The 230,686-nt window shown below is 62.5% G+C and carries 205 protein-coding genes, 3 tRNA genes and 3 pseudogenes (2 of these 211 cut by a window edge); 113 read left to right on the top strand and 98 right to left on the bottom strand.

Translation table 11 applies throughout. The features are described from left to right. Both cydB and C2U40_RS13005 read right to left on the bottom strand, forming a co-directional pair. Positions 1–634: the 5' portion of a cytochrome d ubiquinol oxidase subunit II gene (cydB, locus tag C2U40_RS13000; RefSeq protein WP_011705533.1), read on the bottom strand. It extends 494 nt beyond the left edge of the window; the window shows 634 of its 1,128 coding nt (coding positions 1–634); its start codon is at positions 632–634; its stop codon lies off the left edge, out of view. Beyond that, on the bottom strand, positions 634–2,205 hold the full coding sequence (locus C2U40_RS13005; protein ID WP_103827703.1) for a cytochrome ubiquinol oxidase subunit I: 1,572 nt from the start codon (positions 2,203–2,205) through the stop codon (positions 634–636). The genes cydB and C2U40_RS13005 overlap by 1 nt, the downstream gene beginning before the upstream one ends. Before the next feature lie 120 nt (positions 2,206–2,325). Here C2U40_RS13005 and C2U40_RS13010 point away from each other — a divergent pair, with 120 nt between their 5' ends. Continuing rightward, positions 2,326–3,765 (top strand): aminotransferase-like domain-containing protein, encoded by a 1,440-nt coding sequence (locus C2U40_RS13010; protein ID WP_103827702.1) that lies wholly within the window; start codon positions 2,326–2,328, stop codon positions 3,763–3,765. Positions 3,766–3,801: 36 nt separating this feature from the next. On the opposite strand, the gene C2U40_RS13015 is transcribed toward C2U40_RS13010, so the two are convergent. Continuing rightward, positions 3,802–4,452 (bottom strand): tellurite resistance TerB family protein, encoded by a 651-nt coding sequence (locus C2U40_RS13015; protein WP_017409909.1) that lies wholly within the window; start codon positions 4,450–4,452, stop codon positions 3,802–3,804. 142 nt (positions 4,453–4,594) lie between these two features. Between C2U40_RS13015 and C2U40_RS13020 the strand changes: the two genes are divergently transcribed. From C2U40_RS13020 to C2U40_RS13040, 5 genes are all read left to right on the top strand, one after another. Continuing rightward, entirely contained in the window at positions 4,595–4,906 is a 312-nt protein-coding gene (locus tag C2U40_RS13020) for a hypothetical protein (protein WP_011705528.1), read from the top strand. Between the two features lie 20 nt (positions 4,907–4,926). Continuing rightward, positions 4,927–5,397, top strand: coding sequence for an acyl-CoA thioesterase (locus C2U40_RS13025; protein ID WP_103827701.1), 471 nt, complete (start codon positions 4,927–4,929; stop codon positions 5,395–5,397). Between the two features lie 81 nt (positions 5,398–5,478). Further along, positions 5,479–5,634, top strand: a complete 156-nt coding sequence (gene rsmS, locus C2U40_RS13030) for a pleiotropic regulatory protein RsmS (protein WP_005299504.1) — start codon at positions 5,479–5,481, stop codon at positions 5,632–5,634. Between the two features lie 39 nt (positions 5,635–5,673). Then, positions 5,674–6,141, top strand: a complete 468-nt coding sequence (locus C2U40_RS13035; protein WP_103827700.1) for a GyrI-like domain-containing protein — start codon at positions 5,674–5,676, stop codon at positions 6,139–6,141. A gap of 111 nt (positions 6,142–6,252) precedes the next feature. Continuing rightward, positions 6,253–7,452 (top strand): MFS transporter, encoded by a 1,200-nt coding sequence (locus tag C2U40_RS13040; RefSeq protein WP_103827699.1) that lies wholly within the window; start codon positions 6,253–6,255, stop codon positions 7,450–7,452. 22 nt (positions 7,453–7,474) lie between these two features. Here the strand turns inward: C2U40_RS13040 and C2U40_RS13045 are convergent, their stop codons facing one another. Then, positions 7,475–8,323 carry a LysR family transcriptional regulator gene (locus C2U40_RS13045; protein WP_016350286.1) on the bottom strand — a complete coding sequence of 283 codons (849 nt, stop codon included), beginning with the start codon at positions 8,321–8,323 and terminating at the stop codon, positions 7,475–7,477. A 110-nt stretch (positions 8,324–8,433) separates the two neighbouring features. On the opposite strand from C2U40_RS13045, the gene C2U40_RS13050 reads away from it, so the two are divergent. Continuing rightward, complete coding sequence (locus C2U40_RS13050) at positions 8,434–8,937, top strand: nucleoside deaminase (protein ID WP_103827698.1); 504 nt, start codon at positions 8,434–8,436, stop codon at positions 8,935–8,937. Further along, the gene (locus tag C2U40_RS13055; protein ID WP_103827733.1) at positions 8,930–10,165 is read left to right on the top strand and encodes a cyanate transporter; all 1,236 of its coding nucleotides are present in this window, start codon (positions 8,930–8,932) and stop codon (positions 10,163–10,165) included. Before C2U40_RS13050 ends, C2U40_RS13055 begins: the two co-directional genes overlap by 8 nt. Positions 10,166–10,238: 73 nt before the next feature. Here C2U40_RS13055 and rluF read toward each other — a convergent pair whose 3' ends face one another. Next, complete coding sequence (rluF, locus tag C2U40_RS13060; RefSeq protein WP_103827697.1) at positions 10,239–11,273, bottom strand: 23S rRNA pseudouridine(2604) synthase RluF; 1,035 nt, start codon at positions 11,271–11,273, stop codon at positions 10,239–10,241. A gap of 629 nt (positions 11,274–11,902) precedes the next feature. On the opposite strand from rluF, the gene gdhA reads away from it, so the two are divergent. Together gdhA and C2U40_RS13075 are read left to right on the top strand one after the other, a co-directional pair. Next, positions 11,903–13,249 carry an NADP-specific glutamate dehydrogenase gene (gene gdhA / locus C2U40_RS13070; protein ID WP_103827696.1) on the top strand — a complete coding sequence of 449 codons (1,347 nt, stop codon included), beginning with the start codon at positions 11,903–11,905 and terminating at the stop codon, positions 13,247–13,249. A 198-nt stretch (positions 13,250–13,447) separates the two neighbouring features. Next, positions 13,448–15,031, top strand: a complete 1,584-nt coding sequence (locus C2U40_RS13075; protein ID WP_103827695.1) for an alpha/beta hydrolase — start codon at positions 13,448–13,450, stop codon at positions 15,029–15,031. A 123-nt stretch (positions 15,032–15,154) separates the two neighbouring features. Here the strand turns inward: C2U40_RS13075 and C2U40_RS13080 are convergent, their stop codons facing one another. After that, positions 15,155–15,523, bottom strand: a complete 369-nt coding sequence (locus C2U40_RS13080; protein WP_010634411.1) for a VOC family protein — start codon at positions 15,521–15,523, stop codon at positions 15,155–15,157. A gap of 153 nt (positions 15,524–15,676) precedes the next feature. Beyond that, positions 15,677–16,144, bottom strand: coding sequence for a hypothetical protein (locus C2U40_RS13085; RefSeq protein WP_103827694.1), 468 nt, complete (start codon positions 16,142–16,144; stop codon positions 15,677–15,679). A gap of 257 nt (positions 16,145–16,401) precedes the next feature. Here C2U40_RS13085 and C2U40_RS13090 point away from each other — a divergent pair, with 257 nt between their 5' ends. Then, positions 16,402–17,079 carry an HNH endonuclease gene (locus C2U40_RS13090; RefSeq protein ID WP_233768773.1) on the top strand — a complete coding sequence of 226 codons (678 nt, stop codon included), beginning with the start codon at positions 16,402–16,404 and terminating at the stop codon, positions 17,077–17,079. A 57-nt stretch (positions 17,080–17,136) separates the two neighbouring features. Here the strand turns inward: C2U40_RS13090 and C2U40_RS13095 are convergent, their stop codons facing one another. The 4 genes from C2U40_RS13095 to C2U40_RS13110 form a co-directional block, all read right to left on the bottom strand. Further along, positions 17,137–17,724, bottom strand: a complete 588-nt coding sequence (locus C2U40_RS13095; RefSeq protein ID WP_103827692.1) for a histidine phosphatase family protein — start codon at positions 17,722–17,724, stop codon at positions 17,137–17,139. A 142-nt stretch (positions 17,725–17,866) separates the two neighbouring features. Further along, positions 17,867–18,520 carry a helix-turn-helix transcriptional regulator gene (locus tag C2U40_RS13100; RefSeq protein ID WP_017779224.1) on the bottom strand — a complete coding sequence of 218 codons (654 nt, stop codon included), beginning with the start codon at positions 18,518–18,520 and terminating at the stop codon, positions 17,867–17,869. A 58-nt stretch (positions 18,521–18,578) separates the two neighbouring features. Continuing rightward, positions 18,579–19,868, bottom strand: coding sequence for an L-cysteine desulfidase family protein (locus C2U40_RS13105; RefSeq protein ID WP_045529787.1), 1,290 nt, complete (start codon positions 19,866–19,868; stop codon positions 18,579–18,581). 22 nt (positions 19,869–19,890) lie between these two features. Next, positions 19,891–20,274 carry a Rid family detoxifying hydrolase gene (locus C2U40_RS13110; RefSeq protein WP_103827691.1) on the bottom strand — a complete coding sequence of 128 codons (384 nt, stop codon included), beginning with the start codon at positions 20,272–20,274 and terminating at the stop codon, positions 19,891–19,893. 248 nt (positions 20,275–20,522) lie between these two features. On the opposite strand from C2U40_RS13110, the gene C2U40_RS13115 reads away from it, so the two are divergent. The 3 genes from C2U40_RS13115 to C2U40_RS13125 all read left to right on the top strand — a co-directional run bounded on the left by C2U40_RS13115 (position 20,523) and on the right by C2U40_RS13125 (position 24,584). Further along, a complete protein-coding gene (locus tag C2U40_RS13115) occupies positions 20,523–21,818 on the top strand; it encodes an amino acid permease (RefSeq protein ID WP_041218311.1) in 1,296 nt (431 codons plus the stop codon). A 188-nt stretch (positions 21,819–22,006) separates the two neighbouring features. Continuing rightward, the gene (locus C2U40_RS13120) at positions 22,007–24,013 is read left to right on the top strand and encodes a methyl-accepting chemotaxis protein (protein WP_103827690.1); all 2,007 of its coding nucleotides are present in this window, start codon (positions 22,007–22,009) and stop codon (positions 24,011–24,013) included. Between the two features lie 280 nt (positions 24,014–24,293). Further along, complete coding sequence (locus tag C2U40_RS13125) at positions 24,294–24,584, top strand: hypothetical protein (RefSeq protein WP_065478216.1); 291 nt, start codon at positions 24,294–24,296, stop codon at positions 24,582–24,584. Between the two features lie 65 nt (positions 24,585–24,649). Here C2U40_RS13125 and C2U40_RS13130 read toward each other — a convergent pair whose 3' ends face one another. Both C2U40_RS13130 and speA read right to left on the bottom strand, forming a co-directional pair. Next, on the bottom strand, positions 24,650–24,838 hold the full coding sequence (locus C2U40_RS13130) for a hypothetical protein (RefSeq protein WP_042065358.1): 189 nt from the start codon (positions 24,836–24,838) through the stop codon (positions 24,650–24,652). A gap of 272 nt (positions 24,839–25,110) precedes the next feature. Further along, a complete protein-coding gene (gene speA, locus C2U40_RS13135; protein ID WP_103827688.1) occupies positions 25,111–27,012 on the bottom strand; it encodes a biosynthetic arginine decarboxylase in 1,902 nt (633 codons plus the stop codon). 27 nt (positions 27,013–27,039) lie between these two features. Here speA and C2U40_RS13140 point away from each other — a divergent pair, with 27 nt between their 5' ends. The 3 genes from C2U40_RS13140 (at position 27,040) to C2U40_RS13160 (ending at position 31,169) form a co-directional block, all read left to right on the top strand. Further along, a complete protein-coding gene (locus C2U40_RS13140; RefSeq protein ID WP_024943755.1) occupies positions 27,040–27,297 on the top strand; it encodes a hypothetical protein in 258 nt (85 codons plus the stop codon). Between the two features lie 782 nt (positions 27,298–28,079). Continuing rightward, positions 28,080–29,303, top strand: coding sequence for a peptidase T (pepT, locus tag C2U40_RS13155; RefSeq protein ID WP_103827687.1), 1,224 nt, complete (start codon positions 28,080–28,082; stop codon positions 29,301–29,303). A gap of 141 nt (positions 29,304–29,444) precedes the next feature. Next, positions 29,445–31,169 carry a lysophospholipid acyltransferase family protein gene (locus tag C2U40_RS13160; protein WP_103850979.1) on the top strand — a complete coding sequence of 575 codons (1,725 nt, stop codon included), beginning with the start codon at positions 29,445–29,447 and terminating at the stop codon, positions 31,167–31,169. A 62-nt stretch (positions 31,170–31,231) separates the two neighbouring features. Here the strand turns inward: C2U40_RS13160 and C2U40_RS13165 are convergent, their stop codons facing one another. The 4 genes from C2U40_RS13165 to C2U40_RS13180 all read right to left on the bottom strand — a co-directional run bounded on the left by C2U40_RS13165 (position 31,232) and on the right by C2U40_RS13180 (position 34,186). Next, positions 31,232–31,543, bottom strand: coding sequence for a SelT/SelW/SelH family protein (locus C2U40_RS13165; protein WP_017781774.1), 312 nt, complete (start codon positions 31,541–31,543; stop codon positions 31,232–31,234). Positions 31,544–31,580: 37 nt separating this feature from the next. Further along, the gene (locus tag C2U40_RS13170; protein ID WP_039215549.1) at positions 31,581–32,702 is read right to left on the bottom strand and encodes an adenosylhomocysteinase; all 1,122 of its coding nucleotides are present in this window, start codon (positions 32,700–32,702) and stop codon (positions 31,581–31,583) included. Between the two features lie 186 nt (positions 32,703–32,888). Continuing rightward, positions 32,889–33,626: a hypothetical protein gene (locus C2U40_RS13175; RefSeq protein WP_103827685.1), complete on the bottom strand. Its 738-nt coding sequence runs from the start codon at positions 33,624–33,626 to the stop codon at positions 32,889–32,891. Then, complete coding sequence (locus tag C2U40_RS13180; protein ID WP_011705502.1) at positions 33,626–34,186, bottom strand: YceI family protein; 561 nt, start codon at positions 34,184–34,186, stop codon at positions 33,626–33,628. The genes C2U40_RS13175 and C2U40_RS13180 overlap by 1 nt, the downstream gene beginning before the upstream one ends. Before the next feature lie 110 nt (positions 34,187–34,296). Here C2U40_RS13180 and C2U40_RS13185 point away from each other — a divergent pair, with 110 nt between their 5' ends. Next, entirely contained in the window at positions 34,297–35,199 is a 903-nt protein-coding gene (locus C2U40_RS13185; RefSeq protein ID WP_103827684.1) for a LysR family transcriptional regulator, read from the top strand. Between the two features lie 29 nt (positions 35,200–35,228). On the opposite strand, the gene C2U40_RS13190 is transcribed toward C2U40_RS13185, so the two are convergent. Continuing rightward, a complete protein-coding gene (locus C2U40_RS13190; protein WP_103827683.1) occupies positions 35,229–35,645 on the bottom strand; it encodes a hypothetical protein in 417 nt (138 codons plus the stop codon). 66 nt (positions 35,646–35,711) lie between these two features. On the opposite strand from C2U40_RS13190, the gene C2U40_RS13195 reads away from it, so the two are divergent. Next, on the top strand, positions 35,712–37,442 hold the full coding sequence (locus tag C2U40_RS13195; protein ID WP_103827682.1) for a formate--tetrahydrofolate ligase: 1,731 nt from the start codon (positions 35,712–35,714) through the stop codon (positions 37,440–37,442). A gap of 241 nt (positions 37,443–37,683) precedes the next feature. On the opposite strand, the gene C2U40_RS13205 is transcribed toward C2U40_RS13195, so the two are convergent. Both C2U40_RS13205 and folE read right to left on the bottom strand, forming a co-directional pair. After that, complete coding sequence (locus C2U40_RS13205) at positions 37,684–39,339, bottom strand: methyl-accepting chemotaxis protein (protein ID WP_103827680.1); 1,656 nt, start codon at positions 39,337–39,339, stop codon at positions 37,684–37,686. A gap of 424 nt (positions 39,340–39,763) precedes the next feature. After that, positions 39,764–40,420, bottom strand: coding sequence for a GTP cyclohydrolase I FolE (gene folE, locus C2U40_RS13210; RefSeq protein ID WP_011705496.1), 657 nt, complete (start codon positions 40,418–40,420; stop codon positions 39,764–39,766). 305 nt (positions 40,421–40,725) lie between these two features. On the opposite strand from folE, the gene moeA reads away from it, so the two are divergent. After that, the gene (gene moeA / locus C2U40_RS13215) at positions 40,726–41,952 is read left to right on the top strand and encodes a molybdopterin molybdotransferase MoeA (protein WP_085735246.1); all 1,227 of its coding nucleotides are present in this window, start codon (positions 40,726–40,728) and stop codon (positions 41,950–41,952) included. Beyond that, entirely contained in the window at positions 41,949–42,704 is a 756-nt protein-coding gene (gene moeB, locus C2U40_RS13220) for a molybdopterin-synthase adenylyltransferase MoeB (protein ID WP_103827679.1), read from the top strand. Before moeA ends, moeB begins: the two co-directional genes overlap by 4 nt. 102 nt (positions 42,705–42,806) lie before the next feature. Here the strand turns inward: moeB and C2U40_RS13225 are convergent, their stop codons facing one another. The 5 genes and pseudogenes from C2U40_RS13225 to C2U40_RS13245 all read right to left on the bottom strand — a co-directional run. Then, positions 42,807–43,997 carry an amino acid aminotransferase gene (locus tag C2U40_RS13225; protein WP_103827678.1) on the bottom strand — a complete coding sequence of 397 codons (1,191 nt, stop codon included), beginning with the start codon at positions 43,995–43,997 and terminating at the stop codon, positions 42,807–42,809. Between the two features lie 175 nt (positions 43,998–44,172). Beyond that, positions 44,173–45,114: a hypothetical protein gene (locus C2U40_RS13230; RefSeq protein WP_181014792.1), complete on the bottom strand. Its 942-nt coding sequence runs from the start codon at positions 45,112–45,114 to the stop codon at positions 44,173–44,175. Positions 45,115–45,344: 230 nt separating this feature from the next. Continuing rightward, a pseudogene (omp38, locus tag C2U40_RS13235) lies at positions 45,345–45,842 on the bottom strand (porin Omp38); the annotation flags it as partial. 38 nt (positions 45,843–45,880) lie between these two features. Then, positions 45,881–46,968 (bottom strand): IS3-like element ISKpn10 family transposase gene (locus tag C2U40_RS13240; protein WP_099368947.1). Its coding sequence is split into 2 segments (ribosomal slippage): positions 45,881–46,716 and positions 46,716–46,968, totalling 1,089 coding nucleotides; the frame shifts between segments, so codons are not numbered across the junction. Between the two features lie 70 nt (positions 46,969–47,038). After that, a pseudogene (locus C2U40_RS13245) lies at positions 47,039–47,596 on the bottom strand (porin); the annotation flags it as partial. Positions 47,597–47,977: 381 nt separating this feature from the next. Here C2U40_RS13245 and dinG point away from each other — a divergent pair. From dinG to C2U40_RS13260, 3 genes are all read left to right on the top strand, one after another. Beyond that, on the top strand, positions 47,978–50,050 hold the full coding sequence (gene dinG / locus C2U40_RS13250; RefSeq protein WP_181014870.1) for an ATP-dependent DNA helicase DinG: 2,073 nt from the start codon (positions 47,978–47,980) through the stop codon (positions 50,048–50,050). 173 nt (positions 50,051–50,223) lie between these two features. Continuing rightward, a complete protein-coding gene (locus tag C2U40_RS13255) occupies positions 50,224–50,883 on the top strand; it encodes a YccT family protein (RefSeq protein ID WP_103828326.1) in 660 nt (219 codons plus the stop codon). Between the two features lie 84 nt (positions 50,884–50,967). After that, positions 50,968–51,864: a histone deacetylase family protein gene (locus C2U40_RS13260; protein WP_181014869.1), complete on the top strand. Its 897-nt coding sequence runs from the start codon at positions 50,968–50,970 to the stop codon at positions 51,862–51,864. Between the two features lie 176 nt (positions 51,865–52,040). Here the strand turns inward: C2U40_RS13260 and C2U40_RS13265 are convergent, their stop codons facing one another. Together C2U40_RS13265 and ylqF are read right to left on the bottom strand one after the other, a co-directional pair. After that, positions 52,041–53,189 carry an MFS transporter gene (locus C2U40_RS13265; protein WP_103828324.1) on the bottom strand — a complete coding sequence of 383 codons (1,149 nt, stop codon included), beginning with the start codon at positions 53,187–53,189 and terminating at the stop codon, positions 52,041–52,043. Positions 53,190–53,569: 380 nt separating this feature from the next. Then, on the bottom strand, positions 53,570–54,520 hold the full coding sequence (gene ylqF / locus C2U40_RS13270; protein ID WP_016351290.1) for a ribosome biogenesis GTPase YlqF: 951 nt from the start codon (positions 54,518–54,520) through the stop codon (positions 53,570–53,572). A gap of 332 nt (positions 54,521–54,852) precedes the next feature. On the opposite strand from ylqF, the gene C2U40_RS13275 reads away from it, so the two are divergent. From C2U40_RS13275 to C2U40_RS13310, 8 genes are all read left to right on the top strand, one after another. Next, complete coding sequence (locus C2U40_RS13275) at positions 54,853–56,244, top strand: alkaline phosphatase (RefSeq protein ID WP_103828323.1); 1,392 nt, start codon at positions 54,853–54,855, stop codon at positions 56,242–56,244. 11 nt (positions 56,245–56,255) lie between these two features. Next, the gene (locus C2U40_RS13280) at positions 56,256–57,662 is read left to right on the top strand and encodes an alkaline phosphatase (protein ID WP_103828322.1); all 1,407 of its coding nucleotides are present in this window, start codon (positions 56,256–56,258) and stop codon (positions 57,660–57,662) included. A 52-nt stretch (positions 57,663–57,714) separates the two neighbouring features. Then, positions 57,715–58,395, top strand: a complete 681-nt coding sequence (locus C2U40_RS13285; protein WP_103828321.1) for a hypothetical protein — start codon at positions 57,715–57,717, stop codon at positions 58,393–58,395. A gap of 41 nt (positions 58,396–58,436) precedes the next feature. Further along, positions 58,437–59,207 carry a substrate-binding periplasmic protein gene (locus C2U40_RS13290; protein ID WP_181014868.1) on the top strand — a complete coding sequence of 257 codons (771 nt, stop codon included), beginning with the start codon at positions 58,437–58,439 and terminating at the stop codon, positions 59,205–59,207. Between the two features lie 231 nt (positions 59,208–59,438). Further along, a complete protein-coding gene (gene rnk / locus C2U40_RS13295) occupies positions 59,439–59,834 on the top strand; it encodes a nucleoside diphosphate kinase regulator (RefSeq protein ID WP_011706600.1) in 396 nt (131 codons plus the stop codon). Between the two features lie 189 nt (positions 59,835–60,023). Continuing rightward, entirely contained in the window at positions 60,024–60,614 is a 591-nt protein-coding gene (gene uhpA / locus C2U40_RS13300; protein ID WP_011706601.1) for a transcriptional regulator UhpA, read from the top strand. Beyond that, positions 60,611–62,131, top strand: a complete 1,521-nt coding sequence (uhpB, locus tag C2U40_RS13305; protein ID WP_103828319.1) for a signal transduction histidine-protein kinase/phosphatase UhpB — start codon at positions 60,611–60,613, stop codon at positions 62,129–62,131. The genes uhpA and uhpB overlap by 4 nt, the downstream gene beginning before the upstream one ends. A gap of 27 nt (positions 62,132–62,158) precedes the next feature. Beyond that, positions 62,159–63,487 carry an MFS transporter gene (locus tag C2U40_RS13310; protein WP_103828318.1) on the top strand — a complete coding sequence of 443 codons (1,329 nt, stop codon included), beginning with the start codon at positions 62,159–62,161 and terminating at the stop codon, positions 63,485–63,487. A gap of 4 nt (positions 63,488–63,491) precedes the next feature. On the opposite strand, the gene C2U40_RS13315 is transcribed toward C2U40_RS13310, so the two are convergent. Continuing rightward, positions 63,492–64,631: a GGDEF domain-containing protein gene (locus C2U40_RS13315; protein ID WP_103828317.1), complete on the bottom strand. Its 1,140-nt coding sequence runs from the start codon at positions 64,629–64,631 to the stop codon at positions 63,492–63,494. Positions 64,632–65,132: 501 nt separating this feature from the next. Here C2U40_RS13315 and C2U40_RS13320 point away from each other — a divergent pair. The 3 genes from C2U40_RS13320 (at position 65,133) to C2U40_RS13330 (ending at position 67,698) form a co-directional block, all read left to right on the top strand. Then, positions 65,133–65,921: a transporter substrate-binding domain-containing protein gene (locus C2U40_RS13320; protein WP_181014867.1), complete on the top strand. Its 789-nt coding sequence runs from the start codon at positions 65,133–65,135 to the stop codon at positions 65,919–65,921. Positions 65,922–66,011: 90 nt separating this feature from the next. After that, the gene (locus tag C2U40_RS13325) at positions 66,012–66,971 is read left to right on the top strand and encodes an amino acid ABC transporter permease (RefSeq protein ID WP_041213497.1); all 960 of its coding nucleotides are present in this window, start codon (positions 66,012–66,014) and stop codon (positions 66,969–66,971) included. Then, on the top strand, positions 66,955–67,698 hold the full coding sequence (locus tag C2U40_RS13330; protein ID WP_103828315.1) for an amino acid ABC transporter ATP-binding protein: 744 nt from the start codon (positions 66,955–66,957) through the stop codon (positions 67,696–67,698). The genes C2U40_RS13325 and C2U40_RS13330 overlap by 17 nt, the downstream gene beginning before the upstream one ends. A 104-nt stretch (positions 67,699–67,802) precedes the next feature. Here the strand turns inward: C2U40_RS13330 and C2U40_RS13335 are convergent, their stop codons facing one another. After that, positions 67,803–68,570: a substrate-binding periplasmic protein gene (locus C2U40_RS13335; protein WP_011706609.1), complete on the bottom strand. Its 768-nt coding sequence runs from the start codon at positions 68,568–68,570 to the stop codon at positions 67,803–67,805. A gap of 229 nt (positions 68,571–68,799) precedes the next feature. Between C2U40_RS13335 and C2U40_RS13340 the strand changes: the two genes are divergently transcribed. Beyond that, complete coding sequence (locus tag C2U40_RS13340; protein WP_181014866.1) at positions 68,800–69,639, top strand: sterol desaturase family protein; 840 nt, start codon at positions 68,800–68,802, stop codon at positions 69,637–69,639. Positions 69,640–69,726: 87 nt separating this feature from the next. On the opposite strand, the gene C2U40_RS13345 is transcribed toward C2U40_RS13340, so the two are convergent. From C2U40_RS13345 to tadA, 9 genes and pseudogenes are all read right to left on the bottom strand, one after another. Then, positions 69,727–71,142, bottom strand: coding sequence for a basic amino acid/polyamine antiporter (locus tag C2U40_RS13345; protein WP_103828313.1), 1,416 nt, complete (start codon positions 71,140–71,142; stop codon positions 69,727–69,729). Positions 71,143–71,151: 9 nt separating this feature from the next. Further along, positions 71,152–72,054, bottom strand: a pseudogene (locus C2U40_RS13350) (homocysteine S-methyltransferase family protein). 269 nt (positions 72,055–72,323) lie between these two features. Beyond that, positions 72,324–72,866 (bottom strand): hypothetical protein, encoded by a 543-nt coding sequence (locus tag C2U40_RS13355; RefSeq protein WP_024944846.1) that lies wholly within the window; start codon positions 72,864–72,866, stop codon positions 72,324–72,326. Positions 72,867–72,885: 19 nt separating this feature from the next. Next, a complete protein-coding gene (locus C2U40_RS13360) occupies positions 72,886–74,205 on the bottom strand; it encodes a hemolysin family protein (RefSeq protein WP_011706614.1) in 1,320 nt (439 codons plus the stop codon). A 192-nt stretch (positions 74,206–74,397) separates the two neighbouring features. Continuing rightward, a complete protein-coding gene (phoU, locus tag C2U40_RS13365) occupies positions 74,398–75,108 on the bottom strand; it encodes a phosphate signaling complex protein PhoU (protein WP_005334097.1) in 711 nt (236 codons plus the stop codon). A gap of 99 nt (positions 75,109–75,207) precedes the next feature. Continuing rightward, a complete protein-coding gene (gene pstB, locus C2U40_RS13370; RefSeq protein ID WP_011706615.1) occupies positions 75,208–76,026 on the bottom strand; it encodes a phosphate ABC transporter ATP-binding protein PstB in 819 nt (272 codons plus the stop codon). A gap of 174 nt (positions 76,027–76,200) precedes the next feature. After that, entirely contained in the window at positions 76,201–77,850 is a 1,650-nt protein-coding gene (gene pstA, locus C2U40_RS13375; RefSeq protein WP_029303969.1) for a phosphate ABC transporter permease PstA, read from the bottom strand. Between the two features lie 32 nt (positions 77,851–77,882). Beyond that, positions 77,883–80,120: an ABC transporter permease subunit gene (locus tag C2U40_RS13380; RefSeq protein WP_011706617.1), complete on the bottom strand. Its 2,238-nt coding sequence runs from the start codon at positions 80,118–80,120 to the stop codon at positions 77,883–77,885. 205 nt (positions 80,121–80,325) lie between these two features. Next, positions 80,326–80,808, bottom strand: coding sequence for a tRNA adenosine(34) deaminase TadA (gene tadA, locus C2U40_RS13385; protein WP_243756319.1), 483 nt, complete (start codon positions 80,806–80,808; stop codon positions 80,326–80,328). Positions 80,809–81,138: 330 nt separating this feature from the next. On the opposite strand from tadA, the gene C2U40_RS13390 reads away from it, so the two are divergent. From C2U40_RS13390 to aceA, 4 genes are all read left to right on the top strand, one after another. After that, positions 81,139–81,215, top strand: a tRNA-Pro gene (locus C2U40_RS13390). A gap of 287 nt (positions 81,216–81,502) precedes the next feature. Next, positions 81,503–81,649, top strand: coding sequence for a hypothetical protein (locus tag C2U40_RS26535; RefSeq protein ID WP_181014865.1), 147 nt, complete (start codon positions 81,503–81,505; stop codon positions 81,647–81,649). 716 nt (positions 81,650–82,365) lie between these two features. Further along, positions 82,366–83,973: a malate synthase A gene (aceB, locus tag C2U40_RS13395; RefSeq protein ID WP_103828312.1), complete on the top strand. Its 1,608-nt coding sequence runs from the start codon at positions 82,366–82,368 to the stop codon at positions 83,971–83,973. A gap of 75 nt (positions 83,974–84,048) precedes the next feature. After that, positions 84,049–85,362 (top strand): isocitrate lyase, encoded by a 1,314-nt coding sequence (gene aceA, locus C2U40_RS13400; RefSeq protein ID WP_104467488.1) that lies wholly within the window; start codon positions 84,049–84,051, stop codon positions 85,360–85,362. A gap of 112 nt (positions 85,363–85,474) precedes the next feature. Here aceA and hda read toward each other — a convergent pair whose 3' ends face one another. The 3 genes from hda to upp form a co-directional block, all read right to left on the bottom strand. Next, a complete protein-coding gene (gene hda / locus C2U40_RS13405) occupies positions 85,475–86,176 on the bottom strand; it encodes a DnaA inactivator Hda (RefSeq protein ID WP_016351307.1) in 702 nt (233 codons plus the stop codon). 215 nt (positions 86,177–86,391) lie between these two features. After that, positions 86,392–87,411, bottom strand: coding sequence for a DUF2066 domain-containing protein (locus C2U40_RS13410; RefSeq protein ID WP_103828311.1), 1,020 nt, complete (start codon positions 87,409–87,411; stop codon positions 86,392–86,394). Positions 87,412–87,554: 143 nt separating this feature from the next. Beyond that, a complete protein-coding gene (gene upp / locus C2U40_RS13415) occupies positions 87,555–88,181 on the bottom strand; it encodes a uracil phosphoribosyltransferase (protein WP_005302745.1) in 627 nt (208 codons plus the stop codon). 175 nt (positions 88,182–88,356) lie between these two features. Here upp and purM point away from each other — a divergent pair, with 175 nt between their 5' ends. Further along, on the top strand, positions 88,357–89,394 hold the full coding sequence (purM, locus tag C2U40_RS13420; RefSeq protein ID WP_016351309.1) for a phosphoribosylformylglycinamidine cyclo-ligase: 1,038 nt from the start codon (positions 88,357–88,359) through the stop codon (positions 89,392–89,394). Positions 89,395–89,426: 32 nt separating this feature from the next. Next, positions 89,427–90,065 carry a phosphoribosylglycinamide formyltransferase gene (gene purN / locus C2U40_RS13425; RefSeq protein ID WP_181014864.1) on the top strand — a complete coding sequence of 213 codons (639 nt, stop codon included), beginning with the start codon at positions 89,427–89,429 and terminating at the stop codon, positions 90,063–90,065. 117 nt (positions 90,066–90,182) lie between these two features. Here purN and C2U40_RS13430 read toward each other — a convergent pair whose 3' ends face one another. The 5 genes from C2U40_RS13430 to C2U40_RS13450 all read right to left on the bottom strand — a co-directional run bounded on the left by C2U40_RS13430 (position 90,183) and on the right by C2U40_RS13450 (position 96,209). Next, positions 90,183–90,944, bottom strand: a complete 762-nt coding sequence (locus C2U40_RS13430) for a Nif3-like dinuclear metal center hexameric protein (RefSeq protein ID WP_016351311.1) — start codon at positions 90,942–90,944, stop codon at positions 90,183–90,185. A 146-nt stretch (positions 90,945–91,090) separates the two neighbouring features. Continuing rightward, on the bottom strand, positions 91,091–92,434 hold the full coding sequence (locus C2U40_RS13435) for a sigma-54-dependent transcriptional regulator (RefSeq protein WP_011706626.1): 1,344 nt from the start codon (positions 92,432–92,434) through the stop codon (positions 91,091–91,093). 61 nt (positions 92,435–92,495) lie between these two features. Beyond that, on the bottom strand, positions 92,496–93,530 hold the full coding sequence (locus tag C2U40_RS13440) for a sensor histidine kinase (RefSeq protein ID WP_016351312.1): 1,035 nt from the start codon (positions 93,528–93,530) through the stop codon (positions 92,496–92,498). Between the two features lie 106 nt (positions 93,531–93,636). Continuing rightward, on the bottom strand, positions 93,637–95,058 hold the full coding sequence (locus C2U40_RS13445) for a sigma-54 dependent transcriptional regulator (RefSeq protein WP_181014863.1): 1,422 nt from the start codon (positions 95,056–95,058) through the stop codon (positions 93,637–93,639). Positions 95,059–95,336: 278 nt separating this feature from the next. Then, positions 95,337–96,209 (bottom strand): DUF2726 domain-containing protein, encoded by an 873-nt coding sequence (locus tag C2U40_RS13450; protein ID WP_181014862.1) that lies wholly within the window; start codon positions 96,207–96,209, stop codon positions 95,337–95,339. Positions 96,210–96,420: 211 nt separating this feature from the next. On the opposite strand from C2U40_RS13450, the gene C2U40_RS26540 reads away from it, so the two are divergent. The 3 genes from C2U40_RS26540 (at position 96,421) to ppx (ending at position 100,558) form a co-directional block, all read left to right on the top strand. Next, complete coding sequence (locus C2U40_RS26540) at positions 96,421–96,933, top strand: glycine cleavage system protein R (protein ID WP_016351315.1); 513 nt, start codon at positions 96,421–96,423, stop codon at positions 96,931–96,933. Between the two features lie 75 nt (positions 96,934–97,008). Continuing rightward, the gene (ppk1, locus tag C2U40_RS13460) at positions 97,009–99,078 is read left to right on the top strand and encodes a polyphosphate kinase 1 (protein ID WP_016351316.1); all 2,070 of its coding nucleotides are present in this window, start codon (positions 97,009–97,011) and stop codon (positions 99,076–99,078) included. Then, on the top strand, positions 99,068–100,558 hold the full coding sequence (gene ppx, locus C2U40_RS13465; RefSeq protein ID WP_065478294.1) for an exopolyphosphatase: 1,491 nt from the start codon (positions 99,068–99,070) through the stop codon (positions 100,556–100,558). The genes ppk1 and ppx overlap by 11 nt, the downstream gene beginning before the upstream one ends. Before the next feature lie 63 nt (positions 100,559–100,621). On the opposite strand, the gene C2U40_RS13470 is transcribed toward ppx, so the two are convergent. After that, positions 100,622–101,878: a TIGR03503 family protein gene (locus tag C2U40_RS13470; RefSeq protein ID WP_103828308.1), complete on the bottom strand. Its 1,257-nt coding sequence runs from the start codon at positions 101,876–101,878 to the stop codon at positions 100,622–100,624. After that, entirely contained in the window at positions 101,875–102,609 is a 735-nt protein-coding gene (dnaQ, locus tag C2U40_RS13475; RefSeq protein ID WP_011705465.1) for a DNA polymerase III subunit epsilon, read from the bottom strand. The genes C2U40_RS13470 and dnaQ overlap by 4 nt, the downstream gene beginning before the upstream one ends. A 52-nt stretch (positions 102,610–102,661) precedes the next feature. Between dnaQ and rnhA the strand changes: the two genes are divergently transcribed. Further along, on the top strand, positions 102,662–103,126 hold the full coding sequence (gene rnhA / locus C2U40_RS13480) for a ribonuclease HI (RefSeq protein WP_029303441.1): 465 nt from the start codon (positions 102,662–102,664) through the stop codon (positions 103,124–103,126). On the opposite strand, the gene C2U40_RS13485 is transcribed toward rnhA, so the two are convergent. Continuing rightward, positions 103,114–103,836, bottom strand: a complete 723-nt coding sequence (locus C2U40_RS13485; protein ID WP_016350242.1) for a class I SAM-dependent methyltransferase — start codon at positions 103,834–103,836, stop codon at positions 103,114–103,116. The genes rnhA and C2U40_RS13485 overlap by 13 nt on opposite strands. Positions 103,837–103,907: 71 nt before the next feature. Here C2U40_RS13485 and gloB point away from each other — a divergent pair, with 71 nt between their 5' ends. Then, entirely contained in the window at positions 103,908–104,672 is a 765-nt protein-coding gene (gloB, locus tag C2U40_RS13490) for a hydroxyacylglutathione hydrolase (protein ID WP_103828307.1), read from the top strand. Positions 104,673–104,742: 70 nt separating this feature from the next. Beyond that, complete coding sequence (locus tag C2U40_RS13495) at positions 104,743–106,290, top strand: LysM peptidoglycan-binding domain-containing protein (RefSeq protein WP_011705461.1); 1,548 nt, start codon at positions 104,743–104,745, stop codon at positions 106,288–106,290. Positions 106,291–106,342: 52 nt separating this feature from the next. Here the strand turns inward: C2U40_RS13495 and C2U40_RS13500 are convergent, their stop codons facing one another. Then, positions 106,343–107,671: an IS4 family transposase gene (locus C2U40_RS13500; RefSeq protein WP_052816382.1), complete on the bottom strand. Its 1,329-nt coding sequence runs from the start codon at positions 107,669–107,671 to the stop codon at positions 106,343–106,345. A gap of 142 nt (positions 107,672–107,813) precedes the next feature. Then, entirely contained in the window at positions 107,814–108,659 is an 846-nt protein-coding gene (locus C2U40_RS13505; RefSeq protein ID WP_016350239.1) for an endonuclease/exonuclease/phosphatase family protein, read from the bottom strand. Between the two features lie 111 nt (positions 108,660–108,770). Between C2U40_RS13505 and C2U40_RS13510 the strand changes: the two genes are divergently transcribed. Next, positions 108,771–108,995, top strand: coding sequence for a hypothetical protein (locus C2U40_RS13510; RefSeq protein WP_005299261.1), 225 nt, complete (start codon positions 108,771–108,773; stop codon positions 108,993–108,995). A gap of 6 nt (positions 108,996–109,001) precedes the next feature. On the opposite strand, the gene yciA is transcribed toward C2U40_RS13510, so the two are convergent. From yciA to C2U40_RS13535, 5 genes are all read right to left on the bottom strand, one after another. Continuing rightward, positions 109,002–109,397, bottom strand: coding sequence for an acyl-CoA thioester hydrolase YciA (yciA, locus tag C2U40_RS13515; protein ID WP_005299258.1), 396 nt, complete (start codon positions 109,395–109,397; stop codon positions 109,002–109,004). A gap of 141 nt (positions 109,398–109,538) precedes the next feature. Beyond that, a complete protein-coding gene (locus C2U40_RS13520; RefSeq protein WP_042066647.1) occupies positions 109,539–110,351 on the bottom strand; it encodes an NAD-dependent epimerase/dehydratase family protein in 813 nt (270 codons plus the stop codon). Between the two features lie 259 nt (positions 110,352–110,610). Next, on the bottom strand, positions 110,611–111,609 hold the full coding sequence (locus C2U40_RS13525) for a LacI family DNA-binding transcriptional regulator (RefSeq protein ID WP_024943788.1): 999 nt from the start codon (positions 111,607–111,609) through the stop codon (positions 110,611–110,613). Between the two features lie 179 nt (positions 111,610–111,788). Next, on the bottom strand, positions 111,789–113,705 hold the full coding sequence (locus C2U40_RS13530) for a transglycosylase SLT domain-containing protein (RefSeq protein ID WP_103827946.1): 1,917 nt from the start codon (positions 113,703–113,705) through the stop codon (positions 111,789–111,791). An 84-nt stretch (positions 113,706–113,789) separates the two neighbouring features. Beyond that, positions 113,790–116,306, bottom strand: coding sequence for a putative bifunctional diguanylate cyclase/phosphodiesterase (locus C2U40_RS13535; RefSeq protein ID WP_103827947.1), 2,517 nt, complete (start codon positions 116,304–116,306; stop codon positions 113,790–113,792). Between the two features lie 371 nt (positions 116,307–116,677). On the opposite strand from C2U40_RS13535, the gene hpf reads away from it, so the two are divergent. Further along, positions 116,678–117,016: a ribosome hibernation-promoting factor, HPF/YfiA family gene (gene hpf, locus C2U40_RS13540; RefSeq protein WP_016350234.1), complete on the top strand. Its 339-nt coding sequence runs from the start codon at positions 116,678–116,680 to the stop codon at positions 117,014–117,016. A gap of 80 nt (positions 117,017–117,096) precedes the next feature. Here hpf and C2U40_RS13545 read toward each other — a convergent pair whose 3' ends face one another. After that, positions 117,097–117,612 (bottom strand): VC2046/SO_2500 family protein, encoded by a 516-nt coding sequence (locus C2U40_RS13545; RefSeq protein WP_011705452.1) that lies wholly within the window; start codon positions 117,610–117,612, stop codon positions 117,097–117,099. Positions 117,613–117,737: 125 nt separating this feature from the next. Between C2U40_RS13545 and C2U40_RS13550 the strand changes: the two genes are divergently transcribed. Further along, positions 117,738–117,822, top strand: a tRNA-Tyr gene (locus tag C2U40_RS13550). Positions 117,823–117,874: 52 nt separating this feature from the next. After that, positions 117,875–117,959: transfer RNA gene (locus tag C2U40_RS13555), tRNA-Tyr, on the top strand. 138 nt (positions 117,960–118,097) lie between these two features. Here the strand turns inward: C2U40_RS13555 and tamB are convergent. Both tamB and tamA read right to left on the bottom strand, forming a co-directional pair. Continuing rightward, a complete protein-coding gene (tamB, locus tag C2U40_RS13560) occupies positions 118,098–121,883 on the bottom strand; it encodes an autotransporter assembly complex protein TamB (RefSeq protein WP_103827948.1) in 3,786 nt (1,261 codons plus the stop codon). Positions 121,884–122,092: 209 nt separating this feature from the next. Then, a complete protein-coding gene (tamA, locus tag C2U40_RS13565) occupies positions 122,093–123,868 on the bottom strand; it encodes an autotransporter assembly complex protein TamA (RefSeq protein ID WP_103827949.1) in 1,776 nt (591 codons plus the stop codon). Positions 123,869–124,442: 574 nt separating this feature from the next. Here tamA and C2U40_RS13570 point away from each other — a divergent pair. Together C2U40_RS13570 and C2U40_RS13575 are read left to right on the top strand one after the other, a co-directional pair. Then, the gene (locus C2U40_RS13570) at positions 124,443–124,817 is read left to right on the top strand and encodes a hypothetical protein (protein WP_024943794.1); all 375 of its coding nucleotides are present in this window, start codon (positions 124,443–124,445) and stop codon (positions 124,815–124,817) included. 81 nt (positions 124,818–124,898) lie between these two features. Then, positions 124,899–125,177, top strand: a complete 279-nt coding sequence (locus tag C2U40_RS13575) for a peptidylprolyl isomerase (RefSeq protein WP_024943795.1) — start codon at positions 124,899–124,901, stop codon at positions 125,175–125,177. A 14-nt stretch (positions 125,178–125,191) separates the two neighbouring features. Here the strand turns inward: C2U40_RS13575 and C2U40_RS13580 are convergent, their stop codons facing one another. After that, positions 125,192–125,752 (bottom strand): peptide-methionine (S)-S-oxide reductase, encoded by a 561-nt coding sequence (locus C2U40_RS13580; protein WP_103827950.1) that lies wholly within the window; start codon positions 125,750–125,752, stop codon positions 125,192–125,194. A gap of 51 nt (positions 125,753–125,803) precedes the next feature. Here C2U40_RS13580 and C2U40_RS13585 point away from each other — a divergent pair, with 51 nt between their 5' ends. From C2U40_RS13585 to mltB, 8 genes are all read left to right on the top strand, one after another. Then, positions 125,804–126,478 (top strand): DUF1499 domain-containing protein, encoded by a 675-nt coding sequence (locus C2U40_RS13585; RefSeq protein WP_103827951.1) that lies wholly within the window; start codon positions 125,804–125,806, stop codon positions 126,476–126,478. Between the two features lie 11 nt (positions 126,479–126,489). Further along, on the top strand, positions 126,490–127,071 hold the full coding sequence (locus tag C2U40_RS13590) for a carboxymuconolactone decarboxylase family protein (protein ID WP_103827952.1): 582 nt from the start codon (positions 126,490–126,492) through the stop codon (positions 127,069–127,071). Beyond that, positions 127,071–129,224, top strand: a complete 2,154-nt coding sequence (locus tag C2U40_RS13595) for an FAD-dependent oxidoreductase (RefSeq protein WP_103827953.1) — start codon at positions 127,071–127,073, stop codon at positions 129,222–129,224. The genes C2U40_RS13590 and C2U40_RS13595 overlap by 1 nt, the downstream gene beginning before the upstream one ends. A gap of 20 nt (positions 129,225–129,244) precedes the next feature. Beyond that, positions 129,245–130,429, top strand: coding sequence for an ABC transporter substrate-binding protein (locus C2U40_RS13600; protein WP_181014815.1), 1,185 nt, complete (start codon positions 129,245–129,247; stop codon positions 130,427–130,429). After that, positions 130,429–132,105 (top strand): ABC transporter permease, encoded by a 1,677-nt coding sequence (locus C2U40_RS13605; RefSeq protein ID WP_103827955.1) that lies wholly within the window; start codon positions 130,429–130,431, stop codon positions 132,103–132,105. Before C2U40_RS13600 ends, C2U40_RS13605 begins: the two co-directional genes overlap by 1 nt. Before the next feature lie 23 nt (positions 132,106–132,128). Beyond that, on the top strand, positions 132,129–132,767 hold the full coding sequence (locus C2U40_RS13610; RefSeq protein WP_103827956.1) for an ATP-binding cassette domain-containing protein: 639 nt from the start codon (positions 132,129–132,131) through the stop codon (positions 132,765–132,767). 14 nt (positions 132,768–132,781) lie between these two features. Continuing rightward, a complete protein-coding gene (locus C2U40_RS13615; protein ID WP_043118836.1) occupies positions 132,782–133,384 on the top strand; it encodes a CDP-alcohol phosphatidyltransferase family protein in 603 nt (200 codons plus the stop codon). 95 nt (positions 133,385–133,479) lie between these two features. Beyond that, positions 133,480–134,583 carry a lytic murein transglycosylase B gene (gene mltB, locus C2U40_RS13620; protein WP_043162238.1) on the top strand — a complete coding sequence of 368 codons (1,104 nt, stop codon included), beginning with the start codon at positions 133,480–133,482 and terminating at the stop codon, positions 134,581–134,583. A gap of 77 nt (positions 134,584–134,660) precedes the next feature. Here the strand turns inward: mltB and C2U40_RS13625 are convergent, their stop codons facing one another. Continuing rightward, a complete protein-coding gene (locus tag C2U40_RS13625; RefSeq protein ID WP_043162240.1) occupies positions 134,661–135,326 on the bottom strand; it encodes a peroxiredoxin-like family protein in 666 nt (221 codons plus the stop codon). Between the two features lie 112 nt (positions 135,327–135,438). Here C2U40_RS13625 and C2U40_RS13630 point away from each other — a divergent pair, with 112 nt between their 5' ends. Next, positions 135,439–136,029: a TetR/AcrR family transcriptional regulator gene (locus C2U40_RS13630; protein ID WP_043162241.1), complete on the top strand. Its 591-nt coding sequence runs from the start codon at positions 135,439–135,441 to the stop codon at positions 136,027–136,029. 14 nt (positions 136,030–136,043) lie between these two features. Here C2U40_RS13630 and C2U40_RS13635 read toward each other — a convergent pair whose 3' ends face one another. Beyond that, a complete protein-coding gene (locus C2U40_RS13635; RefSeq protein WP_103827957.1) occupies positions 136,044–136,526 on the bottom strand; it encodes a MarR family winged helix-turn-helix transcriptional regulator in 483 nt (160 codons plus the stop codon). Between the two features lie 96 nt (positions 136,527–136,622). Here C2U40_RS13635 and C2U40_RS13640 point away from each other — a divergent pair, with 96 nt between their 5' ends. Next, positions 136,623–137,504: a DMT family transporter gene (locus C2U40_RS13640; RefSeq protein WP_103827958.1), complete on the top strand. Its 882-nt coding sequence runs from the start codon at positions 136,623–136,625 to the stop codon at positions 137,502–137,504. Positions 137,505–137,588: 84 nt separating this feature from the next. On the opposite strand, the gene pgm is transcribed toward C2U40_RS13640, so the two are convergent. Together pgm and seqA are read right to left on the bottom strand one after the other, a co-directional pair. Further along, complete coding sequence (pgm, locus tag C2U40_RS13645; RefSeq protein WP_103827959.1) at positions 137,589–139,238, bottom strand: phosphoglucomutase (alpha-D-glucose-1,6-bisphosphate-dependent); 1,650 nt, start codon at positions 139,236–139,238, stop codon at positions 137,589–137,591. Between the two features lie 57 nt (positions 139,239–139,295). Then, complete coding sequence (seqA, locus tag C2U40_RS13650; RefSeq protein ID WP_077095586.1) at positions 139,296–139,805, bottom strand: replication initiation negative regulator SeqA; 510 nt, start codon at positions 139,803–139,805, stop codon at positions 139,296–139,298. Positions 139,806–140,097: 292 nt separating this feature from the next. On the opposite strand from seqA, the gene C2U40_RS13655 reads away from it, so the two are divergent. The 4 genes from C2U40_RS13655 to fldA are packed head-to-tail and all read left to right on the top strand — an operon-like array spanning position 140,098 to position 142,020. Beyond that, entirely contained in the window at positions 140,098–140,862 is a 765-nt protein-coding gene (locus tag C2U40_RS13655) for an alpha/beta fold hydrolase (RefSeq protein ID WP_103827960.1), read from the top strand. Between the two features lie 55 nt (positions 140,863–140,917). Beyond that, a complete protein-coding gene (locus C2U40_RS13660; RefSeq protein ID WP_011705431.1) occupies positions 140,918–141,139 on the top strand; it encodes a DUF2788 domain-containing protein in 222 nt (73 codons plus the stop codon). A 20-nt stretch (positions 141,140–141,159) separates the two neighbouring features. Then, positions 141,160–141,456 (top strand): LexA regulated protein, encoded by a 297-nt coding sequence (gene ybfE / locus C2U40_RS13665; protein WP_011705430.1) that lies wholly within the window; start codon positions 141,160–141,162, stop codon positions 141,454–141,456. Between the two features lie 39 nt (positions 141,457–141,495). Next, positions 141,496–142,020: a flavodoxin FldA gene (fldA, locus tag C2U40_RS13670; RefSeq protein WP_011705429.1), complete on the top strand. Its 525-nt coding sequence runs from the start codon at positions 141,496–141,498 to the stop codon at positions 142,018–142,020. Positions 142,021–142,079: 59 nt separating this feature from the next. Here the strand turns inward: fldA and C2U40_RS13675 are convergent, their stop codons facing one another. Then, on the bottom strand, positions 142,080–142,562 hold the full coding sequence (locus C2U40_RS13675) for a DUF4442 domain-containing protein (protein ID WP_024943809.1): 483 nt from the start codon (positions 142,560–142,562) through the stop codon (positions 142,080–142,082). A 244-nt stretch (positions 142,563–142,806) separates the two neighbouring features. Here C2U40_RS13675 and fur point away from each other — a divergent pair, with 244 nt between their 5' ends. Continuing rightward, positions 142,807–143,235 carry a ferric iron uptake transcriptional regulator gene (gene fur / locus C2U40_RS13680; protein ID WP_011705427.1) on the top strand — a complete coding sequence of 143 codons (429 nt, stop codon included), beginning with the start codon at positions 142,807–142,809 and terminating at the stop codon, positions 143,233–143,235. 136 nt (positions 143,236–143,371) lie between these two features. Here the strand turns inward: fur and glnS are convergent, their stop codons facing one another. The 3 genes from glnS to nagE all read right to left on the bottom strand — a co-directional run bounded on the left by glnS (position 143,372) and on the right by nagE (position 149,620). Continuing rightward, positions 143,372–145,033 carry a glutamine--tRNA ligase gene (gene glnS / locus C2U40_RS13685; RefSeq protein WP_043164833.1) on the bottom strand — a complete coding sequence of 554 codons (1,662 nt, stop codon included), beginning with the start codon at positions 145,031–145,033 and terminating at the stop codon, positions 143,372–143,374. A gap of 346 nt (positions 145,034–145,379) precedes the next feature. Further along, positions 145,380–148,043, bottom strand: coding sequence for a beta-N-acetylhexosaminidase (locus tag C2U40_RS13690; protein ID WP_103827961.1), 2,664 nt, complete (start codon positions 148,041–148,043; stop codon positions 145,380–145,382). 122 nt (positions 148,044–148,165) lie between these two features. Then, entirely contained in the window at positions 148,166–149,620 is a 1,455-nt protein-coding gene (gene nagE / locus C2U40_RS13695; RefSeq protein ID WP_011705424.1) for an N-acetylglucosamine-specific PTS transporter subunit IIBC, read from the bottom strand. Between the two features lie 273 nt (positions 149,621–149,893). On the opposite strand from nagE, the gene nagB reads away from it, so the two are divergent. Genes nagB through nagC form a run of 3 tightly spaced genes read left to right on the top strand, consistent with a single transcriptional unit; the run spans position 149,894 to position 153,068 of the window. Next, complete coding sequence (gene nagB / locus C2U40_RS13700) at positions 149,894–150,694, top strand: glucosamine-6-phosphate deaminase (protein WP_103827962.1); 801 nt, start codon at positions 149,894–149,896, stop codon at positions 150,692–150,694. A gap of 9 nt (positions 150,695–150,703) precedes the next feature. Further along, positions 150,704–151,849 carry an N-acetylglucosamine-6-phosphate deacetylase gene (nagA, locus tag C2U40_RS13705; RefSeq protein ID WP_103827963.1) on the top strand — a complete coding sequence of 382 codons (1,146 nt, stop codon included), beginning with the start codon at positions 150,704–150,706 and terminating at the stop codon, positions 151,847–151,849. A 4-nt stretch (positions 151,850–151,853) separates the two neighbouring features. Further along, positions 151,854–153,068, top strand: a complete 1,215-nt coding sequence (nagC, locus tag C2U40_RS13710) for a DNA-binding transcriptional regulator NagC (protein WP_181014816.1) — start codon at positions 151,854–151,856, stop codon at positions 153,066–153,068. A gap of 232 nt (positions 153,069–153,300) precedes the next feature. Here nagC and C2U40_RS13715 read toward each other — a convergent pair whose 3' ends face one another. The 3 genes from C2U40_RS13715 to aspS all read right to left on the bottom strand — a co-directional run bounded on the left by C2U40_RS13715 (position 153,301) and on the right by aspS (position 157,802). Then, complete coding sequence (locus C2U40_RS13715) at positions 153,301–154,917, bottom strand: phosphoethanolamine transferase (protein ID WP_103827965.1); 1,617 nt, start codon at positions 154,915–154,917, stop codon at positions 153,301–153,303. Between the two features lie 282 nt (positions 154,918–155,199). After that, a complete protein-coding gene (locus tag C2U40_RS13720) occupies positions 155,200–155,940 on the bottom strand; it encodes a YebC/PmpR family DNA-binding transcriptional regulator (protein ID WP_011705419.1) in 741 nt (246 codons plus the stop codon). 95 nt (positions 155,941–156,035) lie between these two features. Then, entirely contained in the window at positions 156,036–157,802 is a 1,767-nt protein-coding gene (gene aspS, locus C2U40_RS13725; protein ID WP_158656442.1) for an aspartate--tRNA ligase, read from the bottom strand. Positions 157,803–158,234: 432 nt separating this feature from the next. Here aspS and C2U40_RS13730 point away from each other — a divergent pair, with 432 nt between their 5' ends. The 6 genes from C2U40_RS13730 to C2U40_RS13755 all read left to right on the top strand — a co-directional run bounded on the left by C2U40_RS13730 (position 158,235) and on the right by C2U40_RS13755 (position 164,552). Beyond that, a complete protein-coding gene (locus C2U40_RS13730) occupies positions 158,235–159,083 on the top strand; it encodes a DUF72 domain-containing protein (RefSeq protein ID WP_042066602.1) in 849 nt (282 codons plus the stop codon). Between the two features lie 393 nt (positions 159,084–159,476). Beyond that, positions 159,477–160,226, top strand: coding sequence for a carboxy-S-adenosyl-L-methionine synthase CmoA (gene cmoA, locus C2U40_RS13735; protein ID WP_103827966.1), 750 nt, complete (start codon positions 159,477–159,479; stop codon positions 160,224–160,226). Further along, complete coding sequence (gene cmoB, locus C2U40_RS13740) at positions 160,223–161,200, top strand: tRNA 5-methoxyuridine(34)/uridine 5-oxyacetic acid(34) synthase CmoB (protein ID WP_181014817.1); 978 nt, start codon at positions 160,223–160,225, stop codon at positions 161,198–161,200. Before cmoA ends, cmoB begins: the two co-directional genes overlap by 4 nt. Positions 161,201–161,252: 52 nt before the next feature. Continuing rightward, complete coding sequence (locus C2U40_RS13745) at positions 161,253–162,041, top strand: ATP-dependent zinc protease family protein (protein WP_039213166.1); 789 nt, start codon at positions 161,253–161,255, stop codon at positions 162,039–162,041. Positions 162,042–162,044: 3 nt separating this feature from the next. Continuing rightward, complete coding sequence (locus C2U40_RS13750; protein ID WP_011705413.1) at positions 162,045–163,583, top strand: inactive transglutaminase family protein; 1,539 nt, start codon at positions 162,045–162,047, stop codon at positions 163,581–163,583. A 3-nt stretch (positions 163,584–163,586) separates the two neighbouring features. Beyond that, complete coding sequence (locus C2U40_RS13755; protein ID WP_011705412.1) at positions 163,587–164,552, top strand: alpha-L-glutamate ligase-like protein; 966 nt, start codon at positions 163,587–163,589, stop codon at positions 164,550–164,552. A 119-nt stretch (positions 164,553–164,671) separates the two neighbouring features. Here the strand turns inward: C2U40_RS13755 and C2U40_RS13760 are convergent, their stop codons facing one another. After that, on the bottom strand, positions 164,672–165,274 hold the full coding sequence (locus tag C2U40_RS13760) for a peroxiredoxin C (protein ID WP_005299113.1): 603 nt from the start codon (positions 165,272–165,274) through the stop codon (positions 164,672–164,674). Between the two features lie 146 nt (positions 165,275–165,420). Here C2U40_RS13760 and C2U40_RS13765 point away from each other — a divergent pair, with 146 nt between their 5' ends. Then, on the top strand, positions 165,421–166,329 hold the full coding sequence (locus C2U40_RS13765; protein ID WP_011705410.1) for a hydrogen peroxide-inducible genes activator: 909 nt from the start codon (positions 165,421–165,423) through the stop codon (positions 166,327–166,329). 66 nt (positions 166,330–166,395) lie between these two features. Here the strand turns inward: C2U40_RS13765 and ahh1 are convergent, their stop codons facing one another. Next, complete coding sequence (gene ahh1, locus C2U40_RS13770) at positions 166,396–168,261, bottom strand: hemolysin Ahh1 (RefSeq protein ID WP_103827968.1); 1,866 nt, start codon at positions 168,259–168,261, stop codon at positions 166,396–166,398. Between the two features lie 854 nt (positions 168,262–169,115). On the opposite strand from ahh1, the gene C2U40_RS13775 reads away from it, so the two are divergent. Beyond that, positions 169,116–169,565: a C40 family peptidase gene (locus C2U40_RS13775; protein WP_011705408.1), complete on the top strand. Its 450-nt coding sequence runs from the start codon at positions 169,116–169,118 to the stop codon at positions 169,563–169,565. Between the two features lie 58 nt (positions 169,566–169,623). Here the strand turns inward: C2U40_RS13775 and C2U40_RS13780 are convergent, their stop codons facing one another. Beyond that, entirely contained in the window at positions 169,624–169,917 is a 294-nt protein-coding gene (locus C2U40_RS13780; RefSeq protein WP_005299095.1) for a hypothetical protein, read from the bottom strand. 211 nt (positions 169,918–170,128) lie between these two features. Between C2U40_RS13780 and C2U40_RS13785 the strand changes: the two genes are divergently transcribed. The 4 genes from C2U40_RS13785 to C2U40_RS13800 are packed head-to-tail and all read left to right on the top strand — an operon-like array spanning position 170,129 to position 173,870. Further along, positions 170,129–171,559, top strand: coding sequence for a coniferyl aldehyde dehydrogenase (locus C2U40_RS13785; RefSeq protein WP_103827969.1), 1,431 nt, complete (start codon positions 170,129–170,131; stop codon positions 171,557–171,559). Positions 171,560–171,569: 10 nt separating this feature from the next. Continuing rightward, positions 171,570–172,172, top strand: a complete 603-nt coding sequence (locus C2U40_RS13790) for a TetR/AcrR family transcriptional regulator (RefSeq protein WP_103827970.1) — start codon at positions 171,570–171,572, stop codon at positions 172,170–172,172. Further along, positions 172,153–172,668, top strand: coding sequence for an SCP2 sterol-binding domain-containing protein (locus C2U40_RS13795; protein ID WP_103827971.1), 516 nt, complete (start codon positions 172,153–172,155; stop codon positions 172,666–172,668). The genes C2U40_RS13790 and C2U40_RS13795 overlap by 20 nt, the downstream gene beginning before the upstream one ends. A gap of 17 nt (positions 172,669–172,685) precedes the next feature. After that, positions 172,686–173,870: an iron-containing alcohol dehydrogenase gene (locus C2U40_RS13800; RefSeq protein WP_103827972.1), complete on the top strand. Its 1,185-nt coding sequence runs from the start codon at positions 172,686–172,688 to the stop codon at positions 173,868–173,870. A gap of 33 nt (positions 173,871–173,903) precedes the next feature. On the opposite strand, the gene C2U40_RS13805 is transcribed toward C2U40_RS13800, so the two are convergent. Together C2U40_RS13805 and cysM are read right to left on the bottom strand one after the other, a co-directional pair. Further along, positions 173,904–174,185, bottom strand: coding sequence for a hypothetical protein (locus tag C2U40_RS13805; RefSeq protein WP_103827973.1), 282 nt, complete (start codon positions 174,183–174,185; stop codon positions 173,904–173,906). Between the two features lie 165 nt (positions 174,186–174,350). Beyond that, positions 174,351–175,256 carry a cysteine synthase CysM gene (gene cysM / locus C2U40_RS13810; RefSeq protein ID WP_103827974.1) on the bottom strand — a complete coding sequence of 302 codons (906 nt, stop codon included), beginning with the start codon at positions 175,254–175,256 and terminating at the stop codon, positions 174,351–174,353. A 134-nt stretch (positions 175,257–175,390) separates the two neighbouring features. Between cysM and C2U40_RS13815 the strand changes: the two genes are divergently transcribed. The 6 genes from C2U40_RS13815 (at position 175,391) to C2U40_RS13840 (ending at position 180,749) form a co-directional block, all read left to right on the top strand. Then, positions 175,391–175,648 (top strand): GNAT family N-acetyltransferase, encoded by a 258-nt coding sequence (locus tag C2U40_RS13815; protein ID WP_011705401.1) that lies wholly within the window; start codon positions 175,391–175,393, stop codon positions 175,646–175,648. Continuing rightward, positions 175,638–176,258, top strand: coding sequence for a nucleotidyltransferase family protein (locus C2U40_RS13820; protein WP_103827975.1), 621 nt, complete (start codon positions 175,638–175,640; stop codon positions 176,256–176,258). The genes C2U40_RS13815 and C2U40_RS13820 overlap by 11 nt, the downstream gene beginning before the upstream one ends. Positions 176,259–176,328: 70 nt before the next feature. Next, the gene (locus tag C2U40_RS13825) at positions 176,329–178,152 is read left to right on the top strand and encodes a SulP family inorganic anion transporter (RefSeq protein ID WP_011705399.1); all 1,824 of its coding nucleotides are present in this window, start codon (positions 176,329–176,331) and stop codon (positions 178,150–178,152) included. Positions 178,153–178,298: 146 nt separating this feature from the next. Beyond that, complete coding sequence (locus C2U40_RS13830; protein WP_103827976.1) at positions 178,299–179,645, top strand: MATE family efflux transporter; 1,347 nt, start codon at positions 178,299–178,301, stop codon at positions 179,643–179,645. 11 nt (positions 179,646–179,656) lie between these two features. Then, complete coding sequence (locus C2U40_RS13835; RefSeq protein WP_103827977.1) at positions 179,657–180,247, top strand: hypothetical protein; 591 nt, start codon at positions 179,657–179,659, stop codon at positions 180,245–180,247. 286 nt (positions 180,248–180,533) lie between these two features. After that, positions 180,534–180,749, top strand: a complete 216-nt coding sequence (locus tag C2U40_RS13840; protein WP_011705396.1) for a YdcH family protein — start codon at positions 180,534–180,536, stop codon at positions 180,747–180,749. A 350-nt stretch (positions 180,750–181,099) separates the two neighbouring features. Here C2U40_RS13840 and C2U40_RS26090 read toward each other — a convergent pair whose 3' ends face one another. The 3 genes from C2U40_RS26090 to C2U40_RS13850 form a co-directional block, all read right to left on the bottom strand. Next, a complete protein-coding gene (locus tag C2U40_RS26090) occupies positions 181,100–181,459 on the bottom strand; it encodes a hypothetical protein (protein ID WP_146054373.1) in 360 nt (119 codons plus the stop codon). Between the two features lie 215 nt (positions 181,460–181,674). Then, complete coding sequence (gene nifJ / locus C2U40_RS13845) at positions 181,675–185,280, bottom strand: pyruvate:ferredoxin (flavodoxin) oxidoreductase (protein WP_103827978.1); 3,606 nt, start codon at positions 185,278–185,280, stop codon at positions 181,675–181,677. After that, positions 185,277–186,923: an NAD(P)-binding protein gene (locus C2U40_RS13850; RefSeq protein WP_103827979.1), complete on the bottom strand. Its 1,647-nt coding sequence runs from the start codon at positions 186,921–186,923 to the stop codon at positions 185,277–185,279. The genes nifJ and C2U40_RS13850 overlap by 4 nt, the downstream gene beginning before the upstream one ends. Before the next feature lie 390 nt (positions 186,924–187,313). Here C2U40_RS13850 and C2U40_RS13855 point away from each other — a divergent pair, with 390 nt between their 5' ends. The 3 genes from C2U40_RS13855 to C2U40_RS13865 all read left to right on the top strand — a co-directional run bounded on the left by C2U40_RS13855 (position 187,314) and on the right by C2U40_RS13865 (position 192,372). Then, positions 187,314–189,128, top strand: a complete 1,815-nt coding sequence (locus C2U40_RS13855) for an MOSC N-terminal beta barrel domain-containing protein (protein ID WP_181014818.1) — start codon at positions 187,314–187,316, stop codon at positions 189,126–189,128. A 246-nt stretch (positions 189,129–189,374) separates the two neighbouring features. Then, positions 189,375–190,577, top strand: coding sequence for an ISL3-like element ISAeme19 family transposase (locus C2U40_RS13860; protein ID WP_081000878.1), 1,203 nt, complete (start codon positions 189,375–189,377; stop codon positions 190,575–190,577). An 82-nt stretch (positions 190,578–190,659) separates the two neighbouring features. Further along, positions 190,660–192,372, top strand: coding sequence for a methyl-accepting chemotaxis protein (locus C2U40_RS13865; protein ID WP_103829181.1), 1,713 nt, complete (start codon positions 190,660–190,662; stop codon positions 192,370–192,372). A gap of 59 nt (positions 192,373–192,431) precedes the next feature. Here the strand turns inward: C2U40_RS13865 and htpX are convergent, their stop codons facing one another. From htpX to bioB, 5 genes are all read right to left on the bottom strand, one after another. Continuing rightward, positions 192,432–193,304: a protease HtpX gene (gene htpX / locus C2U40_RS13870; RefSeq protein WP_011705391.1), complete on the bottom strand. Its 873-nt coding sequence runs from the start codon at positions 193,302–193,304 to the stop codon at positions 192,432–192,434. Between the two features lie 112 nt (positions 193,305–193,416). Further along, complete coding sequence (bioD, locus tag C2U40_RS13875) at positions 193,417–194,097, bottom strand: dethiobiotin synthase (protein ID WP_011705390.1); 681 nt, start codon at positions 194,095–194,097, stop codon at positions 193,417–193,419. A gap of 82 nt (positions 194,098–194,179) precedes the next feature. Then, positions 194,180–194,983: a malonyl-ACP O-methyltransferase BioC gene (gene bioC, locus C2U40_RS13880; RefSeq protein WP_103829180.1), complete on the bottom strand. Its 804-nt coding sequence runs from the start codon at positions 194,981–194,983 to the stop codon at positions 194,180–194,182. Further along, the gene (gene bioF, locus C2U40_RS13885) at positions 194,973–196,169 is read right to left on the bottom strand and encodes an 8-amino-7-oxononanoate synthase (protein WP_103829179.1); all 1,197 of its coding nucleotides are present in this window, start codon (positions 196,167–196,169) and stop codon (positions 194,973–194,975) included. Before bioF ends, bioC begins: the two co-directional genes overlap by 11 nt. Continuing rightward, on the bottom strand, positions 196,166–197,254 hold the full coding sequence (bioB, locus tag C2U40_RS13890) for a biotin synthase BioB (protein WP_103829178.1): 1,089 nt from the start codon (positions 197,252–197,254) through the stop codon (positions 196,166–196,168). Before bioB ends, bioF begins: the two co-directional genes overlap by 4 nt. A gap of 191 nt (positions 197,255–197,445) precedes the next feature. Between bioB and bioA the strand changes: the two genes are divergently transcribed. Together bioA and C2U40_RS13900 are read left to right on the top strand one after the other, a co-directional pair. After that, the gene (bioA, locus tag C2U40_RS13895; RefSeq protein WP_181014964.1) at positions 197,446–198,720 is read left to right on the top strand and encodes an adenosylmethionine--8-amino-7-oxononanoate transaminase; all 1,275 of its coding nucleotides are present in this window, start codon (positions 197,446–197,448) and stop codon (positions 198,718–198,720) included. Between the two features lie 135 nt (positions 198,721–198,855). After that, complete coding sequence (locus tag C2U40_RS13900) at positions 198,856–199,689, top strand: HAMP domain-containing protein (RefSeq protein WP_039213141.1); 834 nt, start codon at positions 198,856–198,858, stop codon at positions 199,687–199,689. On the opposite strand, the gene C2U40_RS13905 is transcribed toward C2U40_RS13900, so the two are convergent. Continuing rightward, positions 199,686–199,988 (bottom strand): hypothetical protein, encoded by a 303-nt coding sequence (locus C2U40_RS13905; RefSeq protein ID WP_103829176.1) that lies wholly within the window; start codon positions 199,986–199,988, stop codon positions 199,686–199,688. The genes C2U40_RS13900 and C2U40_RS13905 overlap by 4 nt on opposite strands. Positions 199,989–200,229: 241 nt before the next feature. On the opposite strand from C2U40_RS13905, the gene asnS reads away from it, so the two are divergent. From asnS to C2U40_RS13920, 3 genes are all read left to right on the top strand, one after another. After that, entirely contained in the window at positions 200,230–201,630 is a 1,401-nt protein-coding gene (gene asnS / locus C2U40_RS13910; protein ID WP_029303492.1) for an asparagine--tRNA ligase, read from the top strand. Between the two features lie 377 nt (positions 201,631–202,007). Further along, positions 202,008–203,351 (top strand): anaerobic C4-dicarboxylate transporter, encoded by a 1,344-nt coding sequence (locus tag C2U40_RS13915; RefSeq protein ID WP_103829175.1) that lies wholly within the window; start codon positions 202,008–202,010, stop codon positions 203,349–203,351. A gap of 134 nt (positions 203,352–203,485) precedes the next feature. Next, on the top strand, positions 203,486–204,142 hold the full coding sequence (locus C2U40_RS13920; protein WP_103829174.1) for a hypothetical protein: 657 nt from the start codon (positions 203,486–203,488) through the stop codon (positions 204,140–204,142). Positions 204,143–204,223: 81 nt separating this feature from the next. Here C2U40_RS13920 and C2U40_RS13925 read toward each other — a convergent pair whose 3' ends face one another. Together C2U40_RS13925 and dcuC are read right to left on the bottom strand one after the other, a co-directional pair. Continuing rightward, positions 204,224–205,363, bottom strand: coding sequence for a M20 family metallopeptidase (locus C2U40_RS13925; protein WP_103829173.1), 1,140 nt, complete (start codon positions 205,361–205,363; stop codon positions 204,224–204,226). 84 nt (positions 205,364–205,447) lie between these two features. Beyond that, the gene (gene dcuC / locus C2U40_RS13930) at positions 205,448–206,824 is read right to left on the bottom strand and encodes a C4-dicarboxylate transporter DcuC (RefSeq protein WP_103829172.1); all 1,377 of its coding nucleotides are present in this window, start codon (positions 206,822–206,824) and stop codon (positions 205,448–205,450) included. Between the two features lie 286 nt (positions 206,825–207,110). Between dcuC and C2U40_RS13935 the strand changes: the two genes are divergently transcribed. Both C2U40_RS13935 and C2U40_RS13940 read left to right on the top strand, forming a co-directional pair. Further along, positions 207,111–207,425: a hypothetical protein gene (locus C2U40_RS13935; RefSeq protein ID WP_024943845.1), complete on the top strand. Its 315-nt coding sequence runs from the start codon at positions 207,111–207,113 to the stop codon at positions 207,423–207,425. A gap of 316 nt (positions 207,426–207,741) precedes the next feature. Continuing rightward, entirely contained in the window at positions 207,742–208,653 is a 912-nt protein-coding gene (locus C2U40_RS13940) for a LysR family transcriptional regulator (protein ID WP_005298997.1), read from the top strand. A gap of 315 nt (positions 208,654–208,968) precedes the next feature. Here C2U40_RS13940 and C2U40_RS26095 read toward each other — a convergent pair whose 3' ends face one another. The 6 genes from C2U40_RS26095 to C2U40_RS13960 form a co-directional block, all read right to left on the bottom strand. Beyond that, entirely contained in the window at positions 208,969–209,448 is a 480-nt protein-coding gene (locus C2U40_RS26095) for a hypothetical protein (protein WP_146054382.1), read from the bottom strand. Further along, on the bottom strand, positions 209,427–209,864 hold the full coding sequence (locus C2U40_RS13945) for a hypothetical protein (protein ID WP_199773217.1): 438 nt from the start codon (positions 209,862–209,864) through the stop codon (positions 209,427–209,429). The genes C2U40_RS26095 and C2U40_RS13945 overlap by 22 nt, the downstream gene beginning before the upstream one ends. A 59-nt stretch (positions 209,865–209,923) precedes the next feature. Then, entirely contained in the window at positions 209,924–210,475 is a 552-nt protein-coding gene (locus C2U40_RS13950; protein WP_103828906.1) for a recombinase family protein, read from the bottom strand. A 112-nt stretch (positions 210,476–210,587) separates the two neighbouring features. Further along, the gene (locus C2U40_RS26100; RefSeq protein WP_010674054.1) at positions 210,588–210,725 is read right to left on the bottom strand and encodes a hypothetical protein; all 138 of its coding nucleotides are present in this window, start codon (positions 210,723–210,725) and stop codon (positions 210,588–210,590) included. 384 nt (positions 210,726–211,109) lie between these two features. After that, a complete protein-coding gene (locus C2U40_RS13955; RefSeq protein ID WP_103828907.1) occupies positions 211,110–212,060 on the bottom strand; it encodes a hypothetical protein in 951 nt (316 codons plus the stop codon). 20 nt (positions 212,061–212,080) lie between these two features. Beyond that, a complete protein-coding gene (locus C2U40_RS13960) occupies positions 212,081–213,787 on the bottom strand; it encodes a recombinase family protein (RefSeq protein ID WP_103828908.1) in 1,707 nt (568 codons plus the stop codon). Between the two features lie 241 nt (positions 213,788–214,028). Between C2U40_RS13960 and C2U40_RS13965 the strand changes: the two genes are divergently transcribed. The 7 genes from C2U40_RS13965 (at position 214,029) to C2U40_RS13995 (ending at position 220,741) form a co-directional block, all read left to right on the top strand. Then, complete coding sequence (locus C2U40_RS13965; RefSeq protein ID WP_103828922.1) at positions 214,029–214,403, top strand: ArsC family reductase; 375 nt, start codon at positions 214,029–214,031, stop codon at positions 214,401–214,403. Positions 214,404–214,425: 22 nt separating this feature from the next. After that, a complete protein-coding gene (gene dapE / locus C2U40_RS13970) occupies positions 214,426–215,553 on the top strand; it encodes a succinyl-diaminopimelate desuccinylase (protein ID WP_103828909.1) in 1,128 nt (375 codons plus the stop codon). Then, positions 215,550–216,239, top strand: a complete 690-nt coding sequence (locus C2U40_RS13975; RefSeq protein WP_103828910.1) for a M15 family metallopeptidase — start codon at positions 215,550–215,552, stop codon at positions 216,237–216,239. The genes dapE and C2U40_RS13975 overlap by 4 nt, the downstream gene beginning before the upstream one ends. Then, positions 216,236–216,382, top strand: a complete 147-nt coding sequence (locus C2U40_RS13980) for a hypothetical protein (RefSeq protein WP_005298986.1) — start codon at positions 216,236–216,238, stop codon at positions 216,380–216,382. The genes C2U40_RS13975 and C2U40_RS13980 overlap by 4 nt, the downstream gene beginning before the upstream one ends. Positions 216,383–216,624: 242 nt before the next feature. Continuing rightward, the gene (locus C2U40_RS13985) at positions 216,625–218,352 is read left to right on the top strand and encodes a potassium/proton antiporter (protein WP_011705375.1); all 1,728 of its coding nucleotides are present in this window, start codon (positions 216,625–216,627) and stop codon (positions 218,350–218,352) included. A 42-nt stretch (positions 218,353–218,394) separates the two neighbouring features. After that, complete coding sequence (locus C2U40_RS13990; RefSeq protein WP_049049209.1) at positions 218,395–219,498, top strand: beta-N-acetylglucosaminidase domain-containing protein; 1,104 nt, start codon at positions 218,395–218,397, stop codon at positions 219,496–219,498. Positions 219,499–219,532: 34 nt separating this feature from the next. Then, positions 219,533–220,741, top strand: a complete 1,209-nt coding sequence (locus C2U40_RS13995) for a cation:proton antiporter (RefSeq protein ID WP_103828911.1) — start codon at positions 219,533–219,535, stop codon at positions 220,739–220,741. 90 nt (positions 220,742–220,831) lie between these two features. On the opposite strand, the gene C2U40_RS14000 is transcribed toward C2U40_RS13995, so the two are convergent. Continuing rightward, the gene (locus tag C2U40_RS14000; RefSeq protein WP_077097837.1) at positions 220,832–221,620 is read right to left on the bottom strand and encodes a DUF1460 domain-containing protein; all 789 of its coding nucleotides are present in this window, start codon (positions 221,618–221,620) and stop codon (positions 220,832–220,834) included. 254 nt (positions 221,621–221,874) lie between these two features. Continuing rightward, positions 221,875–222,507, bottom strand: a complete 633-nt coding sequence (locus C2U40_RS14005; RefSeq protein WP_011705371.1) for a LysE family translocator — start codon at positions 222,505–222,507, stop codon at positions 221,875–221,877. 164 nt (positions 222,508–222,671) lie between these two features. Between C2U40_RS14005 and C2U40_RS14010 the strand changes: the two genes are divergently transcribed. The 3 genes from C2U40_RS14010 to C2U40_RS14020 all read left to right on the top strand — a co-directional run bounded on the left by C2U40_RS14010 (position 222,672) and on the right by C2U40_RS14020 (position 225,328). Beyond that, the gene (locus C2U40_RS14010) at positions 222,672–224,294 is read left to right on the top strand and encodes a methyl-accepting chemotaxis protein (protein ID WP_103828912.1); all 1,623 of its coding nucleotides are present in this window, start codon (positions 222,672–222,674) and stop codon (positions 224,292–224,294) included. Between the two features lie 178 nt (positions 224,295–224,472). Then, on the top strand, positions 224,473–225,003 hold the full coding sequence (locus C2U40_RS14015; protein WP_016350163.1) for a DUF1523 family protein: 531 nt from the start codon (positions 224,473–224,475) through the stop codon (positions 225,001–225,003). Positions 225,004–225,031: 28 nt separating this feature from the next. After that, positions 225,032–225,328 carry a winged helix-turn-helix domain-containing protein gene (locus C2U40_RS14020; RefSeq protein ID WP_029301431.1) on the top strand — a complete coding sequence of 99 codons (297 nt, stop codon included), beginning with the start codon at positions 225,032–225,034 and terminating at the stop codon, positions 225,326–225,328. Between the two features lie 121 nt (positions 225,329–225,449). Here C2U40_RS14020 and C2U40_RS14025 read toward each other — a convergent pair whose 3' ends face one another. Both C2U40_RS14025 and rihA read right to left on the bottom strand, forming a co-directional pair. After that, positions 225,450–225,920, bottom strand: coding sequence for a hypothetical protein (locus C2U40_RS14025; RefSeq protein WP_024943856.1), 471 nt, complete (start codon positions 225,918–225,920; stop codon positions 225,450–225,452). A 34-nt stretch (positions 225,921–225,954) separates the two neighbouring features. Beyond that, positions 225,955–226,890, bottom strand: a complete 936-nt coding sequence (gene rihA / locus C2U40_RS14030) for a pyrimidine-specific ribonucleoside hydrolase RihA (protein WP_103828913.1) — start codon at positions 226,888–226,890, stop codon at positions 225,955–225,957. A gap of 151 nt (positions 226,891–227,041) precedes the next feature. Between rihA and C2U40_RS14035 the strand changes: the two genes are divergently transcribed. Continuing rightward, positions 227,042–227,806 carry an RluA family pseudouridine synthase gene (locus tag C2U40_RS14035; RefSeq protein WP_181014938.1) on the top strand — a complete coding sequence of 255 codons (765 nt, stop codon included), beginning with the start codon at positions 227,042–227,044 and terminating at the stop codon, positions 227,804–227,806. 117 nt (positions 227,807–227,923) lie between these two features. Here C2U40_RS14035 and udp read toward each other — a convergent pair whose 3' ends face one another. Further along, on the bottom strand, positions 227,924–228,679 hold the full coding sequence (gene udp / locus C2U40_RS14040; protein WP_011705364.1) for a uridine phosphorylase: 756 nt from the start codon (positions 228,677–228,679) through the stop codon (positions 227,924–227,926). A gap of 392 nt (positions 228,680–229,071) precedes the next feature. Between udp and yiaY the strand changes: the two genes are divergently transcribed. Further along, positions 229,072–230,223, top strand: coding sequence for an L-threonine dehydrogenase (gene yiaY, locus C2U40_RS14045; RefSeq protein WP_103828915.1), 1,152 nt, complete (start codon positions 229,072–229,074; stop codon positions 230,221–230,223). A 135-nt stretch (positions 230,224–230,358) separates the two neighbouring features. Next, on the top strand, positions 230,359–230,686 hold the 5' portion of the coding sequence (locus C2U40_RS14050; protein ID WP_011705347.1) for an outer membrane protein assembly factor BamE. Its footprint extends 11 nt past the window's final position; the window shows 328 of its 339 coding nt (coding positions 1–328); its start codon is at positions 230,359–230,361; its stop codon lies beyond the right edge, outside the window.

A 230,686-nucleotide genomic window follows, 5' to 3' on the forward strand; every position in this document is an offset into this window, starting at 1 on the left:
ACAGGCCGCTCGCCAGCGGGCCGAGCCAGAGGCTCTGGCGGGCGCAGCGCCGGGCGATCTCCCCCTGGGTCTTGCACTGCAGGAAGCTGGCACCGTGCAGCAACAACAGCGCCAGCGCCGTTCCCATGCAGGTCAACAGCAGCGGCCAGTGGAAGTCAAAGGCACCGTAGTGGATGCGAAGGGCCGCATCGAAGCGAAACGGCAGCCCCTGCAGCAGAAAGCCCAAGGTTGCGCCAAACACCAGGGTCGGCAGCAGGCCGCCCACCACCAGGGCGCGATCCCACCAGCGGCGCCAGACCGGGTCCGCCAGCTTGCTGCGATAGTCAAAACCCACCGGCCGCAGGAACAGGCCGAACAGCAGGAACATGAAGGGCACGTAGAGCGCCGAGAAGGCGGCGGCATAGACCAGCGGCCAGGCGGCGAACAGGGCGCCGGCCCCGGCGATGAGCCACACCTGGTTGCCCTCCCACACCGGCCCCACGCTGTTGAGCAGCACCCGCCGCTCCTCGTCGTTCTTGGCCACCACCGGCAGCAGCATGGCCACGCCGAGATCGAAGCCGTCCATCACCACGAAGCCGACCAGCATGAACAGCACCAGCCCCCACCAGATCAATTTCAGGGTTTCGTAATCCATCAGGCAGGACTCCCGTTTTGCAACACTTCACCTTGATAGCGACCCGTTTGCAGGCTGGCGGGCCCTTTGCGGATCACATGACGCAACAAGAACAACTCCACCACCAGCAGGCTGGTGTAGATGAGGCAGATGGAGATCAGGCTGAACCAGAGCTGGCCCGAGGTCAGCAAGGAGACGGACGCCGACACCGGCAGCACGTCGCTGATGGTCCACGGCTGGCGACCGAACTCGGCCACGAACCAGCCCGCCTCGATGGCAATCCAGGGCAGCGGAATAGACCAGAACAGGGCCTTGAGCAGACGAGGGGATTGCACCAGCTTGCCCCGGCACAGCTGCAGGAAGGCAGCGGCAAAGAGCGCCAGCAGCACCACGCCGATGCCTACCATCAGCCTAAAGCTCCAGAACAGCGGTGCCACCTGGGGGATGGAGTCCGCCACCGCCTTGGCGATGGCCGCCTCGTCCGCCTTGCCAATCTCCTTGGCATAGGGGGTGAGCAAGAGGCCATAGCCCAGATCCTGGCGATGACGCTCGAAGGTGGCTCGCGCCGCCTGGTTGCTGCCATCGGCCCGCATCGTTTCCAGCGCCTCGTGGGCCAGCATGCCGCTGCGAATGCGTTCCTCGTGCCGCGCCTTGAGATCTTTGAGGCCCGTCACCTGTTCATCGAGGGAGCGGGTGGCGATGATGCCCATCAGATAGGGGATCTTCACCGCGGCATGGGTGGTCTCGGCGGCCTGATCCGGAAAGCCGAACAGGGTGAAGGAGGCCGGCGCCGGCTCGGTGTGCCACTCCGCCTCGATGGCGGCCAGCTTCACCTGCTGCACCTCACCGGTGCGATAGCCCGACTCGTCGCCCAGCACGATGACCGAGAGGATGGCCGCCAGCCCAAAGCCCGAGGCAATGGCAAAGGAGCGCAGGGCGAAGCGCACCTCCATGCGGCGCAGCAGATACCAGCTGCTCACCCCTATCACGAACAGGGAGGCCGCCACATAACCCGCCGCCACCGTGTGCACGAACTTGACCTGGGCCACCGGGTTGAAGATCACCGCGGCCACGTCCACCAGCTCCATGCGCATGGTCATGGGGTTGAACTCGGCGCCGACCGGGTTCTGCATCCAGCCGTTGGCGATGAGGATCCAGAGCGCGGAGAGGTTGGAGCCGAGCGCCACCAGCATGGTCACCAGCAGGTGCTGACCGCGGGAGAGCTTGTCCCAGCCGAAGAAGAACAGACCCACCAGGGTGGACTCGAGGAAGAAGGCCATCAGCCCCTCCACCGCCAGCGGCGTGCCGAAGATGTCGCCGACATAGTGGGAGTAGTAGGCCCAGTTGGTACCGAACTGGAACTCCAGGGTAATGCCGGTGGTCACCCCCATCACGAAGTTGATGCCAAACAGCTTGCCCCAGAAACGGGTGATGTCTTTGTAGATCACCTTGCCGGTCATCACGTAGGCCGACTCGGCGATCACCAGGATCCAGGACAGCCCCAGGGTGAGGGGCACAAACAGAAAGTGGAACATCGCCGTCGCCCCGAACTGCATTCGGGAGAGGCTGACCACATCATCCAGGCTTATCATGCATGACTCTCTATGTTGCATTTAACAGACAGGTTTTCGCCCGTTAAGTACATCACGGTCCATGACACCTATAACAGATGCAGTTATAGTGAAATACACCTATAACAGTTTAAACCCACCATGTCCCTATACGGCCAGCTGGCAGATCAGCTGCAACAGCAGATAACGAGCGGCCTCTGGCAGCCGGGGGAGCGCATTCCCTCCATCCGCCAGAGCTGCAAGACCCATGGCCTCAGCCCCATGACGGTGCTGCAGGCCTATCAGCTGCTCGAAAGCCGCGGCCTCATCCTGGCACGGCCCCAGTCCGGCTACTACGTCAAGGCCGCCCCCTCCCGCCCGGCCGCCAGCCTGCCCCAGCAGGCCCACTACAGCGGTTCGGTGGACATCAACGATCTGGTGTTCGAGGTGCTGCAGGCCAGCAAGTCGCGGGAACTGGTGCCGCTCGGCATGGCGGTGGCCGATCCCACCCTGTTCCCCCACCCCCAGCTCGGCCGGGCGCTGGCCAGCAGCATGCGCCGGCTCGACCCCTTCAGCACGGTGGCAGACCTGCCCCCCGGCAACGAGGCGCTGCGCCGGGCCATCGCCCAGCGCTACGCCGGCGAGGGGCTGGCGGTAGATCCCCAGCAGATCATCATCACCACCGGCGCCATGGAGGCGCTCTCCCTCAGCCTGCAGGTACTAACCGAGCCCGGCGACTGGGTGGTGGTGGAGTCCCCCACCTTCTACGGCGCCCTGCAGGCCATCGAGCGACTCAAGCTAAACGCGGTGGAGATCCCGGTGATCCCGGGGGTGGGCATCGATCTCGCCCTGCTGGAGGAGGCCCTCGCCCAGCGCCCCATCAAGGCGTGCTGGCTGATGGGCAATGTCCAGCACCCGCTCGGTCACACCATGCCGGATGACCACAAGCAGGCGCTGATGGCGCTGCTCAACCGGCGTGGGGTGGCGCTGGTGGAGGACGACGTCTATGCCGAGGTCTACTTCGGCCGCGAGCGGCCAAGGCCCATCAAGTATTGGGATACCAGTGGCGACAGCCTGCTGTGCAGCTCCTTTTCCAAGTGCCTGGCGCCCGGCTTTCGGGTCGGCTGGGTGGTGGCCGGTCGTAACGCCGAGCGGGTGCAGCGACTGCAGCTGATGTCGACCCTCTCCACCAATGTGCCAAGCCAGCTGGCGCTGGCCGAGATGCTGCGCCAGGGCGGGGTGGATGCCCACTTTCGCCGACTGCGCCACACCCTGGCCCAGCGCCAGCAGCAGATGCGGGCCGCCCTGCTGCGCCTGCTGCCGGGGGAAGTGAGCATCTCCTCCCCCGATGGCGGCTACTTTCTCTGGCTCGAATTTGACCCGCGCCTCGACAGCCGCGCCCTGCACGCCCAGGCGCTGGCCAGCGGTTTTTCGCTGGCCCCCGGCGCCCTCTTCTCCAGCAAGGGGCTGCACAACCACTGCCTGCGCCTCAACAGCTCCCATCCCTGGAGCGAGCAGCTGGAGGCGGCCCTCACCCGGTTGGCCGAGCTTATCCATCGGCAACTGGCCGTTATCCCCACCAAAAACAACAAGGCCCCGTGACGGGGCCTCATCGACAATCCTTGTCCCTGACGGGGTTCAGGCCGGCTGCGCCAGCTGGGCCACCTGCCGCTCTATGCTGCCTTTGAGGTTGTCATCGAGCTTGAGGGCGCGCGCCAGCTCGTCCAGATAACCGCGCTCCATGAAGTGATCCACCTCGATGGCAAGCAGGGAGGCGAGGTAGACCTCGGTCGCCAGCTCCATGTCGGTCACTTCTCGCGCCAGGGCATGGGGGTCGAGCGGGCGGGCCAGCTCGGCATCAATCCAGCGAGCCGCATCGCTCTGGCCCTGTTCGGTCAGGTACTGCTGGATCTTCTGGCGCTCGTCGCCGTCGATATGACCGTCGGCCCGGGCTGCCGCCACCATGGCGCGCACCAGCAGGGCTGCTCTGGCATCCAGCGCATTGCCCTGCAGGGTATCGAGGGGCTGGGTCGGCTGGGCCGGGCTTGACTGCTGGGCCTGCCAATCCTGATAGAGCTTGTAGGCCAGCCCGCCGAGCGCCGCCGCGCCGCCCACCGCCGCCACCTTGCCGCCATATTTGCGCATCTTCTTGTTGCCAAGCAGCAGGGCCATGGCGCCGGCCGCCAGGCCCCCTTGCGCCATCCCCTTCATCTGCGCCTTGCGACTGTCGCCGCCTTCGTTGAGCCAGCCTTTGCCAGCGCCCAACAACTGATCAAGCATCTGTTTCATCATGACTCCTCGCAATTGACTCCCCCATGCTTGCGCCGGGCCGATGAACCAAGAGTGAATGAGGCCCCATTATCGCAGCACAGCCTGTGCATCCCGTCGCCATTCGCGGTATACCTGAAACAGGTCAACAAGGAGCAACCGGATGCGCACCCTCACCCCATGGATCCCCCTCGGCCTGGCCCTGCTGTGCGGCCCCGCCAATGCCGCCAGCGAGCTTGATCGCCCGGCCCAGCAAGCCAAGCTGGATGCCGCCTGCCAGCAAGCCCAGCAACAGCTGGTCGAACAGGGCAAGCAACAGCGGATCGACGCCTGCATCAAGGCGGGCGGCAAGGCCGCCAAATGCCAGCAGGAGTTCGCCAGCTTCGGTCAGCGCGAGGGCAACAAGCGGCCCGATCTCAACAACCTGGCCCCCTGCCAGCAGGCTGACGCCTATCGCAAGAGCTACCGGCAATGACCCTCAATCAAGGAGCACCCATGACCCCACCCCGCGAGCTGACCCTGCAGTTTCTGGCCGAGCCCGCCGACGCCAACTTCGGCGGCAAGGTACACGGCGGCATGGTGATGAAGTGGATAGATCAGGCGGGCTACGCCTGCGCCGCCGGCTGGTGCGGCGGCTACGCGGTGACCGTCTACGTGGGTGGGATCCGCTTTTTGCGCCCCATCCAGATAGGCCAGCTGGTAGAGGTGCACGCCCAGGTGATCCACACCGGCACCACCAGCATGCACCTGGCGGTGGATGTCTACAGCCGCCACCCGGCCAGCCGGGAGCGCCACAAGACCACCCACTGCATCATCATCTTCGTGGCCATGGACGAGAGTGGCAAACCGACCCCGGTGCCCCAGTGGCAACCGCAAAACGAGAGCGATCGGCAGTTGCAGCAGTACGCCCTCAAATTGATGGCCCTGCGCGAGCAGATCGAACAGGAGATGCGCCAGCACCTCTAGCCGGGTCACCCGCAACACCAGACAGGTCCCCATCAGGGAGCAGCCCTGTATAATGGCGTTTTCCCCGTTACGGAGTCTGTCATGTCATTGGAAACTGCCCCGCCCGAGGTCCAGCTCGCGGTGGATCTCATCGAACTGCTGGAGACCAACCGGATTGAACCGGCCCTCGCCCTGGCGGCGCTGGCCATCGTCTCCGCGGACTATCAGCGCAAGCTCAACGAAGGCAAAGAGTGCTGAGCAAGGTTGCCTTGCCACCCATCGCGTACAGGAGGTGTCATGACAGATCCCATCCGTTTTGAAACCGGCCGCCCCATGCTGCTCGGCGGCCTGCGCCGTCACCATGCCTTCGCCCACGCCGACTTCGGCGGCCAGTGGCGCGATTTCAGCGCCCTGGGTCCGCTGCCGGGCCAGCTCGGCGAGCATGCCTACGGTGTCATCTGCGGCGTCACCGCCACCGAGTGCGAATACATGTGCGCGGTGGAGGTCGCCGCGCTGGAGGTGCTGCCCAAGACGCTGGGGCGGATGCGCATCGAGCCCCAGACCTATGCCGTCTTCCTGCATCAGGGGCATGTCTCGACCATGCCGCACACCTGGCAGCAGGCACTGGACTGGCTGGCGCAGTCCGCTTACCAGTCTGCCCACAAGCCCGATTTCGAGCGCTATGGCGCCGCCTTTGACCCGGACACCGGCAGCGGCGAGGTCGAACTCTGGCTCGCCGTGCTGCCGCGCCAGGCCATCGCCTGAGCATCCCGCGCTCCCTGTCCTGATAAACCGGCAAGGTTTAACCCAGACGAGGGGCTGACTCGGCGCTCGGGCAGTGCAAGGATATGGCTCCCCTACTGCCCGAGAGTTGTTATGGATAACCAGGAATGTCTCGACCAGGCCGGTCTCTGGAGCCGCTCCGCCCGCATCATGACGCTGGCCTGCCTCATCGTCTTCATGGCCCAGATGGCCACCACCGTTTACCTCCCCTCCCTGCCCGTGGTGATGACGGATCTCGCCATGACCCGGCAAGGGGCCGAGCTCTCCATCTCGCTGTTCGTCATCGGCGCCGCCCTGCCGGTGCTGTTCTGGGGCGCCGCCGCCGATCGCTACGGTCGCCGGCTACCCCTCGCCCTGTCACTCTTGCTGTTTGTCGGCCTCAGCCTGCTGCTGGCCACCACCAGCCAGGGGCCGCTACTGCTGATCCTGCGCACCCTGCAAGGAGTGGCGGCCGGCGGCGCGGCCATCATCGCCCGCATCCTGGTGCGGGATCACTGGCACGGCGATGAGCTGGCGCGCCGCCTCTCGGTGCTCTCCATCGCCTTCATCACCGCCCTCGGCGGCGGTCAGTGGATAGGCGGCCTCATCAGCCGCTATGCCCATTGGCAGCTGGGATTCGTGCTGATGGCCGGGGTCGGTGTGCTGGCGCTGCTCTTGATGAGCAGCCTGCCGCTGCAGGGGCCCAATCCGGCGGCGACGAGCGGCGGCATGTGGGCCCGTTACGCCAGCCTGCTGCGCCGCCCCGGCTTTTTCTGGCCGGCCTGCGCCGGTGGCATCGGCTTTGCCATCACGGTGACCCTGCAGGAGGTGAGCCCCTTCGTGCTGCAGCAGGGATTTGCCCTCCAGGTCACCACCTTCGGCAGCCTGGGGTTGCTGATCGGTATCGCCTACTTCGCCGGCGCCATGACGGTCAACCGGCGGGTCGCCCGGGTGGGAGGCCACCAGCTGATGCGCCAGGGGGCCGCGCTCATACTGCTGGCGGCCGGCGGCATGCTGCTGCTCTGGGCACTGGGCGCCCTGCAGGGCAGCGGCGGATTGGTGGCCATGATGACCTGCTACTGCCTCATCATCTTCGGGCAGGCGGTGCTCTTTCCCAACAGCATGGCGCTGGCGGTGAGCGATGGCCGCGAGCACGGCGCCTACGCCATGGCCCTGTGCGGCTTCCTGCAGCAGGGGGTGGCCGGGGTGGCTGCCGCCGGCGCCACCCTAGTGAGCCATCACGGTGCCTGGGCCCCGCTCGTCTTCACCCTGGCGCTCATCACCCTGCTGATCGTGCGCACCAAGGTGCGCTAAGCAGGCACCTGCCTGCGTCCCCTCACCGCTCAGCGGGCCCCATCACCCGATCGCACAGGCTGATGAGGGCCTCGCAGAGCCGAGTGAGCGGCTCGCCGCGCTCAGCCCCCAGGTGCAGCGCCAGCTCCACCGGCGCCACCGCCGGCCAGTGGGTCAGCTCCCGCTGATCCGGCTGCAGCAAGCGCCGGGGCAGCAGGCTGACCCCGATCCCGGCGCTCACCGCCCCCTGCAGGCTGGCCAGGCTGGCGCTGACGTAGGCGATGCGCCAGCGTCGCCCCATCCCGTCGAGTGCCTCGGTCACCTGCCGCCGATAGAGCCCTTCGCTCGGGAACACCACCAGCGGCAAGGGATCCCGCTCGCTGGCGGGCCAGGCACGGCTGTCGACCCAGGCCAGCGGTTCGCGCCAGCAGGCGCGCGGCGCCCCCTGTCCCCGCGCCTGTTTGACCAGCGCCAAGTCCAGCTCGCCGGCCTCGAAGCGCTGCCAGATCTCGTGGCTGAGGCCGCTGTGCACCTCCAGCCGCACCTGCGGGTAATCGCGGGCAAAGGCTGCCAGCACCGGGGCGATGGCACCGGCGGCAAAATCCTCCGGTACCCCCAGGCTCAGTTGCAGGCTGGCCTCGGCCACCTGCTCCTCGGCCCGGGCCAGCAGGGCCAGGATGCTGCGGGCCAGCCCCAGCAGCTTTTCTCCCTCTGCCGTGGTCACCACCTGGCGACCGGAGCGGTCCAGCAGCGGGCAGCCGAGCTGCTGCTCGAGCCGCCGCATCTGCTGGCTGATGGTGGATTGGGTGAGGTGCACCCGTTCACCAGCGCGGGTAAAACTGCCGCTGTCGACGATGGCGACAAAGCTGCGCAGCAAGAGGGGATCCAGCATGGCGACTCCATTTACAAAACCACTGGATGTCATTCTATCATTTAATTTCCCCATGACTGATTCCCCCGCTAGGCTGGTCTCCTCCCATCCCCTTGCCTCGAGGATCCGTCATGCCCCACTCCCTTGCCGAACCCACCGGCTCACGCCTGATCGCGTCGCTGACCGCCAACCCCAGCCATCAGGAGTGGCTGGAGCAGGCACTGCAACTGGCACTCCATAACCGCCGACAGGGAGGCCGCCCCTTTGCCGCCCTGCTGGTGCAAGGCAACCAGCTGGTGACCAGCGCCGTCAACGGCATGCACCAGGATGGCGACCCCACCCGCCACGCCGAGCTGGAAGCCCTGCGCCAGGCCAGCCAGGTCGGGCCGCTGGCGGGCGCCATCGTCTACGCCAGCGGTCACCCCTGCCCCATGTGCCTGAGCGCCCTGATGATGAATGGTATCGCCGCCGTCTACTACGCCTTCGATAACGAGGATGCAGCCCCGTTCGGCTTTGACAGCACGGCCGCCTACCACAAGCTGGGCCTGCCCCTCGCCCCTGCCCCCCTGCCGCTCATCAAGCTGCCGAGCCCGCTGGCCGCCGCCGAGCTCTATGGTGCACAAGACCATGGTTGAGGCCCGCAACGATGCGCGCCAGCAGCAGGCCCTGCTGGTGCTGGTGATCCTGATAGGGCTCAACCTGCGACCGTTTCTCACCGCCATCGGCCCCCTCAGCCGCGACATTGCCGAGGCGCTCGGGCTTGGCATGGACACCCTGGCCTGGCTGACCTTGCTGCCGCTCTGGCTCATCGGCGGCGGCGTGCTGCTCACTCCGGCCCTGCGCAGTCGCACCGGGCCGCTCCAATTGCTGGGGGCGGCCCTGCTGCTGCTGGGACTGGGCAGCGCCATGCGCTTCGAGGCAGGCAGCGGCGCCCTGCTCATCGCCAGCGCCGCCCTCTGCGGGCTGGGTTCGGCCCTGGTGCAGGGAGTGCTGCCCGGCCTCATCAAGCAGGCGTTCGCGCAGAAGGTGCCGCTGGTGATGGGCATCTTCTCGGCCTGCATGATGGGGGGCGGGGCGCTGGGCGCCAGCCTCACCCCACAGCTCGCCGCCCGGCTCGACTGGTCCCAGGCGCTGGCGCTGTGGAGCCTGCCGGTGCTGCTGGCCATGGGCTGGCTCGGCTGGCGGGTACGGCTGCCCGCAGCGCCGGTGGCAGTGTCCGGCGGCGGCGAGCAGCGCCTCATCAGCCTGCCCCGCAGCTGGCTGCTGATAAGCTGCTTTGGCATCATCAACAGCGGTTACGGCATCGTCGTGGCCTGGCTGGCGCCGGCCTACATGGCGCAGGGCTGGAGCCCCCAGCAGGGGGGCGAGCTGGTGGCCTGGCTGGCGCTGGCCCAGACCGTGAGCGGCCTCGGCCTGCCGCTGCTGGCCGCCCGCCGGCTCGATCGCCGGCCCTGGATGGGATTGGCCATCGCCATGCAACTGGCGGGCTTTGGCGGCCTCTGGCTGGCGCCGACTGCCGCCCCCATCCTCTGGTGCATGCTGTGCGGCGCCGGGCTTGGCGGCAGCTTCTCCCTCATCATGGTCATCGCGCTCGATCACCTGCCGGATCCGCGCCGTGCCGGCACCCTCAGCGCCCTGATGCAGGGGTTCGGCTTCATGCTGGCGGCCACCGGCCCCTGGGTGGCTGCTCGCCTGCATCACCTGAGCGGTGACTTCGCAGCCGCCTGGCAGTGGCAGCTGGCCGGTCTGGTGCTGATGAGCCTGCTGGTTCTGCGTCTCGACCCGCGTTACTACCCGAGGGCGATGCGACAATCCAGCAACGAAGCCACGGCTCCGTTGACGCGGGACAACCCTTCCGCCTAGCTCAATCGCCAAAACAAAAACACCGGCCTGTGGCCGGTGTTTTTCACTGTCAACGCGGGGAGTGAGAGGGCGCTTAGCGCCCCTTCTTCTGCCGCCCACCCTGCCCGGCGCGCGGTTTGCCGGCAGCCGGTTTGGCCCCCTTGTTCGGGGTGCCTTTGCCTGCGCTACCTTTGGCCGCGCCGCCTTTGCCGGCAGCCCCCTTGCCGGCCGGGCTCTTGCTTTCGAATGCCGACGGTCCCGGCACGTTGGGACGCCCGCCAATCTCGTGGTCATCATCCCGGCGCGGTTTTTTGCCCGGTGCCGGCTTGCCGGCTTGTGCGGCGGACGCCTTGGGTTTACCGCCCTGCCCGGCGGCAGCTTGCCCGCCTTTGGCCGGTTTCACCTCGGAGGAGGAGTCTTCAATCAGCTTGAACAGCTCGATCAGCTCGTCGTCGGTGAGATCGCGCCACTCGCCCACCGGCAGCCCCTTGAGGCTGACGTTCATGATGCGGATGCGCTCGAGCTTGGTCACCTCGAAGCCGAAGTGCTCGCACATGCGGCGGATCTGGCGGTTCAGCCCCTGCACCAGGGTAATGCGAAACACGAACGGCGCCTCTTTCTTCACCTTGCACTTCTTGGTGACAGCACCCAGGATCGGCACCCCGGCGCCCATGCCCCGGATAAACTCGTCGGTGACCGGCTTGTCCACGGTCACCAGATACTCTTTCTCGTGATCGTTGCCCGCCCGCAGGATCTTGTTGACCAGATCGCCGTGGTTGGTCAGGAAGATGAGCCCCTGGGAGTCCTTGTCGAGCCGGCCGATGGGGAAGATGCGGGTACTGTGGTTGACGAAGTCGACGATGTTGTCCTTCTCGCCCGCCTCAGTGGTGGAGACGATACCCACCGGCTTGTTGAGGACGATGAACACCAGGCTGTCCGCCTCGCGCGGCTCGATCACCTGGCCGTTGACCTTGACCAGATCCCCGGCAAACACCTGATCCCCCACCCCGGCCCGCTTGCCGTTGATGAAGACGTTGCCCTGCTCGATAAAGCGGTCGGCCTCGCGGCGCGAGCAGATGCCGCTCTCGCTGATGTATTTGTTCAGGCGCATGGATTCATCAGCCAGCATGGGTCACCTGCCACTGGCCTGCGGCCTGGATCCGGGTCATCAGGGCGGCACACTGCCGGTTCACTAACTCAAAATTGTGCATATCATTCCATCTTCAAAAAAGGCCTCTACCGACCTGTCCGGCAAAAAGCGCCGACACATTAACATATTGCCCCCTGACACACGCCGGATAGTTGCACTCGGCCCGCCCCCTTCTTGCAAAATGCGCCCCCTGTCACGCGGCCAGCCCCCGGTATTGCATCGTCATGCGCGGCCATTCGATTGCCGCCAGCGCCGCCGAAGTCAGCATGGCAATGGCCACTTCCGCCGTTGCACGGGATCTTCTCGCTACGCCATAAAGATGCATGAAATATGCAGAAACCGATAACCCAAGCCAAATGACAGCAACATTTTCTTGCTATTTATTAATCAAAAATGCATAAAAAGATTTTGATTCGCGCGAATTATCTGCCCCTGCCGGCACTCTTTTCTGCTGTTTTCGGCGATTCGCACAACAATTTTCGCCCAATTGCGAAAAACACCAAATATTCACCTGCATCCAGGCCTGACAAAAATCATAAATTTGGCTGCAGGGTGTGCACTTTTCTCTGGCAAGAGGCCACTTTTACCCTTCACTACAGGAGTTACAGATGAGTCATTCCCTCTCCCAGGCGGATTTTCTGGCCCAGGTCGCCAGCCGCAACCCCCATCAACCGGAGTTCATTCAGGCCGTGAGCGAGGTGATCGCCTCCATCTGGCCTTATGTGACGCGCCACCCCCGCTACCTGCAGCACGGCCTGCTGGAGCGGCTGGTGGAGCCGGAGCGGCTGATCCAGTTTCGGGTGAGCTGGGTGGATGATCGAGGCCAGGTGCAGGTGAACCGGGGCTACCGGGTGCAGCACAGCTCTGCCATCGGTCCCTTCAAGGGGGGGATGCGCTTTCACCCCTCGGTGGATACCTCAGTGCTCAAGTTCCTCGCCTTCGAGCAGACCTTCAAGAATGCCCTCACCACCTTGCCCATGGGCGGTGGCAAGGGGGGCAGCGATTTTGATCCCAAGGGCAAGAGCGAGGGAGAGGTGATGCGCTTTTGCCAGGCGCTGATGCTGGAGCTGCATCGCCACCTCGGCGCCGATACCGACGTGCCGGCCGGCGACATCGGGGTGGGCGGGCGCGAGGTGAGCTACATGGCGGGCATGATGAAGAAGCTCACCAACCGTGCCGAGTGCGTCTTTACCGGCAAGGGGCTCTCCTTTGGCGGCAGCCTGATCCGCCCGGAAGCCACCGGTTACGGCCTGCTCTATTTCGTCGAGGCTATGCTGGCCAACCGGGGGCTATCCCTGGACGGCATGACGGTCTCTGTGTCGGGCTCAGGCAACGTGGCCCAGTACGCCATCGAGAAGGCGATGGCCCTCGGCGCCCGGGTCATCACCGCCTCCGACTCCGGCGGCACCGTCTACGATCCGGCGGGCTTTACCCCTGAGAAACTGGCGCGGCTGATGGCGCTCAAAAACGAGCAGCGCAAACGCATCGCCGATTACGCCCACGAGGAGGGGCTGGAGTTTTTCAGCGGCCGCACTCCCTGGCACCTGCCGACGGACGTCGCCCTGCCCTGCGCCACCCAGAACGAGTTGGATGAGTCGGACGCCACCACCTTGATTGCCAATGGCGTGCAACTGGTAGCCGAGGGGGCCAACATGCCGAGCAGCGCCGCCGCCATCCGCCGCCTGCACGAGGCCAAGGTGCTGTTTGCCCCGGGCAAGGCCGCCAACGCTGGCGGGGTCGCCACCTCGGGCCTCGAGATGAGCCAGAATGCCCAGCGCCTCTGCTGGAGCCGGGAGGAGGTAGACGCCCGCCTCAAGGGGATCATGACCAGCATCCACGCCACCTGTGTGCACTATGGCCAGGATGAGACGGGTCACGTGAACTACGAAAGCGGCGCCAACATCGCCGGATTCGTCAAGGTGGCCGACGCCATGCTGGCCCAGGGGGTCTGCTGACGCCGCCAGCGACCGCACAGACGGATCCCCGTACCACAGAGGGCAGCCCCGGGGCTGCCCTCTGTTTGCTCGGATGAGCCGCTCACTGTCTGTACTTATCACCTTGTTTCCCTTAGGCTTTAAGCCAGCTTTCGACCCTTAGTACGGCCGCCGTGGACGCGGGGCCGCCCCTCTTTTATCAGTGCCAAGGATTCTCCCATGCTGGCTCACACCCGCCGCCTCGTTCGCCGCCTTCTTCTCAGCCTGCTGGGTTTGCTGCTGCTTGGCTGGACCCTGGTAGCCTACTTCGCCTGGCAGGCGGCGCCGCTGCAGCCCTGGCACACCCTGGTGCCGCCCGAGCTCAGCGCCGAGCAGCTCGATGACAGCAACTGGCAGGCCTATCTGGCCCACGAGCAGCAGCTGTTCGAGCTGGTGACCAAGGAGGTGATCGCCAGAACGCCGCCGGAGCAGCAGCTCGACAGCAATCGCTACTATCAGGATGCCCCCATCAATCCGGCTCATTTTGCAACCGACTGGAACCGCTCCTATCTGCTGCGCCCGAGCGGCGAGGTGAAAGGGGTGGCGGTGTTCCTGCATGGTTTGACCGACTCCCCCTACAGCCTGCGCCACCTGGCCCAGCGCTACCGCGAGCAGGGCTTCATCGCCCTGGGGCTGCGCATTCCGGGCCACGGCACCGTGCCGGCCGGGCTGGTCGACATCGACTGGGAGACCTGGCTGGCCGCCACCCGGCTGGCGGTGCGCGAGGCCAGGGTGCTGGCGCCCAGCCCGCTGCCGCTGCATCTGGTGGGGTTTTCCAACGGCGGGGCGCTGGCGGTGAAATATGCGCTCGATGCGGAAGGTGACAAGACAGGGGCACTGGCAAGGCCGGATCGGCTGGTGCTCATCTCCCCCATGATAGGGGTGACCCGCTTTGCCCGCTTCGCCGGTCTCAAGGCGGTGCCCGCCCTGCTGCCCGCCTTCGCCAGCGCCGCCTGGCTCGACACTATGCCGGAGTTCAACCCCTTCAAGTACAACTCGTTCCCGGTCAACGGCGCACGCCAGTCCTACCGGCTGACCCACGCCATCCAGCAGCAGGTGCGTGAGCAGGCCGCCAGCGGCGAGTTGGCGGCCTTCCCGCCCACCCTCACCTTCCAGTCGGTGATGGACTACACCGTCAGTACCCGCTCCATCATCGCCGATCTCTACCACTTCCTGCCTGCCAACGGCAGCGAGCTGGTGCTGTTCGACATCAACCGCGGCACCCTGTTCGGCCCGCTGCTGAGCAGCGCCTCCGAGCTGGCGCTGAGCCACCTGTTGCCGCGCCCGCCACTCTCCTACCGGCTGACGGTGGTGGGCAACCAGGCTCCCGCCAGCACCCGCACCCAGGCCAGCAGTCTGCCGGCCGGCGGCGGGCCTGAGCAGATCCAGCCCCTCGACATCGACTACCCCAGGGAGATCTACTCCCTCTCCCACGTGGCCCTGCCCTTCCCGATGGATGACCCCCTCTACGGCATGGCGCCACGGCCCGAGCAGCGCGAGCAATACGGCATCAACCTGGGGGGGTTGGCCCTGCGCGGTGAGCGCGGTGTGCTGATCGTCAACTCCGGCGCCCTCACCCGCACCTCCTCCAACCCCTTCTTCCCCTATCTGCAACAGAAGGTGATAGAGACGCTGACAGCGCCAGCCCTACCGCCGGCCGGCAAACAGCCAACCCCGGTCTGGGACAGCGAAGACGAGGCCGCCTATCAGGCGGAGCGGGAACAGTTTCTACAGGATGCGCAGGAGAGCGAGGCTCCCTTCTAGGGCCCTTGTCAGGACCCGTTGCGGCTGTGTGTCAGGATGGGGCCAGCGCAGGGCCTCTCACCACTTGCCCCGATCGCTCCGGCAGGGCGGCATCCACCGGCCGTCACCCGATACCAAGCGCCATCAGGGATAACGGCTGATCTCAATCAGGTTCTGATCCGGGTCCAGGCAGTAGACCGACTCGATGGGGCCGCAGGCTCCACTCTTGGTTACCGGCCCCTCCACAATCTCCACCCCGTGGCAATGGAGCTGGGCGATGACCTGTTCCAGCGGCCAGCGGGTGATGAGGCAGAGATCCCCCGAGCCCACCTGCGCCCGGTTGCGCGGCTCCTGCCCCAGCAGTTGCAGATTGATCTTCTGGTTGCCAAAGCGCAGGGCCCGGCGCCCCGCCCCGAAGGTGATGGCTTCCATGTTGAGCACTGAGCTGTAAAACGCGACGGCCCGCTCGATGTCACTGACCGTCAATACCAGATGGTCGATATGGCTGATCATGTCCCCTCCTGGCTGATATGTGTCGATAGCGCTGGCCCGACAGACGGGTCTGTGGGCGCCCTCATCATACCCAATTGTCTACCAATCAACTGTGCCGAATGGCGCAAAGATGGCCGAGTAAAGCCGCTAGCTGAGTGAAGGCGGCGTTGGCCTTCACTGTTGGGTACCACACGCCTGGTCACGCTGGGCCAGCAGGGTTTCATCATCACTGTCCATCGCGGCCAGAATGGCTTGATTGCAGGCGCGCTCAGCCTGCCGGGCCGCATCCGGTTTACTCTCGCGAATATCGGCGATCATGGGGCGGTAGTTAACTGAAGCTGCGCAATACATGGCGCGATACTGAGGCTGCTGCGAGTGGCTGTCATCCTGGCGCGACAACTGATCGCACAGCTTGCTAAATAGCGCTGCCGCCTTGACGGTGCATTGGCTGAAGCGCCGTGCATCCTGCTCGTAACTGCGGCAGACGCTTTTCGGCTGCAACTGCCAAAACTGGAAGGCAAAGGGGATTTGTTCCCCCTCATACTCCACCACCAGCGATTTGAGCTCAGTGCCATAAATATCCGCTACCTGCTGCTGTACCAGATTGAGATAAGCCGAGAAAAGATAAGAAACCGGATCCATCACCACCTCCTTGTGGTTGACCTGGGTGAACTGACGTCTGTGACTCGCCCTGCGCTAAGCCTCTAATTAAAGAACCCACTCTAGCCTACTGCTTACTATCAGCTAATTGCTTGATGATGCACACATTATTATGCCAACACAGCTGAAATAAGGTGTCGATTGGATTAAGATGCACGCCATATCAGGTAACTCGGATGGGGCCATCCCGATCAAATCGGGGCTCTAGGCGACCGAGAAACAGGGCTGAGGAGCCAGTTTTGCACGGGACATGGACAGAAGAGGAACTAAGGGCGACGGTCAGCGCCTATCTGGCGATGCGCACCATGGAGCAAAATGGCATCCCCTTCGTCAAAAAGCGCTATTACACCGAACTCGCTAACCAGTTTGGCCGCACCGAGAAGGCATTCGAGTATCGAATGCAGAACATCTCCTATATCTGCGCCCTGCTAGGGCGGACCTGGGTATCAGGTCTCAAGCCGGCTAAAAACGTGGGCCCCCACAATGCCCCCATCATAGAGCGCCTGCTCTGTGAACTCGATGGCCAACCCTATACCGGCAAGGCTGCCTTTGAGCATCAAGTGAGCCGCTACCAGACCAAGCCAGTACTCCCCACGCCCATCGGCATCCAAGAACCACAGCAGCGTTATGCAACTAACACAAGCTATGGGCGAGATCCAAAGGTAAAGGCTTGGGTATTGATGACGGCGGCAGGCCATTGCGAGAGCTGCGCACAACCGGCCCCTTTTCATGCCACCACGGGAGACGCCTTTTTAGAGGTGCATCATCTGCGCACACTCGCCGAAGGGGGTTCGGATACCATCAGCAACACGGTGGCGCTCTGCCCTAATTGCCACCGTGAGCTGCACTATGGCGTCAACCAGGCACAAAAGCGTGAGGCTCTTTACCAGGCGCTGCCCAGGCTAGTGCGAGAATAACGCGCCTTCTGCGCTCATAAAAAATGGCTCGCCAATGGCGAGCCGTTTTGGTCTGGGTCAGCAGGGGATCCGCTCGATGCGGCCACCGCTCAGTTTGAAGAAGGCATCCTGCGGCAGCTCCTGCAGCCAGGTGGTGGTGTAGTCCAGATCCGCATAGGCGCCGCGCAGCATGGCGCCGAACAGGCCGTGGGAGACCACGATGGCGCGCTCGGCTATGCGCTCATCCTGCAGCCAGCTCAGCGCCCGGCCTTGAATGCTCTGAAAACTCTCCCCCTCGGGGGCTTGCAGATACCAGTCTGGCTGCTCCAGATCGAGCTCGGGGTGGGCCGCCAGCAGCTCGGGCACCCGGCGACTCTCCCACTCCCCCATCCCCAACTCCACCAGCCGCTCGTCCCAGACGATACGCGCTTGGTCCAAGCCAAGCTGCTGGCACACCCGCTCCGCCGTCTGGCGCGCCCGACCGAGGGGGCTGACGTAAAGGGTCCAGTCGGCAGGTTCGGCCAGGAGCTTGGCCAGGCGGGCCCCCATGGCGAGGGCCTGGGCCTCGCCCTTGGCGGTCAGTTCGGAGTTGCAGCGACCCTGCAGCCGCAGTTCGGCGTTGTAACGGGTCTGGCCGTGGCGCAGCAGATAGAGGGTACGGGGCATGGTTTCTCCAGCAGGTTCAATGAGATAACAAAAAAAGAAGAGGCATGATAACAGATGCGCCGGGGCAGCCAAGGCGCAGGCGGGGGGCGTAAAAAAACAAAACGGGTCAATGCTGACCCGTTAATGCTGGCTGGCGTAGCACTCAGCCCTTCTTGATCTCCCGCAGATAGCGGTAGATGGAGTGAACCGAGATGCCGAGCTGGCGGGCCGCTATCTGGGCGCTGTCCTTGAGCTCGAAGATGCCGAGCTCATGCAGCTGGTTGACCATGACCCGGGTCTTCTGGGACGGAGGCACCGCCTCGTTGCCGCGCACCTCGGCACTGACGGTGTCGATGGTGCTGTTGAGGGCCTCGTCGATGTTGCGGGCAAACACCTCCGGAGTGGCATGACCATCGTGGCCGTGCAGGCACTCCGGCATCATGGTGCGCAGCACGGATTGCAGCGGGGCATCCATGTCGGTGTTGATGCAGAGCAAGCCGATGGCCTGCCCCTCACCATTGCGAATGACGGTGGTGAGCGAGCGCAGCGTCTTGCCGGTGGCGCACTTGGTCATGTAGGGGCTGGAGATATCCTGCCCGCTCTTGAGTTTCATCATCGCCAGGTTGGTGATGGGGGCACCGACGCTGCGCCCCGTGATATGGCCGTTGGCAATCTTGATGATCGACGGATTGCGCGCATCCAGGCTGTGTAGCAGCACCTCGGTGTGCTGACCATACATGGCGGCGATGCCGTCCACGATGATCTCCATCGCCTTGAGGATCTCGAAATCGGTCGGACTCAGCTCTTGCAGCTTCACATTGAAACCTTATAAAAGGGCCGCCGACCCGGGCAAGGGCGGCAGCCGACAGGGACACTCAGGCGGACATGATATCAATAATGGTGCTGTCTGTGGCAGACATGCCGTCTTTGACCATCTGGCCCACGTTGCGAATGGTCTGCTCCACGTTGCCCGCCACGATCCCCTGCCCCGACACTGCATGGCTGTTGAGCGCCATCAGGAAACCGCGCACCGCCGCCCCGGAGGAGGTGCTCACCTTCATGGCGCAGGAGGCCTTGGCGCCGTCGCACACCATGCCGGCGCTGTCGCTCAGCACGTTCTGGATGGCGTGGCAGGATTGCTCGAAACTGCCGCCCGCCAGATAGACCATGGCCATGGCGGCCGCCGCGCTGGTGACCGTGTTGCCGCAAAAGGCTGACAGCGGCGGATAGTGGGACTTGATGTAGATGGCCCCCAGGTGGCTCATGATGAGGGCGCGGGCCAGCTGCTCTTCGCTGGCACCGAAGCGCTCGGCGATGACCACCACCGGGATGGTGGCGGCGATGCCCTGGTTGCCGCTGCCAAAGTTGCTCATGGCCGGCAGGCTGGCGCCCCCCATGCGGGCATCGGAGGCCGCCGCGGTGCGCATCACGATGCGGTTCATCACGTCCTCGCCGATGAGGCCGGCCTGGATGTTCTGCTGCATGGTGCGGCCAATCTCGAGGCCATAGGGGTTGTTCATCCCCTCATCGGAGAGTTTGCCGTTGAGCTCGGAGGCCTGCAGGATAAAGCGGATCGGCTCGAACTCCACCTGGGTGGCGAACTCATGAATGGCGGCGATGCTGATGTCGACCCCGTCGCAGATGGCGCCGGTGGCGCCGCCCTGGCCCTGCTCGGCCGTGAAGGTCACTTCATCATTGCGGCGCTGCTCGACGATGCGGGTATGGCCACCGCACAGGGTCACCTCGGCGCTGTGCTCGGTGCCCTCTGCATCAAGGCCCAACAAGCGGACCCGGCAATAGATGAACTCGGGGGCCGAGGTGCGGCTCACCTGTACCTGGCCTGCATCGATCAGCTCCTGCGCCTCTGCGACCTGGGCCGGCGTGATGGCGGCCAGCACCTCCAGCCCGGCCTCGGCGTTGCCGCCGATGGCGCCGGCAGCCGCCGCGATGGCCAGCCCGATCTTGCCGGTGCCCGGCACATAGACCCCCATGGAGTTCTTGTAGAGGTTGTCCGACACCACCACCTCCAGCCGAACGGGCTTGCAGCCCAGTTGCCGGGCGGCGACGGCGGCGGCATAAGCGGCGGCGATGGGCTCTGTACAACCCAGCGCCGGTTTGACAACCTGTTGAATAATCTGCAGATACTGCTGCCACGCTTGCTTCATCAGAACACCCTTTCTATCAACATTAACCAGCGATGTGAGCGATCGCTTCCACTTCCACCCTGACACCCATCGGCAGATCCTTCACCGCAAAACAGCTGCGGGATGGGCAATCTTTCAGGAAATAGCGTTTATAAACCTCGTTGAACGCGGCAAAATCACTGATCTCGGCGAGATAGCAGGTAGTCTTGAGCACGGTATCCAGGTTGCCGCCGGCGGCTTCCAAGACATGCTTGAGGTTCTCCAGCGCCTGGCGGCTCTGAGCTTCGATGCCCCCTTCCACCACGCCGCCCTGCTGTTTGCACACCGGCAGCTGGCCGGAGGTAAAGATGAGGTCGCCATAGGCAGTGCCATGGCTGTAGGGACCGATGGCATCGGGTGCGGCATCCGCCACGATGATCTTTTTCATATCGCCACTCCTTAAAATGCAATTATTTTTGCAATCAATAGTCTCGTCTTGTTCAACATTATTTGCTTATTAGGCATTCCATTCAACTAAAACCTGCAAAAACAGCGATAAATTTGGTAGCAGGCGCAAATTGAAAGCGTGATCTGTCTCCCTCTTTAGGTAGAAGAGCGATAAAAAGCATTGTTTTGCCGCTTTTTATTCAACTATATTTGCGCCTGATTTTTACCCCTACAAAAACAAGGTATTTTATGGACGCGCACAGTACGACACTCACCCGGCCCGTGATGGGCACGCTGGAATGGAAAGAAGCGGTTCGTTTTGACAGCACCGACTGGGGCTGGGTCATCATGAGCATCGGCATGGCCATCGGGGCGGGGATCGTCTTCCTGCCGGTGCAGGTAGGATTGATGGGGCTGTGGGTGTTTCTGCTGTCGGCGGTGATCGGCTACCCGGCCATGTACATGTTCCAGCGCCTCTTCATCAATACCCTGGCCACCTCGCCCGAATGCAAGGACTACCCCAGCGTCATCAGCGGCTACCTCGGCAAGAACTGGGGCGTGCTGCTTGGCGCCCTCTACTTCGTGATGCTGGTGATCTGGGTGTTCGTCTACTCCACCGCCATCACCAATGACAGTGCCTCCTTCCTGCAAAGCTTCGGGGTCACCCAGCAACTGCTCTCCGAGAATCCCTTCTACGGGCTGGTGCTGATCTGCGCCCTGGTGGCGCTGGCCTCGCGCGGCGAAAACCTGCTGTTCAAGATCTCCACCTTCATGGTGCTGACCAAGATCAGCGTGGTGGCGGTGCTCGGCCTGATGATGGTGGGCAAGTGGGATGCCGCCAACATCACCGCCATGCCGGCCAGCGGTGACTGGCTGAAGGATGCCATCGTCATGCTCCCCTTCACCCTCACCTCCATTCTCTTTATCCAGAGCCTGAGCCCCATGGTGATCTCCTACCGCTCGCGGGAAAAATCCCTGGAAGTGGCCCGCTTCAAGGCGATGCGCGCCATGAACATCGCCTTTGGCATTCTGTTCGTGGTGGTGTTCTTCTACGCCGTCTCCTTCACTCTGGCCATGGGCCACGAGCAGGCGGTCAAGGCTTCCGAGGAGAACATCTCGGCGCTGGCCATGGTGGCCCAGGGCATGCCAGGCCAGACCCTCAAGCTGCTCAGCCTCACCCTCAACATCTTCGCGGTGATGACCGCCTACTTCGGCGTCTATCTCGGCTTTCGCGAGGCCTGCCAGGGGCTGGCGATGAACCTGCTGCGCCGGGTGATGCCGGAAGATCGCATCAACAAGGGGCTGGTAGGCAAGGGCATCATGCTGTTCACCGTGCTGCTCTCCTGGGGGGCCATCGTGCTCAACGCCCCGGTGCTGAGCTTCACCTCCATCTGCAGCCCCATCTTCGGCATGGTGGGGTGCCTTATCCCGGCCTATCTGGTCTATCAGGTGCCGGCGCTGCACAAGTACAAGGGAGTCTCCCTCTACATCATCATCGTCACCGGCCTGCTGCTCTGCGTCTCGCCCTTCCTGGCGTTCAACTGAGCTGCGACCTTCTCCCATCGGCAACGGGCCACCCTGAGGGTGGCCCGCTTTTCTGACCCATTCAGCCCCCTCGCCACGGGAAAAAGCCAAGGGGATCACAACTTCCACCCCGCCCCCAGCCGAGCCACCCGGCGAGGAGTAATATCCAGCCATCCCGCTACACGCCCCGTCGGGGCCCGAGGCTTCATATGAAATGGATATTCACGCCCGCCATCCGGCTCGGCAATCAGCTCTCCTTCAAGTACAAGTTTTTGCTCTGGTCCTGCCTGATGCTGCTGCCGCTGGCCTACAGCATGACCAACCTGCTGGGTCGGCTGCAGGATGACAACGCTCAGGCCCGCAAGGAGCTGGCCGGCGTGGTCAAGCTGGCGCCGCTGCCCGCCATCGAGCAGGCCCTGCTGACCCATCGCAACCTAGTCACCCGGCACGGCTATGAGCAGAACCCGGTCGGCGAAGAGGAGGTCAAGGCCGCAGCCCGGGCCGTCGATGCGAGCCTGGCTGCCTTTGCCGCCACCAAACAGCAAAACCCCGTGTTCGATACCCTCGCCCAGGAGTGGTCCAGCCTGCAAAGCGAGGCGCTGGGACTCGAGGTGGATCAGAGCAACCTGCGCCACGACAAGCTGCTGACCGAGGTACACCACCTCTACAAGAGCATCACAGCCGCCAGCAGCCTGGTGCAGGATCCCGCGCTCGGCACCTACTACATGGTGGTGCTCGCCAGCGAGCGGCTGCCCCAGCTGCGCGATCTGCTGGCCCAGGTGCGGGATCGGGCCGCCACCATCGCCGACTTCGGCCTGTTTCAGGCGCAAGGCTATAGCGCCCTGCGCTTTCGCCTCGACCTCATCAACGCCACCCTGCAGGAGCTGGAGGCCGACCTGACCCTGCTCTATGAGATGGCGCCCGCCTATCGCAGCGAACTGGGCCAGCAGACCGACGCCCTGCTGCAGCAAGCCCATCAGGGGGTCGACACCCTGGAAAACAAGATGATGAAGGACCAGCAGGTGCAGCTCTCCAGCAAGGAGGTGCTGGCGCTGGGGGATGGGCTGGATGCCGCCATCACGGCGCTGGCCGGTCAGGTGCGCCAGCGGCTGGAGGCAGACCTGCACCAGCGCATGACCGCCAACCAGCGCCACTTCTGGTGGGTGACCGGGCCGCTGACCGCCATCCTGCTGGTCTATCTCTACCTGATGATCGGCGCCTACCTCTCCTTGCGCGGTACCGTGGGCCGGGTGCGGGAGATCGCTGCCCGGGTCAACGCCCAGGATCTCAGCCAGCAGATCGAGATCGTCGGCCAGGATGAGCTGGCCGCCATCAGCCGGGATTACAACGTGACCCTGCAGACCCTGCGCACCCTGATGCTGCGGGTGCGGGAGAACGGCGTCAGCGTGGTGGAGAGCGCCACCGAAATCGACGCGCGGACCTGCCGCTCCCAGGAGGTGATCGCCGATCAGCAAGGGGAGACCCATCAGGTGGCTACCGCCATCAAGGAGCTGGCCGCCACCTCCCACGACATGGCGGGCAACGCCCAGCAGGCCGCCCGCATGACCCAGGAGGCGCAGGCCGTGGTGGGTCAGGGCGAGGCGGTGGTCGAGCGTACCATCAAGGCCATCGACCACATCAACCGCGAGGTACTGCGCACCGCCGAGACCATCGGCCAGCTGGAGCAGCAGTGCAGCCAGATTGGTGGCGTGATCGGGGTGATCCGCGGCATCGCCGAGCAGACCAACCTGCTGGCGCTCAACGCCGCCATCGAGGCGGCCCGCGCAGGCGAGCAGGGACGCGGCTTCGCGGTAGTGGCCGACGAGGTGCGCTCGCTGGCCAACCGCACCCAGGGGGCCACGGTCGAGATCCAGCAGATGATCGAGCAGTTGCAAACCGGCGCCCGTGCCTCGGTCAGCGCCATGTCCGCCGCCAGCCGCGAGGCGCAGGAGGGGGTCGGTCTGGCCCAGGAGGCCCAGCAGGCCTTTGGTGCCATCACCGAGCGGGTGGGCAGCATGGTCGACACCAACTCGGTGATCGCCAGCGCCATCGAGCAGCAAGGGGCCGTGGTCAACGAAATAGAGCGCAACGTGGTGCGCATCTCCGATGGCAGCGACGAGGCGCTGCAGGTGGCCAACGCAGCCCGCGACGCCGCCCGCCAGATCCACCAGCTCACCGAGCAGCTGCGTGCCATGGTGCAAAGCTTCGTGCTCTGAGCCGGCGCCCGTCACCTACGCCAGCCCCCTGCCGGGGCTGGCTTTTTTTGCCAATTCAGACGATCGGGCAGCATTGTTTTTCTTGGCGAAAAAAGTATCAACTGCCCATTGTGCGCTGAGGATAAAGCGGGGTAATCTTCAGCCACAACAAGATTCGAACGTTACCTTTATTGCCTGCAACGGGCCCGGGGAGCAGTTCGACGCCCGAGAAACAGTTCGATGAAAGTTCGGCGAGAGGAAGCTCGCATCACGACACAACCGTTCAGGCGAGGTATCGCAAATGGCGAAGTACCAGTTTTTCTCTATCCCGGCCTCCAACCGGCAGCAGTACACCTTTATCGACATGGCCTCCCCCACCTTCCTGCCCGAGAAAGAGGCGCTGCTGGCACAGGGGTTCGAGGTGGAAGAAGATTTCATCGACGCGGCCAACCCGCGTGAGGCGGTGGAGAAGTATCGCTCCAACTTCCTCTACGTGGCCGATGAGATAGGCAAGTCGGACGCCGGTTACGCCGCGGCCATCGCCCTGCAAGAGCTCGGCAAGGGACTGCTGGGGCAGAAGCGGGGCAATTGAGCTGATAAATGAAGTGCGGCCATCGGCAAGCTGCCGATGGCCGCAGGCAATGCTGGCAATGTAGTTCAGCAGCGGGCGAGCTGGCGGAGCATCTCGATAAGCTCCTCTTCGCTGCTGGGCTCATAAGCGAGCTGCAGGCAGGGCGCGGCGCCCCCCATCAACATGTAGACGTGGGTGCTGCAGTGATCGTAGTGATACCACTTACCGTCGATACAGACGTCGGTGTAGCATCTCGGGTCCCTTTCAAGTTCCATACGCACATCCTTTTGTTACATCCCTTCAACATCACTCTGACCGTAAGATAACCCGGCCGCTGCAAACTTGATGCAGATCAAGGGAAGCGACGGCCGACGCGGATATCTGCCGGATCTGCGGCCCATGGGGCCCAACACCGACATCCATCAGCCACCCCCAGTTCAAGGCTCACAGCGGCGGCGGATCATGCGCAACAAAAACGGCGCACGCAGGCGCCGTTTTTTTATGCCCGCGCCACGTGGTCTCGCGGGGCGGGGAACAAGCCTTGGGCTTATTCGTCTTCCAGGTAGGCGTAGCCTTGCAGACCCAGCTCCAGCTCGTCGAGCAGGGCCTTGCGGGTCGCGTCGTCCAGCGCTGGGTGGGAGACGATGCGCTGGTAGTTCTCGCGGATGACGGACGGGTCGATGTTGACGTAACGCAGCAGCTGATCGACGGTGTCGCCGCGCACCACGTTGCGAATGTCCATCTTGCCTTCGTCATCGAGCCACACTTCCGCGCAGTGGGTGTCACCGAACAGGTTGTGCAGATCCCCCAGGATCTCCTGATAGGCACCCACCAGGAAGAAGCCGACGTGGCACTCTTCGTTCTCGCCGTAGACCGGCATCGGCAGGGTGCTCTCGACCCCCAGACCGTCGACGTAGTGCTCGACCTGACCGTCGGAGTCACAGGTGATGTCCATCAGGATGCCACGGCGGGTGAGCGGACGCTCGAGACCGGCCAGCGGCATCACCGGGAACACCTGACCGATACCCCAGGCATCCGGCAGGGACTGGAACAGGGAGAAGTTGGCAAAGCACTTGTCAGCCAGTTTCTCGGAGAGCTCATCAGCCAGCGCACGGTGGTTGCGGTTGACCGGGTTGAGCAGCTCTTTGAGCGCCAGACAGGTGTTCTGGTGCAGCATCTCGGCCCAGGCGCGTTGCTCCAGGTTCAAGAGACCCATGGTGTACTGGGTATTGACGTCACCCAGATCTGCCACCGAGTCGTGGAAGATCTCCAGCAGGGAGGGATCTTCGCTGCGCAGGTCCAGCCAGCCTTTCCACATGTTCTGCAGAATGGTGGGGGCATCGTCGTCCGGTGCGCTGATGTCGTTCATCTCCACCCCTTCGGCACCAATGATGTTGGTAACCAGTACGGCGTGGTGAGCGGTCAGGGCACGGCCGGACTCGCTGATGATGGTCGGGTGCGGCAGGTCGAACTCGCGGCAGACATCGCCGATGCCCCACACCACGTTGTTGGCGTACTCGGAGAGGCTGTAGTTGGCGGAGCAGTGGCTCTGGGAACGGGTTCCCTCGTAGTCCACCCCCAGGCCGCCACCCACGTCAACCACTTCGATGTTGGCACCGAGGCGACGCAGTTCGGCGTAGAAACGGCCGCACTCGCGGATGCCACCCTGGATGTCGCGAATGTTGGCGATCTGGGAACCCAGATGGAAGTGCAGCAGTTGCAGGCAGTCCAGCTTGCCCAGCCCGCGCAGACGCTCGATCAGCGCCAGGATCTGGGAGGCGGAGAGACCGAATTTGGACATGGAGCCGCCGCTCGATTCCCACATGCCGGAGCCGGTGGAAGCGAGCTTGGCACGCACCCCGATGTTGGGCTTGATGTTGAGACGATCTGACTCGTCCAGCACCATTTCCAGCTCGGAGGGCTTCTCCACCACGATGTAGACCTTGTGGCCCATCAGGTTGCCCAAGAGGGCATGGCGGATATATTCGCGGTCTTTGTAACCGTTGCAGACGATCACCGAGCCTTGCTCATGGTGATGGGACAGCACGGCCAGCAGTTCCGGTTTGGAACCAGCTTCCAGGCCAAGCCGGGGCTTGTCGCTGTAGGACTGGCTGATGGTCTCGATGACGCGACGCTGCTGGTTTACCTTGATCGGGTAAACGCACAGGTAGTCCCCTTCATAGCCTGACTTCTCGATGGCCTGACCGAAGGCGTTGAACAGCGCATCGACCCGACTCTTGAGGATGTCGGGGAAACGCAGCAGTACCGGAGTGGTCAGCCCGGATTGACGCAACTGTTCGATGGCGTCGGAGAGCACGATCTGTGCATCAGGGCGTGATTTGTCGGGAGCGACGGTCACATGACCGGCGTCATTGATGTTGAAAAAACCCGCACCCCAGTAGGGAACGTTGTAGACCTTCAAGGAGTCCTTGCTGGACCAGTTAGTCATGGGCTATGCCTCGCAAATGAGCGGCCGGTGGCCGCCTTCGTTACCCTCAATCACATCCAGACCATCGATGACAAGGTGCGGCGCGCCGAGGCGGCCTGCCGGCTCGGGAAGGGCGACTCCTGCAACCTGCGCGCACTACGCGGCGGGTTGACCCGGGCCCTTCCGTCACATCCCTTGCACATCGCGGCAAGCCTAGGCTGCCTGGTGGATCTTGGGGAAGTAACGAGTCTTGATGTGGGGCTGGTGGCTTTACATCAAGCTCAACGGTATGCGGTGCTGCGCTAACAGCGCCGCGGTACTTTGATGACGGACAGCATCAGCCACGCGGTCCGTTCATCATTCGGCAGCCATCACGACAGCAAGGGAAGGTTTCAAGGAAGAGAAGCGAAGGCGTCAGCACGCGTGCGTGTTGATAGACGACAACAACCACAGCCAGCTCAGCACCAGTGACCGCCCATGACAAGGGAAGATGATGAGCCGTTGGCTCACTCGGTCAGCTGGACATTGAGTGTCCGTTGTTCTCCCTGATACCGGAGCCTAACCGGTATTAAAGAAACCATACCCTAGCAGTGTCTGTCGTTGCTGCGTGCCTCGCCCTATAGGCGTCTGATCTTCCGGGAGTCTGGCGGCCTCTGCCTGCTCAGGGTTACCCTTGGATCGGCGCGGAGTGTACACACTTACCGCCAGCGGTGACAATAAAAAATAGTGTTCAAAAACTGCTTTTAATAAGGCGATCAAATCTTGCTGCCAGCAGGCCTGGCATGCGGGGGAAGAAGTCCGTCCACCCCCTCTTTTCCACCCTGAAAATAACGCCGGTTTGCGCCATCCGTTGTCGCCCCCGATACCCTGAGTGCTGAGCGCCTGCCTGGCCACATCACAAGCTGCTTAAAAATGTCAGCAATTGGATATTTTATGCTGCGCTTGATATCAACAACCACAGCCTGAACCACCTTACACGTTTACAGCCAGATCTTCGCCAAAAAATGCGGCAAAAACTGCGCTGACGCAAAAAGCCGCGCCGCCAGATTCGCCACAATGGCCCCTCCCCACCGGTACGAGGCTTGCCAATGGATACCTTGCTTGAGCGTTTTCTGCGTTACGTGACTTTTCATACCCGCTCCGATGCGACCAATCCCGCCTGTCCCAGCAGCGAGGGACAGATCGTCTTCGCCCGCGCCCTGTGCGACGAGATGCAGCAGATGGGACTGAGCCGGGTCACCCTGGACCAATACGGCTACCTCACCGCCTGCCTGCCGGGCAACCAGCCGGACGCGCCGGCCATCGGCCTCATCGCCCACATGGATACCGCCGACTACGAGGCGGCGCACGTGGTGCCCCAGATCATCGAAAACTATCAGGGCGGCGACATCTGTCTGGGCAAGGGGGACGAGGTGCTGGCCATCCGCGACTACCGCGTCCTGAAAAACTACCTGGGACAGGATCTCATCACCACCGACGGCAGCACCCTGCTGGGGGCTGACGACAAGGCGGGCATCGCCGAGATCCTCACCGCCATCGACCACCTGCTGGCCCACCCCGAGATCCCCCGTGGCGATGTCTGGGTCGGTTTTACCCCGGACGAGGAGATAGGCCGCGGCGCCGACCGCTTCCCGCTGGACCGCTTCCCGGCCAAATGGGCCTATACGGTAGACGGCGGCGAGCTGGGTGAGCTCGAATACGAGAACTTCAACGCGGCCAGCGCCACCGTGCGCTTTATCGGCAACAACGTGCACCCCGGCACCGCCAAGGGCAGCATGATCAACAGCCAGACCCTGGCCGCCCGCTTCCACGCTGCCATGCCCGCCGAGCAGACTCCAGAGTGCACCGACGGGTATGAGGGCTTCTTCCATCTGGCCCAGATGAACGGCACAGTGGAAGAGACCAGCCTGCACTACATCATTCGCGACTTCGACGACGAGGGCTTCGCCGCCCGCAAGGCCCAGCTCAAGGAGCGGGTCGCCTCGCTGCAGCTGGAGGCGCCCAGGGCGCGCATCGAACTCACCCTGACCGACAGCTATCGCAACATGCGCAGCCAGATCGAGCCGCACATGCACATCGTCGAGCTGGCCAAGGCCGCCATGCTGGCCGCCGACGTCACCCCGAGGATCAAGCCCATTCGTGGCGGTACCGACGGCGCGCGGCTCTCCTTTATGGGGCTGCCCTGCCCCAACCTGTTTACCGGCGGCCACAACTTCCACGGCAAGCACGAGTTCATCCCGCTGCAGTCCATGGAAAAAGCGGTCACCACCCTGGTGGAGCTGGTGCGCCTGACTTCGGCCTGGCGCGGCTAGACCGGCCATCGTCACCGCCATGACCAAAGAGGGGAGCCGGTTAACCGGCTCCCCTCTTTGCCATCAAACTGTCATCCCGCTGCCATGGGGCGGGAACAGAAGGGCGTCACGCTAGGGCAACGACTCATCGGAGCCCAGCCCATGTTCAGTGTCGATGCCCTGCTACAACAACACCTGCCCCGTCTCTCGGCCCACGGCCTGCTGCGCCCCCTGCTCCGGCAGGGGCTGCGCTGGCTGCTGCACGAGCAGGCGTTTCAACGCTTTGCCACGAGCCATCCTCACCTGCGCGGACTCGACTTCGTCGAGCAGGCACTGACCGAGCTCGACTTCGACTACCGGGTGAGCGAGGCCCAGCTCGAGCACATTCCGGCCAGCGGCCGGGTCATCATCGTCGCCAACCATCCCATCGGCTCCCTCGACGGGCTGGCTCTGCTGCGCCTGCTTGGCCGCATCCGGCCGGACGTCAAGATAGTGGCCAATCAGCTGCTGGCCCAGCTGACGCCACTGCGCCCCCTGCTGCTGCCGGTGGACAACCTGGGCGGCAAGACCGACCGGCGCGCCATCTTGGCGATGGGGGAGCACTTGGCGAGCGAAGGGGCGCTGGTGATCTTTCCCGCTGGCGAGGTGTCACGTCTCGGCCCCAAGGGGGTCAAGGATGGCCCCTGGCAGGCGGGCTTCATCAAGCTGGCCCAGCGCACCCGTACCCCGCTGGTGCCCATCCACCTGGACGGGCGCAATGGTCTCTCCTTCTATCTCGCCGCCTGGCTCCACAACGACTGGGCGGGGCTGTTGCTGGTCAAGCAGCTGTTTCGCCAGCAAGGGAAACGCATCGCAATCACCATCGGTGCCCGCATCCCGGCCAGCGGGGTGCAGGAGCTGCCCGCCAAGAGCGCGGCCCGGCTGGTGCGCAGCCACCTCTACCGAGTCGGGCGCGGCAAGCAGGGTTTGCTGGCCACCGAGGCCCCCATCGCCCTGCCGGAGGAGCGCCGTCAGCTCAAACAGGCCATCGACACCTGCGAGGCGCTCGGCCATACCCCGGATGGCCAGGGGATCTACCTCTACCGGCGCCACGAGCTGAGCCATTCGGTGATCCTGCGCGAGCTGGGGCGCCTGCGGGAAATCGCCTTTCGGGCGGTGGGGGAAGGCTCCGGCAGGCGGCGGGATCTCGACGCCTTCGACGATGACTACCGCCACCTCATTCTCTGGGATCCGGCCCGGCTCGAGATCATCGGCGCCTACCGTTTCGCGCCGGTGGCCGAACTGCTGGCCAGCAAGGGGCTCGGCGGCCTCTACAGCCACACCCTGTTCGGCTTTGAAGAAAAATTGCTGCCCAGGCTGGATCTTGCCATCGAGCTTGGCCGCAGCTTCATCCAGCCCGCCTACTGGGGCAAGCGGGGGCTCGATTACCTCTGGTTCGGCATCGGCGCCTATCTGGCGCGCTATCCCCGCTATCGCTACCTGTTCGGCCCGGTGTCGCTCTCCGGCAGCCTGCCGGCGGCGGCCAAGGATCTGCTGGTGAGCTTCTATCGCCAGCATTTTGCCCCCGAGCTCGCGCTCGCCCCGTCGCGCCGCCCCTACCCCGCCACGCCGCCACTGTTTGCCGGGCTGGATTACGGCGCCGATCTGCGGGAGCTCAAGGCCCGCCTCGACAACCTGGGTTGCGCCATCCCCACCCTCTACAAGCAGTACTCCGAGCTGTGTGAGCCGGGCGGCGTGCAGTTCATGGATTTTGGCATCGACCCCGACTTCAACCACTGCATCGACGGCCTGGTGTGGGTGGATGTGAGCCGCCTCAAGCCCCACAAGCGGGCCCGCTATATCGGCCTTCCCGCAGAGGAAGAATCGGGCACAACTGCCGACCGTTAAGCGAGCGCCACAACGAGAGAGGGAGGCCTGTGCCTCCCTCTCTTTGTCATTGATGCTGTGGCCTACTCGGCGGCCGGCTTGCGATCGGCATGGCCGAGGTCGCGCTCGGGGGCGATGACATCGCGTACCCGCTGCTTGATCTCCTTGGCCTCGGGGAAGCCCTCATCGGCCACCCGATCCCACACCAGCACCCCGTCCACCAGAATGCGAAATTCCCCCTTGCTGGCCGGCACCAGCGCCACCTCGCCGAGATCGCTGTCGAAGGTGGAGAGCAGCTCCTGGGCCAGCCAGGCGGCGCGCAACATCCAGCGACAGAGGGTGCAGTAGCGGATCTCGATGCGAGGTTTGGGGGTGGGCAGCGTCGTGTCGCTCATGTCGTCACTCCATCAATGGCGGCTAAGAAAAAGGCACTCACTGGGCGACCCCGTGGAAGTCGGCCAGCCAGTGGCGGGCAATGGTGCGCATGGTCGACTGCGGCAGGTCGAACAGACCGGGGGCCAGCGGCTGCAGCGCCAGCTGACGCACCCCTTCGATGATCTCCGCCAGCACCAGATAGACATATTCGCCGATGACGGCGCCGTGGACGAAGTTGACCGCCTCGCCCCGGTTGAGCAGGAAGATGGTGCTGCCGTCGGGGCGGGTCAGCGCCAGCACGTGGGGGCACACCTCCTCGCTCGGCCAGGGCAGCTGGGCGAGGCAGAACGCAAACTCGTCGTCCGCCGAGGTGACCGAGGCAACCATGGTGCCAGGGCGCAGCTGCTGCAGATCTGCCAAATCCAGCGCGCCGTTGCCAGTGGAGCAGATCACCAGCTCGGCCCGGCCGAGGGCCTCGGCCTTGCCCACCAGCTTGAAGCCGTGGGAAAGCGCCTCCACCTGGCGCAGCACGTCGGTCTCCACCAGCTCCAGGTGCAGGTTGCGGCACCTGAGCTCCCGGGCGATGCTGCGGCCCACCTTGCCGTAGCCGAACAGGGCGGCCTGGCAGACATTGAAGGTACGGTTGAGGGTGCGGGCCAGGGATTCGGCGGAGTAGACCACGCTCAGGCCAATCTGGATATCCTCGGCCTGCTTGAGGGGGCTGCGCGCCACCGAGATGACCGGGGTGGCCAGCACCTCCTGCTCATAGCGCTGATGGCCGTTCTCGGTCATCTCCACCACCCCGAGGAAGCGGGGGCCGAAATACTCGCTGAGGGTGACCTGGGTCTTGGCGAAATAGCCCCCGATATCGAGGATGATCAGCCGCTCATGGGGCGCCACCAGCGGGGCTATGTGCTCGATCACCCCCTGCGGGGTGTTGGTCCACTGGCGATTGAGGGGCAGTACCGGATAGTGTTGCTGGGCCCAGGTCAGGGTCGGTCCATGCACTGACTTGGGTTTGGGCAGGATGGCGCCGATCCGCCCGATCTGATCGAGGGCCTGGATAAACTGGGGGCGATCGGGAAGCAGATGGGTAACCAGCAGGATGCAGAGCCCGTCGAGACGTCCCTGCTCGGTGAAATGGCGAAAAAACAGATGCTCAGATCCTTGACTGCGCAACTGTGGCCTCCTTAGCGCGCCGCAAACAAGCAGGCAAACAGAACCCGGTCAGACCGGGTTCTGTGTGTATCCAGATAATTGAAAAACCTTTTTATCTGAAACCACTATGGGGCTCAATCTTTATCTGTGCAGACTATGACACAGCCGTCAACTTTCGGGTTAATTGACTGTTTTTTATGCTAAAAATCAGTACAACGAGGCTTCCGGCCACACCTTCCAGAGGCTGAGTCCGGCTCCTGCGCCCGCCAGCAGGATCAACACGAACCAGCGCTGGATCCAGGGCTTGCTGCGCAAGGTCCACTCCAGCAGCGGCAGCAACCAGACCGGCAGCAGCACCAGCAGCGGCACTTCCACGTATTGCCAGGCGAGCATCTGGACAAAGGCCAGCGCCAACCCGAGCGCCGCGGGCGCCACCTGGCTGCCTGCAAAGGCCCCGAGCAGAGCACGGAAACCGGCGAAAGCCGCCAGCGCGCCGGCCAGCTGGGCAATCAGCAGGCTGCCGTCGATGCCGATCACCAGCGCCAGCCAGATGAAGCCGAGGGCAAAGCCGAGCCCCTCGCGGCTGTCACCGCGCAGCCCGGTCCATCCCAGCCAGGCGATGGCAGGCAGCAACGCCAGCCAGATGGCAGGCTCGCTCGCCAGCACAGAGGCCAGCCCCTGCCACCACACCAGCGCCCCTAGAGCGGCAAACAGCGCAAGCGCAGCCCGCTGGTCGGTCAGCTGCGCCGCCAGGGCGGGCACCAGCAGAGTCAGCGGCAGCCACTGCCACGCCTTGACCGGCAGCCCGTAGACACCGCCCAGCAGGCAGCCCACCAACCAGAGCGCCAGGGCGCCCCACAGATACCCCAGCCGCGGCCAGCGCCACGACAGCAAAGCGGCTCCCAAAGGAGCCGCCAGGGTTTGCAGCAGGAGTGCAGCGCCCATTACTTGCGCACGCCTTCGACGAACAGATTGATGCTCATCTCGTCGGGGATGTTCGGCACCATGTAGTTCACGCCAAAGTCGCTGCGCTTGATGGTGGTGGTGGCGTTGAAGCCGCTGCGGTAGCCACCCCAGGGATCCTTGCCTTCACCGATGTGGACCAGATCGAAGGCCACTTCCTTGGAGACGCCGTGCAGGGTCAGGGTGCCTTTCAGTACGCCCTTATCCTTGGTGCCCTCATAGCCGGAGCTGACGAAGGTCATCTTGGGGAACTGCTTCACATCGAGGAAATCGGGGCTGCGCAGGTGTTTGTCGCGCGGCTCGTGGTTGGAATCCACGCTGGCGGCATCGATCTCGAAGCTCGCCTTGGCCGCCGCCGGGTTGGCGTCGTCCATGCTGAAAGTGCCGCTGAAGGTATTGAAACGGCCCACCAGTTCGGAGAAGCCGAGGTGACCCACCTTGAACTGCACCGTGGTGTGCGCCGCATCGACGTCGTAATCGGCTGCCATCAGGGGAGCCGCCATAAACAGGCAGGAGGCCAGCAGGGCCTTGGTCATTTTCATCCGTTCGTTCCTTCATATTGGGGGTTCACAACAACAGCCAAGATGCTAACCTCCATATCGGAATAGATAATCAGCGATTTATTAAAATAATTATCAACTGAGAGTGAAAGATGGACCAGATAGCCGCCATGCGCACCTTCATCAAGGTGGTGGAGTGTCAAAGTTTTACCAAGGCCGCCAACCAGCTCGGCATCTCGGTCGCCATGACCTCCAAGCTGATGCAGCAGCTGGAGGAGTCGCTCTCCACCCGGCTGCTGTCGCGCACCACCCGCCAGGTCAACCCCACCGAGGCCGGCCAGTTCTACTACCAGCGCTCCCAGGCGCTGCTGGCGGAACTTGAAGAGACCCACAGCCAGCTCACCCGCAACAACCAGCAGCCCCAGGGCACCCTCAAGCTGTCGGTGCCGATGGATTTCGGCTACCTGCACCTCTCCCCCGCCCTGCCGCTGTTTCGCGAACGCTACCCGGATCTGAAGCTGGAGATAGAGTACAGCGATCGACGGGTGGCGCTGGTGGAAGAGGGGTTCGATCTGGCGCTGCGCATCGGCAACCTGCCGGACTCCTCCCTGGTGGCCAAGCCGCTGGCCATGATGCGGCTGGAGGTGTGCGCCAGCCCGGCCTATCTGGCCCGTCGAGGCACGCCGAGCACCCCGGAGGATCTCAAGCAGCACGACTGCCTGCTCTACACCCTGACCCAGCCGGACTGGGTGTTCAAACGGGATGGCGAGCAGCTGAGCGTGCGCCCGCAGGGGCCGCTGCGGGCCAACAACGGGGTGGCCTTGACCCGGGCGGCCTGCGACGATCAGGGCATCATACTGCAGCCCACCTTCATCGTCGGCGATGCGTTGCGCTCGGGAGAGCTGGTGTCACTGCTGCCGGAGTGGGAGAAGGGGCAGGTGGGGCTCTATGCCCTCTATCCGCACCGCCGTTTCGTCTCGGCCAAGGTGCGCTGTTTCATCGAGTTCGTGCAGGAGCGCTATCTCGCCCCCCACTACTGGGATCGCAAGGCTTAAGTCTTGCCGCGGCCGAGGTGACGGGATGGCTAAGAGACGACGCTATCGGCAGGCAGCGGCAGCTCGGCCACCAGCAGCAAGTCGCGCAGGCTCAGCTGCCAGCGCGGCAGGCGCTGGCGCAGGGTCGCCAGCTGCGCCTCGTCAAAGGCATAGGGCAGGGTGATGTGCAGGCAGTGGCAATCGAGCATGCCGGCCAGCTGCAGGGTCAGGATGAGATTGGCCTCGTCGGTCTTGTGCTTGTTGATGCGTTTGCCCAGTTCATGGCGAAAGTGGGTCTCGGGATCCTGGGTCATCGCCTGCCAGCCATAACCAAACAGCGGGATGAAGGCGCTGACGATCCCCAGCGCGGTCAACGGCTGTTTGGGCGGGTGATAGAGGGTGTTGAGATCCAGCTCGATGGGCGTTAGATGCAGCTCACGATTGCCGGACAAAATATTATTACTCATTGGATAACCCTGTTGATTCCACTAGACTGCGCCGCATATTTGACCTGACATGCCAACGAGGTGCTGATGCTAAGCGATATCGAGATCTCCCGCCAGTCCCCCCGTCTCCCCATTCACGCGCTGGCCGAACGCCTCGCCATCCCTTCGCACCAGCTCCATCCTTACGGTCACTACAAGGGCAAACTCAGCCTCGAGCTGCTCAAGTCTCTCCCCAAACCGGCGGGCAAGCTGGTGCTGGTGAGCGCCATCACCCCCACCCCGCTTGGCGAGGGCAAGACGGTGACCACCCTCGGCCTCTCCATGGGGCTCAACCATATCGGCCGGCCCAGCATCGCTACCATCCGCCAGCCGAGCCTGGGCCCGGTGTTCGGGGTCAAGGGGGGCGCCGCCGGTGGCGGTCACGCCCAGGTGGTGCCGATGGAGGAGATGAACCTGCACCTCACCGGTGACTTTCACGCCCTCACCGCCGCCCACAACCTGGCGGCGGCGGCCCTCGATGCCCGCCTGTTCCATGAGCGCAAACTCGGCGACCAGTTCAGCGCCAGAACCGGTTTGCAACGGCTCGATATCGATGCAGACAACATCCTCTGGCCGCGCACCCTCGACATGAACGACCGCGCCCTGCGCCACCTCACGATTGGACAGGGAAGCGCCGCCGATGGCGTCGAGCGCCAGGATCGCTTCGTCATCACCGCCGCCTCCGAGCTGATGGCCATTCTGGCGCTGGCGAGCGATCTGAAAGACCTGCGTCAGCGCATCGGCCGCATCCAGCTGGCCCGCGACCTGCACGGCAAGCCCATCACCGCCGAGCAGCTGGAAGTGGCGGGCGCCATGACGGTACTGCTCAAAGAGGCCCTGCAGCCGACCCTGATGCAGACCACCGAGCAGACCCCGGTGCTGGTGCACGCCGGCCCCTTTGCCAACATCGCCCACGGCAACTCCTCGGTGATCGCCGATCGCATGGCCCTCGGCCTCACCGATTACGTGGTGACCGAGGCGGGCTTTGGCTCCGACATGGGGCTGGAGAAGTTCTTCAACATCAAGCACCGCCAGTCCGGCATCACGCCGGCCTGCGTGGTGCTGGTGGCGACGGTGCGCGGCCTCAAGGCCAACAGCGGTCTGCTCGACATCCGCCCGGGCCAGCCGCTGCCGGAAAGCCTGCTGCGCGAGGATCTGCCGACCCTCGAGCAGGGCTGCGCCAACCTCGGCTGGCACATCGCCAATGCCCGCCGCTACGGGGTGCCGGTGGTGGTCGCCATCAACCGCTTCCCCACCGACAGCGAGGCCGAGCTTGCCTTGCTGGCCCGCGCGGCGATGCAGGCCGGCGCTTGTGGCAGCGCAATCTCCAGCGCCTTTGCCCAGGGTGGGGCCGGTGCCAGCGAGCTGGCCCAGGCGGTGGTGGCCGCCTGTGAGCAGCCAGGCAAGGTCAAACTGCTCTACCCCGACGAGGCGAGCCTGGACGCCAAGCTGGCGACTCTGGTGGAGTGCGGCTACGGCGGGCGCGGCGTACAGCTTTCCGATAAAGCCCGCCGGCAGCTGGCGCAACTCTCTGCCGAGGGGTGGGATCACTTGCCGGTCTGTGTGGCCAAGACGCCGCTCTCCATCAGCCATGACCCGGCCCTCAAGGGGGTGCCGACCGACTTCGAGGTGCCCATCGAGGAGGTGAGGCTCTGCGCCGGTGCTGGCTTCGTCTATGCCCTGGCGGGCCCCATCATGACCATGCCGGGCCTTGGCAGCCTGCCGGCCTACCGTCATATCGATATCGACGATAACGGCGAGATAGTCGGCCTGAGCTGATGGTTGATGGTGAGTGCCAGTTGCAGGCCAAGCCACCGCCTCGACAGCCTGCCACCGGTTACCGTCATATCGATATCGACGATAACGGCGATATCGTCGGCCTGAGCTAAGTGATCGGATAAAGGGTCTGGCGCCGGCCGATGACACTGCGCTCATCGACCCGGCTACCAACAAACCTGCCAAAACAACAAGGCCCCGCCGATTGGCGGGGCCTTCTGTTATCTGTGACCAAGGGTCAGCCTTAGAGGGTGAAACGCTGGGTCATATGGTGCAGCGTATTGGCCAGCTTGCTCAGCTCCACGCAGGCCTGGGCGGTCTGCTGGGCCCCCAGGGCGTTCTCGTCGGCCGCATTGTGGATGTTGACGATGCTGCGGTTGAGCTCCTCGGTCACCGCGTTCTGCTCCTCGGTGGCGGTGGCGATCAGGGTGTTCATGTCGGTGATCTGGGTGACGGCACCGTTGATGGTGTCGATGCTGCTGCCCGCTTCCCGGGCCAGCCCCACGCTCTCCTGCATCTGCTGGCGACTCAGCTGCATGGCGCTGCCCGCCTCGGCGGTGCGCTCCTGCAACACCTCGATCATCTTGCTGATCTCGGCGGTGGAGTTCTGGGTACGCTGGGCCAGGGAGCGCACCTCGTCGGCAACGACCGCAAAGCCGCGACCCTGCTCGCCGGCACGGGCCGCCTCGATGGCCGCGTTGAGCGCCAGCAGGTTGGTCTGCTCGGCGATACCGCGAATGACGTCCAGCACCATGCTGATGTTGTTGCTGTCCTGCTCCAGCTGCTGCACCACGGCGCCCGCCTGCTCAATCTTGACCGACACCTCCTCGATGCTGCTGATGGCGCTGCGCACCACCTGGTTGCCCTGGGTCGAGGTGCGGGAGGCATCCTTGGCCGCGCTCATGGCGTCCGTGGTGTTGCGGGCCACCTCGTTGACGGTGGACTGCATCTCGTTCATGGCGGTGGCGACCTGGGAAACCTCGCTCTGCTGGCGAGCCATGCCGGTGGCGGATTGCTCGGAGATGGCGCTCACCTCCTCCACCGCGCTGCTGAGCTGGCTCACCGAGCCGGCGATCTCGCTCACCAGATCCGCAAGCGAACCCTGCATGCGATCGATGGCGGCGCCGAGCTGACCCAACTCGTCACGCTTGAAGCGACTGCCGCGGATCCACTCCTGCAGTTCGCCCTTGCCCAAATCACCGCTCGCGATGCGCTGCGCCTGACGGGCCAGCATCACCAAGGGATCGCGGATCTGGCGGGTCAGCACGGTGGAGAGCACGCCCGCCAGCCCCAGTCCCAGCAGCAGGGCGATGATGATGCTCAGCTTGGCGCTGTCAAACGCCTCCACCACCTGGGCACGGGAGTTGACGGAGTAGCCGTGGTTGATGCGGATCAGGTCCGCCACCGACTTGGCCAGATTGGTATAGAGGGTGATCCCCTCGCTCATGAACAGCTGCTGGGCCTCGGCCAGCTGGCCGCCATCCTGCATCAACCGCACCCGCTGGTGCAGGGCGACGTACTTGTCCCAATCCTGCTTGACGATATCGAAGGTGCGACGCTCCTCCACATCCTCTGCCCAGATGGTGGCGTCGTGGGCTTTGACCTGCCGGGCAACCTCTTGCAGGCTCTGCTCGCTGAGATCCCGATAGTGGGCCCGCTGCTGCGGGTCGGCTGCCACCAGAAACACATCCAGTTCATAGCGGCGCAGGGTGTTGATGGTCTCACCCAGGGTGCTGGTGCGCACCACGGCGGGCAGTATGCTGTCGGTAAAGCCGATGGCCGCCCGGTTCATGTTGCCGAACTGCAGCAACGAGAAGCCGCCGATGAAGGCCATCATCAGGCCGAGCACGGCAAAGCCGGCGGTGAGTTTCTGGCCAATGGTCATGGTACTGGTATTCATGGCATGTCCTGGATATGAGTGAACAGATAACGCTCGTCTGGACCGTAGCGATACGATCCGCGGTCACCGCCTCCATGGCGGCTCATCCAGCCTTGATGAATCTATGTCCTTGCATGAACGAGGCGAACAGTTTTGCCAAAGTGCCGATCTGCCCAAGCGCCGAGCCCAAGCCACGATGGCACATGGCACATGGCACATGGCAGGGAAACAGCAGCAAGACCCCGGTCGAGAGAGCCACCGGAACAGGCACCTTGCCGGCTTGCCTGCACTCCCAAAGAGCGCACCCAAGCCATGAAACGATATATCGACCGGGTCTGCCAATCCCTTGAGGAAAATCGTCGGGTGACCGGCGAGCAGCCAGGAGAAGGAAAAAGGAGGGGAGAGCGAGGAGACATGCCGCCGCGGCGGCACGTCTCCGGGCAGATCAGCGCTTCAGGCCGGCCAGGAATTCAGCGCGGGTATCGGGCTGGGTCTTGAACACCCCACCGAGGGAAGTGGTGGTGGTGTAGGAGGTGGAGTCCATCACGCCGCGGGCCTTCACGCAGAAGTGGGTCGCCTTGATGCTGATGGCCACATCCTTGGTGCCGAGCAGGGTCTGCAGCGCCAGCAGGATCTGCTGGGTCAGTCGCTCCTGCACCTGGGGACGGCGGGCAAAGAACTGCACGATGCGGTTGATCTTGGAGAGCCCGATCACCTTGCCACGGGGGATGTAGGCCACGTGGGCCAGCCCGTCGATGGTGACGAAGTGGTGCTCGCAGGTGCTGGTGAGGCTGATGTCCCGCACCATGATCATCTCGTCCACCTTCATCTTGTTCTCGATCACCGTCACCTTGGGGAAGGTGGCGTAATCGAGGCCGGAGAAGATCTCGTTGACGTACATCTTGGCGATGCGGTGCGGCGTCTCCGCCAGACTGTCATCGGCCAGATCCAGCCCCAGCGTCTCCATGATGGCGCGCATGTGGCCCTCGATCTTCTCCCGCTTCTGCTGACCGTCCAGTGCATTGGCCACCAGAGGTGTTTCGAGGCCCTCGGCCTCGAGGGCGGCCCTGACCAACAGGGCTTCCCGACTTAAGCTCGTCATCTTGTTCCTCTCCCACGCTCAGGGACTGTGATGGCCGCCTTGTCTATGACGGCATTCTGTTTTGGCGCAATAGTAAACGGCGATTATTGTCATAATTCAAGCTAACTCAAGCCTGTTCCCTGACTTTATGCCAATCCGGCGAATTTTACCCCGCCGGCGCTCCCCATACGGGGGTACCCTTTCGCTCCGGTCGCGGCCTATCTGTGCAGCCAATCGGTTTTATCCCGCGGCAACCTGCCCATCCAGCTGGATTTTTGGGATAATCCGCCCTCTACTCCCCCTCCATCACACAATGAGGTCATGACATGGGATTTGATACCAGCGGACTACTCCCCCTGAGCGACGCCCTGCAGGGCATGCTGGCACAGCTTGACGGCTGCTGCGACAGCGAACAGCTGCCCCTGCCAGAGGCCCTTGGCCGGGTACTCGCCATGGATATCGCCTCCCCTCTTTCCGTGCCCCCGTTCGACAACTCCGCCATGGATGGTTACGCGGTGCGGCTGGCCGATCTCGCCGTCGGCGCTCCCCTCATCATGGCGGGCAAGGCCTTTGCCGGCCAGCCCTATCAGGGTGAGTGGCCCGCCGGCCACTGCGTGCGCATCATGACCGGCGCCCCGGTGCCGGCCGGGACGGATGCGGTGGTGATGCAGGAAGAAACGCAGGCCGATGGCGACAGGATCACCTTTTTGACCACGCCGGTGCCCGGCCAGAACATTCGCCGCCGTGGCGAAGACATCCGCGAGGGCGCCAGCGTGCTCGCTGCCGGTACTCGCCTCACTGCCCGGGAGATGCCGCTGCTGGCCTCCCTCGGCATTGCCAGCGTGCCGGTACGTCGGCCGCTCAAAGTGGCCATCTTCAGTACCGGTGACGAGCTCAAGCCGGTCGGCACCCCCCTCGCCCACGGCGACATCTACGACTCCAACCGCTACGGCGTGCGAGCCATGCTGGATCGCATGGGCTGTGATTGCCTCGACCTTGGCATCATCCCGGACGATCCGGCCCAGCTGCGCGCCGCCTTCCAAAAGGCCGACCGCGAGGCCGACGCCCTCATCACCACAGGCGGCGTCTCGGTGGGGGAAGCGGACTTCACCAAACAGCTGCTGGAGGAGCTCGGCGAGATCGGCTTCTGGAAGCTGGCCATCAAGCCGGGCAAGCCGTTTGCCTTCGGTCGCCTGCCCCACGCCTGGTTCTTCGGTCTGCCGGGCAACCCGGTCTCCGCCATGGTCACCTTCGATCAGCTGGTGCAACCGGCGCTGGCCAAGCTGGCGGGCCAACGTTTCGAGCGCCCGCTTCAACTGCCAGCCATTGCCGCAGAGCCGCTCAAGAAGGCGCCGGGCCGGCTCGACTTCCAGCGCGGCATCCTGACTCAGGGGCCAAACGGCCTGGAGGTGCGCAGCACCGGCTCGCAGGACTCCGCCGTGTTCAGCTCCCTGTCGCGCGCCAACTGTTACATCGTCCTTGAGCGCGAGCGGGGGCGTGTCGCGGCAGGCGAGACGGTCACCGTCGAACCATTCGGGGGATTGCTGCTGTGAGCGAGATCCTGAGCGACGCCGAGCTGTTGCGCTACAACCGCCAGATCATCCTCAAGTCCTTCGACTTCGAGGGCCAGGAGGCGCTCAAACAGGCTCATGTGCTGGTGATCGGCGCCGGCGGCCTCGGCTGCGCCGCCAGCCAGTATCTGGCGGTGGCCGGGGTCGGCCAGCTCACTCTGGTCGATTTCGATCGGGTGGAGCTCTCCAACCTGCAGCGCCAGGTGCTGCACACCGATGAGCGCATCGGCCACTACAAGGTGGACTCCGCCGCCCAGTCCCTGCGCGCCCTCACCCCCTGGCTCAAGGTGGAGACCCACGCCGCCGTGGCCGACGAGGCTCTGCTCGATACCCTCTTACCCCGCCACCAGCTGGTATTGGATTGCACCGACAACCTGGCCATTCGCAACCTGCTCAACCAAAAAGCCCGCCAACACGGCGTGCCGCTGGTCAGCGGCGCCGCCATCCGGCTGGAGGGACAAGTCTGCAGCTTCACCTGGCAGAAGGGGGAACCCTGCTACGCCTGCCTCAGCGCCCTGTTCGGCGAGCAGGCGCTCACCTGCGTCGAGGCGGGGGTGCTCGCCCCCGTAGTGGGACTGGTGGGCAGCTTGCAGGCGCTCGAAGCCATCAAACTCTTGGCAGGGATGGGCCGCAGTTACAGCGGCCGCCTGCTGATGATCGACGGCCTTGGCGGCACCTTTCGCGAAATGAAGCTACCCAAGCGCCCCGACTGCCCGGTCTGCTCGCACGGGTGAACAAGGCCGTTTTCGCATCATGATGCGGCTATGAGAAAAGACGAAAAAGCCCGCCGGGTCTCCCCGGCGGGCTTTTTACTGAACAGATGCTGATGGTGGTGCTTACAACACCTTGGCGATCGCATCGCACAGCGGATCTATGTTAGCACGGGTGATACCGGCCACGCTGATCCGGCCCGAGCCGACGATGTAGATGGCAAACTCGCTCTTGAGGCGCTCCACCTGATCCTTGGAGAGACCGGAGAAGGAGAACATGCCGTTCTGCTCGCGGATAAAGCTGAAGTCCTGGTTCACCCCGCGCGCCGCCAGTTTCTCCACCAGCAGCTCACGCATCTCGCGAATGCGCACCCGCATGGCCGCCACTTCTTCCACCCACTCGGCATAGAGGGCCGGATCGCTCACCACGGCAGTGACGACGGCGGCGCCGTGTGACGGCGGGTTGGAGTAGTTGGCACGAATGACAGTCTTGACCTGGGTGAAGGCCACGTCGGCGATCTCCTTGGTCGCACTGACCAGGGTGAAGGCGCCGACCCGCTCGTTGTAGAGGCCGAAGTTCTTGGAGAAGGAGCTCGCCACCAGCAGCTCGTCGTGGCACTCGGCGAAGATGCGCAGACCTTCGGCATCCTCTTCGATACCGCGGGCAAAGCCCTGATAGGCGAAGTCAAACAACGGCAGCCAGCCGGCAGCAGCACTCTGCTTGGCCAGTGCGCGCCACTGATCAGCGGTCGGGTCGATACCGGTCGGGTTGTGGCAGCAACCGTGCAGCAGCACCAGATCGCCAGCCTGCACTTCAGCCAAAGAGGCCTGCATGGCGGCAAAGTCGAGACCCTTGCTGGCCTCATCGTAGTACTTGTACCACTTGACGGAAAGGCCAGCAGCCTGGAACACGCTGACGTGGTTGGCCCAGGTGGGATCGGAGATCCAGACAGTCTTGGCCAGACCGTTGCGCACCACGAACTCGGCGGCGATGCGCAGGGCACCGGTACCGCCCGGTGCCTGAGCAGTCTTGGCGCGGCCGCTGGCGACCAGCGCAGAATCTTGCCCGAACAGCAGTTGCTGCACGATGCGGCCATATTCGATATTGCCTTCGATACCGAGGTAATTCTTGGTCTTCTCGTCGGTCAAGAGCTTCTGCTCGGCTTTCTTGACGCAGTGGAGAATGGGGGTGGCACCGGTCTCATCCTTGTAGATCCCGACCCCCAGGTTGATCTTGTGGCTGCGAGAGTCAGCACGGAAAGCTTCGGTCAGGCCCAGGATCGGATCCGCTGGGGCGGCAACAACCTTTTCAAACATGGTATTCCCTGTATTCCGTTGAGTTCGTTGGCTGGCAAAGCGTGTTGGCACACCGTCCGTGACACGCAAAACACGTGGCAAACAAAAGCGCCCATCTGGCGAGCGCTTCGTCAACTCTTTATATCACCGTGCAGAGTGGGGGCAAACCGCTTTTTCGGCCGGATCTGCGGCAATCTCAACAGATGGCATGCCACTGCGGCGCCAACGCGCACACCTCGGCAGACAAGCCACCATTGGACTCAACCAAACCGCTACAAACTGCTAACAATGACTTGGGGATCCGGCTCGGCTCCCAGGGACGGGAATCGGTCAGCGGCAGGGCATAGGCCGCCATGATGGGAGCCAGTGAGGTAGGTAGCCACCAGCTGGCCGGACGGCCCAGACGCTGGGCCAGGGTCAGCACCCGATCCACCCCGCTCGGATCGAGAGAGGTAAGATGGCTCCACTGCACCTGGGGCGGCAGAGCGGCGATCACTTGCTGCAGCGCCTGCTGCGCCGGGGCGGGAGCCCAGACCAGCAGTGTCCCCACCGGCAGCATCAGCTCGGCAAAGGCACCGACGCTGTCGGTGGTGATCACCCGTAGCAGCTCCCCCTCCCCCCACAGGATCTTGCCAAGGCCGGCCAGGTTGCGCTCGGGCAGCGCCACCTCGCCGAGCGCCTGCAACCAGGGGGCGGCATCGAGCAGGGTGCCGCCGCTGAAAAAGAGGCTGAACGGCTGGGGGGCGCGCAGACGCAGCAGCTGATCGGCGCAGAGCCGGATCCCCTTGTCTTCAAAATCGATCTGCTCGTTGGGGGAAAAGCTCACCTCGCTCTTGCGATAGAGCGCGGCGAGCACCCGCTCGTTGACCTGCTCCGCCAGCTGCCACCCCTGCCCATGCAGCCACTCCTCCGGGGTCGGTGGTGCCGTGGCGATCTCGGCCAGCGTCAGTTCACGAGTCAGGTAGCGGCGGCCGGCAGGTGTCAGCTCATAGTGGTGGTTGCCCAGCGCCAGCAGCAGCTGGTTGTCCTTGAGCAGACCCAGCAGGGGTTGCCACTGACGGGCGCGGACCACCGAGGTGGGGTTGTCCAGCAGCTGGCGGGCCAGCTCCCGCCACTGCGGGTGACTAAAGTCAATCAAGCGTCATCCTTCCCTGTCTGCCGAACATACTGCAACGAGCTGAATAATCTAGCGATTCGCTGACCGGGAGCCAAGTACAGAAAAGAGACAACGTGAACTGGCGCAAGCCAAACAGGAGAAGGAGAGGATGATCAACAGAGGGGAACAGAAATAATCAAGTGGAAAACAGATAAAACAAAACGGCCAAGCAAGCTTGGCCGTTCATCAACTAAATCAGCGCAGAGGCTGGATTAGAAGTTGTATTGCAGGGCAACGGTCCACTCGTCGTCCATCTTGTCGATACCCTGGATTTTGTACTCGGTGTAAGCTTTCAGCTTGGAAGTGAAAGCGTACTGTACGCCCAGCAGGGTTTCGTCAACCATGTCTTCGTAGGAAGAACCCGCGGTGTTGTCTTTACCTTCCTTGAAGTTGTAACCGGCCAGGAAGGTCCAGGCATCAACGTTATAGGAAGCCGCCAGCTCGTAGCCACGACCTTCACCCTTATAACCTGTGGTGTCGTTCTTCAGATCACCGTCAGTGTAGACACCGGCGAAGTAGAAGCCGTTGATGGCGTAGTGTGCACCCAGAGCCCACTCGGACTTCTTACCAGTGTTGGTATTAGTGGTACTTTCCAAATCGGAGTATGCATAACCGGCATTCAGGCCCAGACCAAAGTCGAAGTCATAACCAGCGGCAGCGGCGTACCCGTAGTTACGCTTGATGCCAGGGAATTCGGTAGTGAAGGAGTGGTAATCCCCCCATTTTTAGGGGCATTCAAAAGTAGAGGTCATGCGGCCTGTGCCAGACGCTGTTTCGGCGTGTAGCCACCCAGCGCCATATTGGGCCGCTCATGGTTATAAACCCACAGCCAGTTCGTGGCAAACTCCTGTAGTTCATTCAGTGACTCAAACAGGTAATGGCCCAGCCAGTCGTAGCGCACCGTGCGGTTAAACCGTTCGATGTAGGCATTCTGCTGCGGATTTCCTGGCTGGATATAGCCCAGGGTTATCCCCTCCTGTTTCGCCCATCGCTTGAGCTCTTCGCTGATGTATTCCGGGCCATTGTCACATCGGATAATGGCGGGCTTACCTCGCCACGTGATCACCTGCTCCAGCGCCCGTTTGACTCGTGAGGCGGGTAAGGAGAAATCCACCTCGATGCACAGCGCTTCACGATTGAAGTCATCGATCACATTAAACAGCCGCACCGAGCGGCCATCGCTGAGCTGGTCATGCATAAAGTCCATCGACCAGCACTGATTAGGCTGGTCGGGAACCGCCAACGGCTCTGGCTTAGCCCGAACCAACCGTTTCCTGGGTTTTATCCGCAGATTGAGCTCCAGCGCCCGATAGATCCGGTATACCCGTTTGTGATTCCAGCCAAAGCCTTGGACGTTGCGCAGGTACAAAAAGCATAACCCGAAGCCCCAGTTGCGCTGGCTGGCCGTGATACGTAGCAGCCAATCGGCAATTTCCTGGTTTTCATCGACCAGCACGGGCTGATAGCGATAGCAGCTTTCACTGACCTTGAAGATCCGGCAAGCCAGACGGATGGATATGGCGTAGTGAGTCACGGCTTTGGTCGCCATCTCCCGGCGGGCAGATGGCGTTACCACTTTTTTGCCATGGCCTCGGTGATGATCTCTGCCTTGAGGCGCTCCTCGGCGTACATCTTCTTGAGGCGGCGGTTTTCGTCCTCCAGCTCCTTGAGTCGAGCCATGAGGGAGGCATCCATCCCCCCGAATTTGGAACGCCACTTGTAGAAGGTGGTCGTGCTTATGCCATGCTCGCGGCAGAGCTCCGGGACGGGAGCTCCAGCCTCAGCTTGTTTGAGGATGGCGATGATCTGGGTATCGCTAAAGCGTGATGTTTTCATGTAGAACCTCCTGCGTTCAAGGTACGGGAAAATTCTACTTATGAGCACCCTGGTTTTTCGGGGGGATTACCGAGTTACCACCGACATCAGACACTTTGACTGCTTCATTGTCATTGGTCTGATAGGACAGTTTGCCCTTGAAGCCACCGAAGGTGTTGGAGTAGATGATCTGGCCTTCTTGACGGCCGTCATAGAAGTTACCGTAGCTACCCCATTCGTTGAAGATATCGGTCGGTTCCAGCACATCGTAGAACGCGGTATCGGTCTGACCGAAAATGATCTTACCGTACTGGGTGCCATCAAAACCAGCATAGATGTGACGAGATTTGAATTTGGTGTCGTCAGAGTTTTCGGCAGCTACTTGCCACTCAGTCTTGGCGATTGCGGACCAAGTGTTGTTCAGCGCAACTTTGCCGGACCAGCCCAGACGGGAGGTACCGATCAGTTCTGCATCACCATGTGTATCAGCCTGAGTGAGAGGGTTGGGGTTATTACTGTCACCGTAGTAGTTAGCCTGTACACGGCCGTATACGTCAAAAGTGGTACCGTCTTTGTCATAGATCACTGCAGCGTTAGCGGCAGATGCGAACAGAGCCGGGATAGCAATAGCCAGAATTGTCTTTTTCATAGTTTCCAATGCCTACTGTAATTAAACACTAAGTCGTTGTTATTCCCTGTGTTAGCGATGTACTTTGCATCAATATGGCGCCGAGACTAGCACCGGGTTTTCCAATCCGCAATGAAAAAACTTGGAACTTTTTACGAAAAGCATAGTCATAGCGGAAAAATTGTGACCTGAATCCCACATTGTTTGCACGTCATGGGAAAACGTTTACAGTGATAACCGCTGGTATTATTCGGTCAGATTGGTGATTTATCACACAATAGCGGTGCCACGCCCTATATAAAGAAGAGGAGGTCGGATCTGTGCGTTGCCACATGCCTCGACCCGGGTTGCCAGTTGCAGGTATCCTGTTCCCCTTCACCCTGTGCAATGGTCATTTTTTTCATGCTGTCTACCCGTCTCAAAACCACCATTCGCAATACCTATCGACAAATTGCCGATGGCTTACCCGGTTTTGTGCCGCGCAAGGAGCAGAATTTTCTGGTGGCCGAGATAGCCAAGACACTGACCGGGGAATATGACAAACAGCGTCGCATCCTGGTGGCCGAAGCCGGTACCGGCATCGGCAAGTCTCTCTCCTATGCCCAGGGGGCCATCCCGGTGGCACGGCTCACCCAGAAGAAGCTGGTGATCTCCACCGCCACCGTGGCGCTGCAGGAACAGCTGATCCACAAGGACCTCCCCTTCTACCACCGCCACAGCGAGTTGCCGTTTCGCTTCATGCTGATCAAGGGACGCCAGCGCTACTGCTGCGAGCACCTGCTGGAACAGGCCGCAAGCGGCAGCGAGATGGCCAACTTCGAGTTCGACTTCGGCAGTCTCAGCAAGCACAAGCCATCAGAATCCGACAAGAGTTGCTATCAGGCGCTGTGGCAGGCCTACACGGACGGTAAATGGGATGGCGATCGGGACAACTGGCCCAAGCCCATCCCCGATCTCTGCTGGGATCGCATCGCCGCCGACCGCCACACCTGCAACAAGGCGCTCAGTCATCATCAGCACTGCCCCTTCCACCGCGCCCGCAACGACATGGATGCAGCCGATGTGCTGGTGGTCAACCATGCCCTGCTGCTCTCCGACCTCACCATGGGGGGCGGCATCATATTGCCGCCGCCGGACGAGTGTATCTATGTGCTGGATGAGGCCCACCACCTGCCCACCATCGCCCGCGATCACGGCGCCGCCTCGGCCAGCGTCAAGGGTTCGCGCCGCTGGCTGGAGAAGCTGGCGCAGGGTGCCGGCAAGCTGGCCAGAACCCTCAACAAGGAGAGCCTGCTCGATCCCCAGCTCAAGCTGCAGGATGCGCTGGCCTCCCTGCAGCCGGATCTGAAGGCGCTGGAGCAGTGGCTCGCCGCCAACGACCGGCTGTTCAATGAGGAAAAACACTGTCGCTTCGCCGATGGCGTCTTGCCAGACCCTCTGCCGATGCTGGCGGAGAACCTCAAGGAGGCGAGCAAGAAGGCGCTGCGGGCGCTGGACAGAATGCAGGGCGCCATTGGCGAGGCGTTGAAGGATGGCGAGATCCGCCGCAAGGAGGCCGAACCCCTGCTGGCGGAGAGCGGCTTCTATCTGCAGCGGCTGGAGGGTTTTTGTGCCCTGTGGGAGATGTTGGGGCGCCATGTGCCCGAGGGCAAGACACCGTTGGCCCGCTGGATGGTCAAGAGCGATGACGGCGACATCTGGCTGCATGCCTCTCCCATCGAGGTCGGCTATCTGCTGGAAGAGTGGCTCTGGTCCAGGTGTCTTGGCGCCGTGCTGGTGTCGGCAACCCTGACAGCCCTCTCCTCGTTCAGCTATTTTCGCCATCAGGTGGGGCTCAAAGAGCACGACGGCACCCGCTATCTGCGGCTGCGCTCCCCCTTCGATTATCAGAAGGCCGAGCTCTATCTGCCCAAAATGGAGCACGAGCCCAGCGCACCCGCCTTCACCCAGGAGCTCATCAGCACCTTGCCCCGCCTGCTGGCAGGCAAGGAGGCGAGCCTGGTGCTGTTCTCCTCTTACCGACAGATGAACGAGGTGGCGGTGGGGCTGCGGGCCAAGGGGCTCTCCCTGCTGGTGCAGGGCGAAGCCTCCCGCAATGCCCTGCTCACCCTGCACAAGCAAAAATGCGATGGCGGCCAGGCCAGCATCCTGTTCGGTACCGGCAGCTTCTCGGAAGGGCTGGATCTGCCCGGCCACTACCTCACCAACCTGGTGATCACCAAGCTGCCATTTGCGGTGCCCAACTCGCCGGTGGAAGAGGCCACCGCCGAGTGGGTCGAGAAGCGGGGCGGCAACCCCTTCCTGCAGCTGACGGTGCCGGAGGCCTCTCGCAAGCTCATTCAGGCCTGTGGCCGTCTCATCCGCAAAGAGGCGGACAGGGGCCGGGTCACCATCCTCGACCGACGTCTATTGACCAAGCGTTATGGCAAGGGGCTGCTCGACGCGCTGCCCCCCTTCAGCCGTCGGATTGAGTAAGACAAGGGCCCATTGGCTCGGTCAGCACCCGTACCGTGGCTCGCGTTCGCTTTAAACATCGGGGCCGAGAGGCAACCCAGGCGCCATAAACGCCTATTGCTGCCCTTGGGCAAACCTGTAAAAATGAGCCCCTGTTTTTCAGTGGGCACTCGCCGACTGTTCAAGGAGATGAAATGAAACTGACTGTTCTGGTGCCGGCCCTGGCTGGTCTGTTGTGGGCAGGTAGTGCCCTGGCCGATGCCCAATTGGAAGTGACCAACCCCTACGTCGTACAGCTGATCGATGGCCAATCCATCAATCCCAAGCTGCTCGACAAGACCAACACCTTTCCCCTCAAGGCCGGCAAGCACCAGCTGGTCGTCGCCTTTGAAGGCAACTACTCCAGCCGCAGCGACATCAAGCTGGTGACTGCAGAGCCACTGGTGATCAACTTCACCGCCGCCGACAACCAGAGCCTGGTGCTGGACTACAAGAAGCCGCGCAACGAAACCGAAGCCAAGTTGTTCGTCAAAGAGCAGAAAGTCGCGCTGAAAGACAAGAGCAGCAACCAGGTCGTTGCCAGCGAGCAGTTCGTGCTGCCGAAAGTCGAAGGCTTCCAGCTGACCCGTGACTATCAGCAAGAACTGATCAACATGGGCAAAGCCTTCAATCAGCCCAAAACTGTTGCCATCTCCACCGCCGCCGTCATGGCTGCCAACAGCGCCCCGGTGCAAGTGGCCCCGAGCAAGGCTCAAAGCAACCCGGAAGCCCTGACCCAGCTGCAAAACTGGTACAACAAGGCCGATGCGGAGACTCGCAAAGCCTTCCAGATCTGGGTGATCCAGCAGCAGTAATGGCGCGCGAGCACTTGTTTCGTGCGACAAGGGGAGCCTGGCTCCCCTTTTTCATATCTGCCTCTCCACGAAGGCCCTGCCGTCATGTCACTGCGCATCTTCTATCACCCCCTCTACTCCGCCCTGACCCTGCCAGCGCGCCATCGCTTCCCGCTGGCCAAGTACCAGGCGCTGTTCGAGCGGCTCGGCAGCCTCGGCTATCCGCTGGCAGAAGCCGCCCCCGCCACCCCTGAGCAGATCAAACGGGTGCACGATGCCGCCTATGTGGAGGCCACCCTCACCGGCACCCTTGATGCAGGCGCCATTCGCCAGCTTGGTTTCCCCTGGTCCCCCCTGTTGATGGAGCGCACCCTGCGCTCGGTGGGGGCCACCCGGGCCGCCAGCCGCCACGCCCTGGAGCAGGGTTGCGGCCTGCAGATTTCCGGCGGCTATCACCACGCCCACCGGGACGTTGGCAGCGGCTTTTGCCTCTTCAACGATCTGGTGATCGCCGCCCAGATGTGCCTGGACGAAGGGCGCTGCGAGCAGGTACTGATCGTCGATCTCGATGTACACCAGGGGGATGGCAGCGCAGCACTGTGCCAGGGGCGGCGCGACATCATCACCCTCTCCCTGCACGGGGAGCACAACTTCCCCCGCTACAAGCCCGCCTCCCACATGGATTTTCCCCTGCCAAGCGGCATGGCGGACGATGCCTATCTCACCACGCTGGCAGAGGCGCTCAACCTGGCGCTGCGGCTCTATGCCCCCGACCTCATCCTCTATCAGGCCGGGGTCGATGTGCATAAGGACGACGAGCTTGGCTATCTCGCCTTGAGCGATGAAGGGGTGCGCCAGCGCGATGCCATGGTCTTTGACTGCGCACTGCGGCACGGCCTGCCCATCGCCGCCGTGCCGGGCGGCGGCTACCGGCGCGACTGGCAGCAGTTGATCCCGCTGCATATGTCCTTGTTTGAAGAGGCGAAAAAGCGCTACGGCTAACCGTTTATCTCTTCGTCAATCTCTCGTCTCCATGAAGCTCTAACTGGCAACCATTGCAAACAACAAGGCGGCCCTGGGGCCGCCTCTTCTTTATACCGGGTACCCTATTGCTATCGGGCACCCTAGCTCCATCTTGCCCCCTTGCCGGGAGCGAGGCTGGGATCCTGCCGCCCCGTTCAGGCGTGGGCCACCGGCGTCGGGTGTCCACCCAGCTTGCGCAGCAACATCAGCAGATACACGCACGACACGCCGGCGATCACGATGAACAGCTGATTGTCCGAGTAGTGCTGCATCAACAGCGCGGTACAGGCCGGGCCCAGCAGGCTGCCGATGGTGTAGCTCAGCAGCAGCGCCTGATTCATCGCCACCAGCTGATGGTGCTCGACCTTCTCGCAGGCCCATGCCATGGCCACCGGGTAGAGGGTGAAACCGGCGGCGCCCAGCACAAACAGCGCCGGGCCCATCGCCACACCGCTGAGCATGGCCCCGCACCCCAGGATCACCACCAGCACCTGTACCCGCAGCACCGGCAAGCGGCCAAATCTATCCGCCAGACGGCCCACCGGCCACTGCCCCAGGATGCCCGCGCTCACCATCACCGCCATCCAGTAGCCAATGCCGGCATCGCTCACCCCGCGGTGGTTCAGATAAAGCGGCATCAGGCCGTACAGCGACCCCAATACCATGCCGGAGATGATGCAGCCATCGACCCCGAGCCGCGCCTGCCGCAGCCGCAGCATAGGCCAGACCCGGGTGCTCCCTTGCTGCTCATTGCGTTCACTGACGATGCGGGTGAACAACAGCGGCAAGATAGCTGCCAATATCAGCCCGGTCGCCCAAGGCAGTACCTCCATCAGGCCGGTCGGCAGCTTGCTGACCAGCAGTTGCCCAAGCACGGTCCCCAGGTAGTAGACCATCATGTAGGCGGCCAGCAGCCGCCCTCGATTGCGCGCGTTGCCGCTGCACATCAGCGCGCTCTCCACCACCACCCAGATCATGGCGCAGCCGATGCCGGCGAGGAACCGCCAGCCGAGCCAGCTCCAGAAACCGAGGGTAATGCCGAGCCCGACACAACCAATGGCAAAGAGGGCGGAGGCCAGGTAGTAGCTGCGGTTGAACCCGTAGCGTTTGATCAGCGCCCCCGCCAGCAGGGTGCCCAGCAGGTTGCCGCTGAAATAGGAGGAGCTGACCATGCCCACCTGCCAGGTCGGCAGATTGTCATGGGCCAGCCAGAGCGGCACCAGGGTGTTCAACACCGCGATGGCCAGCGTGAGCAGCAGCAGGCCGCAGAGCAACAACAGCACTGGCCGGGTGTAGGTGGTCATGGGTAATACCGTGAGAAGAGTCAAAATGCGAGCGCATCATGCCACCGCCAATGCCATTGTCAATCGGCGTTAATTGGCGCAGGGGATGTTTTTTCACGCCGGCAGTAAAACCTCATTTGGCACCGCTCAGCGCTTGCTCGGCAGCCCGGCTCATCCCCTTGATTAACGGGTAGTTTGGCGGTCTTGATGAGGGCATGACCGGTCGATCATCCCCATCGACCTTGCGCGGCGCCATGAACATGATGGCGGGCGGCGGGCAGCGGCACACAAGAGTACGCGACCGCAGTGGCCAAGCCGCCCCGTCACTGATGCTCAATCAGCCCAACAACAAAGAGGCGACCCCAGGGTCGCCTCTTCGTGAGAACCAGGCATAACGCCGGTTAGCGCTGACGCTTCTTGGCGTACTTGCGACGTGCCCGCGCCTGACGCTCCTCTTCCCGCTCCGCCTTCTCCTTGGCCTTCTGTTCGGCCTCGGCCTCGGCTTCCACAATCTCGACGCTCACCATCGCCGGGGTCTCCAGCGAGATGCGACCCAACAGGCCTGAGCGGAACTCGTTGACCAGGATCTCGGAGGCCTTGTGCAGATCGGCCAGGCCGCCCTTGCGCATGAAGCCGCGCTGGCGGGCGATGAGCTCCAGCAGCTCGATCTCGGTTTCCGGCAGCTCGCTCAGCTGATAGCGCGCCTGGATCCGCTCCGGGTAGGCCTTGATGAAGTAATCGGCGGCAAACATGGCGATGTCGGCGTAGTCAAATACCGTGTCCTTGATGGCGGCGGTGATCGCCAAGCGGTAGCCACAGGAGGGCGGATTGAGCTTGGGCCACAAGAAACCCGGGGTATCGGTCAGGATGACGTTGTTGTCGAGCTTGATCCGTTGCTGGGACTTGGTCACCCCCGCCTCGTTGCCGGTGCGGGCGATGATGCGCCCGGCCAGGGTGTTGATCAGGGTGGATTTGCCCACGTTGGGAATGCCCATGATCATGGCGCGCACGCCGCGCAGCTCCAGATTGCGCTCCGGCAGCATCTCGTGGCAGAGGGTCAGCAGCTGCTTGATCTTCTCCGGCTCCTGCTGGGTCAGGGGCAATGCCTTGATCCCCTTCTCCTGCTCCATGTGGGCCACCCACAGCTCGGTGATCTCGGGGTCGGCAAGATCCGCCTTGTTGAGCACCTTGATCACCGGAGTATCGCCGCGCAGCTCGGGCACCAGCGGGTTTTCGCTGGAGAAGGGGATGCGGGCGTCGAGCATCTCGATGATGACATCGACCTGGGGCATGACCTCGGCAATCTCTTTGCGGGCCTTGTGCATGTGGCCGGGGAACCAGTTGATGGACATATCCGTTACTCTCATCTAGGGACTGCGGGCGCTGGCTGGCGGTGGCGCGAGCGGCGAGCGGTGGCGGACGCAGGGCGTCGCAAGGGGGCGCATTTTACCTGCACACGCCCTGATTTGACAGGCCATTCTAGCCGCCAGCCCGCAATCCGGCCAGATTCTCCCCCATCCGGCCCCCTCGCCCACCGGCGTCCCGTGCTCCGGCTGCACTAATATAAGCTATTGATACAACATAACATTCACGTAACACCTTCATCGGATTGTCATCCCGTTTCACTAAAAGTGTCATCTGCGACCTCTAGGCTGCGCTCAGGTTTTACAAGGAGCGAACCCCAATGAGAAAGATGGCAGGACTTGCATTGATGATCGGCGCCGCCCTGGCCGCCGGCTGCAACTCCAACAACGACAGCAGTGCACCCGCCCCCGGCGCCAAGAACGTGATCTTCTTCCTCGGCGACGGCATGGGTCTCAATACCCTGACCGCCGCCCGCATCTACGGCGTCGGTGAAGAGGGCAGCCTCACCATCGATACCCTGCCGGAGACGGCCTTCATCAAGACCTTCTCCCACGACGCCCAGGTGACCGACTCGGCCCCCTCCATGTCCGCCTACATGACCGGGGTCAAGAGCAACAACGGCGTCATCAGCATGGACAGCGACGCCACCCAGGAGAGCAACTGCAGCAAGAGCGCCGGCAAGCCGGTCACCACCTTGCTGGAGCTGGCCAAGGCCGCCGGCCGCGGTACCGGCGTGGTCACCACCACCCGGGTCACTCACGCCACCCCGGCCGCCACCTATGCCCACCTCTGCAACCGGGATCTGGAAGCCGACATCGCCGCCCAGCTGGTGCCCGGCGGCGTGGGTTACAACAGCGCCCTCAAAGAGGGGGTGGACGTGGTGCTCGGCGGTGGCAGCAGCTTCTTCCTGCCCAAGGCAGACAAGGGCAAGCGCGAGGATGGCCGCAACCTTATTAGCGAAATGCAGGCCAAAGGCTACCAGTTTGCCGGCAATCTGGACGAGTTGAACAAGACCGAGGCGGGCAAGCCGCTGCTGGGGCTGTTTGGCTCAAGCCACATGAAATATGACCTGGACCGGCCCGCCAGCGAGCCTTCCCTGGCCCAGATGACCCTGGCTGCCATCAAGCAGCTCAAAGACCAGAAACAGGGCTACTTCCTGATGGTGGAAGGGGGCCGCATCGACCACGCCCTGCACGACACCAACGCCAAGCGTGCCCTGCAGGACACCCTCGCCTTCGACAACGCCATCAAGGCGACCCTCGACGAAGTGAAGAAAACCGATCCCGAGCTGAAAAACACCCTGATCGTGGTCACCGCCGACCATGACCACACGCTAGTCCTGAATGGTTATGCCAAGCGCACCGGCAAGACCACCGCCGACAACCCGGGCGTGCTCGGACTGGTGAAGAACTACGAAACCGGCGAGCCGAGCAAGGATGCCGACGGCATGCCCTACACCATCATCGGCTTTGGCAACGGCTACAACCGGGTGGACGGGCCGCGCAGCAGCGTGGCACCGCTGGATGACGCCACCGTCTCCGCCAACGACTATCACCAGGAGGTGGTGGTCAAGGTGGGTGAAATCGGCAACGAGACCCACGGCGGCACCGACGTCTTCCTCGGCGCCATCGGCCGGGGAGCGGACAGCTTCCACGGCTCACTCGACAACACCGCCGTGTTCGGCAAGGTCAAGGCTGCGGCCGGGCTGTAAGGAGCATTCCCATGAAAAGAGCCATCAACCAATCCATGAAGCAGAACCTGCATCAAACCCTGGTCAGCACGGCCCTGCTGGCCGCCCTCGGCGGCGCGACCCAAGCACAGGCCGCCGATGCCAAGAACGTCATCCTGTTCATCGGCGACGGCATGGGCCCCACCGTGCTCACTGCCACCCGCCTCTACAAGGTGGGGGAAGAGGGCAATCTGGAGATGATGAAGCTGGCCCGCAGCGCCCGCATCAAGACCTTCTCCAACGATGCCCAGACCACCGACTCGGCCCCCTCCATGGCGGCCTACACCACCGGGGTCAAGATGAACAACGAGGTGATCGCCATGAGCAGCGACACCAGGGCCGTCGCCCCCGGCAAGGACGCCAACGGCAACAAGGGCGTCAACAACTGCGCCAGCGACAACGGCAAGCCGGTGCCCACCATTCTCGAGCTGGCCAAGGCCGCGGGCAAGTCGGTGGGGGCCGTCACCACCACCGAGCTAACCCATGCCACCCCGGCGGCCACCTACTCCCACATCTGCCATCGGGATGCCGCCTACGCCATCGCCGCGCAGGCGGTACCGGGCGGCGCCGGCTTCAACCAGGCGCTGGGGAACGGGGTCGATGTGCTGATGGGGGGCGGCGCCAACCACTGGACGCCCTACAACAGCACCAGCAACAAGGGCGGCCGCGCCGACGGGCGGGATCTCACCGCCGAGCTGACCGCTCAGGGCTATCGCTACGTCACCACTCGAAACGATCTAGCCAAGGTCGATAGCGGCAAGCTCATCGGCCTGTTCAGCGCCAAATCCCACCTCGACTACGAGCTGGATCGGGTCGCCAAGGGAACAGCCAATACCCAGCCCTCGCTCTCCGAGATGACCGCCAAGGCGATCGATCTGCTGAGCCAGAACAGTCAGGGCTACTTCCTGATGGTGGAAGGGGGCCGGATCGATCACGCCCTGCACGGCACCAATGCCAAGCGCTCGCTCACCGACGCAGTGGCGCTGGACGACGCGGTCAAGACGGCGCTCGGCAAGGTGGATCTGAAAGATACCCTGATCGTGGTCACCGCCGACCATGACCACACCATGACCATCAACGGCTACGCCGCCAAGGGCAACAAGGTGCTGGATCTGGTGAAAAATGGCGATGGCTCGACCCAGAACGACGTGGATGGCAAGCCGTTCACCACCCTGGTGTTCGGTAACGGCCCCAACCGCCCCGACTTGCGCCCCACCCTCACCAGCGATCAGGTGATGGCGGACGACTACCTGCAGGAGACCGGGGTCAAGCTGGGCTCCGAGACCCACGGCGGCGGCGATGTCATGCTGTTTGCCGACGGAGCTGGCAGCACTCGCTTCAAGGGGACACTGGATAACACCCGGGTGTTCGGCAAGCTGAAGGAGGCGCTCGGCCTGTAAACGGCAGGGCCCGGCAGGGTGCCGGGCCCTGCTCGTTCGAGCGATCACCCATATGCGACTGTTACTTCCGTTGTGGCTGCTCGCCAGCAGCCTCTCTTTTCCCCTCCTGGCCGATGAAATCCCCGATCTGGCCGCCCGCATCCGCTATCAGGACAGGGTCACCAGCAGCGATGGCATCAGCAAGGAGAGCCAGTGGCAGGAGAAGTGGCTGCGGGTTGGCGATCAGGTGTGGAGCCAGCGGCTCATCCCGCTGCCCCTTGCCCGCGCTTATCACGCCACCCACGATGCCACCCCGGGCCACAAGCACTTTACCCATCAGATGGCGGCACGCTGGGTGACCCGCGACCAGCAGGGGATGCTGCAACTGCGCTACGCCGACAACTGGCACAACCAGCTGGTGGAGGTGCCGGAGGAGGAGTACGGTCAGGTGGCTTTCAAACCCGACTGGCCGCGGATCCGCCATCTCATCAACCCGGCCCTGTTGCAGGAGATGACCCCCCTCGATGAGGCGGCCCCCGAACAGGCGCGCTGGTATGAAAAACGCGAGGGCAGGCAGCGCACCCGCATCCTCTGGTCGAGCCGCTGGCAGTTGCCGCTGGTGGTGGAGTCGGCGAGCCTCGACGGTTATCGCAGCTACCGGATGGAGGTGACCCTCAAGCCCCTGCCAAAGAGCCTGCCCTGGCAGCAGCTGGAAGGCTACCAGACCCTGGATCTGCGGGACTTCTTCGACTGACGGGACGCCCCGAATGGGGTGAGCTGATTTGTGCTGACGGGATGTTACACTCTGTGTACTCATCCCGGATCCGGCCTGCCATGCGTACTTCCCTGCTCTTGCTGCTTTGCACCCTGCTCTTCCCCGCCGCCCAGGCCAAGGCCGTGGTGGTCATCGCCGCCGAGATCCCCCCCTATGTCATTCGCTCCTATCAGGGCGCCCCGAGTGGCATGGCCATCGAGGTGCTGGAGGAGGCGGCCCGCCGCCTGAAGGAGCCGCTGACCATCGAGCTGATGCCGCTGGCCCGCGCCCTCAGCCAGACTCGCCACCGCCAGGACGTGCTGCTGGTGCCGCCGGTGCGCAGCCCCCAGCGCGAGCCGCAGTTTCTGTGGATTGCACCGCTGCTGGACGAGGCCTTCGTGCTGGTCAGCCATCGCCACTACCATCCGGTCCCCATCACCAGCAAAGAGCTGCCCGGCCTCACGGTCGGCGTGATGCGCGGCTCCTATGGCCAGAGCCTGCTGCAGCCCTACCCGCAAGTGAAACAGGCGCTGGTGGCCGAGGAGATCCACAACGCCAGCAAGCTGGCGCTGGGCCGTATCCAGGGCTGGGCGGTGGCCTGGAACAGCGCCCGCTACAACCAGCAGCAGGCCGGCCTGCCGCTGGCGGATCTGGTGCGCGGCGACACCCTGCAGCGGGCTTCGCTCTATCTGGCCGCCAGCCCCCGTTTCCCGGCCGCCGAGGCAACCCGCTGGCGCAAGATCATCGCCACCATGCGCGACGATGGCAGCCTGGCGCGCATCATCAAGCAGTACGATTACCAGGCCCCCTGACAAGCTTGTCAGGATAATTGCCAAAGCAGTCCAGAATGGTTATGGTATCCCCATGAAAGCGCTCATTATTTTATCAAGCCAGCTCACACCCCGTTGAGCCCCCGCCCTCGCCTCCGACAGCGAGTCGTTCGGGGGCATCGCATTCCCGATCTGTTTTTTCGTATCGCACACTCTTTTTCGACCAGCTTGCCCGTCATCCTGGTCCTTTAACCCATTGATAAGGAATATCTTATGAAACAGCCTCATCTCGTGATCTCCAGCCTGGATCTCGACCGCATCGAGCAACTGCTCGGCAACCATCCCCAGCACCTGGCCCTGCAGGAGGAGCTGGATCGCGCCGAGATGCGCGAGCCGGCCGACATGCCGCCGGACGTGGTCACCATGAACAGCACGGTGCGCTTCAAGATGCCGAGCAGCGGCAACGAGTTCTGCCTGACCCTGGTCTACCCCAAGGACGTGCAGGGTGACGAGTCGAAGATCTCCGTGCTGGCCCCGGTCGGCAGCGCCCTGCTCGGCCTGAAGGTAGGCGACAGCATCGCCTGGCCCGGCCCGGCCGGTCGCACCATCGAGGTGGAGATCCTGGAAGTGGTCTATCAGCCGGAGCGTGCCGGCGAGCTGCATCGCTAATCCTCCCGGGTACGTGCCAAGCCGCTGCCGCAGGCCTGTGCACGTGCCCACCCCTGATCCCGATCAAGCTTTGCCACAGAAGCGCCACCGATCCCGCTCACCTGCCCTGCTTTCTCTTGAGCCCGGACGAGGCGGCAGGTATCTTGTTGGCCGCGCCAGCACCCTGGCCGCAGATTTCAGGCTGACATCATGATAAAGATTGCCCTCATCGACGATCACCAGATCGTCCGCTCCGGCTTTGCCCAACTGCTCAATCTCGAACCCGACCTGCGGGTGGTGGCCGAATTCGGCTCCGCCGCCGAGGCGCTGGCGGGATTGCCCGGCAGCGGCGTGCAACTGTGCGTGTGCGACATCTCCATGCCGGACCAGTCCGGGCTGGATCTGCTCAAGCGCCTCCCTTCCGGCCTCGCCGTGGTGATGCTGTCGGTGCACGACAGCCCGGCGTTGATCGAACAGGCGTTGCAGGCCGGCGCCAAGGGGTTCCTCTCCAAGCGCTGCAGCCCGGACGAGCTGATCGCCGCGGTGCGTACCGCCGCCCACGGCGGCTGCTACCTCACCCCGGACATCGCCCACAAGCTGGCCTGCAACAGCCAGGATCCGCTCACCAACCGGGAGCGGGAGGTGGCCCAGCTGCTGGCGCGGGGCCTGGAGGTGAAGGCCATCGCCGAGCAGCTCGGTCTCTCTCCCAAGACGGTGCACGTGCACCGCGCCAACCTGATGGACAAACTCAAGGTCAGCAACAACGTGGAGCTGGCCCACCGCATGCTGGACAGCTGGTGATCCCCCGTCTTGCCAGCTATGTCGCCATCTCGCTGGCGGCTTGCTTCATCTTTGCCGCCGGCTGGTTTTGCCTGTGGAGCATCGGCCTGCACTTGGCGGGCTCGCCCATGCTGGCGGCCCTACTGTTCCCCTTCGGCCTGCGTCTGGGGCTGCTGCTGCAAAGCCCTATCTCCTACTGGCCGCCGCTGCTGCTGTGCGAATCCCTGCTGCTCTACTGGCTCAACCAGGAGGTGGGGCTGCCACTGTGGCCGCTCATTCAGGCGGGCAGCCTGCTCACCCTGCTGCCGCTGCTCATCGCCCGCCGCCAACCGGTGCGCAACGACTGGCAACAGCTGCTGGTGCTGCTGGCCACCGTCACGGTGGCAGCGGGGCTGCAATCCCTACTCTGGCATCTGGCTGGCGAGGATGGCCTCACCGCGCTGTTGCTCACCCTCACCGGCGGGCTGACGCTGACCTCCACCTGCATGCTGATCTGGCACTACCTCACACGCGCCACCTGGGTGCCGCTCGGCCCGACCCTGGTGGATCAACCGGTGGACTGGCGCTTTCGCCATCTGGTCTGGTATCTGCTGCTGTTCGTGTTGAGCCTCTGGCTGCAGCTCGGCCTGCCGGACTCGCTGGTGCGCTTCACCCCGTTTTGCCTGGCCATCCCCATCATGGCCATGGCCTGGCGCTACGGCTGGCAGGGGGCCCTGCTCGCCACCCTGATGAACACGGTGGCGCTGATGGCCGGCCAGGCCTGGCACGATCATCCGCTCGACCTGCTGCTCTCCCTGCTGGCCCAGAGCCTCACCGGCCTGCTGCTCGGCGCCGGCATCCAGCGCCAGCGCGAGCTCAACCAGGCGCTGACCCGCCAGCTCGCCCACAATCGCCAGCTCACCGAGCGGCTGCTGGAGACCGAAGAGAGCATCCGCAAGGAGGTGGCGCGCGAGCTGCACGACGACATCGGCCAGACCATCACCGCCATCCGCACCCAGGCCGGCATCGTGCGCCGGCTCGCCCCGGACAATGCCGGGGTCGGCCAGAGCAGCGCCCTCATCGAGACGCTGTCGCTGGGCATCTACGACGCGGTGCGCGGCCTGCTCGGCCGGCTGCGCCCCCGCCAGCTCGACGACATGAGTCTGGAGCAGGCGGTACGCGGCCTGCTGCGGGAGCTGGAGCTGGAGCGCCGCGGCATCGTCACCCGGCTCGAGTGGCATCTGGCGGACGCCGGCCTCTCCGATGCCCAGCGGGTCACCCTGTTTCGGGTCTGTCAGGAGGGGCTCAACAACGTGGTGAAACACGCCAATGCCAGCTCGGTCACCATCCGGGCCCACCGCCAGGGCGAGCGACTGACCCTGCTGCTGGAAGACGATGGCTGCGGCCTGCCCGAACACCGCACGCCCCAGGGCTACGGCCTGCTCGGCATCCGCGAGCGGGTGCAGGCGCTGGGAGGCGCATTGCAGCTCTCCTGCGTGCACGGCACCCAGCTGACCGTGACCCTGCCCGGCCGCAAACGGGAGGAGAGTCATGAGTAACACCCAGCCGCAGGGGAGAACCGCCTGATGCTCAGCTTCATGAGAAGCGCACCGCCCCAGCCCCTCATCCGCGATCAGGCCGAGATCGACGCCTGTTATCGCCACTGGCGGCTGCACATCCTGCTGACCATGTATCTGGGCTACGCGGTGTTCTACTTCACCCGCAAGAGCTTCAACTTCGCCATGCCGGACATGCTGGCCAGCGGCATGCTGAACAAGGCCGACATCGGCATGCTGTGGACCCTGTTCTACATCACCTACGGCTGCTCCAAGTTCTTCTCCGGCATCATCAGCGACCGCGCCAACCCGCGCTACTTCATGGGCCTTGGGCTGATGGCGACCGGGGTCATCAACATACTGTTCGGGCTCTCGTCGTCGCTGTGGCTGTTCGCCGCCCTCTGGGTGGCCAACGCCTTCTTCCAGGGATGGGGCTGGCCCCCCTGCTCCAAGCTGCTCACCAGCTGGTACTCGCGCAGCGAGCGCGGCTTCTGGTGGTCGGCCTGGAACACGGCCCACAACGTGGGCGGCGCGCTCATTCCCCTCATCGTCAGCACCCTCGCCCTGCAGCACGGCTGGCGCTACGGCATGATAGTGCCCGGCCTTATCGCCATCCTTGCTGGGTTGTTCCTCTGCTGGCGGCTGCGCGATACCCCGGCCGCCATGGGGCTGCCCACGGTGGGCGAGTGGCGCAACGATGCCATGGAGCTGGCCCAGCAGACTCAGGATGCCGGCCTCTCCCATCGCCAGATCCTGCGCAAATACGTGCTCGGCAACCCCTATATCTGGCTGCTGGCCTGCTGCTACGTGCTGGTCTACGTGGTGCGCACCGCCATCAATGACTGGGGCAATCTCTACATGACCGAGCAGCGCGGCTTCAATCTGATGAGCGCCAACTCGGCCATCTCCATGTTCGAGGTGGGCGGTTTTATCGGTGCCCTGGTGGCGGGCTGGGGATCGGACAAGCTGTTCAACGGCAACCGCGGGCCGATGAACCTCATCTTTGCGGTGGGAATATTGCTGGCGGTGGGATCGCTCTGGCTGATGCCCTTCTTCAGCTATGTGATGCAGGCGGCCTGTTTCTTCACCATCGGCTTCTTCGTGTTCGGCCCCCAGATGCTGATCGGCATGGCGGCGGCCGAGTGCTCCCACAAGAATTCGGCGGGTGCCGCCACCGGCTTCGTCGGGTTGTTTGCCTACATGGGGGCGGCGCTCTCTGGCTATCCGCTGGCGAGGGTGCTGGAGACCTGGCACTGGCAGGGCTTCTTCGTGGTGATCTCGGTAGCCGCCGGCGTCTCCGCCCTGCTGCTACTGCCCTTCCTCAAGGCGCAGGCGCCGCGCCCCCGCGACGCCGATTGACCGGCTAGGCTTGCGCCAGCCGGCAGACCCGGTTCTTGCCCTCCCGCTTGGCCTGATAGAGGGCGCGATCCGCCTGGCTGAACAGGGTGTCGAAGTGCCAGCTGTGCTGGCAGCGCACCAGCCCCATGCTGACGGTGATGCCGATCCCGTGCATGTCCTGCGCCGCCAGAGAGCGGATGATCTGCTCGCAGCGCTGCTGCTGCGCCGTTTCATCTTCCTGCGGCAACAGCAACACGAACTCCTCGCCGCCAAAGCGACTGGCCACCAGCTCTTGCTGAGCGCCGAGATAGGCCCCCACCGCGGCCAGCACCCTGTCGCCCATCTCATGACCATGGCGATCGTTGATCTGCTTGAAGTCGTCGAGATCCAGCACCGCCAGGGCACCGAACTCGGTCATCCGGCGCCGGGCCATCAGCTCCATGAAGCCGCGCCGGTTGAGCAGGCCGGTGAGCGGATCGTGGCTCGCCTGCTGGCGCAGGGCCAGTGCCCGGTACTGGGTGCAGAGCAGCAGCACCCCGAAGGTGGAGAGGTAGCTGCCCATCAGCATGGAGAGGAAGGGCAGCACGTTGACACCGCTCTGATCCATCAAGACTCTGGCGTCCCCCTGCAGCAGAAATGCCATGCGCAGCAGGTTGAAGCCATAGAGCAGGATGTTGACCACGGTGAACACCAGTACGGCGGGCAGATAGGCGGGATAGCCGTGCCGCCAGATGAGAAAGACGATCACCGCCCCCAGCACCATGTAGCTCAGACAGGCCAGCAGCACCCGGGGGGCCATCTGATCGTTGAAGGCAATGCTCCAGCTCAGGATCAGCACATAGCTCAGCATGAACCCGCCGCTGGCAGACCAGCTGAGGGGCTGGCCGAAGAAACGCTGCAGCGCCAGCGGCATCAGGGCGATGCAGACGGTGATCAGCAGATTGGCCAGCCAGATCCCTGCCAGACTCGGCATGAAGGCCTGCAGGGTAAAGAGGCTCTGGGCCGCCAGTGCGAACAGACTGGACCACCACCAGTATCCGAGTCCGGGGATCTCCCTGTGGGTCGACCAGATGATGGAGAGGGTGATGAAGCCGAGGCTGTAGCCACCCAGCGCCATGATCATCAGGGTGAATACATCCAGCTTGAGCAGTATTGAGGCGTCCATACCAGTGCCACTAAACGAAGGTAACTGAGTATATTGGAAGCGCAAAACAAGACCCAGCGGTGTCTGACTAAATCCTCAATTAAAAATCATTTGGTGGGTGGCAATCGCACACACTAAATTCATTCGAATCTGTTTTTTGGCACTTGGCGGCCAGGTGAGCAACAATTGACACTGCTGATGGCGGGCTGGCCTGTAACAAAATGTGCTGAATACATTTTTGGCTTGAACCCGCCTCATTAGATAGATATGTTGTTTTCGTGTGATTTTATGAGTGTCGCCACGGGGAAAAAGCGCCACTAACCTATTGAGTCATCTGGAACAATCGGAATTTGGTACATTTTTCACTCAACGAACGGCAAATAGAATCTCATATGGGGCTTTTGCCTCAATCAAGACAATAATACTGTCTTGCCCTGTTGCCGGATGCAGCAGTCTCTTGTGCCACGGAGTCGCACGGGATCAGGTTCAAGGCCGAACACACTTTTGACAGAGACGTCACTTATGATCAAAAAACTCATTCTTTCTACCCTGCTGCTGTGCGGGCTGGCCAATGCGGCGCCCACCTCCACCCTGGATGCCGTGCTGGAGCGCGGCGTGCTGCGGGTCGGTTTCGATGCCGGCTATCAACCCTTCGAAATGACCAACAAGCAGGGCCAGTACATCGGCTTTGACGTGGATCTGGCCAAGATGGTCGCCAAGGAGATGGGCGTGAAGGTCGAGTTCGTCAACACCGCCTGGGATGGCATCATTCCGGCCCTCTTGACCGACAAGTTCGACGTCATCATGGGCGGCATGACCGTCACCCCCCAGCGCAACCTGCGCGTCAACTTTGCCGACCCCTACATCGTGGTCGGGCAGACCATCGTCCTGCGCAAGGACAAGGCCGGCGAGATCAAATCCTTCACCGACCTCAACGATCCCAAGTACAAGATCGCGGTCAAGCTCGGCACCACCGGCGAGCAGGCGGTCAAGCGTCTGATCCCGAAAGCCACCCTGCTGCAGTTTGAAACCCAGGATGACGCCAAGCTGGAAGTGATCAACGGCAAGGTCGACGCCTTCGTCTACGACCTGCCCTACAACGCCATCTTCGCCACCCAGAACAAGGGCACCGTGGTGCACCTCGACAAGCCGTTCACCTTCGAACCGCTGGCCTGGGCCATCCGCAAGGGCGACCAGGACACCCTCAACTGGTTCAACAACTACCTGCGCCAAATCAAGGGCGACGGCAGCTACGACCGCCTCTACCAGAAGTGGTTCGAGTCCACCGCCTGGCTGAACCAGCTCAAGTAACCTCGCAAGGGGCGGCCCGCCGCCCCTTCACGCAGATCCCCACACAATAACTACAACGAGGTTGCGACAGTGCACAACCCAACAAGACAGATGGAAAAACAACCCAATCAACTGCTCTGGCACGGGATCTTCCTGCTGATCGTGCTGGCCGCCATCTTTGGCATCTACAAGGCCGTGCAATCGGTGGATTACACCTGGCGCTGGGAGCGGATCCCCCAGTACATCGCCTATCAGGCGGAACAGAAAAACTACGCCGAGTTTGACGGTACCGTGGTCGCCGGCACCACCGAGGCCGACAAGGGCAAGCTGTTTTTGCAAAACGATCTCGATCCCAACCAGCGCCAAGCCATCGCCATCAGTGGCGGCCAGGTAGCGGAAGGGGACACTGTCTTTCGCGGTGACACCCTCGACACCCAGCTGAGCTGGACTGCCGGCCCCATCGCCTGGGGCGTCTGGGTCACGGTCAAACTCTCGCTGGTGGCGGGCATCTTCGCCATCCTGCTCGGCACCCTGGCCGGACTGGCCCGACTCTCCCCCAACCCCGCCCTGCGCAACCTGGCGGTTACCTACGTGGAGCTCATCCGCGGCACCCCGCTGCTGGTGCAGATCTTCATCGTCTACTTCTTCATCGGCACCGTGCTGAACCTCGACCGATTCACCGCCGGGGTGGCGGCACTGGCGGTCTTTACCGGCGCCTACGTGGCGGAAATCGTCCGTGCCGGCATCAGCTCCATCCACAAGGGGCAGATGGAGGCGGGCAGAAGCCTTGGCATGACCTCGGCCCAGACGATGCGCTACGTCATCCTGCCGCAGGCCTTCAAGCGGGTGCTGCCGCCACTGGCAGGCCAGTTCATCAACCTTATCAAAGACTCCTCGCTGGTCTCTGTCATCTCCATCACCGATCTCACCAAGGCGGGGCGCGAGGTGGTCAGCTCCACCTTCAGTCCGTTCGAGGTGTGGTTCACCGTGGCCCTGCTCTATCTGGTGCTGACTGGCACCCTTTCCTTCCTGGTGCGTCGTCTGGAGGTGAAATATGCGCGCAGCAACTGATCCCATTATCAAAGCCCGCGGTGTAGAGAAGTTCTACGGCACCGAGGTGCACGCCCTCAAGAGCGTCAGTACCCAGGTCGCCGAGGGGGAAGTGGTGGTGATCGTCGGCCCCAGCGGCTCCGGCAAGTCCACCTTCCTGCGCACCCTCAACCAGCTGGAGACCATCAACGACGGCAATATCATGGTCGATGGCATCAGCCTGACCGAGCCGGGGGACGTCAACAAATTGCGGGAAGAGGTGGGCATGGTGTTCCAGTCTTTCAACCTCTTCCCCCATCTGAACGTGCTGGACAACATCTGCCTCGCCCCGCAGAAGGTGCGCGGGCTGTCGCGTCGCGATGCCGAAGACAGAGCCAAGGCCCTGCTGCTCAAAGTCGGTCTGTCGGCCAAGGCCGAGAGCTACCCCTCCCAGCTCTCCGGCGGCCAGCAGCAGCGGGTGGCCATTGCCCGGGCGCTCGCCATGCAGCCGCGCATCATGCTGTTTGACGAGCCCACCAGCGCGCTCGACCCCGAGATGGTGGGCGAGGTGCTGGACGTGATGAAGGGGCTGGCCCGCGAGGGGATGACCATGGTGGTGGTGACCCACGAGATGGGCTTTGCCCGTGAGGTGGCGGATCGCGTGCTCTTTATGGAGAGCGGCGAGCTATTGGTAGACGAGAAGCCGACGGACTTTTTCGACAACCCTCCCTCCCCGCGCCTGCGCCAGTTCCTGAGCCAGGTGCTGTAATAGCGCCGGCGATAAAAAGCAGAAGAGGGAGCCCATGGCTCCCTCTTCTGCTTATACCGAAACCCTGTGTTTATCGGCTGAATCTGACTGGCTCCCTGATCAGTTCAGCGCGGGGACTTTCCCAGATAACGCTCCACTATGGTTCGGATCCCGTCCCGCTTCTTGAGCTCGTAGAGTCGCTTGTCAAACTGTTCGGCAAAGTCCTCCTTGAAGTCGAACTCGCCCTTGCGGCTGTAGCCGAGAAACCCCTGCTCCTTGCTGAGCACCGGCCCCTGCTTGAGCTGGGACATGTCGGCCACCGCCAGCTGATTGCCCTTGATCATGTTGAGCAGCTCATAGAGCAGGGAGAGGCGGTCGTTGACGGTACAGTCCACCCGGCCGCGCACTATCTTGAGCAGGTTCTCCCGGTTGCTCTTCACCTCCTCCAACCCGATCTTCTGCTGCTGGACCGCCTGCCAGAAGGGGGCACCACCTATGGTGAAACCGGCATTCATGCCAAAGCGCAGCCCGTAGTAGTCGGCCGGGAACTGCGCCTGCGGGGTATTGACCGCCACCCCGGCACCGCACATCACCACCAGCTCCTCGTCGAGCAGGGGTTGGGAGTAGGGCCACATCCAGGGGCGACTGTCGGGCTGATAGTAGGGTGGGAAGATGGCAAAAGCGCTGCCCTGTTCCACCATGCTGAGACCCCGCCGCCAGGGCATGGCCTTGAGCACCACCTCGTACTCATCCATGGAGGCCGTCACGCTGCGCACTATGTCGGCATAGATCCCCTTCACCTCCTCCCCCTCCTGCCAGGAGTAAGGCGGATAGTTGGCATCGGCCAGGATCTCGACCCGGGTCTTGGCCTGCGCCAGCAGGCAGACTCCCATCAACAAACAACACCACAGCCGCATCATCTGCCACTCCAGAGGTAGAAAACCTCATCAAGCATAGTCACTGCGCCATGGCTCAGAGGGCCATCACGCCCTTTCATGGCAATGCGTTTGCGGACTCCCGCCGCCCGCGTCAGATGGCGATGGCCATCGGGTGAAAATTGTTAATGAAAGATTAAATTCATCCTTTATGCTGGAGAGCAATTGCTCCGACTGGATACCTGACATGGATGTGCAACTGATCCTGCTCTACCTCTCGCCGCTCTTTCTGGCCTTCATCGGCTGGGAGATGCTCTATCTGCGCAAACATGGCGCTGCCTATCCCACCGCCGGCTACCAGTGGAAGGATCTCTTCGCCAACGCCACCCTGGCGCTGATGCATCAGGGGGGCGACGCGCTGACGGCCATCGCCATCGCCTACCTCTACGACGCCCTCTGGGGCTGGCGGCTGCTTGATATCGATCTCAACCTCTGGAGCCTGTTGCTGCTGTTTCTGTTGCAGGATCTCTGCTACTGGCTGTTCCACTTCACCAGCCACCATGTGCGTTGGTTGTGGGCTTCCCACGTGGTGCACCACAGCTCGGAGCGGCTCAACCTCTCCACCGCCTTTCGCCAGAGCCTGATGTACCCGGTCTCCGGCATGTGGCTGTTCTGGATCCCGATGATCCTCATCGGTTTCCCGCCCGAGGCGGTGGTGGCCACCGTGCTCTTGAGCCTGGGTTTTCAGTTCTTCGTCCACACCCAGGTGGTGGGCAAGCTGGGCAGGCTGGAGTGGGTTTTCAACACCCCCTCCCACCACAGGGTCCACCACGCCAGCAACGCCAAATACATAGATCGCAACTTCGCCGGGGTGCTGATCATCTGGGATCGGCTGTTTGGCACCTTCGTGGAAGAAGACCCCGCCGAGCCGTGCCGCTTCGGCATCACCAAGCCCGTCCACAGCTTCAACCCCCTCACCCTCACCTTCCACGAGTGGCGCGACATGCTGCAAGAGGCTCGCGGCCTGCCCTGGCGGCAGAAGCTCGCGGTGCTGTTTGGCAAACCGGCCGGCCCCGCCAGCCGCTAAGTCCTTGCCGCCGCTAAAACAAGTGCATGTCGCAGACAAAAAGAGAGCGCCCAAGGGCGCTCTCTTTCATTGTCGGTCACAGCCCGGTCAGACGTGGGCAAAAGACCAGATGGCGGGGATCAGGCTCAGCAACGTCACCCCGGCCAGCAGCCGCTCGCGCCCGCTGAGTCGCAGTTCGGCCCCCAGCTGGCGGCGGCTGTAGAGAAACAGCAGCAGACCCGGCCCGTAGAGCAGCAAGGAGAGCAGCAGATACTCCACCCCGGCGGCGTAGAGCAGCCAGAGGCCGTAACTGCTCGACACCAGCGCCACCGCCCGAACTAGGCCATTGCCCTGCCCGCTCTCACTCTTTCCACTAAAAGAGAGCTTGAGCAAGAAGAGGCCGATGAGCAGGTAGGGCACCAGGATCATCGAGGTGGAGATAAGCAGCAGGTTGGTGTAACCCTTGCCGAGCAGCCACACCAGCAGCAGACAGCCCTGCACCGTCAGGCTGGTGAGCCACAGCGATGCGATGGGGGTGCCGTTGCGGTTCTGGCGCTGGAAGATGGCTGGGAAGGCACCGTGGCGCGCCGCACTGAACGGCACCTCGGCCGAGAACAGGGTCCAGCTCACGTAGGAGGCCAGTACCGAGACAATGAGGCCGACGCTGATGAACAGCTTGCCCCAGGAGCCCGTCATCTGGGCCATCAACCCCGCCATGGAGGGGTTGGGCAGGGCCGCGAGCTCGGGGCGGCTCAGGATCCCGAGCGCCAGCACCGAGATGAGCACATAGAGCAGCAGCGCCAGCACCACCCCGAGCACGGTGGCCGTGCCCACGTCCCGCTTGTTTCTGGCCCGGGCCGACAGCACCGCCGCTCCCTCGATGCCGGTGAAGACCCAGAGGGTGATCAGCATGGTGTTGCGCACCTGCTCGGAGACCGGCGTTGCCAGGGTACTGCCCTGCTGATCCGCCGCGAAGGTGACCGGGTCGAACCAGTAGCAGGCGAACAGGATGAACAGCAGCAGCGGCAGGCTCTTGGCCAGGGTAGCCACCAGGTTGAACAGGGCCGCCTGCTGCACGCCGCGGGCCACCAGCAGGTGTACCGCCCAGAGAATGCAGGACTCGCCGATGAAGGCCGCCAGGGTGTTGCCCTCGCCAAACCAGACCTGCCCCGGGGTATCGACGAAGCTGCCCAGCGCCGCGAAGGCGATCACCAGATAGCCCACCACGCCGATGGTGGCGCAGAGCCAATAGCCCCAGGCGGAGAAAAAACCCACCAGATCGCCGAAACCGGCGCGGGCATAGCTATAGATGCCGCCGTCGAGATCCGGCCTTAATCGCGACAGATACAGAAAACTCATGGCGAGCGCCAGGATGCCCACCCCAGTGACGCCCCAGCCGATCAGTACGGCGCGCGCGCCAGCCACCTCGGCCATGTTCTGCGGCAGACTGAAGATCCCCGCTCCCACCATGGAGCTGAACACCAGCGCGGTGAGGGACCAGAGCCCGATCTTGCTCTCTTTCATGGGCTCTCCTTAGCGCAGCCGGCGGCTCAGCGCCTGGATATGTTCCGGCCCGATGCCGCAGCAACCGCCGATGAGGTTTGCCCCGACCGTGCGCCAGCGCTCGGCCCAGCCAAGGTAATCCAGCGGTCCCAGATCGGTGCGGATCTCGTCCAGCCCGTCGTTGGCGGTCGCCTCCTTGGGCTGGGGCGGGAAGGCGTTGGCATAGGCGCCGAGCCGGATGTCGCTGCGACCCAGCGCCTGCAACGCAGCGCCGGCCACCCTGAGCGCCTCTTCGATCACCTCGGGCTGACAGCAGTTGAACAGAATGGCGTCCACCCCGGCTGATGCCAGCGCGCAGACCGCATCGGCCACTCACTCGCCAGAGCGCAGGGTCGGCTCGCTGCCCGGCGCCTCGTCTTCCAGGGTGAAGGAGACCCAGAACGGCTTGCCATCCTCGGGCAGCAGGGCCCGGATGGCCAGCGGCTCGGCAATGAGGCTCATGGTCTCCGCCAGCCAGAGATCCACATGGGACGAGAGCGCCCGAATAAGCGGGGTCGCCAGCTCGCTCACCCGGCCCGCGTCGAACAAGTCGGCGCGGTAGGAGCCAAACAGCGGCGGCAAGGAGCCGGCTACCTGCACGCGACCCGGCTGCTCATCGGCCACCTCGCGGGCCAGCTGACCGGCCAGCGCCGCCAGCCCCTCCCCCTCTGCCACAAAGCGCGCGTCACCGATATGAAACGGCACCAACGCATAGCTGTTGGTGGTGATGACGCGGGCCCCGCTCGCCACATAGGCCTGATGCACCTCGCGCACCGTCTCTGGGGCCTCCATCAGGGCCAGCGCCGACCACTCCGGCTGGCGAAACGGCGCGCCCCGCCGTGCCAGCTCGCGTCCCATGCCGCCATCCAGTACCCACAAATCCTTTGTATCCATCTCTGTCTCTCTGCGTGTCCCCGTCGTGACGGGTATTTGTTGTGTTGAGCCAAAACAAGCCATCAAAACATCTAGACGGCTAGAATGCCTTTTCATCATGACCCAAAGTAGAACAAGAGGCAATCGGGTGCTACGAACAAATCTGAACAAGTTCAGGGAGATAACGGCAAAGGAAGGGAGGTATGGCTGTTGAAGGCTCAACACCAGGATGAGAAACGACAAGAGGCCACCTGAAGGTGGCCTCTTGTGGCGACAGGTGCACTGACGGCTCAACGCCCGGCCAGTACCCGCTTGGTCTGCTTGACCCAATCGGACACCCGACCCTGCTGGGGATACCCCTGCCAGATCTGCTCCCACTGGGCGGGGCTGAGCGGGCGACCCAGCCGGCGCTGCACCCCGGCATAGAGGTAGTCGTGAGCCGTGGTGCGTGCCTGGGCCGAGGTGAGGAACTTGGCCACCGGATCGGTCAGGCGCACGTCCCGCATGCCGAGCAGCGGGTAGTCGCTGTGCACCGCCGCCAGCATGGTCTCGCGCATGGCCGATTCGATGTAGCCACGGGCAAACAGGGCGGTCACCGACTCGAGCGATCCTTGATCCGGGCCGTGATACTCCTCGTCGAACACCGGACTCGGCTCCGCCACGGCGCTTTGCACCACCGCATCGGGGTCCTGCTGCGGCACGACCACGGCCGCCTTGGGGGCTGCCGGTTTGGCGACTGTGGTAGCCTTGCGCGGAGCGCTCTGGCTGCAGGCACCGAGTGCCAGGGCGAGCGCCACACAGGCCAGCGCACGGGAATGAGACTGCATCTTCATGATTGCTAACTAGCTCCTTTTACGATTCCTGAGCGGGTTTCTCGGCCGGCGTGGGCTCGACCCGGGTGACCAGCAGCTGGTCAATCTTGTAGCTGTCGATGTCCACCACTTCGAACTTGTAACCGGCGTATTTGACCGAGTCGGTTCGCTTGGGGATCTTGCGCAGCATGTACATGATGAAGCCGGCGATGGTTTCATAATTCTGGTTTTCCGGGAACTCCTCGATGTCGAAGGCGCGCATCACGTCGGAGATGGGGGTCACCCCGTCCACCAGCCAGGAGTTCTCGTCCCGCTGCACGATCTGCTCCTCCACCACGTGGGTAGCCCACTCGCCCATCACGGTGCTCATCAGGTCGTTCATGGTGACGATCCCCACCACCAGGGCGTACTCGTTCATCACCACGGCAAAGTCGCCCCTGTGGTTTTTGAAATACTCCATCGCCTCATAGAGGTTGAGGGTGTCGGGGATGATGATGACATTCTGCACCAGCGAGCCGCTGTTGAGATCGATGCTCTGGCCGCTGATGACCCGGATCAGCAGCTCCTTGGAGTCGACGAAGCCCTTGATGCTGTCGAGGTTGTGATCACACACCAAGAACTTGTTGTGGGGGTGTTCGGCAATTTTGGCCTTGATGCTCTCCTCGCCCTCTTGCAGGGTGAAGTAGATGAGGCTCTCGCGCGCGGTCATGGCGGAGGTGACGCCGAGGGACTGCAGCTCGAACACGTTCTCGATGAGCTGGTGCTCCTCGCGCTGGATGACGCCCGCTTCGGCGCCCGCATCCATCACCGCATAGATGTCGTCGGAGGTGATCTCGTCGTTGCGCACCATGGAGATGCGCAGCAGGCGGAACAGGCCGTTGGCCATGCCGTTGAACAACCACACCAGCGGCATCAGCAGGGTGACGCACAGCAGCATGGGGCGCACCACCACCACGGCGATCCGCTCCGGCATGGTCATGGCGAGGCGCTTGGGCATCAGATCGGCGATCAGGATGAACATGCCGGTGACGAACACGAAGGAGGCAGCCGAGCTGATCTCGCCAAGCCAGGGCCCCTGATAGAACTCGGAGATGAACTCCTTGATGGCCGGGTTCAGGGCAGACTCGCCCAGGATACCGCCCAGGATGGCGACGGTGTTGAGCCCGATCTGCACCACGGTAAAGAAGTTGCCCGGCTGGGCCTGCAGTGCCAGTACCTTTTCGGCATGGCGGTTGCCCTCATCGGCCATCACCTGCAACTTGATCTTGCGGGAGGCGGCGAGGGAGATCTCGGAGAGAGAGAAGAACACGCTGCCGGCGACCAGCAGCATCAGGAAAAATAAACTATCGGCAAAACTCATGATTAACCTATTGCAACAGCCGCCTTAGCACAAGACGGCAAACTGGGTCCGGGGGGCCGGACCGTGAGTCAATCCGGGACTCACACAGGGGGCATATTCTAGCAGAAAAGCGCCAAGCGGGTGGCGATATCTTGCACTGACTGAAAAGGCAACAAAAAAGGCGCTCAAAGCGCCTTTTTATTCATCTCAGACTCACCCTTTCCCCAGCAGGGTGCCCAGATCGTCCGCCTTGGTGTGGCGCACGTCCTTGCCCTTGACGTAGTAGACGATGTACTCGCAGATGTGCTGGCAGCGATCCCCCACCCGCTCGATGGCCCGCGCCGCCCACAGCACGTTGAGCACCTGCGGTATGGTGCGCGGATCTTCCATCATGTAGGTCATCAGCTCGCGGATGATGGACTCGTACTCCCGGTCCACCTTGTCATCTTCCTTGTAGACCGCCAGTGCCGCGTCCAGATCCATGCGGGCGAAGGCGTCCAGCACGTCGTGCAGCATCTTGATGGTGCGGCGCCCCATGTTCTCCAGCGACACCAGCGGCGGCTGCGGCTTGTTGGCGTTGTCGGTCAGCATGCGGGCGATCTTGTCCGCCACATCGCCGATGCGCTCGAGATCGGTGATGGTCTTGATGATGGCCATCACCAGCCGCAGGTCGGAGGCGGTGGGCTGGCGCTTGGCGATGATGCGGGTGCACTCCTCGTCGATCGCCACTTCCATGGCGTTCACCTTGTGGTCGTTGGCGACGATCTTGCGCGCCGCGTCCAGATCCTGATCGTGGATCGCCGCGATGGCGTCGGTCAGCTGCTGCTCTACCAGCCCGCCCATCACCAGCACCTGGTTGCGCACGCTCTCGAGCTCGGCATTGAACTGACCGGAGATGTGTTTGTTGAGGTTCATATTGTCCATACAAATAATCCTTGATGCTCCGAGTATGCCTTAGTCGTTGAACTGACCGGTAATCTGTTTGTTGTTGCCCATCTTGCTCATCTCCATCACCAACAACCCTTAGCCGTAACGACCGGTGATGTAGTCTTCCGTCTTCTTCTTGGCCGGGGTGGTGAAGATGGTGTTGGTGTCCGAGTACTCGATAAGCTCGCCCATGTACATGAAGGCAGTCTGATCCGAGACCCGCGCCGCCTGCTGCATGTTGTGGGTCACGATCACCACGGTGAACTGGCTCTTGAGCTCGTTGATCAGCTCCTCGATGGTGAGGGTGGAGATGGGGTCGAGCGCCGAGGTCGGTTCATCGAGCAGCAGCACTTCCGGCTCGATGGCGATGGCGCGGGCAATCACCAGTCGCTGCTGCTGACCGCCGGAGAGGCCGAAGGCGTTGTCGTGCAGCCGATCCTTCACCTCGTCCCACAGGGCCGCGCCGCGCAGGGAGCGCTCGGCCGCCTCGTCCAGGGTGCGGCGATCATTGATGCCCTGCAGACGCAGGCCATAGACCACGTTCTCGTAGATGGACTTCGGGAAGGGGTTGGGGCGCTGGAACACCATGCCCACCTGACGACGCAGGGCGGAAACATCCACGCTCTTGTCGTAGATGTTGTGGCCGTGCAGCTGAATTTCCCCCTCGATGCGGCAGATCTCCACCAGATCGTTCATCCGGTTGATGCAGCGCAGCAGGGTGGACTTGCCGCAGCCGGAGGGGCCGATGAAGGCGGTGACCTGGCCCTTGGGGATCTTCATGTTGACGTTGAACAGCGCCTGCTTGTTGCCGTAGTACAGGTTGAGATCCTTCACTTCCAGCGCGGTCTGCTCCGGGCTCAGGTTGAGCAGGTCGGTCGCGGTGTGCTGGCTGGATGCGGTCGTTACGTTGATCATCTGTTACCTCAAAATCTGTCGGTGGCGGCGGGCACTCTCATTGCCCGCGGCCGGAACGCTTGGCTGGCAGGGAACCCCGTTCCCTGCCCGTCTCTGTGGTGCTGGTCTATCAATGTTCCAGCGACCGGAATTTCTCACGCAAATGGTTACGGATGCCCATCAGACTCATCGTCATCAATGTTCCAAAGAACGGAACTTCTCCCGCAGGTGGTTGCGGATGCCGATGGCCGTCAGGTTGAGGCCGACGATCACCGTCACCAGCAGGAAGGAGGTGGCGTAGACCAGCGGGCGCGCCGCCTCGACGTTGGGGCTCTGGAAGCCGACGTCATAGATGTGGAAGCCCAGGTGCATGAACTTGCGCTCCACGTGCAGGTACGGGAAGTTGCCGTCCATCGGCAGGGTCGGCGCCAGTTTTACCACCCCCACCAGCATCAGCGGCGCCACTTCACCGGCCGCGCGGGCGATGGCCAGGATGAGGCCGGTCATGATGGCCGGGCTCGCCATCGGCAGCACGATGCGCCACAGGGTCTCGGCCTGGGTGGCCCCCAGTGCCAGCGAGCCCTGGCGGATGGTGCTCGGGATCCGGGCCAGCCCCTCTTCGGTGGAGACGATCACCACCGGCAGGGTCAGGATGGCCAGGGTCAGCGCCGACCAGATGACGCCAGGGGAGCCAAAGGTCGGGCTCGGCAGCGCTTCCGGATAGAACAGCTGGTCCAGCGAACCACCGAGGGTGTAGACGAAGAAGCCCAGACCGAACACGCCGTACACGATGGAGGGCACGCCCGCCAGGTTGATCACCGCGATGCGGATGATCTTGGTCAGGCTGTTCTTGCCCGCGTATTCGTGCAGGTAGACCGCCGCCACCACGCCGAGCGGGGTCACGATGATCGCCATCAGGAACACCATGAACACGGTGCCGAAGATGGCCGGGAACACCCCGCCCTCGGTGTTGGCCTCGCGCGGATCGTCGGAGACGAACTTGCCGATCTGGTGGAACCAGTAACCCACCTTGGCCGGCAGACTCATGTCGTTGGGCCACACCACGTCCAGCACCTTGGACATGGGCATGGTCACCAGCTCGCCGCGCATGTCCTTGACCGTGATGCTGTCTCTGTCTGCCTGGGCACGCAGGGAGAACAGCTCTTTTTCCAGCACCTGATAACGGTCGTTGAGGGCCTGACGCTCGCTCGCCAGCTCGGCTTTAAGCTGATCGGTCAGCTTGTCGTCCAGCTCGGCCTTGCGCTCTTTGAGGCGCAGCCGCTCCAGCTGATAGTTGATGCTGCCAATGTCCCCTTTTTGCAGATCGTCGGCCTGCTCGGAGAGACCGTTGGCCCGCGCCAGCACTCGCTGCAGGGCAGGATGCAGGTTCTCGGTCAGCGCCTTGCCATCCTCTTTCACCCCGACGATGTAGCCGTAGAAGTTGCCGTTGGTGGCACGCTCCACCATGGCCAGCTCGGTCGGCAGGCTCTGGGACTTGATGTCGGTCTCCAGCACCCAGCGAAAGTCCAGGTCGACGAACTCGCGGTTGCCGGTCTTGACCAGATAGCGGGTCAGCAGCTCGCGCTCTTCCCCTGCCAGCGGCAGGCCTGCGGCCCGCAGCCGCTCTACCGGCACCAGCTCGCGGTCGTTGATTTCGCCGATCAGCACACTCTTGTTGCCCTGGGCGTCTTCCAGTTGCCACTCATAGATGGGATGGGGCCAGAAGTAGACCAGACCACGCCAGCCGATCAGCAGCAGCAGACCCAGTACCGCTACCAGACTCAGGCTGACGGCGCCGCCGGTCATCCAGATCCAGGGGGCCCCCGATTTAAACCACTTACCCATTGTCGATTCCTCGGTCCTTTCAGAGCAGCCCATCACAGAGAGCTGTATTTTTCACGCAACCGCTGACGGATGAACTCGGCCAGGGTATTGAACAAGAAGGTGAACACGAACAGCACGAAGGCAGCGAGGAACAGCACCCGATAGTGCGAGCTGCCCACTTCCGATTCCGGCATCTCCACCGCGATGTTGGCGGCCAGGGTACGCAGCCCCTGGAACATGGAGAAGTCCATGATGGGCGTGTTGCCGGTGGCCATCAGCACTATCATGGTCTCGCCTACCGCGCGGCCAAGGCCCATCATCACCGCCGAGAAGATGCCCGGGCTCGCGGTGAGGATCACCACCCGGCTCAGGGTCTGCCACGGGGTGGCCCCCAGCGCCAGCGAGCCCTGGGTAAGGTGCTTGGGCACCGAGAAGACCGCGTCTTCGGCGATGGAGAAGATGGTCGGAATGACCGCGAAGCCCATGGCGATGCCCACCACCAGCGAGTTGCGCTGGTCGAACTTGATGCCCATCTCGTGGGTCAGCCAGATGCGTGAATCACCGTGCATGAAGGCGTTCTCGATGAGCGGGCTCACCGCGAAGGCGCCCCAGCCAATCAGCAGCAGCACCGGGATCAGCAAGATGGCGTGCCACCCTTCCGGCAGCCAGGATTTGCCGCGCTCCGGCAGGTAGTTCCAGATCAAGGCGGTCAGCAGCATCCCCATCGGCAGCAGGATCAACAGCAGCACCACGCCGGGCAGCGCCCCTTCGATGATGGGCGCCAGCCACAGACCGGCCAGGAAGCCGAGGATAACGGTCGGCAACGCCGCCATGATCTCCACCGTCGGCTTGACGTATTTGCGCAGCCCCGCCGACATGAAGTAGGCGGTGTAGATGGCGCCGGCGACGCCGAGCGGCACCGCAAACACCATGGCATAGAAGGAGGCTTTCAAGGTACCGAACACCAGCGGCACCAGGCTCAGCTTGGCTTCGAAGTCGTTGCTGGCGGAGGTGGACTGCCACACGTACTGGGGCTCGGGATAGCCTTCGTACCACACCTGTTGCCAGAGGGCCGACCAGGTCACCTCGGGGTGCTCGTTCTCCACCGCGAACAGCTTGAAGGCATCGCCCTGCTGCATCAGCAGCACGTTGTGACGGGGGGAGATGGCCAGGGCCGACAGGGCGCCGCCTTCCACCTTCTCGCTCAGCAGCTTGGTCTCGCCGGTGGCGTGGAAGAAGCTGACGGTGCCCTCTTTGTCGGCACTGATGAAGCCCTTGCGAAAATGCTCCGGGGTCAGCTGCGCCACGGCACCATCGCCCTTGAAGTCACGGATCTGGGTGAACTGGCGCTTGCCATCCCGGGCCACTTCGAACCACTGGGAGATGACGCCGTTGTCGTTGCCAACCAGCAGGGAGGAGGCGCCTGAGAGCAGCTCGACCCGGGTCACGTTGGCATTGGGGGCATTGATCTCCATGACATCGCGCAGGGAGATGTCATTGAGGTTGTGAATGTCGTAGACGGAGAGGCGGTTGCCTTCGCGCACGAACAGAATGCGCAGGTTGGGGGTCAGCAGCATCTGATCCACATGACGCGGCAGGGACGGGATGCTGTAGTTCTGGGCACTCCACTCGATGTCACCGGAGAGGAAGTTCTCCTCGCCGCTCATCACCGCCATCACGCCACGACCATCGGCGGTCACGGCGGCGGTGGCCATCTTGTCCTTGGTGGCTTCAAACACCATGAGCGTCAGCGCCTTGCCCTGGGGGTCCACCACTACCGGCTCTTCGCCGAAGGGGGACTGCAGGCTGGGCTCGATGACCCGCACATCGTTGGGATAGGAGACCTTGAAATAGGGCTGCACCACCTGGGCCTTGCCATCGGCAAAACCATAGGCGATGAGCTTCTGGCCTGGCGCGGGCGGAGCGACGGCGGTGATGTCACCCTTCACCTGCGCCTGGCCCAGCACCTGGCCCACCTTGACCTTGCCATCCCCCTGGACGGCGAAGAAGTTGACCTGGCCTTTGTCGCTGAAGCGATAGCCAATCTCGTTCTGCTCTTCCACCCCAAGCCAGGCGGTCTTGCCCGCCACGGGCAAGGTAAATGACGCGGTCGGCTCCATCGTGGCGCCATTGAAGATGGGTTTCACCACATAGAGCAGATAGAAGAAAATGAGCAACAGGGCAACCAGCACCAGAGCACCACCCGTGGTGACCCCGTACTTGGCCAACTTATCCTTGATACGGCGCTTTCTGCTGCCCGCCATACCTAAGTTTATCGATTCCGATGACATGCAAAACCTCAATGTGAGCTAGGCTTGGCGGCATTATATGGCGGTTGCATGACAGTTTTGTTACATCAAGGCCCTCTGGGAAGAGGTTATTTTGAAGGGGAATTCAGACCAGAGTTCGCTGGCAAACAGCATTGCCAACCATCTGTTTTATAAGAAGATACAGAAAATATAACGCGCGAAGGCGGCCTCGCCGACTTCGCCGTTCTCAGTCGGCGGAGCCGCCGCTTTGTTGCAGTGCCAATCTGGCGGCCTTTTTCTCGGCGCGCCGCCGCCGAAAGAAATCCGACAACTGGGCCGAGCAGGCATCGGCCAGCACACCGCCAGTCAGTTCGACCCCGTGGTTGTGGCGCGGGTCCTGCAAGATCTCGAACACCGAGCCCGCCGCGCCGGTCTTGAGATCACGGGCACCATAGACCACCCGCTTGACCCGGCTGTGGATGAGGGCACCGGCGCACATGCAGCAAGGCTCCAGAGTGACATAGAGGGTGGTATCGAGCAGACGGTAGTTTTGCAGCCGAACGCCGGCGGCCCGGATCGCCATTACTTCGGCATGGGCACAGGCATCGTGCTCGCTGATGGAGCGGTTCCACCCCTCCCCCACGATCTCGTCACCCAGCACCAGCACGGCCCCGACCGGGATCTCGCCGATCCCCTCCGCCCTTTCGGCCAACGCCATGGCATGGCGCATCCAGCGTTCATCCTGCTCGCGCTGGCTCACTGACTCTGTGATGTCTGATGGTTTCACACCCTGGTTCCTCTCTGTGACGGGTTGCCGGCGATGCACTTGCAGCTTGATTGCCGGCCGACCATTGCCCGCAACCGGGTAACGCCGCCAAGCAGCATGATGGCGAGATCCCCAGCAATACGGGGCGGCGATTATGCCAAATCTGCGCCACAGCCCCAAGTCGCATCTTGCCTGCACAATAAAGAAGCAGTCAGCATCTCCCTGATAAAAAAGGAGTTGCACCCATTTGCTCAGATCATTAGACTTCCCTCCGTCAGCTCGAACTGACCTCGTCGGTGTGTAGCGCAGCCAGGTAGCGCATCTGCATGGGGTGTAGAGGGTCGGAGGTTCGAATCCTCTCACACCGACCAATTTCCCCGAAAATAGCCTAGTCTCGCGACTGGGCTATTTTTTTGCCTGCTTTAATATTCCTGCCGCAACTGTCGCAGCGCATCAGCAGACCGTCTGAATGCTCTTCCTGGGTGAACCTGTCGCAGAGTCACCACACAGTTGTGGTACAAATTTCATTCAGAACCGCTTGAAACCTTTCAAGAGTCCCGCTAGGATACGCAACTTTTCCGCCGGCAGTTCAAACAGGGAGGTGGGAGCGCGGGTGATGGAGTCACCGACCGGCTTGCAATCAATGAGGCAAGCACCCATGACCAAAGCAGTTGACACACAGCCCGAGTACGCCCCCCTGCCCCAACCGGCCACCGAGTCGGCAACCAATCAGTATGCCACCGAACACGGCCCGGTCGTGCGGCTCGATGTCGTCGATCTGGCGGCCCCGGAGGATGATTACTGAGCCGACGGCGCAGACATGCCGCTCTTGAACTACCGGGAGAAAATGGCAGTGGCACTGGAAATGGCGCCCCGTTTTACCTCCTTTGAGGGCCAGGATGGCCCGCTGATACAAATAACAACAAAATGCTACATAACTAAAAAAAAGCAGTCATATCCACTGCTACCTCCCCTCCCCGCCCCCAGGCACCTCATCCACCCAAGTGATACAAACCTACGTTATTGCGCCTCACTTTCTCCTCTTCTGCCGACCAGATCCCATTCGACCCCTTTTAGCCTGGATTGTTTTAAACAAACGTTCTCTCCTTAACACCAGCAGGAGTTACATGCCTGCTGGGTTTACATCTTTCATTTCATACATGTGTTTTTTAGAAGCTTGGAGTTAGGTCGGGATTTGTTTTTGCATTTGTAATTTTATTACGTAATAACTTACACCCCCGTGTCCCTATCTCCACTCATCATCCGCCACCGGCAGGGGATGAAAAACAAGAGCATAACCATCTGCATAGAGTTTTTACGCTAACTACATAAATTGTTTATAAACATCAACTTAACATCATGACCAAAACGTGCGTTTTAAAAAAATTGTTGACGAATAGAGCAATATTTCGCACCTTATGAATCGTGTTACCCCGTTGTTACGGGAAGTTTGAAAAAACAGGGATCGACTTTAGTCGTAGTTAATTAGTTCAAAATGTAATTCTCAAAGGAGTGAACCCTATGTCGGCACCGGCCCAGACCCACTGCAGCGCTCGTCTGCACATCCAGGGCGAGACGCATCCCGATTACGCGCAAATTCTGACGCCGGATGCGGTGGCCCTGGTATCCGAACTGGTGGAACGCTTTGCTCCCCAACGGGACGAATTGTTGAAACAACGTGTGGCGCGCCAGGCCCGCATCGACGGCGGCGAGCTGCCCGATTTTCTGCCTGAAACCGCCCACATCCGCGCCGGAGACTGGACGGTGCGCGGTATTCCCGCCGACCTGCAAGATCGCCGCGTGGAGATCACCGGCCCGGTCGAGCGCAAGATGGTGATCAACGCCCTCAACGCCAACGTCAAGGTATTCATGGCGGACTTCGAGGATTCGCTGGCACCGGCTTGGAACAAGGTGATCGAGGGTCAGATCAACCTGCGTGATGCGGTCAACGGCACCGTCTCCTACACCAGCCCGGAAGGGAAGGCCTACACCCTGAACGCCGATCCGGCCGTACTCATCTGCCGGGTGCGCGGTCTGCATCTGCCGGAAAAACATGTCACCTTCGATGGAGCTCCCATTCCCGGCGGCCTTTTCGACTTCGCTCTCTACTTCCTGCACAACTATCAGGCGCTGCTGGCCAAGGGCTCCGGCCCCTACTTCTACGTACCCAAGCTGCAGAGCCATCTGGAAGGGCGCTGGTGGAGCGAAGTGTTCGCCTGGACCGAGGACAAGTTCGGCCTGCCCCGCGGCACCATCAAGGCCACCGTACTCATCGAAACCCTGCCAGCGGTGTTCGAGATGGATGAGCTGCTCTATCAGATGAAGGATCACATCGTCGCTCTCAACTGCGGCCGCTGGGATTACATCTTCAGCTACATCAAGACCTTGAAGAACCACCCTGATCGCGTCCTGCCGGACCGTCAGGTAGTGACCATGGACAAACCCTTCCTGTCCGCCTATTCGCGGCTGCTGATCAAGACCTGCCACAAGCGCGGCGCGCTGGCCATGGGTGGCATGGCGGCCTTCATCCCGGCGAAAGATCCTGCCGTGAATGAACAGGTATTTGCCAAGGTGAAGGCGGATAAAGAGCGTGAAGCCAACAACGGCCACGACGGTACCTGGGTGGCCCACCCCGGCCTCGCCGATACCGCCATGGCGGTGTTCAACGCCGTCATCCCGGCTGGCGCCAGCAACCAGATCGGCGTGCTGCGCGAGCAGGATGCCCCCATCACGGCCGCCGAGCTGCTGGCCCCCTGCGAGGGCGAGCGCACCGAGGCAGGCATGCGCACCAACATCCGGGTGGCGCTGCAATACCTGGAAGCCTGGATCAACGGCAACGGCTGCGTGCCCATCTACGGTCTGATGGAAGACGCCGCCACCGCCGAGATCTCCCGCACCTCCATCTGGCAATGGATCCGCCACGGCAAGAGCCTGTCGAACGGCAAGGTGGTGACCAAGGATCTGTTCCGCCAGATGCTGGCCGAGGAGCAGGAGGTGGTCAAAGCCGAAGTGGGGGCCGAGCGTTGGCAGGCAGGCCGCTTCGCCGAGGCGAGCGAGCTGATGGAACAGATCACCTGCGCCGATACGCTGATCGATTTTCTGACGCTGCCCGGTTACGAGCGGCTCTGAACTACGGGCCTCCCCAGCGGGGCTCGCCAATAACAAGTCAATGGAAACGTGAAATCAATGAAAGAGGGAACTGATATGGCACTGACCTGTGAGCAACAGATCCAGGCTATCGAGAAAGACTGGGCGGAAAACCCCCGCTGGAAAGGGATCAAGCGCGGCTACAGCGCCGAAGACGTGGTAAACCTGCGTGGCAGCCTGCAACCGGTGCACACCCTGGCCCAGCGCGGTGCCGACAAGCTGTGGGAACTGATCCACGGCGGCGCCAAGAAAGGCTATGTAAACTGCCTCGGCGCCCTGACCGGCGGTCAGGCGGTGCAACAGGCCAAGGCGGGCATTGAGGCCATTTACCTCTCCGGCTGGCAGGTGGCGGCGGACAACAACCTCTCCTCCACCATGTATCCGGATCAGTCCCTCTACCCGGCCAACTCGGTGCCGTCGGTGGTGGAGCGCATCAACAACTCCTTCGCCCGTGCCGACCAGATCCAGTGGGCCAACAAGGTGGGCCCGCAGGACAAGGGCTTCATCGACTACTTCCTGCCTATCGTGGCGGATGCCGAAGCCGGTTTCGGCGGCGTGCTGAACGCCTTCGAGCTGATGAAGGGGATGATTGAAGCGGGCGCCGCCGGCGTGCACTTCGAAGATCAGCTGGCATCAGTGAAAAAATGCGGCCACATGGGCGGCAAGGTACTGGTACCGAGCCAGGAAGCGGTGCAGAAGCTCATCGCGGCCCGTCTGGCAGCCGACGTCTGCGGCACCACCACCCTGGTGATCGCCCGTACCGACGCCAACGCCGCCGACCTGCTGACCACGGACGCCGACCCGTACGATGCCGGCTTCCTGACCGGTGAGCGCACCTCAGAAGGCTTCTACAAGGTGCAGGCCGGTATCGAACAGGCCATCTCCCGCGGTCTGGCTTATGCCCCTTACGCCGACATGGTGTGGTGCGAAACCGCCAAGCCGGATCTGGACGAGGCGCGCAAGTTTGCCGAAGCCATCAAGGCCCAGTACCCGGACAAGATCCTGGCCTACAACTGCTCGCCGAGCTTCAACTGGAAGAAGAACCTGGACGATGCCACCATCGCCCGCTTCCAGCAGGAGCTGTCAGACATGGGCTACAAGTACCAGTTCATCACCCTGGCGGGCATCCACAACATGTGGTTCCACATGTACGAGCTGGCCTACCAGTACGCCCGTGGTGAAGGGATGAAGCACTATGTCGAGATGGTGCAGCAACCTGAGTTCGCCGCTGCCGAGCGGGGCTACACCTTCGTGGCACACCAGCAGGAAGTGGGGACCGGTTACTTCGACAAGGTGACCACTGTCATTCAGGGCGGCCAATCCTCGGTGACCGCGCTGACCGGCTCGACCGAAGAAGATCAGTTCCACTGATAGGCGGAACTCTTTGGGAGAGTCCTTGAGATAGCAAAACCCCGGCCACTGGCCGGGGTTTCTTTTTATTCATTGCCTCGGCGCCGCTCGCGCTCAAGCACACCCGAAGGGCTCAGAGCTCGAGGATCTCTTTGACAAAGGGGATGGTCAGCTTGCGCTTGGCGCGAAAGGAGGCGTTGTCGAGCTGATTGAGAGTGGTGAGCAGGGTGCGCATGTCGCGCGAGAGGCGGTTGAGCAGGAAGCGGCCCACGTCGATGGGCAGTTTGAAGCCCCGCAGCTCGGCACGCAGCTGCAGGGCACTGAGCTTGCCTTCATCGTCCAGCTCGTCGAGGTGGAAGCTCACTCCCCAGTCCAGCCGGGAAGCGAGATCCGGCAGTTGCAGCCCCAGTTTGCGCGGCGCGCTGCAACCGGTCACCACCAGGGTACCCTCGCCCTTCTCCTGCCAGCGGTTGTAAAAATCGAACAGGGCCCGCTCCCACAGCGCATTGCCGGCGATCGCCTCCAGGCTGTCGAGGCAGACCAGCGGCAGGCTTTCGAGGGCGTCGAGCATGCTGGGATCCAGCTGTTCGAACTGATCGAGGGAGAGATAAGCGGCTGCGGCGTCGCGGGCATTGACCTCGGCGCAGGTGGCGTGCAGCAGGTGGGAGCGGCCCGATCCCTTGGCCCCCCAGAAATAGAGGAAAGGTGAGCCCTGACCAATGGCCGCATTTTTGAGGGCGGTGATCAGATGAGCATTGTTGCCGGGATAAAAACTGACGAAGGTTTCATCATCCGGTAGTTGTACGGCTAAAGACAGTTGGGCCGGTTGCTTCACTCGTTGGGCTTTGACTGTGACATTTGCGGGCAAGTGTATCATCGCCAAGGCGGATAGAGAACCGCCCGGACGATGCCGGGCGGTGTGGATCCTCATAAAGGATCCAGGCTGCGACCATTGCTAACGAAAGCGGCTACTCCTTGGCCGGCGCGAAAAACCGCACCCTGGGCCCACGCTGGTTGTGCCCGGCCAGCCGGTCAGGATCCTCGCCAGGATCAGGGCTGCGACCATTGATAGCTCAGCCCCTCTGGGGTATCCGCCAGCTGGTGCAGCCGGCTCTCCAGCTGCAGCCCGCGGATGAGCTCGGCCTTGTCCCCTTGCAGGCTCAGGTTGAAGGTCACCTTGTCCCCCTCCAGTTTGCCAATCTCCACCTTGGTCACGCTGGCCATCCCCTGCAACATCTTCTGCACCGTGATCATGCCGTCGATGCCGGACAACCCCTCCACCACCAGTGTCTGGTTGGAGGCGACACCCGAGATGCGTGCCCCGTAGTTCTGCACCAGCCAACCTGCCAGGGCATCGGCGAACGTCTGCGCCACCTTGGCCTGGGTGCCGGAGCCCTCGCCCTTGGTCAGTTCGCTCAGCTCACCGCCCGCTTTGGGGCCGTAGAGTCCCCAGTCGATGCTCCACTTGTCGCCTTCAGGGGTCAGCTTGCCCAGCACCACCATCTCGGCGCCATAACGCTGGCTCGCCTTGAGGATGGGGTCGGCGAAGCGGCCCCAGACGTCGGTGGCGTTGACCGCCATGTTGTCGTCCAAGTCCATCAGCGGAATGCTGACCGGCAGCCCCATGGCCTGGGCCTGGGTACGCAAGGCGGCAGCCCAGCCATCGCTGGACTGATCCGGCAGAATGCGCCGCTCCCCTTCATTGATCACCAGCCAGATGGCCACTTGTGGCCGAGCCGGCCCCAGCAGGGCGAACTTGCTCTCGGCCACCAGGGCATTGACCTTGGCCACGTCGAAATCGGCCTTGAGAAACTTTACCGGCCCCACGTCCTGATAACCGTAGTGCTGCACGAATTCGCCGGGGGCCGTCAGTGCCTTGACCACTGCCGGCTGAGTGAGGATGTCGCGCTTGCCGGTCACCTTGATCAGCACCTCGCCCAGGGCCTGGGACTGAGCCGCCGCCATGTCGCCGCTGGTGGGCGCCTTGCCCTGATAGAGATCGGTCACCTGGGCGGCCGACACCATGAATGACAAGCCGCAGCAGAGGGCGGTCACAACACGTTTGAGCATGAGAGGAGTCTCGAAATGGGAGATGGTGCTTATGGTAGCGGCAAGGCGCGCATGGCAGCAAGCCGGGGCGGGAGAAACAGCGGAGCCGGCGGGATGCCGGCTCCGTTTGCGCGCCAGCTGGCGCGCGATGAGGCGATCGAGGCTTACTTGGTGCCGAAGATCTTGTCGCCGGCGTCGCCCAGACCCGGGACAATGTAGCCTTTCTCGTTCAGACCCTGGTCGATGGAGGCACAGAACAGCTCCACGTCCGGGTGAGCGGCTTCCAGCGCCTTGATGCCTTCCGGCGCGGCAACCAGCACCAGCACCTTGATGGACTGGCAGCCCTTCTTCTTGAGCAGGTCGATGGTGGCGATCATGGAGCCGCCGGTGGCCAGCATGGGGTCGATGACCAGCGCCAGACGCTCTTCGATGTTGCTGACGATCTTCTCGAAGTAGGGAACCGGCTGCAGGGTCTCTTCGTCGCGGTAGATACCGACCACGCTGACGCGGGCGCTCGGCATGTGCTCCAGCACGCCATCCATCATGCCAAGACCAGCACGCAGGATAGGCACCACGGTGACCTTCTTGCCCTTGATCTGGTCAACTTCCACTGGCCCATTCCAGCCATCGATGGTAACCTTCTCGGTTTCGAAGTCAGAGGTCGCTTCGTAGGTCAACAAACTGCCCACTTCCTTGGCCAGTTCACGGAAACGCTTGGTGCTGATATCGCCTTCACGCATCAGACCGATCTTGTGCTTGACCAGGGGGTGTTTGACTTCAACGACTTTCATTATTATCTCCTCTAACTGCCGCAAAAAAATCGCGGAATCATACAACAAAAGCCGCCGCTTGTAGAGCATTTCCGCGCAAAAACGCGCAAACGATTTCCTTTCTGGTTTTTCACCGCCACTGTTAGAATACGCCCCGAATTTTACCCTCCACTTCTTTATATGACGGGGAATACGCGTGACTGACAAAACCTCACTGAGCTACAAGGATGCTGGCGTGGATATCGATGCCGGCAATGCACTGGTTGAACGTATCAAGGGCGTGTCAAAGCGCACTCGTCGTCCTGAAGTCCTTGGTGGTCTTGGCGGCTTTGGGGCCTTGTGTCAAATCCCTGCGGGCTACAAGGAGCCGGTGCTGGTCTCCGGCACCGACGGGGTGGGCACCAAGCTGCGCCTCGCCATCGACCTGAAGAAGCACGACACCGTCGGCATCGATCTGGTGGCTATGTGCGTCAATGACCTGATAGTGCAGGGCGCTGAGCCCCTCTTCTTCCTCGACTACTATGCCACCGGCAAGCTGGACGTCGACACCGCCGCGGCCGTGGTCACCGGCATCGGTGCCGGCTGCGAGCAGTCCGGTTGCGCCCTGGTGGGCGGCGAAACCGCCGAGATGCCGGGCATGTATGAAGGGGAAGACTACGACATCGCCGGTTTCTGCGTCGGTGTGGTGGAGAAGAGCGAGATCATCGACGGCAGCAAGGTCGGCGAAGGGGATGCCCTGATCGCCCTGGCCGCCAGCGGCCCCCACTCCAACGGCTTCTCGCTGGTACGCAAGATCCTGGAAGTCTCCAAGGCCGACGTGCAGCAGCCGCTGGGTGACACCACCCTGGCCAACGCCCTGCTGGAGCCGACCCGCATCTACGTGAAACCCGTGCTCAAGCTCATCAAGGAGTGCGAGATCCACGCCCTGTCCCACATCACCGGTGGTGGCTTCTGGGAGAACATCCCGCGCGTGCTGCCCGCCAACACCCAGGCGGTGATCGACGAGCAGAGCTGGCAGTGGCCGGCGGTGTTCAGCTGGCTGCAGCAGGCCGGCAACGTCACCCGCCACGAGATGTACCGCACCTTCAACTGCGGCGTTGGCATGATCATCGCCCTGCCGGCGGATCAGCTGGAAAAAGCGCTGACCCTGCTCAAGGCCGAAGGCGAGAACGCCTGGCATATCGGCCATATCGCCAAGGCGGCCGATGGTGAGGAGCAGGTCATCATTCAATGAATGACCGGATCAACAGCCAAATGACCTCCCCCATGAAACGCATCCTGGTGCTGATCTCCGGCAACGGCAGCAACCTGCAGACCATCCTCGACGGCTGTGCCGGCGGCAAGATTGCCGGTGAGGTGGTCGGCGTCATCAGCAACAAGGCCGATGCCTATGGTCTGGTGCGTGCCAAAGAGGCGGGGGTGGCCACCGCCATCCTCGCCCAGCAGCAGTTTGCCAGCCGGGAGGAGTATGACGCGGCCCTGCTGGCGCTGATGGCGGACTATCAGCCCGATCTGGTGGTGCTGGCCGGGTTTATGCGGATCCTGAGTGCCGACCTGGTGAGGCATTTTGCCGGGCGGATGATCAACATCCACCCCTCCCTGCTGCCCAAGTACCAGGGGCTGCACACCCACCAGCGCGCTATTGATGCTGGTGATAGCGAGCATGGCGCCAGCGTCCACTTCGTCACCGAAGAGCTGGATGGCGGCCCGGTGATCCTGCAGGCCCGCGTCCCCATCTTCGAAGGGGATGAGGCCGATGAGGTGGCAGCCCGGGTACAGGTGCAGGAGCACAGCATCTACCCGCTGGTGGTGCAGTGGTTCTGTGAAGGGCGCTTGCAGATGCGAGCAGGGTCTGCCTTGCTCGATGGCAAGCAGCTTGGCCCGGCAGGCTATGCCAGCGAGTAACCGCTAACCGCAGTAATAAAATGCAACAAGGGAGGCCCAGGCCTCCCTTGTCATTTCTATCTACCAGCGCACTTGCTGTCATCACGTCCGATTACGCCGCTATGCGGCTAATCAAACCTACACCGGATTGTCGATATCGATAAAGGTCACATCCAACCCGTGCACCGTCGCCAGCCACTCCCCCAGCGCCTTGACACCGTAACGCTCGGTGGCATGGTGGCCGGCGGCGTAGAAGTGCATGCCCATCTCGCGGGCGGTGTGGATGGTCTGCTCGGAGGCTTCGCCGGAGATGAAGGCATCGATGCCCTGCTCCGCCGCCAGATTGATGTAGCTCTGGCCGCCGCCGGTGCACCAGGCCACCGAGCGGATAAGCTCGGGGCCGCTGTCGCCACAATGAAGCGGCTCACGGCCGAGCCGCTCGGCAATGAGCTTGGCAAAGTCAGACCCGCTCATGGGCTCTTCCAGCTTGCCCACCATGGCGACGCTCTTGCTGTTCCAGGGCTCGAGGCCACGACGCACCTTGATGTCGAGCAGCTTGGCGAGCTGGGCGTTGTTGCCCACCTCGGGATGCACGTCCAGCGGCAGGTGGTAGGCAAACAGGTTGATGTCGTGGGTCAAGAGGGTCTTGATGCGGCGCTGTTTCATGCCGGTGATCTGGGCCGGTTCACCACTCCAGAAGTAGCCGTGATGAACCAGGATGGCGTCAGCATCGGCGGCCACGGCCGCATCGATCAGGGCCTGGCTGGCGGTGACGCCGGTCACCACCTTGCGAATGCGCTCACGCCCCTCCACCTGCAGGCCATTGGGGCAGTAATCCTTGATGGCATGCGGTTCGAGCAGATGGTTGAGTACGGTTTCGAGTTTTCGATGAGAGATCATAGGGGTCCCTTATAAAGGCGCCGACCCTGTGCTGCGATGCAGACAGGAATCGGGCTCATAACGCCGAGGCCCCATGATAATCGAGGCCGGCCGCCAAGACCATGATGCCTCCCGCACTGCTGCCCATGGCAGGGCCTGGAATGGCTTCAGGCTGGCAGGTCGATCCCCGCCTCGCGCATCTGGGCCAGCTTGTAGCGCAGGGTGCGCGGGCTGATGCCGAGCCGGTCGGCCACCGCCTTGCGGCTGCCGTTGCAATCCTGCAGGGTGTCGAGAATGATCTGGTGCTCCTGCTGCTTGAGCTCGCTGCCCAGGTGTTCGCTGCCGCTGCTGCGCTCACTGCCGACAAGGCGGATCTCTTCTTCCTCTACCTCTTCCAGGATGAGGTGCTCGCAGCCGATGAGGCCGTCGGGGCTCAGAATCAGGGCCCGCTGCACCACGTTGTCGAGCTCGCGCACGTTGCCGGGCCAGGGGTGAGCCAGCAGCCGCTCGCGAGCGGGTTCTGTGAGCTGCGGCGTCGGCAGTCCCTGCTGACCGGCATGCAGCGCCAGCAGGTGCTCCGCCAGCGGCAGTATGTCACCAGGACGCTCCCACAGCGCCGTCCAGCGCAGCGGGAAGACATTGAGGCGGTAGTAGAGATCCTCGCGAAACAGGCCGTCCTGCACCGCTTTTTTCAGATCCCGGTTGCTGGTGGCGATGACCCGCACGTCGAGCGGGATCATCTTGCGGCTGCCAAGCCGCTCCACCTCTTTCTCCTGCAGCACCCGCAGCAGCTTGGCCTGCAGCCCCAGATCCATCTCGGTGATCTCGTCGAGCAGCAAAGTGCCACCCTGGGCCTGCTCGAACTTGCCGGGGCAGCCCTGTACCGCGCCGGTAAAGGCCCCCTTCTCATAGCCGAACAGGGTCGCCTCCAGCATGTTTTCCGGAATGGCGGCGCAGTTGATGGCGACGAACGTCTGCTCGGCGCGGCTGGAGTTGTCGTGGATGTAGCGGGCCAGCACCTCTTTGCCCGTCCCGCTCGGACCGGTCACCATCACGGTGGCCTCGCTTCTGGCCACCCGGGTCGCCAGCTGGAACAGCTCGGCGGTCTTGGGATCGCCATAGACCACGGCCCGCTTCTCCACCTTCTGGGCCGGCACATAGCGGCTGACCTGATTGAGCAGCACCTCGGGCGAGAAGGGCTTGGCCAGGTAATCGATGGCGCCTTCTCGCATGGCGCGCACCGCACCGTCGATGTTGGCGTAGGCGGTCATCAAGAGCACCGGCACCTGGGGATATTGCTGACGAATGTTGGCCAGCAGGGTCAGGCCATCCATGCCCCCCATCTGGATATCCGAGATCACCATGTCGAAACTCTGGCGCGACAGGGCCAGCAAAGCCCGCTCGCCACTGTCCACCTCGCGGCACTCATAGCCGCCGAGCAACAGGGTATCCACCAGCGCTTCGCGCAGGCCATTGTCATCTTCCACTACCAGGATCCGGGCCTGAGTCATGCTACACCTCCCACCACAGCCAACCTGGCCGCTGCAATATTCATTTCCACGAGCCTGACGCTCATGCTACACCCCCCAGCTGCACCGCTTGCTGGTGCAGGGGGAACGACAGGGTAAAACAGGTTCCCTCGCCGGGTACCGAGGCCACACTGACCTCGCCCTGATGGGCACGGACCACGGATTGCACCACCGCCAGCCCAAGGCCGGTGCCCTGGGAGCGGGTGGTGAAGAAGGGTTCGAAAATCTGGCTCAGCAGGTGAGCGGGCATCCCCTTGCCGTTGTCGAGAATGCGCAGCTCCACCCGGGGGCCGCTGCGCACGGCGCTCACCAGAAGCGACGTGGCGCCGGCCTGCTGGGCATTGGCGATGAGGTTGTTGACCGCACCCGCCAATGCGCTGCTGTTGGCCAGCAGGCAGAGATCGGGCTCCGGCGCCTCCATGTGCAGCTCACAGCCCTGCTGGCTGCAAAACGCCTCGGCGCCGGCCTGCACCTCGGCCAGCAACCCCTGCACCGACGTCGGGGTCACCACCTGGTTGTCGCCGTTGCGGGCAAACAGCAGGATGTCGCTGATCTGCTTTTCGAGATCCTGCAGACGTGCCATCAGCTTTTGCTGGAACTGGCTGCGGGATTCGGGTTTGAGGGTGCGGTTGGCCAGGTTGGCCGCATAGAGCATGGCGGCGGAGAGCGGCGTGCGGATCTGGTGGGCCAGCGAGGCGGCCATGTTGCCAAGGGCGGACAACCGCTTCATGTGGTTGATGCGATCTTGCAGCTGGCGGGTTTCGGTCAGATCGTTGATGAACACCAGCTGGCCCGGCTGATCCGGCAGCGGCTGGGTCGAGAGCTGAACCCTACGCCCATCGCGCAGGGAAATCTCGTGGCCATCATCCTCGCGGGGCTGGAAACAGCGGTCGATGATCTGGCGCCAGGCCTGGCCTTCCAGCGGCTCCCCCAGCAGCGCCTTGGCGGCCGGGTTGGCGCGGGTGATCCGGCCCTCGCCGTCGAGCAGCAAAACACCGGTGGGCAGCGCCGTGAAGATGGCGTAAAGCTGGCTCACCTCGTGAGACTGGAGCGGGGTATCCTGCGGCTGGGCTGTCATAAAGCTGACCTCAAACTGGCGACTGAGTCAGCTTATTCAATTTCCATGCCACTAAAATTCACATATAAAATCAAAGCCTTGAAGCTAGGCGTCAAGGCTTTGACCCTTATGCTTCCTTGCTCATCCCGTATTTTTTCATCTTCTCCACCAGGGTGGTACGGCGCATGCCGAGCAGGTCGGCAGCGCGGGCCACCACCCCGTCCTGGGACTCCAGCGCCTGGCGGATCAGCTCCACCTCGAGGTCGGCCAGCATCTCCTTGAGGTTGACCCCCTCTTCCGGCAGCTGCATGGCGCGGGTGTGGCTGGCGGGCAGATCCAGCTCGGGCGGATCCTGGAACACCGCGGCCAGTGCATCGCGCTCGTCCATCTCGGTCAGCCGCTCGTCCCGCGGCTCGCACGGCAGCAACCGGTAGCGGCTCGGCAAGTCAGCCACGTCGACGATCTGCTGCGGGTAGAGGATGAGCAGCCGCTCCAGCAGGTTGGAGAGCTCGCGCACGTTGCCGGGCCAGGGGTACTGCATCAGGGACTCCATGGCGCGCTGGGTCAGGCGGATCATCCCCTGATGCAGCTCGGCATGGCGATTGAGCAGCTCCTGCAGCAGCAGCGGGATGTCGTCGGCCCGATCCCGCAGTGGTGGGGTCTCGATGGGGAAGACATTGAGGCGATAGTAGAGATCTTCGCGAAAACCCTGGGTACGGATCATGGCTTCCAGATCCCGGTGGGTGGCCGCGATGATGCGCACATCCGCCTGGATGGGCTTGCCGCCGCCAACCCGATCAAACAACCGCTCCTGCAGCACCCGCAGCAGTTTGACCTGCATCGGCAGCGGCATGTCGCCGATCTCGTCGAGAAACAGGGTGCCCCCCTGTGCCAGCTCGAAGCGGCCGCGCCGGGCCGCGATGGCGCCGGTGAAGGCCCCCTTCTCGTGGCCGAACAGTTCGCTTTCCAGCAGCTCAGCCGGAATGGCACCGCAGTTGATGGGCACGAAGGGGCCCTGGCTTCGGCCGGACAGCTCATGGATGGCGCGGGCCACCACCTCCTTGCCGGTACCCGATTCGCCGAGGATCAGCACGTTGGCATCGGTCTCTGCCACCTGGCTGATGAGCCGACGCACCTCCTGGATCCCCTTGCCCTTGCCCACCAGCAGCCGCAGCAGCGCCTGCCCCTTGTCGTGGGTCTGCTGACGAGGATGGAGGGAGACGAAGGCCTGGCAAAAGTGCAGATGGCGGGTCAGGGATTCGTAGGTGAAGGGGGCCTCGGCCACCCCGATGAAGTTGCTGTTGGGGAAGTCGGCCTCCACCAGTGACAGGAAAGGCACCCGGGGGAATCCGGTCAGCAGCTCGCCCAGCGGGCGGCCGTTGAGGGAACCGGTCAGCACCCCCTGCAATGGGCCGGATGACTCGATGGCCACATCCAGATCGCCCTCGGCAACGTCCTGCCAGGGGATCCCCATGAACGAGAGAACTGTCCCCAACTGTTGGCGCCGCTGCGCATCGGCGTCAACAATCAACACTCCCATTGCCATCATATCCATCCCTCTATTCTCGACGTAACTTATTGTTTTATTGTGCTTATGTGGTCAAACCACGCACTTTATGCAGGATGCACAAAGTGCCAAAATTCCGACGCATTGTCAAAATTTGTCGCATTTCACCTAAGTTTATCGACCCAACGGCGCAATAAGATAAATTTTGTCGCCTCTTTTTTTGGGTACGGTGGGCAGACAGCGGGCAAACAAGAGAGGCAGGAACACGAGCAGGTGCGCCTGTTTGCGGCCGGCAGCAGGCCGCAAACAGGCGGTGGGGATCAATGGCGGGCGTGAGTATGGGGGGCGGCGTAGCGACATTCAGGGAAGCGGCTGCAGGCCAGGAACAGCCGGCCCGCATGGGGGCCCTTCTTGGCTTCCCGTTCCACCAGCGGCGCATCACAGCGCGGACAGTGCGGCACCTGATGGGGATACTCGTCGTCTTCTTCATCCTCCACCTCGGCAAACAGATTCTCCACCAGCTCGGCGTCGGCCGCCGGCAGCGGCGCACTGCGCGGTGATACGATCGCCTTGATGGGGGCCACGGCCGGGGCACGACCGCCATGGCGAGGCTCTTCCACCTCGACCCGATCCAGCTGCAGGGGGCTGAAGGTGGGCTCGCGGCGATCACCTGGCAGCAGATCCTCATCCGGGGCTCGGCGGGGGGCGCTTAGCAGCGGCAGGATCTGTTCGCGCAGCTCTTCGACCTGATAATGGCTGCTTGCCGGGATCTGCAGCAGCGGCAGACCGGCGCTGTCAAAGGCGGCCTTGAGGAAACTGTCGCGCACCTTGCGCTTCTGGTGGCGATGGGAGCTGTCATCGAGCTCGATGGCGCAGATGAAGGAGAGATCGGAGGGGTGGCAGAGCAGATAGTCCACGTGCTTGGCGCTGATCTTGTTGAACGCCTGCTGCCACTTGCTCTTGCTCATGCCCGCCTCCGGCGTCAGCACATCGGCCACCCGCACCTTGGCAAAGACCCGGGCCTGGTCGCCGACCGCCAGATCCAGCACGCCGAGAAAGGAGCGCTCGGCGGGGCTGAACAGAGTCTCCTGCAGATCATAGGGCAGCGCCTTGCCCTTCTTGCCCCTGCTCCAGAAGATCGCCAGCAGCAGCAACACCAACAACACCAATCCCGATACGACAAGGCTATTCATACACGCACATCCCGTTCACAAGAGCTATCCGGTTCACAATACAAAACAGGGGCATCACTCTACCACGGTGCCGCGGGCGCAGGCAGTGCAGAAATGGCGCCAACCCCCTCTAGGCGGCGCTTTTTCGCCATATTTGCGGTGGGCGGGGCTTCATATGGCCTGTGACAGCAGGCACAATGCTACTGAGTACTCATTTTCCAAGGAGAGCAGGATGCAAAAGCAATTGGTCGTGACCGTGATAGGCGCTGACAAGCCCGGTATCGTCGAGAGTCTGGCGGACGTCATCACCCACCAGCAGGGCAACTGGCTGGCCAGCTCCATGAGCGAGCTGGCAGGACAATTTGCCGGCATCCTGCACGTCAGCGTGCCTGACGAGCACTACCGCAGCCTGTGCGAGGCGCTGGTGATGCTGCCCGGCCTCACAGTCAGCTTCGCCGAAGGCCAGCTCAGCCAGGAGCCGGAACGGCAGGTGATGGTCAGTGTCACCGGCAACGACCGGGCCGGCATCGTCCACGAGGTGGCCAGCATCCTGCGTCAGCTCAACATCAACGTGGCCGACCTCACCACCGGCTGCGAACCGGCCCCCCACTCCGGCGCCCCGCTCTTCTACGCCCACGCCCTGGTGGCGCTGCCGCCCCGACTCGAACTGGGGGATCTCATCAGCGCGCTGGAGTCGCTGTCGGACGATCTGGTGGTCGACATCGATCAGGCCATCATCGACTGAGCGGATGGTCATCAATCTGTCATATTTCCACGCCATAACTGCCGCGCAGACGCGACCTGACCACAGAGGCATCACATGAGCACCGACAAGCAGTATGAAGAGAAGGAGCTGAGTTGGCTCTCATTCAATGAACGGGTGTTGCAAGAGGCAATGGACAAGACGGTCCCGCTCATCGAGCGGGTCCGCTTCCTTGGGATCTTCTCCTCCAACCAGGACGAGTTCTTTAAAGTGCGGGTATCGGACGTCAAGCGCCGCATCCTGATCAACGAAGTGCACGGCGGCGACGACGAGGCCAAGGTGCTGCTGCGCGCCATCCAGCAGAAGGTAATGGCGCTCGGCGAGGCGTTCGACAACACCTACAAGGAGCTGTTGATAGCGCTCGCCCGCCACAACATCTTCCTGGTCAACGAGTACCAGCTCTCCGAGTCCATCCAGCAGTGGCTGCGGGTCTTCTTCAAGGAGAAGGTGCTGCGCCACATCATCCCGATCCTGCTCAACAAAGAGGTCAACCCGGTCAAGTTCCTGAAAGACGAGTACACCTATCTGGCCATCGAGATGAAGAAGAACGGCCAGGTGATCCAGTACGCGCTGGTGGAGGTACCGACCGACGATCTGCCCCGCTTCTTCCAGCTGCCACCCGAGGGCACCCGTCGCAAGAAACAGATCATCATCCTCGACAACGTCATCCGCTTCTGTCTCGACGAGATCTTCAAGGGTTTCTTCGACTACGACGAGATAGCCGCCTACGCGGTCAAGCTGACCCGGGATGCCGAATACGATCTCTCCGACCAGCTGGACCTGAGCCTGGTAGACAAGATGAGTGATGGCTTGAAGCAGCGACTCACCGCCATGCCGGTGCGCTTCGTCTACGAGCGGGAGATGCCGGCGGCCATGATCAGCTTCTTGAAGCTCAAGCTGCAGATCAGCTCCTACGACGCCATCATGCCGGGCGGCCGTTATCACAACTTCAAGGATTTCATCGGCTTTCCCAACGTGGGCCGGGACTATCTGGAAAACCCCAAGCTGCCGGCGCTGGATTGCCGCGATTTTGATGGCTTCGTCAACGCCTTCGACGCCATCACCAAGCAGGACATACTGCTCTACTACCCGTACCACAAGTTCCACCACTTCACCGAGCTGGTGCGCCAGGCGGCGTTCGATCCGGCGGTCAGCGCCATTCGCATCAATATCTACCGGGTGGCCAAGAAGTCGCGGATCATCCACTCCCTCATCGACGCCGCCAACAACGGCAAGAAGGTGACCGTGGTGGTGGAGCTGCGCGCCCGCTTCGACGAGGCGGCCAACATCGACTGGGCCAACATCCTGACCGATGCCGGCGTCAAGGTGGTGTTCGGGGTGCCGAGCCTCAAGATCCACTCCAAGCTCTGCCTCATCACCCGCCACGAGCAGGGTGAGGCGGTGCGCTACGCCCACATCGGCACCGGCAACTTCAACGAGAAGACCGCGAAGATCTATACCGATTTCTCCCTGCTGACCCGCCACCCGGACATCACCGCCGAGGTGGAGGGGGTGTTCGAGTACATCGAATACCCCTATCGGCGCTACAAGTTCAACCACCTGCTGGTCTCCCCCATCAACAGCCGCCGCCAGCTCTACCGGCTCATCGACAACGAACTGGCCAACGCCAAGGCGGGCCAGCCCAGCGGCATCACCCTCAAGATCAACAACCTGGTGGACAGAGACCTCATCAACCGACTCTATGCCGCCGGTCAGGCCGGGGTGCCCATCCAGATGATCATCCGCGGCATGTGTGCCCTGCGTCCGGGCGTACCGGGCCTCAGCGACAACATCAGGGTGATCAGCATCATCGACCGCTTCCTCGAGCACCCGCGGGTGATGGTGTTCCACAACAAGGGCAATCCCCAGCTCTATATCTCCAGCGCCGACTGGATGAGCCGCAACATCGACGGCCGCATCGAGGTGGGCACCCCCATCTATGACGAGCGGCTCAAGCAGCGCATCCTCGACATTCTCGAGCTACAACTGAGTGACACCTGCAAGGCGCGGGTCATCGATGCCGACCAGAAGAACGAATACGTGAAGCGGGGCAACCGCCGCAAGATCCGTTCCCAGGTCGCGATTTACGACTACCTCAAACGCATAGAGTCAAACAATGGACAATAGCCTGTACGCCGCCGTCGATCTCGGCTCGAACAGCTTTCACATGGTCATCGCCCGCCTCACCGAAGGACGGCTGCAGATCGTCGATCGGATAAAAGAACGGGTGCGGCTGGCAGAGGGGATGGACGGCCAGCGCCGCATGTCTGCCGAAGCCATGACCCGGGGCCTCGACTGCCTCGCCCTGTTTGCCGAGCGGCTGACCAACATCAAGCCGGATCAGATCCGCATCGCCGGCACCTATACCCTGCGCCGTGCCAGCAACGCCCGTGAGTTCGTGAGCGAGGCGGCCAAGGTGCTCAACCATCCCATCGAGATCATCAGCGGCCAGGAAGAGGCACGCCTCATCTATCAGGGGGTCGCCCATACCCAGCACATCGAAGGCCAGGTACTGGTGGTGGACATCGGCGGCGGCAGCACCGAGCTCATCATCGGCGAGGGCTTCGATCACAAGGCGCTCACCAGCCGCAAGATGGGGTGCGTCAGCTTCACCCAGAGCTTCTTTGCCAACGGCAAGCTGAGCGAAAAAGCCTTCAACAATGCCGTGCTGGAAGCCCAGCACCAGCTCGCCCCCATCATCAACCAGTACCGCAAGCTGGGCTGGCAGAGCTGTCTCGGCAGCTCGGGCTCGATCCGCACCGTGCGCGATGTGTTGCAGGGGGAAGAGTGGACTGATGGCGCCATCACCCTGGCCGGGCTGGAGCGGCTCAAACAGGAGATGATCAGGCACAAGCGAGTCAGCGATCTCAAGCTGGCCGGCCTCACCGAGGAGCGTCAGGAGGTATTTGCCGCCGCGGTGGCCATCCTGCTCGGGCTCTTCACCTCCCTGCCCATCGAGCGGATGGACTATTCCGATGGCGCCCTGCGCGAAGGGCTGCTGTACGAGTTCGAGGAGCGCCTGCAGCACCACGACATTCGCGAACGCACCGCTCTGGCGCTCTCCACTCACTATCGCATAGACAAGCGTCAGGCTGGCCGGGTCGAACAGAGCGTGCTGACCCTGTTCGATCTGCTCAGCGGCCCCTGGGAGATGCCGGAGGAGCCCTATCGCGCCATCCTCGGCTGGGCGGCGCGGCTGCACGAGATCGGTCTTGCCATCAACTACAGCGGCATTCACCGCCACTCCGCCTACATCCTGCAGCACACCGACCTGCCCGGCTTCAACCAGGACGATCAGGCCCTGCTGGCCGCGCTGGTGCGCTTTCACCGCAAGGGGCTCAAGCTCTCCGAGCTCCCTTCCCTGCCCAACCACGACGAACAGACGGTGCTGCGCTGCATCCGCATTCTGCGCCTCGCGGTCGCCGCCCACCACAGGCGCCAGGACAACCTGCTGCCCGATTGGCATGTGCAGGCCGCCGGCGATCAGCTGGTGGTCACTCTGCCACTGGACTGGTGCGATGAGAACAAGTTGCTGATGCAGAATCTGGAGAAGGAGCACCGCTACTGTCAGGAACAGGGCTGGCCACTGCTGTTCCAACTCGGCTAACACAAAGCTACCCAGAAATAACAAAGCCGCCTCGACAGGCGGCTTTTTCATGCGGTTACCCGGTTATTGTTCGGGCAGGTTCAGATCGAGCTTGGCTTCCGGCTTGGCGCTTTCGCTCTCGGCCTTCTGCGCCGCCATCGCTTTTTTCAGTGCCCGCCGCTTTTGCAGCAAGATGAAACCGACGCCGCCCAGCAAGACCAGCAGGATGCCGACCCCACCCAGCAACCAGATCAGCCAGCCGCTGCTCTGTTTTTCCTCGAATTTCACCTGGTTGGGTACTGCAGCTGAGGCTTCAGAAGCCGCCGATGGCTCAGCCGCCAACACCGGGAAGATATTGAACGATTTCACCGGCAGCGTGACCTGGATCTCGCGGCCCAGCCGGGTCGTGCCAAACAGGGTGGCAGTCACCTCATACTGGCCGACCTCCTTGATGGCGGAGAGATCCACTTCCACCCGGGGTTCGGTTGCCACCGCATTGAACGCCATGCTGGCTCCCACCGTGTTGGTCGCCTTGCCCTCAATGACCACGGAGGCCGGATCCAGCTCATCGGCATCGATCAGGAAGGAGAGCTTGGCGCCAAACGCCTGTGAGGGAGGCGCCAGGGTATAGCTGACCGGCAACGGGTAGATCAGCACGTCCTGATAGCGAGCGCGGGAGAACACCTGATTGCCCGTGCTATACATGGCCCGGTATTTTCCCGCAGCCACATCCAGTACCGCCTCGGCTGTCATGATGCCGTCACCCGGCACCTCATCAAGCCCCTTGCCATCGTCACGATAGTGGCCGAGCACTTCGTCAACGATGGGATCTCCCTCCTGCTTGGCGTCGTTGAAACGCTGCAATCGCACCGTCATGCCAAGGTCGGTCAGGTAATAACCGGCCTTGGGCGGTGCATCGTCGATCAGCAGCCAGGACTTGAGCTTGACCCTTTCTCCCTGATAGAGCTGGGTCGGCAGTTGATCGGTTTCCAGCCTGATGTTCGACAGCAGGCGCACCCGGTTGTCCGGGTCCACCTCGCCGATGGCCTGCCAGGGGCCCGGCATGGGATCGCGGATGGTGATGAGATCCTGATCTTTGAGCGCCAGCCAGCCCACATCGGGGGGCGTCACCTTGCCCACATAGAGCTTGCTGCCGTCCGGACGCACCAGGATCACCGACGGAGTGCCCGGCTTGCGCGTCACGATGAAGGTGATCTCTTTCACCCCGTAATCGATGCGAAAGCGATTGTCGAGCAGGGGAATGTCGGAGGGGGCAAACACCTCGTTAGCCGAGGCAGTCAGCGAGGCCAATAACAGCAGGCCGCCCCATAGCTTGCTCATTGCCGCCACAGGCAGGCTCCTCCTTTTTTCTGCACCAGGTCCAGCCGCGCTTCGTGCACCGCCTCAATCTCGGCGCTGGCACGGATCACCTTGAGCGGTGGGCGATTGCTCTCCAGCCGGCGGATGCTGGTGTCCTGGTTGCTCTCATTTTCACTGCTCTCGGTAGCCAGATTCAACTTGGTCTGGCCACCCGTCATCAGCAGGTAGACGTCCGCCAGGATCTCCGCATCGAGCAAAGCCCCGTGCAGGGTACGGTGGGAGTTGTCGATGCCGTAGCGATCGCACAGCACGTCGAGGTTGTTGCGCTTGCCCGGGAACAGGTCCCGCGCCATCGCCAAGGTATCCGTGATGCCGCAGATGTCGGCAGTCTTGAAATTGAGGCCGAGCTTGCCGAACTCATAGTCCATGAAGCTCACGTCAAACGGCGCGTTATGTGCAATCAGCTCGGCACCGCGGATGAACTCGATGAACTCGTCGGCGATCTGGCTGAACGACGGCTTGTCACGCAGGAACTCGTCGGTGATGCCGTGCACCTGGATGGCCTCGGGGTCCACCAGCCGATCCGGCTTGATGTAGACGTGGAAGTGGTTACCGGTCAGCTTGCGGTTGATCACCTCCACACAGCCGATCTCGATGATGCGGTGTCCCAGATAGACGGGGCCACCGGCGGTGTTCATACCTGTGGTTTCAGTATCCAGAATGATCTGGCGATTCAGTTGGGGTGTGTTCATGATCCAATCTATGTCAAACTTCGGCTTTACCCGCTAGTTTACCCCAAGACTCATGCTAAAAAAGATCGATTTGTATACGGATGGTTCCTGTCTCGGCAACCCAGGCCCTGGCGGCTATGGTGCCGTCATGGTCTATGGCAAGCACCGCAAGGAGCTCGCCGGAGGTTTTCGCCTCACCACCAACAACCGGATGGAGCTGATGGCCGCCATCATGGGGCTGCGCACCCTGAACGAGCCCTGCCAGGTCAGACTCACCACCGACAGCCAGTATGTGCGCCAGGGGATCACCCAGTGGATCATCGGCTGGAAGAAGAAGGGGTGGATGACTGCCAGCCGCCAGCCGGTCAAGAACGTCGATCTCTGGCAGGCGCTGGATGCGGAAGTGGCGCGCCATCAGATCGAATGGCTCTGGGTCAAGGGGCACTCCGGTCACCCGGAAAACGAACGCTGTGACGAGCTGGCCCGCGAGGCCGCCAGCGGCAAACAGCTGGCCGAGGATACCGGCTACCAGCCCTGACGCGCCATGCCCGGCGTCGCAATCGACTCGGGCAAGCGCCAGCGGCGGCGTACCGGCGTCAACGGAAAGCGCCGCTTGCGCGCCGCTATCACGTAAACGGACGCAAACGGCCTGCAATAATCCCGCCCCACACTCTCCCGCCACCAGCCTATTCGGCTCTGCTTGCCCATGAACGAGTAGCCAAAGCGCTCGTCAAACATCACTTCACACCCGAGCAGCTGCAGCCAGTCGGTGACCCGCGCCGGAGTGAACATGCGGGCCGACCAGGGCAGATGTTGACGCAGGAAAGGCAGGCAGTGGCCGATGCCGACCAGGCTGAGCGGATTATAGCCGCTGACGATGAGCCAGCCATCGTCGGTCAGCACCCGCTCCGCCTCGCGCAGCACCTGGTGGGGGTCGGGTGAAAAGTCGAGACAGTGAGCCAGCAGGCAGGCATCCACGCTGCCGGTGCGCACCGGCAAGGCCAGTGGATCGCCCTTGAGATCCAGCAATCTGCCACTGGGGGCAACCCCTATCTGATGGCGAATGGAAGAGCAGCCGCAGGAGAGTTCGGCGCTCAGTGCCCCAACTTTAAGCAGATGATAACCAAACAGATGTGGGCACCAGCTGTCGAGCCGCTCCTGGATCTCGGCCGCTACCCAGTCCCCCATGGGCAGTGCCGACCAGCTGGTCGGGATCTCGATTTGTTGTTCGGTACGTGCCACCTGCATAATAGGGCTCAACTTGGGGTTCGAACGCCATCCAGTTATATAAGATACCCTCCATAAAGAGAAGCAGACTCATGTATCCAGTGATCACAGTTCCTGCCTTTAACGACAACTACATCTGGTTGATCCGACACGAAAATCACTGCCTGGTCGTCGACCCGGGCGATGCCGAACCCGTGCTGGAGCGACTGGCCGCACTGGAGCTGCAGCTCGACGCGATTCTGCTGACCCATCACCACCACGATCATGTGGGAGGCGTCACCGCCCTGCTCGGCCATTTCCCCCATGCCAGACTCTATGGTCCCAAACTTGACCCCATGCCCGCTCATCACGGCCAGTGGCTCAATGACGGGGATCAGATCAACTGGCACGGGCTGAGTCTCGAGGTGATCCATGTGCCCGGCCATACCCATGGCCACATCGCCTATTACGGCCACGGCATGCTGTTTTGTGGCGATACCCTCTTCAGTGCCGGTTGTGGCCGCCTGTTCGAAGGTACCCCGGCCCAGATGCACGCCTCACTGCAGCGGCTCGCCGCCCTGCCCGACGACACCCTCATTTATTGTGCCCATGAGTACACCCTCTCCAACCTGCGCTTCGCCTACGCGGTCGAGCCGGACAACCAGGCGATCCAGCAGCGGATCGGGCTGATCAGCAAGCTGCGCCAGCAGGGTCTGCCGAGTCTGCCCTCACGGCTGGGGGATGAGCGGGAGTTCAACGTTTTTCTGCGATGCGAACAGGATTCCGTGAAATTTTCTGCTGAGAAACACGCCTTAAAATGCTTGGAAAATCCAGAGGATACCTTCACAGTGCTGCGATCCTGGAAGGACGTTTTTTGAACAAACCTTGATCAGGGGGCCATTGCCCCTTATGATGCGAGCTGTTTTTCCTAAAGATGACCTGAGCGAGATGAAGGTACGAACGGCCTTATTGGCGGCGCTGTTTCTCAGCGGCTGCCAAAACCTGAGCCATCAGGATGACCGGGCGCTAACGGCAATCGAGCCGATCAAGTCCCCCCAAGTCAACAAAAAAGCGTATAAAAAGCATTCGGCGCGCTTCCTGTTCGGTGACGAACAGATCGACGAACTGGATGACACCGATAACCTGTGGGTGCGTATCAGCGATGATATGCAGTTTGATCCGCAGGAGAACGACCGTGTCCGCCAGCAGCGTGATTGGTTGTTGCGCAATGATAAGCATCTGGCGACCATTGCCAGCCGGGCTGAGCCCTACCTGTATCTGATGGTAGAGGAAATCGAACGGCGTGAGCTGCCAATGGAGCTTATTACCATCCCCATGATCGAGAGCATGTTCGATCCCCACGCCCGTTCCCGCAGCAATGCGGTGGGTCTGTGGCAGTTCGTTCCTGCGACCGGCAAGAACTTCGGCCTGCGCCACGACAACTGGTACGACGGCCGCCGCGATGTACTGGCCTCCACCAATGCCGCGCTGGATTATCTGGAGTACCTGAACCGTTTCTTCGACGGCGACTGGCTGCAGACGCTGGCGGCTTACAATGCCGGTGAAGGACGGGTGCGCAACGCCATCACCCGCAATCAGAAGGCAGGCCGACCGACCGACTACTGGTCACTCGATCTGCCCCGCGAAACCCGGATGTATGTGCCCAAGATCCTGGCCATGGCCGACATGATCCGCAACGCGGACAAGTACAATGTCACCTTGCCGGTACTGGCCAACAAGCCTCAGCTGCGGGTGGTCAACACCGGCGGCCAGATCGATCTGAACGTGGCAGCCCAGCTGGCAGGCCTGCGTCCGGCTCAGCTGAAAGAGGTCAATCCGGCCCTGACGCGCTGGTCGACCTCACCCAAGGGGCCCTATCGCCTGCTGGTACCGGTCGAGTATGCCGATACCCTGGAGCTGGCCCTGGCCGATCTGCCCCAGAGCGAGCGCATCCGCACCCGCTCCTATCAGGTCACCAGCGGCGACACCCTCTCCCGCATCGCCCAGAATCACGGGGTGAGCGTGCAGCAGCTCAAACTGGCCAACAACCTGAGTGGCAACCACCTGCGCCGTGGCCAGACCCTGATGATCCCGACCAGCGGCAGCAAGCCGGTGGTCAGTCAGAGCGCCCAGAGCAAGCCACAGCAGCTCGCCAGCCGCAGTGCCGGCAAGATCCAGTACAAGGTGCGTGCCGGTGACAATCTGTGGAGCATCAGCCAGGCGCATGGGGTCACCCATGACGAGCTGGCCAAGTGGAACGGTCTCAACGCCAAGTCGGCCTTGAAGCCTGGCATGAAGCTGGTGGTCTGGCCCAAGCAGGGCAAGAGCAGCAACAAGTCCATGGTCTATCAGGTACGCCGCGGTGATTCCCTCTCCTCTATCGCCGCCCGTTTTCAGGTTGCCGTGATGGATGTGATGCGCTGGAATCAGCTGGGCAAGAGCGATTACCTCAAGCCGGGTCAGGAGCTGACCCTGTTCGTGAAGAACAACAGCTGATCGTTCATCGCTTCATAAAAAATACCCCGCCAAAAGCGGTAATGCCAGTCAGTTAAGCCTGACTGGCATTGTTTTTACTAGGTTTTCTCGTCGCATACTTCTGTGGTTTGGCTTTGATGCACCTTGGGTAACTTCGTTCTCGGCGGGCGGGTAACTTGAACTGCTCTGCCTGTTTGTCCAACTCAGCGACACGCCCTGGAACCATGCCCGGTGACACAAACGGCAGGCAACTGAGTTCATGCAGCAGATACACCGATGCCATGTGAAAGCTCAACTGGCTGGCCGTATAGCCCTTTAAGCTCGCCGCCATCCTAACCATCTGATATCTCAGTAGGTTATAGGCCAATACCAAGCCCCATAGCTCCTGCCTTACTCCATCGGGTTTCTTGCTGCGCAGCGTCAGCCGGTGCTGTTGCAGGCTATGTTTCATCTCCCGATAGCCCAGCTCGATTTCCCAGCGATTCTGGTATAGCTCCATCAACTCGCTGGCCGGGAAGCGCAGCGGGTCGGTGAGCGAGGTCAGCACCTGCCGCTCCTTGCCGTTTACCGTCCGGGTCAGCAGCCGGGCTTCGAACTGCTCCGGCAACTCGCTCCACTTCTTCTTGGCCTGCGGACTGGCTCTGAGGCGTACCAGCACATCCTGCCGCCCCAGCTTGCGGATGACCTCGTATTGAGCCCCCTTTTTCAGCGGAATAAGCCAGTGACGCGCTACGCCCTGGCGTTGCCAGGCATGGAGTAACCCCAGTGAGTAGAAGCCCTTATCGAACAGGGTCAGGCTATTATCGGGTGTTTTTTCAATCAGTTGCTCTGCCAACACCATCTCGTTTACCGCACAGGAGTCCATCACTGTCTGGGTCAGCAGATGACTGGTCAGCTCCATCTGACACAACATGCGGACCTGGGGATATTGCGTCTCCCCCTGGACGGTTTTCGACTTGGCAAAGGCGCCGGCATTGTCCGGAGTATCGGGCGTGCGCCAGACCACCCCGTCCACGGCCAGCAGCTGCAAGCCGGCCCAGGTGGGGTGCTGACACTGCTGATGCCAGAGTGTGGCGGTCTGCTGGAACACCTGTCGAACGGCTTGGTCAGCCAGTTTTTGGCGCGCCTGGATGAAGGCGCTGGGGACGACAAACGGCCGGTCGCCGGGTAACAGGATATCGAGCTGGTTGGCCAGCTGGGCCATAGGGACATGACGAAACAAGGACATCCCGATAATGGCCCATAGCACCCGCTCCATGGGCATGCGCCGTCGGCGCAAGGAGACGGAGCCCGTCTCGGCCAAGCAAGCCTGCACCAGTTCAGGTGACAGCAGGTCAGACAGGGACTCAAACTTTCCGGGAGGACAGGCGTGAATGAAGTCGAGAGCTTGGTCGATACGCATAAAAAAATCCGAAACCCAACAAGGAGTTTCGGATTCTTACACAGCCTGAGGATCGGTCAATGGATCCTTAACTGATCGGCATTACGCCAAAAGCGGGGTATTTTTTTATCTGGCACAGGCCACCGTGGCGGCCAGTACAGATTCAGGGGGTGATGGCCTGAGCCGCGAAACGGGCCATGATGGGGTTGTGATCCGAGGCATCGGTCGCCGGGCTGCTCACTTCCACCAGGTCCAGGTTGCGGTAGTAGAGGTGATCGAGCGGCCGGCCAAACGCGGTCCGACGCAGATCCGGCACCGGGATCGCCTCCTGCAGCCCCAGTTCGCCCACCAGCTTGTTCAGCCAGAATTCGCGCTTGTCGCTCCAGGTGTTGAAATCCCCGGCCAGAATGACCGGGCCCTGATGGCGATGGATGAGGGCGGTCAGATCGTTGAGCTGCTCGCGAAAGGTCGCCATCCCCAGCTCGAAATTCACCGCATGCAGGTTCACCACCAGCACGCCGTCAGGATCCCCCTGCAAGGGGTAGAGGCTGACCAGACCGGATTTGGGGATGCGCAGCAGCGGCTCGGGGGAACGCACGCCGCACACGAACGCCTGCGGCGTCTTGGCCACCGTCATCACGCCGAAAGAGACACCGCCCTGGGTAAAGGCTTGCAATTGCTGCCACTGAAAATCACCGGCCTTCAGCCATTCCAGCATGTCGGGGCGGGTCGCTGACTCCTGCAGCAGTACCAGATCCTGGGATTTGGCATACTCGTCCAGCCCCTCGCGCCAGTTTTTACGCTGACCCTTGTAGAGATTCCAGACGGTAATGCCGAACTCGCGTGGCAAGGCGGTGGAGGCCAGCGCCACCAGCGGCGGCTTCTGGCAGTTGGCGCCGGGAATGATGCCCTGCGCCGTGACCAGGTGATCCTGATCCGGTACCTCGAAACAGCCGACCAGTCCCAACGTCAGCAGCGACGTACCCAGAATGCGATAACTATTTTTCATTGGCTAACAACCACCTGCCTCTGCATTGTGTCCTGGCCATCACAAATGTCATCGCTGCCGACTAGGCTGATAGCTCGTGTCCGGCCCGGCTCATTCAGAAGGAATTCAACGATGGCGAGACAGCACCAGTACCGCGTGACATTTTATGATCAACAAGGAAATTGTCATCAAGTGGAGCTTTCCACCGTCTATCAGATCAGACGGGATCCCCAGTGCGATCTCTGCCTGTTCGACACCCAGCAGTGCGTCGGCTCGGAAGAGATGCTGGAACGCATGATACGGCAAAAAACCGGGTTTGAGCAGGAAATATCCATCATCAACGCCCGGCTTATCTGAGCCGGATCAGACTGGTACCGGACGGGATTTTCCCTGTTCGTCGATGGCGACATAGGTGAAGATCCCTTCGGTCACGCAGTAGCGCTGGGCCTCGTTTTCACGCAGCACCGGCTTGACCCACACCTCCAGCTTCAGCCGCATGGAACTGCGACCGATCTTCAGGCAGCGCCCGTAGCAACACACCACGTCGCCCACCTTAACCGGGCTGTGAAAGGTCATGCCCTCGACGGATACGGTACAAATACGTCCTTTTGCCAGCTCCTTGGCCATGATGCCCCCACCTATATCCATCTGGGACATGATCCAGCCCCCGAAGATATCGCCATTGGGGTTGGTATCGGCTGGCATTGCCAGGGTTCTCAGCAACAGTTCCCCATCGGGGTGACGTCTTGTATCTACCATCTTTACCGCTCTCTCTATATGGATGGCGGCATGATAGGGGGCGAGCCCCCCCTTGGCAAACCTCAATTGCCCGCCGCGCCACACCATTGGCGCCACCTGTGCCCCACCTCGCACCCCACTCTATAGCACCGGGCGGGATGCTCAGTGACCCCGGGCCGCCAGCTCGGCAAACCAGTGCGCCGGATCGGGCCAGCGATAGACAAAACCGAGCTGCTCGCAGATGCGCAGCCCCTCGACGGGGACAAACTGGCCAGCCGGCTCGATGAAGACCGGGGCCGGCAGCCCCAGCTGACGCGCGGCAAAGGGATAGAACTGCTCCCGGCGCGGGTGCACCGGTGCGCTCAGGTTGTAGGCATCGCCATCCTTTCCCTGCGCCAGCAACAACTGACAAGCGGCCACCACGTCATCTAGGTGCACCAGGTTCACCGCCTGACCGCCCCCCTCCAGGGTCTTGCCCGCCAGAAAGCGACCGGGATGGCGCTGTGGCCCGTACAGCCCGGCCGGGCGCAGCACCATGGCACAGGGAATGCCAGCTCCCATCGCCGCCTGCTCGGCGGCCAGCATCCGCATCCCGCGCTCGTGGGCAGGCATGGGGTGTTCATCCTCCCCCTGCCCCGGCGCCCAGACCGAGGTGGCGCTCACGAACAGCAGCCGCTGCACGCCGGCGGCCTGCGCCAGCTCGGCCACCCGCCCGATGGCGGCCGGGTAATCCTCGACCTTGCTCGGCGGCACGCAGATCACCAGCTCGCGGCAGCGAAACGGCAGGGCGGTCAGTCCGGCGCCCAGTTGCAGCGGCCAGGCCTGCAGCCCCTCCGCGCTCAGCTGCGCGGCTTTCTGAGCCGAGCTGACCGTCACCGCCACCTGGCGACCCTCGGTCTGCAGTGCACGGGCCAGCGGCAACCCCAGCCAGCCAGCGCCCACGATCCCCGTCTGGTATTCACTCTCTGTTGTCATGACAAAATCCTGGCAAAAAAAAAACGGCCATCCATGATGACCGTCGAAAGTAACGAAGGAAATAGCTGGATTAACCAGTTACCTCCCACAGCGGGAAAATCGGGAGCGCAGGCTCCTAATTCGTGGGGCCTATGCTAGTGGCAGGCAGTCCAAAAAGCTTTGAAGCGGATCACAGTTGAAAAGGATTTCTGAAAACGCTTTCAATTTTTCCGCAAAACAGGGGAGCGACATTGGCCCATTCAGGGCCAATGTCGGCCACTCAGGCGACGGATTCCCGTCTGACCAGCTCGGCCTCGAACTTGAGCTCCAGCCCCTCGGCCGGCTTGTGATCCAGCAGGCTCAGTGCCAGCTCCGCAGCCCGGCCGCCCATCTCCTCGATGGGGTAGCGCACCGTGGTGAGCTTGGGATAGATGTAGCGGGCATAGGGAATGTCATCGAAGCCCACCACCGAGATCTGCTGCGGGATCTTGTATCCCCGCTCCAGCAGACAGGAGATGGCCCCCGCCACCATGGCATCGTTGAAACCGAGCACGGCGGTAAACTCAACCCCCCGATCCAGCAGCTCGCCCATCGCCACGTAGCCGCCGTTCTCGTCGGCAAAGGCGCGGCCGATGAGGGCAGGATCAAGAGCGATGCCGGCCCGCTGCAGGGCGTGATGATACCCCGCCATCCGCTGCTGGCCATCGACGAACTCTTCATCGTCCGAGGTAACGAAGGCGATCTTGCGATGGCCCGCATCCAGCAGGTGCTGGCAGGCGGTGGTGATGCCGGCCTGGTTGTCCAGCCAGACACAGCGATCTTCGGCGCCCGGTACCTGGCGGTTGATGAAGACCACCGGAGTGCTGCCCGCCACCAGCTCGCTCAGCTCCTCGTCGGGCAGCGCCTTGCTGTGCAGGATCAGCGCATCGCACTGGCGCTGCAGCAGCGCCTGGATGGCGTGACGCTCGCGCACCTCGTCGTGGTTGCCGGACATGACGATGGTGAACTTGTCCGCCTTGTCCACCACGCTCTCGATGCCGCGCATCATCTGGGCGAAGAAGGGGCCACCACACAGATCCCCCACCAGCACACCGATGCAGTTGGAGCGCTTGCTGACCAGCGCCTGGGCAAAGCTGTTGGGACGAAAATTGAGTTCCTTCATGGCCGCCATGACGGCCTCACGCTTTTCTGGTGCCACCTGCGCCGTGTTGTTGATGACTCGCGACACAGTTGAAATGGACACATTAGCCAACCGGGAAACGTCTTTAATCGTTGCCACTATCAATTCCTTTGTTGGGGGAGCCTGTCTGTGTTGAACGGGCGATTATAACGAACCTGCCAGACCAAGAGATGGCGCCCGATCACCTGGCAGGTTTCCTTTTGTAACAAAACCTTATGGGATAATAACCATTTTGGGGAGGGAATGGGAATCCGGCTGCCGCCAGGGCGGCAGCCGTCTCAATAAGCGTGACTCAGCTCGCGCTCGGACATGAAGCGCAGCGGCTGCTGCAGCTTGTGCTGATAGATGAGATCGAACGACAGCACGTTCTGCACATAGTTGCGCGTCTCCTTGTAGGGGATGCTCTCGACCCAGACATCCATCGGCTTGTCCGCACTCTGATCGCGCCAGCGTTTCACCCGGCCGGGGCCGGCGTTGTAGGCCGCCGCCGCCAGGATCCGGTTGCCGTCGTACACATCCAGCAGCCGCTTGAGATAGGCGCTGCCAAGGCGGATGTTCATGGCGGGATCAAACAGCTGCTGCTCGTTGCGATAGGGTACCCCCAGCTTGCTGGCCGTCTCCTTGGCGGTGGTCGGCATCAGCTGCATCAGCCCCCTCGCCCCGACCGGCGACTGTGCCAGCGGGTAAAGCGCGCTCTCCTGCCGGGAGATGGCGTAGAGCAGGCTGGTGTTCATGGTCCGCTCCTGCGCCATCTGGGAGAAGGTGTGCTTGAGCGGCAGCGGGAAGCGCAAATCGAGGGCATCCCAGGCCTCGGCCCGGATACTGGCCAGAATGGCCAGTTCATGCCAGCCCTGGTTGAGGGCGATGTGGCCGAACTCGAGGCGCTGGGCCACCGGATTGCGATCCATGTTGTGGATCCACTCCGCCCGCGCCGCCGTGATCTCGTTCATGTCGAGCAACTCGCGCACCCGCAGCAGGAAGGGCCAGCGGCTGCTGGCGGTGCGCCAGTCCGGCACCTTCTTCGCCACGCTCTGATTCTTCATCCGATAGGGCACGCCGCTGCGCTGCGCCGCCATGAAGCCATAGAAGCCGCGCAGATTGGCGGTCTCCAGATAGAGGTCCCGCGCCGGTTTCTGCTGGCCCTGTACCTCCAGCGAGCGCGCCAGCCAGTAGCGCCAGCGATCCTCCTTCTGCAGGGCCATGGGCATCCGCTTGACCCAGCCGGAGAGCCCTTTCCAGTCCTGCTCCCAGATGGCGAGCCGGGCCCGCAGCTCCAGCAGATCCGGGTCGGCCTGGCGCACCACGGTAGTGTCCAGCCAGTTGCGCTGGGCGGTTGAGCGATCCAGCAGCAGCCGTCTGGCCACCGCCCGTTCCACCGGTTTGAGTTCGGCCGCGCTCAGCGCGAAACGCGAGCGCAGATAGCCTAGCTGCCCCAGTACCGCTTCCGGCTGCTGGTTGGCATAGCGGGCCAGCCCCAGCAACAGCAACTTTTTGGAAGGCGCGGCGGTAGTGAAATAGGCCGTGTTCATCGCCTTGGCGGGCTGCTCGAACAGGGTAATCATCTGATCCCCGTACGCCTTCATGCCGCTGCCGAGCTGGGCGCCGAGGTGGCGAATGAGGTTCGGGTTCTCAGCCTCGAAGGCCAAGGTCATGCGGGTCCAGATCTTCTCCTGGGTGCGCAAACCGGCCTGTTGCCAGAGCTGGAACAGGGGATCGCAGGCATCTGGGCGGGACTGGCCACTCAGCCAGAGCTTGCCCGCCTCCTGCAGTGCCTGGCTCTGCTGGCCGGTGTAGTAGCGCGCCTGATAGTGCATGCAGAGCAGATCGGTGGAGTTGGGCTTGGCCGGATAGAAGCGCAGGAACTGGGACCACTGCTGGCTCTGGGCCAGATAGGTGAGGTAGCTGCGCTCCAGCCGGTTGGATTGGGGGGTATCGCCGTGTTCGCGGATGAAGCGGGTCACGTCGTCATACTCTGCCGCCCCAGGCCGAAAGGCCAACTGGTAGTAATCGAGATAGGGCAGCAGCGGATAATGGGTCAAACGGGCGCGAATTTGCTGAAAACGGGCCTGATCGTCGGCCCGCACCGCGTCATAAGCCTGGCGATAGAGAGATTGTTCCAGAGTCTGCGCCGCAACCTGCGTCAGCAGCCCCGGCACGCACAGCGCCGATAAAATGATTCCCTGCACGGCTTTCACGAGAGACGTCTCCATTGAGAGGCAATGCCACCGCCCGTTGGCGGTGGTGTTATATTCCCTCATTCTACCCGTTAACCCGAGGGGCTACAGCTCGCCGGCGAGACTATTTTTACCCCCGGCCAGCGGGCTTTCGCTGCGGGCAAGGCGCTGCACGTAGCGCTCCAGATAAGGCACCGGCAGCGGCTTGGAAGCCAGGTAGCCCTGGTAGAAGTGACAACCCTGGGCCTGCAGAAACTCCAGTTGCTGGCGCGACTCCACCCCTTCCGCTGTCACGTTGAAGCCCATGTGGCGTGCCATGGCGATCACCGCCTCGACGATGGCCATGTTGTCGCCATCGCGCGGGATGTCCTGGATGAAGGAGCGGTCGATCTTGAGCTCGTCCGCCGGCAGCCGCTTGAGGTAGCTCAGGGAGGAGTAACCGGCGCCGAAGTCATCGATGGCAAAGCTGATGCCAAGCGCCTTGAGCTCGCTCATCTTGCTGATGGTGTCTTCCGCGTGCCCCAGCACCACGGATTCGGTGATCTCCAGATTCAGGCTGGCGGGATCCATGCCGGTGGAAGCCAGCACGTCGTGGATCCGATCGACAAAGTCGGTGGCGTGAAACTGCTTGGCACTGACGTTGACCGACAGCTGAGGGATGTGGATGCCGTTCTCCTCCCAGCGCACGTACTGGGCGCAGGCCTCGTACAATACCCAGTTGCCGATATCGACGATAAGGTCCGTCTCCTCGGCGATGGGAATGAACTCGGCGGGCGACACCAGAGCCCGGCCTGGCGGCTGCCAGCGGATCAGCGCCTCGACGCCGATGATGTCGCCCCCCTCCACCATGTGCTGAGGCTGGTAGTAGAGGGTCAGCTCCTGCTGGTTAAGGGCGCTGCGTAGTTCGTTGTGAATGAGCAGCCGGCGATCCGCCTGCAACTGCATGGAGGCATCGAAGAAGCGCCGGGTCTTGCGACCGGCCGACTTGGCCTGATACATGGCGGTGTCCGCCTGCTTGAGTAGATCGTCCACCCCTTGCTCCCGGCCGGGGAAGAGGGTGATGCCGACGCTGGCGCCGATGTGCAGCACCTGGCCCGCATGGTTGTAGGGGGCCGCAATCTCGCTGATGAGCCGCTCGGCGATGAGGTCGGCCTGCATCTCCGCCTGGGGCGGGCTCGCCGAGAGAGAGGGCAACAATAGCACGAACTCGTCGCCACCGAGTCGTGCCAGACAATCCCCCTGCCGTACCAGCCGCTTGAGCCGGCTGGCGACCTCCTTGAGCAGCCAGTCGCCGGTGGCGTGGCCGAGGGAGTCGTTGATGGTCTTGAAGTGATCCAGATCGATGAACAGCAGGGCGCCGATCAGATAGTCGCGGCTCGCCTCGCCAAAGGCGTGGGCCAGAGTTTCGTGCAGCTGGCGGCGGTTGGGCAGGCCGGTCAGCTCGTCGTAATAGGCGAGATCCTGGATGCGGCGCTCGGCCTCCTTGCGCTCGGAGATATCCTCGAAGCAGATGACGAAGTGGCTGATCTCCCCCCTGTCATCCTGCACCGGGGTGACGATCTCCCACTGCGGATAGGGGTAGCCATCCGCGTGCAGGCGTTGAGTCTCCCCCTGCCAGCGGCTCAGGGTGCCGAGCTCGTAGCCAAGCCCCCCCAGCCCGCACCAGAGATCGTTGCCCAGATGCAGGCCGATCACCCGCTGGCTGTCAAAGCCGGTGATCTGGCTGAAGGCGTGGTTGACCCGCAAAATCTTGAAATCGGGGTCGGTGATGATGATCCCTTCATGGGTTTCAAACGCCACGGCCGACAGGCGCAGCTGGGCATCGCTCTGCAGCCGCTCCAGCTCCGCCACCATGCGCATGGAGAAGGTGGTCAGCACCGAGCCCAGATTGGGGATCGCGCTCTGATCGGAAAAGAGCAGCGCCAGGTGGCCCAGGATCTGGCCGTTGCGATCACACAGCGGCAGGCCGTAGTAACCCTGCCCCCCTTTGAGACCGGTACAGCAGGGCAGTTCGTTCGCCAGGGGAATGACGCAGGCCTCCCCCGCCAGATAGACCTGCTGGCAGGGCATGCCGTCGAGTTCGTACTCCTTGAGGTCGATGCCATGGCAGGCCAGCACCTTGAGCCGTCCGCTGCCGGTGCGCTCCGCCAGCCAGACCGCGTCCGCTACCAGAATATGAGCGAGCTGATTGACCAGGGTATTGAAGAAATCGAGCCCGGTTCTGGCAGAGAGCGCCTGCGCCAGCTGGGTCAACAAGGGGTCTTGCAGCAGCGGCAGTTGCTGGGAGAGGTCGGCAGGCAGCTGGGTGCTGCGGGTGGTGTCGAGCGGCGCAATCCAGCCGCAGCACATCTGCTGGGCCGGCACGTACTGGCCGCTCCAGAGCACATGGCGCACCTCGCCCCCCTCCTCGCAGAGGTGACCGATGAACTGGGCCGGTTGCTGTGAGTGGTAAAGTCTGGCGAGAAAGTCGGCAAAGCCGGCCTCGTCATCTGCCGCCAATTGCCCGAACCAGGGGTGAGGCCCCTCTCCTTGCCAGAGCTGGTAGGAGGCATGATCGGACAGACTCCACTGGGCGTGTTGCCGATCATAAAACCACATCATCTGAGTGGCCTGCTGTTTCATGTACTACTCCAACACCACAACAACCACGTTCAAGCCCCTGACGACTTGGCAGCGCCCACATTCACAGCGCGCACGTCGGCAAGGGCGGTGCGGGGAGAAAGTGCAAAAGATGCGAGACTAAGCGGTGAAAACCGGACATGAGGTCGACATGCGGCGCTGCCACGAAGGGACAGAAACGATCCAAGTTTCTCCATACTGCCTGCCAGTTTCGTGGAGCTCAAGCGCTTTTTGGTGCAGAACGGGAAAAGATCACAATTTATTCCTCCCCTCGGAAGCAAGGCCACAGTTCGTGACACAGATCACATTTTAATGTTCAGCCATGAGTAATCTGAAGGTGAAGACACAAGCAAGACGACCCGAAGGGGGCCAATATGAAAATCGAAATTACCAGCAAAATCATCGACATCACCCCGGCTATCCGCGAGCGCATTGAATCCCGTTTTGACAAGCTCGAGCGTCTTCAGGTGCCTCTTATCACACCCCATGTGATTGTCTCCAAAGAGCGTCTGATGTTCATCGTTGAAGCCACTGCTGGCATCCCCAACGGCAAGCTGTTTGCCCAGGCAGAACATGAGGACTTATACGCCGCCATCACCGAACTGGGGCAAAAGCTGGAGCGCCAGATCAACCGCCACACCGAAAAACCCATCGCCCGTCGCGCCGCAGCGGCTGGCAAGGAAGTGCCACAAGAGGATGAAGCCGACGCGTAAACTGCGCCACGGCACAGCCAGAAACGACAAAGGCGGGATCTCCCGCCTTTTTGCTGCCCGAATGCCGGCGTTTGTCGCCTTCAGCAACCACTGAGCCAGTGCAGCCTGGCATCCACCCCCGCCTTGAGCGTATCGAGGATCGGCAGCATCAGCAGGGGATCGTCGCGTCTGGGCTGATCCGCCAGCTTGCCCTGCCAGCGCTCCCGTCCAAGCGGCGAGAGGTTGTCATAGACGGCAGGCTCCAGCGCCGGCGGGGCGCCGAGCAGCGGCGGTGAGCGCAGCGCCAGCCAGAGCCGCACATCCACCATGGAGCCTCCCTGTTGCAGCCGCTCGTTGAGCAAAGCGGCCTCTTCATCATTTGCACTGCCCTGCAAGGGCGTGGCTGGCGGCAGCTCAAAGCGGCTGCGCCAGACCCGGCTCTCAGCCTTTGCTGGCTGCCTCGGGTCGAACCAGGGCTGCTCTTCCACCGCATCGGTCAGCAGGGCCAGATGCAGGCGAAAGTCAGCCCTATCTCCGTGCTGGAGATCCTGGTTGAGACGTTGCCCCAGCTGGGCCTCGTCCACCAGCCACTGCTCACGAATGGCGCTGGGTAGCATGAGATAACTCTTGGAAACGGTGGTTTCATCCTTTATCGGCCGCAAATACGATCCTTTAAGCAGGAAAAATCCCGCCAAGGGGTTCACAACCCCGGCAGATCTGTTAGTATGCGCCTCGCACTTGTGGAGGGGTTCCCGAGTGGCCAAAGGGATCAGACTGTAAATCTGACGGCTATGCCTTCGAAGGTTCGAATCCTTCTCCCTCCACCATTTCAAGTGCAGTCACGGCGCCCGCCGTGGATAAAAATTGGCAATACCCCGTGGAGGGGTTCCCGAGCGGCCAAAGGGATCAGACTGTAAATCTGACGGCTCTGCCTTCGAAGGTTCGAATCCTTCTCCCTCCACCATCATTCAAGAAAACCCGGCCTCGCGCCGGGTTTTCGCTTTTCAGCATCCCCCTGCTCATCAGCATCAACGTCAGCCCCATCAACGCCGCCCATAAAAACGGGAGGCTTGCGCCTCCCGTTTTTGTCTCTTCCTGCCCGCTACAGGGTGAAGCGATAGAAGATATCCACCGCCTGGGCCACCCCGCTCATGGCCTGCAGGTAGAGCCTGGGCATCAGCTCGTAGCGCAGCTTGAACTCGGCGATGGGGCTGAACACCCCGACCCCGTACTGGAACTGCAGCCCCGGCAGCAGGTAGGCCGACAGGGTCACCTGGGTGTTGTCGCCACTGCCCGCGGTGTCGAGGGCCACGTCGCTCATGCCGAGGGATTCCCCCAGACTGGAGACCACGCCGTTGGCCTGGCTGACCGCGCCCGCCACCAACAGGCCGTTGAAGCCGCCATCCTCGCCGCTGGTTTGCAGCCCCTTGCCGCGCAGCAAGTAGGAGAGCTGCTCGGACTGGGCCAGCTGCGGCTCCGAGTAGACGGTGATCTTGGGCTTGCTGGCCGGCCCGGTCACCCGCACCCCCACCGTCACCTTGTCCTCGATGGTATCGGGATCCCGATACGCCTCTATGTTGAGGAACGGCTGATCGAGGGGGCCGGAGAAGAGGATGCGGCCATCCTTGATGATGAGGTTCTGGCCATAGGCCTTGAAACGCCCGTCGTTGAGCACCAGCTGACCGTTGCCCGCCAGCGGCCGCGAGGGATCCTGGCGGATGTTGATGCCGCCCCCCACCTTGGTCTTGAGCCCCATCGCCTCCAACCGCACGTCGTCACCCAGCCGGATGGCCAGCTTGATCGCCATCGGCAGCGGCGCCGCCTTGGGCACCGGCGGCAGATCGTCGTAGACCACGGTCACGTCGTCGGAGACGGCCACCGCGCTCTCCGGCAGGCTCTTGACCAGGATCCGCGCCCAGGGGATGTCGACCTGACCGGTGATCCGGGTCTCCTCCCCCAGCGAGATGGCGATGTCCGGGGAGACCCGCACCCGGCCCATGCCAGGATACTGGGCTTCCAGCTCCTTGCCCTGGATGGTGAGGCTGCCGGTGACCGGCAGCTGTGCCCAGCTCAGCCAGCCCCCCAGTGCCAACGGGCCCTTGCCCACCAGCATGGTACCGTCCAGCTCGGCCCGGTTGCCTTCAATCTTGAGGCGGGTCACCAACTTGGAGAGGGTCACCATGTCGGAGTGGGTCTGCACTTCCCCATCCAGCAGGTTGAGCTGGCCAAACAGCAGCGGCGCGGCCAGGGTACCGTCGAAACGGGCATCGGCCGAGATGACCCCCTGCAGGGAGCGCACCTCGGGGATGAGCGGGGCAAAGGTGGTCAGCTTGAGGTCGTCAAACTTGAGCTGGCCGGAGAGATTGCCGCGACCGGACGGATCCCGGATATAGAGCTTGGTGTCGATGTTGCCGATCTGCTCGGAGGCAAAGTCGAGCCGGATGGCTGCCTGCTGGCGCTCGAAGTCCACCCCGAGCTCGAGGCGCTGGTAGTCGGTCTTGAGCTCATCGGCCACGAAGGTACCCGGTGTGGTGCGCACTGTGGCGTGCAGGGTCGGCTGATTGCCGCGCCAGCTGGCCCGTCCGTCGGCGGAGAGCACCGCCTGCCAGCGGAAGTTGTCCGGCAGCCAGGGCCGCAGGCGCTTGAGGTCAAACTGGTTGAGGGCAAACTCCAGGCTGCCCTGCTGGGCCGACACCTGGCTGCCCTTGACGCAGAGGCTGGCCCCCTGGGAGCCGAGGCAGAGATCACCCATGCTCAGCCGCTGACGCGGCAGGTCGAGATCGAGGGCCCAGGGCGCGTTCAGCTCCCAGCGCCGCAGCGGCGTCTTCAACTTGAGCTCGCTGAGGGCGCCGCGCCAGCGATCCCCGCGCAGACCGCCGCTCAGCTTGAGGTTGGCTGCCACCGGATCGCCCTTCATGGTGAGCGACAGGGCGTGCTGGTTGAGATCGCCGCTCAGGTTGAGCGCCAGCTGGCTGAGGCTGGTCGCCCCCTGCACCAGGCTGGCCACCGTCAGGGCCACTTCCCCTGCCGGCTTGTCACCGACCAGGGCATTGCCCTTGATGGCGATCCCCTTCAGATCGGTGCCGGCATAATAGAGACGGCTGGCAGCCAGCTCTGTGGTGACCCGCGGCGCTTGCTGATTGCCGGTCAGGCGCACCTGCCCCTTGATGTCCCCCTTGAGCCCGGGGTAGAGCCCGGCCAGATTGGGGGCGTTGAGATCCGCATCCAGTTTCCACGCCTGCTGGCTCAGACTGCCCTTGGCCTGCAGCTGGTTGGGGCCGCTTTGCAGCGCCAGCGCCGGGATGGTCCACTCCATCTTGTCGTTGCCGCTCACGCTGCCCTTGATGGCCAGCGGATACTGGTTGAGCTTGCCGTCCACCTTCAGCTCGGGCAGTTGCAGTTGCCAGTGGCCCGCCTCATCGAGCTCGAAACGGCTGGCAATCTTGCCCGCCAGCGCCCCCTTGAGCTCGGGCACCAGCTCGGCCGGGTTGATCCCCTTGAATTCCGTGGTGCCCTGCCAGCGTACCCCCTTGTCCCAGGCGAGCTTGCCGTCCAGCTTGAGCTCCCCCTTGAGAGCATTGAGCAGCAGGTTGATCTGGTTCAGCTGCGTCAGATCCCCCTTGCCCGTCAGCACCAGCTTGAAGGGGGGCACGTCCGTGCCCTTGCCGGCGGTATTCAAGGCAAACTGGTAGCCGGAGAGCTTGCCCTTGGCACTCAAACTGCCCTTGTCCAGCCGGTAGCTTGGCTCATCTTTGGCGGGCTTGTGCAGCGGCCAACCCAGGCTCTTCCACTCCAGCGCCGCATCAAAGGGCAAGTCGGGGTCGAGGGCCGCCAAGGACCCCTTGAGGCTGGCGGCCACCGGCCCCTTGGCCTGCAGCGCCAGTGCCAGCTTGCCCACCGAACCGCCGAGAGTCAGGCTGGCCTGTTGCCCCTGCAGTTCGCCATCCAGCAGCCCCTTGCGGGCCTTGGCATCCAGGGTCAGGGCCAGCGGGTAATCCTCTTTGAGCTGGATCTTGCCCTTGAGCGCCAGATCCGCCATGGCGTGGCGCAGGGAGAGCTCGCGCAGCGCGATGTCGCTCCCCTCGGCACTGGCCGACAGCAGCAGCTTGTCGAGCCCTTCAATCAATTCACCTTGCTGATAGCGAAACGCCGTGACCTGCAATCCCTCCAGCTGGATGGGGAACGGCAGCCGGATGGCGGGCAGCGCGATGGGGGCCGCCTTGGTTGCCTGCTGCGCCTTGCTCTCATCCGCCGGCTTTGCCTTGGCGGTGACAGGCGACTTGGCCGCAGCCTTGTCTTGGGAGCTTGCCTTGATGGCAGCTGGTTTGGCAGCCTCGGTGGCCTGCGTCTCGGCCAGGGTTACCTTGAGGCCATCCAGCACGGGCCCCTGCACAATGAGCCCCTTGCGGCTGAGGGTGGCGCCGATGTCGAGGGACTTGAGGCTCACCCCCACCCCGGGCACCGTCACATCGAGATCCGCCACCTGGAGGCTGTCGACCTGAATCTTCAGGGGCAATGGGTGCCAGACGAAGGGCTCTGACGGCTCTTTCGGGGTCGGTTCGGAGTCGGCCACCTTGACCACCGGGTGGGTGACGTTCAGGGATTTGATCCAGAGCTTGCCCTGCAGCAGCTTGCCCAGATCCCAGTCCAGCACGGCGCGATCCACCGTGACGTCCACCAGCTCGTCCTGCCAGCCAACCCCTTCCAGGGTCCAGCCATAGCCGAGCTGGCCCGCTACCAGCTCCCCCTTGAGGGAAGGCAGGGCGGCCCTGGCCTGCTGCCACAGCCACTTGTTGCCCTGATGGGTGAAGCCCAGCAGGCTGACACCGATGAGCAGCAGGAAGATGAGCCCCATCAGCCAGAGAAAGATGCGTTTTACCCAGATCACAGTGCAGCCCCCCGCGAAAGACGCAGCCGCAGCGGCCAGAGAAAAATACGTTTTACCCAGATCACAGTGCAGACCCCCGCGAAAGACGCAACCGCAGCGGCCAGAGAAAGATGCGTTTTACCCAGATCACAGCGCAGACCCCCGCGAAAGATGCAGCCGCAGCGGCCGGTCAGGAGAACAGAAGAGAAGAGGAGTGGGAAGCGGCCGGATCATAGTTCAGGCCCCAGCGCGAAGTGGAGTCGCAGCGGCTTCTCCTCCTCGGAAATGCCCACCGCCAAATCGAGCCTGACCTGACCGATGGGGGTCACCCAGCGCACGCCGACCCCGGTGCCTATCTTCCAGGCCTCGCTGTAGTCGACCGTGGCGGTACCGCTGTCGACGAACAGGGCCCCCAGCCACTTGTCGCTGAAGCGGTAGTTGTACTCGGCGCTGGCGACGCTCACATAGCGGCCCCCCAGCAGCTTGCCGTCGCTGCCGCGCGGCGAGATGGTCTCGTAGCCGTAGCCGCGCACCGTCTGATCACCACCGGTAAAGAAGCGCAGAGAGGGCGGCACCAGCGAGAAGCTGTCCCCTATGATGGCGCCCTGTTCAGCCCGCAGCAGGAAGCGGTGATCCTCCCCCAGGGTGCGCAGCCACTTGCTGCGCCCCCACACCCGCACGAAGCTGATGTCGGAGCCCCAGTAGGGGTCGGAAAACTCCAGGGTGAGCTGCTGGCGATCGCCCCAGTCGGGTACCAGACCGCCGCGCACCCGCAGCCGCGACCAGGAGACGCCTGGGATCAGCAGCAAGCTGTTGCCCTCGTCGGCGCCCTGGGTATAGATCTCGTTCTCCAGCCGGATGAACACGTCCCGGTCCCAGCTCTCCGGCCGCCGCTTCCAGCGGTGCACACTGAGGGTGGTCAGGTCGGAGCGGGTATCGTTGTTGTCCTTATATTGATAACCGGCCTGCAGCGAGTAGTAGTCCCGCAGCGGGTTGCCCACCGGGATCTGGTAGTCGAAGCTGAGTTCGGCCTCGGGCTGGGAGACCTTGGCGGTGGCGTTGAGCCGGTGACCGTAGCGGTTGACCCAGGGCTTCTCCCAGGTGGCGCTCATGCGCGGCCCCACGTCGGTGGCATAGCCGATACCCGTTTCAATCTCGTGATCGACCCGGTTGGAGAGGGTCACCTGCACCGGCACCCGGTTGCCCTCGGCCTGGCTGATGAGCGGCTTGATGTCCACCTGCTTGAACAGCTTGGTGGAGGAGACATCCTGCGACATCTCCGCCAGCCGGATCGCCAGATAGGGGTCACCGCTCTTGATGTTGATGAGCGGACGGATAAGGCGCAGCGCCTCCGGCGTGGCGTCGTAGTGGATCTCGCCGAAGTGGTAGCGCGGGCCGGAGCGAAACAGGATGTAGATCTCGGCGGTGCCCTGATCCGGGAACACCTTGACCTGGCTCTTGCTGATCTTGGCGTCGAAGTAGCCGCGGGCCAGCCCCAGGCTACCCAGATCCGCCTTGATGGATTCGTATTTGCCGTGGTTGAGGGGATCCCCCTCTTTCAGCGGCAGCTTGTCCAGCAGCTCGCTGTATAGCTCGTCGCTGCTGGCATCCCCTTCCAGCAGGATGTCGAGACGGGAGATGATGACCGGCTTGCCCGGCTCCACCTCGATGATCACTTTGGCAGGCGCCTTCTTGTCGCGGCTCAGGGTGATCTTGGGCTGGTAGTAGCCATAAACCTGCAGCGCCTTTTGCACGCTCTCGGTGATCTTGGCGCGGGCCGGACGGTACTGGCGCTCCTGATAGACCGGCAGGGCGTTGAGGTAGGCCTCGACGTTGTCCTTGTTCTCCCCCTTCAGTCCCTTGATCTGATAGGTGAGTTTGGCCGCCATGGCTGGCGTGACGAACAGCAGCAGACAGAGGCTCAGTCCCAGCACGCGAAGCCCACGACGAAAGGCCCGTGCGGGCGGTGAGATCCCTGCAGGCAGGGGCGGATTGCATCCTGTCAAACGTCAATTTCCCCGAAGAACATGATTAGAATAATGCGATATTCAGAACGAATATGAGGCTCACTCGATCGCAAACGCGCCTCATCCTAGCATATCCCCGGCCCGACATCAGAGCGGGGTGACACCGAATTTCGCCATATTATTGAAGCCTTTGCCCGCGCAGGCCGCGCATTTTTCACACTTTCCCCAGCTGACTTATGCCACTGCGGGCCAAAAAGGGCAATCCATGACCAGCACGGCCATGCCATATGGCCCCTGGCGGCCCATCCGGCCCGGTATCGCGCCATCCCTTGTTGGCCGATGGGCGCGACATCAACTGTCGGCAACTGGTCAAGATAGCGGCAATTCCCTCTCTCGCCGGGCCCACCTGCCGCATTCTGGCTGCCACTGGGTCACCCACCTTGCCCCACGCCTGCAGAGGTAGTGCATTTTATCTTGCAGGATCAAACAGTTGCCATCGCCCAATCAAAGCCTCGTTCAACCCAATCGATTTATCCCGCTGCCCCCCTGCTCACTTCTCGCCCACACTGGGGTCATTGCACCAAGGCTCGCATCCCACCAGAGGAGACACCGCATGCACGCACGCAGCGAACAGATGGCGGACTACATCGCCGACCGACTCGAATTCATCACCTTTCTCGCCTGTTGCAGCGCCCTGCTGGCCCTGCTGACCGGCATGAACGGCCAGCAGGCGCTGGCCTTCACCGCGCTGAACCTGCCGTTCGGGCTCGCCATCCTGCTGGGCATGGCCATGCTGGCGCCGCTGCCGACCCACTGGCGCCTGCCGGGCATCACCTTGCTGCTGGCGGGCAGCGCCCTGGCGACCCTGCAACTGGGGGGCAACTGGCTCAATCCGCTGGCCATCTGGAGCCTGCATGCCCTGCTCGGGCTGGAGATCCTCTGGCAGGCCCGGCCCAGAACCCGGCTTGCTGCCCGTGCCCGCAGCTGAATTTGCCATGACGGCTGACGCGCGGCAGGAATTGGAGTACTCTTTGCGCCCCCGATTTGCCCACCGCCGAGGAGCGTCCCGATGAGAAAAGCCTGTGCCCAGCACATCCTGGTCAAGACCGAGAAAGAGTGTCTGGAGATCAAGGAGAAGATTGCCAAGGGAGCCGACTTCGGCCAGATGGCCAAGCGCTTCTCCACCTGCGCCTCCAGCAAGCGCTTCGGCGATCTGGGGGAGTTTTCGAAGGGCGACATGGTCAAGGCGTTTGACGATGCCGTGTTCAAGGGCGAGCTGCTGACCGTGCTCGGCCCGGTGCGTACCAAGTTCGGCTTTCACCTTATCAAGGTGCTCTACCGCAGCTGAGTTCAGGGCCCGGTTCAGGGGTCTGGGGTCAGCTCCACCGGCCAGCCACCGCAGCGGCGGGCATAGAAGCCGAAACGCCAGGGGTGGCGCGCCGCCCAGTCCTCCATCTCGGGCGCCGGGGTGAACCGGCTCTGCGGCCAGAGCGCAACCCGGCTCGGCCGCCCGTGCAAGGCCTGCCAGCGCGTCAGGCTCACCTGGGCCAAGCGCCACTGATAGTCATCCTTTGGCAGCAGGGCCGGCGCAAATGCCAGCCCTCGGTTGCAATACTGGCCCTCGCCATCGCGCCCATCCACCAGCTGCCAGAACACGTTGAGCAGATCGCCATACCCCACTTTGACCGGGTCATAGTCGATGCGCACCGCCTGGCGTCGCGGCGGCACTTCCCGCCAGCTCGAGCCCGTCGCCGCCAGCTGACTGACGTAGCCCGGCTCCACCCGGCTGACCCCGGGCAGGGTCTCGTAGACGGCTTCGGCGCGCCACATGTCCCCCGCCGCCAGCACGGCACTGTCCGCCCACAGCGGAACGCTTGGGAAAAGCAGCAGGATTGAGATAAATTTACTAACGTTATCAGTCAATTAAGTTTATCCTTCTGGGCACTTGTCCATCATAACCAGTGGATCCCCGTTATGCCCAGATATTTGTGGTGGCCGCTTCTGGCCTGGTTGCTGCCGCTCGCCGGCGCCCTCGGCAGCCGTGTTCACCTCTGGCCCTGGTGGCTGGGATTCGCCCTCTGCCTGCTCGGGGCCCTCGTCTCCCTCGCCTTGCTGGTTCGCCTGCCCTGGTCTCGCAATCGCTGCGCCAATAGCTGGGGCGCCGTTCCTCTGCTGCTGCCCCTGGCCTTCGTGGTGCAGGCACTGCGCACGCCGCTGGTCAACGATGTGAGCACGGATCCCAACAACCCGCCCCAGTTGCACTGGGCCAGCGAGCTCAGAACGGCGCAGGATCTGCCGATTAATCCGGCCCCCTTGAAAGCAGTTGACGGCAAGCCCGGTCCTCTCTTTACCAGCACCTCCCCGGTCGAGGTGATCACCGAGGCCCACGCCCTGATGGAGCAGCTCGGCTGGCAGGTGCGGCCAAGCCCGGAAGGGCTCGAGGCTGTGGTCACCACCGGCTGGTTCGGTTTTCAGGATGATGTGGCGCTGCGGGTCTTTGCCGGGCCCAAGGAAACCCGCATCGACATGCGCTCCGCCTCCCGTCAGGGGCAGAGCGACCTGGGCACCAACCGGGCCCGCATAGAGGAGTTTCTGATCCGCCTCAACGAGCGGCTGGGTCAGGCCTACAAACCCAACTTGAAGCAATAAGAAGGTCATCCATGCGCGTCGAGGTGAAAGCCGACCGGGAATATGCCTGGTTCATCCGCCCCTTTTTCTGGCTGCAAAAACGCAACTACGGTCAGGTGCTCATTCCGGGCAAGTGCTGGGGCCGCTCGCCGCGCCTGTTTGCCGCCGTCGCCACCCTCTATGGCGTCATCAACCGCAAGCGCTCTCCCATCGACCCCGTGCTGCGCTCCCTGGTGACGGTACGGGTCTCCCAGCTCAACTGGTGCCGCTTTTGCGTCGACATCAATGCCATGACCCTCATCAAGCGGGCGGGCTCCAGCGAGAAGGTAGAGGCGCTCGCCAACTGGCGCAAAAGCCCCTTGTTCGACGAGCGGGAGCGGGCCGTGCTCGACTACACAGAGGCGATGACCGGGCTTGATGGAGTCAGCGATGAGCAGGCCGCCCGCCTCAAGCCCTGGTTTGACGACGATGCCATGGTGGAGCTCACCGGCCTCATCGCCTTCCAGAACATGTCGGCCAAGTTCAACGCCGCTCTCGATATCGCCCCGCAGGGCTTCTGCCAGCTGCCAGTGCAACCAGAGCGTCCGGCCCAGCCGGATAACAAGGACGCCTGATGAGCGGCTCCCGCCTGCTGCTGGTGCTGGTGATGGGCTGCCTCATCGGCGCCTTTTTCGCCTTCGACCTTGGCCACTACCTGAGCCTGCCCCAGCTGCAGGCCCGTCAGGCCGAGCTGGCCGCCCTGGTCGACCGCTATTTCATCAGCGCCGCCCTGCTGTTCGTCGCCGTCTATGTGGTGAGCACCGCCCTCTCCCTGCCTGGTGCCAGCCTGCTCACCCTGGCAGGCAGCGCCGTATTCGGCGTCGTCTGGGGACTGCTGCTGGTCTCCTTTGCCAGCAGCATTGGCGCGACCCTGGCCTTTCTCAGCGCCCGCTTTCTGCTGCGCGACTGGGTCGAGCGGCGCTTTGGCGACAAGCTGGCCAGTTTGCAGGCCGGCATGAAGAAGGAAGGGGCACTTTATCTGCTGAGCCTGCGCCTCATCCCCATCTTCCCCTTCTTTCTGGTCAACCTGCTGATGGGGCTCACCCCCATCAGAGTCAGCACCTACTACTGGGTGAGCCAGCTCGGCATGCTGCCCGGCACCTTCGTCTACGTGCTGGCGGGCAGCGAGCTCGCCAACCTCACCAGCACCGGCAATATCCTCTCCCCCGGCCTGATGGTGGCGCTGACCCTGCTCGGCCTGATGCCGATGCTGCTCAAGGGCCTGCAGCGGCGCCTCGCCCTGCATCGGTTGCACGCCCCCTACCGCAAGCCAACACACTATGACTACAACCTGCTGGTGATTGGCGCCGGGGCCGGCGGTCTGGTCACCAGCTATATCGCCGCGGCGGTGAAGGCCAGGGTGGCCCTCATCGAGAAGCACAAGATGGGGGGCGATTGCCTCAACAGCGGCTGCGTCCCCTCCAAGGCGCTGATCCGAAGCGCCCGCTTTGCCGCCGAGCAGCGCCGGGCCAGTGAACTGGGCTTTGGTCCAAGCCAGGCCTGTGCCGATTTCGCCGCCGTGATGGAGCGGGTCGCCCGCGTCATCAAGGAGGTCGAACCCCATGACTCCATCGAGCGCTATCAGGGGCTGGGAGTAGAGTGCATCGAAGGAGAGGCAAAGCTTGTCTCCCCCTGGGAGGTGGAGGTGAACGGTCAGCGCCTTGCCAGCCGCCATATCGTGCTCGCCACCGGAGCCCGGCCGCTGGTGCCCACGCTGCCGGGCCTTGAGCAGGTGCCCTGGCTCACCTCCGACAGCCTCTGGCAACTGCGCACCGCGCCGCGCCAGCTGCTGGTGCTGGGCGGCGGCCCCATCGGCTGCGAGCTGGCCCAGAGTTTCGCCCTGCTCGGCATTCCCGTTACCTTGGTGGAGCTCTCGGATCAGCTGCTGCCCCGCGAAGAGCGGGAGGTGGCCGAGCTGCTGGCTGAGCAGCTGGCCCGCGATGGCGTGCGGGTGCTCACAGGCTGGCGCGCCGAACGAGCCGACTATCTGCCCGCAGCCGAGGGAGATCTCCCCATCCGGCTGCAACTGCGCCGGGGCGACGAGACGCAAACCGTTGCAGGGGATCAGCTGCTGCTGGCACTGGGTAGGGTCGCCAACGTCAGCGGCTTCGGGCTCGAAGCGCTGGGGGTGGAGCTGACGCCACGCAGCACTGTGGCGGTCGATGGCTTCCTCGCTACCAACTACCCCAGCATTCTGGCGGTGGGGGACGTAGCGGGCCCTTACCAGCTCACCCATGCCGCCGCCCATCAGGGCTGGTACGCCGCAATCAACGCCCTGTTCAGCCCGTTCAAACGCTTTCGGGCCGACTATCGGGTCATGCCGGCCGCCATCTACACCACCCCAGAAATCGCCCGGGTCGGCCTCAACCAGAAAGAGGCCAGGGCGCAGGGCATCCCCTTCGAGCTGACCCGCTTCGAGCTGGCCGAGCTGGACAGGGCCATCACCGACGGCGAGCGTCAGGGCTTCATCGAGGTGCTCACCGTGCCCGGCAAGGATCAGATCCTGGGTGCCACCCTGGTGGGCACTCACGCCGGCGAGCGGATCGCCGAATTCGTGCTCGCCATGCGTCACCGACTGGGGCTTGGCAAGATCCTCGCCACCATCCACGCCTACCCCACCCTGATGGAGGGGAACAAGTATCTGGCTGGCGAGTGGCGACGGGCCCGTCAGCCCGCCACCCTGCTGGCGCTGCTGACCCGTTATCACCGCTGGCGCCGCCGCGCCTGACTCAACTCCAGGTAACCCAGATGCGACACTCATTGCCCTCGTTCAAACAGCTGTTGCGCGCCCTGCCTCTGCTGGCAGGCAGCCTCCTCTTCACCCAGGCCTACGCCGGCGACAACCCGCAGTGGCAGCAGACCCTTGAGAAGGCCAAGGGGCAGACCGTCTACTTCAACGCCTGGGGCGGCAGCCCGGAGATCAACGCCTATCTGGTGTGGGCCGGCCAGGAGCTGGCGCGCGAATACCAGGTCAAGCTGGTGCAGGTGAAGGTGGATGACATCGCCCAGAGCGTCAGCCAGCTGCTGGCCAACAAGCAGGCGGGCAAGCAAGCTGGCGGCCCCATCGACCTGCTCTGGGTCAACGGCGAGAACTTCAAGGCGCTCAAGGAGCAGGGGCTGCTCGGAGCTCCCTTTACCCGTGAGCTGCCCAACATGGCGCTGGTAGACAACAACCTGCCGGTGAGTGAGGACTTCACCGTGCCGGTGGAGGGGCTGGAAGCCCCCTGGGGCATCGGCCAGCTCAACCTGATGGTCAACGGCGAAGAGGTCAAACAGCTGCCCACCTCGGCGGCGGCCCTGCTCGCCTGGAGCAAGGCCCACCCCGGCCGCTTCACCTACCCCAAGCCGCCCCAGTTCCACGGCTCCAGCTTCCTCAAGCAGATCTTGCTGGAGCTGACGCCGGACCCCGCCCCTCTCTATCGGGAGGCGACTGATACCGACTTTGCCAGGGTCACCGCCCCGCTCTGGGCCTGGCTGGATGAGCTGCACCCGGCGCTCTGGCGCAAGGGCAAGCTGTTCCCCACCAGCGCCGCCGAGACCCGCCAGCTGCTCGATGACGGCGAGCTGGCGATGGCCATCAGCTTCAACCCGCAAGAGGCGCAGAGCGCGGTACAAAACGGCACCCTGCCCCCCAGCGTGATGGCGGTGGCCATGGCGAAAGGGGCGCTCACCAACAGCCACTTCCTCGCTATCCCCTTCAACGCCAACGCCCGCGCCGGCGCCAAGGTGGTGGCCAACTTCCTGCTGAGCCCCGCCGCCCAGGCGCGCAAGGCCGAGCCCGCCTTCTGGGGCGACCCCAGCGTGCTGCGGGCCGATGCCCTGCCCGCCACCCAGCAACCGGTGCCGGCGCTGCACTTCAAGGCTGTGGCCGAACCCCACCCCAGCTGGCAGCTCAGGCTGGAAGCGGCCTGGGCCGAGCGCTACGGTCACTGATGAGCCGGTTCGGCCGCTCTTTGCTTGATTGGCGCCCCCTGTTCGCCGCCGGGTGCGCCCTGGTTTTTGGCCTCCCGCTGCTGGCGGGGGGCTGGCAACTGCTGGCCGAGGGGCTGAGCCATGCACACCTGCAGCGGCTGCTGGCGCAGCCGGGCCTCTGGCACTCGGCGCTGCTGAGCCTGTGGATTGGCGCCGCCTCGACCCTGGTCAGCCTGCTGCTGACCGCCCTGCTATTGGCCCACAGCGACAGCCGGGCTTTCGGCTGGCTGCGCCGGCTGCTCTCGCCCTTGCTGGCGCTGCCCCACGTCGCCTTTGCCATCGGCTTTGCCTTTCTGCTCGCCCCCTCCGGCTGGTTGCTGCGCCTGCTCTCGCCGACCCTCACCGGGTTCGAACTGCCCCCCGACTGGCAGACCCTGCGCGATCCCGCCGGACTGGGGCTCATCCTCGCCTTGACCCTCAAGGAGACCCCCTTCCTGCTGCTGATGGCACTCGGTGCGCAAGACCCAGCCAGGGCGGCGCGCCAGCAGTGGCTGGGGGCGAGCCTTGGCTTTAGCGCCCCCCAGATCTGGTGGCGCCTGCTGCTGCCTGCGCTGTGGCCCGCCCTGCGCCTGCCCCTCTATGCGGTGGCAGCCTACGGGGTGGCGGTGGTGGATCTGGCCCAGTTGCTCGGACCCGATGCCCCTGCCCCGCTGGCCGTTCGCCTGTGGCTCTGGTATCAGGACCCGGATCTAGTCTGGCGCGGCGCCACCGCCAGCGGCGCCCTGCTGCTGCTCGCCATCACGGCGCTGCTGCTGGCCTTGCTGTGGCTGCTGGAGCTGGCCCATCGAACCCTTGGCAAACCCGGTTGGCTCGATGGCCGGCGAGCAAACCCAAGCGCTCTTGGCCACGCCCTTGCCGCCGGTAGCGTGGCGACCCTGATCGTCCTCAATCTGGCGGTGCTGGGGGCCTTGCTGCTCTGGTCGCTGGCCCGGCGCTGGCCCTTTCCCGCCCTCTGGCCGAGCCAGTGGAGCAGCCGTTATTGGCTCGAACTGCTGCCGACCCTGTCGCCGCTGTTGACCACCAGCATGCTGCTGGCGCTGGCGAGCGGGGCCATAGCGCTGGTGATGGCGGTACTGAGTCTGGAGGTGCAGGCGGGCCGCCGCCCCTGGCCGCTCTGGCTTATCTGCCTGCCGCTGTTGCTGCCGCAGGCCAGCCTGCTGTTTGGCATTCGGCTCGGGGTGGACTGGTTCAGCCTCGGGTGGGGGGGCGATGGCATCGGCTGGGGCTGGTTGCTCTGGAGCCAGCTGCTGTTTGTTTTTCCCTACGTTTATTTGTGTCTGCACGGCCCCTATCGCCAGTTCGACCCGCGGTTCACCCAGAGCGCCCTGCTGCTGGGGGCAACACCATGGCGAGCCTGGTGGCAGGTGAAAGGGCCGCTGCTGGCGCGTCCGCTGCTGTTTGCCTTCGGCGTCGGAGCAGCGGTGAGTCTGGCCCAATACCTGCCGACCCTGCTGTTTGGCGCAGGCCGGGTGATCACCATCACCACCGAGGCGGTGGCCATCGGCAGCGGCCTCAACCGGCGGCTGGCGGGGCTCTACGGCCTGCTGCAACTGCTGCTGCCGCTCGTTATCTATCTGCTGGCGCTCTGGCTGCCGGCCCGACTCAACCCGGCGCTCAAAGGGGGCGGCTCACGATGAACTCTCATGATGGAAATAGCCATATGCTGAGCACCACGCCCCTTCACCTCTATCTGGAGGAGAACCTGCTGCTCTCGCTGCCCGCCCTGCAGGTGGCGCCGGGCGAGGTGTTGACCCTGATGGGCCCCAGTGGCTGTGGCAAGAGCTCGCTGCTGGCGGCGCTGGCGGGGGTGCTGCCCGCAAGCGGCCCCATCCGGCTGGAGGGGGACGTGACCCTCGGCGCGCGCCGGCTCACCCAGCTGCCGCCCCAGGCGCGGCGCATCGGCATGCTGTTTCAGGATGATCTGCTGTTCGACCACCTGACGGTTGCGGAAAACCTGATGTTCGGCATGCCGGCCAGCCTGAAGGGGCACGGGGCACGATGGGAAAAGGCGGTGGCCGCGCTGGCGCAGGTGGATCTGACCAGTCAGGCGGACAAGCTGCCGGGGGCGCTCTCCGGCGGCCAGAAGGCCCGCGTCAGCCTGCTGCGGGCGCTGCTGGCCGAGCCCGAGGCATTGTTGTTGGACGAGCCCTTCTCCCGCCTCGACAAGCCGCTGCGGGCCGCCTTTCGCGAACTGGTGTTCGCGCAGATCAAGGCACTGGCCATCCCCGCCATTCTGGTAACCCACGACGAAAACGACGCGCCGGGCACCATACTCCAGCTCACCGAATCCCGTTTTTGACCGAGGAGTTCACCTTGTTTGACCGCCACCTGATCCCCGTTATCCGCAGCCCCCTCACCCGGCTCGCCAGACCGCTCTGCCGCGCCGGGATCAGCGCCAACCAGATAAGCCTCACTGGCTTTGCCATCGGCATGCTGGCGTTGCCGCTGCTGGCTTTTGGCTGCTATCAGTGGGCGCTGGCAGCCATCCTGCTCAACCGGCTGCTGGACGGGCTCGACGGCGCCGTGGCGCGGGAAACCGGCATCACCGACTGCGGCGGCTTTCTCGACATCACGCTGGATTTCATCTTCTACGCCGCCGTGGTGCTGGGCTTTGCCCTCGCCGCCCCCGCCAATGCGCTGCCCGCCGCCACCCTGCTGTTTGCCTTCATGGGCACCGGCTCGAGCTTTCTGGCGTTTGCCATCATGGCGGGCAAGCGGGGCATCGACAATCCGGTCTACCACCACAAGTCCCTCTACTATCTGGGCGGCCTCACCGAGGGGAGCGAGACCATCGCCCTGTTCGTGCTGATGTGCCTGTGGCCCGCCGCCTTCGCCCCCCTCGCCTACGGCTTTGCCCTGCTCTGCGCCATCACCACCCTGACCCGGCTCTGGAGCGGTTACCACACCCTGCGTTGAGGCAGGATGGCAGGAGGGGCCCGCTACGGAACACTTGCGCATGGACGACAATGTTTTACCATGGCGACACTCTTTTTCAGGCTCATGAGAACCTTATGCGTCGCCTTGTCTCCGTGCTCACCCTCTCCCTGTTTCCCATGCTCTATGGCTGCAGCAGCACGCCGGCTGCCAAGCCCGTGGTCAAGCCCCAGCCCAACAGCGCCTTCATCAACCAGACGCCGCCGAGCAAACCCTTCTACGGGCAGGTGAGCCAGCCGGGTGTCAGCAAGGGGGACTTCGCCAATCGCGCCAACGTGAACAACTTCGTGCAGCGGATGGTGCAAAAGCACGGCTTCGACGGCGCCGAGCTGCACCGGGTGCTGGCCCAGGCCGAGCGCTATGACTGGATCATCCGCCTGATGGATGCCCAGGCCCCCACCACCACGCCGCCTACCGGTCCGACCGGTGCCTGGAATCGCTACCGTGCCAAGTTCATCACCCCGGACAACGTACAGAACGGCGTCAGCTTCTGGCGTGAGTACGAGAACGAGCTCAACCGTGCCCAGCAGGTGTATGGGGTGCCGCCGGAGATCATCGTCGGCATCATCGGTGTGGAGACCCGCTGGGGCCGGGTGATGGGCAAGACCCGCATCCTGGATGCGCTGGCGACCCTGGCGTTCGACTACCCGCGCCGGGCCGAGTTCTTCACCAGCGAGCTGGAATCCTTCCTGGTGATGACCCGCGACGAGGGAATGGATCCTACCGAACCCAAGGGCTCCTACGCTGGCGCCATGGGCTACGGCCAGTTCATGCCCTCCAGCTTCCAGCGCTACGCGGTGGACTTCAACGGCAACGGCCACACCAACCTGTGGGACCCGGTGGATGCCATTGGCAGCGTGGCCAACTACTTCAAGGCCCACGGCTGGGAGAAAGGGCAACCGGTGGCGGTGCGCGGTCAGGGCCAGCTGCCCGGCTACGAGCACGGCTTCCAGACCCGTTACCCGGTCGCCTCCCTGCGCCGCGCCGGGCTGACCCCCACCAGCACCCTCGGCAACCACAGCGAGGCGAGCCTGCTGCGCCTGGATGTGGGCACCGGCTATCAGTACTGGTACGGCCTGCCCAACTTCTACACCATTACCCGCTACAACCACAGCACCCACTACGCCATGGCGGTGTGGCAGCTGGGACTGGCGGTCAAGGATGCCCGCGGCGGTTACTGAGCCTGCCAGATAAAAAAGGCGGCCCTCAGGGCCGCCTTGCCAACCATCCACACTGCGCCTTCGGGCGCAGTGTGCGTTTACAGTGCCCCCGCCTTCGCCAGACGGTCCAGCTCGGCAAGCAGGGCGGCCGGCTCGACCCGACGGGTGTAATCGGCGTTGATGAAGTGGTAGAGCACGGTTCTGTCCTGACCGATGATGTAGCTGGCCGGCACCGGCAGGGTGAAGCTCTCGTCCCCGTTGCTCGCCGGGATGTCGATGCCAAAGCCGGCATAGATGGGCCTGAGCGCCTCCGGCAGTTCGAACACCAGTCCCAGCGCTGCCGAGACCCGGTTGCCCTCGTCGCTCAGCACGGTGATCGCCAGTCCGTTGGCGGTGAGGGTATCCTGCGCCGAACTGGGGGTTTCCGGCGTCATGCCGATGAGGTTCACGCCGCGCTCGCGCAGCGCCGGCAGCACGGCGTTGAGCGCCTGCATCTCCATGTTGCAGTAGGGACACCAGCCACCGCGATAGACGTTGAGCAGCACCGGCCCCTCCGCCAGATAGTGGGAGAGCGGGCGCACCACCCCGTGCTGGTCCGGCAGGGCGAAATCGGGCATCCGCTCTCCGCGCCCGAGCGCACCTTGCTCCAACCCGCTTGCCTGCAGGCTGCGGGTCGCCTCCTCCATCAGGGCCAGTACCGGGGCCGCTACCTGACGCTGCTTCTGCTCATCGTACGCTTTGATTTTTTGCTCGAGTGTGTGCATCATGACCATCCTTTTTGTAGTGGTCGCTACAATATCAAGCGGACCACGCCCCATGGTCAAGTTGTTTTTTAGCGATCATTCCAAAATGGAGTTTCACAAGGCAGGAATCGAGATGGCAAGACCCGCATCATTTGACAGAGAACAGGTACTGGAAATCGCCCTCAACGCCTTCTGGGATACCGGCTTCAGCAACACCGGCATTGCCGCGCTGGTCGAGCGGATGGGACTCAAGCCCAGCAGCCTGTATGGCGCCTTCAGCTCCAAAGAGGGGTTGTTCATGGAGGTGCTGCAGCGCTATTCGGCGCAGAGCCTGGCACAGATCGAGCAGATCCTGAGCTCGGCTGCCTCCCCGCTGGCGGGCGTGCAGGCCCTGCTCGATGCAGTGGCCCGGGATGCCATTGCCAGCGAGGCGCACCGTGGCTGCCTGCTGGTCAACACCTTGCTGGAGATCGGCCGCCACCACCCGCTCATTCAGGAGACCGCCAGCAGCCACCTCGCCGAGGTCGAGCTGCGGGTCAGCGCAGCCCTGCGCCAGGCGCAGGCGGCAGGGGAGCTAACCGCCGGGCGCGACATCGACGCCACCGCCGCCTTGCTGATGACCATGGTGTGGGGATTGCGCGTGCTGGGCCGCACCCATCCGCCCGCTACCAAGGTGAATGCGGTGCTGGCCCAGATGCAGGCCATCCTGTCTGCGGACACATGACGACCGCTCAGGGTTCACTCGTTTTCCAGCAGCCAGCGCTTGAGCAGGGCGGCCAGCTGCTCCTGCTCGGCCGGGGTCAATGGCGCCAGCAAGCGCCGCTCGTTGGCCACGTGCCGCTCCACCGCCCGGTCAACCAATTCCTGACCCGCGTCGGTCAGGCAGACCAGCAGGCTGCGCCGATCGCTCGGGGCGGCCTGGCGCTCGATCAAGCCCCGCTCTGCCAGTTTGTCGAGGCGGGCGGTCATGGCCCCCGAGCTCAACATGGCGGATTGATAGAGCACGGTCGGGGTGAGCGGTTCCCCGGCCCGGCGCAGGGTCGCCAGAATGTCGAAGTCGCTGCCGAGCAGGCCGCACTCCTTGAGCTCCTCGCTCACCTCCCGTCCGGCGATCGCCGCCATTCGCGCCACCCGTCCCAGCACGCCCATGGGAGAACAGTCGAGATCCGGTCGCTGCCGGGCCCACTGGGCCAGCAGCAGGTCTACATGATCTGATTCCATCTTCGGCCACTTATCTTTTTATCGAGATACTTGATGGTAAACCAATTTGAGGCTAATTTATCTTCACTTAAAGATACTTCATAACGAGACAAGTTCATGCCCATGCTGATCGCCCTGCTGGCCCCTTTGCTCTGGGGCAGCACCTATGCCGTCGTCAGCCTCTCTCTGACCGACTACTCCCCCTACTGGGTGGCGGTGTGGCGGGCGTTGCCGGCCGGCCTGCTCCTGTTGCTGGTACGCCCACGCCTACCGCCCCTGCCCTGGGGCAAGCAGTGCCTGCTGGCGTTTTGCAACATCGCTGCGTTTTTTGCTCTGCTGTTCGTGGCCGCCTTCCGGCTGCCCGGGGCCGTGGCGGGCACCCTGGGTGCCACCCTGCCGCTGGTCCTGATGTTGCTGGCCTGGCTGCAGGATGGCGTCAGGCCGTCCCTGAAATGGCTGCTGCTGGGCCTGATGGGGCTGGGCGGGGTCTTGCTGCTGCTCAATCCTTCCGCCAATCTGGACCCTGTCGGCGTCACCTGCGCCCTGCTGGCCACCCTGCTCATCGGCCAGTCGAGCCGCTGGATGCAGCGCTGGCCGGTGAGCGATCTGCTGGCGCTGACCGCCTGGCAACTGCTGCTGGGCGGCCTGATGCTGATCCCGCTCGCCTGGTGGCTGGCCGGCCCCATGCCGCTGCCGCAGCCGGCAAGCGCTCCCGGCCTACTCTGGCTGATCCTGCTCAACACGGCGCTGGCCTACTGGGCCTGGCTGTGGGGGCTCAAGCGCCACGGCCCGGAGGTGATGGGCATGCTGGCCCTCACCAACCCCATGGTGGCGGTCTCCTGCGGCGTGCTGATGGTGGGGGAAACGCTGGATGCTCGCCAATGGCTCGGCATCGGGGTGATCCTGCTCTCCTTGTTCCTGATGAAGCTGCCTGCCCGCCCCTTCTTCAAGCGCTGGCAGGCCCGCCGGGCAAGCACCGGCCAGTGCGGCAGGCCGTGAGCACGACGGCTCCAACTCAAGCGCAATAAAAAAGAGGAGCCATCAAGGCTCCTCTTTCACATTCCGCGAGTGCTTGAGTCGAACTCAGACCCCGGCCTTGGCCAGGGCGGCGGAGACGATCTGCTGGGCTTCCTGCTGGATGAGGTCCAGGTGCGCCTCACCCTTGAAGCTCTCCATGTAGATCTTGTAGATGGACTCGGTACCGGAGGGGCGCGCCGCGAACCAGCCGTTCTCGGTCACCACCTTGAGGCCGCCGATGGCAGCATCGTTGCCCGGCGCCTTGGTCAGCTTGGCGACGATGGGCTCGCCGGCCAGAGTCGAGGCTTCCACCAGCGCCGGATCCAGCTTGGAGAGCACCGCCTTCTGGGCGCTGTTGGCCGGGGCGTCGATGCGACGATAGCTGGAGCGACCGAACTTGGCTTCCAGTGCATCGTAGTGGGTCTGCGGATCCTTGCCGGTCACCGCCAGAATTTCCGCTGCCAGCAGCGCCAGGATGAAGCCATCCTTGTCGGTGGTCCAGACTGTGCCGTCTTTGCGCAGGAAGGAGGCGCCCGCGCTCTCCTCGCCGCCAAAGCCGAACTCGCCGCTGTAGAGGCCATCCACGAACCACTTGAAGCCGACCGGCACCTCTTTGAGGGTGCGGCCAATCTCGCCGGCAACCCGGTCGATCATGGAAGAGGAGACCAGCGTCTTGCCGACCGCAGACTCTTTGGACCAGCCGGTACGATGGGTAAACAGATACTGGATCGCCACCGCCAGATAGTGGTTCGGGTTCATCAGGCCGAACTTGGTGACGATGCCGTGACGGTCGTAGTCGGGGTCGTTGCCAAGGGCGATGTCGAACTTGTCCTTGAGGGCAATCAGGCTGGCCATGGCGAACGGGCTGGAGCAGTCCATCCGGATCTTGCCGTCTTTATCCAGGGTCATGAAGGAGAAGGTCGGGTCGACCTTGTAGTTCACCACCTCGATGTTCAGACCATAGGTCTTGGCGATGACGTCCCAGTAGGCGACGCCGGAGCCGCCCAGCGGATCGACACCGATCTTGATGCCGGCCTGCTTGATGGCCTCCATGTCCAGCACGTTTTTCAGGTCATCCACATAGGGAGTGACATAGTCGTGCAGGGCCACGAACGGGCTCTTGAGGGCCTCGGCGAACGGCATCCGCTTCACGCCGGCAAGGTTCGCCTCAAGGATGGCGTTGGCACGGTCTTCCACCCACTTGGTAATCTCCCCTTCGGCGGGACCGCCGTGGGGCGGGTTGTATTTGAAGCCACCGTCTTCCGGCGGGTTGTGGGACGGGGTGATCACCACGCCATCGGCGCGCGCTGCAGGCTTGCCAGCATTGTGGCGCAGAATGGCGTGAGAGATGACCGGGGTCGGAGTGAAACCGAGGCCGGCCTGAATGCGGGTCTCGACGCCGTTGGCCGCCAGCACTTCCACCGCACTGGCAAAGGCGGATTCAGACAGGGCGTGGGTATCCATGCCGACAAACAGCGGGCCCGTGATGCCGGCCTGCTGGCGATACTCCACCAACGCCTGGGTCACCGCCAGGATGTGGGATTCGGTGAAGGCATTGTGCAGGGCGCTGCCGCGGTGACCAGAGGTGCCGAAGGCAACTCGCTGCTCGGGGCGGCTCATGTCGGGCTTGTTGAGGTAGTAGGCGCTGACCAGACGGGGGATGTTGGTCAGGTCGCTCAAACGGGCCGGCTGACCGGCGTGGGAATGCTGTGCCATGGCGTTGTCCTTGCTTGATGGCGGCCTTGCCCGGCAAGGCCTGAGTCTGATGAACCGTTAAATTGCGCCGCACACCCGGGCGATCACCTCGTCGCCATACCCCATGCTGGTCATCAGCTGGGCCACCATGTTCTGCTTGCGACTGGTGTTGGTGTTGGTGATCACCCAGAACGGGGTTTGTGGCACCGGCTTGGGCTTGGTGGTGCTGCCGCTGGCGCGCAGAGCATCGGGATCCCGCGAGAAATAGACGCGCTTGCGCCCCTTGATTTCGGTGGCCTGGGTAAACCCGACCGGGTCATCCCGGTAGAGGGTACTGAGCACCTGCATGAAGCGGTTGATGGACTTCTCTTCTTTTTGCAGCTCGCCAGAGTCGAGCAGCGCCTCCAGCCCCATGGCATCGGCCACGGCGTGCGGCTGGGCCGTCGTCACTGGCTCGGCCACCGGGGCAGCCTGGTTGGCGGGTTGTTCCAGCAGGCGGCGCAGGATATCGGAGGCACTCTCGCCGATGTGCCGGGTCTGGCTGGCGATATAGAAGTAGAGATCGTCATCAAGCTCGATGGTTTTCATAGGGATGCGCTGGACTCGTCGAAATTCGGATGCGGCGATTATACATAGGCAAACCCGGCAGCCCAAGCAAGGGGCGGACAGATGTGCATGAATCTCATCGAGAATACGGCATAATAGCGGGCCAAGTGTGTGATCCGTCGCACTGATAGCCGATCTGGCAAACTTTTTTTAGGAAAAAAACCACACTTTTTTGCTCCGCAATGAGTGAAATCCTTTTCTTTCCAGTGTGTTAAATCACAACGTGCAACGCACTCACGACCGACAAGGTGTCATTTTGCAACAAAACCCATTATTGAACTTCAAGGAGCAAGGCCAGGGCCAACCCGTCGTGCTGATCCACGGGCTGTTCGGCAGTCTGGACAACCTCGGCCTGCTGGCGCGCCCGCTGAGCGAACAATACCGGGTCATCAGCGTCGATCTGCGCAACCACGGCGCCTCCTTTCACTCCGACGAGATGAGCTACCCGGCCCAGGCCGCCGATCTGCTCGCCCTGCTGGATCGGCTCGGGCTTGAGCAGGTGGCCATCGTGGGTCACTCCATGGGGGGCAAGGTGGGCATGCAGCTGGCGAAGCTCGCGCCAACGCGCGTTGCCAAGCTGGTGGTGGCCGATATCGCGCCGGTCGCCTACCCCCACGCCCGCCACCAGAATGTGTTCGCCGGCCTCAACGCCACCCTCGAACAGGCTCCGCACAGCCGCAGCGAGGCGGAAGCCATCCTGGCGCAGCACATCGAGATCGCCGGCGTACGCCAGTTCCTGCTCAAGTCGTTTGCCAAAGCCGGGCACGGCTGGGGCTGGCGTTTCAACGTCCCGGCCCTTGAGCGCAACTACGCCAATATCATGGGCTGGCCCGATGCACGGAGCCGTTTCGAGGGCCCAGCGCTCTTCATCAAGGGGGGGGATTCCGACTACATGCAGCCTGAACATACCGAGACGGTGATGGCGCAATTCCCCGCCGCCAAGGCCCGGGTCATCGCCGGTACCGGTCACTGGCTGCACGCGGAAAAGCCGGTTTTGTTCAACAAACTGGTTGTGGATTTCCTGTCGACAGGCGGTTAACAGTTTCAAATCCTTTGTGATATAGTGCGCCCGTCATAAGGAGTGTGCGCAATCCATGCTAAGTGAACATATCGATCTCATCGAGAGTCTGGGCCTGAAGTTATTCTTTGTGGCCATTTTCGTATTGATTGGCCTGGCCATTCAGGACGTGCTCAAACGCGGCAACGTGCCCCGTTTCGGCCGACTCATCGTTTGGTTGGTACTCTTCCTGGGTTGTGCAGGTTTTGTCGCCAAGGGGCTGATCGAACTGGGCTGGGAAGGCTCAGGCATCGGCTAACTTATTTTCATCTGTGATGTATGGCCAAACAGCAAACTGATCGAACAACACTGGATCTGTTCGCAAATGAGAAGCGCCCCGGCAGGCCAAAGACCAACCCACTCCCCCGCGAGACCCAGCTCAAGATCAACAAGCGCAACCAGCTCAAGCGCGATCGGGAGAACGGTTTGAAGCGGGTAGAGTTAAAGGTGGAGGCCGAGTTGCTGGAACGCCTGAACCAACTTGCGTTACAACAGAACGTCAGCCGAGCCGAGCTGATCCAATCTATCCTGAAGCAACAGATTGAGTCTGCACATGCTGCAGGCATCACAATCTGACCGTTAAGCATTAACACCAGATACGGGTAACTAAACACTATGGCTAGTGTAGGTCTGTTTTTCGGCAGCGATACCGGTAATACCGAAGCTGTCGCCAAGATGATCCAGAAAGAACTGGGCAAACAACTGATTGAAGTCCGTGACATTGCCAAGAGCAGCAAGGCCGACATCGACAGCTTCGATCTGCTGATGTTCGGTATCCCGACTTGGTACTATGGCGAAGCCCAGGCCGACTGGGACGACTTCTTCCCCGAGCTGGAAGAGATCGACTTCACCAACAAGCTGGTCGCCATTTTCGGTTGCGGCGATCAGGAAGACTACGCCGAGTACTTCCTCGACGCCATGGGCACCCTGCGTGACATCGTCGAAGCCAAAGGCGCCATCGTCATCGGCAACTGGCCAACCGCCGGCTACGAATTCGAAGCCTCCAAGGCACTGGTGGACGACAAGCACTTCGTGGGTCTGGGCATCGACGAAGATCGCCAGCCTGAGCTGACCGCCGAGCGCGTCAAGGGCTGGTGCAAGCAGCTGCACGAAGAGATGTGCCTGGCCGAGCTGGAGTGATCCGAGCTTGCCAGCCTCTCTGACAACAAGGGCCCCGCGGGGCCCTTGTTGTTTCTGACTCAGCCTCTTTCGCCACTTCGGTGCTCCGGTTTGGCCCGCACATAGAGGGTGCGCTTGACCTGAGCTACCAGCTCGCCGCTTTGATCCTGCACCGTCACTTCGAACTCGGGGAAGTGCTTGTCTCCCCCGTCGGTCGCCGCCACGATGGCGGCCAGCTTGCCGTCGGTCAGGTTGAATTCGGCCACCAACTTGCCCTTGCCCGGCTTGATGTAGTTGATGCTGCCCGCCTTGTCCCAGACGTAATAGCGGTTCTTGAAATAGCCCATCAGCATCAGCGGATAGATGGGATCGGTCATCGCAAACATGCTGCCGCCAAACTGGGTGCGGTTGGCGTTCTTGTTCCACCAGCGGGACTTGAGGGTGACCCGGCAGAAGCGAAAATCATCGCTCAATGTCTCTATCTTGATGCCGGCGCCCCAGAAGGGGGGCCAGGCGTTGAGGGCGCGGCGCACCCAGGCCGCATTGTCAAAAAGCCAATCCATGGATCTCATCCGACCAGACAGTGAAGAAGGTTACATTTTATCAACATTCACCAAACGAGCAAGCCGTCACGAGAATCCGTCCAATTCCACCGGATGGCGCCATCTGCGCTAAAGCCCTTGAATTACTGGGTTTATTTTTAGGTGAGCTACGACCTATAATGACAGGCCAAGCGAGTTCGTGGTTGCCATTCCAGCGGCAGTCAATCAGAATAACCACACCTTCGAGAATGCGAATAAATAGAATATGGCAGACAACAACCAAGCGTTAAAAAAGGCCGGGCTCAAGATCACCTTGCCCCGTGTCAAAATCCTGGAAATCCTGCAACAGCCGGACTGCCAGCACACCAGTGCGGAAGATCTGTACAAACGACTGATCGACCAGGGTGAAGAGATTGGTCTCGCTACCGTATATCGCGTTCTCAACCAGTTTGATGATGCCGGTATTGTTACCCGTCACCACTTCGAAGGGGGCAAGTCGGTGTTCGAACTGGCCACCCAGGAACACCACGACCACCTGGTCTGCCTCGACTGCGGCAAGGTGATCGAGTTTTCTGACGAGGTGATCGAACAGCGCCAGCGCGATATCGCCCAGCAGCACAACATCCGGCTGACCAATCACAGCCTCTATCTGTACGGCCACTGCGCCGCCGGCGAGTGCAAGCACGAAGATTGACCCGCCCGACAGAGACAATAAAAAAGCCAGCATCACGCTGGCTTTTTTGTGTCCGTCATTTAGAACCCGGTTACGGTCTTGCTACACAGGCTCCCAGATCAAGAAAGGGCAGGGTCTCCCCTGCCCTCTTCTGTTATCAGGCCTCGGCCTTGCCCCACACATCGCGCAGGGCCACGGTGCGGTTGAACACCAGATGCTCCGGGCTGGAGAGCTTGTTGTCGGCGCAGAAGTAACCTTCACGCTCGAACTGGTAAGCCTGCTCCGGCTTGGCGTTCTTCAGGGAGGCCTCGACACGGGCACCCTCGATGATCACCAGGGAGTCCGGATTCAGGGCCGCTTCGAAGTCCTCTTCGGCGCCCGGGTTCGGCACCTTGAACAGGCGGTCGTAGAGGCGCACTTCGGCCGGCAGGGAGTGAGTGGCGCTGACCCAGTGGATCACCCCTTTCACCTTGCGACCATCGGCCGGATCCTTGCCCAGGGTCTCGGGATCGTAAGAGCAGTAGATGCAGGTGACCTTGCCATCGGCATCTTTCTCGACCCGCTCAGCCTTGATGACGTAGGCATTGCGCAGGCGCACTTCCTTGCCCAGCACCAGTCGCTTGAACTGCTTGTTGGCTTCTTCTTTGAAATCCGCTTCATCGATGAAGATCTCGCGGGTGAAGGGAAGCGTACGGGTGCCCATCTCGGCGTTGTTCGGGTGGGCCGGGGCGGTCAGCACTTCGTCGGCCGCCAGGTTTTCGATGACCACCTTGACCGGGTGCAGCACGGCCATGGCACGCGGGGCGTTCTCGTTGAGATCTTCGCGGATGCAGGCTTCCAGCATGCTCATCTCGACGATGTTGTCCTGCTTGGTCACGCCGATGCGCTTGCAGAACTCGCGGATGGAGGCCGGGGTATAGCCACGACGACGCAGACCGGAGACGGTCAGCATGCGCGGATCGTCCCAACCGTCCACGTGCTTCTCGGTCACCAGCAGGTTCAGCTTGCGCTTGGACATGACGGTGTATTCGAGGTTCAGTCGGGAGAACTCGTACTGACGGGGGTGGCAGTCGATGGTGATGTTGTCCAGCACCCAGTCGTACAGGCGACGGTTGTCCTGGAACTCCAACGTACAGATGGAGTGGGTGATCCCTTCCAGGGCGTCCGAGATGCAGTGAGTGAAGTCATACATCGGGTAGATGCACCACTTGTCACCGGTCTGGTGGTGGTGGGCAAACTTGATGCGATAGATGACGGGATCGCGCATCACCATGAAGGGAGATGCCATGTCGATCTTGGCGCGCAGGCAGGCGGCGCCTTCGGCAAACTCGCCGTTCTTCATCTTCTCGAACAGGGCCAGGTTCTCGGCCACCGAACGATCGCGGAACGGGCTGTTCTTGCCCGGCGCGGTCAGGGTGCCACGGTATTCGCGCATCTGCTCGGCAGAGAGCTCGTCCACGTAGGCCAGGCCCTTCTCGATGAGCTCGATGGCATAGCCGTGCAGCTTGTCGAAATAGTCGGAGGAGTAGCAGATCTCGCCGTTCCACTGGAAGCCGAGCCACTGCACGTCCTGCTTGATGGACTCAACGTACTCGATATCTTCCTTCACCGGGTTGGTGTCGTCGAAGCGCAGGTTGCACTGGCCCTGGTAGTCGCGGGCGATGCCGAAGTTCAGGCAGATGGACTTGGCGTGACCGATATGGAGATAACCGTTCGGCTCGGGCGGAAAACGGGTATGCACGCTGCTGTGCTTACCGCTGGCCAGATCTTCATCAATGATCTGACGAATAAAGTTAGTTGGGCTGTTCGCCTGACTCATGGCTCACCTCAAAAATGCGTCACTGGCGGAAGTTGTGCCGGCTGGCACCCTCATACCCCCGCCGTCAAGCCGGATATGATCCCTCATTACGCGCCCTGTCTCAACCTGAATTTGCCCGTTTCGGGGTACTGGCGCCGCAAAACGCCCTGCACTGGTGGCCGGTTTGACTGACTGGCGAAAAAAAAGACCCCGCACGAGGCGGGGTTCAAGGTGATGAAAAACAAAAACAGACAATACACACACAACAAAGGCTCACACGCACAGTCAACCTTTCCCAAGCCCGATGGCCATCGTCCTTGGGAAAGGCGGGTCTTGCGACCCACCTTGCGTTATGGATTGAGGGCTATCAGTTCAGCTCGGTGACACGGCTGGTGCGCTTGCCATCGAAGCTGGTGGTACGCAGGTAGACCTTGCCATCCACGGTCGGCTTGGCGGCAGCGTCGTAGGCGCTCCAGCTCTTGCCATCCAGGCTGTACTGGATGGGCAGACCCGGCAGATCAACGTTCGCTTCCAGCACGCCGTTCACCACCTTGGCGCCCGGTACGGAGAGGCGGTATTCCACCCCGGCCTGGTCCAGTTTCGGCAGCACGCGCTGACCCAGCACGTTGGCGAACTGGTTCCACTCCTTGTTCAGGGTGGCCTTGTTGACGAACTTGGTGGTACCGGAGAACTCGCGATTCTTCACGTAGTCCAGCTCGAAGCCGCCCTTGTGCCAGGCACGCTCGGCCATGGAGAAGATACGCGGGTAGACCATGTACTCGTATTGCGCGTCGGTACGCACGGTTTCACTCCACTGCTGACCGGAGATCCCCTTGAACTTGACCGGGTCCTGGTCACCCTTGGCCACGAAGGCGTTGCCGTCGCGGTCAACCGAGGTCTCGGCGTTCTGCGGCAGGTTTTCCGGGGCGAAGGCGAACACCTTGCGGGTGTCGTTGAAGCGGGTGGCCCAGTAGTAGCCGCGCTCGGCCGGGTGTACCTCGTTCGGGAAGTCGAAGTAGAGGTAATCCGGGTTGGAGAGCACCACGTCATAACCCTTGTGCGACCACTTCATCGCTTCGTTGAAGCCACCCCAGTAGAGGGTTTCCCAGAAGTTGACCCGGGTCTTGTCAGTGGCGAACACGCTGGCATCCGTGGCGTACTTCAGACCATCTTCCCACGCCTGCAGGGTGGAGAAGCCGTGGCCCTTGACCATTTCGCTCACTTCCTTGGCGAAGTAGACCGGCAGCTCGGCCACGTCCTTGATCTTGCCGTCGTCGATCATCTTCTGGCACATCGGCGACTTGCCGAACGGCTTGTCCTGCTTGCTGGAGTCGACGTTGCCCTTCCAGGCGACCAGCTCTTCTTTCTTGGTGACGGCCGGATCCTGGTAACCACCGCCCTGCATGATGTTCTTCGCCTCATCACCACCGTAGTGCCAGGCGGTCAGCGGCTGGCCGGCGGCCTGATGCATCTGGGCCACTTCGTCCATCACCTTGGCCACGAAGGTAGCGGCGCCCGGCTGGCAGGGGTTGATGAAGGACATCTTGTCGTAGAACTGCACTGAAGTGACGTTGGAGGTATCAGCCGGGTCAGTCAGACGGAACTGGTTGGCTTCGGTCTCTTTACCTTCCGCCATCAGGCGCTTGTAACGCGCTTCCATGGAAACCACGGCGGCACGGGCGTGGGCCGGCATGTTGATCTCGGGGATCACGGTCACGCCGCGGGCCTTGGCATAGCGTACCAGGTCGATGTAGTCGGCCTTGCTGTAGAAACCGGAACCCTGGTTGTCGCTGGTCGGGCCGGAGCCCAGCTGCGGCATCAGGCACTTGGTTTCAGACTCGTCGTGGCAACGCTGGCTACCGACGTCGGTCAGCTCCGGCAGACCCGGGATCTCCAGACGCCAGCCTTCATCGTTGGTCAGCCCCAAGTGCAGCACGTTGAGCTTCATGGCGGACATCTGGTCAACCAGCTTCTTCAGGGTCTCAGGGCTTCTGAAGTGACGGGCCACGTCGGTCTGCATGCCACGGTATTCAAAGCGCGGCGCATCCTCGACATGCATCTGGCTAACCAGCTTGTCGTTGACCCCCAAGAGGGAGATCAGGGACTGGGCCCCCCAGAAGGCGCCTTCGATGTCATGACCCTGCACCACTGTGCCTTTCTGGCCGATGGTCATGTCGTAGCCTTCGGCCTGCTTGAGCTTGCTGCCGAGCTTGATGGTCACTGGGTAGCCGGTGTCGGAGAGGGTAACACCCAGCTTGGTCAGTTGAGCCTTCAGGGCTTCGGCGCGATCGCTCGGCAGGTCCAGGGCATTGAGCTTGATGGTGGAGAAGTCGACCTGCGGGCCGGCCTTGACCACCTGCTTCATCGGGGTCGGCAGGATCTGGTTGTCGACCTTGCCAGCCGGCAGCAAGGTGCTGGTCTGGTTGGCGGCGAAACGGGTTTCGCTGTTCATCAGGATGTTGTTGTCATCCTTGGTGCGCTTCCAGCCATCGGCCGGCATCGGCTTCTCGTAGGTGGTGGCATCGTCGATGTTACTCATGCTGGTCAGCACTTTCGGCTCGGCCCCTTCGCTGGCGACATACCAGTTCGGCATGATGTCAGATTCGAACAATACCCAGTACTCCACCACCAGCGGCACTTCGACCGTGGCATCCTTGGCAAAGCCCTGGAACTTCTCGGTCGGCGTCAAACGATAAAGGTCGCCGGTCAGGTGGGTGATGGTGAACTGGTCGTTGTCCACCCGCTGGATGCGGCGGATGGAGGAGACATAGATGCTCCAGTCTTTGGAGGTAACGTCAGCACCGGTATTGGTCAGGTGCAGCTTGGCAACGCCGCAGCTCGCCCACTCGGAGCCCAGCGCCTGGCAGTCGAGGCCGGCGCCGGCACCGTCGTTGGTGACGACTTCGTACTTGACGACGAGGTTGCTGGCGAGGGCGTCGACCACGGCTTGCTTGGCGGCATCGGCTGCCTGGACCTGGCTGACGAAAACGGTAGACATGGCAATGGCTAACAGAGAATGTTTCAAGTTCATAACTGCTGCTCTCATTTGAAGTAAAGGTTGGATTTTCTTGGCTTTTTTTATATGGGGCCCCGAGGCGGGGCCCTTAGTTATGTCAACAATGGACTTAGACTTGAGGCGAGCTTGGCGCCCGATTAACGCAGGGCCTTCATCTCACCGGCGATGATTTCGGCCAATGGGCCCAGAATCACCTGCAGGTTCTGCTCACCGAGCTTGACCACACCGGCCGCGCCCAGGGCTTTGAGCTTGCGCTCGTCAACGATGCTGCGGTCTTTCAGGGTCAAACGCAGACGGGTGATGCAGGCATCGATGGTCACCAGGTTCTCCTGACCGCCCAGTACTTCCAGATACTGACGCGCCAGTTCGGTGCGGTCTGTGGTCTGAGCCTGTGCCGGTACCGCTTCGTCATCTTCACGACCCGGGGTTTTCAGGTTGAACTTGACGATGACGGCGCGGAACACCACGTAGTAGAGACCGAAGAACACCAGGCCTTGCACCAGCAGCATGTACCAGTGGGTCGCCAGCGGGTTGCGGCTGGAGAGCACCATATCCACCAGACCGGCACTGAAACCGAAGCCGGCAATCCACTGCATGGAGGCAGCGATGAACACGGACAGACCGGTCAGCAGGGCGTGGATGACGTACAGCACAGGTGCCACGAACATGAAGGAGAACTCGAGCGGCTCGGTCACCCCGGTGAAGAAGGCGGCAAAGGCGGCTGCGATCATGATGGACGCAACTTTCTCTTTGTTCTCTTTCTTGGCGGAGTGGTAGATGGCCAGCGCGGCACCCGGCAGACCGAACATCATGATCGGGAAGAAGCCAGCCTGATACATGCCGGTCACACCCACGATGCCCTTGCCGGCATCGATGGAGGACTGGCCGCCCAGGAAGTTCGGGATGTCGTTGATACCGGCCACGTCGAACCAGAACACGGAGTTCAGGGCGTGGTGCAGACCGACAGGGATCAGCAGGCGGTTGAAGAAGGCGTAGATACCGGCGCCAGTGGAGCCCAGGCTGACGATGGATTCACCAAAGCTCACCAGACCACCGTAAATGACCGGCCAAACGGCCATCAGGATGAAGGAGACGACGATCATCACCACGGAGGTTACGATCGGCACCAGACGGCGGCCGGAGAAGAAGGCCAGCGCCTTGTGCAGTTCCACGCTGCTGAAGCGGTTGTAGAGCTCAGCGGCGATGACACCACACAGGATACCGACGAACTGGTTGCTGATCTTGGCAAAGGCAGCCGGAACTTGATCGGCCGGGATACCCTTGATCTGGGCAACGGCGCCCGGGCTCAGCAGAGTGGTCACCACCAGGAAACCGACCAGACCGGCCAGCGCGGCAGAACCGTCTTTGTCTTTGGACATACCATAGGCAACACCGACAGCGAACAGCACGGGCATGCTGTCGATGATGGCTGCGCCGGCCTTGATCAGGAACGCGGCGACAGGACTGCCACCACCCCAACCATTCGGGTCAATCCAGTAGCCAATCCCCATCAGGATCGCGGCGGCAGGCAATACCGCTACCGGCACCATCAGGGCACGGCCGATCTTTTGCAAATAACCGAGAATGTTCACGGTTCCTCTCCTTAGTTAATGTTTTTCTAGAAATTAAGTGCTTATCACGTTTGACGCATAAGCCATCAAGGCTTGATTGGCAGTCTAGGGCTTTTATTTCGCTGCGCAAATTAATAAACCTATAATCGTGATCATTATCACCCAAACGAGATAAAGGTGGCGGATAGATGTGGCTTAGTTCGCAATCTTTATTTACGCTATAAAACAACTTGAATCCGTCCCAGTCTATTTGCCGCCGACATCCCGGCAGCAACCCGTACAGAGGTATCTACAATGCGCCTGATCCCGTTGAAATCTGCCAGCCAAGTGGGCCTGTGGTCTGCCCGTTACATCGTTGACCGTATCAATGGGTTCAAACCCACTCCCGAGCGCCCCTTCGTACTGGGCCTGCCCACTGGCGGCACCCCGCTCAACACTTACAAGCGCCTGATTGAACTGCATAAAGCCGGTGAAGTGAGCTTCCAGAACGTGGTTACCTTCAACATGGACGAGTACGTCGGCCTGCCGGAAGATCACCCGGAGAGCTACCACAGCTTCATGCACAACAACTTCTTCAGCCACATCGACATTCGCCCCGAGAACATCAACATCCTCAACGGCAACGCGCCGGATCTGGTGGCCGAGTGCAAGCGCTACGAAGACAAAATCAAGTCCTACGGCAAGATCCACCTGTTCATGGGCGGGGTCGGCAATGACGGCCACATCGCGTTCAACGAACCGGCCTCATCCCTCTCCTCCCGCACCCGGGTCAAGACCCTGACCGAAGACACCCGCATCGCCAACTCCCGCTTCTTTGGCGGCGACATGGAGCAGGTGCCCAAGCTGGCGCTGACCGTGGGTGTCGGCACCCTGATGGATGCGGAAGAGATCATGATCCTGGTCACCGGCCACGGCAAGGCCCAGGCCCTGCAGGCCGCGGTGGAAGGCAGCGTCAATCACATGTGGACCATCTCCACCCTGCAGCTGCATCCGAAGGGAATGATGGTGTGTGACGAGCCCTCCACCATGGAGCTCAAGGTCAAGACGGTGCGTTACTTCCAGCAGCTCGAAGCCGCCAACATCGGCCGTCTGTAAGGAGTCACCATGTACGCATTGACCAACTGCACCCTCTACACCGGCAGCTGCGTGCTGACCGGTTACGGGGTGGTCATCGAGGGCGACAAGATTGTCGCCATCTCCCGCCTGGCCGAACTGCCGGCAGGCATCGAACGCATTGATCTCAAGGGTGCCAACCTGAGCGCCGGTTTCATTGACGTCCAGCTCAACGGCTGTGGCGGCGTCATGTTCAACGGCCACATCACCACCCAGACCCTGGCGACCATGCAGGCCGCCAACCTGAAATCCGGTACCACCAGCTTCCTGCCGACCCTGATCACCAGTCCGGACGCAGACATGAAGCAGGCCGTCGCCGTCACCCGCGACTACATGGCTGCGCACCCCAACGAAGTACTGGGCGTCCATCTGGAAGGGCCCTACACCAACCTCAAGCGCAAGGGGATCCACCCGGCCGAGCAGATCCGCCAGCCCGCCGACGAGATGATCGACTTCTTCTGCGCCAACGCGGATGCCATCGCCAAGATCACCCTGGCGCCGGAGCGCAACAAGCCGGAGCACATCCGCCGGCTGGTGGAGGCTGGCATTCTGGTCTCCGCAGGCCATACCGCCGCCAACTATGACCAGGCCATGGCCGGGTTCGACAACGGCATGCGCTTTGCCACCCACCTCTACAACGCCATGACCCCGACCGTGAACGGCCGCGAGCCGGGCGTGGTCGGTGCCATCTACGATCGCAAGGATGTCTACGCCGGCGTCATCGTCGACGGTCATCACGTGCACTGGGCCAACGTGCGCCTCGCGCACAAGATGCTGGGAGAGCGACTGGTGCTGGTCACCGACGCGACCGCACCGGCAGGGGCACCGGAAGGCTTTGAGAAGTTTGATTTTTGTGGCGCAACCGTCTATTTCCGCGATGGTCAGTGCGTCGACGAGAATGGTACACTCGGCGGCTCTGCCCTCACCATGATTGAGGGGGTGGAGAATCTGGTCAAACAGGTCGGATTACCGCTCGATGAAGCACTGAGAATGGCCACCCTTTACCCTGCTCGCGCCATTGGATGGGACTCACGTCTCGGTAGTATCCAGGTCGGAAAAATAGCCAACCTGACTGTCTTTGATCAGGCCTTCACGGTCTGCGGGACCGTGGTTAACGGACACTACACAACACAGTGACACTATGACTGGCGGACAAATAGCAAACGTAGATCTTATCAAGCAGGTCAACAGTGCAGCCGTGTATCGGCTCATCGATCTGCAGGGGCCCATCTCGCGGGTCAAAATTGCCGAGTTGAGTCAGCTGGCCCCGGCCAGCGTGACCAAGATAACCCGGCAACTGATCGAGCATGGCCTGATCAAGGAGACCTCGCCGCAAGCCTCCACCGGCGGACGGCGCGCCATCTCCCTGACCACCATCAAGCATCGCTTCCAGTTTGTGTCCGCCAAGCTCGGCCGCGGCTACCTGCAGCTCGCCCTGTATGACCTCGACGGCAAGGAGCTCGATCAGCACATCACCCAGGTGACCGAGATCGAGCAACAGCCGGTGGTCAACATGCTGCTGCGGGAGATCGGTGCCTTCATCGACTCCCAGCAGGATCGCAGCCGCAACCTCATCAGCATCGCGCTGACCATGCCGGGTCTGGTCAATCCGGAATCGGGCATGGTCATCTACACCCCCAAGTACCAGATCCGCAATCTGGCGCTGGCCAAACTGCTGGAAAACCACTTCAACCTGCCTTGCTATGTGGGTAACGACACCCGCTCGCTGGCACTGGCCGAACACTTCTTCGGCGAGTCCCGCGACTGCATGGACTCCATCCTGGTGAGCGTCCATCAGGGGGCGGGTTCTGGCATCATCACCAAGGGCAAGGTGTTCCTCGGCCAGAACCGCAACGTCGGCGAAATCGGCCACATCCAGGTCGAACCGCTCGGCAAGCGCTGCCACTGCGGCAACTTCGGCTGCCTGGAGACCATCGCCTCCAACGAGGCCATCGTCGACAAGGTGAAGGAGCTCATCAGCCGCGGCCACCTGAGCTCGCTGCAGGAGAAGCACATCACCATCCAGGAGGTGTGCAAGGCGGCCATGGCCGGTGACGAGCTGGCCCGCAGCGTGATCGAGAACGTGGGTGAGCATCTGGGACGAGCGGTGGCCATCACGGTCAACCTGTTCAACCCGCAGAAGGTGCTGATCGCGGGCGAAATCACCGCCGCCGAAGAGATCCTGTTCCCGGCCATCCGCCGCTGCGTGGAGCACCAGTCGCTGCCAAGCTTCCATCGCGGCCTGCCCATCGTGAAGGCACGCTTCCAGAATCAACCCACCGTCGGCGGTTTCGCGCTGGTGAAGCGGGCCCTGCTGGAAGGAGACCTGCTGCAGATCATCATGGAGCAGAAGTAAGGTCCCGGCCTTGCGAAACAACAACGGCAGCCAGTGGCTGCCGTTTTTATTGATAGATTCTTCGAGCGTAGGTTCGATTAGCCGCGTAGCGGCGTAATCGGACGCGGTGACTCACCCCGCCCGGCACGGTTTGAACAGATCCAGCGCTCCGTCATACACCTGGGTCTTCACATCCATGATGCCGAGCATGGTGCGGGGCAACAGATTGTCGCGCCGCTTCACCTTTACCCATTCACCCAGCCCGACAAGGCTTGAACAGATCCAGCGCACCGTCATACACCTGGGTCTGCACATCCATGATGCCGAGCATGGAGTGGAACAAGTTGTCGTGGGAGAAGCGCTTGCTGGCCGCCTCCTGCTGCAGACAGGTCATATCCAGCTGGCGATCGGCCTGCAACTGGGGTGAGAACCAGGTCATCAGCGGCACCCGGGTCTGATCGTCCGGGGCGAACTTGTAGGGCGTGCCGTGCAGGTAGAGCCCCATGGCGCCCAAAGATTCGCCGTGATCCGACAGATAGACCAGCCCCACGTTGTAATCCTTCTCCAGCGTCTTGAGCTTGTCGATGAGACGGGCCACTACCTTGTCGGTGTAACGGATGGTGTTGTCATAGGTGTTGACCAGCTCTTCATTGGTGCAGTTTTCGATGTCGCTGCGCGGGCAGTCCGGCACGAAGGTCCGCTCACTGGCGGGATAGCGGCGATAGTAGGTCGGACCGTGGCTGCCCATCAGGTGGAAGGCCACCAGCTTGTTGCCCTTCATCTGCGCGATCTGCCGATCCAGCCCCTCCAGCATCACCTCGTCGTAGCAGGAACCCTTCTGGCAGTACTGGGGAAAATCCTTGGCCTCGATCTCGATGGTAGGCACGTTCTTGCACACCCCCTTGCAGCCGCCATCGTTCTCCTTCCACAGTACGGAGACGCCGGCGTGCTGCAGCACATCCAGCATGCCGTCGCGGGACTGGGCCAGGGTATCGTCATAGCCACGCCGCGTCAGGTTGGAGAACATGCAGGGCACCGAGACCGCGGTGGCGGTGCCGCAGGAGCGCACGTTGCGAAACGAGACCATGCCCGATTCCCGCGCGGTGAAGCTGTTGGTGGCCTTGCCGTAACCGTTGAGGGAGTAGTTCTGGCTGCGCGCCGTCTCCCCCACCACCAGAAACATCAGGGTCGGCTTGCCACCCTGCCCCACCACCCTGGCATCCGTCCCCAACGGCTGATACGGGATCGGAGTGGCAAACAGGATGTCGGTGGCGTAGCGATAGAGGCCGTGCACATAGTTGGCCGGCACTATCTCCTTGCCAAGGGACTTGTTGTTGCGCCCGACCGAGGCGTAATCCTGGTAATAGAGCGCCGCCACTCCCACCAGAAACAGCAGGGACAGGGCGATGGAGCCAAGCCGCAGGCCCAGCCCCTTATACCAGGGACGGGGATACTCTATCTTCACCCATAGCAGAACCAGCGCAGGCAGCAGGCCGGTCAGCACGAACCAGAGCAGGATGGAGGCATTGAAGTAAGAGGTCGCCTCCCCCGTGTTGGTTTCGACGATGTTCTGCACCATGCTCACGTCGAAGATGACGCCGTACTTGAGCATGGCGTAGCTGACCACGGATCCCATCAGGATCAGCAGCACGAAGAAGGGCTTGAGCAGATAACGGAAGGTAAAGGGCAGGAACACCGCGTTGAGCGCGGCCAGCAGCACGAAGGGGATCGAGAGGGCGAAGCCCGTCTTGACGTGTTCCAGCTTGGTGAGAATGGTGTAAAAGTGCAGGAAAATGGGCCAGTTGAATACCAGTGCAAACAACAGCACCAGCAACAGATTCACCTTCATCACACCCAGGGTGATGCGCATAACGATACTCCGACAAACCAGGCAGGACAGGGGCCACACAGGGCACCTCTTGTTGCAGTCTCGCTTGCCGATCCCTCCTCCCGAGGTGATGGCGGCAAGGGGCAGCGAGGCCCGGACACGGCAGGCAGCTTAAAAAGCCAAACTTAAGGGAAAATTAAGGCGGGCAATGTCATGGCCGGCACGGCCTTCAGGCGTCAGGCCATCACAAGAAAAACGGCAGCTGAGGCTGCCGTTTTAACGGGGGCGAACAGAGCGTCGCCACCGGAGTGTTCACGAACCGGGTTACAGGGTCGCGGCGACTTCGTCGGAGATGGAGCCGTTGTGGTACACCTCCTGCACGTCGTCCAGATCTTCCAGCATGTCGATGAGGCGCATCAGCTTGGGCGCGGTCTCGGCATCCAGCTCGGCTTCGGTGGACGGGATCATGGTCACTTCGGCGCTCTGGGGCTTGAAGCCGGCGGCTTCCAGACCATCGAGCACGGTGCCGAAATCGTTCGGGGTGGTATACACCTCGATGGAGCCATCCTCTTCGGTCACCACGTCGTCGGCACCGGCTTCCAGGGCGGCATCCATCAGAGCATCTTCATCGACACCCACGAAGGTCAGCAGCCCTTTCTTGCTGAACAGGTAGGCAACGGAGCCATCGGTACCCAGGTTGCCACCGCACTTGCTGAAGGCGTGACGCACTTCGGCAACGGTACGGTTGCGGTTGTCGGTCAGGCACTCCACCATGACGGCAGAGCCGGCCGGGCCGTAACCTTCATACACGATGGTCTCGAGCTGTTCGCCATCACCACCGCCGGCGCCACGCTGGATGGCACGGTTGATGGTGTCGCGGGTCATGTTGCCGGTCAGGGCAGCCGCCACCGCCGCACGCAGGCGCGGGTTGTTGGCAGGATCGGCATCACCCAGACGCGCGGAGGTGGTGATTTCGCGGATCAGCTTGGTGAAGATCTTGCCGCGCTTGGCGTCTTGCGCCGCCTTGCGGTGTTTGATGTTGGCCCATTTACTGTGACCTGCCATAGGGACTCTCCGTTATTTTTGAATTTCAGTAACACTGGTCATGACTAATGCAAGGGAAAGGCCGCATTGCTGCGGCCTTTGCTGCCGGTAACGGCTTATTCATCACCCTTGACGGTGGTCGCAATCGCCAGCTCGCCCAGTTGGGCGGCGTTGGCAAAGCTGGGGGCGTCCGTCATCAGACAGGCGGCCGCCGTGGTTTTCGGGAAGGCAATCACATCCCGGATGTTTTCAGTACCGGTCAGCAGCATGCTCAGACGGTCCAGGCCGAAGGCCAGGCCGGCGTGCGGCGGGGTACCGTACTTCAGGGCATCCAGCAGGAAGCCGAACTTCAGACGCTGCTCGGCCGGGGTAATCCCCAGGATGTCGAACACGGTGGCCTGCATCTCGCTGTTGTGGATACGGACAGAACCGCCACCCACTTCGTAGCCGTTGATCACCATGTCGTAGGCGTTGGCGTAAGCGCCTACCGGGTTGGCTTTCAGCTGCTCCGGGCTCAGGCCGCTCGGCGCGGTGAACGGGTGATGCATGGCCGCCAGACCGCCTTCACCATCCTCTTCGAACATCGGGAAGTCGATGACCCACAGCGGCTTCCAGCTGTTCTCCAGCAGACCCAGATCCCGGCCCACTTTCAGACGCAGGGCGCCCATGGCATCGCACACCACTTTCTTGGAGTCGGCACCAAAGAAGATGATGTCGCCATCGGCCGCGCCGGTACGGGCCAGGATCTCGCGCACGATGGCGTCGGAGAGGAACTTGGCCACCGGGGACTGTACCCCTTCGATGCCGTTGGCCGCTTCGTTGACCTTCATCCAGGCCAGGCCCTTGGCACCATAGATGCCGACAAACTTGGTGTACTCGTCGATCTGCTTGCGAGAGAGCTCGGCTCCGCCCGGTACTTTCAGGGCAGCCACGCGGCCTTTCGGATCGTTGGCGGGGCCGGCGAACACGGCGAACTCGACCGCGGTCAGCAGATCTGCCACATCGACCAGCTCCATCGGCAGACGCAGGTCCGGCTTGTCGGAGCCGTAGCGACGCATGGCTTCGTCAAAGGTCATGATCGGGAAGTCGCCCAGATCCACGTTCAGGATGTGCAGCCACAGTTTGCGGATCATCTCTTCCATGATTTCACGCACCTGCGGCGCGGTCATGAAGGAGGTCTCCACGTCGATCTGGGTGAATTCCGGCTGGCGGTCGGCACGCAGGTCTTCGTCGCGGAAGCACTTGACGATCTGGTAGTAGCGATCGAACCCGGACATCATCAGCAACTGCTTGAACAGCTGCGGGGATTGCGGCAGAGCGTAGAACTTGCCCTTGTGCACGCGGCTCGGCACCAGGTAGTCACGGGCCCCTTCCGGGGTGGCCTTGGTCAGCATCGGGGTCTCGATGTCGAGGAAGCCGTGCTCGTCCATGAAGCGGCGCACGAAGGCACTGGCCTTGGCGCGGGTCTTCAGGTACTTGGCCATCTCGGGGCGACGCAGGTCCAGGTAGCGATACTTGAGGCTCACCTCTTCGCTGTTGACCTGGTTGAAGTCCAGCGGCAGCGGCTCGGCACGGTTGATGATGGTCAGCTCGTGGGCAAACACCTCGATGGCACCGGTGGCCATGTCGCTGTTGCGCTGGGAGCCGGGACGGGTGCGTACCACGCCGGAGACCTGAATGCAGAATTCGCCGCGCAGTTCGGAGGCCAGGGCAAAGGCGTCCGGCTTATCCGGATCGAAGAACACCTGCACGATCCCTTCCCGGTCGCGCATGTCGATAAAGATGAGGCCGCCCAGATCGCGACGACGATGGACCCAACCGCACAATGTAATGGTCTGCCCTGCATGGGCCTCATTGACCTGTCCGCAATAGATAGAGCGCATGGACTTCTTCCTTCGAATTTGTAGAGAGACGGTTAACCTGGGTCGCCGGGCACGACTGGCAAGCACCGTCTGTCTCACAGCTGGCCAGATCCTGTTCTTGCCCGGTTTGAAATCTGTCTCGTACTGTCCGACCGCCGGGATCGGACACCTGCCGCCGATATCGGCTCGACCAGAGGCGGCTGGCAAGCGGCCGGGGTGTCGGGCGGAGGGCATCGGCAAGCGATTGTTGTTTGGCCGCATCATGGCCGCTGCCGTCGTCACAATATGCGTACAGCGGCGTGAGTCACAACAAATTGGCAAACAAAAGGGCTGGCATTATAGAGGAAAACCCCCATTTGGGTAAAATGGCCAGCAGCCTCCTTTGCCCTGTTTTTTACATCCCGGGGCAAAAAAGGGGGGTAAAACGAGATAAACCCGCAGACAGGATCCCTCATGAGCCTCTTTTTGGGCCTGCCACAATGGTCTCACCCGGCCTGGCCAGGTCACTTGCTGGGCGTGGGCGCCAAGCCCGCCGAGCACCTCGCCCACTATGCCCGGGTATTCAACACGGTGGAAGGCAATACCACCTTCTACGCCTCGCCGACCCCCGACACGGTCCGGCGCTGGGCCGATGCGGTGCCCGCCCACTTTCGGTTCAGCTTCAAGTTTCCGCAAACCATCAGCCACCAGAGCGATCTGGTGAGCGCCGACAAGCAAGTGAGCGACTTCATCCGCCTGCTGGAGCCCTTGCATGACAAGCTGGGACTGCTCAAGCTGCAGCTGCCCGCCCGCTTCGGCCCACAGGGGCTGCCCCGGCTGGCGGCCTTTTTCGAACGGCTGCCACCGGCGTTTCGCTATGCCCTCGAGGTGCGCCACCCCGATTTCTTCGCCAAGGGCGAGGCGGAGCGGCAGTTGAACCGGCTGCTGATGGAGAGAGGCATCAACCGCATCATGCTCGACAGCCGGCCGCTGTTCTCGGTGCCGGCCACCACGGCAGCCATGATCGATGCCCAGGGCAAGAAGCCGAGGCTGCCGGTGCACCTGCTTGCTACTGCCAATGCCCCCGTGGTGCGGCTCATCGGCCTGCCGGATCCGGCCGCCAACCACCCCTTTCTGCCAGGCTGGCTCCCTCACTGGCGCCAGTGGCTGGCGGAGGGCAAAGATCTCTACCTCTTTATACATACGGCCGACAACGCTCAGTCCCCCGAGCTGGCCCGTCAGGTTGCCCGCCTGCTGGGGGAAGAGATGGCCCCCTGGCCGGGGGAAAACGATCGCGCGCAGCAGGGCGTGCTGCCCTTTTAGTCAGCCGCCTTATCCCGTCTTCCCCGCCGCGAAAAAAAGCCGTTTTTTTGTGGCTGGACGGGGCTTGGCGTCAAGACAAACGCCGACCTTTCCTCTACACTAGCGCCCCAAGTAAGGACCCGGACCGCCAGCCCAGCACAATCCGATGCAGGCAGGCGTCCGGCGCCATAAACAGGGCCCTGACGCCAGTGCGCTGCAACTCGTTGCCGCAGATGGTGCCGCCCTCAGAAAGGACCAGGATGATGGTCCATTGCGAACGGAACCGGCCCGATGGATCTCAAGGCCCGCCACCCCGTTCGTGAACCGGTGACGACCCGGCCCGGACCGGTGTCACCCAACGATTCAATTGAACAAAACAGTCGGTTCGCGCACCGGCTGTCAGGTTGCGCCAGCATGCATACCAAAGATCAGATTTTTGCCGCCCCTATCGCTCGATTGGGGGATTTTTGCTTTGACGAACAGGTCGTCGATGTCTTCCCCGACATGATCCAGCGCTCGGTGCCGGGTTACAGCAACATCATCTCCGCCATCGGCATGATGGCCGCCCGTTACGCCCAGCCACAGAGCCGGCTCTACGACCTCGGCTGTTCGCTCGGCGCCGCCACCCAGGCGATGCGTCGCCACGTCACCCAGCCCGGCTGCCACATCACGGCGGTGGATCTCTCCCACCCCATGATCGAGCGTGCCCGCGCCCACCTCTCCGGCTTCAAGTCCGAGGTACCGGTGGAGCTGGTGGAGGCGGACATCTGCGACATCGCCATCGAGAACGCCTCCGTGGTGGTGCTCAACTTCACCCTGCAGTTCGTCGAGCCCGAAAAGCGGGCCGCCCTGATCCAGCGCATCTTTGATGGGCTGCGCCCGGGCGGGATCCTGATCTTGAGCGAAAAATTCCGCTTCGAAGGTGCGCCGGTCAACGAGCTGCTCATCGACCTGCACCTCGACTTCAAGCGCGCCAACGGTTACAGCGAGCTGGAGATCAGCCAGAAGCGTACCGCCCTTGAGAACGTGATGCGCACCGACAGCCTGCCGGTGCATCAGGCCCGCCTGCGGGATGCCGGCTTCGCCCATCAGGATCTCTGGTTCCAGTGCTTCAACTTCGGCTCCATGATTGCCATCAAATCGAGCGAGCCTGCCCAGCCATGATCGACTTTGCCAACTTCTATCAGCTGATCGCCAAGAATCGGCTGAACCACTGGCTGCATACCCTGCCCGCCCAGCTACACGCCTGGCAGCACGACAACCAGCACGGTGATCTGCCGCGCTGGAACCGCGCCCTCAACAAGCTGCCGCAGGTGGCCCCCGGCCACATCGAGCTGCACAGCCGGGTCGAAATTGGCTCGGCCGAGAGCCTCGGCGAAGGGGAACGCAAGAAGGTGGAGAGCCTGCTGCGCCACTTCATGCCCTGGCGCAAGGGGCCGTTCACGGTGCACGGCATCCACATCGATACCGAATGGCGCTCCGACTGGAAGTGGGATCGGGTACTGCCCCACATCAGCCCGCTTGCCGGTCGCTACGTGCTGGACGTGGGCTGCGGCAGTGGCTACCACCTCTGGCGCATGGTGGGCGAAGGGGCGAAACTCGCGGTCGGCATCGATCCGAGCCCGCTGTTCCTCTGCCAGTTCGAGGCTATTCGCCACTTTGCCGGCAACGACCAGCGTGCCCACCTGCTGCCACTCGGCATTCAGGAGCTGCCGGAGCTGCGGGCGTTTGACACTGTCTTCTCCATGGGAGTGCTCTATCACCGCAAGTCTCCCATCGAACACATCGAACAACTGCGCAACCAGTTGAAAGACGACGGCGAGCTGGTGCTGGAGACGCTGGTGATCGACGGCGGCGTCAACGACGTGCTGGTGCCCACCGATCGCTACGGCAAGATGCGCAACGTCTGGTTCATCCCCTCCAGCGCGGCCCTCAAGTTGTGGGTCGAGCGCTGCGGATTTACCGATGTGCGGATTGTCGACGAGAATATGACCAGCACCGACGAACAGCGTCGTACCGACTGGATGATTAATGAATCCCTGAGTGATTATCTGGATCCAACCAATCCCGCACTCACGGTAGAAGGACACCCGGCACCGAAACGTGCCGTACTGATTGCCAGAAAGGCCAAAGACTAGCCGATGGCGGCTGTGGAAGTTACACTGACCCAATTCCAGGAAGCACAGTTAAATGAATGACATGAAAAGCAAATTAAAAGGAATGACCCTGCTCTCCCTGCTCAGTCTCGGCGGGTGTGTCAGTATGGAGAAAGCGCCCCCGGTACCTACCTTGACGCTGGCCGAGCTTCGCAACGAGATCAATCTGAGCGAGCAGCGCCTGCAAACATCCATGGAACAGCAACAGAAGCAGTATGTGCAGCAACAGCACCTGCTGGTTCAGCTCAACACTGATGTCAACAACATGAAAGAGTCCGTGAACAAAGTCGGCAGCAAGCTCGAATCCCTGCCGCCCGAGCCGCCCAAGCCCATGGCGATCCCGACCGAGAAGTGCCAGGCCCCGAGCCAGGGTCACACCGTCGACGGCAAGCTGCTGGTCGGCGAGGCGGAGTGGATCTGGGTTGACGCGGCCAACGACGCCTTCCAGGCGCGGGTCGATACCGGTGCCACCACCTCCTCCATCAGCGCCCAGGACATCACCATCTTCGAGCGCAACGGCAAGAACTGGGTGCGCTTCTTCCTGAGCCATCAGGAGATGGACGACAAGATCCAGATTGAAGCGCCGCTGGTGCGCCACGTGCGGGTGCGTCAGGCTTCCGCCGACGATCTCGACCGCCGTCCGGTGGTGCGACTTGCGGTACGCATCGGCGACATGACCGAGAAGGCCGAATTTACCCTGAAGGACCGCAGCGACATGGCCTTCCCCGTGCTGCTGGGCCGTGAGTTTTTGAAAGACATCGCCGTGGTTGATGTGGCCCGCGAATATATCCAACCCAAACCCAAGCTCAAGGATGTGAAATAATCCATGGTTTCCCGTAAGCCGTTCTATTTGCTGGTAGCCCTGCTGTACATTGTCGGCCTGGGGATGACGTTCTATCACCACATCGCGCTGGACGTACCGCTCACGCCGGGTGAAAAACGCCAGATCTGGTCCATCGAAGCCAAGCTGGAATTCGAGGCCACCGGCGAGCCGGTGATCGCCTCCCTGGCCATTCCGGGCACCCAGCCCGGTTTCACCCTGATGAACGAGAACGCCGCGAGCCCAGGCTACGGCCTCTCCTTCGTCGAGAAGGATGGCGATGCCCGCGCCGAGTGGTCCATCCGCAGCGCCTCCGGCCGTCAGGAGCTCTACTACCGCGTCGACATGATGGCTGATGCCCATGCCAAACCGGCTGCCAACCCGCTGCCGCCGGCCATCGAGAAGCAGATCGAGAGCGAGCCCTACGCCACCGCCATGAAGCAGATCCTGGAACGTGCCCAGGAGCGCTCCGCCGACGGCTACACCCTCACCCGCGAGATCATCAAGGAAATCGAGAAGCAGGAGCAGAACGCCGAGCTGCTGAAGAAGCACAAGAGCCGCGCCAACCTGATCGCCGAGCTGCTCAACAACGCCGACGTACCGACCCGTGTCGTGCACGCACTGAGCCTGGAAGATGGTCGCCGTCGTCAGGAGCTGGTGGATTACCTGCAGGTGTTCAACAGCCCGACCGACTACAAGCTGTTCAACCCGCAGACCGGTGAACAGGGCCGCCCTGCCAACCTGCTGCTGTGGGAATACAACTCCGGCGCCCTGCTGGACGTGACCGGTGGTCACAACTCCCGCGTCAGCTTCTCGATGATCGAGCAGGAACAGCCGGTCAGCGTGGCGCTGGCCCAGAAGTTTGAAAAATCGGAGATGATGAACTTCTCCATCCACAGCCTGCCGCTGGAAGAGCAGACCCTGTTCAAGGGCTTGCTGCTGATCCCGATCGGCGTGCTGATGGTGGTGTTCCTGCGGGTACTGGTGGGGATCAAGACCTCGGGCACCTTCATGCCGGTGCTGATCGCGGTCGCCTTCATCCAGACCTCGCTGGTCACCGGTCTCATCGGTTTCCTGCTGATCGTCGGCACCGGACTGGTGATCCGCTCCTACCTGTCGCGGCTCAACCTGCTGCTGGTCGCCCGAATATCGGCCATCATCATCATGGTGATCTCGATGATCGGCATCTTCTCCGCGTTCGCCTTCAAGCTGGGACTGACCGATGGCATGAAGATCACCTTCTTCCCGATGATCATCCTTTCCTGGACCATCGAGCGGATGTCCATCCTGTGGGAAGAAGAGGGTCCGAAAGAGGTGTTCCGCCAGGGTGGCGGCTCTCTGCTGGTGGCCGTCATCGCCTATCTGGCCATGGATAACGAACTGATCCGTCACCTCACCTTCAACTTCCTCGGCCTGCAGCTGGTGCTGATGGCGACCGTGCTGTTGATGGGTAACTACACCGGCTACAAGCTGAGCGAGCTCAAGCGCTTCAAGCCGCTGGTGGACGAGATCAAATCGGGTGCCACTCCGGGTAAGGACAAGTAACAGATGTGGTTCTGGGAAAAGTACACCACCCCGTGGAGCCTGTCCCAATCAGGCATCCTCGGCATGAACAAGCGCAACCACTCCTACATCAGCCGCTACAATCCGCGCAGCCTCTACCCGCTGGTGGATGACAAGCTGCAGACCAAGCGCATTGCGCTGGATGCCGGCGTCACGGTACCGGAACTGATCGGTACCATTCGTGCCCAGCACGACGTGAGCCGCATCACCGAGCTGGTGAAGGATTGGCCGGGCTTCTGCATCAAGCCGGCGCGTGGCTCCGGCGGCAAGGGGATCCTGGTGATCCTGCGCCAGGAAGAGGGCCTGTTCTACAAGCCCAATGGCAGCGCCTCCAACGGGCAGGATCTGGAGCGCCATGTCTCCAACATCCTGGCCGGGCTCTATTCGCTGGGCGGCAAGCCCGACGTGGCGCTGGTGGAAGGCCTCATCAACTTCGATGACGTGTTCGACGGCTACTCGTTCGAAGGGGTTCCCGATGCCCGGGTGATCATCTTCAAGGGCTTCCCGGTGATGGCCATGATGCGCCTCTCCACCGCGGCGTCCGACGGCAAGGCGAACCTGCACCAGGGCGCAGTGGGGGTGGGTCTGTGCCTGCGCACCGGCCGTGCGCTGCGGGCAGTGCAGTTCGGCAATCCGCTGCGCCACCACCCGGACACCGGCCTCGATCTCTATGAGCTCAAGGTGCCCCACTGGGACACCCTGCTGACCCTGGCGGCCTCCTGCTACGAGATGTCTGGCCTGGGCTACATCGGGACCGACATGGTGCTGGACAAGTTCCGCGGCCCCATGCTGCTGGAGCTCAACGCTCGGCCGGGCCTCGCCATCCAGATCGCCAACGGCCGCGGTCTGGTGCCCAACCTCAAGACCATCGAGAAGCTGGGTCAGGTGAAGATGAACGTGGAGCAGCGGGTCAACTTCGCCAAGGATCACTTCGGCATCTTTGACGAGTAGTCCGGACACTCATGACAAAAGCGCGCCACAGGGCGCGCTTTTTTATGACTGCTGAATAACGGCCATAAAAAAACCGATGCCTGGGCATCGGTTTTTCACTATCCGGTTTGCCGACCCGATTACAGGGAAGCAGCGTTCTCGGACAAGTACTTGGCAACGCCGTCCGGAGAGGCGGTCATGCCTTTTTTGCCTTTCTCCCACTGAGCCGGACACACTTCGCCGTGCTCTTCGTGGAACTGCAGGGCGTCAACCATACGCAGCATCTCGTCGATGTTGCGGCCCAGCGGCAGATCGTTGACAACCTGGTGACGAACGACACCATTCTTGTCGATCAGGAAGGAGCCACGGAATGCAACGCCGGCTTCCGGGTGCTCGACGTCATAGGCTTTGCAGATCTCGTGCTTGATGTCGGCAACCAGCGGGTACTTGACCGGGCCGATGCCGCCGTCTTCGATCTTGGTGTTGCGCCAGGCGTTGTGGGAGAACTCGGAGTCGATGGAAACACCGATCACTTCCACGCCACGCTTGTTGAACTCTTCCAGACGGTGATCGAAGGCAATCAGCTCGGACGGGCAGACGAAGGTGAAATCGAGCGGATAGAAGAACAGGACGGCTGCCTTGCCCTTGATGTGGGATGCCAGGTTGAAGGAGTCAACGATCTGGCCATTGCCCAGAACGGCAGCAGCGGTGAAATCGGGTGCGGGACGGCCTACCAATACCATATTCAATTCCTCTTTATGTGAAGTGAACAATCCTGTCAGGATCAGGCTACCTAGAGCCAAGTCCGTCTAATTAAAGCGACAAACTATAGCCCCGATGGTAGATTAGTTAAATCAAATTAAATAGATAGTATTAATCGGGTTTTCCTATGCAACGTTGGCCCAGCCTGAAACAGCTGCAATATCTGGTTGCTCTCGACGAGCACAAGAACTTCAACCGCGCCGCCAAGGCCTGTCATGTCAGCCAGTCGACCCTGAGTACCGGGATCCAGACGCTGGAGGACATGATGAACCTGCAACTGGTGGAACGGGACCACAAGAGCTTCATTATGACCCCGGTCGGCATGGAAATCGTCGAGCGAGCTCGCAATTTGCTCTCCGATGCGCGGGATCTGATGGAGCTCGGCCAGCATCAGGGGGGCGTCATGCACGGCACGGTACGCCTGGGCTGTATTCCCACCATAGCCCCCTTCCTGCTCAGCAAGCTGCTGCAGGTGTGCGGCAAGACCTATCCTGAGCTGGAATTGTTGCTGCGTGAAGACACCACCACCAACCTGCTCAAGCAGCTGGAGCAGGGGCAGCTCGACCTGCTGATCCTGGCGCTGCCGGTGGAGATCGGCGGCTTTCACTGCAAAACGGTCGGCCAGGATCCCTTCCACATGGTGATGCCCGCCAGCATGGCGGCCAGCCTGCACACCCCGTTCGACTACAAGGAGCTGCCCAACCAGAGCATCTTCCTGCTGGAGCGGGAGCACTGCCTCACCGAACACGCGGTGAGCGCCTGCCGGCTGCGGGACAAGAGCAAGATCAACCCGTTTGCCGCCACCAGCCTGCACACCCTGGTGCAGATGGTCGGCGCTGGGCTCGGCACCACCTTCCTGCCGCAGATGGCCATCGATGCCGGCATCCTCGACAACACGGATCTGGTGGCCATTCCGCTGCCGGGAGAACATCCCTATCGCGAGATCGGGCTGGTGTGGCGCCCCAGCACCACCCGGGTGCAGACCTTCTACAAGCTGGCGGAGCTGCTCGCCCCGCTCATCGAAAACAAGGCCTGATCCGTCATCCATAAAAAACGCCGGCACTTGCCGGCGTTGTTGTGTTGGGCGCAAGGCCCAGCTCTGTCAGTGACTGGCCGGTGGCCCGAAGATACGGGTGTAGGAGGTCAGGGTCCGTACGCTCACATTCTGCGGGTTGCCGTTCTCGTCGTAGAGCCCTAGCGCCCCGCTCTGCTTGTCATGACCCAGCAGCTGGTGGGCACTCAGATTGCTGAGCGCATCGCTGTCCGCTTTCCACTCCCAGCGCTGACCCAGGCTCAGGCTGCAACTCTGCAGCTGGCCGAGGTTGTTGCCATCCAGGCAGCGGCGGGTATCCTGCGCGCTGACATAGCGGCCGTACTGGTCATAGATGAAGGACTGGGCGGCCGAGGTCTCGTCACAGGTTACCGCGCTCAGACCATGGTTGGCATCTGCGCTCAGGCAGCGGTTGTCAAAGCCCCCCAGCTGCAGGTTGACCGGGCGACCGCCGGTAAACACCGGGTGGTTCCAGTCCACCTTGAAGCTGGTGGACGCCGTCACCCGTCTGCGCTGGTCGGTATCTTCAAAGCCCTGGAAGGAGACATGGGCCCCCACCACGTAGTAGTGCTTGTAGATGCCGGTGTAGATGGGGCGGATGTTGACCGAGGAGTCGATCTTGAACTCGGTGCTGCCCTTCTCGTCCGGCGCCGCCTTGTAGATGACGTCCAGATTCGGCACGAACCCCTTGTAGCTGAGCGGCTGGATACGATTGTGATCCACGTCGTACCCCATGCCCCAGACGGTGGCCGTCTTGGAGGAGAGCAGGGACTCCGCAGTCGCGTACTGATCGCGCACCCAGCTGAAACTCACCTTCTGGGCGCTCGGCGCCGAGCGTTCGACCCGGTAATCCTGGGTATTGTAGGCGAGCTGGCGCTGCTGGCTGAACTTGGCCGACGCCTCCAGCTTGGCCTTGGGCCCATCCTTGTTCACCTCGACCCCGCCGGTGACCCCCACCTCGAAACCCGAGATCTCGCGATGCTCGTACTTGCTGTTGAGGTTGGTCGGCAGGCTCTTGAGCACCGCCGCCTTGGTGTTGGACGCCTCGATGCTGAAGCGATAATCCTGGGCGATGGCATCGGTGGCATAGTCGCGGGCCCAGCCATCCAGCAGCAGGTAGTCCGCGATGTTCTCGCTCCAGCTGAGATCCTCGTTGAGCTGGATGCCGGCACCGGCCGACTCTTCGTCCAGCGAGATCCGCACTATCTTGGCATCCGGCGTGGCGGAGCCGGTGTTGCCAAATTGCAGGGAGCGCTCCAGGTTGACCCGGTAGACCAGCGAGATGTTCGGCGAATCGCAGAACAGCCGATCGCCCCGGCTCCAGGTGCGCGAGCGCGGGAAGGTACACTCGGCATCGCTGATCTTGCGGTTGACGTTGAGGTAGAAGGCCACGTGGGGCAGACCGGCCTCGGCGGCGGGCGGCTGGGTCAGCGAGCGCTTGCGGCGCTTGCCCTGCCCTTCCAGGCTCTCGACCCGATCCATCACCTGATAGAAGGCCGGATCATCGACGCCTCCCAGCAGGGTGAACAGCAACTCTCCCTTGTAGCCGGACACCAGCACCCAGTCCGCATCAAAAGAGATGCCGGCCAGCTGCTCCATGGCCTTTCTGGCCTGCTGTCGCTCATTCTTGTCGGTGACGGCGCTGAAATCGATGAACAGACGCTCGCCCCGTGCCAGCACTCGCTCGCGCAGCTGATCCCGAGTCATGAGCGGCGTCGCCCCCTGCCCCTTCAGCCAGACATCGGCATTGAGATAAATCAGACCCTGTTCGGATTGCAGGCTGGCCAGCATGGCGGTGCCCTGGTCGGTACGTTCGCCAATATCTTCGGCTTGCACGCTGCCTGCCAACAAGGCCAGCGCGAGCAGACTGAGAGTGGGGGCTTGCGTGATGAATTTGCGTGGTTTTTTGTTTTTCATTGTTATCTCCTTGTCGAATCACGCCAAGCTATTTAAACAATGAACGAATACGGCATAACCATATTATTCACGGTTATATTTCGGGGCGTTATTCTGCTTGCCTGTCATGACATTCATTATTCTCGCCGTGAATTAACAGCGTGGCGGCGAATGCATTTATTGTTGACAGAACAAGGATCGCGATACGATCTAAGGTGGATGATTCGGCATGCGCCGATGCTATTACACGGGAGTCGCGCTCTGACGGCAATCTTCCCTCAAGGTCGCCTGACTGCGCCTTGCATCTCGCACCGTGCCCATTGGCTTGGCGGTAGCGTCCATCGGCCTGAACGATGGTGCGACAGCCTGATGCCGCAGGCTTCCTGGTGCGAGGGAACACTCACTGCTATGGACCGGATATCATGGGATGGCCCTCCTCTGTCTGGTGATATTGTCAGCCGACGCCAGTCATTGGCCGAATATTATTATGTGAACCAGTTGCGGGAATATACCCAGAGATATCTTGTGGTGCTGCCATCATATTGGCGGTGAAAATGGCGGGGTCCCTTGCCATTTATTTGATGGCGCCATCATAACGAATTAACCCTGAGACAGAACGTGACACAGATCACGGGGCGGCGTCAACAAGGTTAATTATCATTTCATGCCAAGGCTGATTGGAATAACTACTTTAATATTGAAATACTCATTCAAGATAATCGCCAAATATTATTCAAATGAATACAAACAATATTATGACCCTCTGCATTTGCGCCTCTTTTGAGGTAGCCGGAGGCTGTTTCTTGCAAGCAAGGCTATGTTCGAGCCCCGAACCCCGTTTATGATGGAGACGTTGTCGTCTCGAAGGAGCCCCCATGGATTGCAAATGGCTGCTACCCCTGCTGGCCCTGTTGCTGGCCGCCTGTTCCAGCACACCCGAGCCTGCCCCGCCGCGCCAGCAGAGCAGCGCCTTTGAAGGCTTCTATCAGCAGTGGCGCGGCGTGCCCTATCGCATGGGGGGTTCGGATCGGGCCGGGCTCGACTGCTCCGCCTTCACCCAGCTCGCCTACCAGCAGGTGATGGGCTTCAACCTGCCCAGAACCACCGAATCCCAGGCCAACCTGGGCCGGCCGGTCGATCGCTACCGGCTGCAGCACGGCGATCTGGTCTTCTTCAAAACCGGCTGGCAGCAATACCACGTCGGCGTCTACACCGGCGGTGGGGAGTTCATCCACGCCTCCACCAGCAAGGGGGTGATACGCTCGCGCCTCGACAACGTCTACTGGAACAGCCGCTACTGGCAGGCGCGCCGCCTCACCCAGTGACCACCACAAAACAACAGGGCCCGCGACGGGCCCTGTTGTTGTTGATTCAACGGATGGCTCAGTGCTTGCGATGCCAGCGCGGCGAGGTGGCTCGCTCGCCCCAGGGGGTCACGCAGGGCAACAGCGCCCCTTCGATCACCTTGTCACTGCCGGCCAGGGCCTCGGCAATCTTCTCGTGCAGCACCCGCAGCAGGCGCCCCTCCTGTTCGGCCAGGGAGTGACCCGCGGCAAAAAACTCGCGTTGATGCTGCAACGCCAGCTTCTGGGCAAATTCATAGGTGTTGAAGCAATCCGGCATCCGCTCGACCACATCTTCCAGGCGGGCCAACAAGCTGTTCAGTTCCCTGGTCATAACACTCTCTCCTTGTCGGTTGATAGCCAAAAACTACCCCTTATTGGATAATTCACCAACCCCAAATCCACGAAAGTGTGGAGGCCAGCACAGTCGCCGGGTGAGTCATCCGCGCCCCATCCTAAGCCAACGGGCAAAACTTTACAGCCAGTTAACAAGACGCTAGATTTAGACCGACCAATCAGTCGGTCCCTAACCAGCGGGGTATGCCATGGAAGCGATGCAGTTGCAGGAGGCCACCGACAAGCTGTCGCTCCCGGCCAGACTGGCCAGACTCAGAGACGCCTGTCAGCAACATCCCATGCCGAGTCTGAGCGAGCGCAGAGCCCACCTCAGCCAGCTCAAGCACGCCCTGATCGCCCACAAGCAGCCGCTGTGCGATGCCCTGGCCAAAGACTATGGCCAGCGCAGCGACTACGACAGCATGATTGCCGACATCCTCCCCTGCGTCATGCAGATCAACTACACCCAGAAACGGATCAAGCGCTGGATGCGCCCGCACCGCCGCCACACCGGCCTGCTGCTGGCCCCGGCCAGGGTCGAGGTGTTCTATCAGCCGCTCGGGGTGGTCGGCATCATAGTGCCCTGGAACTTCCCGGTGATGCTGAGCCTCGGCCCCCTCATCAGCGCCATCGCCGCCGGCAACCGCGCCATGCTGAAGCTCTCCGAGTTCACCCCGCACACCAACCGGGTGCTGCGCGAGCTGCTGGACGGCGTCTTCGACGAGCGCGAGGTGATGGTGATTGAAGGTGATGCCCAGGTGGCGGCCGCCTTCAGCGCCCTGCCCTTCGATCACCTGCTGTTTACCGGCTCCACCGCCGTGGGCCGGCTGGTGATGGCCGCGGCGGCCCCCCAGCTCACCCCGCTCACCCTGGAACTCGGTGGCAAGAGCCCCTGCCTCATCGCCCCCGACATGCCGCTGGCGCTGGCGGTGGAGCGGATGATCTTCGGCAAGAGCCTCAACGCCGGCCAGATCTGCGTCGCCCCCGACTATGTGCTGTTGCCGCGCGGTCAGGAGCAGGCCTTTGTCGAGGCCTATCGCGATCACTTCGCCCGCCTCTATCCCCAGGGGCTGGGGAGCCAGGATTACGGCTCCATCATCAATGGCCGCCAATATGAACGGCTCACCAGCTGGCTGGCCGAAGCCGAGCGGGCAGGCGCCCAGATACACCCCTGTGGCAGCCCGGCCCGGGACGATGGCGCCCACCGCCTGCTGCCCCATCTGCTGACCGAGGTGCCCAGCCACTGCCAGCTGATGCAACAGGAGATTTTCGGCCCGCTGCTGCCGATCGTGCCCTATGATTCGCTGGACGAGGCGCTCGCCTACATAGCCGCGCGGCCCCGTCCGCTCGCCTTCTACCTGATGAGCCTGGATCCCGCCCTGCAGCACAAGGTGATCCGGGAGACCCACTCCGGCGGCATGGCCATCAACGACAGCCTGTTCCAGGTGGCGGCCGACGACGTGCCCTTTGGCGGCATCGGCGCCTCCGGCATGGGCCACTACCACGGCCACGAGGGGTTTCTCACCTTCTCCAAGGCCAAGACCGTGCTGAGCCGGGGACGCTTCAGCACCGGCACCATGGTGCACCCTCCCTATCGGCGCTGGCACCAGCGGCTGATGATGGCCCTGTTTTTGCGCTAACGAGACCAGCATGAACACACCCGTGACCGACAAGCGCCGCCAGATCCTGGATGCCGCCCTTGCCCTGTGTGCCGAAGATGGCTTGCAGGGCGCCGCCACCGCCCGCATCGCCAAGGCGGCCGGAGTGGCCAACGGCACCCTGTTTCACCACTTTCCCAGCAAGGAGGTGCTGATCCAGAGCCTCTACCAGGACATCAAGCTGCGCCTCGGCGCCGCCATCACCGAGGCTGACGCCGCCCTGCCCCTTCAGGAGCAGGCGCGCCACTACTGGAGCCAGGCGATGGCCTGGATGCAGGCCCACCCCCACGAGCTCAAGTTCGTGCTGGGCTTCTTTCACTCCCCCCTGCTGGCTCGCCCGCTGCGCAGCCAGATCCTGAGCGACACCCTGCGTTTTCTACCCCGCCTGCTGGCCCAGGGCCAGACCAGCGGCGAATTGATGCAAGCTCCACCGGCCCTGATGCTGGAGGTGTGCCAGGGCCAGTTCCTAGCCTGCGCCTCGCTGTTTGTCGACCAACCTGAACTGGGACGGGACGGCCACTGGCAAGCCAGCGCCTTCGCCCTGTTCTGGTCCGCCATCTCGGGAGTTCACGCCTATGCACAACCGACATCTTGATACCCTGGCGGCGCAGGGTCGCCGCCTCTGGATCAGCTGCCTGCTCTGGATCATCGGCCGCACCCTGTGCCGCGCCGCCCGCATCGACGAGGCGGTACGCCAGGAGCTCGCCCCCCTGCCGGATGGGCTCACCATCCGGCTGGAGGTGAGCGGCATGGCCCACGGCCTGACCATTCACAAGGCGGCCGGCCGCTGGCAGAGCGGCCCCACGCCCGACACCGGTGGGCTGCATCCGCTGCGGGTGCGCTTCAAGCATCCCGCCATCGCCTTTCGCGCCCTCAGCTTTCGGCTCGGGGTCAATCAGGCGTTCAGCGAAAACCGTCTGCTGGTGGAGGGGGATCTCACCGTCGCCATGCACCTGGTGCGGGCGCTGGAGCAGTTGCAGGCGCTGATCCTGCCGGCCTTCATCGCGCGGCCACTGCTGCGCCACTATCCTGACCCGCGCCACAAGCTGAGCCGGGCCTGCCACATCTACCTGGGTCTGTTGACCGGCTGAACGAGAGGATGAGCACCATGAGTCGCTATTACGATTTTTTCTGTCCGGTCAAACTGATGGCGGGCGAGCAGGCGCTGGAGCAACTGGCCGGCGAACTGGCGGGATTGGGGGCGCGCAGGCCGCTGCTGCTCACTGATAAAGGGGTCAGCGGCACTGGCCTGGCCACCCTGCTGGCCGGGGTACTGGCCGAAGGGGAGCTGCCGGTGGCCGCCATCTGGGACGAGATCCCGGCCGACTCCTCCACCGCCGTGGTGGAGCGGATTGCGGCCCGTCACCGGGAGCTCGGCTGTGACAGCCTGGTGGCGCTGGGCGGCGGCTCCGTCATCGACACCGCCAAGGCGGTCAACATTCTCGCCTCCATGGGGGGGACGCGGCTGCTGGATTACGCCGGCGCAGGCTGTCTGACCCGGCCGCTGCAACCGCTGGCGGTGGTACCCACCACGGCGGGCACCGGCTCGGAAGTGACCCTGGTAGCGGTGATCAAGGACGAGGCGAGCGGGCGCAAGGTGCCCTTTACCTCCCCCTTCCTGCTGCCCCAGCTGGCGGTGCTGGATCCCCGCCTCACCCAGGGGCTGCCGCTCAACATCACCGCTGCCACCGCCATGGATGCCATGACCCACGCCATCGAGGCCTTCATCGGCAACGCCAAGAACCCGGTCAGCGACGCCCTGGCCCTGATGGCGGTGGAGAAGATCGCCAACGCCCTGCCCCAGGTACTGAACAACCCGCAGGACAAGCGGCTGCGGCTGCAGCTGGCGGAAGGCTCCACCCTGGCGGGCATGGCCTTCTCCAACTCCATGGTGGGGCTGGTGCACGCCCTCGGCCACAGTCTGGGGGCCCGCTGCCACCTGCCCCACGGCCTGTGCATGAACCTCTTCCTGCCCACCGTGCTCGACTACAACCGGCCGGGCATCGATCCCGAGCTGGCCCGTCTGCTGCTGCCGCTGGTGGGGGCCGAGCGCTTTGCCGCAACCCCGGCCGCCGCGCGGGCCCAGGCCGCCATCGAGGCGCTGCAGGCGCTGCGCGATACCCTGTGGCAGGCGGTCAAGCTGCCGCGCACCTTGCGCGAGGCTGGCGTCACCGACAAGGCGCTGCTGCCCGAGATCCGCGATCTCGCCATCAACGACGGCGCCCTGCTCTACAACCGCAAGGATGCCGACCGCACCCAGCTGCTCGGCCTGCTCGAGCTCGCCTGGGAGTAATCGGACAGAGGCCCCGCATCGCGGGGCCTCCTGTTACCAGCTGATGGTGGCGCCGGCGCCGTAGTTGCCGCGCTCCTCGGGCGCTTTTTCACGCCAGATGGACTCCTTGTTGCGGCGCACGGCCTCTTCCCGTTCCTGATTGCGTTCCCAGACGGGCTTCACCTCATCCAGCGGCCGCTCGTGTTTCTGCCCCAGGTGATCAATCACCGAGCACTGTTTGTCGCCGCACTGATAGGCATAGGGCTCGACGGTACAACCCGCCGTGGCCAGACACAGGCCAAACAGAGAAAGACGAAGGGAGGAAGGCAAGATCATGGGACGCTCCTGTTTGCATCGGTCAACCAAGGGCGCCGAGTGTCAAACAGGAGGCAAATGGAATCAACCCTGCCAGCAGGGTTGATTGTTACAAGGGGTACACAGTGCAATGTATCAGCAAGCTGTTGATACATATCATGTTAATCATCGCGCTGACGCAAGCACTCAGCCTTGCTCGTCGCTAAACACCCCGGTGGAGAGGTAGCGATCCCCCCGATCGCAGATGATGGCCACCACCACCCCCTGTTTGATCTCTGCCGCCACCTGCAAGGCGCCGGCCACGGCGCCCCCCGAGCTGACCCCGCAGCAGATCCCCTCCTCCCGCGCCAGCCGGCGCATCATGGCGAGCGCCTCCTGCTGGGTCACGTCCAGCACCCGATCGACCCGGGCAGGCTCGAAAATGGCCGGCAGGTAGGCTGCAGGCCAGCGCCGGATCCCCGGGATCTGGCTCCCCTCGGCCGGTTGCAGGCCGATCACCTGCACCGCCGGGTTCTGCTCCTTGAGGTAGCGGGAGACCCCCATGATGGTGCCCGTGGTGCCCATGGCCGAGACGAAGTGAGTGACCGCCCCCTCGCTCTGGCGCCAGATCTCGGGGCCGGTGGAGAGGTAATGAGCATCCGGGTTGGCCGGGTTGTTGAACTGATCGAGCACCAGCCCCTCACCCCGCGCCTGCATCGCCAGGGCGAGGTCTCGCGCGGCCTCCATGCCGCCCTCCACCAGCACCAGCTCGGCGCCGTAGGCCTGCATGGCATCGCGCCGCTCCTGGCTCATGGTATTTGGCATAATGAGTCGCATCCGGTAGCCTCGCGCCGCCGCCACCATGGCCAGCGCGATGCCGGTGTTGCCGGAGGTAGCCTCGATGAGGCGGGCCCCAGGCGCTAAGTGACCGCTCGCCTCCGCGCACTTGATGAGGTTCAGCGCCGGCCTGTCCTTGACCGAGCCGGCCGGGTTGTTGCCCTCCAGCTTGACCAGCAGGGTGACACCGGGGTGGGGATTGATGCGACGCAGCGCCAGCAGGGGGGTATTGCCGATCAACTCTTCCAGCGTGGCAAAAGCCATAATGGGATCCATCCTTCGTGAACTGTTCTATACCTTGGCTAGCGGGTATGTACCCGGCCGGGCTCGCAGTGTAAGCGACCCCGAACAGTTGGCAAAGGGGCGCCAACATGGTCAGATAACCCCATCCCCCGTACCGAGGAGCAAGCATGAGCGAGATCATTCATCAGGCCAACCAGCAGCAATTCATCTGTGTGGTGGATGGCAAGGAGTCCAGGCTGCGTTACCGGCGCCTCGACGCCAAGACCATCGACGCCTACAGCACCTTCGTCCCGCCCGAGCTCAGGGTGCAGGGGATCGCCGATCAGCTGGCGCGCACCTTCTACAGCTGGACCCAGGCAGAAGGGCTCACCATAGTGCCGAGCTGCAGCTACATCGACGTCTGGTTGCGCCGCAATGCCGGCTGACACCCAGACGCGTCACAGCACGCCAGCCTCGCACGCTCGCCAGAGCGCCCTGGAAGCCGACCTGCAGGCGCAGACCGAAGCCCTGCTGCGGGCCGATGATCAGCGCATGGATTGCCTGCGGGCAGCCCGTGAACTGGCACTGCCCGACTGGACGCTGGGAGCCGGTTTTATCCGCAACCTCATCTGGGATCACCTGCACCATAAATCGGTGCCGACCGCCCTCAACGACATCGATCTTATCTATCTGGACAGTGCTGATCTCACTGGATTGCAGGAGGCCGAACACGAAGCCTGGCTCGCCGCCAGGGTGCCGGGCCAGCAGTGGGAGGTGCGCAACCAGGCCCGCATGCATGTGCGCCAGCGTGTGCCCCCGTTCACCAGCTCGCTCTCGGCCCTCAGCCACTGGGTGGAGGTGCCCACCTGCATCGGGGTCCGGCTGCTGGCAGACGATTCATTCGAGTGGCTGGCCCCCTACGGCTTTGCCCCCAACTGGTCCCTGCAGGTGGATCCCAACCCGCGCTGCCGCCAGGAGCGCCGGGTCTTTACCGAGCGGGTCAAGGCCAAGGGGTGGCAACGGCTGTGGCCTGACCTGGTGGTGAACTGGCCATAACCTGATTGCAATGTTTCGATAACCTTGGGCACACTAAGGAAAAGCTGTTTGTAACTCAATGGGTTAAATAATGCGCGACTTCTTCTCACTCGAACGCTGGCTACCGGGCCTCGCCGCCCTGCTGCAATACCAGCGGGCCTGGCTGATGCCGGATATGCGCGCTGGATTGTCGGTGGCCGCCGTGGCCCTGCCCGTGGCCATCGCCTATGCGGAGCTGGCTGGGGTGGGGCCGCTGGTCGGCCTCTACTCCTGCATCCTGCCCATGCTGGTGTATGCCCTGTTCGGCACCTCCCGCCAGCTCATCGTCGGCCCGGACGCCGCCACCTGCGCGGTGATCGCCGCCGTGGTGACCCCCCTCGCCGCCGGGGATGCCACCCGCCACTGGCAGCTGGTGATGACCATGACCGCCATGACCGGCTTCTGGTGCCTCATCGCCAGCCGCTTCAAGCTGGGGGTGCTGGCGGACTTTCTCTCCCGCCCAATCCTGATGGGGCTGCTCAACGGGGTGGCCATCACCATCATGGTGGGCCAGCTTTCCAAGATCTTCGGCTTCACCTTCAGCGAACGCTACCTCATCGAGCGGATCGCCGGCGGCGCCAGCTACATCACCCAGACCCATCTGCCGACCCTGGCCATGAGCCTGACCGCCCTGCTCACCCTGCTGCTGGCCAAGCGCTTCAAGCCGGCCTGGCCCTCCTCCATGGTGGCCATGGTGGTGACGGCGGGACTGGTGTGGGCGCTCGATCTCGGCCAGTTCGGCATCGCCACCCTGGGCGCCATCGGCTCCGGCCTGCCCGCCTTCCAGCTACCGGAGTTTCCCCCCGGCCTGATGCGGGAACTGGTGCTGCCGGCGCTCAACCTGGCCATGGTGAGCTTCGTCTCCATGATGCTGACCGCCCGCAGCTTCGCCGCCAAGAACGGCTACGAGATCGATGCGGACAAGGAGTTTCGTGCCCTCGGCATGGCCAACCTGGCGGCGGCTGCCTCCCAGGGCTTTGCCATCAGCGGCGCGGATTCGCGCACCGCGGTCAACGATGCCAACGGCGGCAAGAGCCAGCTGGTCTCCATCATCGCCGCCGCCGTCATCGCCCTGGTCACCTTCTATCTGACAGCGCCGCTGCAATACATCCCCACCGCCGCCCTCGGCGTGGTGCTGGTGATGGCATCTTTGTCGCTCACCGACTTTCGCGGCCTGTGGGCCCTGCGCCACTCCGATCGCTCCGCCTTCTGGCTGGCGCTCATCACCTTCATCAGCGTGCTGGCCATGGGGGTCATTCCGGGCATCACCCTCGCGGTGCTGCTGGGGCTGTTCCAGTTCCTGCGCAACGTGATGCGCCCCACCGACCAGCTACTCGGCATGGACGACGAGGGGGTGGTGCGTACCCTGGGGGACAACGAGCAGGCCAAGGCCATTCCCGGCATCCTGGTCTATCGCTTCAACTCGCCGCTTACCTACTTCAACGCCCCCTACTTCAAACGGCGGGTGCTGGCGCTGCTGGTGCAGGATCCCCACAGCCCCAAATGCCTGGTGGTGGATGCGGTGGCCTGCTTCACCCATCAGGACATCAGCGTGATGAGCATGCTGGGGGAGCTGCACAAGGATCTGAAACGGCGCGGCATCCACATGGTGATGGCCGGCCGCCACGGCCAGATGAGCCTGTGGCTCAAGCAGGCCGGGATCCGGGTCGGCGACGAGGGGATCATCCTCTGCCCCGACATGTATCAGGCACTGCGCATGACCCGCTGCTACCGCGAGCCGGTGTTCAAGGATGACGAGGTGGTGGAGAGCACTACCGAGGCCATCCTCTCGCGCTGGCCCCAGGATGATGCCCTGCCCGATTCGGCGCGCCTCACCCTGCCCAGCGAACAGGAGGCGGGTGCCACCCCGGCCTGATCCAGTGCTGGCCCTGCCCATGGCGGCAGGGCCCGCGCTCTCTTCCCCTACTTGGTGCCCGCCACGATTGCACCTCGCACCCGCTTGGTGTTAAATGCCCGTCCAGATGGCGCTGACGAGGGCCATCCCCAGTATTTGGACACCCCATGCAAACTCAATCCCACGCAGGTCCGGGCACCCTCTTCTCCCTGACCTGGCCACTGTTTATCGATCTTGCCCTGCACTTTCTGACCGGGGCCCTCAACACCTTCATGGTGGGTCACGTCTCCTATCAGGGGGTAGCGGCGCTCGCGGTCGGCAACCAGGTGTTCGATCTCGCCATCACCTTGTTCAGCTTTGTTAGCATCGGCACCAGCGTGGTGATCACCCAGTATCTGGGGGCCGGCGACAAGGAGAAGGCGCGCGTCGTCATCCACACCGCCATCGGTTTCAACCTGCTGGTGGGGCTGGTGGCCGCCGTCGGCGTCATCGCCGGGGCAAGTACCATGCTGGCGCTGATGAACCTGCCCGCCAACCTGATGAGCGATGCCACCCTCTACCTGCAGATCATCGGCCTGTGCCTGCTGCCGGAAGCGGCGGCCCTCTGCCTGGCCGCCACCCTGCGCGCCCACGGCCACACCCGTCAGGCGATGTACGTGACCCTCATCGTCAACCTCATCACCTTCGTTGGCAACCTGCTGCTGCTCTACGGCTGGTTCGGCCTGCCCCAGCTCGGGGTGGCCGGGGTCGCCATCAGCACGGTGGCGGGTCGCATCGTCGGAGTAGTGCTGCTGGTGTGGCTGGTGGCGCGCAAGACCGGCATCCGGCTGCGCCTGCCGGAGATCGTCAAACCCAGCCGGCTGATGCTGGGCAAGGTACTGCACATCGGCCTGCCGGCCGCCGGCGAGAACCTCTCCTGGATGCTGCAGTTCATGGTAGTGACCGCCTTTGTCGGCCTGCTCGGCGACAAGGCGCTGGCGACCCAGTCCTACTTCTTCCAGATCTGCCTGTTCATCCTGCTGTTCGGCCTCTCCATCGGCCTTGGCAACGAGATCATCATCGGCCACCTGGCAGGGGCTCGCCGCTTCGAGCAGGCCTACAACCAGTTGCTCAAAAGCCTGAAGCTGGGGCTCGTCGTCACCGCCTTCATCGCCTTGCTGGCCGCCCTCAACGGCCGCACCATCATCAGCCTGTTCACCGATGATGCCGACATCATCACCCAGGTGGCGCAGCTGTTCTTGATAAGCCTCATTCTGGAACCCGGCCGTACCTTCAATCTGGTGGTGATCAACGCCCTGCGCGCCACCGGGGACGCCCGTTTCCCGCTCTACATGGCGCTCGTCTCCATGTGGGGGATTGCCGTTCCACTGGCCTATTTCCTTGGTATCATGCAGGGTTATGGACTGGTCGGTATCTGGTTGGCGCTCGCCTGCGACGAGTGGGTGCGCGGTCTGGCCATGTTCTGGCGCTGGCGCAGTCGTCGCTGGCAAAACAAAATTCTTGTTGAAACATAAGCGGAATCACAATGAAGAAGATAGGACTCTTGTTGGCGGCCATCCTGCTCAGCCCGCTCGCCATGGCGCAAACCGCCCCCGCCGCCCCCAAGGCACAGGCGGCCCAGACCTGGTACGTGGCCCCCATCACCATCGATGAAACCAGCGAAGCGCAAAAAGCGCTGACCAAGGATTTCATGGCCCAGATGATCAAGACCATCAAGATCAACGAGTACCAGACCGGCAAGGCGGTGGGCAAGAGCAAATCGCCCAAGTGGCTGATCCGCACCAAGCTGATGCCCGCCAGCACCGAGCCGCTGGTCGGCAAGAAGCACCCGCAGGGCCTTACCTACGGCAAGGGCATCCCCACCCAGGAGATCGTCGGCGAGCTCATCATGAACGGCACCCTGGTGGCCCATGTGGGTCAGGGCTGGCGCGAGCCCATCGTCCCGGGTACTCCGGTGGCCGAGAAGCTCACCATCGCCAACTACCAGTACGCCATCGGCAACGAAGCCAAGGCAGCGGATCTGGAAGAGCTGGCGGCGCAGATCGGCTTCGAGGTGGGCAAGGTGATCGCCCGCGACGGCAAGCCGCTGCCCGAGAAGAAAAAGAAAAAAGAGTAAATGCTGCACCTGTTACCAAGAAGGGGCCCTGCGCCCCTTTTTGCTGCCCGCCTGGCGGCCACAAGCTGTCATCCGGCCGTCACAATTGTGATCCATCCGGCACTTTTCAGACTCTCTGCTTACCGATAAAAGCCTTATCAGCTTGTGATTCAAACAGTTAAAAATCGCCCATCCCATGCAGCAAATCATTGGTCCCGAATTGGAGCCGGATCACATTTATCTCGCGGGGGGCGCGGTAGTTTGGTCTTGCAGGCACAATCAAACGAAACCAAGGAGGCCGCATTACATGTTCCCAGAGTACAGAGAGCTCATCTCGCAACTGAAGAGCAGTGATGTCCATTTCCAAAAGAAGTTTGACTTGCACAACGACCTGGATGTGGAGATTAGAAAGTTGGAAAAGCATCACGCCAGCGACTACAGCTCCGAGGTGAAGGATCTGAAAAAACAGAAACTTAAACTGAAAGAGGAGATCTACGACATCCTCAAACAACATCCACAATAGACGCCTCGACGAATACCTGGATAAGCAACTTATCCTGCCAGCCCGGCCCGACGCCGGGCTTTTTGTTGGCTGCTAACGACAACACTGAGCAGGCCATATCAAGCAGTCAGCGGTAACCCGAGCAGCACGGTCCCCAGAATACCAATCGTCCAGGCTATGTATTGTTCTGTCATTGCCCCTTCACTTGCTTGACGCTATTTGCCCTGCACAGCTTACCTACCTTGGAAGGAAAACAAACCCTTAGCCTCCCCCTACAGCCTACAGAAATAAAATGCAGCCAAAGTGGCGGCATTTTATTTTTATTTCTATTTCTGTGTCTGTTTCTTATAAAGACTTCTTCTACAGATCTTTCATCCTGCACTCTTGCCCTGAGCCTCTGCAAAAAGGTAACCACCAGAATCTCTGCGGATGGTTATGAATTCATCTTCATGTTCCCCGTCAAAAAAGGTGCACTCATACGAGGCGGATCGATCTGCTTCAATCCTTATGCCAGCTACTGTTGCGGGCACTGAACTTCCAATGCTCATCGCAGCAAGTTTTTCCACGCTGGAAATATCAGACTCTAGCTCAGGAAGAATTTCTTCTGCATTACGCAAACAAGCTACACGGTTTTTGCCTGAAGGGTACTCGACCCAAATAAGCAATCGCCCACTTTGAAATTCGTCGCACTTTGGATATGAACCCAAGAGACTTAAAAGGCGGTTAGTCATAAGCACCTAACAAATTTATTCTGTGAAGTGACTCACTCTAACACAGACATGTTTATTAAAAACTTTCAATGCCCTAGAGCCAATCGCTTTCAAAAGAAACCTCCATTAAAGTCGGAAATATGGATGTTTTTACTCTATACCGAGCCTGTCACTACCCAAATGCCAAAAAAGCGGGCCAGTGGCCCGCTTCGTTTTATGCAGAGTTAACCCCATCCTCACACCGGTGGATGGAAATGGCTGGCCTCGCGGGTGGCCATCTCCTCGTAGGTGGCCCACTTCTGCCACGCCACTTGTTGCGCCACCTGCATCAGCCGCTCGGCCTCCTGTGGATGACTCTGGGCCAATATCCGATAACGGGTCTCCTCCTGCCGGTATTCGGCAAGCGGAATGGAGGGGCGCAGGCTGTCGAGGCTGAAGGGGTTCTGCCCCGCGCTGCGCAGTACCGGGTTGTAGCGCATCAGCGGCCAGTGACCGGAGGCCACGGCCCGTTTTTGCTGGGTCAGGCCAAACTCCATATCGATACCATGGGCGATGCAGTGGCTGTAGGCGATGATGAGCGACGGGCCCGGATAGGCCTCCGCCTCACGCAAGGCTTGCAGCGCCTGCTGCGGGTTGGCACCAAAGGCGATGCGGGCAACATAGACGTTGCCGTAGGAGATGGCCTGCAACGCCACATCCTTCTTGGCCAGCGTCTTGCCCCCCGCCGCGAATTTGGCGACGGCACCGAGCGGGGTCGATTTCGACATCTGACCGCCGGTGTTGGAGTAGACCTCGGTATCCATCACCAGCACGTTCACATCGCGGCCGGAGGCGAGCACATGATCGAGCCCCGATGAGCCAATGTCATAGGCCCAGCCATCGCCGCCGATGATCCAGACGGAGCGGCGCACCAGCTGATCAATCAAGGAGAGCAGCTCGCGAGCCTTGCCGGATTTCACCTCCTCCAACCGTTCCCGCACTTGCGCGACCCGGGTGCGCTGGGCACGGATCTCCGACTCCAGCCGCTGCGGGGCGCTGACAAGCGACTCCACCAGCTCGACCCCGATCTCCCCCTTCATCGCCTGCAAGGCTGCCACCGCCTGACCGTGATGCTGATCGGCGGTGAGGCGAAAACCAAAGCCGAACTCGGCGTTGTCCTCGAACAATGAGTTGGACCAGGCCGGCCCCTTCCCTTCGCCATTCTTGGCCCACGGCGTGGTCGGCAGATTGCCGCCGTAGATGGAGGAGCAACCGGTGGCATTGGCCACCAGCATGCGATCGCCAAACAGCTGGGTCAGCAGCTTGAGATAGGGGGTCTCGCCACAGCCGGCGCAGGCACCGGAGAACTCGAACAGGGGCTCGAGGAACTGGGTGCCGCGCACCGTGGAGAAATCCACCCGCTCGCGGGCCGGCCACGGCAGGCTCTCGAACCAGCGCAGCGCCTGTTTCTGGCCAGCCAGATGCGGTGCCTTGTCCATCATGGCGATGGCGCGCTCACCTTCATGGCTTTCTCCTTCTGCACTCTCGCCTTGATGGCGGGCATCCGCTCCGACCCGCACCGGACAGGCCTGCACGCACTGGCCGCAGCCGGTGCAATCTTCCGGATAGAGCTGCAAGGTGTAGCGGCTGTCGGGGAAGCCCTTGGCGGTGACGGGCACCGACTGGGCTGCCTCGGGGGCGCTCGCCAGCCAGTCCTGATGGTAGAACTTGGCTCGCAGCGCCGCGTGGGGGCAGACGAAGACGCAGTTGCCGCACTGGATGCAGATATCCGAGTGCCAGATCGGGATCTCGCGGGCGATATCCCGCTTCTCGAAGCGGCTGGTGGCGGTGGGGTAAGTGCCGTCCACCGGCAGCATGGAGACCGGGATGCGATCGCCACGCCCCGCCAGCATCTCGCCGGTGACGCGCTGGACAAACTCGCTGCCACCCGGTGCCAATGGCAGCGGATAATCGCTGATCTGCTCGTCACCGGCCGGGATCGCCACCCGGTGCAGATGGGCCAGGGTGTCATCCACCGCCGCGAAGTTGCGCGCCACCACCTCCGGCCCCTTGCGGGCATAACTTTTCTCGATGCTCTCCTTGATAAGGGCGATCGCCTCGTCCCGCGGCAAGATGCCGGCCAGGGCGAAGAAGCAGGTCTGCATGATGGTGTTGATGCGATTGCCCATGCCGTTGCGCTCGGCGACCCGATCGCCATCGATGCAGTAGAGGCGGATATCGAGGGCACGAATGCGGGCGCGCAGCCGCTCGGGCAGCTCGGCCCAGACCCGCTCGGGCTCATGGGGAGCATTGAGCAGCAGGGTCGCCCCCTCGGCGGCGAACTCCAGCAGATCCACAGATTCGACAAAGCCCCACTGGTGGCAACCGATAAAGCTCGCCCGCTCGATAAGCCAGGGGGCGTCGATGGGCTCGGGGCCAAAGCGCAGGTGGGAGACGGTGCGCGAGCCCGACTTCTTGGAGTCGTAGACGAAGTAGCCCTGGGCGTGGAAGCCCTCCAGCTCGCCGATGATCTTGATGCTGTTCTTGTTGGCGCCCACCGTGCCATCGGCACCGAGGCCGAAGAACAGCGCCCGCACCCGGCTGGCGGGTTCCAGATCGCCGATGGGGTGCCAGGCCAGACTGAGGCCCGACACGTCATCCACTATCCCCACGGTAAAGCGCGGGCGCGGCGCGTCACAGGCCAGCTCCTCGAACACCGCCGCGCACATGGCGGGGGTGAACTCCTTGGAGGAGAGGCCGTAGCGGCCGCCACTGAGCCAGGGCAGCCGCTTGATAAGGCCGCGCTGCAAACCGTCGATGAGGGCGCTCTGCACATCCAGCAGCAGCGGCTCGCCGCCGGCGCCCGGCTCCTTGGTGCGATCCAGCACCGCCATGCGCCGCACGCTCGCCGGCAGCGCATCGAGCAGCGCCTGCACCGGGAAGGGGCGATAGAGGCGAATGACCAGCACCCCGGTCTTGCGATCCTGCTGGTTGAGCCAATCCACCGTCGTGCGGGCGGTGGCGGCCCCCGACCCCATCAGCACGATGACGTCGGTGGCATCGGTGGCGCCGTGATACTCCACCAGCCGGTAGTGGCGGCCGGTCAGCTCGCCGAGGCTCTCCATGCACTGCTGCACCCGCGCCGGCACCGCCTCGTAGAAGGGGTTGACGCTCTCGCGGGACTGGAAATAAGTGTCGGGGTTCTGGGCGGTGCCGCGCATCACCGGATGATCCGGGTTGAGGGCCCGCGCGCGGTGGGCGCGCACCCAGTCGTTGTCAATAAGCGCTCGAATTTCATCTTTGTGCAGCGCGACTATCTTGTTCACCTCGTGGGAGGTGCGAAAGCCGTCGAAGAAGTGGATGAAGGGCACCCGGCACTGCAGGGTGACGCTGTGGGCGACCAAGGCCAGGTCCTGCGCCTCCTGCACCGAGCCGGAGGAGAGCATGGCAAAGCCGGTGCTGCGCGCCGCCATCACGTCCTGATGGTCGCCAAAAATCGACAGCCCCTGCGCCGCCAAGGATCGGGCCGCCACATGGAACACCGCCGAGGTCAATTCGCCTGCGATCTTGTACATGTTGGGCAGCATCAGCATCAGCCCCTGGCTGGCGGTGAAAGTGGTGGCGAGCGCCCCCGCCTGCAGGGCGCCGTGCACCGTGCCGGCCGCCCCCCCTTCACTCTGCATCTCCACCACCGTGGGGATGTTGCCCCACAGATTGGTCTGCCCCTCCGCGGCCCAGGCGTCGGCCAGTTCGGCCATGGTCGAGCTCGGGGTGATGGGGTAGATGGCACACACTTCGCTCAGCTGATACGCCACCCGGGCCGCGGCTTCGTTGCCGTCGACCATGATCAATTCATGTTTCATTGGGACTCCTCCGGTTGGCACAGCTCGATGGCGTGGCAGGGACACTGGTCATGGCAGGCACCGCAGCCGGTACAGAGTTCGGCATCCACCTGATACCCCAGACCCGGCCCCAGCTTGGCGATGGCCTGCTCGGGGCAGCTGCCATAACAGCCGTCACACTCGAAGCAGTTGCCGCAGGAGTAGCAGCGCGCCGCCTCGTAGCGGGCCGCCGTCTCGTCCAGTCCACCGATGATTTCGCCAAAGTCGTCCCGCGCCGAGGGCGGTTTGACCGGCTGGCTGCTGGCGGGAGCATGGGTCTGGAACCAGAGCTGCAACTGCTCGGGCCCCACCAGCGGATAGGAGAGCGGCTTGTGATAGAGGCGACCGCGCAGCCAGGCATCCATATGGCGCGCCGCCTTCTTGCCGTGGCCGGTGGCGATGGTGACGGTACGCTCGGAGGGCACCATGTCACCGCCGGCAAACAGACCCGGCACGTCCGTCATCAGATTCTCGCCAACCTGTACCACCCCCTCCTTGTTGACCCGCACGCCGGGGATGCTCTCCAGCACGCTCAAGTCCACCTCCTGACCCAGCGCCAGAATGAGGGAGTCCGCTTCGAGGGTTTCAAACTGGCCGGTGGGCACCGGCTTGCCCTCGGCATCCAGCGCCATCACCTCCACTTCAATACTGGTGCTGTCGAGCTGGCGGATGGTGCGCAGCCAGTTGATCTTGATCCCCTCCTCCTCGGCCTCGTCGGCTTCGAAGGCGTGGGCCGGCATATGGTCCCGGTCGCGGCGATAGATGATCATCGCCTCCTCGACCCCGAGGCGGCGGGCGGTGCGGGCCGCATCCATGGCGGTGTTGCCGCCGCCGTAGATGGCTACTCGTCGTCCCAGCTTGGGCGGCGGCAAGCCCTGCTCCTCGGCCAGGCTCGCCTGCTCGAGGAAGCTCACCGCATCGAGGATCTTGCCCGCCTCGCGGGCCGGAATGTCGACCCGCTTGGCCAGATGGGCGCCGATGGCCATGAAGACGGCGTCAAAGCCCCCCTCGTCGCGCGCCTTGAGCACGTCTTCCACCTTGTGGTTGAGGGTCAGCGTCACCCCGGCAGCGACGATGCGGGCCACCTCCCTGTCCAGCATCTCGCGGGGCAGACGGTAGGCGGGAATGCCAAAGCGCAGCATGCCGCCGGCGAGCGGGCCCGCCTCGCGGATCTCCACCTGATGGCCGAGCCGGTTGAGGTGCCAGGCACAAGAGAGGCCGGAGGGGCCGGCACCGATCACCAGCACCTTCTTGCCGCTGGCGGGTGCAGGCGGCGCAGGCTGCCAGCCACGGGCCAGCGCCTCGTCGCCGAGGAAGCGCTCGATGGCGTGAATGGAGACGGCATCATCCACCTGAGCGCGGTTGCAGGCCGTTTCGCAGGGGTGATAACAGACCCGCCCGTGGACTGCAGGCAGGGGATTTTCTTCGATCAGTCGTTGCCAGGCCGCCTCAAAGCGGCCCGCTTCGGCCAGGGCAAGCCAGGCCTGGATGTTCTCACCAGCCGGGCAGGCATGGTTGCAAGGTGGCAGGGCCGGCCGCCAAACGGGTAGCCGAGTACGGACCGGGCCTGTTCCCGTTTTCTGGGAGAGATCCGGCTGTGGGGTCATATCCAGTTGTTTGCTCATACATTGCTTTCTTCTTTTTGTGTGACAGGCCCCATCCGAATGCGCTTGATACCGTTTTGCCTGGGCAGACGGTGGCCGGAGGGGGAAGAAGCGAAAGCGTTAGAAACTGGAAGCTGACTCGATAATGGACTGATTTGTGTACCGAATGACGGATCAGGATCAAAAAATGTTGCACTTTATGAGGTATGGAGTGCACAACGTGACCCGTGTAACATCTTGCCCGTCTGCAGGAGTCACCGCTCGGGCTCGCGCCCCGCAAGCAACGCCACGCCGTTGTCGGACCCCGTGAGCCGGGCGCATCAGGCCGTCCCCCTGCAACGATTGCTGCACGGAACAGCTCCCATTATCTTGTCTCCTGCACTGGAACCACCACAGCACAAGGACCCGGCCATGCCCAAGCTCGCCAGCATTCATCTTTACCCCATCAAGTCGACGGCAGGCATGCCACTGACCCGCGCCCTGGTCACCGAAGAGGGGCTGCAGGGGGATCGCCGCTACATGGTGGTCAAGCCGGACGGCAGCTTCATCACCGCCCGCACCCATCCCCAGTTGCAGCAGGTAGTCGCCACCCCCCTCGAGGGCGGTCTGCAGCTGCGCTATCCGGGCCTTGAGCCCCTCATCCTGCAAGAGCGGGAGTTTTCCCGCACGCCCCAGGCCACCGGAGTCTGGAGCGACAGCTTCAGCGCCCTGCAGACCCAGCCTCAGGCCGATCAGTGGCTGAGTCAGGTGGCGGGGGAGCCGGTTCAGCTGCTCTGGCTTGGTGAAGAGTCCGCCCGCTTTCGGGAGAAAACCGGCACCCGGGTCAGCTTTGCCGACGGCTATCCGCTGCTGCTGATAAGCCAGGCCTCTTTGGAGGATCTCAACCTGAGATCCGACGCGCTGCACCAGATGAGCCAGTTTCGCACCAACCTGGTGGCGAGCGGCACCCTCCCCTTCGAGGAGGACAGCTGGAAACGGATCCGCATCGGCGAGGTGGAGTTTCGGGTCGCCAAGCCCTGCAGCCGCTGCATCATGACCACGGTGGAGCCGGGCACGGATCGCTTCAATGCCCTCAAGGAGCCGCTGGCTACCCTCACCCGCTATCGGCGCGGCGAGGATGGCGAGGTCTACTTCGGCCAGAACCTGGTGGCCCTCAACGAGGGCTGGATTGAGGCGGGCAGCGAGATAGAGGTGCTGGAGCGCGCCCGCGCCCCCGTCTACCCCAACGCCGCCCCGAAAAAACGGGAGCTGGTGTGCGTGGCCCGCGAGCCGCTGGCGCGGGATCTGGAGACCTTCTGGTTCGAGGCGGCCGATGGCGAGCCCCTGCCCGACTATCTGCCGGGCCAGCATCTGCCCATCAGCCTGGACATTGGCCTCGGCCTGCGGCGCGAGCGCCTGCAGCGCCGCTATACCCTGAGCTCCACCCCGGAGCGGCCCGAGCGTTACAGCATCAGCGTCAAGAAGGTGGGGGGCGGTCGCATCTCCCACTGGCTGCACCAGCAGTTGCAACCCGGTGACCGGTTGCTGGCCGCGGCGCCGGCCGGTGAGTTTCACCTAGGCTCCGGGCGCACCCTACTGCTGCTCTCGGCAGGCTCGGGGGTCACTCCCATGCTCTCCATTGCCCGCACTCTGGCCTTGCGCGGGGAGCTTGGCGACGTGCACTTCATGCACCTGTGCCGCAGCGAGGCGGACATTCCCGCCGCCGCCGAACTGCACGCCCTGGCACAGCAGGGGATGACCCTCACCCTGATCCTCAGCCAACCCGATACGCACTGGCAGGGGCTCAAGGGACGGCTGGACAATGAGCACCTCAAACAAGTCAAGCAGCTTGCCGGACGGGAGGTGTTTATCTGCGGCCCCCACGGCTTTATGACCGATGCGGCCGCCAGACTGGCCGCCCTTGGCGTGCCCGCCGAGCGGATCCGCCAGGAGAGTTTTGGCGGCGCCATCCTCTCGGTGGCACGCCCCCACCAGGCGGTGCAACTGCGCATCGGCAAGCAGAGTTTTGCCGGCAACAATCAGGGTACCGTGCTGGATCAGGCCCACAAGCAAGGGGTGGATCTGCCCTGGAGCTGCCGCGCCGGCATCTGCGGCAGCTGCAAGCAGACCCTGCTCGAGGGCGAGGTGGATCACCCCGATGCCCCGGCCATCACCGCCGCCGAACGGGCCGAGGGCAAGATCCTCACCTGCTGCGCCGTGCCGCTCACCGACCTTGTCATCAAATAAGGTGATCGAGCAGCGATAACCCCACCGGCCGGGGGCCCGCTCCCGGCCGTTTTCTCCCCGCATCGGTACCCTTTCCCTCGCCTCCACCTTTTCTCCAAACCCCCGCAACCTTGCCGGGCCCCGCTCCTATACTCACAGCAACAACAAAGGTTCTTCGCGGGATCTTGGGGAAGTGGAAGTTGACAGACAGGGTGCTGGTAAACTGGCTGTCTCCAAACACACCACCACCATCACCCTGCTGTCGCCGTGCATCATATTGATATTGCCTCCTTCTGGCCAGGTTATACCGTCATCGCCCAAGCGCTTTCTGCCAACCATCACACCCTGTTTACCCTTGAGCCTCGCGCCGACTTCTTGCCCCGTTGTCGCCGATGCCTGCAACCCACGCCATTGATCCACGACCAACGTATCCGCCGGGTGCGTGAGCGAGACCTATTTGACCGACAAGTCTGGTTACAACTGCCTGTTCGCCGCGTCGACTGTCTGCGCTGTGGTCGCGTCAGTGAACATATCGACTGGCTCCCCTCTGGCTCCCGCCTCACCCGGCGCATGCAGTGCTGGATTGAAGCGCTCGTTCAGTACCTCCCCATCCGCCATGTCAGCCAGCTCACCGGGGTCGGTTGGCACACCATCAAGGAGATCGACAAGCGCCGTTTGCAGACCAGTGTGGGCACCATCGAACTTGGGGAGGTGCGGCGGCTGGTGATGGATGAGTTTGCCCTGCACAAGGGACACCGCTATGCCACCGTGATCATGGATGCCGAGCGAACCCGCGTCCTGTGGGTGGGGCACGGCAACAGCCGGGCCGCTATCCGTCCCTTCTTCGAGCAGCTCGGCGAGCGATGCCAGCAGATTGAAGCGGTGGCGATGGACATGAACACGGCGTTCGACCTGGAGGTGAAGCAACACTGCCCGCAGGCGGAGGTGGTCTACGACCTGTTCCACGTGGTGGCTCGCTATGGCCGAGAGGTGGTGGACCGGGTGCGAGTGGAGCAGGCGAATGCACTGAAAAGCGATAAACCGGCGCGAAAAGTGGTCAAAAGTGCGCGTTGGTTGCTGCTACGTAATCGGGCGAAGTTGAGTGAAAAACAGGATGTGAAGTTGCAGGAGCTGTTGGCGGCGAATCAACCGCTGGCGATGGTGTACGTGCTGAAAGAGGGGTTGAAGGGCATCTGGTATGCGCCGAGCGTGTGGGAAGGATGGCGACGATGGCGGAGCTGGATGCGGCAGGTGAAGGAAAGCGGGCTAGCGCCGCTGCAACGATTTGGTCGAAATTTATCGAAATATATGCGGGGGATCCTGGCGAGTGCAAACTACCCGATGCACACGAGTGTGCTGGAAGGGGTGAACAACAAGATCAAAGTGATAAAGCGTATGGCATATGGATTTAGGGACTCAGAATACTTTTTTCTGAAAATCAAGGCGGCCTTCCCCGGAAAGCCGCGATGAACCACAACAAAACCCCTCCGACGTAGCGGCCTTTGCCGTCTGACCAAGGGGGTTATCCGGTGAGAATAAGGACGCTCAAACCATGGAACAGAACAGACCCGCCTTTCAGCTCAACCTGCTGCTCTCCGTCGTCACCCTGATCCTGCTGTCGCTGGTATTTTTTGCCTACAGCTGGTCAGGAACGCAACTCGAGCAGAGCTATCAGCAACGCTATCAATCCTATCTGCTGGCCGATGAACTGCGGCAATCCTCCGACGACCTGACCCGCCTCGGCCGCACCTACGTGATCACCAAGGATCCGGCTTACGAACAGCAGTACATGCGGATCCTGGCCATTCGCAACGGGGAGCAAAACCGGCCGCAGGGCTACAACCGCATCTACTGGGACTTCGTCGCCGCCAACGGCCAGAACCCGCGGCCCGACAGCCAGGTGCGCCGTGGCCTCATCGACCTGATGAAGGAGACCGGCTTTACCGAAGAGGAGCTGGCCAAGCTCAACGAGGCCAAGAACAACTCGGATGCCCTGGTCAACACCGAGGTGGCCGCCTTCAAGCTGGTGCAGCAGACGGACGGCGATCTGGCCGCCAACCAGCAAAAGGCCATCGCCATGATGCATGACAAGGCCTATCACCAGAACAAGGGGCGCATCATGTCCCCCATCGACGACTTCTACGTCCTGATGGAGCACCGCACCCAGCAGGCGGTGGACGATGCCACCAGCCAGTCCGCCATGCTGCGCTACCTGTTCATCGCGCTGGGCCTGGTGTTGATGTTCTTCCTCTGGCGCACCTACAAGGCGCTGCTCGACCTGGTCGGCACCTCGGTCAGCCAGCTCAGAAGCGATCTCAATCACCTGGCCGAGGGGGACTTCTCCCAGCCCATCAAGGTGCCGGCCGGTGCCAAGGAGAGCCTGATCGGCCTGCTCGCTACCATGCAGGGTACCCTCAAGGGGATCATCGCCCAGGTCTCCCACTCCAGCGAAGAGCTCTCCGGCTCGGCCGACAGCATCGCCCAGATAGCGGAGCAGACCGCCCAGTTCGCCACCTCCCAGCAGACCAGCACCCAGACCATGGCGGCCGCCATCGAGGAGCTGGTGGTGAGCATCAGCCACCTCTCAGACAACGCCACTCACGCCGACGAGCTGAGCAAGGTCTCCGCCAACACCCTGGCGGAAGGCTCCGGGGTCATCAAGCAGACCCTCGACAGCATCCAGAGCATCTCGGATACCGTCTCCAACGCCGCCAGCAGCATCGCGGATCTCAACAGCCACACCCAGCAGATCTCGGAGATCATCGAGGTGATCCGTGGCATCGCCGATCAGACCAACCTGCTTGCGCTCAACGCCGCCATCGAGGCGGCGCGGGCCGGCGAGCAGGGGCGCGGCTTTGCGGTGGTGGCCGACGAGGTGCGCAACCTCGCCAGCCGCTCGGCCGCCTCCACCCAGCAGATCACCGGCATGATCGGCAAGATCCAGAGCGGGGCGGATGCCTCCATCCGCAGCATGGAGAACACGGTCAACAACGTCTCCCGCGGGGTGAGCCTGGCCAGCCAGACCGGCGAGGCCATCGCCAGCATCCAGAACCACGCATCCAACCTGACCGGCCTGATGGGGGAGATCAGCCACACCCTGCGCGAGCAGTCCACCGCCGCCAACGAGGTGGTCTCCACCGTCGGCAACATCACCTCTCTCTCCGAGCAGTCGGGGGACGCTGCCCGCCACGTCTCGCAGGAGGCGGCCAAGCTCAAGCAACTGTCGCGGCTGCTGCGCCAGGAGATGGCCCACTTCAAGCTGTAGCCACGCGCACAAAGCAAAACGGCTGCCCGAGGGCAGCCGTTCTCATTGGTACGGTACGCTTAACCGCGCAGGGCGGCGATGCGCTGCTCGATGGGCGGGTGGCTCATGAACAGCTCGCTCATGGAGCGCTTGCCGTTGATGCCGAACGCCATCATGGAGCCTTCCAGCTGCGGCTCGGCACCGCGGGAGAGGCGCTGGAGCGCGGCGATCATCTTGTCACGGCCGGCCAGCTTAGCGGCGCCGGCGTCGGCGCGGAATTCACGCTGACGGCTGAACCACATGACGATGATGGAGGCCAGCACACCGAACAGCATCTCCAGCACGAACACGGTGATCATGTAGGCAAAACCGCCGGTGCTGCTGCTCTCTTCGTCGTTGTTGGAGCTGAAGAAGTTGCTGATGACGCCGGCCACGATGCGGGCGAAGAACATCACGAAGGTGTTCACCACCCCCTGGATCAGGGTCAGGGTCACCATGTCGCCGTTGGCCACGTGGCTCACCTCGTGGGCCAGCACGGCTTCCGCCTCGTCACGGCTCATGCTGTAGAGCAGACCGGACGACACGGCGACCAGCGAGTCGTCACGGCGGGCGCCGGTGGCGAAGGCGTTCATCTCGGGGGAGTCGTAGATCCCCACTTCCGGCATCTTGATGCCCGCTTCACGGGCCTGACGGGCCACGGTACTGACCAGCCAGTGCTCGGTCTCGTTACGGGGTTGCTCGATGACCTGGACGCCATAGCTGCGCTTGGCCATCCACTTGGACATCAGCAAGGAGATAAAGGAACCCCCAAAACCGAACACGGCACAGAACACCAACAGACCGGAAATGCTGGACTTGTTGATCCCCAGAACCGAGAACAGGATATTGAGTACCACCCCCAGCACCAGCATGACGGCCAGGTTGGTCACCAGGAATAGCATAATTCGCTTCATATTGACTCCTTGTGAGATATGGACGCGTGGCCCGTCACCAGTTCGCTGCCGGTCGGGCCACACCTGTCACGCATAATAGACAGTTTCTATGAATGTTCGCTGAATGTCGGATTCAGAGCAGGGGCGAAATGTCGAGTCGCCCGCGCAGATCAGCCTCGAGCGGATTGTTTACAAAGGGTATTTCACCCAAAAACGGAGCCGGCAGCAAGCCCCGCAGGGTGTCCAGATTTTCCTGATAGTGGCTCATGGAGCCGTGCAGCCGGTTGATGACCCAACCCGCCACCGGCAGGTTGTTGTTGCGAATGGCGGCGAAGGTGAGCAGGGCATGGTTGAGACAGCCCAGTTTGGCCCCCACTACCATGATGACCGGCATGTTCTCCTGCTTGACCCAGTCCGACAGCAGATGTTTGCGATCAAGCGGCAGGAACCAGCCCCCCGCTCCCTCCACCACCACCAGCTCGGCCCCCGCCTGTTCAATCTGGCGCAGCCCGTCAGATAACCCCTTCAGGGTAATGGCATCGCGCGCTTCGCTGGCGGCGATATGGGGCGCGATGGGCGGCTCGTAGGCGTAGGGATTGACCAGATCGTAGGGCAGCGGCAGGCTCGCCGCCTCCTGCAGCAGCACGGCATCAAGATTGCGCAGCCCGTCCGGGGTGCGGGCACAGCCGGCGGAGATGGGTTTGTAACCGGCGCAGCGCAGACCGTGGGCGGCGAACTCCAGCAACAGGGTACGGGCGACCAGCGTCTTGCCCACATCGGTATCGGTGCCGGTGACGAAGAAGGATTTGACCATGATGACTCCTCAATACGGGGCCGCTGCCCGGGCTCGCGATGGCGGGCAGCGGCTTCTCAATTCTCTCGGCCCATGAGACCGGTTAGCGGCGGATCAGCTGGCCGAGGCACACCTGATAACTGGCGGCCAGCAGGCCGTCCGGTTGGCGATGGGCTTCATAGGCCTGGCTCAGGCGCTGCAGACGCTGGCGACTGCTGAGTCCGGTATGACGCTCGTCATTGACCTGGCTGGCGCCGATCCCCTTGAGATCGCGCAGCAAGCCGTTGAGCTCGGGGTAGCCGAGCGACCAGGTCAGGCTCTCCAACGTCGGGGCGGCAAAACCGCCGGCGGCGATGGCATGCTGCAATTGTGGCAGGCTGAGGAAGCGATTTACATGATCACACTCGTCAACCGTGCGCCAGGCCTCACGCAATTGCCAAAGCGACTCGGCCAGCAGGGTGGAGAACAGCAGCCGGCCGCCGGGTTTGAGCACCCGGTGCAGCTCGGCAAAGGCCTGGGCCGGTCGCTCACACCACTGCAGCGCTAGGCTGGAGAAGACCCAGTCAAACGTCTCATCGGCAAAGGGAAGCTGCTCGGCATCGCCGCACAGCAGGCGGGCGCCGCTGCCGCGAAGGGCGGCCTGCGCCAGCATGCCGGGAGCCAGATCCAGCCCGGTCAGCTCGCTGCAACGCCCGGCCAACGCCGGCAGGAAGAAGCCGGTGCCACAGCCCAGATCCAGCCCACTCACTGTCAGATCTGTGCCAACCTGCCTGTCCGGCATCCGCTCCAGCAGCGCCAGCCCCACCTCCTGCTGGAAGCGGGCGTGGGCGTCGTAGTGACGGGCGGCGGCGCCGAAACGGCGGGCAAGCTGGGCCTTGTCGACCGCCTGAAAACGCTCATGGAGCATGACTGCCTCCTCTCTCGTCGCCCGCCGGGCAGGGGCCGAGGGCATCGAGCAGCCGATCCACATCCTGTTCACTGTGGGCCGCGCAGAGGGTGATGCGCAGCCGCGCCGTACCGACCGGCACCGTGGGCGGACGGATGGCGCCAGCCCAGACACCGCGTTCGCGCAGCCGCTCGGCCAGTTGCAGGGCAGCGATGCTCTCCCCCACCAGCAGCGGCTGGATGGAGGTAGTGCTGGCACCGAGTTGCCAACCCAGCGCCTGTGCCCCTTGTCGGAAACGGGCGATCAGCTTACCAAGCTGGGCGCGGGCCTCGTCGGCGGCGCGCACCAGTTCGATGCTCTGGCGCACCGCGCAGGTCTGGGCAGCCGGCATATGGGTGCTGTAGACATAGTGGCGGGCGAAGTTCACCAGATACGCCACCAGCTCGCGGCTGCCGCCCACAAAGGCGCCAGCCACCCCGAGCGCCTTGCCAAAGGTGCCCATCTGGATGTGCACGCTGGCAGGAGCAACCCCCTGCGCCGCCAGGGTGCCGCGCCCTTGTGGCCCCAATACGCCGAGACCGTGGGCATCGTCGATCATCAGCCAGTTGCCGCTCTGGGCGGCCAGGGCTGCGAGCTCGCGCCAGGGGCCCTGATCCCCGTCCATGCTGAACACCCCCTCCGAGACGATAAGCCCGCGATTTGGCTCAAGCTGCCGCTCAAGGGCCGCCATGTCGTTGTGGCCGAAGCGCTTCATCTTGCAGGGCAGCTGGCTGCCCATCTCCTGTAGGGAGGCGTGGTTGAGTTTGTCCTGCCACAACAGGTGCGCCTTGCCGAGCAAGGCCTTGAGCACCGCCTGGTTGGCGGAAAAGCCGCAGTTGAACAGCAGCACCGCCTCCACCCCCAACCAGTCAGCCAGCGTCTCTTCCAGCTGTTGGTGGGCCCGGCTGTAACCGGTCACCAGCGGCGAGGCGCCGGCACCGGCGCCATAGCGGTCAATCCCCTCCTGGAAGGCGCTTTTGATGGCGGGGTGATCGGCAAGCCCCAGATAGTCGTTGGCGGAAAAGTTGAGGTAATCGCGCCCCGACACCCTGAGCCGTCCGCCACTTGCGCCGTCGGTCGCGATGCGGCTGCGCAGCAGGCCTGCCTGCTCGCGCTCGGCCAGCGCCGCGCTCAACCCAAAGGGGCCCGTGACTGCAGGGCCGTTCATGACCGCGCAGCTCCTGCACGGGGGCGGGTGGCGTCATAAAACATCTCGGTGGGCTCGCTCTGGCGGCTCACCTCTGCCAGCAGCTCCTCCTCTTGAACCTGATCCGGCTTCTGGGCCCGCTGGGCGGGGCGAATGCCGAGCCGCTTGAACAGCTGCATGTCGCTGTTCTCGTCCGGGTTCGGGGTGGTTAGCAGCTTGCAGCCGTAGAAGATGGAGTTGGCCCCCGCCATAAAGCACATGGCCTGCATCTGCTCGTTCATCTTCTCCCGCCCGGCGGAGAGGCGTACATGGGAGGCCGGCATCATGATCCGCGCCACGGCGATGGTGCGGATAAATTCGAACGGATCGAGGTTCTCCTGATCCTCCAGCGGCGTCCCCTTCACCTTGACCAACATGTTGATGGGCACACTTTCGGGGTGGCGCGGCAGGTTGGCCAGCACCATCAAGAGGCCCGCCCGATCTTTCGCCTGCTCACCCATGCCGACGATGCCGCCTGAGCAGACCTTCATGCCGGCGCCGCGCACATGCTCCAGGGTATCGAGCCGGTCCTGATAGGTGCGGGTGGTGATGATGTCGCCGTAAAACTCCGGCGAGGTGTCGAGGTTGTGGTTGTAGTAGTCAAGGCCGGCGGCGCCCAGACGCGCCGCCTGATCGGCGGTGAGCATCCCGAGCGTCATGCAGGTCTCCATGCCGAGCCCGCGCACCTCCTCGATCATCCGCAGGATATAGGGCATGTCCTTCTCTTTGGGGTTGCGCCAGGCGGCCCCCATGCAGAAGCGGGACGAGCCGTTGGCCTTAGCTTCGCGGGCCCGCTCCAGCACTTTCTCCACCTCCATCAGCCGCTCGGCCTCGAGGCCGGTGTGATAGCGGGCGCTCTGGGGGCAGTACTTGCAATCCTCCGGGCAGGCACCGGTCTTGATGGAGAGCAAGGTGCTCACCTGTACTTCGTTCGGGTCGAAATGGGCGCGGTGGACGGTCTGGGCCCGGAACAGCAGATCGTTGAATGGCAGGGCAAACAGGGCCTGAACCTCGGCGAGGGTCCAGTCGTGACGAAGGGCGTGAGCGCCCGCGGTGACAACATTCATACATGGCTTCCAATTGTTATAAGTGGGATCCTGCGCCGCCAGCTTGCATGGGCAAACACAGAAGCCGCCACCCGGCCGGCACCCGAGTCGGGTTGCACGCAGCCAAGTGGCTGAAATTGTTGGCTAGTGTAGAGAGCGCGCGTAGACTGTCAACACCGACCAGATCAAACCAATTGACAACAGAACGCAAAATGACCAATCAAGAATTCGACCTGCACCACGTCTGGCACCCCTATACCTCCCTCACCCATCCCCTGCCCTGCTATGAAGTGGCCAGTGCCAGGGGAGTGACCCTCACCCTCAGCGACGGCCGCGAGCTGGTGGATGGCATGAGCTCCTGGTGGGCCTGCGTGCACGGCTATCAGGTGCCGGAGCTCGATGCGGCCGCCACCGCCCAGCTCGGCAAGATGTCCCACGTGATGTTTGGCGGCCTCACCCACGCCCCCGCCGTCGATCTCTGCCGCAAGCTGGTGGAGATCACCCCGGCTGGGCTGGATCGGGTATTTCTGGCGGACTCCGGTTCGGTGGCGGTAGAGGTGGCACTCAAGATGGCGCAGCAGTACTGGCACGCCAAGGGGACGCCCAGGGCCAAGTTTGTCGCCCTGCGCGGCGGCTATCACGGTGACACCTTCGGCGCCATGAGCGTCTGCGATCCGGATGGCGGCATGCACGAGATCTACAAGGGCTTCCTGCCCGAGCACCATTTTGTCGAAGCGCCCAGCTGCCGCTTCCACGCCGAGTGGGACGAGCAGTGCGTGGTGGAGCTCGCCACCCAGGTAGCCGATCATCACGAGGAAATCGCCGCCATCGTGCTCGAACCCATAGTGCAGGGCGCCGGCGGCATGCGCTTCTACCATCCCCGCTACCTGCAGTGGGTACGCGCCCTGTGCGACGAGTTCGGCCTGCTGCTGATTGCCGACGAGATCGCCACCGGCTTTGGCCGCACCGGCCAGCTGTTTGCCTGCGACTGGGCCGGCATCAGCCCCGACATCATGTGTCTGGGCAAGGCGCTCACCGGCGGCTATCTGACGCTGTCGGCCACGCTCACGACCGAGCATGTGGCTCGCACCGTGTGTGATGGGAAAGCCGGCGTCTTCATGCATGGGCCGACCTTCATGGGCAACCCCTTGGCCTGCGCCGTGGCCAACGCCTCCATCGAATTGCTGCTCGCCTCGCCGTGGCAGGAGCGGGTCCGCGCCATCGAACACCAACTCAAAACCGAACTGGTGGAGCTAACCCTGCACCCGGCGGTGGCGGATGTGCGGGTGCTTGGCGCCATCGGGGTGGTAGAGATGAAGGAGCGGGTGGACGTGGCGCGCATCCAGCGCAAATTCGTCGAACTGGGAGCCTGGATCCGGCCGTTTGGCAAGCTGGTCTATCTGATGCCCCCCTTCGTCATCAGCCCGGCACAATTAACCGTGCTGACCAACGCCATCACCGCCGCCATCCACAGCGGCGAGTTCTGAGTCAGACGTGGCAGGCCCTGCCCGACCAGGCAGGGTCTTTTGACTCTTTTTCATCAGAATGTGAGCGAGACACCAGACCCGGGCGACCAAGACGCGTAGACTGCGCGGGTTTTACCCAACAGATGTACCGTTCCCATGCGCCTCTCCATTGCTGCCAAAATCAACTTCTTCCTGCTGTTCATCTTCTCCATGGTGCTGGTGTTCTCCGCCGCCTATCAGGCGGTGCGCGAGCGCGACCTGATCCTGACTCTCATCAAGGAGCAGAGCCGCGAGCAGACCGAGGCCTACTTCGACGGCCTCAACATGCTGATGCTGACCGGCAAGATGGATGCCCGCGACACCCTGCGCGGCAAGTTTCTCGAGCACGCCCACGTGGAGGATGCCCGCATCGTGCGCAGCGAGGCGGTGAGCAAGCAGTACGGGGTCGGCCACCAGAGCGAGCAGCCCAAAGACAGGTTCGATGAGCTGGCACTGGCCGGCAAGGGCAGCCTGGAGGTGGTGCACGACGGCATGCACAGCAAGCTGGTGGTGACCCGCCCGCTGCTGGCCAAGAAGGATTTTCGCGGCACCGACTGCACCAGCTGCCACCTGGTGCCGGAGAATACCGTGCTGGGGGCGGTGCGCTTTGACTACTCCCTCGATACCCTGTTTACCCGGGTCGAGCAGAACATCCTCACCTCGGCGCTGAGCCTCACCGTCATCTTCGGTCTGGGGCTGTTGTTGACCCTCTGGGTCATTCGCACCTGGATCGTCCGCCCCCTCAACCAGCTGACCCGCTCCATGGAGGAGGCCACCGACCTGCACGACTTCGGTCACCGGCTGGAAGGGGATGAAGGGGACGAGATTGGCCGGGTGGCGCTCGCCTACAACCAGATGCTCGACAGCGTGGAGCGTCAGCTCGGCAAACGACCCGCCGCGCCGATGGAGGGGAGCGAGCAGAAGGCGACAGAGAGAAGAAAAGAGGGCTAGCCCAGGTAGTAGAACAGCAGACTGGCCATCAGGATCAGCAGCAAGATGGTCAGGTGCACCCGCCCCGTGTCCTCCTGCCGCCGGCAGCGTCGGCGCTCCGCCAGCAGCACCGCCAGGGTCAGCAGGCAGCAACCCCAGAGCCCGTGCAGCAACCAGGGGGTGAACAGGGGATCCCAGCTCTGGCGTACCCTGACCCCGCCATAGACCAGAAAACCGTAGGCCGTCTGAGGTCTGGCGAAGTGGTAGAGGGAGAGCAGGCCGATGAAGCCGCCCCAGCAGAGCATCACCAGCCCCTGCAACACCCGTGTCAGCCGGTCCGGCCCCCGTCGCCGCTCTTTCACGCTTATCCCCTGTCCAACTGGCCTGCCAATCCGCCGACAGGCGCCGAAATCCCCCCCAGAGTCCGACATTTTTGCTTGTTTATCAAACCTGCGCGGGTAAGATTGACGGCTTAGTCTGCCATGATGGGCCAAGATTGCCCGGGCCAGACCCCAAGTGTTGCAAATAGCGCTGCAAGAACAAGCTGGAGACAATATTTCGATGACGCACGCATCCGTAGTAGATGTGCTGACCGGTAAGTATGCGGTCGGCACCACCCAGACAGTCAAAGGGTGGATCCGGACCCGCCGCGATTCCAAGGCGGGGATCTCATTTTTGGCCATCTCCGATGGCTCCTGTTTCCATCCGGTACAGGCAGTCGTCCCCAATACCCTGGCCAATTACGAGAATGAAGTGCTGCGTCTGACCACGGCTTGCTCGGTGGAAGTGACCGGCCTGGTGGTCGAGTCTCAGGGCAGCGGCCAGGCGTTCGAACTGCAGGCCACCGACGTCAAGGTGGTGGGCTGGGTCGAAGATCCGGATACCTACCCCATGTCCGCCAAGCGTCACAGCATCGAATACCTGCGCGAGCAGGGCCACCTGCGCGCTCGTACCAACGTGGTCGGCGCCGTGACCCGGGTACGCAACTGTCTCTCCCAGGCCATTCACCGCTTCTTCCACGAGCAGGGCTATCTGTGGATCGCCGCGCCGCTCATCACCGCCTCCGACACCGAAGGCGCCGGCGAGATGTTCCGCGTCTCCACCCTGGATATGGAAAACCTGCCGCGCACCCCGCAAGGCAAGGTGGACTATGACAAGGACTTCTTCGGCAAAGAGACCTTCCTGACCGTATCCGGCCAGCTCAACGTCGAAACCTACGCCTGTGCGCTGTCCAAGGTCTACACCTTCGGGCCGACCTTCCGCGCCGAAAACTCCAACACCAGCCGCCACCTGGCCGAGTTCTGGATGGTTGAGCCGGAAGTGGCCTTCGCCGATCTGGAAGACAACGCCGCCCTGGCCGAAGCCATGCTGAAGTATGTCTTCAACGCCGTACTGGCCGAGCGCCGCGACGATCTGGAGTTCTTCGCCCAGCACGTGGACAAGGACGCCATCGGTCGTCTGGAGCGCTTCGTCGCCTCCGACTTCGCCCAGATTGACTACACCGATGCCATCGAAGTGCTGAAAAACTGCGGCAAGAGCTTCGAGTTCCCGGTCTCCTGGGGTATCGACCTCTCCTCCGAGCACGAGCGCTACCTGGCCGAAGAGCACTTCAAGTCCCCGGTGGTAGTGAAGAACTATCCGAAAGACATCAAGGCCTTCTACATGCGTCTCAACGACGACGGCAAGACCGTCGCCGCCATGGACGTACTGGCCCCGGGCATCGGCGAGATCATCGGCGGCTCCCAGCGTGAAGAGCGTCTGGACGTGCTGGATGCCCGTCTGGCCGAAATGGGTCTGAACAAGGAAGACTACTGGTGGTATCGCGACCTGCGCCGCTACGGTACCGTGCCCCACTCCGGCTTCGGTCTGGGCTTCGAGCGCCTGGTGGTTTACGTGACCGGCATGGGCAACGTCCGCGACGTGATCCCCTTCCCGCGCACCCCGCGCACCGCCGAGTTCTGATTACAGTACTTTGCCTTAAAAGCCGACCTCAGGGTCGGCTTTTTGTTGCCCGTCCGGCGGCCGGACGGCCTTGCCAGCACCACAATTAATCACTCTTGCCGCCCTCCGTCATGCCCCCTTGCTGACACACCCGCCCCGCGCCAGCCGTTGAGCCCCATACGCTGCCACTTACTGCCCGCAAAATAACAAAAACGTTAATACGTGGTTTTTATGACGTTAAATCAAAAAGCGATGAGTTATTGAAGTACCTCAAATTTTTGCCCTTTTTTGGCAGGCACAATAACCACTAACCCTTTAGGGCTAAATAAAAAACAGACAATCCCGGTCCATGAGCCCAACACAGCACAGACATGGATTAAATAACGCGAGGTAATGGAATGATCTTGATGGAATTTTTGGTGGTACTCGGCTGCTTGCTGCTGGGTACCCGGTTTGGGGGCATGGGGCTGGGTCTCATCAGCGGCATCGGTCTGTTCCTGCTGACCTTCGTGTTCGGTCTCACCCCGGGCGAACCGCCGGTGCAGGTGATGCTGACCATACTGGCGGTGATCGGCTGCGCCGCGACCCTGCAGACCGCCGGCGGCCTCAACCTGATGATGCAGGTGGCCGAGCGCCTGCTGCGCCGCCACCCCCAGTACATCACCCTGCTGGCGCCGCTCACCACCTGGACCCTCACCTTCCTGTGCGGTACCGGCCACGTGGTCTACACCATGTTCCCCATCATCGCCGACATCGCGCTGCAGAAGAACATCCGCCCGGAACGCCCGATGGCGGTCGCCTCCGTCGCCTCCCAGATGGCGATCTGCGCCTCGCCAGTGTCGGTGGCCGTGGTCTCCATGGTCTCCATCCTGGCGGCCGGTCACGGCATCGGTCAGGCCTACAGTCTGCTCGACATTCTGATGATCGCCATCCCCTCCTCGCTCACCGGGGTCATAGTCGCGGCCCTGTGGAGCCTGCGTCGCGGCAAGGATCTGGACAAGGACGAAGAGTTCCAGGCCAAGATCAAGGATCCGCAGCAGCGTGCCTTCGTCTACGGCGGCGGTGAGACCCTGCTCAACACCAAGTTCCCGAAAGAGGCCTACTGGTCGACCTGGATCTTCTTCGCCGCCATCGCCGCCGTGGTGGTGCTGGGGGCCGACGCCTCCCTGCGCCCTGTGTTCGAAATGGGTGGCAAGACAGGCCCGCTCTCCATGAACCTGGTGATCCAGATGATGATGCTGATCGCCGGCGCCATCATCCTGATGCACTGCAAGGTCAAACCGGGTGACATCTCCAACGGCGCCGTGTTCAAGGCCGGCATGGTGGCGATCTTCTCGGTATTCGGGGTCGCCTGGATGAGCGAAACCTTCTTCCAGGCCCACATGCCGCTGCTGAAAGAAACCCTGGCCCACGTGGTGCAGGCCCAGCCCTGGACCTATGCCCTGGTGCTGTTCCTCATCTCCAAGCTGGTGAACAGCCAGGCAGCAGCCCTGACCGCCATCGCTCCCATGGGGCTGGCGCTGGGTGTGGAGCCCAAGCTACTGATCGCCTTCCTGCCGGCGAGCTACGGCTACTTCGTGCTGCCGACCTACCCGAGCGATCTGGCCTGTATCGGTTTCGACCGCTCCGGCACCACCCGCATCGGCAAGTTCATCATCAACCACAGCTTCATCATTCCGGGTCTGATCGGGGTCGCCACCTCCTGTACCCTGGGTTATCTGCTGACTAGCATACTGCTCTAAGCAACAGGCACCATTCAGTCAGTCCAGCAGGCCCCACCCGGGGGCCTGCTGTTTTGCGCCCTGCCCCATCCCGTTTTGCCAACCGCCCGCACTCTGGGTAGCATGGCCCCTCTTTTCTTTGCGGAATCTCCCCCATGTCTCGCGTCATCGTGCTCTGGAGCGGCGGCAAGGATGCCATGCAGGCCCTCTGCCATGCCCGTGAAGCGGGCCATCAGGTGGTGGCACTGGCTACCTTTGCCCCGCCCGACCCCCGCTTTCTGGCCCATCCCCTGTCACAGGTGCGTCGGCAGGCGGCGGCCCTCGGGCTGCCCCATTTGCTGATCACCATAGAGGCGCCGTTCGATCTCGGTTATGAAACGGCGCTGGCGGCATTGAAAGAGGAGTGGCGCCTGGATGGGGTGGTCACCGGCGATATCGACAGCGTGGGGGGCGCGCCGAACTGGATCCGCGAGCGCTGCCGCCCGCTCGACCTCACCGTCCACACCCCGCTCTGGCAGCAAAGCCGCGAGGCGCTGCTGGCAGACCTGCTGACCCGCGGCATCGTCGCCCACCTCTCCTGCGTCGACACCCGGGTGCTGGCCCCCGAGTGGGTGGGACGCTCGCTCGATACCGCCACCCTGGCCGAGTTGCAGCAACTGGCGGCAAGCCAGGGCTTCGACGCCTGCGGCGAGCAGGGGGAGTACCACACCATGGTGACCGACGGCCCGGGCTTTGCGGCGCCGCTGGCGCTCGGCCACTGGCAGGTTGCCCGTCAGGAGCAGCTTGCCTACCTGCTGGAGGATGAGGGGTAGCAGGACAGCTCGTCTGCACCGGCAGGACAGATAAAAAACGGGAGGCGATGGCCTCCCGTTTTGCTTTTCTTTGACGCTGACCTAGTTGGCCAGCTTGCCCAGCACCCGCTGCAGCAGGCGGATGCGCGGCGCTATGCTCTCCAGCAGCAGGAATTCCGCCTCCGAGTGGAAACCGCCCCCCATGGGGCCGAAGCCATCAAGCGACGGCACGCCTGCGGCGGCGGTGAAGTTGGCATCCGAGCCGCCACCGGCCTCCAGCCAGTTGAAGGAGATCCCCTCCTCTTTCGCCGCCGCCTCCACCAACGCCATCAGCGCCTCGGTGTCGCCACTCGGGCGCATCGCCGGCTTGAAGCTCTGGCGATCCACCTCGACCCGGCAACCGGCAAGGAAGGGGTTGTTGGCCATGAAGGTGAGTCGCGCGTGCACGGCGGCCGCTTCGTCATTGCTCCAGAAGCGCAAGTCGACGATCGCCTCGGCAAAGTCCGGCACCACGTTGACGCCGGTGCCGCCCTGCACCACCCCCACGTTCATGGTGGTGCCGGTATCGAGGTTGACTTGCTCGTTGATGGCCAGCACCCAGTGGGCCAGCTCGGTAATGGCGGAGATCCCCTCGCTCAGCGCCGAGCCGGCGTGGGAGGCCTTGCCGTGGAAGGTGATGCGGTACTTGGCATTGCCCTTGCGGGCGCTGATGAGATCCCCGTTGGGGCGGGCCGCCTCGGCCACCAGCACGCAGCCGCTCTGTTTGGCTTTTTCCACCAGCCACTCTTTGGACCAGGGGGAGCCAATCTCCTCGTCGCAGTTGCAGCAGACCAGCACCTTGAGCTTGGCCAGCACGGCCGGGTCCATCTCTTTGAGGGCATACCAGGTGGAGAGCAGACCGCTCTTCATGTCCGACACACCGGGGCCAAAGGCCTGATTGCCTTCGATTTTCAATGGGCGCTTGGCGGCTGTTCCCTCCGGGAAGACGGTGTCCATGTGGCCCACCAGCATCACGTCGTAGTGGCTGGCGCCGGGGACATTGGTTGCCTCGAGGCAGGGGCCGCACTCGGCGGCAAACTGGTGGCGGGTCACCTGCCAGCCGATAGCCTCATATTTCTCGGTCATGATGTCGGCCACCCGAGCCACCCCGGCCGGGGTACGGGTGCCGCAATCGAGATTGATGAGGGGGGCCAGATCCGCCAGGTAGGCGTCCAGAGAAAAAGCGTTGCGAGATTCTGTCATTGTCATCTCCTGGGACGGGAGGACACACCTCCCGCCCGATGGCCGAATGAAAGGGGCGGACGGACCGTGCCGTCCGCCGTCCGGTTACATAAACAGTAGATAGTTGAGGGTGAGCGCCGTCACCAGCGCCCCCGCCATCGGCACGCAGGTACGCTTGACCACCACGAAGGGGGAGACTTTGGCGATGCCCGCGCAGGCGATCAGCACCGCCGCGATGGGGGAGACGGTGCGGCCGATACTGGAGGCGAGCTGCATCGGCAGCAGCATGGTCACCGCCGGTACGCCGAACTTGGCCGCCACGGCAGGCGCCAGGGTGGAGAAGCTCAGGAATGCCGCGTTGCCCGAGCCCATGATGACCGCCGCCACCATGATGAGACCTACCATCACCAGCGTCATCAGGCCGCTGCCGATACCGGCATTGCTGGCAGAATGCAGCAGGGTGTCGATGGCACCGATGGCCTTGAGAGATTCGGCAAACAGCTCGGCACAGACGATGAGCGCCACCACAGGGCCAAACACCTTGCCCATGCCGTCGAGGAAGCTGGAGAGCCCCGCGAAGGCGGTGCGCACCGAGCGGGTGCGCAGCAGCTCGCAGAGCATGCCGATAAAGACCGACAGCAGCATGGCCACCTCCACGCTGACGCTGATGGTGGTCACCAGCAGCTTGGAGAAAGTCATCATCAGCACGAAGGGGATGATGGGCAGCAGGGCGTACCAGGTGGGCGCAGCTACCGCCTCGGTGCCCTGCTCGTCCAGCTCGGCGTGCTCGCCGCGATGCTGGGCCGGATCCCAGCCATCCTGGCGGTCACAGTGCCGCTGCCAGAAGAAGTGCAGCACCATAGTCACCAGCAGCATGGGGGCCACCAGCCAGATCTGGTAGTCGACGAAATAACTGGTGGGATCCATGCCGGATTGGCCGGCGGAGAAGATGGCGTTGGTCTGGGTCGGGCCGATTTCGAACGCCTGGGAGGTGGCGATGACGCCGCAGGCGGAGGCCGGGCTGATGCCGAGGTTGCGCATCACCGGGTACATGGTGACCATCAACAGCAGGCCAAGGCCGGTGGCGGAGGTGACGAACAGGGAGACAAAGACCGCCACCAGGTAGCAGATGGCCAGCATCAGGTAGCTGGACTGGATGCCCGCCACCGGTTTGACCGCCACCCGCACCAGTGCCTGGGAGGCACCGATATGGGACATGTAGGTGGCAAAGCCGGCCACCGCCATGATGGTGAGGCCGAGCCCCGCCGCCCGGTAGGAGAAGATCCCCTTGAACACCTCGAACAGGTCGAACAGGGCGAAGCCGGTGCTCTTGTCAGCGGGCAGAATGGGGTGCAGTCCCAGCCAGTAGGCGACGGTGAAGATGGCCATGCCGGCCAGCGCCAGCACCGCCTGCGGGTTGTAATCCTTGACGATGCCGTAGACCACGGCCAGCAGTACGAGCAAGACGAAGACGAGTTCCAAATATTCACTCCTGATAAAGTTATCGAGGAGCGGAATCTAGTGGTCTGACCGCGCTTTCCCATTGATCCCCGTCAAGAAAGATGGCTTGATCACACTCCAATGAAATAAAACGCTACACACTTAACAAAAAACAGCAATTTAAACTAAAGGCAAACCTTTAGAATCCCTTTGCCACGCGTTCTGGCGAATAACCTCAGGCTTTTTTGCTTTGGATCAACGTCAGGGGCCAGTGAACTGGCCAAGATGCGCATCGACACACAGCGACCGTTTCGCGCCGGAGAGAGTTATGACAGACCGAGCCAACGCAGGCATGACGACCTGCGACTACAAGCTATGGGACATCCTCGTCGAGTCTGCAAAGGAACGCACCACCATTCGTTACTCCAAGCTGGCCAGGCAGGCCGGGCTGGAGAATTGCCAGGATGAGCTGCGCACGCTGCTGCAACGCATCCGCATGTACTGCACCGAGCACCAGTTGCCGATCCTCTCCGCCATCGTGGTGGACGATGTGGGCAAATATACCGGCCTCTCCTCCAGTCTGCCGGACGCCCCCTGGGAGCGTGCCAAGGTGTTTGACTACCAGTGGCCGGTTGCGCCCTGAGTCATCCACCCCTCACAATAACGCGCCCGCCGGCGCGTTTTGTACTTCTTTGGGCCCCCTTTTCCTGAACCGCAGGCAAAAAAAACCCGCCGAGACGGCGGGTACTAAGCAAGCAACGCTCTGGATGACCAGAGTAAAGAGTTCAGGCTGTCGAATCTTGCCACCTCCGGCACCACGCGAAAGAGGTAACAGGACAATATGGGTTTGCATAAATCGCTGATTTATCCAAGCTTCATGCTGACCATCGACGGGAAATGAGACTAAAGTGAAGGCCCTGCTTAAGGAAATGATTTATTAGTATTCCATTATGCACAGAATGAATTTACGAGGCGTCGACCTCAACCTGCTGGTGGTGCTCAAGGCACTGCTGGAGGAGCGCAACACCACCAAGGCCGCCGAACGGCTCGCCATGAGCCAGCCGGCCGTCAGCCGGGCACTGGCCCGCTTGCGTCTGCTCTATGACGATCCCCTGCTGATCCGCACTCCCCAGGGCATGGAACCCACCGCCCGGGCGGAGGCCTTGCTGCTGCCGCTGCGGGAGATCCTGCACGACATCGAGCAGACCTTCAGCCCGCCCGAGCAGCTCGACCCCGCCCAGTTCGAGGGGGTGCTGCGCATCGGGGCCCACACCTATGTGGAGTACGTGATGATGCCGAGCCTGCTGGCCCGGCTGCAGCAGCAGGCGCCCAACCTGCGCATCCACATGGTACCGCTCAATGCGGACTATGAGAGCCAGCTCGACGAAGGGGTCATCAGCATGGTGATCAGCAAGCAGGACGAGGTGCCCGGTCGTTTTCGCCGCATCCCGCTGTTCGAGGACAAGCTGATCTGCGCCGCCCACCGCAGCCACCCGCTGCAAGGCCAAGTGCTGTGCATCGAGTCCTTCGCCCAGGCCCAGCACCTGCTGGTCGCTCCCCGCGGCAGCGAAGGGGGCATCGTCGATGATCTGCTGGCCGCCCACGGCATGACCCGACACACCCCCTTAATAGTGCAAAGCTTTCTGGCGGCCCCCTTCATCCTGCCGTGCGCGCCTCTGCTGCTCACCTCCCCCGCCCGGGTGCTGCGCCCGCTGATGCCGCTGCTGGATCTGGTGGAGTACGAGACCCGCTTCGCCCTGCCCACCTTCGAAGTGAGCCTCATTCGCCATCGTCGCGACGACAACAACGCCATGCTCAACTGGTTCGAATCCGAATTGCACCTCTGGTGTCGCACCCAGAGCGAACTCTGATGCCCGCCGGCGCGTCCCGCGCCGGGCACTTTTCCCCTCCCCCCAGGCCCGACCAGCGCCTCGCCCCACCTCCCCCATGCGCATCGGCGTTGCCTTGAGATCGCCACAATGCCAGAATCGGTCCTCTTCTTGATTTCCCGTTTCAGGACTCAAGTTTCGGCTTTCCGGGCCCATGCCCGCAGACAAGGACTCCCCATGGCCACCACCCTCTATGGCATCAAGAACTGCGAGCAGTTCTTTGCAAAAGAACCGAAAAAGACAAGTTACCCTTGAGCTTCACAAACAATATTTTTCGGAACTATTTAGTTCAGCTAATCATTCTGAGGTGGTGCAACTAACCCCCCCGTTCCTCTCAACACAATTAGTTTGAGTTGTACGTCGGTTTTTCTGAGCTTCTACACTCTCCCTTTGTTGATCTAGGCGAATATTGTGAATAGCTTCAGCATCATACAATATTTTTTTACATTCATCTTTTTTAGGTTCGGTTGTATTAAAAGCTTTTGTATATGCCTCCCGTTCCAAAGAGTTATCAATATAGTTCACATACCAAGATATATCTGATGTGTATAATCCGAACTGTTGTGGCGATAAGTATTCTTTGCATATCTCCAACGTTTTTGCATATTGCCCCAATGCAGCTGCTGATTCAGGAGAAGAAATATAATCCTTACCAAGGATACCTTCCGTAGCCCCCTTTACATATGAATCAACAAACCCAGATGCACACCCTTGAGTAAACAGTGCACACAATATTGCCGATATAGTTCGGCTATTTACAATCCAATTTGCTGCCATTTATTCTCCCACTGTACAATTCTTTTCTTAGCGATTGCATGGTGTTTTGAAAAGTCATTGTCACGTCGCCTACCATCATGCTCATTTAAATATTTTTCATGATGACAGGCGATGTCGTTTTTCATCCACCACATTGGTACAACATAGAAGTCAGAGTCATCCTTTGATATATCAACAAAAACCCAATACTCATTCTCATTTTTATTTTCACAACATTTTTCGCCATAAGCAATCGAAGTTTGCCATGTTCCACTCATCTTAGCTCTAGTCGTAACACGGTATACTCTGCCATTATCAGAGGTAAAGACTATAGTTCGCCTATTACCAGTTTTGATTGCACGAATGTCTTTAGCACCAAGGGATTTTATTTTTTGATAAACCTTTGAAAATCCAATGTCTTTTGTTTGTTCTTTCAAAACCAACCGCCTTATCAGCTATACGACTAAGAAGTGACATGCTGTTCAACCAAGTCAAACTATTGAGTCGGTTTTGTAACAGCAATCCGATGGATACTCGACACACTGATCCCTAACCGCTTTGCCACTGATGCCTTAGCGATACCCTGTGATAGAAGATGTAGCACCTCCTCCCGCTTCTCCATCGCTGTCGGCTTGCGGCCTTTATAGACCCCTTTTGCCTTCGCCAAGGCGATCCCTTCCGCTTGACGCTCCAGCATGATTTCCCGCTCGAACGTGGCGATGGCTCCGATCATAGTCAGCATTAGCTTACCTGTCGGGGTAGCCGTGTCGATGCCCAAATTCTGAATCTGTAACGTTACCCCTTTAGCGTGTAGCTGGTCTGTGATCTCCAGCAAGTGCCGGGTGTTTCGAGCGAGTCGATCCAGCTTGGTCACTTTGAGTACGTCTCCAGAGCGGACGAATTCGAGCATTGCCTGTAGTTGCGGCCTATCCGTCTTGCTACCGCTGACCTGCTCATGAAAAACTTTTTCACACTCCGCCAGAGCTATCAGTTGCTGCTCCAGCGATTGCCCCGTGGTCGAGACACGGGCATACCCGATGATTGCCATGATGGCCTCCCAATAGGCTCAAGACCCTGCAAGAAAAACGTGTCAAAACTCGAAATCCAACCCGTGTGACAGGGGTTGCCGGGGGGCTTCCGGTCTGTCACACGGGCATGGTCTATTGAGCGTCCGGCTCCTTCGGCGGGGGCGGCGGTGTCTGCATCGAGTTGACGGCCTCCTTGATGAGGACGCCCAAAGCTGCCAGCAGTGCCGCCTCCAACGCTTTCAGTAACGGGTTTCCTTGCTGCTCATTCATACGCCTTCTCCTTGCTGAGTGGCTCCCGACAAGGGGCCAGATGTGATGTATTCCATGCGGTTCTCCGATGGGGTTGGTCTCATCTCGCTTATACCGGCGTAGGGTCTCAATGTTGCCTGCTCGATTTCCTTAAGCTGGTGGGGTTTGGGATTGTTTTTTCAGAGCAGCCAACGGGGCGGGATCGTTGCTATCTTCTTGATTTCTCTCCTTCGGGTGGCTGGTAGGTTCCCCCCTCGGTGCAGTAAATGAGTAGTGAATAGGTGGTGTGTCCATAAGTGGATATATAAATCGGGGTGGCACAGCACACACATCGCACACAACCGCCCGAAAAGCCTATGAACACGTTGTCGGATGTGTCGGTGAGACTCAAATCGGCCAGACACATCACCCCGAAATGTGTCGATCGACAGTCACTCGCGGCGGGGTCAGACGGTGATAGGCCAGATTGCCGCTATGCCTCTGACTCAACCGCCAGCCAAGCCGCTCTGCAATCGCTTTAAGGTCTCGTCCCGGCTGAGCTGGATATCGCAGATACCCGGCTGGATCGCAGGTATAAGCACTCTGGGCAGACTCTCGCGTGATATCAAGATGTCGGCCATCGCCCGGCTTTGCCATAGCCACCAACAGCCCTTGTAGGTACTCCTCAACGCTCAATATGCGTCCCTGAGTCCGGCAAATGGTAACCCACAACTCTTGCTCCTCATGGCGAATCCTGAGCGGTCTGAGGCCCGTCTGCTGCTCGATGTAAGTATCACGCTGCTGGTCTGCTTTACGGTTCACTGGCTCCAGATGCTCTTTTTCGTCAAACTCCAGCAAGTAGGTTTCCTGCCGGGTCGGTTTGTCAAAATACTTTCCGTCTGGGTCGAACCACTGCAAATCTACCCGAAAATCCACCCGGTAAGGGTCGCAATCGAACTGCGGGATCACCTCCATTCGCAAACCCGGTTGCTGCATTTGAAAGTAAGTAACCAGCGGGGCCAAGTATTCCACATAAAATGCAGCCTCATGGCGACTCTGGCCTTCCGCTCGTGGTATCGATTGTCCGGTCAACCGTTCGATTTCCGCTATCAACTCAGCGTTCAGGTGAGAACTGGGGCCATAGGTCAGCACGGCTAAGGCTTGTAAGGGAGTCCACGTCCCCAATCCATTATCCGGTTCGGGAACCTCCGGCAGGTCGAGTCCCCGCACCTGCCGGATGTTGTCTATTGCCCGCCTGACATACTGACTGAATCGCCGAGTGCTTCGTTGGCTGAACCCAGGTATCTGAGATAGCAATGCTTCTGGGTCGATGATTCCTCGGGCAGGTTGGCCAATGAAAATTGCTGTCGTGTTCAATGACGCCTCCTGACAGCTTTTTACTTGGAATATTCCGAGCTCAAATCTTCGAAATCTGGATCTGTACCATCATCATTCTTCTGGAGATTTCGAATGTAATCGCTCATCTCCTGCTGCATAACAGAAGGGTCAACACCATAAGGCGCTTCAGTTTGAGTCTTTCTTACTAGGTAGCTAGACCCGTCATAAATCGAACTCCCCGCCAACCTGTCTTCAAAGATCTGCGTCAATACGCGACTACCATCAATGTCCATATACTCAGCCCACAGATAGCCGCCATCAAAGCGGAATCGAATTTCCTTCAACGCTGTTTTTAGCTGGCCGTTGAATCGTTGGCGTTGCTCCGTACTGCTAAGGTCTTCAGGATCTACGATGTATTTGAGCGTTTTCACTGATAGCTCCCGGCTCATAAGGTCACTTTCAGCTCGTTGAATCTGCTTTTCTAAGGCTTGCGTCTTCTTCTTGCACTGCTCGAACAAGACTCGATAATCCGCATCATTATCGTTATCCAGCACAAGTTGAGCTGCCTTCTTTCTCTTTTGGGTCTCAACCTCTAGCTGAACTCGTAATTCGGCTAGCATGGTTCTAAGAGCGATTGTTTTATCCTCCCCCTCAACCCGTTGCTTCATTACCCTGTTCAGCAAGAACACTGCTTGCAAAAGTTGTGGTTCAACCTTGTCGTAAAGCATGTTCGGTAATTTGCACCCAGCGGTGTTTTGCTTGGGACAAACCAGATAGTTTCTTGGGCTGCCTGCTCGCCCTTTGTTTTGATAACGTAACGACTCGCCACACTGACAGCGAAGTACACCACTGAAGAGATTGTTAAAGGTTCCCTTGCGATAGGAACCACTATGCTTGTTTCTCTTGCTGATAAGGTGTTGCACCTCTTCAAACAGGGCTGGGGAGACTATCGTGGGGTAGTACCCCAAGATTGGCTCATCAGCAGGCACCCGATGGCCGTTCTCTATGACATGTGGCTGGAAAACACCGATCACGGCTTGACTCTTGATAACCGCTTGAATGCCTGCCGGGCGCCAGTCAGCCTCTTTACCGAATGTTTTGTAGCCCTTTTCTAGGAAAACCTTAGCAATCTGCTCATAGCCACAACCTGACTTCGCCATTTCAAACATCTCGTTCACTATGGCCACTCGTTCGGGGATAGGGACGATCTGCTCCCCATCCCTAGTGAGCCACGAAGGTAAACGGGAGTTAGCTATCACTTTGTTGTTCTTTCTTGCCTGCTCACGGCCATTTGACCATGCTGCACGGCTCCGACGGCTTTTCATCTCTGACTCATCATTAGCACGGGCCATGTAGACGATTGAGACTATCAACTTGGTGAAGTCCACCTGACCTCTACGAAAGACCTGCTTATCGGAGAGGGTTACAATGACGATCCCTGCCCTCACAATAGCTAGGAACTGTTCAAGGGCCTCTTCTACTGCCTGCCTGCTCAGACGGTCTACTGACTCAACCAGCAAGTAAGACCCCTGCTCAATCTCACCGTGCTTCACAGCATCAACGAAGCGGCCTAACGCCCCTTCAGTCATGTTGGCACCACGAAATGCACTCGTGCCGAAATCATCAATCGTCTTGTCATCAAGCTGGAGATTGTGCTCAGCACAGTAATCCATTGCCTGCTGAAGCTGGCGGCGATAACTATCTCCTTGCGCCTGCTTGGGGGTACTGAATCGAATATAGGAATAGGCTTTCACGGGGTGACTCATGGCAACTCCTTTGCTGTTGGCTCACATCGGAAGCAAGTGAGCATGGCTGAAAATTAGGATGGGATGAGCCTACCAGTAAATCGGCACTTTACACAACATTCGATCAAAGTTATTTTTGCCGAAAATGCCACGTTGTAGAAAAACCAGCCCACAGCCAGACGACCAGCCCAAGGCCGCCGGATTTCCCTGCATAGTGATCGCCTGTATGCTATGGCCCATTGAACGGAACACGGTGAACTCCATGGAAAACAAGACCGAATGCAAAGTTGTGCTCTACGGCATTTCCCCCAAAAACTGCGACACCATCAAGAAAGCCCGCAAGTGGCTGGAGCAGGCCGGCATCGACTACCGCTTTCACGACCACCGTGCCGACGGCCTGAACCCGGCCGACCTCGACCGCTGGCTGAGCCAGCTCGGCTGGGAGGCACTGCTCAACAGCCGCGGCACCACTTTTCGCACCCTGCCGGACGAGGCCAAACAGGGGCTCGACACCGCCAAGGCGCGTGCCCTGTTGCTGGAGCACCCGGCCATGATCAAGCGCCCGCTGCTGGACCGAGACGGTGAGCTGACCCTGGGCTTCAAGGCCGATCACTACCAATCCCTCTTCTCTCGTTAAACTTTTTTGCTAAGGAACGCTGATGTCGGATGTCATCGCACTGGCCAAGGATCTGATCCGCCGCCCCTCCGTTACCCCGCTGGATGAAGGGTGCCAGACCCTGATGGCGGAGCGCCTCGCCAAGCTCGGCTTCGTCATCGAGCCCATGGTGTTCGAAGACACCACCAACCTCTGGGCCCGCCGCGGCAGCGAGGGGCCATTGTTCTGCTTCGCCGGCCACACCGACGTGGTGCCCGCCGGCCCGCTGGACAAATGGCACACCCCGCCGTTCGAGCCGACCATCCAGGATGGCGTGCTCTACGGCCGTGGCGCCGCCGACATGAAGGGCTCGCTGGCCGCCATGGTGGTGGCGGTCGAGCGCTTTGTCGCCGAGCATCCGGATCACTCCGGTTCCATCGCCTTCCTTATCACCTCCGATGAAGAGGGGCCCTTCATCAACGGCACCACCCGGGTGATCGACACCCTGGAAGCGCGCCACGAGAAGATCACCTGGTGCATCGTCGGCGAGCCCTCCTCCACTGCCGTGGTCGGGGACGTGGTGAAGAACGGCCGACGCGGCTCCATCACCGGCGATCTGCTGGTACGCGGGGTGCAGGGCCATGTCGCCTACCCCCATCTAGCGGACAACCCCATTCACAAAGCCGCGCCAGCGCTGGCGGAGCTCGCCGCGACCGTGTGGGATGAGGGCAACGCCTACTTCCCCCCCACCAGCTTCCAGATCGCCAACATCTCGGCGGGCACCGGCGCCTCCAACGTCATTCCCGGCGAATTGCACGTCCAGTTCAACTTCCGCTTCAGCACCGAGCTCACCGATGCCATGATCCGTGAGCGGGTCGAAGCCCTGCTGGACAGGCACGGTCTGGATTACCAGCTCGACTGGACCCTCTCCGGCCAGCCCTTCCTCACCGACACCGGCAAGCTGCTGGTGGCGGCGGTCTCCGCCATCGAGGCGGTGAACGGCCAGCAGCCGGCCCTGCTCACCACGGGGGGAACGTCCGATGGGCGCTTTATCGCCCCCACCGGCGCCGAAGTGATCGAGCTGGGCCCGGTCAACGCCACCATCCACAAGGTGAACGAGTGCGTGAAGGCGGACGATCTCGATCTGCTGGCAGACATGTACCAAGGGGTGCTCGCGAGGTTGCTGGCATGACCCAGGAGCAACTGCTGGGGTTGGATGAAGGTCACCTCATCCTGGTGGGGCAAGGCCCGCACCGGCTGACGGCCGCCACCGCGGCGGCCTTCAACGACATGCAGGTGGCCGCCGCCCACGCCGGTTTCAACCTGCAGCCCGCCTCCAGCTGGCGGGGCTTTGATCGCCAGCTCGCCATCTGGAACGGCAAGTGGCGCGGCGAGCGGCCGCTGCTCGATGCCCACAGCCAGCCCATCGACGCCCTGCAACTGAGCGACGAGGAGCGCCTCCACGCCATCCTGCACTGGAGCGCCCTGCCCGGCACCAGTCGCCACCACTGGGGCACCGATCTCGACATCTACGACCCGGACTGCCTGCCCGCCGGCACTAGGCTGGCGCTGGAGCCCTGGGAGTATGAAGCCGGGGGCTGGTTCGCCGACTTGAGCGAGTGGCTTGAGGATCGCATGAACGACTTCGGCTTCTTCCTGCCCTATGCCAAACCGGTCGGTGCCGGCAGCGGTGTCGCCTACGAGCCCTGGCACATCAGCTTTGCGCCTGAGTCCCGTGAGCAGCGGCTCGACCCGGCGGCGCTGGCACTTTGCCTGCAACAGGCGGATATTGAAGGCAAGGCGACCATACTGGCCAACCTCGACGAGATCCTGGCCCGCTATGTCACCCTGGCCACCGACGAAAGGAGTAGCACATGAACCTCTGGCTCTGGATAGGCTTGCCACTGCTCTTCCTGCTCGGCCTGTTTCTCAACGCCATCAAGGACATGAAGCGACTGGAGAAAGAGCTGCCCCGCTACAAGGACAAGATCCGGGAAGTGAAGGACGACGAGGACGACTGACTCGAGTCCGCCGACAGGGGCACCCACGGGTGCCCCTGTCGCTATCTGCCCACTTTGTGAACATGGTCACGTTGCTCATCGCGCTGGCGACGCCGGCGACCCCCTTTTGATGGCCAGAACCCTTCGCAGCCATGACACCGAAAATGTAAAAAACTGCAAATAAATGCACAATTAAGCCACACCGAGCCCAACAAACTGCATATAATGTGCCTGATTTGCATTTTGACAGAAGGAGTTCGCCATTGGATGCCGTCACCATCAACAGTTTTTTCCTCGTCGCGGCCTTGTTGGTGGGCGCCAGTGTCCTGTTGAGCGCGCTCTCCTCCCGTCTCGGTATCCCCATCTTGGTGATCTTCCTCGCCGTCGGCATGCTGGCCGGTGAAGATGGCCCCGGCGGCATCCACTTCGCCGACTACTCCATCGCCTATCTGGTGGGCAACCTGGCGCTCGCCATCATCCTGCTCGATGGCGGCATGCGCACCCGGGTCTCCTCGTTTCGGGTGGCGCTCTGGCCCGCGCTGTCGCTGGCCACGGTCGGGGTGGCCATCACCACCGGCCTCACGGGCCTCGCCGCCGCCTGGCTGTTTGACCTCAACCTGATGCAGGGGATGCTGATCGGCGCCATTGTCGGCTCCACCGATGCGGCGGCGGTCTTCTCCCTGCTCGGCGGGCGCAGCCTCAACGAGCGGGTCAGCGCCACCCTGGAGATAGAATCGGGCAGCAACGACCCTATGGCGGTGTTTCTCACCGTCACCCTGATCGAGGTGCTAGCCAGCGCCCAGCAGGACCTCAACGCCGGCTTTCTGCTGCTGCAGCTGCTCAAGCAGTTCGGGCTGGGCGCCGGCATCGGCCTTGGCGGCGGCTGGCTGCTGTGGAAACTCATCAACAGCGCCAAGCTGGCCCCCGGCCTCTACCCGCTGCTCACCGTCAGCGGCGGCCTGCTCATCTTCGCCCTCACCACGGCGGTGGGCGGCAGCGGCATCCTCGCCATCTATCTCACCGGTCTCTTGCTCGGCAACCTCTCCCTGCGCAGCCGCAGCACCACCTTGTCGGTGCTGGACGGCCTGACCTGGCTCAGCCAGATCGGCATGTTCCTGGTGCTGGGGCTGCTCGCCTCCCCCCACAAGCTGCTGCCCATCGCCCTGCCGGCGCTGGCGCTGGCCATGTGGATGATCCTGTTCGCCCGCCCCATCTCGGTCTGGATCGGGCTGCTGCCGTTCAAGAACTTCGCTCCACGCGAGCGCTGGTTCATCTCCTGGGTCGGCCTGCGTGGCGCCGTGCCGATCATTCTGGCGGTGTTCCCCATGATGGCGGGGCTGCCCAACGCCCAGCTCTACTTCAATGTCGCCTTCTTCGTGGTGCTGGTTTCACTCATCTTGCAGGGCAGCTCGCTGCCGCTGGCCTCCAGGCTGGCGCGGGTGGAAGTGCCGGCCCCCCCCTCGCCCATCAACCGCTCCGGGCTCGAGATCGATCTCGACAGCCAGTGGGAGACCTTCGTCTATCGCCTGAGCGACGAGAAGTGGTGCATCGGCTCGCCGCTGCGGGATCTGCGCATGCCCAAGGGCACCCGCATCTGCGCCCTGTTCCGGGATCAGGAACTGCTGCACCCCTCGGGCAGTACCTGCCTGCAATCCGATGACATCCTCTGCGTCATCGGCCACGAGCGCGACCTGCCCGCCCTCGGCCAGCTGTTCAGCCAGGCGCCGGAGCAGGATCTGGGCCCGCGCTTCTTCGGTGACTTCCTGCTGGAGGCGGCCGCCAACCTGGTGGATCTCGCCCCCCTGTACGGGCTGGATGTGAGCGAGGTGGCGGATCAGACCCTTGGCCATTTCATTGCCCACCAGTTGGGCGATAATCTGGTGGTCGGCGACCACGTCGAATGGCAGGGACTGATCTGGACCGTGGCCGAAATGGACGAGGGTGAGCCCCGCAAGATCGGGGTGCGCTTTCTGGAAGAAGATCCGGTCTGATCGTCGTTGTCTGCCTCGTCCTCTGCGAGAAGGGAGTTACCTATGCCTTACCAAACCCTGTTGTCCGGCTTGCAACCCCCTTCGCCCCAGCTGGGGGTGATCGAGGGCTTCTTTGGCAAGGGCTGGAGCTGGGAAGCCCGCGCCCGCTATGCCCAGTGGCTGCCCCGCCACGGTTACGGCTTCTATCTCTATGCCCCCAAGGAAGATGGCTACCTGCGCAAGCACTGGGCCAAGCCTTGGCCTGCCGCCCAGCTCGAGGCGCTGCGCCAGCTCGCCCGCCAGTGCCGCGACAACGGCCTCGCCTTCGGGGTGGGCCTGAGCCCCATGGGCGCGCACCACGACTATGCCCGCCAGCGGCCGGCCCTGCTGGAAAAGGTGCGGCTCATCGAGGAGGAGCTCAAACCCGACATCCTGGCCGTGCTGTTTGACGACATGAAGGGGGATACCCCGGATCTCGCCCACTGGCAGCTCACCATCGCCCACGACATCGCGGCCCACACCCGCGCAGGCCGCTTGCTCTTCTGCCCCAGCTACTACTCGACGGACCCCGTGCTGGAGAAGGTGTTCGGCGCCATGCCGCCCCACTATCTGCAGGATCTGGGGCAGGGGCTGGACAAGCGTTTTGAGATCTTCTGGACCGGCCCCAAAGTCTGCTCCAGCGACTATCCGGCGGCCCACCTCAAGCAGGTGGCCGAGTGGCTGCATCGCAAGCCGTTCCTGTGGGACAACTACCCGGTCAACGACGGCAGCAAGGCCAGCAGCTTCCTGCACCTGCGCGCCTTCGAGAACCGTCCGGCGGAACTCGCCGAGCTGACCTCGGGCCACGCGGTCAACCCCATGAAGCAGGCGGCGCTGTCGGTGCTGCCGCTGGCCACCCTGCCGATGAGCTACAAGCTCGGCAAGCAGTACGATCCGGACAAGGCGCTGCACGCCTCCCTCAATGCCACCTGCGGCCCGCAGATCTCCGCCATGATCCAGGCCGATCTGCCGCTGTTTCAGGACATAGGGCTGGCCCAGCTGACCCCTGAGCAGGTGGCCCATCTCAAGGCCCGCTACCTGCCGTTTCGCGACCAAGCCTGCGTCGGCGAGATCCTGCGCTGGCTGGATGGCGAATACGTATTCGACCCGGACTGCCTGACCGACTGACCCTCACCACAGAGACCCTGCCACAGGAGGCTGCATGGATGCGTCCCTGATTTACCAGAACCTGGCGGTGATCGCCGCCTTTCTGCTGGTCTACAGCCTGATCGCCGGGCGCTTTGAATCGCGCCTCGTCAACGGCCCCCTGCTGTTTCTGCTGATGGGCTGGCTGCTGGGGCCGGGCGGCATCGAGCTGCTCTCCCTCTCCATCGACAGCGACGGCATCAAGCTGTTGGCGGAGCTGACCCTGGTCATCGTGCTGTTCAGCGACGCGGCCAACACCAACTGGCAGGTGCTGCTGGCCAACCGCGCCCTGCCCATCCGGCTGCTGCTGATCGGCCTGCCGCTCACCCTGGCGGCCGGCGCCCTGTTCGGTCACTGGCTCTTCCCCGATTTGCCGCTGCTGGAGATGGCGATCCTCTCCACCATACTCGCCCCCACCGATGCGGCACTCGGCAAGGCGGTGGTGAGCAACCCGGCAGTGCCCGCCCCCATCCGGGAGGGGCTCAACCAGGAGAGCGGCCTCAACGACGGCATCTGCGTGCCTGTGCTGCGCCTGCTGCTCGCCCTCATCGCCCCCACCGAGCAGCACAGCGGTACCGGCCTGCTGGCACTCACCTTGCTGCTGGAGGAGATCGGCATCGGCCTGCTGGTGGCCTGGGGGCTGACCAGCCTCACCCTGCGCCTGCTCAAGATCTCCTATCTCAACGGCTGGCAGCTGCCGCTATGGCGCCAGCTCACCATGCCGGGGCTGGCCCTGCTCTGCTTCGCGCTGGCCCAGACCCTGGGCGGCAGCGGCTTCATCGCCGCCTTCGTCGGCGGCCTGCTGATCGGCCGCAAACTGGGGGAGCACAAGCACGCCTATCTGGACAGCTGCGAGGGGTACGGCGATCTGCTCTCGGTGGTGATCTGGATGGTGTTCGGCGCCACCCTGATGCCCATGCTGACGGAGCTGCTGCACTGGCAATACTGGCTCTATGCCGCCGCCAGCCTCACCCTGCTGCGCATGCTGCCGGTCTGGCTGAGCCTGTTCGGCACCGGCCTCAAGCTTGAACTCAAGCTCTTCATCGGCTGGTTTGGGCCACGGGGGCTGGCTAGCATCGTCTTTGCGGTGATGGTGCTGCAAAATGAGCCGGCCCTCCTCGGCCAGCGCCCCATCATCGCCACCGTGCTCTGCACCATCATACTGAGCGTCATCCTGCACGGTCTCACCGCCAATCCCTGGGTCGCCCGCTTCAAACCCCGTTGAGGAAGCACCGCCAACAAAAGAGAAGCCCCGGGCACTGTCCGGGGCTTTCTTTTATCGGACGCAAGGCGTCCATCTCGGCCAGGGCCCTCCCTAGGAGCTCGAGTCCTCGGCCTGAGGCCGATAGACCAGGATCCCCGGCTTGTTCTGCACGTACTCCAGGAAGGGGGAGTCCACCACCTGCATCTTGCTCGAGAGGGAGGAGGCATTGCGCAGCACGGGGCCGTTCTCGCCACGGATGAAGATGCCGGTATGGGTCACGTCGAGCCCGGCGAGATCGGTGTAGATGCCGATGTAGTCCCCCTCTTCCAGCAGACTCAGGGTGTTCTCGTCGATGCTGGCGGAGGGAATGTAGGTGATGTCCCGCGCCGTCACCCCCAGCCCCGGAATGTAGTGGCCGCCGTCGGCCTTCTGGTTGAGCAGCTTGGCGGTGGTCACCGCGGCGCCCCCCACCAGATGGGTCACGTCGTTCACCTTGTTGTCGCCATGCACCCAGTCGGAGAAGAAGTGCTTTCTGGTCAGGTAGTTGACCTCACCGTTCACGTAACGAGTGTGCATCAGGTTCTCGATGAAGTGATGCACACTCGTTGCGCGACGCAGCGACTCGACATAATCCAGATAGGTGAAGCAATCGAGCCCGCCAAAATCCACCACCAGCTGCTCCTGGGTATCGCTCGAGCCGATCAGCCGGTTGGCGACGTAGGGGTTGCCCAGAAAGAGTCCGGAGAAATCCCTGATCGACTGACCCGGCGCCCCCTGCTGACGGGCAAACAGCTCGATAAGCTGCGGCTCCTTGATGTTGTAAAAATCGAGGTTTCTCTCTTTGCCGGCGACTGCCGCGCCGGCAAACAGCAGCAATGCAATACTGGTCAGCCTCATCATCCTTAAATCTCCTTGCTCGGAATGTTAATAAACGGACCCTGTGCACTCTCTCGCAGGCGCAAGAGAATGCCATTCGAGACTGACGGCATCCCGGCCGTTTGCAAACCGGATAAATGTAAGCAAATGTGGCCGACCTTCCCCATCCCGCCTTGGCGACCGTATTCATGGTCGGTCCTTGTATCCGCAGACATCACGAAAAAGCCCCGCTGGGCGGGGCTTTTCGGCAGAGTCAGGCCAGCTGGCAAGCGATGGCATCAACCCAGCGCCAGCCAGACCCCGACACCGAACATCAGGGAGCCGGCAATCCGGTTCATCAGGGTGACGTTGCCGCTCTTGGCAAGGAAGTGGCGCAAGGTGCGGCCACCGCTGGCGTAGAGCAGCAGGCAGGAGAACTCGATGACCAGGATCAGGGCCACCAGGGCACTGATCTGCGGTGCCATCGGCTTGGCCGCGTTGATGAAAGGGGGCAGTAGGGAGACCATGAAGGCCCACCCCTTGGGGTTGGCGATAGCGGTGACGAAACCCTGCATGGCCAGCGCCAGGGGACGGGTCTCCTGGGCCGCCGACAGATCCGCCGGGATGGCCAGCTTGCCTTTGGCCTGCCACATCTGGATGCCGAGCCAGATGAGATAGGCGCCGCCCACGTATTTGAAGGCGGCAAACAGCGCCGGGTAGTTGAGCATGACGGCCGCCACCCCGATCACCGACAGTACCGACACCAGGCCGACCCCGATGAGCTCCCCCCACATCATGTGCAGGGTGCGGCGTACCCCCAGACTCATGCCGAGGGTCATCGCCAGGGTCATGCACATGCCGGGGGTCACGGAGACAAAAAAGAACGTGGGAATAAACAGCGCCAGAATGGCGGGATCGATCCAGTCGGACACACTACACCTCCATGGTAACAGACCGACGATCTTGCCTATCACATTCATTTAACACAAGAAAAAACCTTTTCGTTCAGCATGATTTCAGCCATAAAAACCTGTGACAAGGTTTGTCGCGCCTGTGTAAGATGCCGCCTTGTTCCTCTTCTGGGCCAGGATCTTTCATGTCATTGAATAATCTCTCTATCCGTCTGCAAGTACTCATTCCTCTCCTGCTCGCCAGCCTGCTGATGATCCTGATGATCGGGATCGGCAAGCAGGACATCGACAGCGCCATCGGCGACATGAACGACACCACCGTCAGCGTGACCCGTCACAAGGACGACATCGCCACCCTGATCCACGCCACCTACCGGCTGCGCACCACCGCCATCTATGGCCTCTACGACTCCGAACGCTTTGCCACGCTGCCCGGTGATCTGACCGCCGCCGAGCAGGAGATCGGTACCATCCTGGCCAGACTGGTCATCACCGGCGCCGAGCAGGACAACAGCCGGGTGGCGGCCGCCCTGCAGGCTTACCTCGGCCACACCCGCAACAACATGCTGCCGCAGCTGGCCGCCAAGCACCAGGGCAGCGGCGATCCCGCCGCCTATGAGCAGGCCCGTCTGCGCTTTCGCGAGCTGGGGGAAGATCTCATCAAGCAGATCGATGCCATGTCGGCCCATATCAACCAGCTGATCCAGGATGAGATCGCCCAGGAGCAGGCCCACTACCACGCCACCCTGCTGCGCACCCTGCTGCTGATGGGGGCTGCACTGCTGGCAGCCCTGTTTGGTGGCTGGTGGCTCTCCGGCCGGATAGTGCGCCCCATCGGCCAGCTGCAGCAGGTGATGCGCGCCGTGGCCCAGGGCCGCTTCAACGTGCGTGCCACCGCCGACGGCGACAACGAGCTGAGCCAGCTGGCCGCCGACATCAACCAGACCCTGACCCAGCTTGGCAACACCATCCAGACTCTGACCGGCATCAGCGGCAACGTGGCCTCCGCCGCCACCGAGCTCGCCGCCGTGATGACCCAGTCCGAAGCCAACGCCCAGCAGCAGCGCAGCGAGACCGAGCAGGTGGCCTCCGCCGTCACCGAGCTGGCCAGCACCGCTGACAACGTCAACCACAACGCCGCCCTGGCCGATGAACTGGCACGCGATGCCAACGACAGGGTCGAGCAGGGGCTGACGCTGTTTGCCGAGAGCATCCAGGCCAACAGCCGCATGGCGGGCAGCCTCGAGAGCGCCGCCGCGCAGGTGGCCCAACTCAAGTCCCAGTCCGAGCAGATCGGCAAGGTGATCGAGGTTATTCAGGGGATTTCGGAGCAGACCAATCTGTTGGCGCTCAACGCCGCCATCGAGGCCGCCCGCGCCGGCGAAACCGGCCGCGGCTTTGCGGTGGTGGCCGACGAGGTACGCATGCTGGCGGCCCGCACCCAGGACTCCACCAAGGAGATCCAGGCCATCATCGAGCAGTTGCAGAGCCAGTCCCAGTCGGCCAATAGCGGCGTGCAGGAGACCCTCGCCATCCTGGCCCACAACCAGCAGCTCTCCGGCGAGGTGCAGGCGCTGCTGGGCGGCATCACCGAAGCGGTCAACCAGATCAACGGCGCCAACGCCCAGGTGGCCACCGCCGCCGAGGAGCAGTCCTGCGTCACCGCCGACATCAACCGCAACATCACCAACATCCACGAGATCGTCAACCAGAACGCGGCCGGCATCAGCCAGAGTGCCGCCGCCAGTCACGAACTGTCACAGCTCGCCGAGCAGCAGCGCAAGCAACTGGCCCAGTTCCAGCTGTAACCACGCCCTCATGAGTGCAGACCAAGGCCCCGGATCCGGGGCCTTGCTGTTAATGAAGCTGACGGCTTGTTATTGTTTTAAACGCTCTTTTTTATAACATGGCTTCATTGGGGGCTGGGCTACCTCACCAAATGTGGGTATGGTAGAGGCACGTCACTCCCCCTCATGCGAGATCATCATGAAGCTGTCCTTCAAGAAACCGGCCTTCATCGGCCTCGGGCTCATCGCCCTCGTCTCCGCCATCTGGCTCGATTTCTATCTGCCGGAGCACACCATCGCCACCATCACCGGGGTCGAGGTGAAACGCACCGACAAGGATGGCCCCATCAGCCAGAAGAACCCGGCCGACGGCCCCACCACCGACGTCTACTACATCTACACCGAGCGGCCCGGCGAGAAGATCCGCGTGTTCCGCAACGAAGACACCGAGTGGGGCTGGCCCTTCTACTTCAAGTTCAACGCCGCCGACGTGCAGGCCAAGGCCAAGTCGATGGAGTTCGAAAAGCGGCTGGCCATCATTACCTCCTACGGCTGGCGCATCAACATGTTCTCCATGTTCCCCAACGTCACCAAGATTGAGAGCACCGAGCCCGACGCCTCCACCTGGAGCTTCTTCCGCTGGTTCTGGTTCGGCATCTGGGCCCTGGTGATGGGCAAGGCTGCCATCGCCACCTGGCGCTACTTCGATCGGCTCGAGGACGAGATATGAGCGAAGCAGCTGGCCGGAGGAACGGACAATGAGTGAGCCGAGCAAGACGCGCACCAGCTTCTATCGCCGTCTCTACGTGGCCTGGCTCATCAGCCAGGGCACGGATACGGTGCCGGCCATCATGGAGGCGACCGGCATGCCGCGCCGCACCGCGCAGGATACGCTCAGCGCCCTGGCCGAGCTGGACATCAGCTGCGGCTTCCAGCAGACCGAGGGGGCTCGTCATCTGCAGGGGCACTATCGCATCAGTGACTGGGGGCCCATCAATCCTGCCTGGATCGCGGCGCAGCTGCCGGCCATCAAGGAGACATTGGGTTACCCCTGAAGCCACGGACTTGATCATCTGTGACTGGGGCAAGCCAATCCGCCAAATAAAGAAGGGCCAGCCGACAAGGCTGGCCCTTATTGTATCTTGTCAGCCAGGAGTGGCCCGGCCGACAGAGCCCTCACTCGGGGAAAGGCTCCTCCGGCAATGGATCCTGGGTCTCCCCCTTGGTGCAGTCGATGATGGAGCGCTTGGGGTTGTTGGGGTCGCGCAGCAGCAGGGGCGCCAGCCCGGCGTCGTGCTGCTGCTCGTCGGAAAACTCGCTGCCATAGGCGTTGTGGGTCAGACGCCGCGCATTGGCGATGGGGGTATCCACGAACAGGGCGTGCACCTCGAAGGTGGACGAGGGGATGAGAAAGCCGCTGATGGGCAGACCGTGCAGATCCTGGCGGGTCTTGTACCAGGCAAAGCCGTCCGTCACCTTGTAGGGGGTGAACTGTTTGAGCTGCGGGTGCACCGGCTGGCCGGTCTCGCTGTCGAGATAAAGATCGTCCAGCTCGCAGGTCGCCAGTCCCTGCCACATCGATTCGAACGGCGTGGCACACCCCGTCAGTTGCAACCCGGCCAGCAGTGCCAGCCCTGTCTTCCACATCGCTTCGCCCCTTCTTGCAAGAGTGGAACTGCGTTCAGTCAAAGGCCCGCAGCCGCGTGACCAGCAGATCGATAAAACCGGCCCGATCCAGCCCCAGCAACACCAGCGCATTGGCCGCTTTGCCGGTCAGACCGTAACGATCCACCACCGTCATGCCGCTAGTATGGGTGCCGCCGGTCTCGATATCGACCCGGCACTCGACCCCGTGAAACAGCGCGGGGGCCAGCAACCAGGCAATGGTACAGGGGTCGTGCAGCGGCGCGCCAGCAAATCCCCACTTGGGATCCCGGTGGTAGATCATGAAAAAGTCGAGCAGACCGGCCACGCACTGGGCCACCGGATTGGTGATGGCGCGCACCCGCGCTATGTCCTCGTCCATCACCTGCGCCTCATGGGTCACATCCAGCCCGCACATGGTGATGGGGAGCCCCGACTTGAACACCATATCGGCCGCTTCCGGGTCCACATAAATATTGAATTCCGCCGCCGGGGTCCAGTTGCCGGCTCCCGCTGCGCCGCCCATCAGCACGATGCGGGCGATCTTGGCTTTCAGCTCGGGGTGGGCCGCCAGCAGCAGGGCGATATTGGTGAGCGGGCCGGTCGGCACCAGGGTCACAGGCTCAGGGCTCTCGCGCAGGCACTTGGCCATCAGTTCAAGGGCGGTCATGGCCACGGGGGCAAAGGCTGGGTCAGGCAGTTTGGGGCCATCGAGGCCCGATTCACCGTGGACGTTGTCGGCAATGATAAGCTCCCGGGCCAGCGGCTTGGGAGCCCCCGCCGCCACCGGAATGTCGTCACGTCCCAGCAGGGTGAGGATGCGCAGGGCATTGTTGAGGGTCTTGTCCGGCGTCTGGTTGCCGGCGCTGGTGGTGACCGCCAGCACCTTGAGTTCGGGGCTGGCCAGCGCCAGGATGAGGGCAATGGCATCATCGTGGCCGGGATCGCAATCGAGAATAACGGGCAACGCCATGGACAGACTCCTTACAACATGACAGGGAGCCATACCTTAGCAAGCGGCGGCAGGATTAACTCTGGAGGGAGTCACAAAACGCCTTGGCCAAACAGATCAATCACTTGCCAGCGGCACTCACGCCGATTCGCCGCGCTTCGCCGGTTCGGGTATGATCCCCCTCCCTTTTCAGACCGTGCGCCCCATGTCCGTCATCGTCGACACCTTCATCGCCCCGCCCTGTGCGGCCACCATAGAGATCCTGTTCGAGGATGAGCACCTGCTGCTCATCAACAAGCCGAGCGGCCTGCTGAGCTTGTCGGGCAAGAATCCGCAGAACCTCGACTCGGTGCACCATCGGCTGGTGCAGGCTTACCCCGGCTGCGCCCTGGTCCATCGCCTCGATTTTGGCACCTCTGGCATCATGCTGGTGGCCAGGAACAAGGCCATCAACGCCCTGCTCTGCCGCCAGTTCAGCCAGCGCGCGGTGAGCAAGGCCTACAGCGCCCTGCTGTGCGGTCACCTGGCCAAAGACGCAGGGGTGATCGACGCCCCCATCGCCAAGGATCCAGCGCTGTTTCCGCTGATGAGCATCTGCGCCGTCAACGGCAAACCCGCCCGCTCCCGCTATCAAGTGATTGAGCGGCTGGAGCAGCAGATGCAGGGACAGACAGTGCCGCTGACCCGGGTGCAGCTGGTGCCGGAGACCGGCCGCACCCACCAGCTGCGCATCCACAGCCAGCAGCTGGGCCATCCCATTCTCGGCTGCGATCTCTATGGCGGCCTGCTGCCGCCCGGCTGCGAGCAGGCGCCGCGGCTGATGCTGCACGCCAGTGAACTCGATTTTGTCCATCCGGTCAGCGGCGAGCCGATGCAGATCCGCTGTGAGGCGCCCTTTGCGCAGGCGCTGGCCGCCATGACGGGGCAACCGGGGTAACCTGGAGCAGGGAAACAAGGGGCAGGCAAGCAGAAGAGGGGCAAAGCGGTAAACGGCGGATAAAGATAGGGGCCGTGCTTTCGCAACGGCCCCCACCCCCCACTCGGTGTGGTGCTATCAGATCAGCTTGCGGGCAGCGCCCAGCACGATCTTGATGGCATCAGATTCGGTTTTCGCCATGGTCTCGGCGTTCGGAATTTCCTGCTGGGTACGGTTGACGATGACGCCAGCCACCATACCGGCGCGCAGGCCCTGGCTGGTGCACATGGTCAGCAGGGTGGCAGATTCCATCTCGTAGTTCAGCACGCCCATGGCTTGCCACTCTTTCATGGAACCCTGGAAACGGCTCACGACGCGGCCGGATACGGTGTCGTAACGCTCCTGACCCGGGTAGAAGGTATCGGAGGAGGCAGTCACACCGATGTGCAGCTTGGAACCCAGCTCTTTGGCGGTGTTGACCAGCGCGGTGGTGCAGTCGAAGTCGGCCACGGCCGGGAATTCCATCGGCGCGAAGTGCAGGCTGGCACCGTCGAGGCGCACGGAACCGGTAGTGACGATCACGTCGCCCACGTTCAGGTGCGGCTGGATGGCGCCGGTGGTGCCGATGCGCAGGAAGGTACGGATGCCCAGCTGAGCCAGCTCTTCCACCGCGATGGAAGTGGACGGGCCGCCGATACCGGTGGAGCAGATGATCACGGCCTTGCCGTCCATCTCGCCGCGCCAGGTAGTGAATTCACGATGGCTGGCCAGGTGCACCGGGTTATCCAACAGCTCTGCGATGCGCTTCACGCGCTCGGGATCACCAGGGACGATCGCCAGGGTGGCGCCTTGCAGATCCGCTTTCTTCAAACCCAAGTGAAATACATCAGACATAGTGGACTCCTGGTTGCTCCCCACCAGCATGGTCAGGGCGCAAGTTAAGATGATTCTTTATGGTACTTTCAAGCCTTCACTCCCCTCGTCGGGGAGGCGCCAACTATGGTCGAAAGCGCTTTCCAATTCCTTGAAGCATCTCACACTTCCTTGCATTGACAGTGACAAATTCGGCGCAAAACGTTTGCTAACCTGATGAATTAATTGAAAAACGTTTTTCTTCCCGCGAACGGGCAAGGGCCCTTGTCAATCCCTGTCGCGACCCATGTTTCCGGTACGTGATCGAGTCCATAAAGTTGCAAAGCAGATACCATTGACCCCTTTTCATCCCCTCTGACGATGTTATGTTGGCGCCCGCATACCACTTAATGGCTAATAAAACGGAGTCCATCATGGCGACATTCAAGTTCTACATTCCCGCAATCAACCTGATGGGAGCAGGCTGTCTGCAAGAGGCGGCAGCCGATATCAAGGGTTATGGCCATCGCAAGGCGCTGATCGTCACCGACAAGATCCTCAACCAGATCGGCGTGGTCGCCAAGGTCGCCGGCCTGCTGGCAGAACATGGCATTGAAAGCGCAGTTTTCGACGAGACCAAGCCCAACCCGACCATGACCAACGTGGAAGCGGGCCTGGCCATGCTCAAGGCCAATGGCTGCGACTGCGTCATCTCATTGGGCGGCGGCTCGCCTCACGACTGCGCCAAGGGCATCGCCCTGGTGGCCGCCAACGGTGGCAGCATCAAGGATTATGAAGGGGTGGATCGCTCCGCCAAGCCGCAGTTGCCGCTCATCGCCATCAACACCACCGCCGGCACCGCTTCCGAGATGACCCGCTTTTGCATCATCACCGACGAGGCCCGCCACGTGAAGATGGCCATCGTCGACAAGCACGTCACCCCGCTGATGTCGGTCAACGACCCCGAGCTGATGCTGGCGAAACCCGCCGGCCTCACCGCCGCTACCGGCATGGATGCGCTGACCCACTCCATCGAGGCGTATGTCTCCACCATCGCCACCCCGGTGACCGATGCCAACGCCATCATGGCCATCCAGCTCATCGCCAAACACCTGCGCACCGCGGTCAATCAGGGCGACGATCTGCACGCCCGCGAGCAGATGGCCTACGCCCAGTTCCTGGCCGGCATGGCCTTCAACAACGCAAGCCTCGGCTACGTGCACGCCATGGCCCACCAGCTGGGCGGCTTCTACGACCTGCCGCACGGGGTGTGCAACGCCGTGCTGCTGCCCCACGTACAGGCCTATAACGCCCAGGTGTGCGCCGGCCGGCTCAAGGATGTAGCCCGTCATATGGGGGTGGACGTGAGCGCCATGAATGACGAGCAAGGGGCCGCCGCCGCCATTGCCGCCATCCAGCAGCTGGCTCGCGATGTCAAGATCCCGGCCGGGCTGGAGCAGCTGGGCGTCAAGGCCGACGATTTCAACCTGCTGGCCGAGAACGCCCTGAAAGATGCCTGCGGCTTCACCAACCCGAAACAGGCGAGCCACGCCGAGATCGTCGCCATCTTCCGCGCCGCCATGTAAGGGCGCAATCGGCAGAAAGGGTCGCATGGCGGCCCTTTTTATTGGCTGATGGATCAATGGCTTTTTACTTCCGTAGAGGGAGCCGGTATGATTTGCCGAGCTTAAAAAGACTTGAATGGATGATCTGAACTCGATATGCGGATGAAACACCTGATTGCCGCGGCCCTGACCGCCCTCACCCTGTCTGGTTGCAGCCTGGTCTATCGCATCGATATTCCTCAGGGCAACTATGTGGAACAAAAACAGGTCGACAAACTGCGCCAGGGCATGACCCGCGAGCAGGTCGAGTTCGTGCTGGGTTCCGCCATGCTGCGCGATGGCTTTGACCCGAACACTTGGTATTACCTCTATGAATTCCAGCCGGGGCGCGGCGAGAAAGAGCGCAAGGAACTCACCCTGACCTTTGCCAACGACAGATTGGCCACGGTCACCGGCGACTTCCCGCTGCCAGCGGCCTTCCATA

Source organism: Aeromonas sp. ASNIH4 (assembly GCF_002934425.1).
GTDB lineage: Bacteria > Pseudomonadota > Gammaproteobacteria > Enterobacterales > Aeromonadaceae > Aeromonas > Aeromonas hydrophila.

Coding starts and splice junctions, on each gene's coding strand:
- C2U40_RS13915 (WP_103829175.1), top strand. CDS start 202,008: ATGATCTTGATGGAATTTTTGGTGGTACTCGGCTGCTTGCTGCTGGGT.
- C2U40_RS13795 (WP_103827971.1), top strand. CDS start 172,153: ATGCACAACCGACATCTTGATACCCTGGCGGCGCAGGGTCGCCGCCTC.
- C2U40_RS13120 (WP_103827690.1), top strand. CDS start 22,007: ATGAAATGGATATTCACGCCCGCCATCCGGCTCGGCAATCAGCTCTCC.
- aspS (WP_158656442.1), bottom strand. CDS start 157,802: ATGCGCTCTATCTATTGCGGACAGGTCAATGAGGCCCATGCAGGGCAG.
- gdhA (WP_103827696.1), top strand. CDS start 11,903: ATGAGTCATTCCCTCTCCCAGGCGGATTTTCTGGCCCAGGTCGCCAGC.
- fldA (WP_011705429.1), top strand. CDS start 141,496: ATGGCTAGTGTAGGTCTGTTTTTCGGCAGCGATACCGGTAATACCGAA.
- C2U40_RS13225 (WP_103827678.1), bottom strand. CDS start 43,997: ATGTTTGAAAAGGTTGTTGCCGCCCCAGCGGATCCGATCCTGGGCCTG.
- htpX (WP_011705391.1), bottom strand. CDS start 193,304: ATGAAGCGAATTATGCTATTCCTGGTGACCAACCTGGCCGTCATGCTG.
- C2U40_RS13080 (WP_010634411.1), bottom strand. CDS start 15,523: ATGATCAGCCATATCGACCATCTGGTATTGACGGTCAGTGACATCGAG.
- C2U40_RS13345 (WP_103828313.1), bottom strand. CDS start 71,142: ATGAAAGAGAGCAAGATCGGGCTCTGGTCCCTCACCGCGCTGGTGTTC.
- hpf (WP_016350234.1), top strand. CDS start 116,678: ATGAAAATCGAAATTACCAGCAAAATCATCGACATCACCCCGGCTATC.
- C2U40_RS13575 (WP_024943795.1), top strand. CDS start 124,899: ATGAGAAAAGCCTGTGCCCAGCACATCCTGGTCAAGACCGAGAAAGAG.
- C2U40_RS13570 (WP_024943794.1), top strand. CDS start 124,443: ATGCACGCACGCAGCGAACAGATGGCGGACTACATCGCCGACCGACTC.
- C2U40_RS13755 (WP_011705412.1), top strand. CDS start 163,587: ATGTGGTTCTGGGAAAAGTACACCACCCCGTGGAGCCTGTCCCAATCA.
- yiaY (WP_103828915.1), top strand. CDS start 229,072: ATGGCGACATTCAAGTTCTACATTCCCGCAATCAACCTGATGGGAGCA.
- nagC (WP_181014816.1), top strand. CDS start 151,854: ATGACTGGCGGACAAATAGCAAACGTAGATCTTATCAAGCAGGTCAAC.
- C2U40_RS13535 (WP_103827947.1), bottom strand. CDS start 116,306: ATGAAACAGCAGGCCACTCAGATGATGTGGTTTTATGATCGGCAACAC.
- C2U40_RS13595 (WP_103827953.1), top strand. CDS start 127,071: ATGAGCGGCTCCCGCCTGCTGCTGGTGCTGGTGATGGGCTGCCTCATC.
- cmoB (WP_181014817.1), top strand. CDS start 160,223: ATGATCGACTTTGCCAACTTCTATCAGCTGATCGCCAAGAATCGGCTG.
- C2U40_RS13760 (WP_005299113.1), bottom strand. CDS start 165,274: ATGGTATTGGTAGGCCGTCCCGCACCCGATTTCACCGCTGCTGCCGTT.
- C2U40_RS13195 (WP_103827682.1), top strand. CDS start 35,712: ATGCTAAGCGATATCGAGATCTCCCGCCAGTCCCCCCGTCTCCCCATT.
- C2U40_RS13315 (WP_103828317.1), bottom strand. CDS start 64,631: ATGGACGCCTCAATACTGCTCAAGCTGGATGTATTCACCCTGATGATC.
- C2U40_RS13780 (WP_005299095.1), bottom strand. CDS start 169,917: ATGACCAGGGAACTGAACAGCTTGTTGGCCCGCCTGGAAGATGTGGTC.
- C2U40_RS13285 (WP_103828321.1), top strand. CDS start 57,715: ATGCGACTGTTACTTCCGTTGTGGCTGCTCGCCAGCAGCCTCTCTTTT.
- C2U40_RS13440 (WP_016351312.1), bottom strand. CDS start 93,530: ATGACAGCCCAGCCGCAGGATACCCCGCTCCAGTCTCACGAGGTGAGC.
- C2U40_RS13380 (WP_011706617.1), bottom strand. CDS start 80,120: ATGTCATCGGAATCGATAAACTTAGGTATGGCGGGCAGCAGAAAGCGC.
- C2U40_RS13335 (WP_011706609.1), bottom strand. CDS start 68,570: ATGGGAGTCTGCCTGCTGGCGCAGGCCAAGACCCGGGTCGAGATCCTG.
- C2U40_RS13445 (WP_181014863.1), bottom strand. CDS start 95,058: ATGATGGCAATGGGAGTGTTGATTGTTGACGCCGATGCGCAGCGGCGC.
- C2U40_RS13165 (WP_017781774.1), bottom strand. CDS start 31,543: ATGAGCGACACGACGCTGCCCACCCCCAAACCTCGCATCGAGATCCGC.
- C2U40_RS13450 (WP_181014862.1), bottom strand. CDS start 96,209: ATGAATAGCCTTGTCGTATCGGGATTGGTGTTGTTGGTGTTGCTGCTG.
- C2U40_RS13865 (WP_103829181.1), top strand. CDS start 190,660: ATGGAACAGAACAGACCCGCCTTTCAGCTCAACCTGCTGCTCTCCGTC.
- C2U40_RS13935 (WP_024943845.1), top strand. CDS start 207,111: ATGACAGACCGAGCCAACGCAGGCATGACGACCTGCGACTACAAGCTA.
- bioB (WP_103829178.1), bottom strand. CDS start 197,254: ATGAATGTTGTCACCGCGGGCGCTCACGCCCTTCGTCACGACTGGACC.
- C2U40_RS13825 (WP_011705399.1), top strand. CDS start 176,329: ATGCGCGACTTCTTCTCACTCGAACGCTGGCTACCGGGCCTCGCCGCC.
- speA (WP_103827688.1), bottom strand. CDS start 27,012: ATGACTAACTGGTCCAGCAAGGACTCCTTGAAGGTCTACAACGTTCCC.
- C2U40_RS13600 (WP_181014815.1), top strand. CDS start 129,245: ATGCGACACTCATTGCCCTCGTTCAAACAGCTGTTGCGCGCCCTGCCT.
- ylqF (WP_016351290.1), bottom strand. CDS start 54,520: ATGTCCATCAACTGGTTCCCCGGCCACATGCACAAGGCCCGCAAAGAG.
- C2U40_RS13630 (WP_043162241.1), top strand. CDS start 135,439: ATGGCAAGACCCGCATCATTTGACAGAGAACAGGTACTGGAAATCGCC.
- C2U40_RS13920 (WP_103829174.1), top strand. CDS start 203,486: ATGTCTCGCGTCATCGTGCTCTGGAGCGGCGGCAAGGATGCCATGCAG.
- nifJ (WP_103827978.1), bottom strand. CDS start 185,280: ATGAAACATGAATTGATCATGGTCGACGGCAACGAAGCCGCGGCCCGG.
- C2U40_RS13055 (WP_103827733.1), top strand. CDS start 8,930: ATGGTTGAGGCCCGCAACGATGCGCGCCAGCAGCAGGCCCTGCTGGTG.
- C2U40_RS26095 (WP_146054382.1), bottom strand. CDS start 209,448: ATGGCAGCAAATTGGATTGTAAATAGCCGAACTATATCGGCAATATTG.
- C2U40_RS13675 (WP_024943809.1), bottom strand. CDS start 142,562: ATGGATTGGCTTTTTGACAATGCGGCCTGGGTGCGCCGCGCCCTCAAC.
- nagA (WP_103827963.1), top strand. CDS start 150,704: ATGTACGCATTGACCAACTGCACCCTCTACACCGGCAGCTGCGTGCTG.
- C2U40_RS13180 (WP_011705502.1), bottom strand. CDS start 34,186: ATGAAAATGACCAAGGCCCTGCTGGCCTCCTGCCTGTTTATGGCGGCT.
- C2U40_RS26535 (WP_181014865.1), top strand. CDS start 81,503: ATGACCAAAGCAGTTGACACACAGCCCGAGTACGCCCCCCTGCCCCAA.
- fur (WP_011705427.1), top strand. CDS start 142,807: ATGGCAGACAACAACCAAGCGTTAAAAAAGGCCGGGCTCAAGATCACC.
- C2U40_RS13360 (WP_011706614.1), bottom strand. CDS start 74,205: ATGAGTTTTGCCGATAGTTTATTTTTCCTGATGCTGCTGGTCGCCGGC.
- tadA (WP_243756319.1), bottom strand. CDS start 80,808: ATGCGCCATGCCATGGCGTTGGCCGAAAGGGCGGAGGGGATCGGCGAG.
- C2U40_RS13340 (WP_181014866.1), top strand. CDS start 68,800: ATGGATGTGCAACTGATCCTGCTCTACCTCTCGCCGCTCTTTCTGGCC.
- C2U40_RS13310 (WP_103828318.1), top strand. CDS start 62,159: ATGCTCAGCTTCATGAGAAGCGCACCGCCCCAGCCCCTCATCCGCGAT.
- C2U40_RS13330 (WP_103828315.1), top strand. CDS start 66,955: ATGCGCGCAGCAACTGATCCCATTATCAAAGCCCGCGGTGTAGAGAAG.
- C2U40_RS13835 (WP_103827977.1), top strand. CDS start 179,657: ATGAAGAAGATAGGACTCTTGTTGGCGGCCATCCTGCTCAGCCCGCTC.
- C2U40_RS13820 (WP_103827975.1), top strand. CDS start 175,638: ATGCCGGCTGACACCCAGACGCGTCACAGCACGCCAGCCTCGCACGCT.
- C2U40_RS14035 (WP_181014938.1), top strand. CDS start 227,042: ATGATCCCCCTCCCTTTTCAGACCGTGCGCCCCATGTCCGTCATCGTC.
- C2U40_RS13005 (WP_103827703.1), bottom strand. CDS start 2,205: ATGATAAGCCTGGATGATGTGGTCAGCCTCTCCCGAATGCAGTTCGGG.
- ybfE (WP_011705430.1), top strand. CDS start 141,160: ATGGCCAAACAGCAAACTGATCGAACAACACTGGATCTGTTCGCAAAT.
- C2U40_RS13470 (WP_103828308.1), bottom strand. CDS start 101,878: ATGAGCAAGCTATGGGGCGGCCTGCTGTTATTGGCCTCGCTGACTGCC.
- C2U40_RS13925 (WP_103829173.1), bottom strand. CDS start 205,363: ATGACAGAATCTCGCAACGCTTTTTCTCTGGACGCCTACCTGGCGGAT.
- pstA (WP_029303969.1), bottom strand. CDS start 77,850: ATGGGTAAGTGGTTTAAATCGGGGGCCCCCTGGATCTGGATGACCGGC.
- folE (WP_011705496.1), bottom strand. CDS start 40,420: ATGACGAGCTTAAGTCGGGAAGCCCTGTTGGTCAGGGCCGCCCTCGAG.
- dnaQ (WP_011705465.1), bottom strand. CDS start 102,609: ATGAACACACCCCAACTGAATCGCCAGATCATTCTGGATACTGAAACC.
- C2U40_RS13265 (WP_103828324.1), bottom strand. CDS start 53,189: ATGACCACCTACACCCGGCCAGTGCTGTTGTTGCTCTGCGGCCTGCTG.
- C2U40_RS13190 (WP_103827683.1), bottom strand. CDS start 35,645: ATGAGTAATAATATTTTGTCCGGCAATCGTGAGCTGCATCTAACGCCC.
- C2U40_RS13255 (WP_103828326.1), top strand. CDS start 50,224: ATGAAACTGACTGTTCTGGTGCCGGCCCTGGCTGGTCTGTTGTGGGCA.
- C2U40_RS13495 (WP_011705461.1), top strand. CDS start 104,743: ATGAAGGTACGAACGGCCTTATTGGCGGCGCTGTTTCTCAGCGGCTGC.
- C2U40_RS13325 (WP_041213497.1), top strand. CDS start 66,012: ATGGAAAAACAACCCAATCAACTGCTCTGGCACGGGATCTTCCTGCTG.
- C2U40_RS13990 (WP_049049209.1), top strand. CDS start 218,395: ATGCCTTACCAAACCCTGTTGTCCGGCTTGCAACCCCCTTCGCCCCAG.
- C2U40_RS14010 (WP_103828912.1), top strand. CDS start 222,672: ATGTCATTGAATAATCTCTCTATCCGTCTGCAAGTACTCATTCCTCTC.
- C2U40_RS13715 (WP_103827965.1), bottom strand. CDS start 154,917: ATGCGCATCACCCTGGGTGTGATGAAGGTGAATCTGTTGCTGGTGCTG.
- C2U40_RS13040 (WP_103827699.1), top strand. CDS start 6,253: ATGGATAACCAGGAATGTCTCGACCAGGCCGGTCTCTGGAGCCGCTCC.
- C2U40_RS14000 (WP_077097837.1), bottom strand. CDS start 221,620: ATGATGAGGCTGACCAGTATTGCATTGCTGCTGTTTGCCGGCGCGGCA.
- C2U40_RS13830 (WP_103827976.1), top strand. CDS start 178,299: ATGCAAACTCAATCCCACGCAGGTCCGGGCACCCTCTTCTCCCTGACC.
- C2U40_RS13025 (WP_103827701.1), top strand. CDS start 4,927: ATGACCCCACCCCGCGAGCTGACCCTGCAGTTTCTGGCCGAGCCCGCC.
- aceA (WP_104467488.1), top strand. CDS start 84,049: ATGGCACTGACCTGTGAGCAACAGATCCAGGCTATCGAGAAAGACTGG.
- C2U40_RS13690 (WP_103827961.1), bottom strand. CDS start 148,043: ATGAACTTGAAACATTCTCTGTTAGCCATTGCCATGTCTACCGTTTTC.
- C2U40_RS13075 (WP_103827695.1), top strand. CDS start 13,448: ATGCTGGCTCACACCCGCCGCCTCGTTCGCCGCCTTCTTCTCAGCCTG.
- seqA (WP_077095586.1), bottom strand. CDS start 139,805: ATGAAAACCATCGAGCTTGATGACGATCTCTACTTCTATATCGCCAGC.
- rnk (WP_011706600.1), top strand. CDS start 59,439: ATGAAACAGCCTCATCTCGTGATCTCCAGCCTGGATCTCGACCGCATC.
- C2U40_RS13785 (WP_103827969.1), top strand. CDS start 170,129: ATGGAAGCGATGCAGTTGCAGGAGGCCACCGACAAGCTGTCGCTCCCG.
- C2U40_RS13485 (WP_016350242.1), bottom strand. CDS start 103,836: ATGCAGGTGGCACGTACCGAACAACAAATCGAGATCCCGACCAGCTGG.
- C2U40_RS13085 (WP_103827694.1), bottom strand. CDS start 16,144: ATGGATCCGGTTTCTTATCTTTTCTCGGCTTATCTCAATCTGGTACAG.
- C2U40_RS13660 (WP_011705431.1), top strand. CDS start 140,918: ATGCTAAGTGAACATATCGATCTCATCGAGAGTCTGGGCCTGAAGTTA.
- C2U40_RS14025 (WP_024943856.1), bottom strand. CDS start 225,920: ATGTGGAAGACAGGGCTGGCACTGCTGGCCGGGTTGCAACTGACGGGG.
- C2U40_RS13900 (WP_039213141.1), top strand. CDS start 198,856: ATGCGCCTCTCCATTGCTGCCAAAATCAACTTCTTCCTGCTGTTCATC.
- C2U40_RS13105 (WP_045529787.1), bottom strand. CDS start 19,868: ATGAAGCAAGCGTGGCAGCAGTATCTGCAGATTATTCAACAGGTTGTC.
- aceB (WP_103828312.1), top strand. CDS start 82,366: ATGTCGGCACCGGCCCAGACCCACTGCAGCGCTCGTCTGCACATCCAG.
- C2U40_RS13720 (WP_011705419.1), bottom strand. CDS start 155,940: ATGGCAGGTCACAGTAAATGGGCCAACATCAAACACCGCAAGGCGGCG.
- C2U40_RS13610 (WP_103827956.1), top strand. CDS start 132,129: ATGCTGAGCACCACGCCCCTTCACCTCTATCTGGAGGAGAACCTGCTG.
- rihA (WP_103828913.1), bottom strand. CDS start 226,890: ATGGCGTTGCCCGTTATTCTCGATTGCGATCCCGGCCACGATGATGCC.
- rsmS (WP_005299504.1), top strand. CDS start 5,479: ATGTCATTGGAAACTGCCCCGCCCGAGGTCCAGCTCGCGGTGGATCTC.
- pepT (WP_103827687.1), top strand. CDS start 28,080: ATGGATACCTTGCTTGAGCGTTTTCTGCGTTACGTGACTTTTCATACC.
- C2U40_RS13355 (WP_024944846.1), bottom strand. CDS start 72,866: ATGAAGATGCAGTCTCATTCCCGTGCGCTGGCCTGTGTGGCGCTCGCC.
- C2U40_RS13995 (WP_103828911.1), top strand. CDS start 219,533: ATGGATGCGTCCCTGATTTACCAGAACCTGGCGGTGATCGCCGCCTTT.
- C2U40_RS13775 (WP_011705408.1), top strand. CDS start 169,116: ATGGATTGCAAATGGCTGCTACCCCTGCTGGCCCTGTTGCTGGCCGCC.
- C2U40_RS13275 (WP_103828323.1), top strand. CDS start 54,853: ATGAGAAAGATGGCAGGACTTGCATTGATGATCGGCGCCGCCCTGGCC.
- bioD (WP_011705390.1), bottom strand. CDS start 194,097: ATGGTCAAATCCTTCTTCGTCACCGGCACCGATACCGATGTGGGCAAG.
- ppk1 (WP_016351316.1), top strand. CDS start 97,009: ATGAGCACCGACAAGCAGTATGAAGAGAAGGAGCTGAGTTGGCTCTCA.
- C2U40_RS26540 (WP_016351315.1), top strand. CDS start 96,421: ATGCAAAAGCAATTGGTCGTGACCGTGATAGGCGCTGACAAGCCCGGT.
- C2U40_RS13750 (WP_011705413.1), top strand. CDS start 162,045: ATGGTTTCCCGTAAGCCGTTCTATTTGCTGGTAGCCCTGCTGTACATT.
- C2U40_RS13045 (WP_016350286.1), bottom strand. CDS start 8,323: ATGCTGGATCCCCTCTTGCTGCGCAGCTTTGTCGCCATCGTCGACAGC.
- C2U40_RS13625 (WP_043162240.1), bottom strand. CDS start 135,326: ATGCACACACTCGAGCAAAAAATCAAAGCGTACGATGAGCAGAAGCAG.
- rluF (WP_103827697.1), bottom strand. CDS start 11,273: ATGCTGGCTGATGAATCCATGCGCCTGAACAAATACATCAGCGAGAGC.
- cysM (WP_103827974.1), bottom strand. CDS start 175,256: ATGGATCCCATTATGGCTTTTGCCACGCTGGAAGAGTTGATCGGCAAT.
- C2U40_RS13430 (WP_016351311.1), bottom strand. CDS start 90,944: ATGATCTCTCATCGAAAACTCGAAACCGTACTCAACCATCTGCTCGAA.
- ppx (WP_065478294.1), top strand. CDS start 99,068: ATGGACAATAGCCTGTACGCCGCCGTCGATCTCGGCTCGAACAGCTTT.
- C2U40_RS13545 (WP_011705452.1), bottom strand. CDS start 117,612: ATGCTACCCAGCGCCATTCGTGAGCAGTGGCTGGTGGACGAGGCCCAG.
- glnS (WP_043164833.1), bottom strand. CDS start 145,033: ATGAGTCAGGCGAACAGCCCAACTAACTTTATTCGTCAGATCATTGAT.
- asnS (WP_029303492.1), top strand. CDS start 200,230: ATGACGCACGCATCCGTAGTAGATGTGCTGACCGGTAAGTATGCGGTC.
- pgm (WP_103827959.1), bottom strand. CDS start 139,238: ATGGCACAGCATTCCCACGCCGGTCAGCCGGCCCGTTTGAGCGACCTG.
- C2U40_RS13840 (WP_011705396.1), top strand. CDS start 180,534: ATGTTCCCAGAGTACAGAGAGCTCATCTCGCAACTGAAGAGCAGTGAT.
- C2U40_RS13260 (WP_181014869.1), top strand. CDS start 50,968: ATGTCACTGCGCATCTTCTATCACCCCCTCTACTCCGCCCTGACCCTG.
- C2U40_RS13280 (WP_103828322.1), top strand. CDS start 56,256: ATGAAAAGAGCCATCAACCAATCCATGAAGCAGAACCTGCATCAAACC.
- C2U40_RS13505 (WP_016350239.1), bottom strand. CDS start 108,659: ATGAAAAATAGTTATCGCATTCTGGGTACGTCGCTGCTGACGTTGGGA.
- C2U40_RS13950 (WP_103828906.1), bottom strand. CDS start 210,475: ATGGCAATCATCGGGTATGCCCGTGTCTCGACCACGGGGCAATCGCTG.
- C2U40_RS14020 (WP_029301431.1), top strand. CDS start 225,032: ATGAGTGAGCCGAGCAAGACGCGCACCAGCTTCTATCGCCGTCTCTAC.
- C2U40_RS13980 (WP_005298986.1), top strand. CDS start 216,236: ATGAACCTCTGGCTCTGGATAGGCTTGCCACTGCTCTTCCTGCTCGGC.
- C2U40_RS13175 (WP_103827685.1), bottom strand. CDS start 33,626: ATGGGCGCTGCACTCCTGCTGCAAACCCTGGCGGCTCCTTTGGGAGCC.
- yciA (WP_005299258.1), bottom strand. CDS start 109,397: ATGGTAGATACAAGACGTCACCCCGATGGGGAACTGTTGCTGAGAACC.
- moeA (WP_085735246.1), top strand. CDS start 40,726: ATGGGATTTGATACCAGCGGACTACTCCCCCTGAGCGACGCCCTGCAG.
- upp (WP_005302745.1), bottom strand. CDS start 88,181: ATGAAAGTCGTTGAAGTCAAACACCCCCTGGTCAAGCACAAGATCGGT.
- ahh1 (WP_103827968.1), bottom strand. CDS start 168,261: ATGAAAAACAAAAAACCACGCAAATTCATCACGCAAGCCCCCACTCTC.
- C2U40_RS13940 (WP_005298997.1), top strand. CDS start 207,742: ATGAATTTACGAGGCGTCGACCTCAACCTGCTGGTGGTGCTCAAGGCA.
- C2U40_RS13815 (WP_011705401.1), top strand. CDS start 175,391: ATGAGCGAGATCATTCATCAGGCCAACCAGCAGCAATTCATCTGTGTG.
- gloB (WP_103828307.1), top strand. CDS start 103,908: ATGTATCCAGTGATCACAGTTCCTGCCTTTAACGACAACTACATCTGG.
- nagB (WP_103827962.1), top strand. CDS start 149,894: ATGCGCCTGATCCCGTTGAAATCTGCCAGCCAAGTGGGCCTGTGGTCT.
- dinG (WP_181014870.1), top strand. CDS start 47,978: ATGCTGTCTACCCGTCTCAAAACCACCATTCGCAATACCTATCGACAA.
- C2U40_RS13510 (WP_005299261.1), top strand. CDS start 108,771: ATGGCGAGACAGCACCAGTACCGCGTGACATTTTATGATCAACAAGGA.
- C2U40_RS13205 (WP_103827680.1), bottom strand. CDS start 39,339: ATGAATACCAGTACCATGACCATTGGCCAGAAACTCACCGCCGGCTTT.
- C2U40_RS13110 (WP_103827691.1), bottom strand. CDS start 20,274: ATGAAAAAGATCATCGTGGCGGATGCCGCACCCGATGCCATCGGTCCC.
- C2U40_RS13605 (WP_103827955.1), top strand. CDS start 130,429: ATGAGCCGGTTCGGCCGCTCTTTGCTTGATTGGCGCCCCCTGTTCGCC.
- dapE (WP_103828909.1), top strand. CDS start 214,426: ATGTCGGATGTCATCGCACTGGCCAAGGATCTGATCCGCCGCCCCTCC.
- C2U40_RS13010 (WP_103827702.1), top strand. CDS start 2,326: ATGTCCCTATACGGCCAGCTGGCAGATCAGCTGCAACAGCAGATAACG.
- pstB (WP_011706615.1), bottom strand. CDS start 76,026: ATGATCAACGTAACGACCGCATCCAGCCAGCACACCGCGACCGACCTG.
- mltB (WP_043162238.1), top strand. CDS start 133,480: ATGCGTCGCCTTGTCTCCGTGCTCACCCTCTCCCTGTTTCCCATGCTC.
- C2U40_RS13290 (WP_181014868.1), top strand. CDS start 58,437: ATGTTACACTCTGTGTACTCATCCCGGATCCGGCCTGCCATGCGTACT.
- C2U40_RS13115 (WP_041218311.1), top strand. CDS start 20,523: ATGGACGCGCACAGTACGACACTCACCCGGCCCGTGATGGGCACGCTG.
- C2U40_RS13435 (WP_011706626.1), bottom strand. CDS start 92,434: ATGACTCAGGCCCGGATCCTGGTAGTGGAAGATGACAATGGCCTGCGC.
- C2U40_RS13730 (WP_042066602.1), top strand. CDS start 158,235: ATGAGCCTCTTTTTGGGCCTGCCACAATGGTCTCACCCGGCCTGGCCA.
- C2U40_RS13965 (WP_103828922.1), top strand. CDS start 214,029: ATGGAAAACAAGACCGAATGCAAAGTTGTGCTCTACGGCATTTCCCCC.
- C2U40_RS13635 (WP_103827957.1), bottom strand. CDS start 136,526: ATGGAATCAGATCATGTAGACCTGCTGCTGGCCCAGTGGGCCCGGCAG.
- uhpA (WP_011706601.1), top strand. CDS start 60,024: ATGATAAAGATTGCCCTCATCGACGATCACCAGATCGTCCGCTCCGGC.
- bioF (WP_103829179.1), bottom strand. CDS start 196,169: ATGAACGGCCCTGCAGTCACGGGCCCCTTTGGGTTGAGCGCGGCGCTG.
- C2U40_RS13805 (WP_103827973.1), bottom strand. CDS start 174,185: ATGATCTTGCCTTCCTCCCTTCGTCTTTCTCTGTTTGGCCTGTGTCTG.
- rnhA (WP_029303441.1), top strand. CDS start 102,662: ATGCTAAAAAAGATCGATTTGTATACGGATGGTTCCTGTCTCGGCAAC.
- C2U40_RS13185 (WP_103827684.1), top strand. CDS start 34,297: ATGGACCAGATAGCCGCCATGCGCACCTTCATCAAGGTGGTGGAGTGT.
- C2U40_RS13320 (WP_181014867.1), top strand. CDS start 65,133: ATGATCAAAAAACTCATTCTTTCTACCCTGCTGCTGTGCGGGCTGGCC.
- bioC (WP_103829180.1), bottom strand. CDS start 194,983: ATGCTCCATGAGCGTTTTCAGGCGGTCGACAAGGCCCAGCTTGCCCGC.
- C2U40_RS13640 (WP_103827958.1), top strand. CDS start 136,623: ATGCCCATGCTGATCGCCCTGCTGGCCCCTTTGCTCTGGGGCAGCACC.
- C2U40_RS14015 (WP_016350163.1), top strand. CDS start 224,473: ATGAAGCTGTCCTTCAAGAAACCGGCCTTCATCGGCCTCGGGCTCATC.
- C2U40_RS26090 (WP_146054373.1), bottom strand. CDS start 181,459: ATGACTAACCGCCTTTTAAGTCTCTTGGGTTCATATCCAAAGTGCGAC.
- C2U40_RS13790 (WP_103827970.1), top strand. CDS start 171,570: ATGAACACACCCGTGACCGACAAGCGCCGCCAGATCCTGGATGCCGCC.
- C2U40_RS13160 (WP_103850979.1), top strand. CDS start 29,445: ATGTTCAGTGTCGATGCCCTGCTACAACAACACCTGCCCCGTCTCTCG.
- C2U40_RS13410 (WP_103828311.1), bottom strand. CDS start 87,411: ATGCTCAAACGTGTTGTGACCGCCCTCTGCTGCGGCTTGTCATTCATG.
- C2U40_RS13855 (WP_181014818.1), top strand. CDS start 187,314: ATGCCCAAGCTCGCCAGCATTCATCTTTACCCCATCAAGTCGACGGCA.
- bioA (WP_181014964.1), top strand. CDS start 197,446: ATGACCAATCAAGAATTCGACCTGCACCACGTCTGGCACCCCTATACC.
- C2U40_RS13125 (WP_065478216.1), top strand. CDS start 24,294: ATGGCGAAGTACCAGTTTTTCTCTATCCCGGCCTCCAACCGGCAGCAG.
- C2U40_RS26100 (WP_010674054.1), bottom strand. CDS start 210,725: ATGAATGAGCAGCAAGGAAACCCGTTACTGAAAGCGTTGGAGGCGGCA.
- C2U40_RS13035 (WP_103827700.1), top strand. CDS start 5,674: ATGACAGATCCCATCCGTTTTGAAACCGGCCGCCCCATGCTGCTCGGC.
- C2U40_RS13590 (WP_103827952.1), top strand. CDS start 126,490: ATGCGCGTCGAGGTGAAAGCCGACCGGGAATATGCCTGGTTCATCCGC.
- purN (WP_181014864.1), top strand. CDS start 89,427: ATGAAACGCATCCTGGTGCTGATCTCCGGCAACGGCAGCAACCTGCAG.
- phoU (WP_005334097.1), bottom strand. CDS start 75,108: ATGGACAATATGAACCTCAACAAACACATCTCCGGTCAGTTCAATGCC.
- C2U40_RS13050 (WP_103827698.1), top strand. CDS start 8,434: ATGCCCCACTCCCTTGCCGAACCCACCGGCTCACGCCTGATCGCGTCG.
- cmoA (WP_103827966.1), top strand. CDS start 159,477: ATGCATACCAAAGATCAGATTTTTGCCGCCCCTATCGCTCGATTGGGG.
- C2U40_RS13520 (WP_042066647.1), bottom strand. CDS start 110,351: ATGACAACAGAGAGTGAATACCAGACGGGGATCGTGGGCGCTGGCTGG.
- C2U40_RS13745 (WP_039213166.1), top strand. CDS start 161,253: ATGAATGACATGAAAAGCAAATTAAAAGGAATGACCCTGCTCTCCCTG.
- C2U40_RS13130 (WP_042065358.1), bottom strand. CDS start 24,838: ATGGAACTTGAAAGGGACCCGAGATGCTACACCGACGTCTGTATCGAC.
- C2U40_RS13585 (WP_103827951.1), top strand. CDS start 125,804: ATGCCCAGATATTTGTGGTGGCCGCTTCTGGCCTGGTTGCTGCCGCTC.
- C2U40_RS13020 (WP_011705528.1), top strand. CDS start 4,595: ATGCGCACCCTCACCCCATGGATCCCCCTCGGCCTGGCCCTGCTGTGC.
- C2U40_RS13015 (WP_017409909.1), bottom strand. CDS start 4,452: ATGAAACAGATGCTTGATCAGTTGTTGGGCGCTGGCAAAGGCTGGCTC.
- udp (WP_011705364.1), bottom strand. CDS start 228,679: ATGTCTGATGTATTTCACTTGGGTTTGAAGAAAGCGGATCTGCAAGGC.
- C2U40_RS13850 (WP_103827979.1), bottom strand. CDS start 186,923: ATGAGCAAACAACTGGATATGACCCCACAGCCGGATCTCTCCCAGAAA.
- C2U40_RS13765 (WP_011705410.1), top strand. CDS start 165,421: ATGCAACGTTGGCCCAGCCTGAAACAGCTGCAATATCTGGTTGCTCTC.
- C2U40_RS13960 (WP_103828908.1), bottom strand. CDS start 213,787: ATGAGTCACCCCGTGAAAGCCTATTCCTATATTCGATTCAGTACCCCC.
- C2U40_RS13500 (WP_052816382.1), bottom strand. CDS start 107,671: ATGCGTATCGACCAAGCTCTCGACTTCATTCACGCCTGTCCTCCCGGA.
- C2U40_RS13975 (WP_103828910.1), top strand. CDS start 215,550: ATGACCCAGGAGCAACTGCTGGGGTTGGATGAAGGTCACCTCATCCTG.
- C2U40_RS13095 (WP_103827692.1), bottom strand. CDS start 17,724: ATGCCCCGTACCCTCTATCTGCTGCGCCACGGCCAGACCCGTTACAAC.
- C2U40_RS13800 (WP_103827972.1), top strand. CDS start 172,686: ATGAGTCGCTATTACGATTTTTTCTGTCCGGTCAAACTGATGGCGGGC.